The organism is Spongiivirga citrea (assembly GCF_010671565.1).
GTDB classification, from domain to species: Bacteria; Bacteroidota; Bacteroidia; order Flavobacteriales; family Flavobacteriaceae; genus Spongiivirga; species Spongiivirga citrea.
Genome location: NZ_JAABOQ010000001.1, coordinates 519,041 through 749,726, shown reverse-complemented (window position 1 = coordinate 749,726; position 230,686 = coordinate 519,041). Strand labels below are relative to the sequence as shown.

The window sequence follows — 230,686 nt, the reverse complement described above, 5'->3', positions numbered from 1 at the left end:
GTTGCATTGCTTTTTCAACGTTCAAAATCTTACCACGTAATGGTAAAATTGCCTGAAACATTCGGTTGCGTCCCATTTTTGCAGTACCACCCGCCGAGTCACCCTCAACAAGAAATATTTCGCATTGAGCAGGATCAGTCTCGGAACAGTCACTTAATTTTCCAGGGAGACCACCAATACTCATGACCGTTTTGCGTTGTACCATTTCACGTGCTTTGGTAGCAGCGTGACGCGCTTGCGCGGCAAGAATTACTTTTTGTACAATGGTTTTTGCATCATTAGGGTTTTCCTCTAAATAATCGGTCAACATTTCTGATACCGCTTGACTTACAGCTGAGCTTACTTCGCGGTTCCCTAATTTTGTTTTTGTCTGACCTTCAAACTGAGGTTCAGCTACTTTTACCGAAACAATTGCCGTAAGACCTTCGCGGAAATCATCTCCCGCAATATCAAACTTCAATTTGTCTAACATTCCTGAATTATCCGCATACTTTTTTAGCGTATGGGTCAGTCCACGGCGAAAACCAGATAAATGTGTTCCACCTTCATGGGTATTAATGTTATTTACGTAAGAGTGAAGATTCTCAGTGTAAGAAGTATTGTAAACCATTGCTACTTCAACCGGGATCCCATTTTTTTCACCTTCCATTGCAATTACACCGGCGGTCAATTGCTCTCTGGTACTATCTAGATATCGAACAAATTCAGGAAGTCCTTCCGTACTGTGAAAATCTTCGCGTACGAATTCCCCTTTTTCATCCTTATTTCGCTTATCAGTAATCGAAATCTTAATTCCTTTATTTAAAAAGGAAAGCTCTCTTAGACGAGTTGCGAGTGTATCGTAATTATATTCAGTTGTTTGTGAAAAGATGGTGTTGTCTGGCGTAAAGGTTACTTCAGTACCATTATCATCAGTGTCGCCAACAGCCTTTACTGGATAAAGCGTTTTCCCTTTTTCATATTCCTGTTCCCAGATTTTCCCATCTTTAAAAACGGTTGCTTTTAAATGGTTAGAAAGTGCGTTTACACAGGAAACACCTACACCGTGAAGTCCACCAGAAACCTTGTAAGAATCTTTATCGAACTTACCACCAGCACCAATTTTGGTCATTACGACCTCTAAGGCAGAAACACCTTCTTTTTTGTGAATTCCAACTGGAATACCACGACCGTTATCACGAACGGTGATTGAATTATCTTCATTGATCCAAACGTCGATGGCATCACAATAGCCAGCCATCGCCTCATCGATCGAGTTATCTACTACTTCATAAACCAAGTGGTGCAAACCACGAACTCCTACATCACCAATATACATGGATGGACGCATACGTACGTGCTCCATACCCTCTAACGCCTGAATACTATCGGCGGAATAATTGTGTTTTTTCTCTTCTTTATTTTCTTCGCTCATAAAATTGAGTTTGGGTTTGTGTTTTCTATAGTTTCTGTTGTGCAAAAACCATGCAAAATTTGTTTAAAAAATCCCAAAATTTCGCTAACAAGCAAATATAGCAAAATAGGCTTCATAGCCTAGTATTTATAGGTGTTTGAAGTGGTAAGTTATTAACAAAAAATTGTGGAAAAACAGACTTGTTTTTAGGATGGTCAAAAAGATGCCAAATTGGCGTTATACAGATACTTCCTGAGCGAGAATTTTGTCTATTAATTCTTGTTTTTTGGTGGTGTTATCTCCATATAACCATTGCAATACATTATCCTCCCAAATTGCGTCGCATTCTTCTGCAGTAAAAATGCCACGTTCTTTGGCTAGATCGAGGATTTTTCCTGGATAGGATGATTGCGGTTCACTTTCCATTTCTCCTAGCGGATAAGGATCATCTAAGCCCATGACAATTTGTTTGGAAGTTTGATTTTCGGCCAATAATTTTAATGATCCTGTATCGTGAACCAAGGTGTCGAAAAATATATTTGGATGCCCGACTGCGGTTCTTGGGTGCGCTTTACCTTCAAAAAGATCGGGTCGACCATCAAATCCTTGAATACGGCGTCCGAGATTGATTTGAGCAAGTTGCCCGCCATGGGCGAAGCAAACACGCATATTAGGATATTTATCCTGATAGCCATTTAGTGTCAAAAAATGATATGCATCTGCACATTGTGCCAGCATCCATATCAAGTGAAAACGCCAGCTTGTATTTTCAAGGAGTATAAATTTTTCACCATCATAAGGGTGAATTTCTACTGCTAAACCGTAGTTGTCAGCTGCTTCAAAAATTCGTTCATTCTCTTCATCAAAAATGCATCGCCAAGTGCCTATAGTGTCCATATAATGCGTTGGTAGGCATAGTAAACTCATACCAAGTTCTTCAACACATCGTTCGATTTCCCATACTGCACCGCGTCCATATCCAGGATGTACTACAAAACCAGTTGTAAATTTTGAAGGGTTTTCATGTTGAATACGGGCATTGAAATCATTCTGAAATCGTAATGCTTGTTTCATTTCTTCTAAACGAAGTCCGTTTCCGTAGAGTTGTGAAAGATTGAGTACGACAGCATGATCAATCTTGTAACGTTCCATCCATTCCAACTTCTCATTTAAAAAGAAACTAGAATCGGTGACAGGCCGTTTCCAGCCTTTTTGCAGCATAAACTTGCGCTCATCATCCACCCAAAAAATCTCTTTATCCTTCATGAATTTCGGAATTTCATGCGGATAGGGCAGGAGGTGCGAATGACCGTTAATGCGAAGTTTACGTTTCATGTTTGTTGATTAAGTAATCCAATAAAGATATTAAACTTTAAGTTTAATTTGGTTAAGATTACTTTAATTCCTTAGTAGTAATTTTTAAAGTGATTTGGTCCGCCCGCCATCAACAGGAAGATTAATGCCGTTTACATAGCCTGCGGCTTCACTTGCTAAAAAGGCGATGGCATTAGCGGTTTCTTCAGGTTGAGCGAAACGCCTAGCGGGAATGCCTGATTTCATTGTATTGGCAATTTCTTCAGATGTTTTTCCTGTTTTTTCTGCTTTGTTATTGATAATTTGAGTTAGCCGTTCGGTTTCTGTAGCACCGGGTAACACATTGTTGACCGTAATACCAAATTCACCAAGTTCATTGGCAAGTGTTTTTGACCAATTGCCAACAGCGCCTCTAATAGTATTAGAAACCCCCAAATCGGGCAAGGGTTGTTTTACTGATGTGGAAATGACATTAATGATACGACCATAGCCAACTTCTTTCATCTTGGGGACTACCGCTTGCACTAATAAATGATTACATTTTAGGTGCTGGGTAAAGGCACTCTCAAAGTCACTAATTTTTGCACTGTACACTGGACCACCAGCTGGACCACCAGTGTTATTAATAAGAATGTGAACAGCCTTTAATCCGTGCAATTTTATCAATACTTTTTGTTGCAATTCCTCAGGATCCCTAAAATCTGCTACGATATAACTGTGATGTTGATTGTTGTTCGGTAGTAAGGCTAAAACACTCTTTAATTTCTGTTCGTTTCTTGCTACCAATATGACATTTGCACCTAGTTTAGCTAATTGTATCGCTGTTGCTTTTCCGATGCCTTGAGTGCTGCCACAGACTAAGGCGTTTTTGTTATTTAGATCTAAATTCATTTTTTAGATATTTGAATTAAGAATCAGGATACAGACATGATGTTCCTTTCTTGATTCTTTATGTCTTGTTTCTAGTATTTAATACACACATTCTTCGTCTCGGTAAAAAATCGCAGTGCTTCGAAGCCACCTTCTCGACCGACTCCGCTATTTTTTACTCCACCAAAAGGAGTGCGAAGATCTCGCATCATCCAAGTGTTTACCCAAACAATACCACTTTGTAGTGCCTTTGTCATTCGCATTGTGCGTTTTAGGTCGTTGGTCCACAAAGTGGTTGATAAACCATAAATAGTATCGTTTGCCATTTTTAAAACTTCGTCTTCATTTTTAAAAGGCATTATGGTAACTACAGGGCCAAAAATTTCCTCTTGATTTAGTTTACATGAATTACTTTCAACTTCAATAATTGTCGGGTTTAGGTAGTAACCATCTTCCAAACCGGAAACCGTTATTTTTTCTCCTCCATACAAAATGCTTCCTCCTTCTTTATCTGCGGATGCTATGTAAGTTATTACCTTATCTAAATGTTCTTTAGATACTAATGCACCGAGATCAGAATTACTGTCGGCTGGATCTCCGACCTTTAACTGACTTACTTTTTGGATAAAATCGGCTTTGAATTTTTCGTAAATGCGCTCTTCAATAAAGATTCGTGAACCGCATAAACATATTTGCCCTTGATTAGAAAAGGAAGATCTTACCGTAGTACTTAACATCTCATCATAGTCACAATCAGCAAAAATGATATTTGGGTTTTTTCCACCTAATTCAAGAGATAGTTTCTTGAATTTTGGAGCGGCAACAGATGCGATATGAGCTCCTGTTTTTGTGCCACCAGTAAATGAAATGGCTTTTATTTGTGAATGTTCAATAATAGCTTGACCTGTTGATGAGCCTTTCCCATGAACAATATTTAGCACTCCTTTTGGTAATCCAGCTTTATTGCAAATTTCTCCAAGTAAATAAGCAGTCATTGGCGTTACCTCGCTGGGTTTTGCAATTACACAGTTACCAGTTGCGATTGCTGGCGCGATTTTCCATGTGAATAAATACAAAGGCAGATTCCAGGGAGAGATACAGCCAACAACACCCAATGGTTGTCTTAGGGTATAATTTATTGCGTTTTGACCAATACTTTCATGCGACTCACTAGCGAATTGTGTTATGGCATGCCCAAAAAACCGAAAGTTGCTTGCAGCTCTCGGGATATCAACAGATTTTGCTAGATTAACAGGTTTTCCATTGTCTTTGCTTTCTGCTTTAGCTAGTAAATCAATTTGAGATTCAATTCTGTCTGCAATTTTTAAAAGAATAGCACTACGCTCATCAATATTGGTATTAGACCATTGCTTAAATGCTTTTTCAGCTGCATCAACCGCTGTTTCAATATCTTTTGATGAAGAATCAGGGATTTTACCATACACTTCACCATTCGCTGGACAATAGTTATCTATCCAATTATTATCAACTGGATTTATATATTCGCCATTTATGAAGTTTTGTATGGTCATGTTTTTCAACGTTTCTAAATTCTAAACTGGCTTATAAGCCATCACTTTAATCTCAACTACTAAATCGGGATGTGGTAATTGATGCACGGCAACTGTTGTTCTGGCTGGACCGGTTTCTGAATTAAAAAACTCTGCATAGGCTTTATTGTATCCTGCAAAGTCATTCATATTAACTAGAAAAGAGGTGACATCAACCACATCGGCTAGAGTAGCGCCTTCATTTCCTAAATTTTTCTCGATATTGTTTATGACTTCACGTGTTTGGACTTCAATATTTAGTCGCTTCGTTCCCATCTCATCAATGATATCAACTCCAGCGATAGTATTGTCTGCACGGCGTGAACTGGTTCCAGAAACAAAAATAAAATCGCCAACTCTCTTTGTATGCGGGTAAGCGCCTCGGGGCGTAACTTTCTTTTCTTCCATTAGTTATTCTTTTAATTCGGCTATACGGTCATGCTTTAAAATGGTATTGGTTACTTCTTGTACCCTTTTTAAAGCGTCGGCAAGTACTTCTTTTGACATATTATCTTTAATTTCAATATCACCATCAGCAATCATATTTAAAATTGCTTCATCCTGAGCGCGACCTTTTATCATGGCTTCTCGATAACCTATATGTTCATTAAAAGTCACCAAGGAATATTTTGAGGAATAGTCTTTTGGAAATTGGTCTTCAAGAGCCATTTCCAATTTTCTTTTTTCCTGAAAAATCGGATTTGCGACATGATCTTTCATCTCATGAAAATTGTCAATAGCAAGATCGGCAATTGCATCAGTATCTTTTTTTCGACGTTTTTGATAGGCTTTAAAAACTGCTTCCCAACTTTCATGCTCTTCATCTAATACTGCATCAAATTCAACTACATCTTCAAAAGAAGCATTCATGCCTTGACCGTAAAAAGGTACTATGGCATGGGCACTATCACCCATTAATAATGTATTGCCTTTATAATGCCATGGTGAGCATTTTATCGTGCCCAATGGAGCTGTCGGATTTTCAAAAAAGTCCTCGACCAAATTGGGCATAATCTCTAAAGCATCTGGAAATTCCTTTTTAAAGAATTCAGTAACGATTTCTGGATTGGTGAGATTGTTAAAATTGTATTCACCTTCTTCATAACTTAAAAACAAGGTAACGGTAAAGCTGCCATCTAGATTTGGTAGCGCGATAATCATAAAATCACCTCTTGGCCAAATATGTAAGGCATTTTTATAGGTTTTATAACCTCCGTTTTCGGTAGGAAGGATGCTTAATTCTTTGTACCCATGAGTAAGGTAGTTTTGTGAAAAACTAAATAAGAATTTACGTTCTAAATAATAGCTTTTCCGTAATGCTGATCCGGCACCGTCCGTGGCGATAATAACATCTGCCGTTTGGGTAAACTCAGATTTTGTATTGTAATTTTTAAAATAGGCCTTGGTATTTTCAAAGTCTACCTTCTTACATGAGGTATTAAAATGAACATTCACTTTAGGGTGTTTCTCTGCTTCGTCTAATAACAATGCATTAAGATCACCCCGAGAAATCGAGTTGATATATTCATAATCACGGCCGCTGTAGTTGGACAAGAATGTATTACCTTCTTTATCATGAATCATACGCCCATTCATCGGGATGCATAATTCTTTTACTTTTTCTTCAAGGTCGACCAATTTCATGCCTTTATTTCCTCGATCTGAAAAAGCTAGATTAATAGAACGTCCTGCGCTAATATCTACTTTACGCAGATCAGGTCGCTTTTCATAAACATTCACTGTAAAACCACGTTGACCTAAACGCAAAGCCAGCAAACTGCCACACAAGCCTGCACCAACAATTAATATGGTATCATCTTTTTTCATTCGCTACTTCGATCTTTTCTTCTTCATTATTTGAGCAATTTCTTTGGAACCTTCGTTAGGCACTTTTGCAAGTTCGTCAACAACATTATGATAATTATGGTCACTATGTGATTGCGATAGTTTGTAGGTCGCTTGTATATCGGTAATCTCAATCTCAAAACCTACTATTCCGCGAATTTGACGTATTGTTTTGGGGGATAAATTTTCCAATTTGATCGGGTCTTTTGAATCCGCCTCATATTTATCTACTAATGCATGTAGCATTGTTAAAAGCTCATCCTCAGTGGTAGTTCTTATTTTTCCATACACATGAACTGCGATATAATTCCACGTTGGTACTTCTTCAAAATCATACCAAGAAGATGATACGTAGCTATGCGGCCCGTTAAAGATAGCTAGTACTTCTTCATTTTTAAAATCATTCCATTGCGGATTTCCTTTTGCAACATGACCTTGTAAGTACCATTTTTTGTCTTCTTTTTGAATTAACTCGATTGGGATATGAGTGGCTAAAAGTTTTTCCGTTTTAGAAACTAGAATACCAAAGCTATTCGCTTTCAAGAAAGCCAATATCTCATCAAGGTCTTCATTTTTATAGTATTTAGGTGTGTACATCTTTTAATTTAAAACGAACTTCAATCTTTCTACCATTTCAAAAACTTCTTCAAATGTATTGTAAAGCGCCACCGGCGCAGCGCGAATAACATCAGGTTCTCGCCAATCGGTTATAACACCGGCTTCGGTAAGCTTATCATGAAGACTTTTGTCAGCCTTACTAACTTTAATAGATACTTGACAACCTCGCCGTATTTCGTCTTTAGGAGTAATGATTGAAATACGATCATTATGCATATTAGTAATAAGACTTTGCAAGTAGCCACTAAGTTTTTTTGATTTTTTTGTAATGTTATGAATGCCCGCTTCATTAAAAATATCGAGCGAAGCTTTAATTGCAGCCATTGATAAAATAGGCGGATTACTTAACTGCCAGCCTTCAGCACCTGGAATAGGATCAAAACCATGGCGCATATTAAAACGAGTATTTTTATTATGACCCCACCAACCAGCAAAGCGTTTTAGCGTTTTGTCATTTGCATGTCGTTCATGCACAAAACAGCCGGCTAAACTTCCGGGTCCGGAGTTCAAATATTTGTATGAACACCAAACAGCGAAATCAGCACCAGAATCATGTAAATCAAGCGGCACATTACCCGCACCATGAGCACAATCAAATCCGACTTTACATCCAAATTGATGGCCTAGTTCTGTTATTTTTTTTAAGTTGAAAAATTGACCTGTATAATAATTTACCGCGCCAATCATTATAAGCGCAATTTCATGCCCTTGATCTTTTAAAATAGCTTCAAGATCTTCTAGTCTAGGAAGGTCTTCACCTTCTCTTGCCGTCCATTTGATCAGACCTTCATTAGGATCGATATTATTATTAATTAATTGAGAACTCACAGCATAATCATCAGAAGGAAATGCATCACCCTCGATTAAAATTTTATATCGAGTAGGGGTAGGGCGGTAAAAAGAAACCATCATTAAATGAAGATTAGTGGTCAATGTATTCATCACCACTACCTCGTTTTTTTTAGCCCCAACAATTTTTGCCATTGCTTCGGTCAAATACTCGTGATATGGCATCCATGGGTTTGTCGCTTCAAAATGACCTTCAACGCCTAAATTAGCCCAATCATGAAGTTCTTGGTCAATGTATGATTTCGTCGTTTTGGGTTGAAGTCCTAATGAATTTCCACAAAAATAAATGAGCTCATTGCCCGAACTATCTTTTGGAATATGAAATCGATCGCGATAGGAGTTTAAAGGATCAGCTAGGTCTAATTCTTTGGCAAATTCAATAGCTTTGGTGTGCTCGCTCAAGGAAATAATAGTATTGGTGGTCTAACAAAAATAGCGATTTATTGCGGTCTTTTTTAATTCATTTTGCTAATACAATTTGGATTATTTTTGAGTATGCAATCACTAGTACTCATTCTATCGAAATTTCGATATTTTGCCCCTGCCTGGGTTTTTACATCTCTTAATATTTTAATAGCTACTTGGGTACTTTATATACCCACTATTAAAAACAAACTTGTTCTTGATGACGGTCAAGTAGGTATTGCCTTGTTCTGTATTGCGGCTGGGACCTTATCTATGGTGCCATTCTCATCAATAATCATCAAACGGCTGGGCTTGGGAAAAACCACCTTTGCTGGGATTGTTGTTTTTTCGCTGGTATTTTTATTTCCATTTGTTGCATCTTCTTATGTGCTATTATGCCTCGCACTGTATGTTGTGGGTTTATTCGCTTGTTTAACAGATGTGGCCATGAACGCCCTTGTTTCTGAAATCGAAACGAATGATGAGGTACACTTCATGTCTGCTGCTCATGGCTTTTTTAGTTTAGGTGGCGTGATCGGCGCAGGTATTGGTACATTGATAATTACCTATTTTAAAATTCCATTGCATCATATTCTGGCTGCCTCAATTTTGGTAATTATTACGAATGTATTATTGCTAAAGAATTATATCAATATCAAAGGAAAACAGGTAACTCGCGAGAAGAATAAGTTCAATATAAAACTTTTAAGACCGCTGCTAGGTCTGACCATAATTGCATTCTTGATTATGGGGGGAGAAGGAGCAGTCGAGCATTGGAGCAAGCTATATTTATTAGATATTGTAAAGGTATCAACCGATAAAATTGCTGGTTATGGTTTCGTGGCTTTTTCTGTGACCATGACTATTGGGCGTTTTTTTGGTGATGCTATTAGCTCGCGATTTGGGGCAAGAAAACTAATTATAGCTAGTTGTCTAATTGCAATTATTGGTTTGATTGGAGTTTTGTTAGCCGATTTTACAATAGCGCTTATTGGTTTTGCATTTGTGGGTCTTGGTTTTTCCGTGGTCATTCCGGAGTTGTTTCGCCTTGCAGGAAAAAGTAAAGAGGTATCACCGGCTGAAGGGATTTCATTTGTAGCTGGTTTTGGTTATGTCGGCTTTTTGATAAGTCCAGCTTTTTTAGGCTGGTTATCTAAACAATATGATTTAAGCATTAGTTTTACAGCAATTTTAATAGGAGTGGCAATCGCGATGACAATTATGTTGTTTTTTAATAAGAAATTATAATACTATCGTACCATGTTTGACGATGATGATTTTGATGAAAATAGAGCAAATTGGGGGGATTTGCCAGTGTATAAAAAGGCGGAAGCGATTTACGATATCGTAATGCGTATCGAGAAAATTGATGCAGAAGAAGAAGAGGGTTTAAGCGATTATGAAAGGGATGCTATAGCAACTCATATTGACTATATGGTCGAAAATGCAAGCATTATCCCTGCAAAAATTGCTGGAGCCGTAAGTGCTGATCTTTATGATATTCAAATGGAAAATGCAGTCATTATTAGAAAATCTGCAAGGGAGTTATTAACCGATTCTACGGGTCTAGTTTCACTCGGTTTTAAGGATGTTGACTACTTGGAGATTTTACGTAATGAAGTGGATGAGTTTCGAATACTATTTGCTGAATGGGTGAAAACTTTTGATCCTGAAAATTATAGTATTGATCGTTGGGGCTTATTCAATCCGCCGGGAGTGAATTACGATGATCATGACCCTGATGACGATTTGCCTTTTGATCCCTTAGACTTTTTTAATGATGATGACGATTAGTGAAGGATGAAAAAAGGGCTTTTTATTTCTGGACATCAAACTACTTTTATAACTCAAGATTTTGAGTTACTAAAGAAGTATTTTAAGATGCGTCAGTATCAAATGAAAATGCCTAAAAACCCCATTTTTCTTTTTTGGGAACTTTTTAAATCCTTTTGGTATTGTCTTTTTAATCTAGGTAAATTCGATTTTGTGTTTTGTTGGTTTGCTGATTATCATGGATTTTGGCCTTTATTTTTCGCTAAGCTTTACGGAAAGCAAAGCTATTTGGTAATCGGAGGTTTTGATGCGGATAAGAACCCTGAGTTTAATTATGGAGCGCATATCAAACCTTGGCGCAGTTATTTTATTCGGAAAATTGCATTATTAGCTAAAAAGGTGTTGCCTGTAAGTCAATATACAGCGGCTCTAACACAAGAGAATTTAGGGGAAAAGGTTTTTAACAAATCCGAGGTAATTTATAATGGTGTGGCTGTCGAAAGTATTATTGAAGTAGAGTCTGAACGAGCAGGGTTCATAACGATATATAAAGTGGAAGACCTGAGGCGCCTAAAGATAAAAGGAGCGGATTTTTTAGTGGAGGTGGCTAAAGCGTTTCCTGATGAACATTTCATGGTAGTCGGTCCTTTTGGCAGGGCAGCTCAGTATCTTAAGTCTTTTGAATTAGAAAATCTTGAAATATTACCTCCAACAAATCATAATGAGCTTTTGAAGTTGCTTCAAACCAAAAAACACTACTTGCAATTTTCCTATATCGAATCGTTTGGAATTGCCTTGGTAGAGGGAATTTTGTCAGGATGCATTCCCATAGGTTATGGTATTGAAACGACAAAAGAAATTATAAATACTGACGCGCTGGTTTTTGATAAATTGACTATCGAAGCCTTTGAGAAAACCTTGCAAAATGCTCTTGAAAACGGAACCGAGTATCTTCCAAAAATCCAAGAGCATTGTAAATCGAATTATGACATCACGATTCGAGAAAATCAATTACTTGAATTGATAGATGTTGACTAGATTTCTTTAAACGATTTAATTATTTGACGCAAGGTCCCAGAATATCTCTCGGCTCTACTCTTCAACGTCCATGTCATGATCATATACACATCTTCTTCACCTTCAGTAAAACCTAAAATATATTGAATATCATAGGGTACGCCATCCAAACGCCCATCCGCTTCAAAAACTCGGGCTGATTTGCCATCAACTGTAACTGATTTGATCTCTGACTGCGAGCCTACATTTAATCCTTCCATAATCGATGTAGTCTGAAATCTAGCGTAATTGTCAAGTACAGATTGATCTTCTTTGTATTCGTCAACCATTTTTAAGGCTTCTATCATTTGGGCTTTGTCTTCATCGATTACCACCATATAAGTTTCTTTCAGGGCATTCATATATTGCATAGATGCTTCATCATTTAAAATAGTGGTGCTTTTCATGTAATTAGGCACTGAAATGATGTACTTGTCCTGTATGTTTACCTCTTGAAAGTCTTTAGCTGGAGACAATTTTTCGGGAGAAGTTTTAAAACCATCGAGACAGCTATTGGTTAAAAGTAAGAGAATAATTGATGTAAAAAGAGGCTTGAAAGAATTCATGATGCAATTAAAAGTTTGTCAAACATAAACATTTTAACATTGGAGCAAAAGAAAAAGCCTTTCCGTATAATAAATATACAGAAAGGCTTATCTAATATCTCAATACCCAAATCTAATTTATGCCTCAGCATAAGCCTCGATCGGCGCACAAGTACAAATTAAATTTCGATCGCCATAAGCATCGTCAACGCGGCGTACTGATGGCCAGAACTTGTTTTCGTGTAAATATGATAGTGGATAGGCTGCCTTTTCTCTTGAATAGGGTAAATCCCATTCATCTGCGGTTAACATTGCCAAAGTATGCGGCGCATTTTTTAAGATGTTATTAGAATCGTCCTTATCAGTGTTATCAATCTCCTTTCTGATGGATATCATCGCATCACAAAAGCGATCTAGCTCTGCTAAATTCTCACTTTCAGTTGGCTCAATCATCATTGTACCAGCAACTGGAAAAGATACTGTTGGCGCATGAAAACCGTAATCCATTAAACGCTTTGCAATATCAACAACCTCGATACCATGTTCCTTGAACGGGCGGCAATCAATAATCATTTCATGCGCTGCACGTCCCATTTCACCAGAATACAATGTTGGGTAGTGGTCTTTTAAACGTTCTTTAATATAGTTTGCATTTAAAATGGCATATTCTGTTGACTTTTTAAGTCCAGCTTCGCCAAGCATAGTAATATATCCGTAGGAAATTAAACAAGCTAATGCGGAACCCCAAGGTGCTGCTGATATAGCATCGATTGCTTGCTCGCCACCTGTTGGAATAAGTGGGTTCGTTGGTAAAAATGGCACTAGGTGTTTTGCAACACATATTGGTCCAACACCAGGTCCGCCACCACCGTGAGGAATAGCGAATGTTTTATGAAGGTTTAGGTGACAAACATCAGCGCCAATCGACCCTGGATTTGTTAAGCCTACTTGTGCGTTCATATTGGCGCCATCCATATAAACTTGACCACCAAAATCATGAATGGTTTGTGTAATTTCTTTAATTGCCGATTCAAAAACTCCGTGAGTAGAGGGGTAGGTAATCATTAATCCTGCAAGGGTATCAGCATATTCAGCTGCCTTAATTTTAATGTCTTCAAGATCAATATTACCGTTGTCCATGGCTTTTGTTACCACTACTTTCATGCCGGCCATAACTGCTGATGCTGGATTGGTCCCGTGAGCAGAAGAAGGAATCAACACCACATTTCTGTGGTGATCTCCTCTTGATTTATGATATGCACGTATTACCATTAATCCTGCAAACTCGCCTTGAGCTCCCGAATTGGGTTGCAATGATGTGCCAGCGAAACCGGTAATTTCAGTTAATTGTTCTTCTAGTTTTTTAATTATTTTTTGATATCCATTAGCTTGATTTATTGGTGCGAATGGATGAATATTAGACCATTGGGCGTTACTCAATGGCAACATTTCAGCTGCTGCGTTTAATTTCATAGTACATGAACCCAAACTGATCATCGAGTGATTTAAAGCAAGATCTTTTCGTTCTAATTTTTTTATGTAACGCATTAATTCAGTCTCGGAATGATATGAGTTGAAAACATCCAACTGCATGAATTCTGAGGAGCGTTGCAAGGATTCCGGAATGGTATTTGAATTTGATACATTCTTAATTGAAACTGCAGATTTATTTTCCGCTTTAGCGAAAATGGATACAATTTCATTAAGATCTTCCGTTGATGTCGTCTCATTTATTGAGATAGTAACTGTCTCCGTATCTGGATAGCAAAAGTTCACCTCAGTTTTCTCGGCAACCTCTTTTACTTTAGCTGCATTTGCTTTTATTTGAATAGTATCAAAATAGGACTCATTTGCTTGATACAATCCCATTTTTTCAAGCGCATCTGTAAGGGCCGCAGCATTGTCATTTATTGTTTTTGCAATATGAGTCAAGCCTTTGGGGCCATGATAAACAGCATACATTCCAGCCATTACGGCAAGTAATACTTGAGCCGTACAAATATTTGAAGTTGCCTTATCTCTTTTTATATGTTGCTCTCTAGTTTGCAATGCCATTCGCAAAGCACGTTCCCCATTAGTGTCTTTTGTTACACCGATAATCCGCCCTGGAATATTTCGTTTATAGGCTTCTTTAGTTGCAAAATAAGCAGCATGCGGTCCACCATATCCAAGAGGAATTCCGAAACGTTGTGTGGTACCAACAACAACATCAACACCAAAATCACCTGGGGCCTCTAGTAAGACCAAACTCATTATATCAGCCGCAACGGCAACTTTAATTTGAGCGTCTTTTGCCTTAGAAACAAAGTCGCGATAGTCAAAAACTTGTCCTGTTTTGCCAGGATATTGCAATAGGGCACCGTAAAATGATTCATCAAAATCGAATTCGGCATGGTCACCAATAACCAATTCAATTCCTAATGGAACGGCTCTAGTTTTTAATAAGGATATAGTTTGCGGTAATACTTCACTTGAAACAAAGAATTTTACTACATCATTTTTTTTCTGGGCTCTTTCTCTAACTGAATACAATAAGGTCATTGCTTCTGCGGCAGCAGTTGATTCATCTAGAAGCGAGGCATTGGCCAATTCCATACCAGTTAGATCGGTGATCATGGTTTGGTAATTTAGCAATGCTTCTAACCTACCTTGAGCAATTTCGGCTTGGTACGGAGTATAAGCCGTGTACCAACCTGGGTTTTCTAAAATGTTACGCTGAATAACAGCAGGTAAAACAGCTGCGTGATATCCAAGGCCAATATAGCTTTTGAAAATTTTGTTTTCAGCCCCAAGTGCGTTGATATGTTTGGTGTATTCAAATTCACTTAGTGCGTCGTCAAGTTGTAAAGGCTCCTTTAATTTAATATTATCAGGAATGGTCTCAAACATTAACTGATCAATAGTATCAAGATTTAAAGCCTTGAGCATTAAATCTCTTTCATTTTCCGTAGGGCCTATATGGCGATTGGCGAATAGGTGCGTATTCATTAAAAAACAATTAGTCCTGCAAAAATAAACCAAAAAAGGTTCGTTTGATAACGTTTTCGATAGACAAATACAGGCAAGTTTTTCACAAAATAAGCGGTTGTTAACATAAGCTGTATTTTTGTTTAATGAAGTGGTTTACTCGACTTTTAGAGTTTTATTTAAATAGTAGCATTCATGTTGCTTTATCTGTTGTTTCTTTTTTAGTAATTACACAAGAAAGGTTCAACATTATGTATAAGTACGAGCTTTTGTTCTTTGTTTTTTTTTCGACAATTACAGGTTATAATTTTATTAAATACGCTGGGGTAGCGAAATTTCATCATCGTAGTCTTACTAAAAGTTTGCGTATCATTCAGATTTTCTCATTTTTCTGTTTTGTATTGATGGTATATTTTTTCTTTCAGCTATCAATGCCCACTATAAAGTTAGTGGCAGTTTTTGCTGCAATCACTTTTTTCTATGCTATACCGTTTGTACCTAAACTATTAAGTCCAATTGATGAGAACAAAAATTTACGAAGCATAAGTGGTATTAAAATTTATGTGATTGCATTGGTTTGGGCTGGTGTTACAGTAATCCTACCTTTTTTTGAAATGGGAATAGCGCTATATCATGATGTTTGGATTGAAACTGCGCAACGATTTCTATGGGTCATTTTATTGATGATTCCATTCGAAATTAGAGATATGAAATATGATAGTATTAAATTGGGAACCATACCTCAAAAAATAGGTATAAAAAGAACAAAACGAATAGCATTATTTTTGGTGATAATTCTATTCGCTTTGGAATTTTTTAGGGATGATTTTTCCACTTTTCAAGTGGGTATTTCATTATTTGTATTACTACTCTTATCTGTACTGCTAATTCGAAGTACTCCTAAACAGAACAAGTATTACAGTGCATTGTGGGTAGAAGGAATTCCCATATTTTGGTTAGTACTCATCTTAATTTTAAAGTAATTTTTTATTCAATACTACTTACTGTTTGATAATTCTCTTTCTAGTTCTTTTTGCATCTTGTTTTTAAGATCGTTATCCAACGTCTTAACCTCAGCTTTTTGAACTAATTCTGATAACTTGTTATTACGCTTACTATATGCTTTTGTAAATCTACACCATGATAGTCTTAGGTTCAATTTGAACTTTTCCCATCCACTTGCTTCACCGTATTGGACTTTGTCGCAAATGTGCTTGGCTTCATCGCAGCTAATAAATAAGACACTTTTCTTATATGCCATTGTTATAATTCTTTTTTTAAAACCAATTTTCTTCTAGGCACTCCGCTAATGCAGTTCGTGCTCTATGGATTATTACCCACAAATTAGACGCGGTAATATCTAATTCATTACAAATAGTTTCGGTTTCATAGCCTTGCAGTGTTTTCATTTTAAAAACCGCCGCTTGTTTTTCAGGTAATTTAGATATACAGTTGTTTATGGCATCTCCTAGCTCTTCATTTTCCATGTTACCCGCTGCACCAAGATCGGAAAGGTCGGCAACACGCTCTTCGAGCCAATCGCCTTCACCTTCCTCACTACTATTGTAGTTTATTCGTACTTCAGCTTGGCCTTTTTTACTATTTATTTTTCTATAGTGATCAATGATTTTTCTTTTTAAAATCGAAACTAGCCAAGTTCGCTCGCTTGCTTCTCCTTTAAAATTTTTCATTGACTTTAAACCAGCGAAAAATGTTTCCTGTACTAAGTCTTGTGCAATCTCTCGATCGTTTACACGGGTTATAGTGTAGTTAAAAAGATAATCCGCATAGCGGTCTATCCATTTGTTCGGTTCTATTTTTTCTTTCGTCATAATGCTTTATGAGACCACCCAAATGTAAAATAATTATTTCATTTTTTCTTGTTTAGCAGTAGATGATTCATGCATTTTGTTAAATCACCATATTTAAATGAATAGCCTTCATCCATTAATCTTTTCGGAATTACACGTCGACTTTTTAATACAAGTTCGGTTTCAGTTCGAATCATAATAGCACCAATTTCTAAAAGCCATTTTGGAAGTGGCATACCAAATGGAATTTTTAATAGATAACGAATCCTTCCCATAAGCTGTTTGTTAGTTGCTGGCTTTGGCGCGACAAGATTGAAGACTCCGTCTAAATGTTTATTGCTTATGATATATTCAATTGCATTTGCGAAATCATCTTCGTGCAGCCAACTAAAATATTGATCTCCTGAGCCTTGTTTTCCTCCCAAACCAGCTTTTACTAAATTGACAATAGGTTTTAAAGAGCCACCTTTTTTCCCTAATACAATTGCGGTACGCAAGGCTACTTTTCTTGTTTTGGGAGTTATTTGGCTAAAGAATGATTCTTCCCAAGATGTAGCCACACTTACGGAAAACCCAGTACCAATCTCGCCCGTTTCTTCGTCCATTTCTTTATCCATACTATGGCGATATATAGTTGCTGTAGAAGAATTAAGCCAAACTTTTGGTGGATTATCGCATATCCTAATAGCATGGCCTAGAATTTCTGTTGCGTCGACTCTAGAATTTAGTATTGCCGTTTTATTCTTCTCATTATACCTACAATCAACCGATTTTCCGGTAAGATTGATGAGCACATCGGCATTTTCTAAATGAGAAAACCAACTGCCTTTACTTTTTCCATCCCATTGTACATAATTAATATTACCATTGGAATCTTTTTTCCTTCGAGAGAGAATGAAAATCGTTTCGTATTTATTTTTATAGTATTCAGCGAGTATCTGACCTAAAAACCCAGTACCACCTGCGATGACCATCTTTTTCATATAAATTGAATTAAAATTGGAATCCATAGTAACCGATATACTATCCAGCTTAGTGTTAAATAGGGTGGGAGCTCGAGATTAGCAACTCGCTTTATATGAAATAACACCATAAAACCAAAAACGAGTATGAAATATGCTATTAGAAACGCCTCACCAGGAAAAATAAATTGGCTTGCTAATAGTATTGGGAGCAATAATAATGAACCAATAAGCGAGATCGCTATCATATTTCCTAAATATGTCAGGATATAGTTTCTAGTAGTTAACCGAAGCATTAATGCTTGAAATGGCACTTGTAAAGCACACATGATTAATGCTTTTTCTAGACCAGTTGATGAAATAATACTCGGTATTAACAAAAAGTATTGATGTAACACCAGTGTAGATATCAATACGCTGAATAAGATAAAATACCATCGATACCGAATACTAAAAGATGGTGTGCACTCAATTGCCGTAGTCGACTTTTGAGTTGGCACGATTACTTTACGATTGTACGAAATAAATTTATACAGTTTTTTTAATAGGAAGAATAGAATAGGAATTCTTGCCAGTGTTTCTATCCATTTGTACCGATTTCCGATAACCAGCAGCATACTTTCTAAGCCGTAAGTGACTACACCTGATTTTTTATTAATCAAAGCAATTTCATCTTGAGCTCGTTTGATATCGAGTAAAGTTGATTCCTCTTCATTTATTTGAGCGAAAGCTTTTCTTCCTTGATTATCCAACATGTTGTTTTTTATAAACAAATCTGTGTATCCAACACATAAAGGACAATCGCTGTCATATATTAAGGTGTGATTTGTAAGTGTTTTCATGAGTGCTCTTGTTTTAGTCTATAAGTAATAAAAAGAAAGAAAGTAGCTAAAGACATGGGGATTAAAGTCCAATACATTATGTATACATAAAAAGCACCTGAAAAGTTGTTTTCTTTTATGATAAAGGCAACTAGGAAGTAGAAAAGCACCAATACTCCGTATATAGAAATCCGTTTAATACTTTCAAGAGAGTATCTTTTTAAAGTGAATAATAAGCAGAAGAAGATGATTAGTTGAAGTACGCCCAAAAGTATTTGGCTGAGCAAACCAAAATAGATAGTTAAATACAACCCAAGGGTAATTATATAGATGCAGAGATTTAATTTATAAACTGTTTTCATTTTTCTTTTATTTTAAAGTTTCAGAAATTATTGAAATATATATATTAAAAAAAATATTATTTGATCATTTTAAATATCGACTTGGTAATCCAGTTTTGCTTGTGATTTACCATTTTTTCTAGCATTGTATCCGCCGTTTCGGCAAGTTCGTACAACGATTTTGTTTGCTTGATGAATTCATCATTCTTAGCAGATCCGTCCTTCTTGATATCAGAAAGTTCTTTTAGTACTTTAATTACTGGTTTAATCTCACGACGACTTCGTTCTTTGGCAATTTGTCTAGCCAGTTCTTGAACGTCTTTTTCTGTGGTAAAATATTCCTTTCGTTCCCCACGTTTCGATTCTTTGAATACAATTCCCCAGTCCATTAGCTGTCTTAAATTCATGCTTGCATTTCCACGTGATATTTGTAATTCGTCCATAATCTCTTCCATAGTCAACGCCTCAGTCGAGATAAAAAGCAAGGCTTGAATTTGCGCCATTGCTTTGTTAATACCCCAAGTTGTACCTAACGCGCCCCAAGTTTGAATAAATTTATCTTTCGCTTCATTGTAAGTCATAGGACAAATATATGATAATTTTTAAACTTTCAATAATTATTGAAAGTTCATTTTTATCGATATCTAAATAGTACATTTGTTTTCATGAAGAAATTATTAATAATTGGCTTTGTATTTCCCGAACCCGCTTCAACCGCAGCGGGTTCTAGAATGCTTCAGCTTATTCAATTATTTATTGAGGATAAATGGGATATTACTTTTGCCACTGCTGCTGATTCTTCAGGTTTTGAATTCAATTTAGAGCAGCTCGGAGTCACCATAAAGAAGATAGTATTAAACGACTCCAGTTTTGATTTGTTTATAAGCGCATTGCAGCCAACTGCTGTTATGTTTGATCGATTTATGATTGAAGAACAGTTTGGCTGGCGAGTTGCTGAGCATTGCCCCGATGCGCTTCGAATTTTAGATACAGAGGATTTGCACTTTCTTCGACAGGGGAGAGAAGTGGCTTTTAAAAATGAAACAGTAGCTGAGAAAAGAGACCTTTTAAACGATCATTTTAAAAGAGAAGTGGCCGCCATGTATCGATGTGATCTAAGTTTAATTATTTCTTCTTTTGAATATTATTTGCTGATAAATAAATTCGATTTCCCATCCTATTTGCTTCATTACATTCCATTTTTTCAAGATTCAATTTCGGCGACGAGGCAGCAAGAACTTCCTAGTTTTGATGATAGAACGGGCTTTGTAACTGTTGGTAATTTTTTACATCCACCAAATCTTGATAGTGTAGTTTACTTAAAGGAAGTGGTATGGCCTTTAATCAGGAGAAAAATTCCTGATATCGTTATCAATATTTATGGTGCGTATGGTTATGAAAAAGTACAACGACTGCATAATAAAAAAGAGGGTTTTTTAATTCAAGGACGAGCCGAAGCTGTTAGCAATATAATGAGTAAGGCGCGAGTTTGCCTCTCTCCTTTGCGTTTTGGCGCTGGATTAAAAGGTAAGTTTATAGACGCAATGAATAACGGAACGCCCATTGTTACAACAAAAATTGGCGCAGAAGGAATGTCAATTAATGACAATTGGCCTGGTTATGTTTCAGATGATCCTAAGGAAATTGCAACAAAAGCTGCTCTATTATATAACGATAAAGCAGAGTGGAAACGAGCTCAAAAAATTGGTTTTAGCACCATTAATGATCACTTTTCAAAATCAAAATACCAAATGGCTTTTGTTGACCGACTAAATGAGCTATTGTTAAATCTAAGACAGCATCGAGAAAAAAACACTGTTGGACAGCTATTAACTCATCATCAGCTACAAAGCACAAAGTATATGGCAAAGTGGATTGAGGAGAAGAACAAGTAGTCTCAAGCCCGAAATAATTGATCTAAAAATTCCAAAAGCAGTATTTCTCTTAACTCTTAACTCCGATAAGTCCAGCACGTCTTAATAAAGCCTCAGGCTTTGGTTCTGCTCCACGAAAACGTTTGTATAATTCCATAGGGTCTTCGGTACCTCCTTTAGAAAGGACATGATCCTTAAATTTGGTCGCGACCTCTTTATTAAAAATACCTTCTTCTTTAAAATATTCAAAAGCATCGGCATCCAATACCTCGGCCCATTTATAAGAATAATACCCAGATGAATATCCACCTTGAAAAATATGAGCAAATGAAGTACTCATACAATTTTCTGGGACATCGGGATATAATGATGTTTCAGCGAATGCCGCTGTTTCAAATTCCTTCACATTTTTAATGGAACTTGGGTCGCTACCATGCCAACCCATATCGAGCATGCCAAAGCTTAACTGTCTTAAGGTTTTCATTCCTTCTTGAAAAGTTGCCGATTTCTTGATTTTTTCAACCAACTCCATTGGAATTACTTCTCCAGTTTTATAATGAAAGGCAAGTAATTCTAAAGCCTCTTTTTCGTAGCACCAATTTTCTAAAACTTGACTTGGTAATTCCACGAAATCCCAATATACATTAGTGCCTGCAAGACTTGGGTAGGTTGTATTGGCGAGCATACCGTGTAAGGCGTGACCAAATTCATGAAATAGCGTTGTAACCTCATTAAAGGTTAATAATGACGGCTTCGTTTCGGTCGGCTTGGTAAAGTTACATACGTTCGATACATGGGGTCGCTCATCAACTCCATTTCGTTTTTGCTGCCCCTTAAAAAGTGTCATCCATGCGCCGCCTCTTTTCCCTTTTCTAGGATGAAAATCGGCATAAAAAACGCATATTAGCTGATTATTATCATCTAAGATCTCATAGGTTTTAACTTCCTCATGGTATTTGTCAATAGTATCGACTTCTTTAAACTGTAGTCCGAATAATTTTTGAGCAACTTTAAAAACCCCATCAATTACATTTTCAAGTTTAAAATAAGGTTTCAGCTGTTCATCATCTAAATCAAATAATTTCTGTTTTAATTTTTCAGAATAATAAGCGCCATCCCATTTTTGCAGTTGATCAATTCCGTCAAGTTCTCTTGCAAAATCGGTAAGTTCTTTAAACTCTTTTTCGGCTGCGGGTTTTGCTTTTACTAAAAGTTCTTCTAGAAAGGTAATTACTTGTTCAGGCGATTTGGCCATGCGTTCTTCTAAAACAAAATGTGCATGTGATTGATACCCTAACAAAGCTGCACGCTCATGCCTTAAATTGGCAATTTTTAAAACATTCTCCTGATTGTCATGCTCATTATTGTTGAAGGCTTTTGACCCAAAAGCCAAAGCCATTTTTTTTCGGAGCTCCCGATTATCAGCATAAGTCATAAAGGGAATATAGCTTGGATAATCCAGTGTAAAAACAAATCCATCCAACTTCTTACTTTTTGCTAATGTTCGAGCGGCTTCTAAGGCCGATTCTGGTAGTCCAGATAACTCCGATTCATCTTTTATATGCATTTCAAACGCATTGGTTTCGGCCAATACATTTTCACCAAAGGTGAGTTTGAGTTTGGAAAGCTGTTTGTCGATTTCTCTTAGCTGTTCTTTTTTATCTTCTGGTAAATTCGCACCATTCCTTGAAAAACTTTTATACTTTTTGTCGAGTAGTGTTAGTTGTTCAGCTGTTAATCCAGATCTATCTTCATTATCATATACATATTTCACTCGTTTGAATAGAGCTTCATTAAGTGTGACATCGTTTTGAAATTCAGAAAGTAAAGGCGACACCTCTTGAGCTATTTGCTGAATTTCATCATTAGTCTCTGCCGAGTTCAGATTAAAGAAAATACTAGAAATACGATTAAGTTGTTCTCCTGAATATTCCAGTGACTCTACCGTGTTTTTAAAATCTGGATTTTGCTCATTACCTGTGATTTTTGAGATTTCTTTTTGTGCTTGACTTATGCTTTCCTTGAATGCAGGTAAAAAATCGGCGTTTTTTATTTTAGAAAATGGTGCTGTATTATGTTTGGTTGAGAATTTGTGTAGTAAATAATTCATTTTAATGTATTTAATCGACTTTTTAAGGGTTTTGGTCGAAAAGCCAAAATATTATACTTTACTTTTTTAAAAACTCCAACTAATAGATGAATTTTGATCTCAAACTTGAGATAGTCGTTTAAGCGAAATGCTTATTAAAGAGTTCATTAGATGGTTGTTTAGTTTTACTAAATGGTGTTTAATTGATTAATAGCCCGTAAAAACCCTGATGAATAATCAGGGTTTTTTGTTGTTACTTTTTTAGGTCTTTTGCGCCATCAATCACTTTTTGTTTTAGTCCCTCTTTGAATACCAAAATTTTATCGAGAACGCATTTGTCAGATGTGCCAATTATTTGAGCTGCTAATATCCCAGCATTTTTTGCGCCGTCTAGTGCGACCGTTGCAACAGGGACACCTCGTGGCATTTGTAAAATTGAAAGTATTGAATCCCAGCCATCGATTGAATTTCTTGATTTAACAGGAACTCCAATAACAGGCAATGGACTCAAAGAAGCAATCATTCCTGGTAAATGAGCTGCCCCTCCGGCACCTGCAATTATGACTTTAAAGCCATTTGTATGAGCTTTTTTGCCATATTCAAACAGCTTTTCTGGTGTGCGGTGTGCGGATACAATATCGACTTCGACTTCAATATCAAAGCCTTTTAATATATCGATAGCTTCCTGCATTACTGGAAGGTCTGATGTACTTCCCATAATAACTCCAACTTTACTCATTTGTTCCTATTTTGAAATTACTTCAATTAAACTTTTAACCTTCTGGGCAACTTGCCTTGCCTTATCTAACGACGCATCTACAATGGTAATATGTCCCATTTTTCGAAACGGTCGTGTTGTTTTCTTACCATATACATGGGGTGTGACCCCATCCATTTTAAGAACCTCTTCAATATTTTTATAGGTGACTTCGCCTTCAAACCCCTCTGCACCAACTAAATTAACCATTACTCCAGCAGCTTTGCTGTCGGTTTTACCTAAAGGAAGATCTAATATAGCGCGTAAATGTTGTTCAAACTGCGATGTATATGATGCTTCAATGCTGTAATGCCCGCTATTATGTGGCCTAGGTGCTACTTCATTTACCAAAATTTCATCATCCTGAGTTTGAAAAAGCTCGACTGCCAAAAGCCCAACGTGCTCGAAAGATTCACTTACTTTCAAAGCAACTGACCTGGCTTTTTTTGCCACTTCATCACTAATTCTTGCCGGACAGATTACATATTCAACTTGATTGGCTTCTGGGTGAAATTCCATTTCAACAACGGGATAGGTTTTAATCTCTCCTGAAGGATTTCGAGCAACAATAACCGCTAGCTCATTCTTGAAATTTACTTTCTCCTCAACAATACATTCTCCTTCGGGTAAACCTTTTAAATCATCATAATTTTTAATCACTTTTACACCTTTACCATCATATCCAAATTGAGCACTTTTCCATACGAAAGGAAACGAAAGGCTTTCGTGCGCTAAAGCCGTATCTATTTCATGGACGTAAGCATAACGCGAAAATGGCGCTGTGGGAATATTGTGGTCTTGGTAAAATAGCTTTTGTACTGCTTTGTTTTGAATAGTTTTTATCGTTTTAGAAGATGGGTATACAATTACACCTTCTTTTTCCAACCGTTCTAGTGCTTCGACATTTATTAATTCGATTTCAAAGGTTAGAACATCGACCTTTTTTCCGAAATTATATACGGTATCGAAATCTTGTAAACTGCCTTGCGCAAAATCATTGCAAGCGAATTGCCCAGGGGCATTAGGACTCGGGTCTAAAACGGAAGTGTAAATATCAAATTTTCTAGTTTCTGTAAGTAGCATTTTACCTAGTTGTCCGCCACCTAGAATTCCTAATTTAAAATGCGATGAAAAGTAATCAGTCACAGGGTAATTTTAAATGATGCACACAAAAATACGTTATTAATAAATTCTTGGAGTCGTCAGTTTTATCAATTTTTTTAGCGTTCAATTTGATTTTATATGGGCGTAACCCAAATACCACCTTATAAAGGCTTGTACTTCGGGCGATTTATCTATCTTTGCGCCTTTATTTATTAGGGAATTGATACAACTCCACGACAAATATTTTACTCCGTATATCAAGGCTGAAGAAATTGAGCGCTGCATAAAAAAAATAGCTGCTGATATTAAGGCAGATTGCGGTGATGAGGTTCCTATTTTTGTTGGTGTATTAAATGGTGCTTTTCGTTTCGTTGCCGATCTAGTAAAACACTATGATGGTGATTGCGAAGTGCAATTTATTAAAATGAAATCGTATGATGGGTTGACCTCTAGAGGAACTGTACTTAGCCAATTAGGATTAAGTCAGAATCTTCGGGATAGGAGAGTAGTTGTGTTAGAAGATATTGTTGATACAGGCAATACCCTTACAGAAATTTATAAACTATTCGAGAAAGAAAAGCCAAGCGAATTTGCGATCGCAAGCTTGTTCTTCAAACCAACTGCATACACAAAAAAACATACTATTCACTATATCGGATTTGAGATACCCGACCGTTTTATCGTTGGCTATGGCCTAGATTATGATGGGTTGGGAAGAAACCTGTCCGATGTTTATCAACTTAAAGCAACTAACATGACAAATTTGGTATTATTTGGTCCTCCGGGAGCAGGTAAAGGAACGCAAGCTGATGTACTTAAAGAAAAATACAATTTAGTACATATTTCAACTGGCGATGTTTTTAGATATAATATTAAAAATGCCACCGACTTAGGTACTTTGGCCAAATCTTATATGGATAAAGGGCATTTGGTACCCGACGAGGTAACGATAAAAATGCTAAATGCGGAGGTAGACAAAAACCCACAAGCTAATGGATTTATTTTTGATGGTTTTCCTCGTACCGAAGCACAAGCGGCTTCACTTGATCTTTTAATGCAAGAAAAAGGGAGTCAAGTAAATGCTATGATTGCCTTAGAGGTAGATGATGAGATTTTGGTAGGCCGACTAATGGAACGTGGCAAAACTAGCGGACGTCCTGATGATGCCAATGAAGATGTTATACGTGGAAGAATATCAGTATATTATGAACAAACAGCTATTTTAAAAAACTACTACCAAAAGCAAGATAAATTTATTGGTGTTGATGGAGTAGGTTCTATTGAGGAAATAACCGATCGACTAAGCGAGGCGATCGATTCACTACAAGTTGCATAAATGACTGAAGGTAATTTTGTTGACTACGTAAAAATACACGTCACTTCTGGTAAAGGGGGCAAAGGTTCTGTGCACCTTCACCGGGAAAAATTTATTACCAAAGGTGGTCCTGATGGAGGTGATGGTGGTCGTGGTGGTCACGTTATCATTCGAGGTAACCCAAATTTATGGACATTATTACCATTAAAATTTAAACGTCATTTAAAGGCAGAGCACGGAGGGGCAGGTTCAAAGGGAAGAAGCTCTGGAGCTGATGGGAAGGATATATACATTGATGTTCCTTTAGGTACGGTCGTAAAAGACTCCGAAACCACAGAAACCTTATTCGAGATTACTGAGGCTGGTCAAGAAGAGATTGTTGCTGAAGGCGGCATGGGAGGTCGAGGTAACTGGCATTTTAAAAGCTCAACAAATCAAACTCCGCGTTATGCGCAACCAGGAGTTGATGGTCAAGAGCGAGATATCACTATCGAATTAAAAGTGCTAGCTGATGTTGGCCTAGTAGGTTTTCCAAATGCCGGTAAGTCAACATTACTATCGGTTATTACTGCGGCTAAACCTAAAATTGCCGATTACGAGTTTACTACATTAAAGCCAAATTTAGGAATAGTAGCTTATCGGGATTACAAAACATTTGTAATGGCCGATATTCCTGGTATCATTGAAGGTGCTGCCGAAGGAAAAGGTTTAGGGCACTATTTTTTGAGGCATATTGAACGTAACTCGCTGTTACTATTTTTAGTCCCAGCAGATGCAAAGGATATTGTCAAGGAATATGAAATTCTACTGGATGAATTACGTCGTTACAATCCAGAAATGCTTGATAAAGATCGACTTGTAGCAATTTCAAAATGCGATATGTTGGATGACGAACTAAAGGCAGAAATGAAAGCCGAACTGGATAAAGATCTTAAAGCACCTTATATATTTATCTCTTCAGTCGCACAAATGGGACTTACTGAGTTAAAAGATACGCTTTGGAAAATGCTCAATGCATAATTTAACATTGTCTTTAAACGCTTTGCATAGTTATTTCGTTATTGAGTAAAATAGTTGTCTGTGAATCGCTTATTTCTTTTCCTTTTAATAATTCCAATCTTTTTATTTTCTCAAAATGAGAGTGATGTGCTATTGAAAGACTATTTCGAATCTGGAAATTATAGCAAAGCGAAACAATTGGGTAAACAGTTGCTGGCTAAAAATGGTTCAAATAAAACTGCACATATTTATTTAGGCCATATTGCTGGTAATAGTAAGAAATGGGATGCAGCCATAAACCACTATAAAATCTTAACTGAATTAGAAACCAATAATGCTGATTATTATTATTGGTATGGGGGTGCTCTAGGAATGAAGGCCCTAGAAAATAAGCTTTCAGCACTGGGTTTGGTTAAGAAGATGAAAAAGGCATTTCATAAAGCTGCCGAATTGGATAAAGATCATGTTGATGTACGATGGGCTTTGCTTGAAACCTATTTACAACTACCCGGAATCATAGGTGGTAGCTATAAAAAAGCTGACGGTTATGCCAATGAACTTGCAGGGCTCTCAAAAGTTGAAGGCCATTTGGCCAAGGCTTACATTGCAAACTATAAAAAGGAGTACGATCGGGAAAAGAAATACCAAAAGCTAGCTTTGAATAGTTGTACTACAATATCAAAAAATTATAAGCGCAATACTATTCACTATCAGTTAGGTAAGGCATCGGTTAACAATAATCAGAATATCGAGCTGGGGCTAAAACATTTAAATTGGTTTGTAGCTAAGCACAAGAAAAGTGATAGTGTTGCTAAAGAGTGGGGGTATTTATTTTTAGCAAAAGCATATCGGATTAAAAAGGATAAAGAGACTGCTATTTCTTATTTGAAAAAGGCTAATAAGAATAAAGAAGTGGCTAAGTATTCTAAAAAAGAAGAAAACTTAATTTTAGCGCTTTAATTATTAGTTTATTCTTGTGCATATTGTTGTCAGGAAACTTGGTTCTAGCTAGCCATCGATCTATAATCTTTTCTCTTCAAATTCACATTTTCAAAAACTATATTTACCAAAAATTAATCTATGCGATATCATTTTATAGCTATCGGTGGTAGTGCTATGCATAATTTAGCATTGGCCTTGCATCAAAAAGGAGATACAATAACTGGTAGTGACGATGTCATATTCGAACCTTCACGTTCTAGGCTTAAAAAAGCGGGTTTACTTCCTGAAAATGAAGGTTGGTTTAGTGAGAATATTACTAAGGATATAGATGCAGTAATTCTTGGTATGCATGCACAAATTGATAATCCTGAACTGGCCAAGGCACAAGAGCTAGGTATTCCTATTTATTCATATCCCGAATTTTTATATGAACAGGCAAAGAATAAAACAAGAGTAGTAATTGGAGGTAGCCATGGTAAGACCACGATTACTAGCATGATTCTACATGTAATGGATTATTGTGGTCGCGAAGTAGATTATATGGTCGGAGCCCAGTTGGAAGGTTTTGATACCATGGTAAAGATTACTGATGACAATGATTTTATGATCCTGGAAGGAGATGAATATTTGTCCTCTCCAATAGATAGGCGACCAAAATTCCACCTTTATAAGCCTAATATTGCTTTATTGAGTGGTATTGCTTGGGACCATATAAACGTGTTTCCCACTTTCGAAGATTATACAAGGCAATTTGAAATTTTTGTAGATACCATTGTGCATGGAGGTATTATTGTTTACAATGAAGAAGATAAAGAGGTTAAGCGAATTGTTGAAGCTTCAGAAAATACGATTAAGAGGAATAACTATACCACACCACCGTATTCGATACAAGGGGGAATGACCCTACTAGAAACACCTGAAGGTGAAGTGCCTGTTGAAATTTTTGGTGCACATAATATGAATAATCTTGCTGGCGCAAAATGGATATGCCAACATATGGGTATCGATGAAGCTGACTTTTACGATGCAATAGCTAGTTTTAAAGGCGCTTCGAAACGGTTAGAGCTGATCGCCGCAAAAAACAACTCGGTAATATTTAAAGATTTTGCACACGCACCATCAAAAGTAAAAGCAACTACAAAGGCTGTTAAGCAGCAATATGATGATAAAAAACTTATCGCCTGTTTAGAGCTTCATACATATAGTAGTTTAAATAGCGATTTTATAGGCGAATATGAAGGCGCATTAGATGAGGCAGATTTGGCTGTAGTATTTTATTCACCAAAAGCGGTCGCTATAAAACGATTGTCGAATTTAGATGAAAAAGATATTAAGAACGCTTTTGCCAGAAAAGACTTGAAAGTATTTACTGATCCTGAAACTTTTTATCAATTTCTACAATCTCAAAACTTAAATGATACTTCGTTGCTATTAATGAGTTCGGGTAATTATGGTGGAATCGAACAGGAAGATTTTATTGAGCTAATTAACTAGTGTTATTAAAATCCTTAAATAAAAGGCATAAAAAAACCCTGACGATGTGATGTTGTCAGGGTTTCTTTTTAAAAGTAATTTTACTTCATACTGTTTGTAGCTTAATTAAAGAAATTTTACGATTGCGTTGTACGCGAAAGTCACTAGACCTAAAACGATCAACGTTAAATAAACCCAAGTAAAGGTTTTTACGGTAACGGCTTCGATACCTTTTACATTCGCAAGCTTTCTCCTGTAAGCTTCTTTTAATACTAATAGTGCCCCCATAATTAATGGTTTTTAGGTTAAACTTAATTTATAGTACAAAGATAGACCAAAGTTGAACAGTTTTAACTGTTTTATCGACTAAACAACATAAATCACCGTTCAAATACCATAATAAAATATGGATTTAAACGTTACTCACTGTTTTGGTTTAGCCCTAAGGCTTATCAATACAAAGTGAAAACGACTTCATTTTCAAGCTATTTTAAAAATTCGATAAAAACGATCACTTAAACGTTGAATTGTCTTAAATGATGATCTAAATGCTTGTATTGCATCTTTCCCCATTGTTCAGAAGTAAAATTACCGAATGCAGGGTGTCTAATCCAATCTTGCTTATCATTCTTATTATAAAATTCATCAACTAGTTCAGTTAACTTCTGTTTTTCCACCTCAAAATTCGGTTCGTAGGTTACCTGAAACTCTTTTGGAGTAGGCAAACCTTTTTTCCAAAGTTTATCGTTATACATCGAGCTTTTAAAGGCTTTGAAGACCAATTTCATGATGGGATTCGGGCTAGGCATCATTTTTTTCTCTAAAGGAACTTCCAGTGCAAATTGACAATGCTTGCACATTTGGTTTACATTCATTTTACCCCAAACTCTTTGCGATTCTGTATTTAGGTTCTCGAGTCGATTCCTAATCTCCTTATAAGCTTCCTCAGTAAGCAGTGATTTCATATTAGTTGGTTATCGGTTACTTAAAATTAATGCTTTTTTTCAAGTTTATTATATTTAGAGAAATTTTACGCTATGTCTAGTCAGAGGGAATCATTTTCCATAAAAAATTGGTCAGAAGATGATCGACCTCGAGAGAAATTATTGAAACAGGGAAGAGCCGTTTTGACCAATGCAGAGTTGGTTGCGATTTTAATAGGTTCGGGAAATAGAAGCGAAAGCGCTGTCGACTTAAGTAAACGTATTTTGGCAAGCGTAAATAACAATCTTCAAGACTTAGGAAAACTCAGTATTCATCAACTCATGCAGTTTAAGGGAATAGGGGAGGCTAAGGCAATTACTATCGCAGCGGCTTTAGAGTTGGGTAGAAGGCGTGGTGCAGAAAATGTAGAGGTTTCCTCTCAAGTAACCTCAAGTAAAGATATTTACGCCATAATGCATCCAATTTTAGCTGATCTCGATCACGAACAGTTCTGGATCATATATTTAAATCATGCGAATAAGGTTGTGCATAAAATGCAACTAAGTAAAGGTGGAATTAGTCAAACAATTGTCGATACTCGTTTAGTTCTTAAAAAGGCTTTAGAGCTAAATGCAACCGGAATAATACTTACCCATAATCACCCTTCAGGAACCTTAAAAGCTAGTAAGTCAGACATTCAAACAACTGAAAAGTTGCAGCAGGCAGCTAAGAGTATGGATATGCGTGTGCTCGATCATCTAATAATTACTGATAGTGGCTATTATAGTTTCGCAGATAGTGGCTTAATAAACGGTTAATTAGTCTTGTTTTTAAGTCGATCATTATTTTTTAAATGATTTCTGTAAAATCATTGCTGAATTTTCAATCTTTAAAACGCAAAATACCCCCTAAAACAGTATTTTTAAGCTTTCTAAAGCGGCATAGGCCACGTATGCTATTAATATACACACATAAACTTACCCCGCGTTTGCGATATGCTTTCAAGCATATGTTTACTAGAGTGCTACAAATTCCTATCGAGTTTACTACCCGGATAGAGGAGTTCATTGCTCACGGGCCGCTTAAAATTACCTATACCAAACAGGCATTACAGAATGAGTTTTTCGTAAAAAGTAACGACCTGCTTTTTGAGCAGGGTATAGGGGATATTGAAATTAACATGCAACAATGGGATGATACTCCGTGTTTTTTTGCGACTAATAGCGATAAAAGTAGCTTGCCTTTTGACATTTTTGCGGCTGCATTTTATTTATTGAGTAGGTATGAAGAGTACGTACCTCATGTAAAAGATATGCACGGGAGATATCCGGTGAATGAAAGTTTAGCATATAAAAACAAGTTTCTAGAGCAACCAGTAATCGATGTTTGGGCATATAAGTTGTTGACAGTATTGAAGGAACGTTTCCCAGACCTCAAAGCGAAACCAACACCTTTTCAATTTACTCCAGCGATATCAGTTCCTTTAGTTTTTGCATACAGAAAGGTGGGGATTTTACGTACGGTCTCCGGGACATTTGGTGATTTGTTTCGATTTAGATTAAGAAAAGTCCTATTGCGTTATGCTGTGCTTTTCGGCATAAAAAAAGACCCCTACGATACATTTGACGATTTTATTAATCTACATAACACCTATAATATACAGGCCATATTCTTTTTTCTATTTGCGAAATATGCGACCTATGATAAAAATATTTCGGTCTACAGTAATGTGTTTCGGGCGCTCATTAAATCCGTTTCGGATCATGCGATTACTAGTTTACTGGTTTCGTATGAGGCGTTTTATGATTTTGACCTATTAAAGAAAGAACGCAAGCGCTTGTCAGATCTAATTCATAGACCAATCATACGAGTGATGCAGCACTATAATAAGTTAGATTTTCCTGATAGTTATCGCAATTTGATAGATTCTGAAGTCAAGGAGGATTATACCATGGGTTATCCTGATACTATTGGTTTTAGAGCGAGTACCTGCACGCCGTTTTACTTTTATGATATTGGTTCAGAGATGCCAACGGCTCTAAAAATAAACCCTGTGGTTACTACAGATGAAGCACTTAAACTTATAGGAGATAAAGATCAAATTATAGATAAGATAACAGAAATCGGTAAAGCGATAAAATCGGTAAATGGTACTTTTATCTTCAAATTACATAACCATACATTAATCGAAAATGAATGGAAGGGTTGGCGAGAAATTTACATTAAAACATTACAGCAATTTGGCACTAAAAAATAAGGTTACTGATATTTTTTTTGATCTTGATCACACTCTTTGGGATTTTGAAAAAAACTCAGCACTTACATTTAAAAAAATATTTAGTCAGCATTCAGTTCAACTACCGTTAGAAGAATTTCTAGCTGTATACGTTCCTATTAATTTTGAGTATTGGAAGCTGTATCGAGAAGAACGAATTAGTAAGGAAGAATTGCGATATAGTCGACTCAAAAAAACCTTCGATGGTTTAAATTTTAATTCTACGGATGAATTAATCAATAGGCTATCGCATGATTATATTCAAAGACTACCAGATAACGATCATTTATTTGAAGGGGCTATTGAGATTTTAGAATACCTAAAACCAAGCTATAAATTACATATTATTACCAACGGTTTTAGAGAAGTGCAGCGTGTTAAAATGGAAACGAGTAAAATAAAGCATTACTTCGACAAGATAGTCGATTCGGAATCTGTCGGGGTGAAAAAACCAAATCCGTTGATTTTTGAATTTGCCCTAAAAAGTGCCAATGTAAGATCTAAAAATGCTTTGATGATTGGTGACAATATAGAAGCAGATATCGAGGGTGCTTCAAAAGTCGGAATGCAGTCTATTCACTTTGAACCAGATCCGAATAATCAGAAAGCTGATTTTCATATTTCTAGCTTACTTCAGCTCAAAAATTATCTTTAATTAATTGGCAATTCAATACTATTTTGAGACCCTATTCGTTTACCAATTATGAAGAATGTCAAACTGTTGTGCTATCTCATTTTAGGGGTATTGTTTTATACATCATGCACAGAGCAAGTAGATTTTGAACAGGCAAAGGATCTGAGTATTCAGCCGGTACTTACTGCAAGTTTAGTGACTTTTAGTGCGAGCCCGTTGCAATACGCCCAGCCCGGAGTTATACAGAATGCATCCGTTATTGATACAGTTCGGCTTGATGTTATCGGAGAAGATTTTTATAAAGATAATGTCATTAGGACAGAGCTCACTTTTAATATTGTCAACAATATAGAGGCGGATTTTAATCTCAATTTTCGTTTTACTGATGATGAGTTTGCTGATCAGTATGAATTTGATATTCCTATTCCTGAAGGTTCGTTAGCAAATCCTGCTATTGTAGACTATACAGAGGTATTTGAAGGTGCAGATTTAGACCGATTTACTTCATCAAAAATAATAATACTAACTGCCACAATAATTAATTCATCAGGCACTCAATTTGACGCTACTACCACGAGCGAATTCAACCTAAAATCTAAGGCAACAGCCTTTTTTGATTTCGATCTATGAGAAAAATTCTAGTAGCGATATTCTTGCTTACTTTTAGCATTGCAAGCGCTCAAAACAAAAATTTGCTTTTTGGTTTTAAAGAGATACCACAATCTTTAATGGTAAATCCTGGCGAAGAAGTTGACTATAAATGGTACACCGGCATTCCTTTAGTTTCTGGAGTATCGGTTGAGGCTGGAATTACTGGTGGGGTTTCTGCATTTGACGTTTTTGCTGTTGACGGTGTGGACTTTAATGTAAAGTTTAGAAATGCGATTGCACGACTAGACCGTAATGATTTCACATCGATTAACCAGCAACTTGAAATTTTTAATGTTGGTTTCAAGGTAGGAGGTAAGTACTATGATGACATTCGATATTCTTTCGGAATGTATCAGGAATTTGACTTTTTTGGATACTGGCCTAATGATTATGCGAAACTTGCTCTTGAAGGGAATGAGCCTAATATAAATGAGGCTTTCAGTTTATCAGATCTCAACCTAAAAGCTGATTTATTAACTGTTTTTCACTTTGGTATCAATAAGAGAGTGAATGATAAGCTTACTGTGGGCGGCCGAGCAAAAATTTATTCGAGTATTGTTAGCGCCTCCAGTACTAACAATGAAGGTACTTTTGTAACCAGAGAATCGGACACTAACTTTTTCGAACATAGCATTAATGCCGATCTTTTGATACAAACCTCTGGTATTGCTTCTTTAAGGAGTGATAGCGACGCAAATCCACCTGTCGAAGGGGCAGATATAGCGCCTACTTTTCGCAAACGGGCATTACTAGGCGGAAATCTCGGTTTGGGTGTTGATGCAGGATTTACATATCGGTTTGACAAGCAACTAAGTTTTGCCGCGAGCATTCAAGATATAGGCTTTATTAGGCATAGTAAAGATGTAGAATCTTATCAATTGAAGGGAAATTTTACTTACGATGGGTTTGAATTATTGTTTCCAGGGGCTCCCACAACCAATAATCAAAGTACCGATTACTATCGAGAAGTAGCCGATGCTTTAAAGGAAGCGTTGCCGGTTGACACCATTACAAAAGCATATACACGATGGAGAGCTCCGAAATTTAACGCGGCCTTGCGTTATGAATGGGGAATAGCAAGAACGGATGATGATTGTGATTGTAGACAAGTGGCAAAGACAACCTATCTAAATCAAATTGGGGCACAAACGTTCATGATTGGCAGATCGCGAAGTCCTAAAATGGCAGCAAGCTTGTTTTACTACCGTAGACTATTTAATGGTTTGCGAGTAAAGGTGGCTTATACAGTTGATTCTTTTTCACTTACCAACCTCGGTGCAGGCATGTCGATGCATTTGGGTCCAGTAAACGCATATTTAATGGCTGACAATTTGTTAGGATATACTAACTTAGCCGATGCTCAAAAAGTATCAGTACAGTTTGGCCTGAATATTGTCGTGCCAACTAACAAAAATTAGTTTAAATGAAAAAAATCATCCTAGTTGTTTTTGCCTTATTCATAAGCTTTCCTTTAATCGGGCAGACATTAAATAAATACAAATACGTTATTATTCCTAAACGATTAGATTTTGTTAAGAAAGATGATCAGTACAGTACAAGTACGCTAACAAGACATCTTTTTAAACAAGAAGGGTTTGAAGTATTTTATGATAATGAGGTTCTACCCGAAGAATACATTAATGATCCTTGTAAAGGTCTATTAGTTTCTGTCGATAATCTGTCGGGTTTATTAACAACACGAATTATTATTAGTCTGAAAAACTGTTATAAAGAGCAGGTTTTTGTTTCTCAAGAAGGGAAAAGTAAGGTTAAAGAATATAGAAAAGCGTATCATGAAGCTATTCGGCAAGCGTTTAAATCTGTCGAGTTTTTGGGCTATTATTATGAAGAACCTAAAGAGAAACCTGCAACCGATGTAGCAGTTGAGGAAAAACAAGAAACAAAAATTGTAGAAGATAATGGGCCATTTGAAGAAGTTGTAGTAGAACAGATAACTTCAGAAGTTGAGGTTGCGGAGCCGGCGGTAGTTGAAAAAGTTCAGAAAACAGTCGAAAAAGTGCCGACTAAAAAGGAAACTTTGGCATTTAATGGCGACATTCTATATGCACAGGCTATCGACGGTGGTTTTCAGTTAGTAAATTCGAAACCGGAAATAGTAGCTAAGATTTTTAAAACCTCAGATGTAGATTCTTTTCTTATGGACAGTGACCTTTTCAAGGGATTACTCAAAAAAGAGAATGGCGAGTGGTTTATAGAAGCTATTGAAAATGGGAAAGTTGTAAAGGCAAAAGTGAATATCAAATTCTAGTAGCCATACTTATCCTTCCATCTGTTTTTTAAGAATTCTCGATTCGCTTTTTCGCGACTGTTATTTCCTGGTTGATACAACGCAGTGTTTTTAATTTCTTCAGGAAGAAATTCCATTTCTGTAAAGTTGTTCGCAAAGTCATGCGCATATTGATATTCCTGGCCGTAGCCAAGCTCTTTCATTAATTTTGTGGGTGCATTTCGTATAGGTAATGGCACGGGAAGGTCTCCCGTTTCTCTTACCAATTTTTGGGCCTTTCCAATAGCCGTATAACTCGCATTACTTTTTGGTGATGTTGCCAAATAAACAGTACACTGGCTAAGTACGATTCTAGCTTCTGGATATCCAATAGTTGCCACCGCCTGAAAGCAGTTGTTTGCAATTACTAGGGCTGTAGGGTTTGCAAGTCCGATATCTTCTGACGCGCTAATAAGTAACCTTCTTGCGATAAATTTCAAATCCTCACCACCTTCGATCATTCTGGCTAACCAATACACGGCTGCATTAGGGTCACTTCCTCTAATTGATTTAATAAATGCAGATATAATATCGTAATGCTGCTCACCAGTTTTGTCATAGCGAACGGTATTTTGTTGCACCTTTTGCAATACCATATCATTTGTGATAGTGATTTTATCTCCACCTTCTGAATTGACGACAAGCTCAAAAATATTCAATAATTTTCTAGCATCACCTCCAGACAATCGGAGTAGTGCATCTGTTTCTTTTAGGTTAATTTTCTTGGTAGCAATTTGCGAATCCTCTTTAATGGCCCTATCTAATAGAAAGATTAGGTCGTCTTTTCCAAATTCATTTAAAACATAAACCTGACACCTAGAAAGTAATGCAGGAATAACCTCGAAACTCGGATTTTCGGTCGTAGCACCAATTAGGGTAACCCAACCTTTCTCAACTGCTGCTAATAATGAGTCCTGTTGTGACTTGCTAAAACGATGTATTTCATCAATAAACAAAATGGGGTTTTTGGGTGTAAATAGGCCACCACTTTGTTTTGCTTTATCAATTACTTCACGAATGTCTTTTACACCAGAATTAATGGCGCTTAAAGTGTAAAAGGGGCGTTTCGATTCGTTGGCAATAATATTGGCCAAGGTCGTTTTGCCAACACCAGGAGGTCCCCAAAGAATTAGCGATGGTATAAACCCTTGCTTGATTTGATTGGTCAATGAACCGGTTTCGCCTACTAAATGTCGCTGACTTATATAGTCCTCTAAATTTTTTGGGCGAATACGTTCTGCTAAAGGCTCATTCATTAGGTAAAAATAATGATATTGATGACATTTTTGCAGTCAAAACGTCTTTGGTGTTGTTTTTGGTATTTTTAGATTGTGAAACAAAATGAACCATTTCAATTTACTGCAATTACCATTGCATTTCCCATGTTGATTGTTCTGGCAATTTGGGTGGTGTACTATTTAGAACTTCGGTTTTCGGTTAATTTAAGTAGTTATGGAGTACAACCTAGAACGCTTTCAGGCTTATCTGGTGTTGTCTTTAGCCCGTTTTTGCATAGTAGCTTATCGCATTTATACCACAATACAATTCCCTTGTTTCTGTTGTCACTTGGCTTATTCTACTTCTATAGATCTATTGCAGTAAAAGTATTGATTTTAGGAATTTTGGTCTCTGGTTTGCTTACCTGGCTTATAGGTCGACCTGCCAATCACATTGGAGCAAGTGGGTTGATTTATGTTTTAGTCAGTTTCATTTTCTTCAAGGGTGTACGCACTAAATACTATCGCCTAATCGCACTTTCACTTGTCGTTGTATTTATTTATGGTAGTATGATTTGGTATATTTTTCCAGTTAAAGAAAACATGTCCTGGGAAGGTCACCTAGCGGGATTGATCACAGGTATTGCGCTTGCTTTTTTAATCAATGCAAGGCTTTATATTCCTAAACGATATCATTGGGAGCAAGACCACTATAAACAAGAAAATGATCCTTTTTTAAAGCATTTTGATGAAGAGGGAAACTTTGTGCCATCTTCAGAAATGGAAAAACAGGAAGAATCAGAAGAAGGAAATGTAAAGTATGTCTATAATTATATCGATAAGAAGTCGAAATCTAATCTAGAAGACTAGCCAATTACATCCGTTGTCGAACAGCCTCATACAAAAGTGCACCACAGGCTACAGATACATTCAAACTTTCTATATCTCCTAGGAGAGGAAGCTTTGCTTTATGATTAACCAATTTCAAGATAGAAGGATTAATGCCACGGCCTTCTGAACCCATTATGATTGCTGCAGGAACTTTTAAATCAATATCATAAATACTACTATCTGTTTTTTCAGTTGCTGCAACAACGACAATATCCATTGATTGAAGCATAAAAACAGCATCTTTGATATGATCAACCTTACAAATAGGAATTTTGAAAACAGCGCCCGCACTCGTTTTTACGGTATCCCCGTTAATAGGAGCAGCCCCTTGTTTTCCTACAATAATTGCATGCACGCCAGCACACTCAGCTGTTCTAATAATTGCACCGAAATTACGCACATCTGTTATTTCATCTAACAACAAAAAAAGCGGATTTTTACCAGATTCTACAACCTGTAGAGCTATGGTTTCTAAATCCTGATAGGCGATAGGAGATAGTGTTGCAATGGCGCCTTGATGGTTTTTATCACTTAGCTTATTTAGCTTTTCTACTGGGACATAACTTATTGAAATTCGATTTTTTCTGGCAGTTTGCTCCAATTGTTTAAAAAGATCACCTCGTAATCCTTTTTGTAAAAACACTTTTTCAATGGTATCACCAGAATTAATGGCTTCAATTATAGCCCGTAATCCGAAAATTTGAGTTGCTTTCTCCATGCAGCAAAAGTAGCTTAAAATGCGTGTTCTAGTCAATATAGGGGCATAATATTCAAAAAAAATAAGATATTAGCGCGGAACTCTTTTTTACATGAAATTTAGATTATTCATTTTCGTTGTTATCATATTTACCTCTTGCAGGCAGGAAGCAGGTAAGAGCGATAATTCTATAGCCGAAAATAACGAAGAAAAAACCTTAGAAAAGGTATTTGAGCAACTCAAAAGTGATCAAACAAATATCACCTTTTCAAATACTATCACAGATCGTATTGATACGAAAGAGAATTTGTTTGATTATGACTTTTTCTACAATGGTTCTGGTGTTGGAGTTGGTGATATCAATAACGATGGACTACTAGATCTATTTTTCTGTGCAAATCAAGAATCGAATAAGCTTTATTTAAATAAGGGCAATTTTGTATTTGAAGATATTTCGGATAAGGCGGGTATTAATGCCAGTAAGGGTTGGTCTAGTGGTGTGACTTTTGCTGACGTTAATAATGATGGTTGGCTTGATATCTACGTTTCTCAAGGTGGTCCTAATAAAGGTGAAGCACGTAAAAATCGATTGTATATAAATAAAAAGGATCTCACTTTTAATGAGACTGCAGCTGAGGTTGGTTTGGCAGATGAAAGTATAAGTACCCAATCTTCGTTTTTTGATTTTGACAAGGATGGTGATCTCGATTGTGTTGTTTCAAATGAAAATGAGTTGTACGGAACAGACCCATCTACTTTTTATGAAATTTTAAACAACAATGAAAAGCTTTTAGAACAAAGTAGTGTTCATTTATATCGAAATGACAATGGAAATTTTAAAAATATTACTAAACAAGCAGGATTGCTGAAGCCTGCTTTTGGCCTTGGACTTTGTGTGGCGGATATTAATAAAGATGGGTGGCAGGATATTTATGTAGCAAATGACTACTACGTACCCGATGCTATGTATATTAATAATGGTAAAGGCGGTTTTGACGACAAGATAAAGGAATACACAAAGCAACTCTCATTCTATGGTATGGGCGTTGATATTGCTGATATAAATAACGATACTAAAGAGGATATTTTTGTCTTAGATATGGCGTCTAGCGATCATTATCGAGCCAAAACTTTAATGGCATCTATGAATGTCGATAATTTTAGCTTGTTGGTAGATAGCTTGGAAATGCCTCATCAGTACATGTTTAATTCCCTTCAGCTTAATAAAGGAAGTAATTCATTTACCAATGTAGCTCATTTAACAAGGGTCGCAAAAACAGATTGGAGCTGGGCAGTGCTCATGGAAGATTTTAATCTGGATGGAAAGAAAGACATTTTTGTAACTAATGGTTATAGACGTTATGCGCTCGACAATGATCTAAAGCAGAAAATACGCCAGGCTAAGATGAAGTATCGCGGTCGTGTGCCTCTGAGTGTAAAAAAGGAACTATACTACCAAATGCCATCTGAAAAATTACCTAATTTGATGTATAGAGGTCAAGGCGATTTGCAGTTTGATGAGGTAGCCAAAAATTGGGGAATTAGTGATGCGACATTTTCGAATGGAGCCGTGACCGCCGATCTCGACAATGATGGAGATCTTGATATTGTGGTAAATAACATCGATGCCGAAGCTGGTGTATACAAAAATATTAGCGTTGAAAATAAAAGGGGCAACTACTTAAAAATTGTTGCCGATGGTGATTTATCTGAAACTTTCGCTACAGTTACTTTAAAATATAATGGCAAACAGCAGATAGCCACAAGTAAGCGGACAAGGGGTTATTTGTCATCCGTTGATAATGCTATGTATTTTGGATTGGGTGAAGTTGAAAAAATTGATAGTGTAATCATAACCTGGCCATCAGGTAAACAGTTTATGCTTAATGGCATGTATACAAACCAAAAATTTACTTTTCAAGAAACAGGTTTTCAAGAAAAGGAAATACCCGAAGTAAGTAACAAGTTCATTAATGGACTAAATCCTAAATTGCTGGGATTAGATTTTGTTCACAAAGAAAATCAGTTTAATGATTTTAATGAAGAAGTGTTATTACCGTATAAACAATCAACCTTAGGCCCTTTTATGTCAAAGGGAGATGCAAACGGTGATGGTTTGGATGATCTTTTTATTGGAGGTGCTTCTGGACAGGTATCACAACTTTATATTCAAACAAAACAGGGATTCGAAAATAAGTTGATAATCGCCTTTGAACAGGATGCTTTATATGAGGATATGGAGTCAGTATTTTTTGATATTGATAATGACGGTGATCAAGATTTGTATGTTGTTAGCGGTGGTAATGAATGGGAGTTTAACTCTCGCAATTATATTGATCGTTTATATATCAATGATGGTTCGGGTAATTTTGAAAGAAGAAAAAATACAAGACTTAATGAACAACATCAAAGTGGGAAAGCTGTCGGTGCTTTCGATTTTGATAATGACGGTGATCTTGATATTATAGTTGGAAATAGAATAGAGGCAAGACATTACCCTAAACCAGCAACATCACTAATATTTAGAAATGATGGTGGAGTTTTAAAAGAAGTTGTTGATGTGGTGGCTCCAGAATTTGCAGCCTTAGGAATCGTAAATGATGTCGCAATATCTGATATCAATAAAGACGGCTGGCCTGATTTTATAGCAGTAGGAGAGTGGGGCACGCCTGGAGTTTTCATGAATACAAATGGAATCTTTAAAAATACCTCGGTTAATAGCGGATTGGATGATGAAAAAGGGTGGTGGTTTAGTGTTACGGAAACCGATGTAGATAATGACGGCTTAGCTGATTTTGTATTAGGAAATGTAGGATTGAATTTAAAGCATAATGCATCAAAAGAAAAGCCTTTTAAGGTGTATGCAAGCGATTTTGACGGGAACGGCACATTCGATATAGTATTAAGTAAAAAGTATAAAGGAAAGTATGTCCCCTCACGTGGGAAGGAATGCTCTACTGAGCAAATGCCTTTTATTTCAGAGAAGTTTGGTACTTATAGCGATTATGCTAACGCAAGTTTAGAAGATATTTATGAGGATAATCTGGATAATGCATACAAGGCCGAAGTAAATACTTTTAAATCCCGTGTTTTGATTAACAATGGTGATGGGAGCTTCCAGAAAGAAGATTTAGGCATAGAGAATCAAGTGTTTCCCATTTTAGATGGTGTAAATGTTGATATTAATCAAGGTAGTCAGAAAGAGATGATCCTAGTGGGAACGATTTATGATACCGAAGTAGAAACACCTAGACTCGATGGAGGAGGAGGGGTTTTGTCAGGTGAAGAACTTAATATTGATTTTGATAGGAGTATAAAATCTACTATCCAAATATCTCATAAGACATTGGGTTCCTTGCTGCTTTTTGGTATAAATAATGGCCCGCTCGCCGTATATCAGCTTAACTAAAGTCCGATCGCTTTTATGGCTGGATGATCTTTTTCATAGGAGTAGGTTCTCCAGAAAAAACCTGGACTTTTAAATTTCCAAACTACTTCACCTGCTTCCGTAACTTCCCAAATACCAAAATCGCCTTCCGTAATTAATCTGTTGCCATTTGGCAATAATACAACCCCTGAAACCTTAGGGGAGTATAAATCAGGATCTGTAAAACTCCAAACCACTTCTGGTTCGTTGTCAGCATCTTTTTTTAGATCAAAAGGTAAGGGCAGTTTTAATTCATAAGCGGTGGATTGGTCTAAGCTATTTCCATTTGAAAATATTAATAACTTTCCTTCTTGCGAGTCAATCAAATTAGGGAAGTGGTTATTGTAGAATAAACGTTGCCCAAAACTGCTTTCATAAGCTGTAGGGTTTCCGAACCTGTAAACAAGATCTCCACCTTTCCCAAAATTTCCTCCAGTGGTTCCAGCAGCTTCTTCATTTGTTGTGCTATGATCAATTACCCATACTTCATGATAAAAATTTACGCTAAGGTAGATTAAATCATTCTCGGCATCATATGTCAATGCATTTCCATGAGTAATATCGCCATCGGCGCGTTGGTTGTAATTAATATCTATTCTTTGAGGATTCGCCGAGACATCACCAAAATTTGGTTTAGTCATATCATTATCCTGAATGATATGATCCCATAAATGCCATTCCCAGACTATTTCATTACTCGTTCTATTTACTTCAATAATCCCATCAGGAAAAAGATCGACATTCATCTTATAGCCAGTCTCTATTGCTTGTGAGGCCGTTTTCTTTTCCCAAATCATGATAAGCACGTTTCCATTGGGTAGCATAGCAGCATCATGGTGTGCGATAAAATCATCTGAAGAATAATCGAAATTCCAACTAATATTACCCTCTTTATCAATAATTTGCAATTTACCTCCGAATCCGCCAATTTGGATTTTTGGATCAGGAGCTTCAAGATTCGCCAATACACTGCCATCATCCATTAGGAATACGTCATTACCAAGTCGTTCGCCATTTAATGGCCAATCGAAAAGAACATTGGCCTCTTTGTCCATTATATATGCTTTGTTCGCAGCAGCGTCATTAACAAGTAGCAAATTATTATCAACTAAATCTCTGTTAATAAATTCGACAGAGGTTTCTTCTGAAGGTGGATTGTCTCCACCACCAGTATCTGGATCCGGGTCGTCACCCCCATTATTTCCGCTATCACTGTCTCCATCTCCTTGATCAATGGGTGGAGTAACAGGAGTATCCTTTTCACAAGAACTAAACCCCGTAAATATGAAGAACAAAAGTAGTATGGCTGTAAGTCTCATTAAAATAAAGGTTTATGGCGGTAAATTTAATAAAAGATATGAATTTCAACCTAGTTTTAACATAAAACAAAAAGACCGCCAATTGGCGGTCTTTTCGTTCTTTATGTTTCAGTTTTCATTATTTACTAAATGCAAATATTTAAAACAATTTCACCAGGTGTTGGACCAGGTCCATCAGCCGCAGCAGTATCACCATTAGGTGCTGTTAAAGTATAAGAGTGTTCACCCTCAAAGTTACCAGGTACATAAACGAATGATAACTCCATTGCATCCGCTGGTACTGTAATTGTAAACGAAGCGGCGCTTCCAGAAGTGAACGTATAATCGGTGGCTGTACCGTCAATTGTAACAGTAATTTTTGCACCATCCCAACCATCTCCATAACTGTCAGCAAGGTCTAACTCATAGTCACCTGTTACTGGGGCTACTGGAATACATTTTATTCCAGCAGTATAGCGATAAGGAGAGCTGAAGAATGAACCTCCAGTAACATTACCACTAGCGTCTGATCTAGTAAATGTTCTTCCATCAGTAAGAACTAACTCCAGTCTAACGGTGAATTCATCACCTCCATCGAACTGACCATCAACAAGACCTAATGCAGACAGAGCCTCTGCTAAGGTAAAGCTAATACCTGTTACAGGTAATCCTCTGTCACCAGTTTCAAATTCTGATGCTGAAATTGTTCTTAATAAAGACTCGGCCTTATTATTATCTACTCCGTCATCCTTGTTATCAGTAAAAGAAAGATAAACCTGTAATTCGGATAAAAGTCCACCATTTTCTATATCCTGTTCTTCAATTCTTATTGAAAACTCAGAAGTAGTGTCGAAACGATTAAAACTTGTATTACCAATTTCGATTGTTCTTAAAATAGCCCCTCTTGTAGTATCTGCTACAACTTGATCAACAAGTGCATCGCCTTCATCACATGATGAAATAACACCAACTAGCAAACCGAAGCTCAATAAATATTTTGATATTTTTTTCATTGTACTATTCAATTTAATTAACTATTAATTTGCCGCAGGAAATCCTCCTGAAGGTGCTGATGGCGGATTATTGTCCCAAAATACTTGAACATCTTGAGTTGCCTTCTGCGTAATGCTTGGATTAGCACTAATTTCATTTCCTGGATATAAGAAGGATCTTACAAAATTTCCAGGGTTCGGCTCTATATTTGCCTGAAGGGTTGTTGGGAAACCTGTTCTTCGGTAGAAGTTATAGGCATCAATACCCGCACCAAATTGTGCTACCAAAAATTGTTCTCCAAGTATATTCCATTTTCCGTTCATGTCAGCAGCATCGAATGCTGTTGTGATTGAAGTAACAAAGGCAGTATTGTCGGCTGCGCTTGGGAAAAATGCCGAATTAGCACCTGGATCTTTAGTTCCAAAAGATTGCACTTTTGCGATCGACTTTTCTATACCATCTGATATGAAACCTTCAGCACCTGGCATGTCTCCTGCAGCCATTGCCATTTCGGCACGCATGAAATCAACATAGGAAGCTAACATAATAGGAGTGATACCATTTCCGCCTCCACCAAGACTTAGTCCAACGAAATCGTCAGCATCCACTGAATTTGCAAAATTATCTCCATCAAATTTACCGGCTGCCGGGTAAACACCATAAGCTGTTCTTAAGAAACCGTCTGGCGGTGTACCAGCATCATCTCCAGAATCACGGCCCCAATAGCCATTATCTAAATAACAGAAAGTAAAACCTCCAGCTACATAATGTGCAGGCGGTGCAACCAAAGAGCAATTTAAGGTCTCTTCGTTAGGATCTACGCCAGTAGCTCCAGGGGTTTCATCAGTCTGACGGAAGAAATAATAACGAATACGTGTATCATTATTTGTATCCATTTGATCCATTAACCAGTTTGACTGATAGTTCCCAGCACCAGTTGGAGTATAATCTCCTATGTACTTAGGGTGTCTTGAATCGGGCAGTTGTATGTTCTTACCCCACTGAAATTGAAAATCGTCAGCATTTCCTGAAATGAAATCTCCAGTTGCAACTACTGCATTAAACTTAGATGCTGCCGAAGCATCAACTAAGCGCGTTTGAAGATAAATTTTCATTTTTAGGGTATTTGCCAATTTCTCCCATTTGGTAAAGTCGTTATCGTAAAATAAGTCATTCGCTGGGTTACCTAGGGAAGCAGCGTTTAAGTTAGCAATGGCACTGTTTAACATTGCCTCAGCAGCAGCATATACATCGGCACCAGAATCAACCGCAGGTAGCGGGAATTCATCTGGATTGATAGCTTGAGACCAAGGAATATCGCCTACAAAATCAACAAGTGTGATAAGCATGTGGGCTTGTAAAATCTCACCTATTGCAATATGTCTTGGCAGCTGTGCTTCGTTAGCTAAAACTGTCATTTCTCTTAGATCGGTGAACATACCTCTGTATGCGCGCGTCCAAGTTAGATTTAATGTCGCAGGAGAGAAGTTATTAAAGTAATCTCTTCCAAACATATATTCAACTCGCGTTAATGATGCGCCAAGTCCACTTAGTCCTTCCATATTAAAGGCATAGTCAAGTTGGATCGAATTCAAGTACAAATCGATCGATGCGAACTGTGGAGTTAGTGCGTTAGGGTTTTCTGTAAGATCTAATTCTGTTGTTTCACAAGATTGGAAAACAAGCATTGCCCCACAGAAAACACTTAATACTAAATATTTGATTCTTTTCATGATTTTAAGTATCTAATAGTGTTACTTTATTAAAATGTTGCTTTAAGGCTAATTCCCCATCTCTTACCGCTTGGTCCGTTGATGAATTCAAAACCACGGCTATTTCCTACTCCAAGTGCAACACCTGGATCAAAATTAGTTCCTTCTGGAGTATTGTATGCATCATACCATAGGTTATTACCACTAGCAGTAATAGAAAGAGATCCGAATGGAGTCTTTTCAATTAACTTTTGCGGGAATCTATAGCTTAAAGAAACTTCTTGTAAACGAATTACTGATGCGTCATACACTCTCAATTCAGTTGGACCGAAAAGTAAGTTAGAGAAGTAATAAGTGGAGTTGTTTATTTGAACAGTATTTGTTCCTCCAGCTGGATTAACACCAGGCAAGATAAATGTATTCTCACGATCTACAGTATCAGTCGTTAAACCACGACCTAATAAAGTACTTACTGTTGAGGATGCAATATCACCACCTTTAGTATGGTTAATTTGAACACCTAAAGTAAAGTTTTTAAAGCTTAAGGTATTAATGTAGTTCATTACAAAATCTGGAGTTGGATTACCAACTACAGGTGTTAAACCTTCTTCATCTACGTTTTCAATAACGTAAGTACCACCACTATTTACTCTAAAGTTACCGTCAGCATCTCTTGCAATACGTGTTCCAACCATAGAACCTAGTTCAAAACCTTCACGAGCAACGTTACCACCAGTTCGACCCGATCCACCTATGTAGATAATTTGGTCAACATCATTACCTAGATCAGTAACAGTATTTTTAAACTTCGTGAAGTTAACTCTTGAATTCCAGTTGAATCCATCTCCCTCACTTCTAAAAATATCAATTCCTAAATCAGCTTCAATACCACTTCCTTCAATTTCACCAATATTGGTAGCTGTAACTGTTACACCTGTTGATACCGGTAAAGGTTGGTTTTGAATAATAAGATCTTCCGTTACTCTAGTAAAGTAAGAAGCATCTAAAGTAATTCGATTTTGCCACCATTTTGATTCAATACCAAATTCAATTTCGGTTTGAAGCTCTGGCTTAATAGCAGCATTCGCTAAACGCGCATTAGTGGTGTTTACAGGAATGTTTGTTCCACCATCTGTTTGGAAACGTTGGGTGTTGAAATCAAGCGTGTTTACTGCAGGGAATCCTCCAGCAAAACGTGCAGATGTACCATAACTAGCTCTTAATTTTAAATAGTTAAGAACATTTTCAGATTTTAAACCTTCGATGGTTGCAGTCGGTAAAAATGCCAAACTTGCAGAAGGGTAAAATAAGTTGTTTACCTCACCTGGTAGGTTTGAAACCCAATCATTACGTCCAGCCAACGTTAAGTATAAGTAATCATCATAATCAAATTGTGCCTGACCATAAAGACCCAAAGTATTCAAAGTTGAGCTGAATTGAATTTCATCTTGAACATCATAATTGAAGTGTCTTAAAATGCCAAAAGCATTTTGGCCAGAACTTGCAACACCAGATTGGTCAATGTTTTCACTTCGTGAAGTTGCACCTAAGTTAAAGGTAACATCAATCTTATCAGTTAGGTTGTAATTACCGTTAAGTACGATACTGTGATCCCAAGTTTCGCTAAGAACAGTTGAAGTATTTAAAAATCCAAGTACGTTTGAATCAATACCACCTTTATTTTGGTAGTTGTTCGTTAACTCACTATAAACATCCATACCAAAACGGTAGAAGATATTTAAGTTGTCATTAAAGTCGTATTGTACAACTGAATTTCCTTGAATACGATTTGTCAACTGAGAAATTTGTGCATTTGCAACTGTCCATAAAGGATGTTGTATACTGTTGTTTTGGCGATAGTAAACACTAGAGCCATCTACAGGGTTCTGGAAAGGAAGTCCGGCTACATCAACAGAACGCGGTGTAAAGAATAAGTGTCCGAAAACCGATGAAGTTCCCGCAGAGAACGTACCGTTACCTTCACTCTCTGCTACCGGAGGAGTTTTGAAATCAGTACGAGAATAGTTCATAGATCCAGAGATCGTGAACTTGTTAGAAAGCTGAGAACGTCCACCTACAGAGAGGTTATTTCTTCTAAGACCATTCCCAGGTGTAAATCCTTTTTCATCAAGGTGACTAAAAGAAACACCAAAAGAAGTTGTTTCGTTTCCGCCTCTAAAGCTTATCGATGTGTTACTTGTTCCACCTGTACGGAAGAAGTTTTCAACACTATCATATGGTCTCCATTCGTAAAGTGCTCCCTGGAACTCAGGGAATGCAGCTTGAATTGCTGGAGTTGATGTTGAGTAAGGGTGTTGTAAGAAACCTGGCGTTCCAGAGGCTGTTCCGTTAATAGCATTTTGAGCTCCCCATCCGGCAGCACCATCTCTATTAAAACTTGGTCCCCAGTTACTGAAGAACCAACCGAAAGCTTGATCAAAACCGTTACCGTATTCATTTTGATAATCTGGTAATGAAGCTACCTGATTAACAAAATAAGACTGGGTTACAGTAATTTCATTTTTCTTAACTGTGTTTTTAGCTGAACCTGATTTAGTGGTAATAAGAATTACACCATTACGCCCATCGTTACCATAAAGAGTTGCCGCAGCAAGTCCTTTTAGTACACTAACACTTTCAATGTTGTTAGGGTCAAGGTCTAACGATCTACTTGATCCGTTGTTACCAACCCTAGCGCCACCAACAGCATTGGTGTCATTGTTATAAGGAACACCATCTACAATAAACAATGCTTGGTTACTTCCTCCAAATGAAGAGTAACCACGAATAACAACGTTAGTACCCGAACCAGATAAACCACTTGTTTGGGTTATCTGAACACCTGAAGCTTTACCGTTAAGAACACGGTTAATGTCATTTTCCGGATTTTGTTCTAATTGCTCAGAACCTACCGTACTCACCGCATAACCTAGTGCCTTTTTCTCTCTACGAATACCTTGTGCAGTAACAACTACCTCCTCAAGTGCGGTAGCATCTTCATTAAGTTGCACATTAATCGTATTGGCAGCTCCAACTGTACGTTCTTCTGTTTTTTGACCAACATAAGAATAAACTAATATCTGACCAGCACTCGCTTGAATCGAGTAATTACCGTCAAAATCAGTTTGCGTACCTGTTGTGGTACCTTTAACAACTACACTTGCGCCAGGAAGTGGCAGACCGCTTTGGTCTGTTACTACACCAGTAATGGTTTTTTCCTGAGCAAAGGATAGTTGCACTACAAACGCTAGCAATAGCGTTAAAAATCCACTAAACTTTGTTTTCATTTTTTAAATTATTTGAATTAGCTATCGCCAAAAATCATAATTTAATGTTAACCGCACAACTTTTTTGTCATAAAAATTAACTCTTCTTTAAGTAAATGTTAGATTATTGGTCGATTGTTATAAAATATTAACAGAATATTATCGTAAAATCGATTGCAAGTTGAAGATCGAGAATAGATCGATTTTTTCTGTGATTATGCTTTATTTTCGAACTGAAGATTTATCAAAATTGAAATGAATAAATAACCTGATTAAAATTAATCTTGATAGGTTTGAATAGTTCAAATATATTTCTACCTTTGCAGCCCTCAAAAAGAGGGTTTTAAAAATATCATAATTTATTTATGCCAACAATTTCACAATTAGTACGAAAAGGAAGGGCCAAAATAACCAAGAAGAGTAAATCGGCTGCTTTAGATTCGTGTCCTCAACGAAGAGGGGTGTGTACACGTGTTTACACTACGACGCCTAAGAAACCAAACTCAGCAATGAGAAAGGTAGCAAGGGTTCGTCTTACCAATGGTAAGGAAGTGAATGCTTACATCCCAGGAGAGGGTCACAATCTACAAGAGCACTCGATAGTATTGGTTAGAGGCGGAAGGGTAAAAGATTTGCCAGGAGTTAGATATCATATCGTTCGTGGGGCACTTGACACAGCTGGTGTTGAGGGTCGTACACAGCGTAGATCTAAATACGGTGCAAAACGCCCTAAGAAATAATAGTATAATATAGTATTATAATAAGGTAATGAGAAAAAGAAAGGCGAAAAAAAGACCGATTCTTCCAGATCCAAGGTTTAACGATCAGTTAGTAACTCGTTTCGTAAACATGATGATGTGGGATGGAAAGAAGTCGGTAGCTTTTAAAGTATTCTATGATGCGATTGATATCGTGGAAGAAAAGAAACAAGACGACGAAAAAACAGCTTTAGAGCTTTGGAAAGATGCATTGTCTAATGTAATGCCTCATGTAGAAGTAAGAAGTCGCCGCGTAGGTGGTGCTACTTTTCAGATTCCAAGGCCAATACGACCAGATCGTAAAATCTCTACTGCAATGAAGTGGTTGATTAGTTTTTCTCGTAAGAGAAATGAAAAGTCAATGGCTGCAAAATTAGCTGCAGAGGTATTAGCTGCATCTAAAGAAGAAGGTGCTGCGGTTAAGAAAAGAATTGATACGCACAAAATGGCAGAAGCAAACAAAGCATTCTCTCACTTCAGATTCTAATAAAAATGGCTAGAGATTTAAAATTTACAAGAAACATAGGTATCGCTGCGCATATTGATGCAGGGAAAACAACTACTACCGAGCGTATTCTTTATTATACTGGTGTGTCTCATAAAATTGGTGAGGTGCATGATGGTGCTGCAACTATGGACTGGATGGAGCAAGAGCAGGAGCGTGGTATTACCATTACTTCGGCTGCTACAACTTGTACATGGCAATTCCCAACTGAGAATGGGAAGCCAACTGCGGATGCTAAAGGATATCACTTTAATATTATCGATACTCCGGGTCACGTTGATTTTACAGTAGAGGTAAACCGTTCATTAAGAGTTCTTGATGGGTTGGTTTTCTTATTTTCTGCTGTTGATGGTGTTGAGCCTCAATCGGAAACTAACTGGAGACTTGCAGATAATTACAAAGTGCCTCGTATTGGTTTCGTAAATAAAATGGACCGTCAAGGTTCTAACTTCCTTGCTGTTTGTCAGCAGGTGAAAGATATGTTGAAGTCTAACGCTGTGCCAATTGTATTAAACATTGGTGATGAGGCAGATTTTAAAGGTATTATCGATTTAGTGAAGAACCGTGCTATTGTATGGCATGATGAAACTCAAGGGGCGACTTTTGATGTAATCGATATTCCTGAAGATATGAAAGAGGAAGCTCGTAAGTATCGCGCACTTTTAATTGAAGAGGTTGCGACTTATGATGAAAACCTTTTAGAAAAATTCATGGAAGATGAAGATTCTATTACAGAAGAAGAAGTGCATGCTGCGCTTCGAGCTGCTGTAATGGATATGGCTATCATTCCTATGATTTGTGGTTCGGCATTTAAAAATAAAGGTGTGCAGTTCTTATTAGATGCTGTATGTCGTTACTTGCCTTCACCAACAGATAAAGAAGGTATTGTAGGTGTTAATCCTGATACTGAGCAAGAAGAAGTTCGTAAGCCGGATGTAAATGAGCCATTTGCTGCTCTCGCATTTAAAATTGCTACTGATCCTTTTGTTGGTCGTTTAGCATTCTTCCGTGCATATTCTGGTCGCTTAGATGCGGGATCATATGTCCTTAATAATAGATCTGGTAAAAAAGAGCGTATTTCTCGTATTTACCAAATGCACTCTAATAAGCAGAATGCCATCGAATATATTGAGGCAGGAGATATTGGAGCAGCTGTAGGATTTAAAGACATTAAAACAGGTGATACTTTATCGGCTGAGAAATCTCCAATCGTATTGGAATCTATGGATTTTCCTGATCCGGTAATTGGTATCGCAGTAGAGCCTAAAACAAAAGCCGATGTTGATAAGTTAGGTATGTCTTTAGCTAAATTGGCTGAAGAAGATCCAACTTTCCAGGTTAAAACTGATGAAGCTTCAGGTCAGACTATTATTTCTGGTATGGGCGAGCTTCACTTAGACATTATTGTAGATCGTCTTAGACGTGAGTTCAAGGTTGAAGTTAACCAAGGACAGCCTCAGGTTGAGTACAAAGAAGCAATTACTGCTTCTGCTGATCACAGAGAGGTGTACAAGAAACAATCTGGTGGTCGTGGTAAATTCGCAGATATCGTATTTACTATGGAGCCTGCTGAAGAAGGTACTACTGGCTTAACATTTGAATCTGTAATTAAAGGTGGTAATGTTCCTAAGGAATTTGTTCCTTCTGTAGAGAAAGGTTTCAAAGAAGCTATGAAAAATGGTCCTTTGGCTGGATACGAAATGGATTCAATGAAGATTACATTGAGAGACGGTTCGTATCACGATGTGGATTCTGATCAACTTTCGTTCGAACTTGCTGCAAAACTTGGTTACAAGGCTGCTGCAAAAGCTGCAAAAGCTGTGATCATGGAACCAATTATGAAGTTAGAGGTTCTTACTCCTGAAGAAAACATGGGAGATATTGTAGGTGACTTAAACAGACGTCGTGGTCAAGTTAGTGACATGGGTGATCGTGCTGGTGCTAAAGTGGTAAAAGCTACTGTGCCATTATCTGAAATGTTCGGATATGTAACATCACTTAGAACGTTGTCATCTGGTAGAGCAACATCTACTATGGAATTTTCACACTATGCTGAAACGCCAACTAATATTGCAGAAGAGGTAATCAAAGCTGCTAAAGGTGTTGAAGCTTAAATAAAAGAGAAATGAGTCAGAAAATCAGAATAAAACTAAAGTCTTACGATCACAACTTAGTAGATAAGTCTGCTGAGAAAATCGTAAAAACGGTAAAAACTACCGGAGCTGTAGTAACAGGTCCGATTCCTTTACCAACACATAAAAAGATTTTTACCGTATTACGTTCTCCACACGTAAACAAAAAATCACGTGAGCAGTTTCAATTAAGTTCTTACAAAAGATTACTTGATATTTACAGCTCATCTTCAAAAACGATTGACGCGTTAATGAAGTTGGAATTACCAAGTGGTGTTGAAGTAGAGATCAAAGTATAATTCTAAATTCAGAATTCTGAATTCAGAATTATAAAACATGTCCTTAACGACAGGTTAGGGAAAAACGGAAACAAAATAATATTCGGGATCGAATTTGTTTTGATCCCGTTTATTTTGAGATAAAGTTTAAATAATTATTAATAGAGAAGAAGAATAAAGGATATAGTATCTGGAGTTCGGAGGCTCAAATCTAAATTAGAAATGTCTGGGTTAATAGGAAAGAAAATCGGCATGACCAGCATCTTCGACGAAAATGGTAAAAACATACCATGTACAGTAATCGAAGCTGGCCCTTGTGTCGTTACCCAAGTCAGAACCGAAGAGGTTGACGGGTATGAAGCTCTTCAACTTGGTTTCGATGACAAGGCAGAAAAACGTGCTCCTAAAGCGGCTCAAGGTCACTTTAAGAAAGCAGGAACATCGCCTAAGTACAAAGTTGTCGAATTTCAAGGATTTGAAGAGGAGTATAAATTAGGTGATACTATCACAGTTGAGCATTTTACTGAAGGAGAGTTTGTTGATGTTTCAGGAACTTCAAAAGGTAAAGGTTTTCAAGGTGTTGTAAAACGTCACGGTTTTGCCGGTGTAGGTCAAGCTACTCACGGTCAACATAACCGACTGCGTGCTCCTGGTTCTATTGGTGCTGCATCTTACCCAGCAAGGGTATTTAAAGGTATGCGCATGGCAGGACAAATGGGTAACGAGAAGGTGAAAGTTCAAAACCTACGTGTATTAAAAGTAGTGGCTGACAAGAACTTGCTTGTTGTTAAAGGCGCAGTTCCTGGTCACAAAAACTCATACGTAATCATTCAGAAGTAATGAAAGTAGCAGTAGTTGATATTAATGGAAAAGAAACAGGAAGAAAGGTTGAGCTTTCTGATGCTGTTTTCGCAATAGAGCCTAATGAGCATTCAGTTTATCTAGATGTAAAGCAGTACTTGGCTAATCAACGTCAAGGTACTCATAAGGCTAAAGAACGTGCTGAAATTACGGGAAGTACTCGTAAGATCAAAAAGCAAAAAGGTACCGGTACCGCGCGTGCAGGTAGTATTAAATCTCCAGTGTTTAGAGGTGGTGGTCGAATCTTCGGTCCTAGACCGCGTAACTACGGATTTAAATTGAATAAAAACGTAAAGCGTTTAGCTCGTAAATCGGCTTTAACTCTTAAAGCAAATGAGAAGGCAATTACCGTAATCGAAGACTTTAATTTCGATGCGCCAAAGACAAAAGATTTCATCAATGTTTTAGCCTCTTTAGGCCTTGAAAACAAAAAGTCTTTGTTTGTGTTGGGTGACTCAAATAATAATGTATATTTGTCGTCGCGTAATTTAAAACGCTCAGAAGTTGTAACTAGTTCAGAATTAAGTACTTACAAAATTGTTAATGCAAACAGTGTTGTGCTTTTTGAAAGTAGTGTAGAAGGAATTGAGTCTAATTTAAGTAAATAGATCAACATGAGTATCTTAATAAAACCGATTATTACCGAGAAGGCAAACGCTGATAGCGAATTGCTAAACAGATACACGTTTTATGTTGATACTAAGGCTAATAAGATCGAAATTAAAAACGCTGTTGAGGCAACTTACGGTGTGACTGTCGAGAAAGTTAGAACCTTAAATTATCATCCTGAACGTAAAGTTCGTTATACAAAAACGGGATTACAAAGAGGTAAAACCAATGCTACAAAAAAAGCAATCGTTCAGATTGCAGAAGGTGAAGCAATTGACTTTTACAGTAATATATAAGTAAAGACACAAAATGTCAGTTAGAAAATTAAAACCGATAACCCCAGCTCAGCGTTTTAGAGTTGTAAATGGATTTGACGCCATTACGACTGATAAGCCGGAGAAAAGCTTGTTAGCTCCGAAAAAAAGATCTGGTGGTAGGAACAGTCAAGGAAAAATGACCATGCGCTATATTGGTGGTGGTCATAAGAAAAGGTATCGTATTATCGATTTCAAGCGCGATAGAAAAGATGCAGCTGCAGAAGTTGTATCAATTCAGTATGATCCTAACCGAACTGCGTTTATCGCATTGGTAAAATTCGAAGATGGTGAAAAACGTTACATCATTGCTCAAAATGGTTTACAGGTTGGGCAAAAAGTAGTTTCTGGTAGTAATGTTGCTCCAGAAATTGGTAACGCAATGCCTTTAAGTGATATTCCTTTAGGAACAATCATTTCTTGTATCGAGCTTCGTCCAGGACAAGGTGCGGTTATCGCGCGTAGTGCTGGTGCATTTGCTCAGTTAATGGCACGTGATGGTAAGTATGCTACGGTTAAGTTGCCTTCAGGTGAAACAAGAATGATACTTGTTAATTGTTTAGCGACAATTGGCGCTATCTCTAACTCTGATCACCAGTTACTAGTATCTGGTAAAGCAGGTAGAGGTCGTTGGTTAGGTCGTCGTCCAAGAACAAGACCAGTGGCAATGAACCCAGTCGATCACCCAATGGGTGGTGGTGAAGGTCGTGCTTCAGGTGGTCACCCACGTTCTAGAAAAGGACTTCCAGCAAAAGGATTTAGAACACGTTCTAAAACTAAAGCGAGTAATAAGTATATAATAGAACGAAGAAAGAAATAAGATATGGCACGTTCACTTAAAAAAGGACCTTTCGTTCGTCACAGTTTAGAAAAAAAGGTACAGACTAATATAGAGTCTGGTAAGAAAGCAGTTATCAAAACATGGTCTAGAGCCTCTATGATAACTCCAGATATGGTAGGACAAACTATTGCAGTACACAACGGTCGTCAATTTGTACCGGTCTATGTAACTGAGAATATGGTTGGTCATAAGTTAGGAGAATTCTCACCAACAAGATCATTCCGTGGTCATGCAGGTGCGAAGAATAAAGGAAAAAAATAATAAGTAGCTATGGGAGTTCGTAAAAGAGAAAGAGCGCAGCAAATAAAAGAAGCCAACAAACAGGTTGCTTTTGCTAAGTTGAATAACTGCCCTACATCACCTAGAAAAATGCGTTTAGTAGCGGATTTAGTTCGTGGTGAAAATGTAGAAAAAGCACTTGCTATTTTAAAGTTTAGTCAAAAAGAGGCTGCACGTAGAGTAGAGAAATTACTACTTTCTGCAATCGCTAACTGGCAAGCTAAAAATGAAGATGCAAGCATTGAAGATGCAAATCTTTTTGTGCAAGAAATAAAAGTAGACAGTGGAGCAATGTTAAAGCGTTTACGCCCAGCACCACAGGGTCGTGCTCATAGAATAAGAAAAAGATCTAACCACGTGACGATCGTGTTAGGTGCTAACAATAATACACAAAGCTAAGACGTAGTATGGGACAGAAAACAAATCCGATAGGAAATCGCCTAGGTATTATCAGAGGATGGGAATCTAACTGGTATGGTGGTAACGACTATGGAGACAAACTTGCTGAGGATGATAAAATCCGCAAGTATGTTCACGCTCGTTTATCAAAAGCTAGTGTAAGTAGAGTAATTATTGAGCGTACGCTTAAACTTGTAACCGTTACTATCACTACGGCAAGACCAGGTATCATTATTGGTAAAGGTGGCCAAGAGGTAGACAAGTTAAAAGAAGAGCTTAAGAAAATTACTAATAAGGAAGTACAGATCAATATTTTTGAGATCAAACGTCCTGAGCTAGACGCACATTTAGTAGCTGCTAGTGTTGCAAGACAAATCGAGAATCGTATCTCGTATCGTCGTGCAATCAAGATGGCTATCGCGGCTGCGATGCGTATGAATGCTGAGGGAATTAAGATCCAAATCTCTGGAAGATTAAACGGGGCTGAAATGGCACGTTCTGAATCTTACAAAGATGGTCGTATTCCATTATCTACCTTCAGGGCAGATATTGACTATGCTTTAGTTGAAGCTCACACTACTTATGGTAGATTGGGTGTTAAAGTATGGATCATGAAAGGCGAAGTGTACGGAAAAAGAGAACTTTCTCCGCTTGTTGGTATGTCCAAAAAGCAATCAGGAAAAGGTGGTGATAGAAAAGGTGGCCGTGATGGCGCACGTCGCAGAAAGTAATTTTTAAAGGAAAGTAAGAAATGTTACAACCTAGAAAAACAAAATTCCGCAAGCAGCAAAAGGGTCGCATGAAAGGTAATGCCGGACGTGGACACCAGCTTTCAAACGGAATGTTTGGTATTAAATCATTAGACTCAAATTTCCTAACGTCTCGTCAAATAGAGGCAGCTCGTATCGCAGCAACGCGTTACATGAAAAGGGAAGGCCAGTTGTGGATTAAAATATTTCCAGACAAGCCTATTACCAAAAAGCCATTAGAAGTACGTATGGGTAAAGGTAAAGGTGCGGTAGAATATTGGGCAGCTGTTGTAAAGCCGGGACGTGTATTGTTCGAAATTAGTGGTGTTCCTTATGACACAGCTAAAGAAGCATTGCGTTTGGCAGCACAGAAATTGCCAGTAAAAACTAAGTTTATTGTAGCAAGAGACTACGAAGCATAATTTATTTAACGATGAAACAATCTGAAATTAAAGAATTATCGGTAGCTGAGCTTCAAGAAAAGCTTGGTGAGTTTAAAAAGAGTTACGCTGACCTGAAAATGGCTCATGCAATTTCTCCATTAGAAAATCCAATTCAAGTTCGTTCTGCTCGCAGAACTATTGCACGAATTGCGACTGAATTAACAAAAAGAGAACTACAGTAGTAGTCACTTGATCAGATGGAAAAAAGAAACTTAAGAAAAGAGCGTATAGGAGTTGTTACTAGTAGCAAAATGATGAAATCAATTGTGGTTTCTGAGGTGAAAAAAGTAAAACACCCTATGTATGGTAAGTTCGTTTTAAAAACGAAAAAATACGTAGCGCACGACGAGAATAACGACTGCAACGAAGGAGATACTGTAAAGATCATGGAAACAAGACCTTTAAGTAAATCTAAATGTTGGAGGTTAGTAGAAATCATTGAAAGAGCTAAGTAATGGTACAAACAGAATCTAGATTAAAAGTAGCAGACAACACCGGAGCTAAGGAAGTCCTTACGATTCGTGTGCTAGGAGGTACAAAAAGGAGATATGCTTCTGTTGGAGACAAGATTGTAGTAACCGTTAAAGATGCTACCCCAAATGGTAGTGTTAAAAAGGGAACTGTATCGACTGCAGTAGTAGTTCGTACCAAGAAAGAAGTAAGACGTCCTGACGGATCTTACATTCGTTTCGATGATAATGCTTGTGTATTGTTAAACCCACAAGGAGAGATGAGAGGTACTCGTGTATTCGGTCCTGTTGCTCGTGAGTTACGTGACAAGCAGTTTATGAAGATTGTATCATTAGCGCCAGAAGTGCTTTAATTTTAGAGAAGATGACAAAGCTAAAGATAAAATCAGGAGACAACGTAAAGGTAATTGCTGGAGATCACAAAGGATCAGAAGGAAAAGTACTAAGCGTTGATCGTGTTAAGAACAAAGCAATCGTTGAGGGTATTAATGTTGTAAAAAAACATACCAAGCCAAGTGCTCAAAATCCTCAAGGTGGTATTGTAGAAAAAGAAGCACCTATTCAAATTTCAAACCTATCGTTGTTAACCGCTGATGGTCAAACAACACGTGTAGGTTTTAAAATGGAAGGTGACAAGAAAGTGAGATATTCAAAAAAATCTAACGAAGTTATCTAGTCATGAGTTATACACCTAGATTAAAAGACGAATATAAAGACAGAGTTGTTTCCGCTCTTAAAGAAGAGTTTGGTTACAAAAATGTAATGCAGGTTCCTAAACTTCAGAAGATTGTTGTATCTCGCGGAGTTGGTGCTGCTGTAGCTGATAAAAAACTAATCGACTATGCAGTTGATGAAATGACCAGAATTACGGGTCAACAAGCAATTGCAACGATGTCCAAGAAAGATGTTGCATCATTCAAATTACGTAAGGGTATGCCAATTGGCGCTAAAGTAACTTTACGTGGTGATCGTATGTACGAATTTTTAGATAGATTGGTAACTGCTGCCTTACCAAGGGTACGTGATTTTCAAGGTATCAAAGCTAATGGTTTTGATGGTCGCGGAAATTACAACTTAGGTGTGACAGAGCAGATTATTTTCCCAGAGATCGATATCGATAAGGTAAACCGCATCTCAGGAATGGATATTACGTTTGTGACCTCGGCTGATACCGATAAGGAAGCAAAATCATTATTAACAGAATTAGGATTACCTTTTAAAAAGAACTAGTATATGGCTAAAGAATCAATGAAAGCCCGCGAACGTAAGCGCGCGAAAACGGTTGCTAAGTATGCTGCTAAGCGTAAAGCGTTAAAAGAGGCAGGTGATTACGAAGCATTGCAGAAATTGCCTAAAAATGCTTCACCAGTGCGTATGCACAACCGTTGCAAGTTAACAGGTAGACCTAAAGGATATATGCGCCAGTTTGGTATTTCTCGTGTAATGTTCCGTGAAATGGCTAACAAAGGGTTAATTCCTGGAGTTCGAAAAGCAAGTTGGTAATAACGATTTAAAAGGATAACAAATGTTTACAGATCCTATAGCAGATTTTTTAACAAGAATACGTAACGCCAGCGCAGCTGGACACCGTGTTGTAGAAGTGCCTGCATCAAACCTGAAAAAAGATATGACTAAGATCTTATTCGATCAAGGTTTTATTTTAAGTTATAAGTTTGATGAGAATGCCGTTCAAGGTAATATCAAAATTGCACTTAAATATGACAAGTTCACAAAAGAACCTGTTATCAAAAAAATTCAACGTATCAGTACACCAGGTTTACGTCAGTATGCTGGTGCTCAAGAACTACCTCGCGTTTTAAACGGTTTGGGTGTTGCAATCGTGTCTACTTCTCACGGAGTAATGACAGGTAAGCAAGCGCAAAAAGAAAACGTTGGTGGTGAAGTACTGTGTTACGTTTACTAATTAGTAAAAGACAAAGAAATGTCAAGAATAGGTAAAAGTCCAATTGCAATTCCAGAAGGAGTTACAATAGATATAAAAGAAGGAGCGATTACTGTAAAAGGTAAGCTTGGCGAATTGACGCAAGAAATTGCTGATATTACTGTAAAGCAAGAAGAGGGTAATATAGTTCTTGAGCGTCCTACGGAATCTAAAGATCATAAAGCTAAGCACGGTTTATACCGCTCGCTTATCAATAATATGGTTGAAGGTGTTTCAAAAGGATTCACAAAAGAGCTTGAGCTTGTTGGTGTAGGGTATAGAGCCTCTAACCAAGGTCAAAAATTAGATTTGGCTTTAGGGTTCTCTCATAACATCGTATTAAACCTTGCTCCTGAGGTAAAAGTGGAAACTATATCTGAAAAAGGAAAGAATCCAATCGTAAAGCTAACTTCGCATGACAAGCAATTAGTTGGGCAAGTAGCAGCGAAAATTAGAGGCTTCCGTAAGCCAGAACCTTATAAAGGTAAAGGTGTGAAGTTTGTAGGTGAACAAATAAGAAGAAAAGCTGGTAAATCAGCATAATCAATAGTATTATGGCATTATCAAGAACTGATAGAAGACAGCGTCTTCGTTATAGAATCAGAAAAACTATTTCTGGTACTGCAACAACACCAAGGCTTGCTGTTTTTAGAAGCAACAAAGAAATATACGCTCAAGTAATCGACGATGTAAATGGGGTAACTCTAGCATCAGCCTCGTCAAGAGACAAAGAGATTGCAAAAGCAAAGGGTAATAAAACTGAGATCGCTACACTAGTAGGTAAGGCAGTTGCTGAAAAAGCAACAAAAGCTGGTGTTGAAAAAGTAGCGTTCGATAGAGGTGGTTACTTGTATCACGGTAGAGTTAAATCATTAGCAGACGGTGCAAGAGAGGCCGGATTAAAATTCTAAGAATTATGTTTCAGAAATATAAAAGTGCAGAGACAGTAAAACCGGGCGGACTTGAATTAAAAGATCGTTTAGTTGGTGTACAACGTGTAACCAAAGTAACTAAAGGTGGTCGTGCATTCGGTTTCTCAGCAATCGTTGTGGTTGGTGATGAAAACGGTGTAGTAGGTCACGGTCTAGGTAAATCTAAAGAAGTTGCTGAAGCAATTTCTAAAGCAGTTGAAGATGCTAAGAAAAACCTAGTACGTATTCCTTTAGTAAAAGGAACAGTACCACACGAACAAAAAGGTAAATTTGGTGGTGCACGTGTATTTATCAAGCCTGCTTCTCCTGGTACAGGAGTAATTGCTGGTGGTGCCGTTCGTGCGGTATTAGAAGCAGTAGGTGTACATGATGTACTTTCAAAATCACAAGGTTCATCAAACCCGCATAATGTGGTAAAAGCAACTTTCGATGCTTTATTACAGTTAAGAGATGCTCGTACGATTGCTAAGCAACGTGGTATTTCAGTAGAAAAAGTATTTAACGCTTAAGACTAAGAATAGAGATGGCAAAGATCAAGGTAAAGCAAGTAAAAAGCGGAATCGGACGTCCTCAGAATCAAAAGAGAACGTTAGAGGCTTTAGGTTTGCGTAAAATTGGCCAAGTAGTAGAGCATGACAACACGCCTAACATTCTTGGTATGGTAAGAACAGTTAATCATCTAGTTTCTGTTGAAGAAACTAAATAATAATATAGAGTTATGAATTTAAGTAACTTAAAACCAGCTGCAGGTTCAGTAAAAAATGCTGGAAAACGAGTAGGTCGTGGTCAAGGCTCTGGAAAAGGTGGTACCGCTACACGTGGTCACAAAGGTGCTAAGTCACGTTCAGGTTATTCTCGTAAAATCGGTTTTGAAGGTGGTCAAATGCCTTTACAACGTCGAGTGCCTAAGTTTGGTTTTACCAACATTAACAGAAAAGAGTACACAGGTATCAATTTAGATCGTTTACAAGAAGCGGTAGATGCAGGTGTAATCAAAGATGTTGTGAACATGGACGTATTGGTTGAAAACCGTATGGCTGGTAAAAATGACTTGGTTAAGATTTTAGGAAGAGGTGAATTAAAAGCTTCTTTAAAAATAACCGTACATAAATTTACTGCTACAGCAAAAGCTGCTATCGAAAAAGCAGGCGGAGAAGCTGTAACATTGTAATTGATCGTTTAGAATGAAGAAATTAGTAGAAACTATATCAAACATCTGGAAGATTGAAGAACTACGTAATCGTATTATGATTACGTTGGGTCTTTTACTAGTATACCGTTTCGGTACGCGAGTAGCACTTCCTGGTGTTGATAGCTCTCTTTTAGGGTCGGCTTTTAGTGATAACTTTGATGGTGGTATTGGTGGATTGCTTAATGCATTTACTGGTGGTGCCTTATCAAATGTATCTGTATTCGCATTAGGTATTATGCCATACATTTCTGCGTCGATTGTGGTGCAGTTAATGGGTATTGCTATACCTTATTTGCAAAAGCTACAAAAAGAGGGTGAAAGTGGTCGTAAAAAGATCAATCAAATAACACGTTGGTTAACCATTGGTATCTGTTTGGTACAAGCGCCTTCATACTTATTAAGTCTTGGTACTTTAGGAGTTGACGAAAGTGCATTCATTATGGGTCGTGGTTTAGATTGGTTGATTCCATCAGTATTAATTCTTGTAACCGGTTGTGTTTTTGCAATGTGGTTAGGAGAAAAAATTACTGATAAAGGTATTGGTAATGGTATTTCTATCTTAATTATGGTAGGTATTATTGCGACACTTCCACAGTTCTTCGTTCAAGAAGTTGTTGCTAGATTAGGTGCTGGTAACGGCGGATGGATGCTTGTACTAATTGAAGTAGTAGTATGGTTGATCATTATTTTGTTAAGTGTATTGTTGGTAATGGCGGTTCGCCAAATACCAGTACAATATGCGCGTCGTACTGCTTCAGGTGGTTATGAGCGCAATGTAATGGGAAGCCGTCAATACATTCCACTAAAATTAAATGCATCAGGTGTAATGCCAATTATCTTTGCACAAGCAATTATGTTTGTTCCTGGATTAATCGGTAGTGCATCTTTCTTAAAAGATTCTAATGTTGGTCAATGGTTACAAACCAACTTTGGTAATAATATGTTTGGTTTCTGGTACAACCTTGTGTTTGCTTTATTAATAATTGTGTTTACATATTTCTATACTGCAATTACGGTACCTACAAACAAAATGGCTGATGATCTTAAACGCAGCGGTGGTTTTATTCCTGGTATTCGTCCGGGTACTGAAACTTCTGAGTATCTAGATAAGATCATGTCTCAAATTACACTGCCAGGTTCGATATTTTTAGCAGCTATTGCTATTTTTCCTGCCTTTGCGGTTAATTTAATGGGAGTGCAGCCTAACTGGGGACTATTTTATGGTGGTACCTCATTATTAATCATGGTTGGAGTTGCAATCGATACCATGCAGCAGGTTAATGCATATTTGCTTAATCGCCACTATGATGGTTTGATGAAAACCGGAAAAAATAGAAAAGTAGTTGCATAATTATGGCTAAACAAGCAGCAATAGAACAAGACGGAACGATTATCGAAGCATTGTCAAACGCAATGTTTCGTGTCGAACTAGAAAACGGTCACGTAGTAACCGCTCACATTTCTGGTAAAATGCGTATGCATTACATTAAGTTGTTACCAGGTGATAAGGTGAAATTGGAAATGAGTCCATACGACTTGACCAAAGCAAGAATTACTTATAGATACTAATAAAGATATTAGATTTTAGATAATCGTATTTCTAAAATCATAAATAGACAACGATGAAAGTAAGAGCATCAGTAAAAAAGAGAAGTCCCGAGTGCAAGATTGTGCGTCGTAAGGGAAGATTGTACGTAATTAATAAAAAGAATCCTAGATTTAAACAAAGACAAGGGTAAGTTATGGCTAGAATCGCAGGAGTAGATGTACCAAAGCAAAAAAGAGGGGTTATCGCATTAACCTACATCTTTGGTATCGGAAAAAGCAGAGCGCAAGAGATCTTGAAAGCTGCAAAAGTAGATGAAAGTACTAAAGTATCAGATTGGTCGGATGACGAAATTGGTCGTATTCGTGAAGCTGTAGGTACTTATACCATCGAAGGTGAATTACGTTCAGAAGTTCAGTTAAACATCAAACGTTTAATGGATATTGGTTGTTACCGTGGTATTCGCCACCGTTCTGGTCTTCCATTACGTGGTCAGCGTACCAAAAACAACTCACGTACAAGAAAAGGTAAGCGTAAAACGGTTGCTAACAAGAAAAAAGCAACTAAATAATAAGTAGTAGTTATGGCAAAGTCAGCAGCAAAAAAACGTAAAGTGGTTATTGAGTCAGTTGGTCAGGCATATGTTACTGCTTCATTCAATAACATCATTGTATCACTTACCAACAAAAAAGGTGATGTAATTTCTTGGTCATCTGCCGGTAAAATGGGTTTCCGTGGTTCTAAAAAGAACACACCATACGCAGCGCAGTTAGCAGCCGAAGATTGTGCAAAAGTAGCACACGAAGCTGGACTAAGAAAAGTAAAAGTATATGTAAAAGGTCCTGGTAACGGTCGTGAATCGGCAATTAGAACCTTACACAATAATGGTATTGAGGTAACTGAGATTATCGATGTTACTCCATTACCACACAATGGTTGTCGTCCACCAAAAAGACGTCGAGTTTAATTAAGTATAAATCGAAGTGGAACTAGGTTATCGAAGGAAAGAGACCTTAATTCATAACCCCACTTTTTAAATTTTAGAAATGGCAAGATATACTGGTCCAAAAACTAAAATCGCTCGTAAATTTGGCGAAGCGATCTTCGGAGACGATAAGTCGTTCGAAAAAAGAAATTACCCTCCAGGGCAGCACGGTAACAACCGTCGTCGTGGAAAAAAATCTGAGTACGCTGTTCAGTTAATGGAAAAGCAAAAAGCAAAATACACTTATGGTATTTTAGAGCGTCAATTCCGCAATTTGTTCGAAAAAGCAAAGCGTAGTAATGACGTAACCGGTGAGGTATTATTGCAACTTTGTGAGCGTCGTCTAGACAACGTAGTATACCGTATGGGTATCTCTAAGTCAAGACGTGGTGCTCGTCAGTTAGTATCGCACAGACACATTACGGTTAATGGTAACTTGGTAAACATTCCATCATACTCATTAAAACCTGGTGATGTTGTTGCTGTAAGAGAAAAATCAAAATCGTTAGTGGCTATTGAAGATGCTTTACAATCAAACAGTAGCGTTTACGAATGGATTACTTGGAATTCTGAAAAGAAAGAAGGAACGTTTGTTACTATTCCTCAGCGTCTTCAAATTCCAGAAAACATTAAAGAGCAACTAATCGTCGAATTGTATTCTAAATAATAATTTACCACAACTAAATTATGGCATTACTAAATTTTCAAAAGCCGGATAAGGTTATCATGATCGATTCATCTGAATTCGAAGGAAAATTCGAATTCCGTCCACTTGAACCTGGATATGGATTGACAGTTGGTAACGCTCTGCGAAGAGTGCTGTTATCATCACTTGAAGGATTTGCAATCACCTCAATCCGTATGGATAAGGTAGATCACGAATTTTCAACGATTGATGGTGTGGTAGAAGATGTAACAGAAATCATCCTTAATCTGAAACAAGTTCGTTTCAAGCGTCAAATCGAAGATGTTGACAACGAAGCAGTAGCTATTTCAGTAACAGGAAAAGAGCAGTTAACTGCTGGAGATTTCCAGAAGTTCATCTCAGGTTTTCAAGTACTAAATCCAGACTTGGTTATCTGTAATATGGAACCTTCTGTAAACATCAATATGGACATTACTATCGAGAAAGGTCGTGGTTATGTTCCTGCTGAAGAGAACAAAAAGTCAAGTTCGCCAATCGGTACTATTGCAATCGATTCTATTTACACTCCAATTAAGAATGTAAAGTACAGCATCGAGAATTACCGTGTTGAGCAAAAAACTGACTACGAAAAATTGGTTTTCGAAATCGTTTCTGACGGATCTATCCATCCTAAGGATGCATTAACCGAAGCTGCTAAAACACTTATTCACCACTTCATGTTGTTCTCTGATGAGCGCATTACTCTTGAAGCGGATGAAATCGCTCAGACTGAGACTTATGATGAAGAGTCATTACATATGCGTCAACTTCTTAAAACAAAGTTGATTGATATGGATCTTTCAGTACGTGCATTAAACTGTTTAAAGGCTGCTGAAGTTGATACATTGGGTGACCTAGTATCTTTCAACAAGAACGATTTAATGAAATTCAGAAACTTTGGTAAAAAATCATTAACTGAGCTTGAAGAGCTAGTAAATGTAAAAGGACTAAACTTCGGTATGGACCTTACCAAATATAAATTAGACAAGGATTAACGTATAGATTACAGAAGTTAGATTTTAATATCTAACATCTAAAATCTCATATCTAACGAAGATGAGACACGGAAAGAAATTTAATCATTTAGGTCGTAAAACAGCGCATAGAAAAGCGATGTTGGCCAATATGGCTTGTTCATTAATTGAGCACAAGCGCATAAATACAACAGTGGCGAAAGCAAAGGCATTAAAGCAATTTGTAGAGCCGCTAGTTACAAAATCTAAAGAAGACACTACGCACAACCGTCGTATAGTATTTAGTTACTTAAGACAAAAAGAAGCTGTTGGTGAACTTTTTAGAGAAGTAGCAACAAAGGTTGGCGATCGCCCAGGGGGATACACACGTATCATTAAAATGGGAAATCGTTTAGGTGATAACGCTTCAATGGCAATGATCGAGTTGGTAGACTTTAACGAGACCTACACGTCTGGAACACCCGCTAAGAAGAAATCACGTCGTAGCCGTTCTAAGAAAAAAGCTGATGCTCCTGTCGCGGTTGAAGAGACAGTAGAAGAAGTAAAAGCAGAAGTTGAAGAAACTGCAACTGAGGCGAAAGCAGAAGCTGTAGAAGAAACGAAAGCTGAAGAAGCTCCAGCAGAAGAGCCTAAAGCAGACGACAACGCTGAAGAAACGAAAGAGTAATGAACATTATTCGTTAATATCAAAAAGGATAAGCTTTTAAGTTTATCCTTTTTTTTATGTTTTTTTGTAACCGAAAACGGTTAATGTTTAAAAATAAATTGCAGCTCGTGTATTGACGAGATTTTTGAATACAAATTGAAATAGAATAAAACAGCACAACAAGATGAAGTACCAATCAAGAAAAAAAGCCCTTATTTTATTAGCCGATGGCACCATTTTTCACGGTAAAGCTGTGGGAGAAACAGAAGGTAGCGCATTCGGTGAAGTTTGTTTTAATACCGGTATGACGGGATATCAAGAAATATTCACCGATCCATCCTACTACGGTCAGTTAATGGTTACGACCAATGCACATATTGGTAACTATGGTACCAAAGAGGAAGAGTCTCAATCAGATTCTGTTAAGATCGCAGGATTAATATGCCGTAATTTTAGTTATCAATATTCTAGAGAACAGGCCGACGATTCATTGGAGAATTTTCTAGCAAAATCCAATCTAATAGCCATTTCTGATGTCGACACCCGTGCCTTGGTAAGTCATATTCGTGACAATGGTGCTATGAACGGTGTTATTACCACAGAAGTCGAGAAGCTGGATGAACTAAAAAAGCAATTGGCGGCAGTTCCGAATATGGACGGACTAGAATTGGCTTCTAAAGTATCAACTAAAGAACCGTATTATTTTGGTGATGAGAATTCGAATTATAAAGTTGCCGCTTTAGATATTGGTATCAAAAAGAATATTCTAAGAAATATAGCAAGTCGCGGGGCGTACGTAAAAGTATTTCCATACGACACTAAGTTCGAAGATATGGCAGCATGGAATCCTGACGGGTATTTCTTATCAAACGGTCCTGGTGACCCTGAGCCATTAAAAAGTGCCATTGGCGTTGCTAAACAAATCATTGAAAAAGATAAACCTTTATTCGGTATCTGTTTAGGGCATCAAGTGATCGCTTTAGCAAACGGAGTGTCTACTTATAAAATGCACAACGGTCACCGCGGGATTAATCATCCAGTTAAAAATTTACTTACAGGTAAAGGAGAGATTACTTCACAAAATCATGGTTTTGCTGTAAATCGTGAAGAAGCTGAATCCAATACCGAACTTGAAGTGACCCATGTTCATTTAAATGATGATACGGTAGCTGGAATTAAAATGAAAAATAAGAATTGTTTCTCGGTACAATACCATCCAGAGGCAAGCCCAGGACCAAATGATTCGCTGTATTTGTTCGATCAGTTTATTGAGAATATCGCCAAGGCGAATTAGAAATAGTAGTTTAGCGACTACAGACAGACCTACAAGATTTTTAAAAACCTTGTAGGTCTTTTTTTGTTCAAATATTTCAATTTCCCTTACTTTAGTGATACAAAATTTCCGTTTTCGAATGCCAGTAAATGCTATTGACTATCTAAAAAATCCATATCCATATTATTATTCTAGTATTAGAAAGGTCATAGCGATATTGTTACTAATTTCAGCTTTAAGCTTTTTGTTTAGTTACGTGTTTGAGCCTTTTGAGGTGAATAGAGCAGAACATAAAATCGACTATTTCTGGATTTGTGTTATTCATTCCGTAGTGCCACTGCTATTAGGAATTGTATTTTTTTCAGTACTCAATAATCTTATAAAAGAAGAGACTGACTGGTCGATTGGAAAAGAGGCTCTGTGGATATCGATCTACCTTTTTTTGGTGGGAATTGGTAGTTTTTTGATACGTGATGTTATCTATGACAAACCAGATAATTGGTCTTCACGTTATTTTTTTGAAGAGATACGAAACACATTTCTGGTGGGAATTTTAATTGTTGCAGTCGTGTTACCTCTTAATTTAGAAAGGTTATTATCGAAATATAAGAAAAAAGCTAAAGGTATTAATCTGAACAGTTCGGCAGAACCGAAGGAGGTTCTAGTAACAATTAAAACTCCGCTTAAATCAGAGTACTTTGATCTGAAATTATCAGATTTCGTTTTCGCGAAAGTAGATGGAAATTACACCGATATTTTTTTGAGAAATGAAACAGGTGCCAATAGAACGATGGTTCGTATATCACTTAAGGAACTGGAAAACCAGCTTAAAGATTACGTACATATTATAAAAACACATCGCTCTTTTCTTGTAAATAGTAATTACATTAATTCGGTTTCCGGCAATGCTCAAGGTTATATGTTATCATTGTCTGGTGTAAAAGATAAAATTCCCGTGTCACGTGCTAATATTCGATTTTTTGATACAACAATATCGAGGAGAAATTAATTTCAGTCCATGAAAGGCCTTATTGGCTAAGTTTCTTTTCTTTGTTCTTTATAACATCCCTTTGTCATTGGTAACATTAGTCACTAGGATGTTAGTTGTAGGACTATGTTTGTTCTCTAAATATCAATTTTATTTAGCAATGAACATAAAAGAAAGACGCTACGATTTAGATTGGTGGAGGGTGATTTCAATCTTCGCTGTTTATCTTCATCATATAGGAATGCCATTTAACGGAGATGATTTTCATATCATGAATAATGAATCTAGTAAGCTGCTAGATGATATTATGGTATTTTTTGAACAGTTTAGATTACCCATACTTTTCCTGATTTCCGGTGTCGGAACGGTTTATGCTTTTCAAAGACGAAATTGGATTCATTTTATTAAGGAGAGATCCTATCGATTATTAATACCCTTAATTTTTGGCGTATTGATCATCGTTCCTCCTCAAACATTTTTCGAGAATTACGAGTCATTCAATTCGTATCTGGATGTTTATAGTAAAGAGCATTTTAAATTGAAGGCAAATCACCTATGGTTTCTAGAAAACTTATTTTTTCTGTCAATTCTGTGTATACCAATAATTTTGTTTTTCAAATCAACACGATTTAAAACAATGTTAGGATGGGTAGAAAAAACAACCTCTACAAAACTCGGCATGTTTCTGTGGGTAATTCCTTTAGTATTGATCAGAATAATTTCGAAAAAATACTTCCCGTCTGATTCCAAAGATATTACCAACCTGTCCTCAACATTGTTTTACGGATATTTTTTCATCGCCGGTATCTTGATAAATCAATCCGACTTGATTTGGAGTAACTTAAAGAATTACAGGAGGCATAACTTAAAACTTAGCATGTTTAGTATTATAGTTTTCTATGGGTACTATTTTTTTCCTGAAGGTTGGGTGCCAGAAAATGTTAGTAATAAGCTATTATGGGATATTTGGTATACCGTTTCAGTACTTTTAAGTTGGTCTTTAATTATAACTGCACTTGGTTATGGGCAAGTATTCTTTAATCGAAAAAGCAATTTGTTGCCATTGCTTAATCAGGCAGCATATCCTTTCTATATACTGCATCAAACAGTCATTGTTGTACTAGCGTATTATATAGTGCAGTTGAATCTTTCAATTTTGTTTAAAATAGCGCTGCTTCTAATAAGTACATTATCTGTTACGATAGTGATTTATCGGTTCGTGATTTATCCCTTTAAAATCGCTCGTTTTTTATTTGGGGTAAAATCCAAAAGCTCGGCGATTTAAAATATAGATTCTATCTGCGAGGTTTCTATTTGGAAGTCTTATTTTTTATGTTCATATTATATTTCAATTACCAATCAGATGCAACTCAACACCAACTCAAAAGTCAAAGAAATTTTCGATCACTACCCTGAGAACGTCCAGGCGAAAATGAATCATCTAAGAGCATTAGTCCTCGAAGTTGCTGCTTCTATTGATGGTTTAAATTCAATTGAAGAGACATTAAAATGGAATGAACCAAGTTACTTAACCATGAACGGAAGTACTTTACGAATGGATTGGAAACAAAAATCTCCCGATCAATATGCAATGTATTTTAGCTGTTCGACAAAGTTGGTTCCGACTTTTAGAAAAATATACAAGGGTGTATTTAATTTTGAAGGGAATAGGGCAATCGTTTTTAAGTTGAATGAACAAATTCCTGAAACCGAATTAAAACATTGCATTCAATTGGCGCTTACTTATCATAAAGTAAAAAATGAAGTGTTATTAGGGGCTTAATTCAATATGGTTGCATTATCAATTTCCCATTTTTTATAATTGTTTTTTAATTATTCATCATTAATTAATTTCCTAAAACGTTATCGCCACATTTCCGCACGGTTTCGTGTATAAATGAGCGTTGAAATTTATCGGTTTCGTATCTTTGATTTTCTAAAATTAGGTAACCAATAAAAACTACGAAATGAGTATCATTATTAATGTACATGCACGACAAATTCTAGATTCACGAGGTAACCCAACTGTAGAGGTTGATGTAATGACTGAAAATGGAGTGCTAGGTCGTGCTGCTGTTCCTTCAGGAGCTTCTACAGGAGAACATGAGGCAGTAGAGCTTCGTGACGGTGGTAAAAACTACATGGGGAAAGGAGTGCTTACTGCAGTCAAAAATGTAAACGAGATACTTGCTGAGGAATTAATTGGTTATTCTGTTTTCGAACAAAACCTAATCGATCAAACAATGATTGATGTTGATGGTACTCCAAACAAGTCAAAACTAGGAGCCAACGCCATTTTAGGTGTTTCGTTGGCGGTTGCTAAAGCAGCTGCAAATGAGTTAGGAATGCCATTATATCGCTATGTTGGTGGGGTTAGTGCTAATACACTTCCAGTGCCAATGATGAATATTATTAACGGCGGCTCACATAGTGATGCACCAATCGCATTTCAAGAGTTTATGGTAATGCCAGTTAAAGCTGAAAACTTTACCCATGCGATGCAAATGGGAACTGAGATTTTCCATAACCTTAAAAAGGTATTGCATGATCGTGGTTTAAGTACAGCAGTTGGTGATGAAGGAGGTTTCGCACCAACATTAGACGGAACTGAAGATGCACTAGACACGATTGCACTTGCTGTTGATAAGGCTGGTTATAAATTAGGTGATGATGTAATGATTGCCTTAGATTGCGCAGCTGCTGAATTCTTTGTAGATGGTAAGTACGACTACACAAAATTTGAAGGTGATAAAGGAGCGGTTAGAACATCAGAAGAACAAGCACAATATTTAGCTGACCTAAGTGCAAAATATCCTATTATCTCTATCGAGGACGGAATGGATGAAAATGACTGGGATGGTTGGAAAGCACTAACTGATAAAGTTGGTGATAAAGTGCAATTAGTAGGTGATGATTTATTTGTTACCAATGTTGAGCGTTTAAGTCGAGGTATCGAGAATGGTATTGCAAATTCAATTTTGATTAAAGTAAATCAAATCGGTACTTTAACCGAGACAATTTCAGCAGTGAATATGGCGCATAATGCCGGTTATACATCGGTTATGTCGCACCGTTCGGGTGAAACGGAAGATAACACTATTGCTGATCTTGCTGTCGCTCTAAATACAGGGCAAATTAAAACAGGTTCTGCTTCCCGTTCAGATCGTATGGCAAAATACAATCAGTTATTAAGAATAGAAGAAGAATTAGGAAGTGTTGCTTACTTTCCGCAGCAAAACGCTTTTAAAGTAAAATAATACAAGTGTCACTTCGAGTGATCTCGATAGCTATCGAGATTGTATCGAGAAGCTTTATGAATTAGTTATTTTCAAAAAAGCGCAATAATTCAAAAAAATCCACCAAACTCATTGTAAGTTTAGGTGGATTTTTTTGTCAAATATTTAAGCGTTTCAAGACGCGCTTAACTTTATAAATCGCAAAGGTTTTCGTAATTTCGTATTCCTTTTAAAAACACACAATTTTATATGTCAAATACAGCTACTTTAGAAATAGGTGGAAACAAATATGAATTTCCTATAATTGAAGGATCAGAAGGGGAGAAAGCCATCGATATCAAGACGCTTCGCGGTGCTACTGGTGGGGTTATTACCATTGATCCTGGTTATAAAAATACAGGTTCATGTGAAAGTGGAATCACCTTTCTAGATGGCGAAAAAGGTATTTTGAGATATCGAGGATACTCAATCGAAGATCTTGCTGAAAAAGCGGACTTTTTGGAGGTTGTGTATCTATTGATTTTTGGTGAGTTACCAACAAAAGAACAACATGATAAATTTCATGCCGACATAAAAGATAAGGCAATTGTTGATGAAGAGGTAAAGAAAATTCTAGATGGTTTTCCAAAATCAGCACATCCAATGGGTGTATTGTCATCTTTAACGAGTGCACTAACTGCTTTTAATCCATCATCAGTTAACGTTGATTCGGAAGAAGATTTGTACCGTTCTATTGTAAAAATACTAGGAAAGTTTCCTGTCTTAGTAGCATGGACAATGCGCAAAAAGCAAGGACTTCCTTTAGATTATGGTGATAACTCATTGGGTTATGTAGAGAATATTTTGAAAATGATGTTCCGCAAGCCAAATGAAGAGTATACAATGAATCCAATTTTAGTAAATGCATTAGACAAATTACTAATCTTACATGCTGACCATGAGCAAAACTGTTCTACTTCTACTGTACGAATCGTGGGTTCATCACATGCGGGATTATTTGCCTCAATTTCTGCTGGAATCTCTGCCCTATGGGGGCCACTTCATGGTGGAGCTAACCAAGCTGTTTTAGAAATGTTAGAGGCTATTAGAGAAGATGGCGGTGATACTAAAAAATACATGGCGAAAGCTAAAGATAAGTCAGACCCTTTTAGACTTATGGGCTTTGGTCATAGAGTTTATAAAAACTTCGACCCTAGAGCGAAGATCATAAAAGTTGCTGCAGACGAAGTACTAGGCGACTTAGGCGTTGAAGATCCTATTTTGGATATTGCGAAAGGATTGGAACAAGAAGCTTTAAAAGACGAGTATTTTGTACAACGTAAGTTGTATCCTAATGTCGATTTTTATTCTGGGATTATTTACCGAGCAATGGGAATTCCGACAGAGATGTTTACTGTAATGTTCGCACTAGGTCGCTTACCAGGTTGGATTGCCCAATGGAGAGAAATGCGCCAACGTAAAGAGCCTATCGGAAGACCTCGTCAAGTTTATATCGGTGAGAACTACCGTAACTTCGTTTCATTGGAAAAGAGATAAAATCAATTTAAATAGTATAAAGCGATACTTAGCTAAGTATCGCTTTTCTTTTTTAAGCAATACAACATGCTACAACTTCATGTAAATGACGAAACTTCGCGCCTTAGGGCTGTTGTTTTAGGTACTGCAAAAAGTAATGGTCCAACTCCTAAGATAGAGGATGCTTATGACCCCAAATCAGCACTGCACATAAAACAGGGGACGTATCCTGCAGAAGAGGATATGGTAAGAGAAATGGAAGCAGTTGCTGCCGTTTTTAGGAAGTATGATGTGGTAATTCATCGACCAGAAGTGATTGAAAATTACAATCAGATTTTTGCTCGCGACATTGCTTTTGTTATCGAGGATAAATTTATAAAGTCGAATATTTTACCGGATCGCGAACGTGAAATCCATGCTATTGATTATTTAATAAATCAGATAGATCCTGAAAAAGTAATTACCCTTCCTGAGGAAGCCCATGTCGAAGGTGGTGATGTAATGCCTTATCATGATTACATTTTTGTTGGAACATATACAGGAGATGACTATCCTGATTATATTACAGCGAGAACTAATATTCAAGCAGTGAATGCTTTGAAGGAACTGTTTCCAAACAAGAAGGTAAAAGCGTTTGAGCTCCGTAAATCAAATACTGATGCTAAAAACAATGCCTTGCATTTAGATTGCTGTTTTCAGCCGGTCGGGAAGGATATGGCAATTATTCATAAAAACGGATTCCTAATAGAGGAGGAGTACAATTGGTTAGTTGATCTTTTTGGTAAGGATAAAGTTTTTGAAATTACCAAGGATGAAATGTATCATATGAATAGTAACATCTTTTCAATCGCACCCGATGTGGTGATTTCGGAAAAAGGTTTTACAAGGCTTAATGCCTGGTTGAGAGCTAATGGTATCACAGTAGAAGAGGTGCCCTATGCCGAAATCTCAAAACAAGAAGGCCTATTGCGCTGCAGTACCATGCCATTAATTAGGGATAAAAATTAGACTTTTATTTTCACCTTCATATCAATAAATACGATTTTACGAACTAATTTTGCTGCCAGAAAACAGAAATTTCTAGTGATGTTAGTTCTAATGATTTTTGATTGAACAATAGTGAAATCAAAAATTGTGTCGAGAATAGTTTCGAAGTCTGTATTGTGATTCAAAAAAAGAGAATAGAACAGGTAGAAAAGAGCCAAGAACTACAATACAGCGTTTACAAATCTATTAACAAGGCAACTCAGTAATCCAATAACTACAAACGAAACCCAATGAGACAAGTAACCAACACCATCTTAATGGTACGACCGGCCAATTTCAGATCTAATGAACAAACGGCTGTCAATAATTATTATCAAAAGTCACTTGACCATATTGCGCCAGATGAATTATTGTCTAAAGCTGTAGGTGAGTTTGATGCGTTTGTAAAAAAACTTAGAGATGTTGGTGTAAATGTTGTAGTAATTGAAGGTGATAAAAATACAGATACACCAGACGCGCACTTCCCTAATAATTGGATTTCTTTTCATGAAAAAGGCACTGTGGCGGTCTATCCTATGTTTGCAGAAAATAGGAGGTCAGAACGCAGAGAAGATGTTTTTGAAGTGCTAGAAAAGGATGGATTTAAAATTGAAAGTATTGTCGATTATACTAGCGCAGAGGATGAAGAAGTCTTTTTAGAGGGAACAGGAAGTTTACTGTTGGACCGAGTAAACAGAAAAGCCTATTGTGCTTTGTCACCAAGAGCGGATGAAGAATTACTCATTGAGTTTTGTGAAGATTTTGAATATACTCCGGTTGTTTTTACTGCCAATCAGACATTTAATGGTGAGCGAAGTCCCATTTATCATACCAATGTGATGATGTGTTTGGGGGAGGATTTTTGTGTGATTTGTCTAGATAGTATTGATGATAAAAAAGAGCGTAAAAACGTATTGGCCCATTTAAGAGAGGATAAAAAGGAAGTCATTGAAATATCAGAAGAACAGGTGCTGCACTTTGCAGGTAATATGCTTCAAGTAGAAGGTGATGATGGGAAACCTTACTTGGTAATGAGCGAGGCTGCGCATAAAAGTTTAACACCATTACAAATAGCCACCATCGAGAAATACTGCGAAATTTTATCAAGTTCTTTAAACACAATTGAAACTTGCGGAGGGGGAAGCGCACGTTGCATGATGGCCGAGGTTTTTCTTCCGAGAAAATAATGCTATCTTTCTACCATGCTTTCTAAGAAAACCAAATACGGATTAAAGGCTTTAACGTATATTGCCAAAAAAGAAGATAAAAGTCCCGTACTTATTTCTGAGATTGCTGAGAATGAGAATATCTCAAGAAAGTTTTTGGAAACTATCCTTTTATTATTGAAAAATACAGGTTTTCTCGCTTCAAAAATGGGCAAAGGTGGCGGTTACTATCTTATTAAAGATCCGAAAGAGATTACACTAGCGTCTCTTATCAGAATATTAGAAGGGCCCATTGCGATGCTACCTTGTGTGAGCCTAAATTTCTATGAAAAATGCGCTGATTGCCCGGATGAAGCGGCGTGCTCATTGCATAAACTTATGATCGAAGTTCGAGATAATACACTAAATGTACTAGAGAATAAAACACTTCACGATTTAACATTCGATTAAAAAAATTTAACTCATAAATCTACTAATCCGATAGATTAATAGTATATTTGAGCCTTTATTAAAACCATGCTATTAAATGATACTTGATATTTTACGACCAGATCAATCTAAACAGACATCAGACAGTCCGAAAATATCGCTTCTTAAGACAATTTCTTGGCGCATTATTGGCACTTTAGATACTATGATAATATCATATTTGCTAACTGGAGATATGAAGATTGCTTTTGGTATTGGGGGTATTGAAGTCGTATCAAAAATGGTCTTGTATTATTTTCATGAGCGTATCTGGAATAAAGTAAAAAGACATTAAAAGGGCAATATGAATATTGAAAATATCAACACATTATTTCGGGATAAATCAATTAATGAAGTAATTGAGTTTGCAAATTCGTCAGGCAAAAAACTGGTAATTACCACCAATTTTAGACCTTATGAAGTAGCAATTTTACACGCAGTTACCAATGTTATACCAGAAATAGATGTGATTTGGTGCGATACAGGTTATAATACTCCTCAAACGTATAAGCATGCCGAGTATTTGATTGATCGATTAAATCTTAATATAGATTTATATGTTCCTAAACAAACGTCTGCTCATCGCGATGCGGTAATGGGAATTCCCGATATAGATTCACCGCTTCATGGCGAGTTTACAAATCAAGTAAAGCTTGAGCCTTTTAAAAGAGCGATGGCAAAACATCAGCCAGATATTTGGTTTACTAATCTGAGAAAAGGACAAACGGCATTAAGAGATTCACTAGATATTTTTTCTCAGGGAAAGGATGGTGTACTAAAAGTAAGTCCATTTTATCATTGGACGGATACACAATTAGATGCGTATATATCTGAGCATGATTTACCGAATGAGTTTAAATATTATGATCCAACCAAAGTGTTGGAAAATAGAGAATGCGGTTTGCACAGCAATACTATTTCAAATTAAAAAGATATGGCAGTACAAAACAGTCATTTACAGACATTAGAAGACGAAAGTATTTACATACTTCGAGAGGTTGCAGCTCAATTTCAAAATCCCGCCTTACTTTTTTCCGGCGGAAAAGATTCCATTACCATGGCTCATCTCGCTAAGAAGGCTTTCTACCCTGCTAAAATCCCTTTTACATTTTTACATGTCGATACTGGACACAATTTTCCTGAGACGATTGAATTTCGGGATGCATATATTAAAAAGTTAGGCGTTAAGCTCGAAGTACGATATGTACAGGATGCGATTGATCAGAATAAAGTAAAAGAAGAAAGTGGAAAATATGCCAGCAGAAATTCACTTCAAACAGTAACTTTGTTAGATGCAATTGAAGAACTCGGTTTTGATGCTTGTTTAGGAGGTGCGCGTCGTGATGAGGAAAAATCAAGAGCGAAAGAGCGTATTTTTTCAGTGCGTGATGATTTTGGCCAGTGGGACGCCAAAAAGCAACGACCTGAATTATTTCAAATATTAAATGGGAAAATTGAATTTGGTGAAAATGTCAGAGCATTTCCTATTAGCAACTGGACTGAAGAAGATATTTGGAGTTACATTCTTCAAGAAAATTTAGAATTACCAAGCATCTATTTTGCGCATAAGCGTAGGTTGGTGAAACGGGATGGCGCTTTTCTAGCGCTTTCTGATTACCTCAATTTGGTTGATACAGATGAGATTATAGAAGATGTAGTACGCTTTCGAACGGTTGGCGATATGACCTGTACAGCTGCACTACCATCAACTGCGAATACAGTCAAATTAGTTTTAGATGAAAACAAAGCTTCAAAGCACTCCGAAAGAGGTGCACGTATAGACGATCAACGAAGCGAGTCAGCATTAGAACAACGAAAAAAAGACGGATATTTTTAATAAAAGACTAATGTCACATCGAGTGATTTCAATTGACTGGAAGGGAAATTGAAATTGTATCGAGATGCATGGGGAGTGGAGATTTTAAATTATCTATAGAAACAGACAGTAAATGGATTTACTAAGAATAAGTACGGCAGGAAGTGTAGACGATGGTAAAAGTACCTTGATCGGTCGACTTTTATACGATACCGATGCATTAACTAAGGAGCAGGAAGCGCTTATTGAGAAAAAGACAGCTGAAAAAGGCTTAGCCGATCTTGATTTTTCGGTGATTACCGATGGATTAATTGCAGAGCGAGAGCAGGGCATTACTATCGATGTAGCCCATATTTATTTCTCAACAAATAAGCGTAAGTTCATAATTGCTGATAGCCCTGGGCATGTTGAATACACCAGAAATATGGTTACTGGTGCATCTAATGCTGAGGTTTCTATTATTCTGATTGATGCTCGGAAAGGACTATTAGAACAGAGCTATCGCCATTTTTTCATTAGCCAATTGTTACGATTACATACTGTTGTTTTTTGTATCAACAAAATGGACCTTGTTGACTACAGTGAAGATGTATTTTTAAAAATCGCCGCAGATATACAACGAATGACTGCATCCTTCGAACATAGTAATCCGAACATTGAAATTATCCCGATTAGTTCATTAAAAGGTGATAATGTTGTTAATCATTCTAGCAATACAGCTTGGTATCAAGGCGAAACATTAAATAGTGTCTTGCATCAGATAGAATCAGAACAAGATATAGTTACAGCGTTTAGAATGGATGTACAAAACGTACTGCATGTTCAAAATAATGAGTTTGTTGACTACCGTGGCTATTCTGGTCGCGTAGCTAGCGGGACCATTACATTAGGAGATGAAGTGATGGTCTATCCTTCTCAAAAAAATGCGATTGTAACCGAAATACGGAAAGATATCAATCTTTTGGAAAATGCAGCTACAGGAGATTCTGTTAGCATTTCTCTAGATAGGGAAATTGATATTAGCCGTGGATCTATCATCACAAAAAATAACGAGGCAATACCAATAACAGAAAAGAGTATTAAGGCAAAATTGGTTTGGTTAGAAGAAGATCAGGCTGCAATAGGTTCAAAATTTTTGTTACAAGCAGGGAGTAAGACCGTACAAGTAAGACTAGAACAAATACACGCAATAATTCCACCAGAAAACCCATCAAATTTGCAGGAAGCTTCAAGTCTTAAACTAAATGATATTGCAATTACCAGTTTAAAACTAGCAAGCCCCATTTTCTTAGATCATTATGCAGTTAATAAAAATAATGGCGCATTCATTTTGATCAATCCACGGACAAATAATACCTGTGCTGTTGGTTTTGTGGAATAGAACAAAACAAGATTTCTTTGCTTTGAAATTTTATGTCTTGTAGTTTTTTGCACTCACTTAGGTGTTGACTAAGCGCTTGTGTGTCAAAAATAGGACTTCTTCCTTTTTATTTTGGTAGCATTCGTAGAAGCCTTATTTTTCCTGAAAATTAGGTAGCTCTCAAATGTTATTCAACTCGCTTGACTTTATTTTCTTTTTCCCTATAGCAGTTGTGGTTTACTACTTATTTCCCCATAAACACAGATGGGCTTGGTTGCTAGGATGTAGTTATTACTTCTATATGCAATGGGATGTCACCTTGGTTTTCTTATTAATTGCATCGACGCTTATTGATTATGCATTAGGAATAAAAATGCATAGGACAGCTCATAAACAAAGGAGAAAGTGGTATTTAATGCTGAGCGTTTTGGCCAATGTAGGAATGCTTTTCTTCTTTAAATACCTTGGGTTTTTTAGCGAATCTGTTAGCCAAATAATGGCATATTTTGGGCAAGTAGATACAAATACAGTTACAGCTTCAACTTCTGCTTATGGAAACATTTTGCTCCCTGTAGGTATTAGTTTTTATACATTTCAAACACTTAGTTACAGTATTGATATTTATCGAGGAAAAATCGAACCAGAACACCATCTAGGAAAGTATGCACTTTACGTGGCATTTTTCCCTCAACTGGTTGCTGGTCCAATCGAGAGAGCTTCGCGTTTACTACCCCAATTCCATAAAAAAATAGAAATAGATATTGAGGCTATTCGCAAAGGAATAATCCTAATGAGTTGGGGGTTTTTTTTAAAAATGGTTGTGGCCGATAGGCTAGGGGTGTATGTAGATTACGCCCATGGCAATCCAGCAGGAACTCCTGGAATACCATTGTTTCTGGCAATGTACTTTTTTGGTTTTCAAATTTATTATGACTTTTCAGCCTACTCCATTATTGCTGTTGGAGCAGCTAAAGTCTTGGGTTTCGATTTGATGAATAATTTTAATAGACCATTCTTTTCTACTAGTGCGGCCCAATTTTGGCAACGATGGCATCGATCATTAATGCACTGGTTAAGGGATTATTTATATCGTCCTTTAGTTAGGGACTTTAAATTAAAAGCATTTCTGGCCGTTTTTGTCGTATTCTTCATAAACGGACTGTGGCATGGTGCCAACTGGACTTTTGTAGTATGGGGTGTGTTATGTGGATTGTTTTTGTTATTTGAACAAGGAACAAACAAGCTGCGAAATCGGATTTTAGATAAGTCACCAATTCCGATTTCTAAACATATTAGGCAATTTTTATGGGGATTTGTTACACTACATTACTTAGCTTTTACAATGATCTTTTTCCGATCAAGCTCTATTTACAATGCATTAGTTTATATTAAGAGTATGTTTGATATTCGAGCTTTTTACTTTAATATCACTAATGATATTGTCGAGATTATTATTTCGATATTGCTAATACTCTTGGTTCAAGCAATTCATTTTTACAAAGGAAATGATAAAATTTATGAGCTGTTTTCATCAAAGAAAATAGCAATACGCTGGAGTTTATATGTAGTTTGTATTGCTGCAATGGTATTACTTGCATTTAATAGACAAAATAGTTTTATATATTTTCAATTTTAATGAAACTATCTAAATTCATATTTAAACTGACGGGGCTGCTTATCATTTTATTGGCCTTATACTTTTGTTGCAGTTATTTCATTATTGATAGATATGTAGATCGCTATTATCACAAATTTAGGTATCCAGCGGGAAGTATGGTAGTTGGTTTATCTCGTTCTAATTTTGGGATTTCTCCTGAAGTATTAGATCAAGAATTTGGAGATGATGAGATTGCGAAACCAGTCCTTAATTTCTCATTTGAATTATATAGATCGCCTTACGGATCGGTTTATAAAAAGGATATTGAGAATAAGATAGCTGAAGGGACGACAAATGGTGTATTTATAGTATCAGTGTCTCCGGGAAGTTTTTTAATCCCAATTAACTCTAGTGAAGATGATGTAGATAAGCTTGACGAAGATACCATGCTTGGTAAGATGGATTATGTTAATGTTGATCCCAATTTTGAATACATGGTTAAATGTTATGCAAATCCATTATATAAGGGTATTGTTTTCTGGCCGAAAAATGACGTGGTTGTAACCCACGATAATGGCTGGATAGAATTTAGGGAAGGAACCAGTACCTATGAAATCACTGAGAAGATGGTAGATAAATGGAGTGAAGAGACCTTAATATCATATAAGAAAATACTTGTAGGACAAAAAATTTCGATTGCTCGATTGAAAGCTTTTGAGGATACAGTTTTAATGCTAAAAGAATACGGAAAGGTGTATGTGGTTCGTACGCCAGTTTTAAAAGATGTTTTAGATTTTGAAACGGAGTTTTGGCCCGAAATGAATAGTCAAATCGATTCAATTGCTAATAAAGTAAATGTACCTTATTGGGATTATACTAAGGATCATTCAAGCTATACATATTACGACGGATCGCATTTGTTTTCTAAAAGTGCAGAAATGTTCACTAGACAACTTGCTATGGATATTAAGAAGAAATAACTACCTGCGATTCTGTTTTACTTTGAAATAAGTTCAGTATTTAAAGTACTCATGGTGCTTGTAACAACACCATTTTGTTGGACCTCCAATAACAGCTGATACGTTTCACTTTTTTCTGGAATTATAATACTTATGTTTGGTCCCGTGCCAAGGATCTTCGAAGCGATTGCTGCTTGCGGTCCAGCCATTTTGACCATGCTCCATTGATAGTTAATACGACCCGGTAGGTCCTTTCCATATACCCAATTACCATCATCTTTTAAAAACATAGCCCTGTAGGCCAGTTGATTACCTGCATACGTTGGTTTTGCATATTTAAGGATATGGGGCTGTAATAAATGAGAAGTCCTAGTATCGATATCAACTCCGCTCCATTTGTTTTGTAAAACAATAGCTGTCGGTTTTGCCAATCCTTTTTGGTTGTATAATCCGTCAAAACTTAATCGGTTATTTTCAAACTGATCTTGCCAGTTAGTAATGCACACATTTTCATCAACTAAGTCGCTTTCTAGCATTTTATTGACTGAAATACTGCTAAGGTAATATGTCATTTTATTTTTTTTAAAATAAGATACAATGGCAGCAATATTTTTTGAATCATCATTAATACGTAATGCATAATTAACCGAAGAAGGTAATTTGGCAGTCATTTTTTCTAATTGGTACAAAGTGCGGTCATTTACTTCAATATCTATAAAAATAGGTCTGTCGTCAATCACATTAATTTTTGAAATAAGATCACGAGCCCAATTTAAATATGCCATTTGTTGATGCTGTAAAACCGGCTTATCAAAGACACCATACAAATTTTTAAAAACATCATTCCCAATATTCCAACTAATGATATGTTCGTCGTTCTTATAATACTTTACTGTTTTAGTAATCTTTTTGCTTAGTGCATCTAGTGTCGACTTATCTGCTATGAAGTCAATATCCTGTTCAATCCAAAAACTATAAATAACATCAAGATCTTGCTCTGCACTAATGCTAAGAACGTTTTTGTCATAGATTCCTGGACCAAAGTACTGCAAAGTGTTTATCCCTAAAGATTTCATTTTAGTAAAATCTTCAATCAAGTTTATTCTATTTAATACATAGTGATCCTTATACCAATTGCTTCCTTTTTTGTAGTTAACTCCCTTTATTGGTTTGGTGAAAATAGACTGATCAATCTTACTTTGACTCCTTAAAGTGTTAAAAACCAATTCATCATAGGTGTATGATGGAATATTGTTAGTAGTAAATTGAGCATTATGTCCACCAAAGTTTTCAATATCCCATTTTAATACATCGGCTGACAAAGCATCAGGCACATTCGTGTCTACATTGCTATTAAAATAGACAAGAGCATTAATCTCATCATGCTCATTTTTAATTGTAGAAAGGGCATCGCTTATCCACCTATTCTTATATTCTTCAGAACCAAGCGAGCCAAATTCAGCAATCATTATTGGCGCGTTGGTGGTATACTTTAATTCAGTTTTGAAATGGTCGTATAAGTCTTCGAAAGAATTGTTTTCATAGTTAAGGACAGTAAGCCCTACCCAATCAATGTATTCCTTTCCTGGAAAATAATCGGCTATTGCATCTGCTTTCCAAGGATTCCAAACCCAAATAGCATTGGTGACATTAAGCTCTGAGAATTTATTGTGGACGTACCGCCATGCTTGCCTAAACTCTCCAGCAGTATTTTTTCCTTTTGGCGACCATGGATAAGCGGGGTTATCAAATTCATGTGCGAAACGAAGAAATAGCGGTTTTTTGGAAGCCTTTATTTTCAAGGCAAAACTAGTTATATAATCGTCAAAAAAACCTTCGTTAATATGCTTGAAGATTTTCTGATTATTTTTTAATTGATCAATACTGTCGCTTATTTGAAAAGTACTGGCCCAAGGCTCCCATGTGATCATAGGGATACTTTGATTATCATAAATAGATGAAACCAATTTCTCTGGAAATTGTTCATCATCACCCCATGCAAGATAAAGTGAATGAATATCGAAATGAGTTTGTTGAGATTCCTCTATCGCGCTGATGGTTTCAATATTCGATAAACCGTCATTTTTTGTAGGAAGAAAAATACCGGTGTAATTTGGCTTTAAACTAAATTGTTTGTCCGCTTTAACTCCATCCCATTGTGTGTATTGATGGTATTTTAGTAATCCGCCAGATAGTAACAAAGCGCCCACCAAAATTGGCACAGCGAACCTTCTTGAAATATCATATAAGATGTGTCTTGTATTCCACAATCTGATTTTAATGTTCAATTTAACATTCTGATACTTTTTCTGAAAAGCGTTTGCGTTGGGGCCAGCATATTTACCAACTTCATGTCGCGCCAAATAGACCGAAAATAACATGAAAAACGTATTCAATAATGCGAAGCCGGACATGAAGACATTAAATGGAGTCCAATCTATAGATAACCCATAGTTGATTGCAAAAATAGAGGCCGCGGCAATAATTAAATTTGGAAAAACGATAGGCCAGTTATTTTGATCTGAATCGTCCTTTGGTGTTGGTAAATAAGGTATTTTTTTTCTTATAATGGTATAGAAAAGTCCCAAACAATACACCCACCAAGTGCTTATTTGTAATAATCCACCTATTATATGATATCCGCGTTCTCTTTCGTTCATAACCCAACGTTGTACATATGATCTTATAAGAAGAACACTAAAAACTAATGGGAGAATAATAATACCAAACATGACCATATTACCTTTCCACGGATACGTACAAGTAAGTAAAGAGATTATTGGAATAAGAAAATTGATTAAGTATATAATGCCTATGAGATAATGAAACGGAATAAGACCATAATGTAATTTTTGTCGAAGGCTAAGCTTTCTGAATATTTTAGGATAGGTAGTTACCAATAATTCTAAGGTACCTCTCGACCATTTTAATTGTTGTTTGTAATAAGCGGTTATATTTGATGGTACAAGGCCTAAGGTGAAAACCTTTGGTACATAGATCGATTTCCAACCTTTAGCATGCAGCTTCATTGCGGTATGCATATCTTCAGAAAGTCCAGCTGCATGCCCACCAATTGAATCTAAGGCAGCACGCCTAAAAACGCAATTTGCTCCAATGGCATTTACGGTACCGTATGAATTCATGCACATCATCATCGGGCCATAAAACTGAAATGTTTGCTGGGCTGCTCCTTTGGCTACATAAGACTCATTTAGGTTAGAGTATGCCTGTACTGTTTGTACATAACCAAGCTCTGAATTTTCAAAATGAGGTAGTACCTGATCTAAAAAATTAGGTTGCGGCATATGATCAGGATCGAGAATAAGACAAATTTCTCCAGTTGCTTGCTTTAATGCATTGTTAATGTTTCCAGCTTTAGCGTCAATTCTGTTATCACGAGTTACATGAATAACACCCAACCGTTTGCATTGTTCTTTTAAAAAAGGATCATTGGCTTCATCACACAAATAAGTCGTATGTGGATAAGGCATTTTTTGAATAGCAGTCAGCGTATCGATGATCATGTCATAGGGTTCTCCTGGAAAGAAAGTCGTGAGTACATCGACAGTAAATTTCTTATTGCCATTGGGTTCATCAGGAACAGAAATATCCCAATAGTGATACCATTCATAAATAACCTTAGAATACGAATATGCCATCGTAATTACTAGAATGATATACACCGGTTTATACCCGATTAAATCTGGGTTTAAGAACCAATAAAAAAAATTGATTGTAGTAAGAACCCCAACAATGATTAAGAATCGCAATGCGCGCACTTGTTTTTTTGTAGGGGCTTGTACCATATTTTAGATTGTTTTATCCTTTTTTAAAACGTAGAAAGGAATATTTGCGGTAGCGTAATTTCCTTTAGCGTTTTTGATATAACTAAATATACGATACGGCCCTGGTTCACTTGGTGTCTTGAAGCTTATTCTAGTTGCGGTACTGTCTTGAAATTTAAAAACTGGTTTTGGTTTTTCTTCTACATCATGCCAGCGATAATACCAATTTTCAGGTAGTATTTCCCAAGAAATTACTGTATGTGAACCACCGTTTTCTTCGAGTACCAGTTCAATTTCTTTTGTTATTTCAGGCTGAAAGACAAGACTTTCGTTTGCTCCTTTTTTATCAATTAGTAGATATTTTATCTTTGGAATACTTTCCTCTTGTTTTGATTCTTTCCAAATACTTTCCATTGCTAAAGCTGCCTCTGTCTTTAGACTGTCATCTGAAAAAGTACTATACCATGTGTGTGTACGCTCTTGCTTTTTTCCCCAATAAAAGAAGATATCACCTAAGAATCTTGTATTGTCAGTATTAATAAATTGTTGATACCGCTCAACATACTGTTCCGCCTTTTTGGTACTAGTATCTTCAATTTGTGCACCCCAATTGGTATAACTTGCAGCTTCCCATGGTCCATTAATTCCCCATTCCGAAATAATAAAAGGACCTTTCCAAAATAAGGAGGTTTTATCAAGGTCATTTTCCATGTTTCCTAATCCTCCAAAGCTATTAAACGAGATGGCATCTAATGGTTCACACCAAAGCGCAATGCGCATAATCTGTATTTTGGATGAATTGGATATAGCCGTAGTGATTGGATGATTAGGATCGTTTTTTCGAATATTTTTAACGAGACGGTTGAAAAAAGAATAGAAGTTTTTACTTTTTGATCGCTTAGGAAATTTAACCTCATTACCAAGTACCCACATTAATAAAGCGGGGTGATCTTTATAAGTCTTTATAAATGCATCGAAGGTGTTTAGATTATTTTGAATGAAGGTTTCATCTTCGTAAAAATCGCACAATTCTCGTAGGCACCGCTGTATGGGCAAATCGACCATTACACTAAGATCATTTGCAGCTGCTTCATCGAGTATTTTTCTTAACCCCAATGTATCATATACTCTTATTGTATTTGCACCTGCTAAAGAAAGTTCATTTAAAAAGAGAGAATCGGTTGCTGCGCCCTTAATTTTAAAAGGCTTGTTGTTTTTTAACAATTGATATCCTGAAACTGTTTTTTCAATTCGGACTTTTCCACTAGCTATTGGCTCACTATCTTTTGTATAAGAAAGTAAAATATACGCCAAAGGAATAACTAGGGCGACTATAAAGTACCATTTTAAAAAACGGGTCCTAAAAATCATAACGCTAGGGGGATGTTAGCAATTATAAAAATAAGAACTTAAAATAATCCTTGACTTAATTTTTGGGTTTTAAGATTCAATTTCTATCATCGGCACATATTCTCCATTAACGACTTTTTAAGTGCGTGTTAATCGATAGAATTTACATTACATATATTTCTAATCATCCCACTAAAAATAAAAAAATGAAAAGGAAGCATACTGTACCAATATAAACGCCCAATAAGTCCTCGTGGTCTAAAAGTTGCCGTTTGGTGTAGCACATTGTTCTCATCAATATTAAATTCTAACCATGCTTCACCGGGCACACGCATTTCTGCAAAAAGGAGAAGCCTTTTGTTTTTTTTGTCAGCTAAAAGCACTCGCCAAAAATCTAGGGCATCACCCTCGTATATGTTGTTCGGGTTAGTACGCCCTCTTCTTAAGCCAACACCGCCTATTAGCTTATCTATAAACCCTCTTATCCTCCATAGCCAGTCGCCATAATACCAACCCTTATCCCCACCAATGCTCCAAATGTTTTTTAAAACCAATTCGGGTTTCTCTACTTTTTTTGTTTTTTCATCTTTCAAGCAGCCAAAAGTAGGTACTTCAACATACTTTTTTAATTCCTTTTTAAACCGGCCACTTATCATACTATCTTTCCAACTGCTAACGACACGATTTTGTTTTATTCTGGTAAAAGCCATTTCAATAGCTTCTGTATAGGTATGGGGCTCAATTTTTAAGATTTGTTGTAAGCGGGTATCTTTGGTAATCACCTCAATTTTCATGCTATCTACAAGATTTAGTGCAAGTTTGTATGAGGTCGAGGTAACGAAGTAAAGCCAATACGATGACAATTTAGGTGTCATCAGTGGTAGCGTCAAAATCCAGTTTTTAAAGCCTCTTGTTCTGGCATATAAATGAAGCATTTGTTTGTAGGTAAGGATATCTGGCCCGCCAATATCAAAAGAATCGTTGTAGCACTTTTCATTTCCTATTACTTCGAGCATAAAATTGATAACATCTCGAATTGCAATAGGCTGCGCTTTTGTCAAGACCCATTTTGGTGTAATCATAAAGGGTAATTTTTCACATAGATCACGAATTATTTCAAAAGAAGCACTGCCAGAACCTACAATAATGGCAGCTCGTAAAACAGTTACATTGTAATTACCTTCGTACAAGGTTTCTTCGACATTTTTACGAGACCAAAGGTGTTTAGAAAGATTTTTTTCGTTTACAATTCCGCTTAAATAGATAACTTGATTTACCGATGTATAACTCATGTACGTGTTGAAATTGCGTGCGGATACTTCTTCTTTTTGATCGAAATCGGTTGTAGATGAAGTCATTGAGTGAATTAAGTAATACGCTATATCAATTTCTGGTGGGATTTTATCCGGATCAGGCTCATCTAAAAAGTCTATTTCAATAACCGTTATTTTATTAAGTGTCTCTTGGTCTACAGATAGGCGTTTTGCATTTCGTACACAGCATATAACGTTATGCCCCATATCTAGTAGTCTTGGAAGTAAACGCATTCCAATGTAGCCATTGGCTCCGGTTAGTAATACATTCATATTCATTTGATTACGATCATAAATTACGAATAAATATCACCATTGAAAGAGGAGATGTCGGCTTTTTTTTGAGTTATTTTTTTAATGAATTTGTTAAGTTGATTGTTGGTAGGTTCAGCCTTTATCTTTATGAAATATTGATCCTTAAAAATGGAATATTCATCCGACCTGCCTTTATAAAGGGACAATTTGTAATATGGAATGACAAGTGCAAATGTTTCTAAGAGCGATCTAAATCGAACAATAATACCATTGGGGCGTAGCTCAATATTACAGGTATTGATGTATTTGTCTAAAATGAGTAGGTTATGAATTTCTATACTAGTCGATGTTATAAGTAATTTTGGCGAGCCAACACCTTTTAGTTTTAACCGCTCTTTTAATGTATAAGGCTTACCGACTTCTTGTTCAATTTGTTCTTTAATCTTGGGGTCATTATACGAAACGTTTAACAACATATAGCGCGTTTTTTTTATTTATAAAGATACCATTATATACACTCATATAAGCTATATTCAAAACATCATCAATTTCGGTTTAATAGTTATCTTTGCAGCCTTAAAAAAGAAGTTAATGCTGCAAGAAGTAATTACAAATGCAATAAAACAGTTAGTTAAAAATGATTATGATGTTACTATCGATGCTGTTGAATTTCAAAGTACGCGTAAAGATTTTGAAGGCGATATCACTGTTGTAATCTTTCAGTTACTGAAATATGTAAAAACAAATCCAGTGCAGCTAGGCGAAACCATAGGTGTCTATTTAAAAACAAATACCAATGAGGTCGTCGATTATAATGTGGTAAAGGGCTTTTTAAATTTGGTAATTGCTGATGGCTATTACCTTAATTACTTTAATCAAATACAGCAAGACGAGCAATTTGGTCATATAACTCCTGACGTATCAAACGGTGGGGTATTAGTTGAATATTCCTCACCAAATACGAACAAACCGCTACACTTAGGGCACATTCGAAACAATCTTTTAGGGTATTCGGTTGCTCAAATACAAAAGGCAGCCGGTAAGAAAGTTATAAAAACACAAATCATAAATGATCGTGGTATCCATATTTGTAAGTCAATGTTGGCTTGGCAGAAGTTTGGAAATGGAGCTACTCCAGATTCGGAAAAAATAAAAGGAGATAAGCTAGTAGGTAACTACTATGTTCGTTTTGATCAGGAGTATAAAAAACAAGTTGAAGATTTAATGGTCAACGGTCTACTTGAAGATCAAGCAAAAAAAGAAGCTCCTATATTGCAGGAAGCTCAAAAAATGTTGCGCAAATGGGAGCAAGGGGATGAAGAAGTAGTTGCACTTTGGAAAATGATGAATCAATGGGTATATGACGGATTTGATGTCACATACAAAGCCCTAGGGGTAGATTTTGATAGCTTTTATTATGAAAGTGACACCTATTTATTAGGAAAAGATGTAGTAGAAAGTGGGCTAGAAAAAGGGGTTTTTTATAGAAAAGAAGATGGCAGTGTGTGGATAGACCTTACTGATGATGGGCTTGATGAAAAGATTGTTTTGCGCAGCGATGGTACTGCTGTATATATGACTCAAGATATTGGTACAGCGATACAACGTGTAAATGATAATCCCGAGATAAATAGCATGGTTTATACAGTGGGTAATGAACAAGATTATCATTTTAAAGTCCTGTTTCTGATTTTGAAAAAACTTGGTTTTGGCTGGGCAGAAAATTTGTATCATTTAAGTTATGGTATGGTCGATTTACCTTCGGGTAAAATGAAAAGTAGAGAAGGTACTGTAGTAGATGCGGATGACCTTATTCAGAATATGGCTGAAACTGCTGGCGAAATTTCTAGAGAATTAGGCAAATTAGAGGATTATACTGACGCTGAAAAGTTAGCATTATATCAAACTATTGGTCTCGCTGCCTTAAAATACTATATATTAAAGGTTGATCCTAAAAAACGAATTTTATTCGACCCAAAAGAGTCTATCGATTTTCAAGGAAACACAGGTCCTTTTGTTCAATATACCTATGCACGTATTCAATCCGTTTTGCGAAAAGTGGACTATAGAGTAGCACCTATTGATACAACTATTGACATTGATCTAAAGGAAAAGTATCTTTTAAAACGCTTGGAACAGTACCCAGATGTAGTGCAACAAGCGGCGGCTCAATATAGTCCAGCATTGATTGCAAATTATACATATGATTTGGTAAGAGAGTTCAACTCATTTTTCCAAAATATTCATATTCTAGGAGAAAAAGATGCCCAAAAAAGAGCATTTAGAATTCAGCTTGCGGGCAAAGTAGGAAAGACTATTAAGCTTTCTTGCAGTCTGTTGGGTATAGACGTTCCTGAACGTATGTAATCTTTCAATTTTCACCTCACATTTTTTTTCGAAAACCTCTTAATTATAGGTAGGGTTTTATTGAAGCAAATTGTTTTATATGTACTAGCACAAAAAGTTAGTATTTATAACAATCTTATCAATGAAAGCAAGACCAAAAAATATTCAAAAAGTTACTTTATACAGCGAAACTTTTAAGCAGTTGGTGACTAAAGAGTACGAGCAAGGCTTGCTAAGTATCGAAGGACTTCGAAATAAATATGGTATAGACACCTGTCATGAGATATTGAGCTGGATTGGTCATTATACTAACAAAAGTTCTGTTTCGAACAGAAAACAATATTTAAATAAACTAGAAACGCAAATAGCCTTAAATAAGCACAAATTGCAATATTCATAAGGAAACACCTTGAACAAACCCATTTTTATAGGTTTGTCAAACTGGGAGACCTCGTCACTTTGTGGCGGGGTTTTTGCATTTTACAAAAGAACTAGGTAGGGTTTTTCTTGGACGAATTGTTATATAGTTGAAGACCTTTAGTTTTCGTTCTCTCCCAAACCTATTTCCTAATACAACAACATGACAACATGCTTGAGTATTGCACTCATGCAAACAACAATGACACAACGCAACATGCTTACAAAAAAATCAAAAGGCTCACGTATTTACAGCCAGGCATTTAAAAACAGAGTCATTCAGGAATATCAGAATGGGTTTTTAAGTATCGAAAAGCTACAGCGTAAATACGGAATTAAAAAAAGTGGGACGATTTTAAATTGGATCAAGGAAGATGGGCGTATCGAAATGATACATACGGCCAATAACTATCCTTTTAAAATACACTAGAAATTTAAGCGGAAACTTACGTTTGGAGTAATACCTAAAGACTTTTGCTCTACTTCTTGAACGTTATCTGATTGAGGTGTGTCAAGTCGATAATATATGTTTAAGGTATTGCGTCTGTCAAAAATATTTAATAAAGCTGCTCCTACAGTAGCTCTTAATCGGTCGTTAACATTAAACTTGTAGTTGGCCGAAAAATCTGTTCTCCAATAATCATCGAGATTGGCACCATTGGGGACATCATAATTAATGGTGTTGATTAACCCGCTTTCATTTATTTCATTTCCTGGTAGCGGTAAGGTATAAGGCCTACCTGTTCGCCAATTAGTCCCAAGTGCAAACCGGATTTTTTGCCAAGTATAAGTAGCTGCTACGGTAACTGCATGTCGCACATCGAGGTTATTTCTAAATTCACCAGGATCGAGATCGGTAAATTCATAATTATTTACATTATAACTATAACCTAACCAAGCACTAAAATTGGCTGCTTTTTTATTTAATAAGAATTCAACTCCCGAGAGGCTGTAACCACCTTCGAAACGGGCAAACTGATTTTGGTTTTGAAAGCCTTGGTTTGAGGTGGTGATTCCTGTAACATCTTTGTAAAAAGCACTTAGGGACACAAGCCAATTATTCTTGTTATAACTAAATTCAGTTGACGCTTGCTTGCTTTGCGTTATGGGTCTACTACCATCGTTAGATAGCTCCCAGCGGCGTTTCTCAACTCCTAAAAAATTATCCTGAAGGTCAATTTCCTGTGTTGCTGTCTGACTTTTCATTTCTGCACGAAGCTCTCCAGTTATTTCCGGAGAAAACTTGTATACAACATTAAGACGTGGTTCGATTACCAATTTTTCGAAATTGGAAAAATAATTTGCTCGAAGTCCAAGACGTGCAGCTAGATCTCCAGTTTCAGATGAAAAATTGTATTCACCAAAAACAGCATGATTTCTCAAAACATCTTTTCGAGTTTCGTTAAAACTAGGAATATTAATATCAGTTATATTGGTTACTCCAATTTCTGAAAAGTGATATCCTCCTGATAAGTAGACGCGCTCTCCTTGAAGATCATAGGTAGCTACTAACTTGGTTCCTGTTTCAAGTACCTCATTTAATTGAAGTAGACGTTGATCAGAAAATAGTGTAAAATTGAGCGCATCAAGATCGTAGTTTGTGTAGTAACCCGAAAGGGTAGTGGTGAGTCGGTCAGTCCATTTTGCAGTCCAATTTCCTCCAAAGGCTAAACTCTTTTGATCGAGAGAACTTTCTTTTTCTTCGTCAAACGGGTTTCCTGTTACTTCAGCCCGTTCTACATAGGTAAGTTTATTTGCAATATTAATAAAGCTAGCTCTAAACGAATGTTTATCATCAAGATCATATAATATTTTTGCTGATAGATCATAAAAGAAAAAAGTTTCTTCACCTTCTATATCTTCAACATCTTCATTTGTAGTGAGGTCGGTGATTTTCGAATCTTGAAAAGCTCTAGTGAAATATTGATCATAGGTCGGTGATCGTAAGAAATCGGTTGCCGATCTTCGTGCAGAAACCTGTGCAGAAAGCCCTTCTCTTATAGGAAGGTTAGCATACGCATCAGCACCAATAAAATTTATACCTCCACCGCCACTAAATTCTTCCTTAACGTCATTGTCGGTTTCCATTTTTATGACACTACTTACGCCATCACCATACTGTGCATTGGTTCCATTTTTAATGACTGCAATGTTATTAGTAACATAGGGGTTGAATGCCGATATTAAACCGAAGAAATGTCCTAGTTGAAACATTCTAATATCATCCCATAAAACTAAATTTTGATCATTTGTACCGCCGCGAATATTGATGTCCGAAATGGTTTCGTCAATACTTTTTACTCCTGGCAATGCCTGTATGGTCTGAAGCACATCTGGTTCTGCAAGACCAGGTAAAATTCCAAAATCATCAGGAGACATGCTAATTACGCCATCCTTTTGCTTTTGAATACCAACAGTTAAGAACTCGGTTAAGACTACTTCGTTAAGGGTTTCGTACTTTCTTTCTAACTTAATAAGAGGGCAATTGGTAAGGTCGAGTAGGTCTTTTGCGTATACCCCAACAGATTTATACCCAAGATAGCGAACCTCTAAAGAGTCCGTTCGCTTTATTTCTGAAAGTTTAAAACTACCATCTTCAATACTTAATGCTCCCTGGCTTTTGTTTACGACTACGATAGTAGCACCAAAAATACGGTCGTCATTTTCTGCATCGATGATCGTTGCACAGACAGTTAATTCTGGATTTTCACTAATAGCATAGTTGCCTTTTGTAAGCTCGTTAAACACAAGTTGTGTTTGGCTCGAAATGTTTTGGAGAAGTTTACTTAAGTAGGTTTTTTTTACGTCAAAAGCCCTAACATAAACATTATCAAGTGTTTCATCTACGTAAGTAAATGTAACAGAAAATTGCTGCTCTATTTGAGGAAGTACCTCAACGAGCAGCAATTTGTTGTTTTGTTTTAAGTCTTGCGAAAAACTTACCTGAAAATTATGTAATAAAAAGAGGAGTATTAATAGGTGCCAACTCCTACTTATTATTTTCTGCATATAATATTACCTTCTTATCTTGAATATCAAATATAAGATTTAAAGGAATACTGATGCTCTTCAAAGCTAAATTTACGTCGTTATTACTAAAATTTCCTGTGAAATTCTTATTCAAGTCTAAATTTTGAGTTTCAATAACGACATTATGCTGTCTTTCAAGCTCTGCAATTACAATACCTAACGGCATACTCTTGAAAGAACTTTCATTAATTGTCCATGAAGGAACTTGAGTTGTAGGCGACTCTTTAGAAACTACTTCACCATTTAATACGGTAAAGGCAGTTCCTGCAGGTAATTTTGTTACCTGACCTTTATGCGCTACACTTACTAAACCTTCGTAACATGTTACTTGGAATAGTCCTTCGCGGTTATTTACATTAAATTGCGTACCTAATACTGATACAATACCATCAGTAGTGACTACGTCAAATTTTTGTCCTTTTGCAACTTTAAAGAATGCCTCACCTTTAAGGTTTACTTCTCTGTTTTCATTCCAACTGTTTTTGTTGAAAGAAATTTCAGAACCGGCATTCACTATTACTTCAGAATTATCAGGAAGTGTAATTTCCGACATTTGAGCTAAATCTGTAGCTACTGAAGTATCAAGTGTATTAAAATATGTGTAGAAACCTACAGCAAGCACAACCACAGCTGCTATGCGTAAAATTGGTTTCCAAACATTCATTTTAATGACTTTGGTTTCTTTTTCTTCTTTAATCTGGGGTGTAGCAAGATAGTTGGACTTAAAAGAAGCAAATGCCGCCTTTTCATCAAAGGCTGGGGCTTCCAACTTATCTAATGTACTAATGATCTTATTATACGACTCGAACTCTGGAGTTTTTTGTAACTCCTGAAGCTCTGAGCTTTCTAACTCATCATTTAGCCATTTTGCTAAAAAATTATCTTTCATGGTAAAAATTTCTTAAACTTTAAACTTGTTTTGCAAACTATATAACACTTTTAAATCTCGTCGCAAACTCGAAATAATCTGGTGCTACATACATATAACAACTTGTTTTAAGTTTACCCTACCTCTTTTTCGAAAAAAAATTAAAAAATTTTAAAAAACTAGATTCCATCTATAGTTTCTCGCAATTTTTGGAGGGCTTTATGAATCCTTTTTTCTACTGCTTTTACTGATATATCAAGCATTTCGGCAATTTCTTTATATTTTTTGCCGTCAATTCTATTCATTAAAAAAGCGGTGCGCTCAGCTTCCGTTAATCTAGCTAGTGCCCGCTCTAATTTATCTTTATATTCTTTTTCTTCTAAAACATACTCAGGTGATTCGTTATCAACATTCTCACTTTGCTTGGCATATTTTAAAGCAATCTTCTTCGATTTAACATCATTCAAGAACAAATTGTTGGCAACCCGATACAAAAAAGCCTTTGCTTTATCGCTTGCAACCTTTTTACAGTTTTCCCAAAGCTTTAGAAAAGATTCTTGGGCTACATCGTTGGCTTTGTCTTCATCACCACACTTATAATATATGTATCGGTATATGGCTTTTGAGTTCGTCATATAAATATTTCCAAAAACAGCCTCTTCACATACATTAGGGATAACTACCTCACTCAAAATAAATCGTATTTATTGTAGAAATTATATTTAAATCTAGCCAAAATTAACGTTTTTGAGTGCATTTAGAGAAAACAATTTTTAAAATAGAAAATAAAGGTGGTAATTTAGGCACTAAATCAAATAGTATAGTGACATCTTATTTTATGATTAATCCCTCAAAATTTGGTATATATACAATAGGTGCGATTTTTTTGTTTTTAATTGGTTGTCAAGAAGATATACCGGATATAGAAGAGCGACCAGTTATTAGTTTAGAAACTATTACGGTAGATTCGGATCTTTTTACTTTCATTAAAAATACTTCTGCAAACGATGGTCGAGTTGATAACTTAATCGACGATTATAATTGTGGTGAGTTAGTATATCCCGTTACAGTGACTGTAAATGGAGAACAATTAACCTTAACATCAGATGATGGAATAAGCCAGGTTCAAGCCATTTTTGATCGTAGTACAGCTGATTATGATTTTGTGACATTTACGTATCCAATTTCATTTTTAAACGATGATCATACGATAGACACCATTGCGAGCGAGGCAGATTTCGATGCGCTAATCCAAGAATGTGAACGAGATTTTCAATTGGGAGCGCTTACTTGTCTTGATTTCACCTATCCTTTATTTATGATCACTTTTGATCAGGCAAAACAAACTTCTGATAATTTTAGACTAGAAACTGATAAACAGTTATTCGATTTCATGGTTGCTTTGGCTGCTGACAATGAAGGTTTAGAATTAAACCAACAGGAAATAGCTAGTTTATTATACCCGGTAGAGGTTACTTTAGAAGATGGCGAAATGCGAGATGTTGCTAATGGTACTGAGCTAGAAACGTTATTAGAAGCAATTGCAGCTGATGATTGTTTTACACCCGATGGGCTTATTTTAGATGATTCCGCCTTTAGAGCATTACTTGATGCAGACGACTTCGTTATTAAGAGTTATATAGAAGGAACCAATGATCGTACTGTAGAGTTTTCGACCAATAATGTGACCTTTAATACGGATGGTACCTTACAAGTTGATAATGGAGGAACAAATAGTTCAGGAAACTGGAGCTTAGAACGAGATTACAGTTCGCTAGAATTGGACCTTGATTTTAACGATACCACTTTAAACGGTGTATTTGATCGAGATTGGGATCTTATACAGTTAAACGACTTAGAATTTGATATCAGATTTAGAGATCAATTTTTGACATTACGAAGAGTCCGAGCTACTACTCCTCCCGAATTGAATACATTATTTGCTAGTGCAGGTTGGCAGGTTAGTAATTATACCACTGCAGCTAGTGGCGATCAAACTATCCTTTTCAATCAACGTGTTTTTACGTTTAGCTCAAATGGTGAACTTCGTGCTGCAATAAATAATGCTGGGGTAGAAGGCACCTGGCAAGTTACTATACGCGATCAGTTTGATTTGTCATTAGCGATGACGTTTGAAGATATACCTCCCTTTACACAAATAGCCACAAGCTGGCAGGTACTTAATTATAATGATGATCAAATAACCCTAGAACTTTTTAATGCGGGTACCTTAGAAGCTACCTTGGTTTTTGATAAATTGTAATTATAAATTACTGATTTCAAATGAGTTATTTATTTTTGCGCTTTTTTTATTAGAAAAAGAGGTAGGGTTTTTATGTTTATAATTGTCTTATAAGCATGAAAGCACAAACACGATTATTAAGCCCCCGAAAATTACGTCAAGAATCTAACTTTATGCTAAGTGGAATTGCACTTACCATGATAACAATCGTAGGATTGTTAGTTGCAACTACCGTTGCATAATTTCAAAAATAAGTTTTACAAGAAAGCTATTAATCCAACAATCTAGATTGGATTAATACACACAATTTACATTAGGTTTTTGGTTGGAAAAAAAGGTTGTATTTCTTAGGAAATGCAGCCTTTTTCATGTGCCTAATATGAATATTAAATCTATCGCTAGACATACGACACTTTACACTTTATCGATATAAGGTAGGGTTAAGTACAACCAAATTGTTTAATAGTAGATAGACTATGCCAAACTAGTGTTTTTAATACTATAATTAAAAGCATAATATTATGAAATGTAATACCCCCCTTAAAGCATTAATCTTCCTATTGCCAGCAATTTTGCTTTTTAGCAGTTGTCAAGCTGATAGTGATGGGCCCGATGAGACGAATATGCCTGAAGAAGGATATACGATCTCTGAAGAGGCAATTACTAAGAATGATCCTCTTGTAAATAATATTTTAAAGATTACCACAATAAATGGTAGCAGGGATGATGTGCTAGACTCCTTGTCGCAGGCAAAGGTTATATTTCCTGTCAAAGTATCGATGAATGGACAAACATTCACTGTTGAAAATAGAAAGGGCCTTAAAATTGCAGAGATTGTTGCTGAGTATTCAATCGAAGATGATGATAAAGTGTTTTTTGATTACCCTATAGACATGCGCTTTAACGATTTTTCAGTCAAAACAATTGAGAATGAAGAGCAATTAGTTACTGTAAAAGAGGAATACAAAAATAAGCCTGACTATAATGCGGTTAGTGGCGCCACTGTAATTTATCCAGTAAGTTTTGCCTTTTTTAATACTATTTCTAGAGAAAGAGGAATGATCTTGGTTAGGAATAACCGAGACATGATGAATCTACTTACAAATATGTTACAATCTGATGTGTTGGAAATTGAATATCCCATTTCGATACGGTCGGAATTTGAGGATAAAACTATAAGTATTATAGATAATGATCAGTTGACAAGTGAGATTAAGCTAATAAGTGATCAATATCAAGTACGACTGATAGCAGAGCCAGTTGGTACTGTAAACGTATGCCATGTTGGTGCTAACGGACGAACAGAACGCATTGTTGAAATAAGTACATTGGCAGCACACTTGCGACACGGAGATATTATAGGAGGCTGTCTATAGCAAGACGATTTAGATTGTTTAATTATAAACTACCCGAAATAAACTAATTGTAATTATAAAATGAATCCTGACGATTATTGTCAGGATTTTTTGTTAAAAATTATGATTGTTCCCGAGAACAAAAGAATTTCGAAAAAAGTAAAAAAATAGGGTAGGGTATTTGGTGCTGTAGTTGTTTTATATATGTAAACAAACAAGAACAAACACCAATTAAAAATGCCCCTTTTAATTGGCTAAGTTTAAAAAAATACAGAAACTGATTTTAGTGATGTTTGATCAGTTTTATATGAACAATTTACATTAGGTTTTTGGTTGGGAAAAAAGGTTGTATTTCTTCGGAGATGCAGCCTTTTTCATTTCACTGAGATCTTATTATTTGATTACACTTCGTTTGTGAAATAATAAGAGCCAAGTGGTCCCTATTGAGGTACGATCGTAGAGATTCTACGCATAATTTTGTTTAAAGCAATATCAATGTACAATTCTGTTTCAGATATTACATTTTCAAATCATCAAATCCCCTAATTTTCAAATTAACTGATTAACTTTGCAGCTTTCTATAAAATTGAATCAGTACAGATATGTTCAACAATCTTTCAGATAAATTAGATAAGGCTTTACATGTATTAAAAGGACATGGAAGCATCACCGAGGTCAATGTAGCAGAAACTCTTAAAGAAGTTAGAAGAGCATTGTTGGATGCTGATGTCAATTTCAAAATTGCAAAACAGTTTACGACAACTGTAAAAGAAAAAGCCTTAGGTCAAAATGTATTAACTACCCTTCAACCAGGACAGTTAATGGTTAAGATCGTAAAAGATGAGTTAACTCAATTAATGGGTGGTGATGCAGAAGGTATTAACTTATCTGGTACACCAACTGTTATTTTAATGTCAGGTTTGCAAGGATCGGGTAAGACAACTTTTTCCGGTAAACTGGCTAACTATCTTAAAACTAAAAAGACCAAAAAACCATTATTGGTTGCTTGTGATATATACCGTCCAGCGGCAATCAATCAGTTGCATGTAGTTGGAGAGCAAATCGGAGTTGAAGTATATTCAGAAGAAGGAAATCAAGATCCTGTTGCTATTTCACAAAACGCGATTAAGCATGCAAAAAGCAATGGTCATAATATAGTTATCGTCGATACCGCGGGTCGCTTGGCTGTTGATGAGGAGATGATGAATGAAATATCAAACATTCATAAAGCTATTCAGCCTCAAGAAACATTGTTCGTTGTTGATTCTATGACGGGTCAAGATGCAGTGAATACGGCAAAGACCTTTAACGATATTCTAAATTTTGATGGTGTCGTCTTAACCAAGCTAGATGGTGATACTAGAGGTGGTGCTGCATTATCCATAAAATCTGTAGTTAATAAACCAATTAAGTTTATTGGTACAGGTGAAAAAATGGAAGCGATCGATGTATTCTATCCAGATCGTATGGCCGATCGTATTTTGGGAATGGGAGATGTTGTTTCCCTTGTTGAACGTGCGCAAGAGCAGTTTGATGAAGAAGAAGCGAGAAAACTTCAAAAGAAGATAGCCAAAAACCAATTCGGATTTGATGATTTCTTAAAGCAAATTAATCAAGTCAAGAAAATGGGTAACATGAAGGACTTGATGGGTATGATTCCAGGTGCAGGTAAAGCTTTAAAAGATGTTGATATTGATGATGATGCTTTCAAACATGTCGAAGCCATCATTCACTCAATGACCCCAGCTGAACGTACAAAACCTGCTTTACTTGATGCTAGTAGAAAAAAGAGGATCGCAAAAGGTTCTGGTAGAACAATTCAGGAGGTGAATCAATTATTAAAGCAATTCAACCAAATGAGTAAAATGATGAAAATGATGCAAGGTGGGGGCGGCCGTAAGATGATGCAAATGATGCAGGGAATGAAATAAGTCTTCAGTTGGCAGTCTCCAGTTAACAGTGAAGATTTAAAATTTGGTAGCTATGGGATTTAAAACCTTAGTAGCATATCAAAATGCATTTGAATTGGCAATGGACCTCTTTCATAAATCGAAAGAATTTCCAGCTGAAGAAAAATATGACTTAACAAGTCAAATAAGAAGATCATCCCGATCTGTTTGTGCAGCAATTGCCGAAGCTTATCGAAAACGACAATATGAGAAGCATTGGAAAAGTAAACTTTCTGATGCTGATAGTGAAAATACTGAAACACAATTATGGCTAGAGTTTGCTCTTGCCTGTGAATATATTTCTAGTAAAGAGAAAAAGAAATTTGATAATCTGAGTTTAGAAGTGGGAAAACTTCTGAATTTTATGATTAATAATCCGGGTAAGTTTGGTTTGTAAACTGCGGACTGAAGACTGCCAACTGAAGACTTTTAAAAGATGACAATTTTAGACGGAAAGAAGACAAGTAATGATATCAAGGCCGAAATCAAGGTTGAGGTTGATAAAATGAAAGAACGTGGTGAAAAAGTTCCTCACTTAGCTGCAGTTTTAGTGGGAAATGATGGCGCTAGTTTAACCTATGTAGGAAGTAAAGTAAGAGCATGTGAGCGTCTTGGTTTCGAGTCTACTTTAGTGAAGTTGCCTAATACAACTTCTGAGATTGAGTTATTGAAGAAAATCCAAGAACTTAATGATAACGACGATATCGATGGATTCATTATCCAACTCCCACTTCCTCCACAAATTGACACTCAAAAAGTACTAATGGCGGTCGATCCTGACAAGGACGTTGACGGATTTCATCCAATGAATTTTGGTAAAATGGCATTAGATATGAGTACATTTATTCCAGCGACACCATTTGGTATTCTGGAATTATTAGAGCGTTATAATGTTGAAACCTCGGGAAAACATACAGTCGTAATCGGGCGTAGTCATATTGTGGGCAGACCTATGAGTATATTAATGGGTAGAAAAGGATTTCCTGGAAACTCTACAGTAACATTGACACACAGTCGAACAAAAAACATTACACAAATCACTAGTCAAGCTGATATTATTATTTCAGCTTTAGGAGTTCCAGGATTCCTAAAAGCCGAAATGGTAAAAGATGATGTAGTCATTATCGATGTGGGTATCACAAGAGTCCCTGATGAAACAAGAGAACGAGGTTACTATATCACCGGTGATGTCGATTTTGAGAATGTTAGTAAAAAAGCTAGTTATATAACTCCAGTTCCTGGCGGAGTGGGGCCAATGACTATTGCCATGTTATTGAAAAACACATTGCTCGCAAGAGAACGGCACAGATCCCTTAAATCAAAATAAACAATCACAAAACCCGAAGTATCTGCTTCGGGTTTTTTGTTGTTCAAAAGGAAAAAGAAAATGAGTATCTTAAGGCTATCAAAAACCAACCAAAATGCGATTGTTAAGAATAGTAGTAGTATCACTCGTTCTTTTTACTAGTTGTAAAAAAGAAGAAAGTGGACTTCAAATAAATGTGTCTTTTTCAGATGCAATAAGTAAAGATGCCAAAGATGGTAGATTGTTATTGATGCTATCTACGAATGATGAAAAAGAACCCCGTTTTCAAATTTCTACAGGTTTAAATACACAACTCATTTACGGAAAGAATGTTGAGGGTTGGGAACCAAATGTAGCTAGCAGTTTCGATCAGGATATTTTCGGGTTTCCAATCGAAAGTTTGAAAGACATAAAGCCAGGTGAATATAATGTGCAGGCTTTGTTACATACTTATGAAACTTTTAATCTGTCGACAGGACATACAGTAAAACTGCCAATGGATAATGGCGAAGGACAACAATGGAATAGATCACCAGGAAACATCTATAGTAAACCAATCAAAATTAATATTGATCCGAAAAACTCGCAACCAATTGAGATTGTGATGGATCAAATGATCCCAGAAATCGAAGAACCTGAGGATACAGAGTGGATCAAACACATTAAGGTAAAGTCCGAAAAGCTCTCGAAATTTTGGGGAAGAGATATTTATTTAGGAGCTCATGTATTGCTTCCTAAAGGATTTAATGAGCATTCCGAAGCGAAGTATCCATTAATGGTATTTCACGGGCATTTTCCTTCCAATTTTGGCGGATTTCGTACAACACCTCCAGATCCTAATTTAAAGCCGGAGTACTCCGATCGCTTCAAATTAGATGGATACAATATTACACAACAACAAGAAGCCTATGACTTTTATAAACGATGGAACGAACCTGATTTTCCTCGTTTTCTAATTATTGAAATTCAACACCCCACACCATATTACGACGATAGTTATGCGGTAAATTCTGCTAGTCAAGGTCCTTATGGAGATGCAATTACTCATGAACTAATCCCGGAAATAGAGAGGCAATTTAGGGGGATAGGAGAGGGTTGGTCTCGTTTTTTATATGGTGGCTCAACTGGTGGTTGGGAAGCATTAGCTGTTCAAGTGAAATATCCAGATGAGTACAATGGATGTTTTGCGGCATGCCCGGACCCAATTGATTTCAGAGCCTATTGCTTAGCTAATATTTATGAAGATGAAAATGCCTACTACTACAAAAGCGAGCATAAGAAAATAGAAGTTCCTATGCATCGTGATTATTTAGGGCAGATTGACGCAACGGTACGCGAGGCAAATCACCTAGAACTTGTTTTAGGAAATGAGTCAAGAAGTGGGCAGCAATGGGATATATGGGAGGCGACCTATTCACCTCAGGATGAAGACGGATACCCAAAACGAATATGGGATAAATACACAGGTGATATCGATCATGAGGTAGCTGAATTCTGGAAAGAAAATTATGACCTACGCCATATTATGGAACGAGACTGGGATAAGTTAGGAGAGAAATTAAAAGGGAAAATCCATATTTATTGTGGTGATATGGATAATTACTATTTGAATAATGCGGTGTATTTAATGGAGGATTTCCTAGAGAATACAACCAATCCACATTACGATGGAGAAATTGCCTATGGTGATGGCGATGAGCACTGCTGGAATGGCGATCCAGATCAACCCAATGCCATTTCTAGACTGCGATACAACAGTATGTATGTTCCTAAAATAATGAAACGAATAGCTGAAAGTGCACCAAAGGACGCTGATTTGACTAGCTGGCGTTATAAATAAACAGGTGTAAAAATGGATAGACCTAAAATTAAAATTGAAAAGGATGTTCTTGATGTTTTTCTTGAAACTTTAGGATTAGCTTTCATAATAATTATACTTGTTTTACCCATTGTTTATTACAATCAACTTCCTGAAAAAATACCAACACATTTTGGAGCCGACGGTACTGCCGATGATTTTGGAAGTAAAAGTTCTATTTGGTTATTACCAATACTAGGAACTGTAATGTTTTTTGGTTTATTTATGTTGAATAAATATCCACACATTTTTAACTATCCTCAAAAGATTACTGCTGAAAATGCAAAGAAACAATATCAAAATGCAACTAAGCTTATCAGGTTTTTAAATACTTCGATTGCCCTAGTATTTGCATATATAACCTATAGCACTATTAATGTTGCAATCGGAAAGCAAAGCGGATTAGGCTCGTATTTTTTAATTGCCTTTCTAGTTTTAATATTTATTCCAATTTTTTATTTCCTATATCGTTCAATTCCTAAGAAGTAAAATCGTCAACCTTAGTTCACATAAATCCACCATATGACCGACTTACAAATTGCCAGTAGCATCCAACCAAAACATATTAAGGAAATTGCTTCAAAACTTAGTATCCAAGAAGACCAACTAGAGTATTATGGGTCAGATAAAGCCAAACTCCCGTTAGATTTAATCGATGAGAAATCCGTTAACAATGGAAATTTAGTTTTAGTTACAGCAATTACCCCCACACCCGCTGGGGAAGGAAAAACAACCACATCTATAGGACTAGGTGACGCACTAAGTCACATTGGTAAGAAAACTGTTACGGTACTTAGAGAACCTAGTTTAGGTCCAGTTTTTGGTATCAAAGGAGGTGCCGCTGGAGGCGGATATAGCCAGGTAATTCCTATGGTAGATATCAATCTACATTTTACCGGGGATTTTCATGCTATCGAAAAAGCGAATAACCTGTTAGCAGCTTTAATAGATAACAACATTCAGAGTAAGACCAAAAGTATCGGTATCGATCCGCGTACAGTCATTTGGAAACGATGTATGGATATGAATGACAGAGGACTCCGAAAAATCGTTGCTGCTCTTGGAGGTAAATCGGGTGGTGTTCCTAGAGAAACTGGTTTTAATATCACAGCTGCTTCGGAGATTATGGCTTTGCTTTGCCTTTGTAGAGACATGAATGATCTTCAGGAAAAATGTGGGAATATTTATGTCGCAGACACTTGGGAGGGCAAACCAGTTTATGCAAAAGATTTGCATGCGCAAGGCGCGATGGCGGTGTTGCTTAAAGACGCTATAAAACCGAATTTAGTGCAAACCCTAGAAGGTAATCCAGCTATTATTCACGGTGGGCCCTTTGCCAATATTGCTCAAGGAACAAACTCGATTCTCGCTACAAAAATGGGGTTAAGTCTTAGTGATTACGTAGTCACAGAAGCAGGTTTTGGATCTGATCTAGGCGCAGAAAAGTTCTTGAATATTAAATGTAGAATGGCAAATCTTTCTCCTAAAGCAGTTGTCTTGGTAGCGACCATTAGAGCATTAAAATATCACGGAGGGAAAAATATAAAAGAGTTGACCAATGAGGATGTAGATGCTCTTGAAAAAGGCCTGCCAAATTTAGAACGGCACATATCCAGTTTACGAAGTTTTAGATTACCCATTGTTGTTTCTATTAATGCCTTTAGCAGTGATACAGATGCCGAAAAGAAGTTTTTATTCGATTATTGCGAGAAAAATAACATTCCAGTCGCCTTGAGTTATGGCTGGGCAGAAGGAGGTAAAGGCTGTGTCGATCTTGCCAATAAAGTTGCTGCGGCTGTAGAAGGGTGCACTCAAAAATTTAGCCCAACTTACGAACTAACTGATGACATCCGTACAAAAATGGAAAAGATTTGTAGAACAATTTACGGTGCTGAGAATGTGATTTTAAGTAATAAGGCGAATAGGCAACTAAAGCAATTTGAAGCCATGGGTTATGGTAATTTACCAGTATGTATTGCCAAAACTCAGAAAAGCCTCAGTGATGACGAAAAGCGACTTGGTCGACCAGAAAACTTTGACATTCATATAAGAGAATTTGAAATTGCCACCGGCGCGGGCTTTATTGTGCCCATTGCAGGAAACATCTTAAGAATGCCGGGATTACCAGCAACACCATCAGCAAATCATATCAAAATGGATGCGAACGGCGATATTACTGGTTTGTTCTGAATGGCTTATTTGGCAAACAACTGTTCCATATCCTTGAATGCTTTAAACTCTAAAGCATTTCCCGAAGGATCTTTAAAGAACATGGTAGCTTGCTCTCCAACTTCACCTTCAAATCGGATATATGGTTCAATAATAAACTCAATATTTTTTGATCGTAAGTCGGCTGAGAACGATTGAAACGTATCCCATGGTAAGACAACACCATAATGTGGTACAGGAACGGCTTTGCCATCTACGTCATTATGAGCAGCACTATCTGTTTCATCTTGTGCTTTGTGATGAATTACCAATTGATGTCCGAAAAAATTAAAATCTACCCAGTGATCACTATTTCTGCCCTCTTTGCAGCCTAAAGTTTCTCGATAAAAAGTTCTGCATTCTGACAAATTATGAACTGGTATTGCAACGTGGAAGGGAGTGATTGATGACATGCTTTTTATTTTTTTGATTACTCAAAGATCGGAATAATTATGTGTTCAATAAATCTATACTTCACATTTTAACACAACTAATTTTCCAAGTAGGAAAGACGATTGTTTCATCTTTATTTACCCATTCACCGATCCACTTATAGCCTTTATCATTTATGGCGTAAAAGGTTAATCTATAAAACCCATGCATGCCATTCGGTGCTTTTTGTTTTCTGTATAAAATGATGTTTCCATTTTCTTTTTTAGTTCCCTCCCAAGCTGGTAGTATTGGAACCGCTGACCCTGATGAATAATAATGTACATACCATTTCAAACTATCCTTATTAAATTGTCTAATGCTGCCGGAATGACGCCCATCCTCCTTTAGGGTCTCATCTTGTATGGCCATTCCGTTCATTATGTATTTAAATTGCCAAGTCATTTTTATTGGCTTAGCCCATGTTTGATCTGGATTTCTACTTTCTGATGAGCATTCGCATTTACCAATTAGAGGTTCGAAATCTGCCAATTGCTTAGGCGCTTTTGGGTTCAATTTTCCAAAAGGAAATTGTTCACTAGGTTCGAAGTTGTATAGATTTTGACAATATATGTTGCTAGAAATGAAAATAAAAATGACAAATAGAAATGTTCTCATTACCTATTTAAAAGTTGGTTAGTATAGGTAAAAGATAATTATGATAGTGACCCAATGAAAGCCAATTATGAAATTCTTAACAAGTACCTAGATGGTTTTACTACTATCTGAAACCAATCTATTTATTTCATTTAGCTCTGCATCTGTTAGATCGCGCCATTTCCCTACAGGCATATCTAGTTTTACATTCATGATGCGAATACGCTTTAATTTGGTGACGCCATATCCTAAATGCTCGGCCATACGTCTAATTTGACGATTTAATCCTTGGGTAAGAACGATTCTAAAAACGAATTTGCTTACTTGACTTACCTCACACTTACGAGTTACTGTATCGAGAATAGGCACGCCATTTCCCATTTTTTTGATAAAATCATGAGTAATAGGTCGATCTACGGATACGATATATTCCTTCTCATGATTGTTCCGCGCTCTAAGAATTTTGTTGACGATATCACCATCATTGGTTAAAAAAATAAGGCCTTCACTGGGTTTGTCAAGCCGACCTATCGGGAAAATGCGAGTAGGATAGTTAATGTAGTCGATGATATTATTTTTTTCCACTCTGGTGTCCGTTGTACAGACAATACCAATAGGCTTATTAAATGCGAGATATACTTTTTTATCTTGATCTTCTTTTCCTACTTGTTTGCCATCAACTTTTACAACATCGCCTTCAGTTACTTTTGTTCCCATTTCAGGAATCTTATCATTAATAGTAATGCGTCCCTGGTCGATCAATTTATCTGCAGCGCGACGCGAACAATAGCCAATCTCACTAAGGTATTTGTTAATGCGTATTTGTTTTTCTTCTGGCATTTGGCAAAGATACTCTAATCAGGTTTCACAAAATCATAGATATACTTATCAACCTCGGGTGTGTTAACGGAATGCCCCATATTTTCAGTTGTAATAAAGGTCGCATTGGTAACACTACTAGCTATTGCTACGCCCTCTTGGTATGCAATAATATCATCGTATTTATCGTGAATTACCATGGTGTTTATTTCAAAAGAAGCCGCAAAATTGGCAGATGAAAATTCCCTTGGGTCAAAGTTGTACTTATGGTGTACAAAGGTGTAAATAGCATTCATCATTCGATCATTAAACCCAATAATACGTTTGTAATTATCCATTAAATGAGTGAACTCTGATGGAGCAGCAATAGAGATTAACTTTTCTAAAGCCGGAAATTGGTATTTGTAATAGGAATAAATTGAACTCATCCCGCCTACCGAATGTCCTATGATAGTAGATGGTTTATAAAAATCTACAATTGTTTTTATACATTCAGCATATAAAATACCATCAAATCGAGTTCCGCTTGATTGTCCATGAGCAGGACCATCAAATGCGACAATTGAATATCCTGTTTCTTTAAGTTTCAAAATGGTGTTTTCCCATCGCCCAGCGTTACTTTCCCAACCGTGTGCCAACAAAATCGTTTTTTCTCTACCAGGCCATAAATAACTGTATAGTGTTAGATCATCATGCTGATGTTGCTGTCGGGTAGCCGATGAAAGGAATTCTGACTGCTCTCTAGTGAGTTTTCCACTTCTAGGAGTAGTGTATAGCTTCATGGCGGTTTTTGCTGCAAATTTTGGCGCAATATAGACCAGTGAATTTAAGTAGGTACGATAAAATTGAATAAGTAGGTTTCTTATCATAAGCAGTTGTATTACTCCTCTTCGCGATGCACACGTCCCATCGAGAAAGCTGGTTTACAAATGGCAATATATTCGCATTCAGCATCAAATGGATTGGAATATTGAATGCGGGCTCCCTTTTCTATTTTTATTGACTGACCCGCTTCTAAAACAACGATTTCTTCTTCGATAATGAACTGTTTTTTTCCGCGAATGATATAGGTATATTCATCAAATTCGGGACTCTGAAAAGGTTCACTCCACCCGGGTGGTGCTATCATATGAGCAATACTGATCTGATCATTACCATCGGTAGCAAGGCCCCAATGTTCTTCAATTACTTTTCCATCTGTTGTTGGAACAACAAAAGGCGATTTTTGTATGTTGAATTTTTTGCTCATGTCAATTTACCAGCCTAACATAAAATATTTGAATTTAGCGGTATCTGGTATCTGTACTGCTTCAATCTTAATATTAGAATCGTAGCGCAAATTTGCTGGCAATTCTTTTTTATCTATAGTAATAAAAGCATCAATTTCATTTACAAAAACCACTACAGAATTAATACTATTTTGAATACCTGAAATTGTATAATTATCCCGAATATCTTTAAACGTACTTTCTAGGCCAAGTCCTTTGTCTGTTTTGTAGCGCGAATCGATAATTCTAATTGTCTCAATTAATTTCAGGGTGTCTTTTGAAGATGGTGTGGCAGTAAATAGATGCTTTCCACCCTTTTCATATATCAAAAATGAATCACCGCCTGTATAAACGATATCTTCTTTACTACTTCTTTTTACGACAGAATCTGCTGCAAAAATGGAATCAAGTTGGGATGCATTATTCGTGTTTTTTAAAGCACCAATTGCTCCTTTAGAAATTAAAAAGGTGGTGTCCTTTTTAGCACAACCACAGGCCAATAATAGGCACATACACAAAGTAAAGGCTTTGTATGTTACTTGCATGTCAATCTGTTTTTTAGTCTAGTTCTAGTTTTAACTTTCGTTAAAAGTGCAAAGCTATTATTTTTGGAAGAAGTTATCTTAAATAATTACAGGTTTATAATACCTTTTTTAATATCCCAAAAACACTACGAATAAAGGTGGCACTTGTCAATACTTTTACGACAGGATTCATCGCTGTACTTCGACGTCGACTTGAACTTCTGCTAGTTGATCTTGATTTTTTCTCTTTGGCTTCACGTTCTTCTTCTTTTGCTTTTACCTCTTCGGCCTTTTTGATTTTTTTATCAAGCAATTCGTAAGCACTTTCACGGTCGATGTCCTCATTGTATTTTTTTATCAATTTGGATTCATCGAGCAATTTTTTTAGCTCACTATCAGTCAACACATCCATTCGGCTCATCGGAGCACGCAACATGGTTGCAGCAAGTGGAGTAGGACGACCTTTTTCATCCAAAGCAGAAATAAGTGCCTCACCAATACCAAGAGAAGTTAATACTTCAGCTGTATCGTAGTAATCAGTATCTGGATAATTTTGTGCAGTTAATTTGATGGCTTTACGGTCTTTTGCAGTAAAAGCCCTTAGTGCATGCTGTACCTTTAATCCTAGCTGGCTCAGCACAGCTTCTGGCACATCAGTCGGATTTTGAGTAACAAAATATAATCCAATTCCTTTAGAGCGTATCAACTTTACAATGCTTTCAATTTGAGATAATAACGCTTTGGAAGCCTCATTAAAAATAAGATGGGCTTCATCAATAAACATGATTAATTCTGGTCTTCCGCTATCGCCTTGCTCAGGAAAAGTCTCATAAATTTCCGCAAGCAAGCTCAACATAAAAGTCGAGAATAATTTAGGTCGATCTTGAATATCAGTTAGTCGAATGATGTTGATATATCCCATTCCGTTTTCATCTACACGCACTAGATCTTCAACGTCAAACGAGGTTTCACCAAAAAACAGATCAGCTCCCTGTTGTTCTAACTCAACAATCTTTCTTAAAATGGCTCCAGTCGATGAGGTAGAAATACGACCGTATAATTCGGCAATTTCTTTTTTACCCTCGCCAGTGGCGTATTGTAGCACCTTTTTAAAATCTTTAAGATCTAGAAGGGGTAGCTTATTATCGTCACAATATTTAAAAATAACAGCTATAATACCAGCCTGTGTTTCTGTAACGTCTAATATTCTAGAAAGAAGAATAGGACCAAATTCAGAAACAGTTGCGCGCATTCGTACGCCATCTTGTTCGGAAAGTGACATGATCTCAACCGGAAACTTCTTGGCATTAAACGGAAGTCCAATTTTTTCATGGCGTTCATCAATCTTTGGATGTCCTGGGCTAGGCTGGGCAATTCCACTTAAATCTCCCTTGATATCCATTAATAATACAGGAATTCCTTTTTCTGATAAATTTTCTGCAATTACTTGAAGCGTTTTCGTTTTTCCTGTTCCCGTAGCACCTGCAATAAGTCCGTGACGGTTCATAGTTTTTAATGGCACTTTTACATGTGCATTCGTAACAGTTTCGCCATCCAAGATGCCAGCTCCCATAGTGATAAATTCACCCTTAAACGTATTGCCAGTGTTTATATATTCAAAAAATTCGTCCTTTCTGCTCATCGAATTAAGTTTTGTTAAAAATAGCGATTCCCTTTGTAAGTGAAAAAGGGTAAAAGTCGAAAAATTAAAAAGAGATAAAGCGTGCCGAAAATGGGATAAAAAGAGCGGATTTGATATTTAAGATTGGATAGTTGCAATTTTTGATTTTGGGAATTTTCCTTTTCACTACTTTTAATACTATCTAACGAAAACCAATCACAATGAAATTTTCTAAAATACCTTTATGTGTATTCTGCATAATATCCTTAATTTCCTGTAACAATTCAGGAGAAGTTACATTTCATGCATCTCATGAAGAGCGTAAAAAGGATGCTCCATTTTCTGATGCCGTACAAGTAGGGAATTTGTTTTTTCTAGCAGGGCAAGTAGGTATCGACGGAGCCACCAGAAAACTGGTGCCTGGAGGCATTAAACCAGAGACAAGACAGGTGTGTCAGAACATTATTGAGGTACTCGCGCAACATCAAATGACTACAGATAATGTTGTGAAATGCACTGTAATCTTAGCCGATATTAATGACTTTGTTGCGTTTAATGAAGTATACAAAGAGTTTTTTCCTAATAAACCGGCACGTACCACCTTTGCTGTGAGCGGTCTTGCTGTTGGCGCAAAGATTGAGATCGAATGTGTTGCAGCTAGATAGCAAAAAGTTATCTTTGCGGCATGGTTACCGCAGAAACACATGAGCTTGTAAAAAAAGGTGAAATGCTTCCTTTAATGGAGGAGTTTTACACCATACAGGGAGAAGGCTATCACAAAGGAACAGCCGCTTATTTTATACGAATAGGCGGTTGTGATGTGGGATGCCACTGGTGTGATGTAAAAGAAAGTTGGAATGCAGAAGTGCATCCGCCTACTTTGACTTCACAAATTGTAGAAAATGCGATAAAATATAGCGATACAGTTGTAGTAACTGGCGGTGAGCCATTGACTTGGGATATGACTAAGTTGACGAACGAACTTAAAGAAAAAGGCGCTAGCGTTCACATTGAAACTTCAGGAGCATATCCATTAACAGGAAAGTGGGACTGGATTTGTCTTTCTCCTAAAAAGCTAAAATTACCCACGCCCGAAGTTTATAGGAATGCCAACGAGTTAAAGGTGATCGTTTACAATAAAAATGACTTTGAGTTTGCTGAAGAACAAGCTGATAAAGTGCCAGACGATTGCATTTTGTATTTACAACCCGAATGGAGTAAGCGCGATAAAATGATTCCGCAAATTGTTGACTATGTAATGCAAAACCCTAAGTGGAAAGTCTCCTTACAGACACATAAGTATCTTAATATACCTTAAGTTTAGTTCAGAGTTCAGAGTCAGAATTGGGGATTGTATTTTACTGCCAACTGAATACTATTTTTAACGTCCACCATTAGCCTGCAAGTCAGCGATGCAAAGAGGATCTAACTCTGGATCGGAACTGCCCATCATGTTCATATTACCCGAGCTAAACGTAATTTGAAAATTCATCAAGCAATTAGCAACATTACAGTGTTGTCCGTTTTCTTCATCTAAGTGATCTGTTTGCATTGGTGTTCCTAGATCAACCAAGCCTAATAAATGAGCGAATTCATGTTGTAAAGTTGCACTCTCAATCTGCTCGGTACTAACACCATTATTTCTTGTACCTAGGTCTTGAATTACTGAGCCGAACAGCACAAAACTCGTGTTTCTGTAGGCTGCCCCCAGTGTAAAACTATCGGGATCAGTGTCTTCTTCAGACTTTCTATTAGCATTAAAAAGGTATACCGCTATTTCATCCTCAGAATTATAATTTTGGCGTTGGTCACGTTCAATATTTGCGATTTGTTGTAAACTATAATCTTCATTCTGGGGTGCATCGATTGAACGTTGTATCACACGAATTCCGCCAGGTTTATTAATTCGTTCATTCAAAAAATTAGTAAGATTCTGAACCGAACTTGACCTTAGCTCGAAACCACGAACTGATACAATTTCTAAAACTAGACTATTATATGTTGTATCACTTAATAAATCATTTGCAGAATCACCAGTTGCCAATAAATTGGCTGTGCGATCTATTTCTGGATCGGCTGGGCCATCATCATTCTTACATGATGAGATAATAAACAAACTAAAAAACGCAATACCTAATACTAACTTTTTCCCTATCATTTGGCAATTTGATTAAACAACAATTACATAACTGCTAAAATGTTAAAATATTTCAACTTTAGCTTAGTTGTATTTTTTAAGACATACTTACGCAACCATTGGTTTAAAATACATCTGTTTAAAAATACTAAGATATGAGGTGGTTTATGGTAATATCAATTTTTCTGCTCACTATTTCTTGTAACAATGATGATTTAGATACGAATACTGTTATTGGTACATGGGAAATAAATGCGCGTTTAGTAGATCCTGGTGACGGTAGTGGCGCATTTCAGCCACTATCATCTGGAAAACAGCTTGTTTTTGATGAAAACGGAACGGTAATGATATCCAGAGGAACTCTTTGTGATCTAGTTAATGATGAAAACGCTAGTCAAACTGGTACGTATTCGCATGAATCTTCATTAGTTACTATTATTTGCGAGGTTTTTTCAGCAGATTCGAGTGTTAGATATGAGCTAAAGGATGACAATTTATTCATTTATTACCCGTGCTTTGAAGCCTGTGTAGAGCGTTATCGTAAAATAGCTGATTGAGTTGTTTTAAAATAGATGAGATTAAAAAGACTTTTTTAATGTAAAACTTTTGCCCTATTTAGCAGTTAGCTTGGCCAAATAGTCGTAATGTTCCCCTTCAACAACTAGTTCGCAATTAAAGCCATTAACGTCTGCAGCCCTTTGTAGCGTATTAAAATCTAAATACAACCAATCAAAAGGCTCACCTACGGCGTCTTTGTAATAGGTTATGAATTGGAGTTCGCCATAATAACCTTGTCCTGCTTCTAGCAAAACACTACCATCTTCTTCTCGATCGAACATATAGATAAGATCACTACTATCTAAAAGTACTTGGCCATTTGGTTTCAAAATATTTTTTAGTTGATTGAATAGACGATCAATTCCAGAAAGTGTTTCGCATACACCAAGACCATTCATCAACAATAAAACAGTATCATATTGTTCATTTTTTAGGTCGAAAAAATCTTGAAGTTGTGCATTATGAACACCTCGTTTTTTGCATGTTTCGATCGCTCCTTCAGAAATATCGATAGATTTCACCATCAGTTTTCTCTCATTTTGGAGATATAAACTATGACTGCCAGCTCCGCAGCCAACGTCAAGAATGGTTCCTTTAGCGAGATCTAATGCAGCACGCTCAATTTTTGGCATTTCTTGGTAGCTTCTAAAAAGGTAAGGAACCGATAAGGTGTCTTTTTCCGAAATAGAAGTTTCTGTAATAATGTCTTCAGAATAATTTCCGTTTATATAATCTAGCATGGCCATGCCTAAAATATCCATAGTACGAATTGGTTAACTTTGTATAAAAAAGAATGGACGAGCTGTTGCGAGAACTTCCAGAAAAGGCCAAAGATAAGCATACTGAAAACAAGAAGTTTTTTAACAAGCTTAAAAAAAAGCCTCCTAAAAAGTTAGATTATATCATGCAGGAATTGCATGAAGAAGAGTTTGAGCAAACTGATTGTTTAACATGCGCCAATTGTTGTAAAACTACAGGCCCATTATTTACTGATAAAGATGTAAGCCGAATAGCGAAGCATTTTAAAATGAAGGATCATCAGTTTATAAGTCAGTTTTTACGAGTTGATGAAGACAATGATTACGTCTTACAATCAGTTCCTTGTACTTTTCTTGGCACTGATAATTATTGTTCAATTTATGATGTTCGGCCAAAGGCTTGTCGCGAGTTTCCACATACTGACAGGAAGAAATTTCATCAAATAGGAAATCTCACCCTTAAAAATGTTGCTATTTGCCCCGCTGCCTTCAACATTGTGGAAAAGATGAAACAACGATTGCAATAAAAAAATTATATTGCTAAAAAAAGTAAGAACATGGAAGAGATTATTGCATATTTTGAGACCATTCCTTCATCACACAGAAGTTTAATTATTGTCTCAGGAATTACATTTTTCTTTTTATTGGAGTACGCTGTACCCTTATTCAAAATGCGTTATAGAAAGTTTAAGCACGCTTGGACTAATATCTTTTTCACCTTAACAACAGTTGTTGTCAATTTTGTTCTAGCATTTTTACTATTGTGGACATCTGATTGGGTAATCGCAAATGATTTTGGGGTTTTACAATGGTTGCCAGAAGTGCCACTTTGGGCATATGTGTTGATCGGACTAATGTTATTAGATTTAATAGGCGCGTATACTGCGCACTGGGCGGAGCATAGGATTAAACCATTATGGATGTTTCATCTTATTCATCATACCGATACCAATGTTGATACAACCACTGCTAATAGACATCATCCCGGGGAAAGTGTAATCCGGTTTGCATTTACGTTGGTTGGGGTTTTTATTGTGGGAGCACCTATTGCCCTTGTGTTCTTATACCAAAGTATTTCTGTTGTGCTATCCCAGTTTAATCATGCCAATATTAAAATTCCAAAATGGCTAGATAATGCGCTTAGTTGGGTTATCGTCTCGCCAGATATGCATAAGGTGCATCATCATCATGTAATGCCGTATACCGATACAAATTATGGTAATATTTTTTCAATTTGGGATCGACTTTTTGGGACTTTTGCCAAAATGAATAATGAAGATATTGTGTATGGAATAGATACTGTGCCGGATCCTAAAGAGAATGCTGAGATTGTTCCGTTATTAAAAATCCCATTTCAAGGGTATCGTAAAGCGACAACCAGTGAATAGAGTATGTTTAATTTTCTTGTTATTCATTGCGGCATGTAACCAACCAAAAGATAAACTAATGATTGACGTACAAGGCCACCGTGGTTGTAGAGGAATATTGCCAGAAAATACCATTCCTGCATTCAAAAAAGCAATTGAATTGGGAGTGACAACCTTAGAGTTAGACCTGGCAGTTTCCAAAGATCATCAACTAGTAGTTTCTCATGAACCTTTTATGAATCATGAAATTTCAATAGGACCTAATGGAGAAGAAATTACCGAGGAGAATGAGAAATCATTCAACCTCTATCAAATGAATTATAAGGAGATAAAGAGATTTGATGTGGGAATGAAAAAACATCTCCGTTTTCCCAATCAACAAAAAATTAAAGCGCATAAACCGTTACTTTCAGAAATCTTTGACCTAGCGGAAGATGAGACTGATGAAACCATTTTGTACAATATCGAAATTAAGAGCCACCCGACTTATGATGGTATTTTTACTCCCAAAGTAGAAGAATTTACCAAGCTGTTAATCAATCTTATTCGTGAAAGAAATTTAGAAGACCGAGTGACAGTGCAGTCATTTGATATTCGCGCTTTGGAAATTACGCATCAAATGAATCCCAAGCTCAGCACTGCTTTGTTGGTTGAGGATAATGAGAATATCGATTTAAAATTGAGCGCACTTTCATTTAAACCTTCCATTATTAGTCCTTATTACGGGTTATTGTCCGAAAAGAAAGTAGAGCTGTTACAGGATGAACGACTGCAGGTCATTCCATGGACGGCAAATGATACTACTACCATGAAAACCTTGCTCAAATTTAAGGTTGATGGTATTATCACGGATTATCCCGACCGTTTGATTAATCTATTAGAAAATGAAATTACTGATAACGCTTTCTAAAAACACTGGGGTTTTCGTTCGTTACCTTTTTAAAAATGCGATTGTAATATGATAAACTCTCGAACCCACAACTATAACAAGCGTCACTAATGCTTTTTCCTGACATCAAATAGCGTTTAGATTGACTAACTCTATATCGGTTTAGAAAGGATACAAAGGTATAGCCAGTTTCTTTTTTAAAGTACCTACAGAATGCCTCTTTAGTCATATTACTTATACCAGATATCTCGCTCAATTCGATTTTTTGATGATAATTCTTATCCACGAATGCATAAATAGCGCGCATACGGTCTTGCTGGCGCTCACTATATCTTTTAGTATATGGTTTGTTATGTAAAAGTTCGAAGGAGGTAGTTTTGCTTAGGGTTTCTAGAATTTCTAACAATTGTAAATATTGTTGGAAAGGCTGGAGTTGTTCAAAACCGAATAGTTGTTCTCCTATATTCTTTTTGACACTACCAATAAAGGCTATTCCATATCGAGATCTCTCAAATAAAGTATTTAGAGAAGCAAGCTCAGGAGATTTTTGAATATGTTTCTCGATAAAATCTCTTCTTAAATGCACAACAACTTTTCTATATGCTGTTTTTAGACCATAATCAAAATTTAAATGGGGAATATTTGAGCCGATCAATACCAGATCATTTTTCTGATATGTACTAATATGATCGCCTACATGTCGAGGTCCGCTTTCTGCTTCTACATAAACCAATTCATATTCTTCATGAAAATGCCAATAGAAAAGATCACTTAACCGAGGATTGTACATCATTGAAAATGATCGGTCAGTATTGCTAGTAATTGTTTCGAGTTGAATTTTCATAACTATCACTAAATTAAGATAAAAAAGAGCTAATTATTTAAGTAATATCAATATTGTACAATTTTTGGCTAACTATCGTAAACTATCCAACGAGAATATAATTCAACTTTGTGGTAGTTATTAATTAAAATCATTGGGTTATGAAAGATGAGAACAAAACAATGGCTCCGACGATGGTCCCCAAAAATGAACATACTGATATTCCAGGAAATCCGTCAACTGCGAAAAGTAGTAATGTACAGCTTCGAAGGGAAGCCACACCAGATTCGTTACGCGTTCTAACGATAGATCAGTGGAATTTTTGGAAGGAGAACGGTTATGTGGTAATAAAGAATGCAGTACCAAAAGATCAGGCAGCTAAGACGGCATCTTTCTTATGGGAGTTTGAAGACAAGAACCCGAATGATAAAAATACATGGTATACTGCTCCGAGAGCGGAAATGCAAATGAAAGAATTAGCAGGTACCGGAATGGTTGAGGTGTATAACAACCAACATCTTTGGAATAATAGACAAACACAAAAGGTATATGATGCTTTTGTAGATATATGGGGAACGGAAAAATTATGGGTGACTATCGATCGTGCCAATTTAAATTTCCCAATTCGACCTAGTTTTGAGTATAAGGGATTTATTCATTGGGATTATGACCCAGATACAAAACCTCAAAATGTGCAAGGAGTTTTGGCATTAGCCGATCAAATAGACGAGCATATGGGTGGCTTTCAATGCATTCCATGGTTATTTAAAAATTATGATACATGGAAGTTAACCCAACCTGAAGATCGAGATCATTTTAAACCAGATGTATCCGATTTGAAAGATAAGCTGGTAAAGGTCCCTTTGGAAGCTGGCGACCTTCTTATTTTTAATAGCTCAGAACCGCATGGTATTAGACCAAATCTTTCTGAAGATAAAGTGCGTATAGCTCAATATATTGCGATGATGCCGGCGCAAGAAGAAAATAAGGAACTAAGAGAATGGCGAATAAACTCATGGAAAAATAGAATTGCACCAGAAGGTTATGCATTTCCTGGTGACCCTAGAAACTGGGAACAGACAAAATATGAAACTGCAAAATTGAACACCCTAGGAGAAAAATTACTAGGTTTGAGAAACTGGTAGTCAATATGGAATTAAACCTTAGAGGAAAAACTGCTTTTATTTCAGGATCTACTTCTGGAATTGGATTTGCAACTGCATTGACACTACTTCAAGAGGGAGCAAGTGTTATTATTAACGGAAGAAATCAAGAAGGTATTAATAATGCTCTCGAAAGACTCAAAAGTCAGTTCCCCCAATCCAATATAAATGGAATTGCTGCTGATTTTTCTAATCCGAAAGAAGTCCAGTTGCTGATTGAAAAGCTTCCTAATATTGATATACTAATCAATAATGTGGGTATTTATAAGTCTCAAACCTTCTTTGAAACGACAGATGATGATTGGCAAAACCAAATGGAAGTTAACCTAATGAGTGGTGTCAGGTTATCTAGAAATTTATTGCCAAAAATGCTTGAACGAAATTGGGGTAGGATTTTATTTATTTCTAGCGAATGTGCCAGCTTGGTGCCTGAGGATCTTATTGCTTATAGCACAACGAAGGCATCGTTACTTGCTATTTCAAGAGGACTGGCTCAATTGACAAAAGGAAAAGGAGTGACCGTAAATACGATAATTCCCGGATCAACTTTAACCGAGGGAGCAGTAGATTTTTTAGAGGATGTAGCAGAAAAAGAAAACAAAACAAAAGAAGTAGTTGCAAATGACTTTTTTAAGGAAGTACGAACGTCTTCGTTATTGCAACGTTTTGCATCAGTAGATGAGGTTGCAAGTACAATAACATATTACTCAAGTCCGCTTGCGGCAGCCACAAACGGTGCAGCTATTAAAATTGATGGTGGTAGTATTGGTGGAATTTTATAACAATTAAAACAAAAAATTGAATGATCAATCGAGTGAAAATTGCATTATGTTTATTAGTATTTATTGGAGTAGGTAGTCAATCGTGTGCTGAGAAAAAGGAAGAAAAAGAAATTTCCGAAACTGTTAAAGAAGAAATTATGCCTGAAAAATTACTACGTCATGTGGTGTTATTTAAATTTAAAGATGAAGCACCTGAGGCGGCTGTAAACAATTTAAATGATATGTTTAACGCATTGCCTGCCGCTATTCCTGAAATAAAAGATTTTGAATGGGGAATTAATGACAGTCCGGAAAATTTTCATCAAGATTTTACCCATTGTTATTTGGTAACTTTTGGTTCAGAACAAGATCGTGACTCTGTCTATTCACCACACCCAAAGCATCAGGAATTTGTTGCTGCCTTGCAACCACATTTAGAAAAGGTATTTGTAGTGGATTATTGGGCCAATTAAGATCCAAGAAGATACAACAAGGTCGAGAAGTATAGGTATTTTGAAAGTACTCCCTGCCAGAATAAAGCTATCGGACCGGGAGTGAACAGTGGTTAAAATAGGGACTAGTAACAATCCCTAGGTTGGTATATTGTGTGCAACAGCTACTCAATTTTCTTTAGCTGTTCGATCGCTTGTTGGTTTTCTGGATTTATTTCTAAGCTCTTTTTATAGTTTTTAATTGCTTCATCTTTTAATCCTGCTTGTAATTGAAAATCGGCAAGAAAACTGTAAGGATGCCATTGATCAGGATAGGCTTGTACAATTAGCTTTAAAATGTCAACAGCCTTGTTTACTTGTCCTTGTTCAGCATATTGTTGCGCAAATCGAAAGGTATTTCGATCAGAGATGTTGTTGTCTAGCTTCGCGAGTAGTTTGCTTGCTTTTTCGAAACCCTGCTCTTTGTAAGTTTTAACTACTTCTTCGGTATTTAAAAATTCTGTGGTTTTGGGTGTACTTCCAAAAAACTCTTTTCTTAAATGCGTTCGTACCTGTGCCCAGCCATCCATAGGGCTTCTGTTAGATAATGTAGCTATGATTAGTGATTCTCCTTTTACCAAGTCTAATTCTCCTGATGCACCTGGAGCACCGCCATTATGACCGTAAATTTCCTTGCCGTTTAAGTTTCTTAAGCTCATTCCATAGCCATATCCGTTGCCAAAATGATCGGTCGTAATTTGAGAATGTGATTCTTCACTAATGAGTTCATTACTTTTAAGTGCAACGGCAAATTTGTGAAGATCTTCAACTGTTAAATCTCCACCACCCGCTGAACTTGATAATGATGTTGCTGATGACGTACCCGATGGAATCAATATATTTTTAGTGACATAAGAATTGTGATCGACGCCTGTGATTTTTTCGATAATCAAACCTAAAATAATAAAACCAGCATTACTGTAGCGCATTTGTTCACCTGGAGTAAATTCTAAAGGGTCGTTCACAAAATAGGGTAAATGGTCCTGTAAGCTTTTTATGTTATCCGAATTTTTGTCAAATTCTGGTCCGAAGAAGTCTCCAAGCCCCGAAGTATGAGAAAGTAGTTGCTGGATGGTGATTTTTTTGGCCTGCTCATTGGGATAGTCTGGAAAAATATCACCTATGGTTTGTTGCAGTGTTAGTTGTTCCTTCTCTAACAACTGCATAATCGAAATAGCGGTAAACATTTTACCCATCGAGGCGATTCCGTATTTTGTATCTACTTCATTCGGTTGATTGTTTTGTGGATTAGTACCATACGATTTTTTAAAAAGAACGTCTTTTCCGTCAGCTATTAGTATGGAGCCATTATAATTTTTACCTAAATCGGTGCTATCGAGTAGTTTTTTTACTGTTTCGACATTTCCTTGGTAAGCCGATTGTGATTTTCCATTTGTTTTGCAGGCTACTAAGCAAACAAAACATAGCACTTTGATTAACTGTTTCATTTTTTTGATGTGTTGATGATGATTTTATTTAATAGTTTAAAAAGGGTTTGTAGCTCATCTTCGCTCATATTTTTTTGAGCAGTAGCCCTATTTTTGGAAATTACGGGAATTGCTTTGTTCAGCAATTCTCCTCCTTTTTTAGTGATTTTTAGATCTTTTTTCCTTCGGTCAATTTTGTTTTCTGCACGTTGAACAAGATTTTCCCGAACTAGTAATTCGATCATTCGAGTTACTGAGGCCACATCTTTAAATAAAAGATTAGCAAGTTCTACCTGACTTATGTCTGACTGCTGTTGTATTTGGATCATCAGTAGAATTTGATTAATGGTCACATTATAGCCAAGTTGATTGAGATTGACCTGCGCCATAGTGCGGTACTGCTTTATAGCTTTTTCTATTTGATAAAAGATCGTTTTAGAAGGACTTTCGAAATGCATTAGACAATATATTTGATGTAAATATAATTGATATATCAACTAAATAATAAATCAATTTAAATTTTTGAGAGAATTTTAAGAAAATTGAATTCTATGCAAAGGATAGAACCTAAAAATATTGTCTGGTCGAGCTGAGTCGAGACCTCTTTTTTTTTGGCTTAAAGGAATGTAATATGAACGTTTTGATAATTGTTAATCCCAAACAAATCGCCAATTACCGTCTTTTTGCCTTTTCCAAACAGTATGAAAAATGCCCTTGTTTTCTTTTTTGTTACCTAAAGAATCCAATGAAGTAAAAACATAGTCACCATAGGTATACGCTAAATCTCCGGATTCACTTACATCAACGAAGGTTGGTTTCCAAGTTAGGGTTTCGTTTGGTCTTACATCCTTTTGATACCAATTGGCAATGGCTTCTTTTCCTTTGATGACTTTTTTACCTCTTCGGATAACTCCATCCTTCGCGGCATAAAATTCAAAGGCTTTAATTAAACCGTCTTTCTGAGCCATGTCATTGAAGTCTTTTTCGACTTTAATAATCTCAGCTTGCCAGTTTTCAAGATCATTTTGATTTCTGTCAGTACAACCTATTGAAATAAAAAGAAGTAACACTAGTATTAAAATATTTTGTTTCATGTTTTCCGAATTTAATATGAATCAATCATGATACCCTTTTTTAACTAGTCGTTTTGATATCCACCAGTAATTACCAGCTGGATCAACAATACCCGATTGTCTATCACCATAGTCCATATCTGCTGGCTCAAACTCTACTTTAGCACTATTTTCTACTGCACGCCTATGTATTTCATCTACTTCATCAACATATAAATAAAGTGCAGTTCTCATATTTAAGAAAGAGGCTGGTGCTTGGCTGATCATTATGCAAGAATCACCAATTTTCAAAATACAATTAGGAATCACCCCAGTTTTAGGATGTAAAGAGCGACCTATTTCTTCAGCATAAAACACAAGTTTCATAAAGTCAATTAACTCTTCCGGATTGGCAGTAAATAAATAGGGATTTACGGTTCGAAATCCATCAGGACGGTAGGTGTCGAAAATCTTATTCATTATTAATCATATATTAAATACTTCTTTCTTATCTCTCTAAATCCCTCTAGATCAGACTTCCAAGTCTCACGAATCTCCTCCACATTCATTCCAGCTTCAATTTGCTTTCGTAATTCCTCATTCCCCGCATGAATGGTAAAGCCTCGATCTTTAAAAAATAAGCTTTTGTCTTTGGTATTGTTATAGGCATCAATAACCCAAGACAAATCAACTTTAGATAAATACGGAGTTTTGGTAAGATCTTTTCCATAGCAAACTCCACCAGAATGTTTAGGGTATTTCGCTCCAAAATTAGGTCTTGGCCAGTATTTAAAATCATATTTCAGAGTATCTAAAAATGGTGCTCCGTATCGTTGAAATTGAAATTCAGTGCCACGACCCGCATTGATGTTCGTGCCTTCAAATAAACCTAAACTAGGATATAAGTTAATCGATTTATCATTTGGTAAATTTGGCGATGGCCGTATCGGTAGACTGTATTGAGTATTATGATTGTAATTCGCTATTGGAATTACTTCAATATCACATTTTGTCGAATCAGTAAGCCAGTTTTCGCCGTTGATCATTTGAGCATATTCACCAATAGTCATTCCGTGAACCAACGGAATAGGATGTTTGCCTACAAAGCTTGAGTATTCCATTTTCAAGGTCGGTCCGTCAACATAGTGCCCGTTGGGGTTGGGCCTGTCAAAAACTAATACTTTTTTGCTATTTTCTGCCGCCGCTTCCATAACATAATGCAAGGTTGATATATAGGTGTAAAAACGAACACCCACATCTTGAATATCAAAAATGATGAGGTCGAGATTCTGTAATTGTTCTTCCGTGGGTTTTTTGTGTTTTCCATGTAGTGAAAAAATGGGAAGCTTGGTTTTTTTGTCAAAACCATCCTCAACATCTTCTCCAGCATCGGCTGAACCGCGAAATCCATGTTCGGGCGCAAATACCTTTACTACATTTACATTAAGCGATATTAATGAATCGACTAAATGGGTATATCCTTCTTTTTTAAAAATAACTGAGGTCTGATTCGCTACAATACCAATACGCTTTCCTTTTAGCTTATGTATGTAGTTTTCAGTTTGGTTCGCTGCGGTAATAGGTGTTTTGGGGATTGAGGTCTTTTGTTCGTCTTGAGAAATAGATTTTTTCCGTGTCTGACCTCCACAAGAAATGAGTAAAAAAAGACAAGCTAAAAGCGTATTTTTGAAAAGTTGTAACACAGTATGATCCGTTGAATTTAGAATATTTTATCGCCAAACGTATTATTGGCAGCAAGCATTATAAAAGTAGCATATCGGGGCCGATAATAAAAATTGCCATTAGTGCAATTGCGTTGGGTTTGATCATGATGATGGTTGCCATTGCTGTTGGTGTTGGTTTGCAACAAAAAATACGAGATAAAGTTGCAGCGTTCAATGGACATATTCAAATAGTCAATTTCGACAATAACAATTCTCAAAGTTCGGGAAAGCCCATTTCTACAAATCAAGAATTTTATCCCGAGTTTAAAACGGTAGATGGCATTAAGCATATCCAGGCTGTGGCTACAAAGGCTGGTGTTATTCGTACTGAAAATACTTTTGAAGGAATTGTTTTAAAAGGTGTTGGAGCAGATTATCAATGGCAAAATTTCGATGAGTTTATTGTTGAAGGTCGAACTCCGAAAGTCGATGAAGAAAAGGAAAACAAGGAGGTGATCCTGTCGGCTTATATGGCCAATAGATTACAACTTTCAGTTGGTGATTCTTTTGGCTCTTTTTTTCTCAGAAATAATTCAGACATACCCAACAAGCGCAATTTTACAATTGTCGGCTTATACGATAGCGGTTTTAAAGAGTTTGATGAAAAGTATGTCTTTGCCGATATCAGGCACATTCAACGTATGAATCGTTGGAAACCGGATGAAGTTGGAAGTTTCGAAGTATTTATTGATGATTTTTCTGAACTACAGGAAAAAGGAAATGAGGTGTACGGAAGTGTTCTATCTACATTGAATACCACCACCATTGCCGACCAATTTTTCACCATTTTCGAGTGGCTCGCGATTTTCGATTTTAATATTTTGATCATTATGGTTATCATGATCTTTGTGGCAGGTATAAATATGATTACGGCTTTGCTAGTTCTTATTTTAGAACGAACACCTATGATTGGCATCTTTAAAGCCATGGGAATGCAAAACAGGAGCATAAGGCAGATATTTTTATATAATGCAGGCTATTTAATAGTCCTAGGGCTACTTTGGGGCAATGTGATTGGTGTAGGCTTATTATATATCCAGAAAAAGTTTGGTTTCATTAAACTCGATCCTGTCAATTATTATGTTACCGAGGCTCCTGTTTATATAGATGTTCGCTATATCATAGCGCTTAATTTGGGTGTGTTGCTACTGTGTGTGCTCATGTTATTGTTGCCCTCTCAAATAATAACCAAGATTAGCCCGGTTAAGGCAATTCGGTTTGATTAAAACCTTCTTATTCAACTTTCTTTATTGTGAAGATTACAAGTATCTTTGCACCACAATTTTGATTAATGGAATACGCTGAAAATATATTAGGTACAATTGGGAACACCCCAATGATAAAAATGAATACGCTTGTAAAAGGAGTCGATGCTTTGGTACTTGCTAAATACGAAACCTTTAATCCAGGTAATTCGGTAAAAGATCGCATGGCCTTGCAAATGATTGAAGATGCAGAGGCTGATGGTCGATTAAAACCTGGAGGGACCATAATTGAAGGTACTTCGGGTAATACAGGGATGGGATTGGCCTTAGCAGCAATCATCAAAGGTTACAAAATGGTATGCGTGATTAGCGATAAACAGTCGAAGGAAAAAATGGATATTCTTCGTGCGGTGGGAAGTGAAGTAGTAGTATGCCCAACGAATGTGGAGCCCGATGATCCGAGATCGTATTATTCCACTTCAAAACGATTATCTGAAGAAACTCCAAATTCTTGGTATGTAAATCAGTACGACAATCCGTCTAACGCTAGAGCACACTACCAAAGTACTGGGCCAGAAATTTGGAAACAAACTGACGGAAAAGTGACTCACTTTATTGTTGGTGTCGGAACTGGAGGAACGATTTCAGGAGTTGGTAAGTATCTTAAAGAGCAAAATCCGAATGTTAAGGTTTGGGGAATTGATACCTACGGATCGGTATTTAAAAAGTACCATGAAACAGGAATTTTTGATGAGAATGAGATTTACCCTTACGTAACTGAAGGAATTGGTGAAGATATTCTTCCAGAAAATGTTGACTTTAGTGTAATTGATGGTTTTACTAAGGTTACTGATAAAGATGCTGCGATTTATACCCGTCGTTTGGCAAAAGAGGAAGGAATGTTTCTTGGTAATTCCGCAGGGGCTGCAATTAAAGGATTGTTGCAATTAAAAGAACACTTCACAAAAGATGATGTGGTGGTTATTTTATTCCACGATCATGGTAGTCGTTATGTTGGTAAAATGTTTAATGACGATTGGATGCGGGACCGTGGATTTTTAGATGAAGAGGTAACAGTGGCTGCTGATCTTATAAAAGATCATAGTGATAAACCTTTGGTGACAGTAAGAACTGAAGAATTAGTGCAACATGCTATTGAACGCATGCGCGAGTATAAAATTTCTCAGATTCCAGTCGAAGACCATGAAGGTTTCGTAGGTTCTTTAGATGAGACTGCGTTACTGCAGGCCTATATCAAAAATGGTGACATTGCAACTGTTCCTATTAAAGATGTAATGCAAGCTGCTTTTCCGATTGTGAAGGCGGATGCGACAATAGATAAGGTTTCTAATTTGATTACTAAAGAAAATCAAGCTGTACTGGTGGAATTAAGTAACGGCAAGCATCATATTATTACCAAGCACGATATCATTAGTGCTATTTAATTTTCTAAACTGATTTCATGTCAAATTGATTACTTTTAGTTTAAATTCAATTTGACATGAGGTCGTTTACTCTTCTTTTGGTGGTTGTTTCATTTTTATGTATTCAGCCACTTTTTGCACAAAAAAATCTTTCTAGAAAAGAACGTAAGATCATTAAGACGATCGAACGTAATAATAAAGAAGCTCTTCAATTTTTAGAAAAAGTAGTCAATATCAATAGCGGTACTCAAAACTTAAAAGGAGTAAAGCAAGTTGGTATGGTATTTCAAAAAGAGTTTAATGATATTGGTTTCTCCGCAAATTGGATTGATATGCCAACGGACATGAAACGTGCTGGACATTTATTTGCTGAGCATAAAGGAAATACTGGAAAAAAGATACTTTTAATAGGGCATTTGGATACCGTTTTTGAAGAAGATAGTCCCTTTCAGCAATTTGAAAAAGTGAATGATAGTATAGCAAAAGGTCCAGGAGCAAATGATATGAAAGGCGGAGATGTTGTTATTCTATACGCGCTTAAAGCCTTACAAGAAAATAAGCTATTGAAAGATGCGCAAATAATTGTGGCATTTACGGGCGATGAAGAAAGTACAGGAAAGCCATTAAGTATAAGCCGAAAACCACTAATTGATGCCGCAAAGCGCAGTGATATTGCATTGGGTTTTGAAACATCTACGGGATATAATGATGCTACTACTGCAAGACGAGGAAGTAGTGGGTGGAAGGTAGAGGTTTCTGGTTTTAGAGCACACTCATCAGGTATTTTTAATGAGCGTGTAGGAGCAGGAGCTATTTTTGAAATGTCCCGTATTCTCAATGAGTTTTATACCAAAGTGAAAGGTCCAGAATACTTGACGTTTAATCCTGGAATTATAATGGGTGGGACGGATTTGTCTATTGACTATAATGCAAGCCGTGGCAACGCTTTTGGTAAGAGTAATGTCGTTGCTCAGAAAACAGTTGTAAAAGGAGGGCTTAGATTTATATCAGAAGCGCAAAAAGAAGAGGCGAGAACTAAAATGAGAGCAATCGTTGCTGATAATCTACCAAAGACTAAGGCCACAATTGAGTTTACTGATAGTTACCCGGCAATGGGACCTACTCCTGGAAATGAAAAATTACTAAAAGCACTCGATAGAGTTAGTAAAGATTTAGGTCAAGGTCGTGTTAAAGCCTATGACCCAGGAGGTCGAGGTGCTGCTGATATCTCTTTTGTAGCACAATATGTCGATTGCCTAGACGGATTAGGAACAATGGGAACAGATGCCCATACTCCTCAAGAAACAGTGAACTTAAATACTGTTGAAACACTTACTAAAAGAGCTGCGTTATTAATTTATCGCTTAATAAATTCAGAAAATTAACTTTCTAATTTTATCGTTTCACCATAAAGCTCTTTTTTAAGCTTGTGGAATTTTTTGTTAAGAATCTTGTTTCGATAAATAACATAAACTAGTAAGCTAATTGCAACAAGAACTCCGCTAGATAATAAAATGGTAATCTCGTTTGATGAGGCCACTTTGGCTGCATGTTGTACAAACAAGGTTGGCTGTGGTGCTTCAGAAGCGGTTGGGCTTGAGAATAAGGTTAATAAGAGAAAATTGTGTTTGGCTTCTGCCAAATGCGGAAACAAAACACTGCTGACAAAAAGCAGCAATGGAAATACACGTTTCATAACAAGTAAGATTTTTGGTTGGGAAAACAAATGTAAAATTTAATTTGTATTTATTTGTAGGTAAAATACTTCAAAAAGTGTATTTCATCGAATATATATGTGTTTTGTAAGATTTTTATGCTAATTTTTCCGATGCATGGACAGTACTAATTTTGATAAAAAATCAGGATCTTACTTCTTTCCACTCTAAATTAATTAGAAATTATTCTTTAATTAAGACGAATAAATTGTAAATAAGCATTGTTTTTAGCCGCTATAATATAGAGTTGATCATGAACCATAATCTCAGCAATATCTTTTACGTCGCCCGGGACATAAAAACCGGATTTTGAGGTTGAAATTGGGTAAAAATCACCAGATTTATTTTGTTTTAAAAGTAATCCGTTTGATGCATCATTTCTTGGAGTTTCAACTTCGGATGCATGAAGGTTACCTGCTATCAAAACATCAAGACTCCCGTCCTTATCATAATCCTTGATTAATGATTTGTTGATAGACGATAACTGTGCAAGATTAGGAAGTTGATGTTTTTTGAACCCGTTTCCAGTATTTTCAAGGTAAATACTTGCAAATGACTTTACTTGATAATGCAGTGAATTTTCAAGCTTATCTTCAGAATAAATATCATCCATGGTAGCTAATGAAAAAGACTCATAGTCTTTAAACTTAGATTTAATAGCGGGCATTTGTTGCGATGTACATTCGCGGCCTCGTACAGGAAATTGTTCGCCGTCATTATAATAACTCAACACAATATCATTTTTGTTATTTCCATCAAAATCATCGAAATAAATATCAAAAGTTTCGTCTTTTTTTGCTTTGTATTTATAGTTTAAGCCCAGGTTTCCTACAATATAATCCTCGTCTCCATCACCATCAAAATCGGCTTTTTCAATGTTAAACCACCAACCGTTAGATTGGTCTAGCTCTAAGTTTTCCGTTTCATTTTCGAATACACCGTTGTTATTTTTTAGGATGGTAATCGGCATCCATTCTCCCACAACGATAAGATCTATTTGACCATCGTTATTATAGTCAGTCCAAGTGGCGTCTGTTACCATGCCTAATTTGGTAAGCATTGGCGCAATTTCATCAGTAATATTCTTAAACTTTAAATTCCCATTTTCATTTATATTTTCTAATATGTAGCTATTGGCTGGAGATGGATAATTGCCTGGAATAAGTCGACCTCCAACAAAAAGATCGAGGTCACCATCTTTATCAAAGTCATATGGTTTTACTCGAGAACCACTTGTAATCATTTCTGGTAGCGCATCTGAAACTTTTTCGAATTCACCTTTTCCATTATTAATGTACAAACGATCCTGTAAATACTCGGAATTATATGAGAACTCGTTACCACCACTTACTACATAAATGTCATTATCTCCGTCGCCATCAGCATCAAATAATGCTGTGCCTAAGTCCTCATAGATCTTGTCATTTTCAATTACACTTATGTTTTGAAGTTCGAAACCCTTTTCTTGTTGAAAAAAGATTGCAGTTGGTTGGTCTTTAGCACCACCAACAATAAAATCATCTTTATTATCTCCATTAAGATCGCCAACAGCAAGTCCTGGTCCAAACATTGAGGTTCGATGAGGTAGGAGAATTTCATTTAAAAAATCGTCAAAATAATTTTCAATATGAAGATGTTTTGGCGCGACTAGTGAGTCCTTAACTGTTGCGAAAAGTGTGTTGCTTTTTAAATTTTGCTTTTCTTTCTCAAGACTATTTGAGTAGTTGAGAGCCAATAGTTCATTAATCTTTGGGTTTTTTAGTAATTGGAAATTACCTCCGGGCCAAACTATCTTAATAGAATCTATTATTTGCGCTTTACCCAAACCAAAATGCATTTGCGGCGCCACTGAAGACTGAAAGCCTCTGGTTAGAGTCAATTCTTGAAATTGCGATTGGCCATTTGCGTAGATATAGGCTTTAGCCCCAAGTCCATTGGTGTTTCCTTTTAATCCTTCAAATTTAAGTGAGATGTAATTGGTGTTATCCGAACTTATATTTTCAAATATTACTGCTTTATCATCGATATTGTTTAGAACAATTTCGAGGTCACCATCGTTATCAAGATCGGCATAAACACTTCCGTTCGAAAACCCTTCGAAAGAGATTCCCCATTTATCATTTGCCTTTTCAAACGTGAGATCTTTACTATTTTCAAAAACAAAGTTGTCTATCTTTTCAGATGGAATTGCAAGACTTTTTGCTAAGAAACTATCTTTAGGTATTTTTTTACCTTCCAATGCCAGAAAGTAGTCACGGTTGTTTATTTCGCGCCTTGTTCCATTTGAAACAAAAATATCCTTCCAGCCATCATTGTCTAGATCGGCAAAAAGCGGTCCCCAGCTCCAATCACTGGATGATACTCCCGCAAGTCGTGAGACATTGCTAAAATCGGGTAGCGAATCATTAACAACCCCGTTGTTAAGTTGCAAACTGTTTTGCATATACTGATAATGGAAACCTGAATTTACTGTTCCCCAGAATAGAGCAGGGTCCATACTCGCCATGTTGGCTTTTGCCCGTCTGTTGTTTTTTGGGCTCATATCAACCTGAAATATATCAGGAAGGAGATCATTATTGAAGTCCGCTATGTCGACGCCCATACCATAGAACGAGGTATTTTTTGTTACTTTTTTTACACTCTCAGAAAAGGTTCCGTCTTTATTATTAAGAAAGAAATAATCAGGTGTACTAAAATCATTGGACACGTAAATATCTGGCCAGCCATCACTATTGATATCGGATACGGTTGCACTTAACGAAAGACCGAAATTGCGTATGCCTGATTCTCTAGTGACATTGGTGAATGTGTCCCCGTCGTTTCTGTATAATCTATCTGATTCAATGTTTTTTAAATATTGTTGTTTAAACCTGTAAAAACTATTGGGGGCATTGAAGGCGGTAGGAGGGTAGTTGGCCACGTAAAGATCGAGATCACCATCTAGATCATAATCAAAAAAGGTAGCTTGAACGCTATTACCTAAGTCAGCAATGCCATATTCTTTTGCCTTTTCGGTAAAGGTATTATCACCGTTATTAATAAATAGTTGATTTTCTTTATTCCCATTTTTGCCGGCTACAGAGCAATAAATATCGATAAAGCCATCATTGTTTACATCGGCCATGGTGGAGCCTGTATACCAACGTTTATCACCGGATATTCTTGCAGTTTTAGTAATATCTTCAAATTTTAGGCCTCCTTTGTTAAGGTATAGCTTATTAGAAACCATGTTTCCAGTAAAGAATAGATCAATAAGTCCGTCATTATTTATATCACCTGCAGAAACACCACCGCCCATGTATATGTAGGCATAAGTGAAATAGTTTATTGAATCATTTTCGACGAGGTTATTGGCAAATTGGATTCCTGTTTCTTTCGCCGATAGCTTTTTAAAAATTTTTACGTCTTTGCCCTCTTCGTTGCAAGACGAGAAAAGAAGAAAACTTAAGATTGTAAACAAGGAAAATCTGTTCATTGATATATGCGCATTTTAGTAATAACAATATACTAATAAGAGTGTGGATGTCTATAATAAAAAAAACAGGGTATTATGAAAAAACACCCTGTTTTAATAGCTAAATATTCGATTGTATTAGAAACCAGTATTTTGGTTTAGAACACCTCCACTTAAGTCGATTGCATCAACAGGAATTGGTAATAAATCATGTTTAGCTTCAAAGGTATTGAACTTTGTAGAGTAATTCCCCTCTGTGATAGTACGAGCCTCATTTATATAAAAAGCATTCATGGTGGCAACAGCGTTGCCCCATCTTCTCAGGTCAAATAAACGATGCCCCTCCATTCCAAGTTCGAGACGTCTTTCATGTCGAACAGCTTTTCTTGCAAAAGCTTGGTCTGCAAAAGCAGGATAAGGTTCTATCTGATAATTAGGAGTATTAATAACATTACCATCTGCATCCGTAGTTTCGACATATGTCATGTTCTTAGCTCTGTTACGTACCTGATTCACATAATCTAACGCAGCGGCAAGATCAGGAGAAGACTTTTCAACGGCAGCTTCCGCGGCCATTAATAATACATCTGCATAACGGATAATATTGTAGTTAATTCCAGAATGTTGTTGACCCCATGCCCCAGTACCTTGGTTGGTTCCTTCTTCCCCAGAGCGATATACATTTTTAGACGGCAAATATGGACCTGAAATATCTGCAGCTGTTGCACGAATCCAAGCTTGGCCTACATGTCGACCATAACCATTGTAATTTATTCCTCTTCTTCCTACTGTATAATCTAACCTAGGATCAAGAGGTCCTGTATGCGGGGTATATGGGGTTGGAACTGGTACATAATCATCTGGTAACGGATCTGGAGCAGGCTCAAAAGAATCCGTATTATAATCATTAAAAACATCTGTTTGATTAAATGTATCTAGCAGAGGAAGTCCAGTTCCGTCTTCAGTTTGAAATGCGTTTACCAAATCTTGAGAAGGTTGGTAAAAACCACAACATGAACCAAAAGGACCAGGGTTGGGGAAGTTTAATACCCCACCGATATTACCATTAGGTGATTGAGCAGCATCTGCAGTAAATTGTATTGCAAAAACTGACTCGGCACTATTTTCTCCACCTGCCGAGAAATTGTCGAAAAACTCGCCATTCAATGCATAAGGACCATTATTAATAACATCAGTAAATAGAGTAGATGCTTGATCCCATTCAGATTGTTGCAAATGCACTTTTCCTTGGTAGGCTTTCGCAGTCCAAGAAGAGGGTCTACCTACATCTGCCTGTGAATCTGGTAAATTATCAATGGCAAACTGAAAATCAGCTTCAATTTGATCCCAAATTGGACCTGGGTTTGGCTGGTTGAATTCAGTATTCGCATAGTTTTCATCAGATATATAAGGGACATTCCCATACATACGCTGTAATTCAAAGTTGAAATGTCCTCGCAAAAAACGCGCTTCAGCAAGTTTGCCGGTCAAGTCAGCACCCTCAATAGTATTTATCAACGCTATTACAGCATTTGATCTATTAATACCTGCAAAAATAGATGACCACCTTCCCAGTATATATGGGTTAGAAGCATCCCAATTAATACGTTCCATTTCAAACAAATCCGCTTGATCATCATCGGTACTTCCTTTATGAGCGTCATCTGTTAATACATCTAACCACCAGTTATCGCCGGTTTGAGCAAAACCATTACCTGCACCGTTATTCCTTCTGCCATCTAAAGTAGAGTAAGCACCAATTAGTAAAAGGTCAACTCCTGCTTCATTTTGAACTGCTTCATCACTTAAAGCTCCAACTGCAGGAATAGTCGTGAAATCATCACTGCATGCAAATACTGCTATGAATGCAATAAATACATAAATTATTCTCTTTTTCATTTTTATAATTTTAGATTAACTCCTAAGGTTATTATTCTTGCTTGTGGAAATATATTACTATCAACACCTAGAGTTAGGTTATCATTTGTAATTATTTCTGGATCAAACCCTTCGTAATCGGTAATGGTAAACAAATTAGAGCCTTGTACATAAACTCTAAGATTATCCATGCCAATTTTATCCGTTACATTAGAAGGTAGTGTATATCCAATTTGTAAATTTCTCAATCTTATAAAGGATCCATCTTCAACGAAATATGTACTAGGTGCAGTTTCTCCAGTACCACCCAAACTTAATGCAGGTAATATAGCATTGGTGTTTGTTGGCGTCCATGAATCTAAAACTCGTACACTTCTATTACCATTAACGAAGGTAGGGAAATCAGTAAATATCTTCTCGTAATTGTAAATGTCGTTTCCTTGAGATCCATTAAAGAAAGCTGATATATCGAATCCTTTGTATGACGCATTTAGATTAAGACCAAAAGTAAAATCTGGATGCGGAGAACCAATGAACTGTCGGTCCTCTGCATTTATGGTATTATCACCATTCAAATCTTCATAAGTAAATCTTCCATTAGCATCAAAACCCGTTATGTTTAATCCATAAAACGATGATATTGGACGACCCACTTCTGTACGTGTGAGCGTACCAGGTCTAAATGATGCACCAGTTTGAAAATCACTGATTAGCTCCGTTACCTCATTTTTATACGCGGAAATATTGGCAGAAATACCATAAGCGAAACCAGAATCACTTTGGTCATTAAAACCAAGAGCAAGGTCGAAACCAGTATTCTTTACCGTTCCTAAATTAACAAAAGGTGCGCTGGCATCAATAGCGGTGGAACTAATTAAACTAAAATCTCTTGTTATAAGATCGTCGGTTTCAATATTAAAATATTCAAACTCTAAAGACAGTTTATTGTCTAGCATTCCCAACTCAAACCCAACATTGGTAGTAACACTTGTTTCCCACTTTAAATTTGGGTTCCCTACATCTCTTAAAATTGCACCAGTGGCAATCGTACTTCCGTTAATAGCATAGTTTGCCAAGTTTAAACTTAAGGCAGATATGTTTACGGTTGGGTTATTGGCCGGTAATGTTTGATTACCTAGTTCACCCCAAGAAGCTTTTATTTTCGCACGATTAAGAAATCCATCAGATGGGAAGAAATCTTCATCACTTAACAACCAACCAGCACTAAAAGATGGAAAGGTCTGACTTTGATTATCTCCTAAGAAACGAGAAGATTTGTCATTACGTACCGTAACAGTAGCAAAATACTTTCCTTGGTACGAATAATTTGCCGTACCGAAGATTGAGAATAAACTATTACTGCCGTCAAAAGCAAAACCTACATTAGGCGTACCCGTACCGTTCTCTAATAAGTAGAAATCAGGAGTTTCAAATAGGAAACCATCAACAGATATTGAATTTCCTTTACTACCTTCTTTAACCGCCTCAATACCGGCTAGAGCATTTATGCTGTGATCACCAAAAGTCTTATTGTAGTTAACTGTATTGGTCCAAGTCCAATTATAATTGTTGATACTTTGTTCAGTTAACGTATTGGTTCCCAAAGGCTCACCGTGTTCAGGGTCTAAGGCTTGAAAAGATCTACTATCAAATGATTCGATATTTCCACTAATAGTTGTCTTTGCAGTAAATCCATCAAATATTTTGGCAGAAAGATAAACATCACCAAAAACACGGAACAGTTTATTAAAGTTATCAGCACCTCTTTCTAATTGGGCAACAGGACTTCTAGCATTACCTAACCCACCTGCTCCACCTGTTCCAGCAAAACGACCTTCATCATCAAATACCGGTATAAGTGGGCTACTCCGTAATGCGCCATTTACTTGATTTCCATTTACAGTATTTGAAAACGATGCACTTAAGTGTTCACCAATAGTAATGTATTCATTTAACTTAAACTCTGAATTTAGTCGAGTAATTCCCTGTTTAAATCCAGTGGTTCGTTGAATTCCATCTCTATTTAAAAAAGATGCTGACATTAAATACTTGCCAGTCTCATTACCATTTTGAATCGAAATAGAACCGCTTTGCGTTGGAGCAGTGTCCAAAATTGCATCTAACCAATCTGTACCCCCAGGTGTAACGGAAGCAGAGGCTGGTCCTCTAACTATGGGATTATATGACACCACGCGGGTATATCCATTTAAAGTAGTAGGTACTACTGCATTTGCACCACTCCCATATTGTGGATGGCTGAAGGCAGCTACACCGTCATTTGCTGCACTTTGAAATAACATGTCACCGTGTTGTTGAGCATTTAAAAGCTCTGGAATATTAGTAGCCTGAGAAAAACCAGTATACAAATCCACAGAAATGACTGGTTTAGACATATTATAACCACCACTTTTGGTAGTGATAATTACAACCCCATTGGATGCACGTGCACCATAAATAGCTGCCGCACCATCTTTTAAAACGTTGAATTGCGCTATGTCATTTGGATTAATACTGTTTAGTACTGAGGGATTGTCCGTTTGCACTCCGTCAATTATATATAATGGATTGGTATTATTACTTGTACCAAAACCGCGGATATTAATTTTTGGAGCAGCTCCAGGATTACCGTTATTAACTACAGTAACACCAGTTACGCGCCCTTGTAAAGCTTCAGCGGCATTCACGATAGGTGCTTTCGTAGCTTCAGAAACGTCCACGGACGAAATTGAACCCGTAATATCACCCCTTGTTTGGGTGCTATAACCAGTAACTACCACCTCACTCAACTGATTCTCGGCCTCTGCAAGAGTCACATCAATAGTAGTTTGGCCATTAACGGCTACTTCTTGAGTTGCAAAACCGACATAGCTGAATACTAAGGTAGCATCACTAGCGGCTGAGATAGAATAATTACCGTCAAAATCAGTTTGTGTACCAGTTGTAGTTCCTTTAACTACAACACTTGCTCCTGGTAAAGGAGCTCCGTCTGAATCATAAACGGTTCCAGAAATGGTTTGTTGGGCAAAACCAGTAACTGTAAAAAAGAGCATTAAGAAAACGCCTAGCAGCACTTTCTTTAGGCTTCCTTTGTCGGGAGGGGAGGTTTTTTGAAGTTGTAAAATGTTGGTTTTCTTCATAATAGAGTTGTTTGAAATGAATTATGGTTGTTTAAAAAAATTAACATAATTTTTGAATAATTCACATATAAATTATTCAGTAATTATGATTTTGATAAGATATTAATCTTAAGACTAAGTTAAATTAATCAGCTATTTATAGTTTAGTATTATTTTGTCATATTTATGTGAAATAATAAACTTTTAGAGCAATATTAAATTGGCTTTTTGTAGTATTATTTTGTCGAAATTGTCACAAAAAAGACACCTAAAACAGTCTGTGGAGTTCTATTTTGGGTGATTTGAAAGTATTTTGAATTGCGGGATGTGCAATACAAACCATATTTTACTGTAAAATTGATTTTACTCGGTAATTCAAACCTATATGGTTTTCAAATACTTTATCTTTAATTTACTAATTCGATTAGTTTTTCAATAGTTCTAATCAATTTGAATCTAAAAATGCTCTTCAAAATTAAATTTTTTGTTAATATTGCTGTGGTATGATTTTATCATTTACTGGTAAAAAATTAAATTTTTTTTGATGATAGGATTTGGAAAAGTACATCGTGAAATTACCCAGCTTAAAAAAGAAGATAGCTTTCTAGTTTTTGACAGAAGAAAAGACCATTTTGATTTTCCTTTGCACTTTCATCCGGAATATGAGATGCTTTTGATTTCGAATGCCTCTGGTGTGCATCAGTTTATAGGGGATAGCGTTGAAGAGTTGGGTAGCTTAAGTCTTGTGCTTATCGGCCCAAATCTGCCACATGGATGGACCAACGCAAATTTTGCTGGCGGGGAGATTCACGAGATCATGGTACAGTTTCATGATACTTTGCTAAATGAAGATCTCCTTTCTAAAACTATTATGAAGCCAATTAAAGATATGCTGGCCAGATGTGTTTACGGAATTTCATTCTCAGAAAAAACAGCATTAGAACTTAAGCCTCGATTACATAAAGTGGCTAAGTTAGATGGTATGGATTATTTCCTTGAAATGATGTCTGTGCTACACGATATGGCTATTTCTCGAAATCAGCGACTAATTTCTTCCAGTGTTGGCTATCGAGAAAGTTTTGAAAATAGCGACAAAATAAAGCTTGTCTATGACTTCGTACAAGCAAATTATTCAAAGAAGATCACATTGACTGAAGTTTCGGAATTAGTGAATATGAGTAATGTGTCTTTTAATAGATTTATTAAGAAACGAACGGGAAAAACTTTTGTTGACTATGTTAACGAAGTTAGAATAGGTTATGCTGCTCGGTTGTTATTGGAAAAAGATCTGAGTATATCGGAAATTGCTTTTTTATGTGGCTTCAATAATATAGCTAACTTTAATAGGATTTTTAAACGAAATAAAGGCCGCACTCCCACCCAATACCGTCAGGAGCTTTCGGGAATACGAAGAGTGCTTTAAAATACGCAATCATGAAAAATGTATCCACACTAATCACCTGTTTTAGTCTATTGTTATTTATGGGGTGTAAAGAAAAAAGAGTTGCCACACCGATGGATTTAGCAAAGGAAAACCTTATTCCAAAGCCAGTTGGTATGGTGGCTACGGGTAGCTCATTCTTACTAAGCTCAGAAAGTGTTATCTATACAGACCAAGAATTTAGAGCTCAAGCACAAACCTTGGCTGCGGAATTAAAAGAAATCACCGGAATTAACATAGGTATTGCTGAAAACGAAGATGAATCAAAATCAGAGGGGATAATTCTTTCAAAGAAAACTACTAATGATGATCTTAAAGAAGAAGGCTACGAGTTGAATATTGAAGAAGATGTGATGACCATTTCTTCTAATCATCCTTCTGGAATTTTCAATGCTATCCAAACGATAAAACAACTACTGCCAACTACTATTGATTCCAATAAAATTGAGATTGCTTCAGGAAAAATAATCGATTATCCTAACTATGAATATCGCGGCGCTATGCTCGATGTTTCAAGACATTTTTTTAGTGTAGATGATGTGAAACAGTACATTGACTATTTGGCAATGTTTAAAATGAATGTGCTTCATTTGCATTTATCTGATGATCAAGGTTGGCGAATTGAAATAAAATCCTGGCCAAAGCTTGCCGAAATAGGAGGTAAAACCGAAGTTGGTGGTACCGAAGGCGGATACTACACTCAAGAAGACTACAAAGAAATTGTACAATATGCTGCCGATAGGTTTATAACAATAATTCCTGAAATTGACATGCCTGGACATACCAATGCTGCGTTAGCATCGTATCCTGAGTTGAATTGTGATGGAAAATCACCAGAACCTTATACTGGTATGAAAGTTGGCTTTAGCTCTTTCTGCGTAGATAAGGAAATAACCTATAAGTTTATTGACGATGTAGTTAGAGAATTGGCGGCCATAAGTCCGGGAAAGTACTTTCACATCGGTGGTGATGAATCTCATGCGACCAAGAAGGCCGATTATGTAATTTTTGTAGATAAAGTACAAGACATCGTTTCCAAACATGGCAAAACAATGGTCGGATGGGACGAAGTAGTAACTGCAAATATCAAATCATCATCCATCGCTCAGTTTTGGGCAAGTGAAGACAATGCTAAAACAGCGGTAGAGAAGAATGTTAAACTCATTATGTCTCCAGCGAAAAAAGCGTACTTAGACATGAAGTATGATTCCATTACAAAGCTTGGCTTAAAGTGGGCTGGCTATGTTGAAGTTGATACGGGTTATGATTGGAATCCTGCGGCCTATGTTGAAGGTATTACTAAAGAAAATATATTAGGAATTGAAGCGCCATTATGGACAGAAACTGTGACAAATATGAATGAGTTGCAGTTTTTGGTTTTTCCAAGACTACCTGGATACGCTGAAATAGGCTGGACACAAGATAGTCTTCGGTCCTGGGGTGAATATAAAACACGACTTGCGAGCTTTAAAAATCGTTTTGAAAAAATGAATATTAATTACTACAAATCATCAAAGGTAGATTGGTAGTGTTAATTTTTTATCGATTTCTTATTCAATTTTGTCATTCCTTATTTTTCTTGACCAATAATTCGTAATTTTTAGCTTTCAAACAGACTCTACTCTAAATAGTTCTACTAAAAATTACAGTATGCAAATAAAAGAATCCGCCGAAGTCTATGATGTTATTATTGTTGGCTCTGGTGCTGGTGGAGGAATGGCAACTAAACAGTTAGCCGATGCCGGTTTTAAAGTCGCAGTTGTAGAGGCAGGTCCATTTTTTGATCCGGCAGACCCGAAAACAATGACCCAATTAAAGAATCCTTACGATTCTCCTCGAAGAGGTGCAGGTACAGATCGTGCTTTTGGAGAATGGGATATGTCTTGGGGTGATTGGGAAGTAGAAGGGGAGCCGTACACAGTTGAAGAGGGAACCAAGTTTCGTTGGTGGCGATCTAGAATGCTAGGTGGTCGAACCAACCATTGGGGGCGCATTTCTTTGCGTTTTGGGCCTAAGGATTTCAAAGGAAAAACGCGTGATGGTTATGGTGAAGATTGGCCTATTGGTTATGATGATGTAAAACCATATTATGATAAGGTTGACAAATTAATTGGGGTTTTTGGTACCAATGAAGGTCTTGAGAACGATCCTGATGGATTTTTTCTGCCTCCGCCAAAACCTAGATTACATGAATTATTTTATATAAAAGGAGCAAAAAAATCGGGTATTCCTGTTATACCAAGCCGGATGTCGATGCTTACCAAAAAAATAAATGACGATAGAGGTGTTTGTTTTTATTGTGGGCAATGCTCACGTTCATGCTCGGTATACGCTGATTTTTCTTCGGGAAGTTGCTTAATATTTCCTGCTCAGAAAAATGGAGGTCAGGTAAAGATTTATGTAAACTCGATGGTACGAGAAGTTACTACAAATGAAGAGGGTAAAGCAACCGGAGTATCTTATATAAATAAAGAAGACAGAAAGGAATATAAATTAAAGGCTAGAGTCGTTATTTTAGCGGCATCCGCTTGTAGCTCGGCTAGAATTTTATTGAATTCTAAAAGCAAGCAGCACCCTAACGGACTTGGAAATAGTAGTGATCTAGTCGGTAAATATTTACACGACTCTACAGGAGCTAGTGCTGCTGGGTTTATTCCTGGTCTTATGAACCGGAAGACATCATATAACGAAGATGGCGTAGGCGGAATGCACGTCTATTCTCCCTGGTGGGGTAACAATTCTAAGCTAGACTTTCCTCGAGGATACCACATTGAAGTATGGGGCGGAATGGGACAACCAAACTACGGTTTTGGTTTTGATGCCAACGCATTTAATGAGTTCTTCGGAACTAAAGTTGGAGGATATGGAGATATTTTAAGAGATGACGTGAAGAAGTATTACGGCTCTGTAGTCGGCTTTGGAGGTCGCGGTGAAGGTATAGCTAGAAAGGATAACTATTGTGAAATCGATCCAACAACAGTTGATGATTATGGGATTCCTGTCCTGAAATTTAACTATAAATGGTCCGACCTCGAAGTACGTCAGGCAAAACATATGCAAGATACGTTCTCAGAGCTTATTCACAATATGGGAGGCCATCAATTATGGGGTGGTAAGCCTGGTAAGGATAGCGATTATGGTTTACATGCACCGGGAGAGATCATTCACGAAGTAGGAACGACCCGTATGGGGAACGATCCCAAGACTTCAGTGACCAATAAATTCAATCAGTTGCATGACGTTGATAATGTTTTTATTATAGATGCTGGCCCGTTTGTTTCCCAAGCTGATAAGAACTGTACGTGGACTATTTTAGCGTTGTCTTGGAGAGCATCTGATTATATTATACAGCAACTTAAAGAACAAAACATCTAAGAAATGGACAGGAGAAAAAGTATACAGACGATTATCTTGGGAGCAGGAGCATCTGCATTGGCATTTCACGGTTGTAAAGTTGATGGAGATGATAAAGATAAAGCACTTACTAAAGTAGAAGAAACCAAGTATTTCGGTAGAACACCTGAAGAATTAGAACGACTTGAAAAGCTACAAGCCGAACAGGTTTTCAACGAACATGAAATGGAAACAATAGGGGTCTTAAGTACGGTAATTCTTCCTCCAAAAGAACCACATGGAGGACCTATAGAAGCTGAGGTTCCAGAGTTGATAGAATTCATGGCAAAAGATATTCCTGAAATGCAAAACACACTCTTAGGAGGGCTTATGTGGATGGATCATAAAAGTAATACAGAGTTCGGTATAGAATTTAAATCGGCTACATTGGAACAGCAAAAGCAAATATGTGATGAGATTTGCTGGCATGATATAGAGGTCCCTTTAGATGAGCAGCCATTAGAAATCCAATTTTTTGCCTTAATGCGAAACCTTACTCTTACTGGGTACTACACTTCTAAAGTAGGTATTGCAGATTTGGGGTATAAGGGAAATCAGCCAAATGTTTGGGACGGAGTGCCACAAGATGTGCTCGATCAACATGGAGTTGCCTATGATCCCGAGTGGATTGCAAAATGTGTTGATCAAAGCAAAAGAGGCGAGCAGGCTGTTTGGGACGATGAAGGTAATTTACTTACCTAGCTTTACTCTTGCAATTAAGGGCTGCTTAGCCACTTTTTAAAAAGATTTAACGAACTGTATGTACTTTCCTTTTATCTTTGTTTATGATGAGTAGTACAAAACAGTTCGTTGTTATTCTTAGTGCGATTTCGATCGCTTGTAGTATCACCTTATTACCACTTGTTGACATAACGGGTGTTGATGAGATATGTTTAATCGATTTAATAGACGGCGAAAGCGAATCACATGAATGTTCTAACGAGTCGGATTTTAACGAAGTAGTAGATGCAATATCACACAACAACATTTCATTTTCTTTTAATGATCACGAATTTAATGGTGATAATGGCATTGAGCTGCCACATTCCATTTTGTTAGCTATATTCTCTCCTCCTCCGGAAATAAACAGCTAAATTCATCTAAATATTTAAACTAACGGATAGCGTTCTTTATGAAAGCCGTCCAACCTAATTAATTTATAACCAAATTGAATAATAAAATGATCACAACAACAGTAGATAAAATCACTCAAGACAATTTTACTCCAACTAGCGTATTAGAAGATTTAATTAGCGGTAATGAAAGATTTACAAATGCCAGCGCATTGCAGCGCGATTATGCAGCGCAGCGCAGTGGTACCGTTTCTGGACAGTTTCCGAAAGCAGTGGTGTTGTCATGCATTGACTCTAGAGTTCCTGTAGAAACCATTTTTGATCAGGGAATAGGGGATGTTTTTGTAGCACGTGTTGCTGGTAATTTCGAGAATGTTGACATTTTGGGAAGTATGGAATACAGTTGTAAAGTTGCAGGTAGTAAGTTGATCATGGTGCTAGGTCATGAGGCTTGCGGAGCAGTTAAAGCGGCTTGTGACGGAGTTGAGTTAGGTAATATTACTGCAATGCTCGATAATATCATTCCTGCTGTTAAGCAATCTTCTGAAGAGGTCGAGGGTGAAGCAAATTCTTCTAACAAGGCTTTTGTCGCTAAAACGGTCGAGAATAATGTGAAATTGACTATTAAAAGAATCCGTGAAAGAAGCCCGATCTTAAAAGAAATGGAAGACAATGGCGAAATAACTATCGTTGGCGGTGTATACGCATTGGCAAGCGGAAAAGTGACCTTAGTATAATCTATCCTGAACAACTATAATGAAAGACTTTTTTAAACATTTTAAAGGTGATGCCTTTGGTGGTATAACCGCTGGTATAGTCGCATTACCGTTGGCATTGGCTTTCGGTGTAAGTTCCGGTTTAGGGCCTAGTGCTGGATTATATGGTGCGATTTTCATAGGATTTTTCGCAGCGCTTTTTGGCGGCACAAATACACAGATTTCTGGCCCAACAGCACCTATGACAGCTGTAAGTATGTTAGTAATTGCCGGAATTGTGGCAGCTAATGAAGGAAATGTAGAGAAAGCATTGCCGGCTATTTTAACCATCTTTTTGCTAGCAGGTTTATTACAAGTCTTATTTGGTTTTATTGGTATTGGTAGCTATATCAAATACATTCCATATCCTGTTGTTTCTGGTTTTATGACAGCTATTGGTGTCATGATTTTACTTACGCAAATATTACCAGCTGTTGGATATTATCCTAAGGAAGACGAAGATCTGGTCAATTCATTTATACCGCAAGCGGAGGAAGTATTACTTGATAAGATTCTTAAAAATGAAGCAGGGGAAGGTATTTTGGTGCTTGAGGATTTCAAAGAAACTATTAAAAGAGCTGGAGAAATAACCGAAGCTGATATTATGATCGAGGCTGAGACACTAGCCAAAGGAAGTGCAAGTGGAGTGGTTGGTGCGGTAAGAACAATGCCAAGAGCATTTAAGAACATTAATTTTTTAGAACTCATATTATGTTTAGTCACGATAGCTATAATTTATGGTTTTAAGAAAATTACGACTGCCGTTCCGAGTACATTGGTTGCATTGTTAGCTGTTTCTGGTGTTGCTTACTTTGCAGGATTCAAATATATTCCTATTGAAACTATTCCTCAGGGTTTTCCTGAGATCAATCTTGGGATTATTACCGATTTTAGTTTTGGGTCGATTAAACCCTATTTATTTGCCGGAGTTTCATTGGCATTTCTTGGGGCAATTGATTCGTTACTAACATCTGTAGTGGCGGATAACATGACCAAAACAAGGCACAAACCCAATAAAGAATTAATTGGTCAAGGTATAGGAAATAGTATAGCGGCCTTATTTGGTGGTATTCCAGGTGCGGGTGCGACTATTAGAACAGTTGTAAATATTAACTCAGGGGGTAAAACAAGACTGTCTGGTATGATTGCTGGACTTTTATTACTCGTTATATTAATGGCAATGGGACCTATTGCATCAAAAATTCCAGCAGCGGTATTAGCGGGTATCTTAATTACAGTTGGTATTGGTGTTATGGATTATAAAGGACTACGTGCAATACCGAGTATGCAAAAGGATATAGATCTAAAATATTTCAAACTTAGTTCCGAGGTGGTAATCATGCTAGTGGTATTGGTATTATCCGTAGTATGGGATTTGGTTGCAGCCGTTGGGATCGGACTTGTTATGGCTTCCCTGTCTTTTATGAAAAAAATGGGAGACTTTACAGCCGATGAATCACGCATAACCAATCTTGAAAATTTGGATAAAGGAGAGCTCAGTTGGAATGATGAAGGTGATTTCCCTAAAGAGTTTGCTGAGGAAGTGTTTATCAAACATTTAGAAGGACCATTGTTTTTCGGTTATACAAGCGATTTCCAAGTATTAGCAAAACAAATTCCAGATACGGCATCACATGTTATTTTAAGGATGGATAGAGTGCCTTATGTAGATCAATCTGGTCTATATGCGTTGGAAGATGTTTTACTAGATCTAGAGCAACGTGATGTACATACATTACTTATTAATCCGCAAAAACAGCCTTTAATGATGCTAAAGCAAATTGATATTGTTCCAGATTTGGTATCTCCTGATCGTATTTTCGAGGATTTCTCATCCTGTATCGAATATGTCAAAGAGAATGTAGAAGATAAATATCAACCCAAAGAGGGCTAAAAGATAAAGACCTCCATTAACTTATAATGGAGGTTTTTTTTATTGATTAAAGACGAAACCAAGATGACCGAATTAATCGGACAAACAGCTGCCGTTCTAACTACATGTTCCTTTATACCGCAGGCTATTAAAACAATTAGGACAAACGACACAAGCGGCATTTCTTTATGGATGTATAGTATGTTCTGTATTGGAATTGTGTTGTGGTTTGTTTATGGCGTGTTAATTGACAATGCTCCCATGATTTATTCAAATTTTATCACTTCTATCTTTGCTTGGATTGTATTGGTTTATAAGATTAGAAATACCATTTCAAAAAAATGATAGAACTATTTCATATTACTATTTAGGACGAAGAATGAACAGGAGACAAGCTTTAAAGAAAACTGCTTTAGCAACTGGGACATTGGCCTTGATTCCAAGTTTAAATGCAATGAAACAATTTTTACCAATGACTAATACATCGATTAATTTTGGCATACAATTATTTACCATTCCGGCGATGGTTGAAAAAGATTTACGGGGGACTTTAAAGTTGCTTTCGGAAATTGGATATAAGGAAATTGAGTTTTTTGGCCCCTATCCGTTCAGTGCTGATTCTGCTAAAAAAGGTTTTGAGCAAATGAAATCAATGCTTGGTTTAGAGCAACATGCTTTTTATGGTCATGATACAAAAGCGGTGAAGTCGATGTTAGATGAGTTTACTTTAACCACGCCATCCGTCCATGTCAATATTGATTCGCTACGTTCTAATATGAATGAGTTATTAGATGGTTTAGCTCCTTTGGAAACCAAGTATGTTGTTTTACCAATTTTAATGGAAGGCAGATCTTCTTTAGACGATTACAAAAAACGAGTAGAGGAGTTCAATGCATTTGGAGATCAAATGAAACCATATGGGATACAGTTTGTATATCACAACCATGGGTATGAACATACATTGATGGATGATAAAATCCCGTTAGAATATCTTATTGAAAATACAAATGAGGATACAGTCAAGTTCGAACTTGATATTTTTTGGATGGCAGCTGCTGGTGCAGATCCAATAGCGTATTTGAAAAAGTATCCAGGTCGATTTAAAATGCTTCATATTAAAGATGCTGCTTCAACATATCGTTTTTCTGGAGATGGTGGAACACAAGATCAATGGATGGCAGGATTTCCAAAAATGGCCGACCCCGGAGATGGTATTTTCGATATAAAATCAATCATAAAACAAGCAATAAAATCAGGTGTAGATCATTTTTATTTAGAGCGTGACCTTACACCAACTCCAACTGAAACACTTCAAAATTCTTTCAAGAACTTAAAGGAGATGATTTAAACATCTCAAACCAATTATTCATTTATGAACAAAGTGAAAAAGCCTTCAATGAAGGCAAGAATTGCACATCGCTATTTAGGCTATTTTTTAACTGGTATTATGGCTGTTTATGCCATTAGTGGTATCACATTAATTTTTAGAGATTCTGATACATTTAAGAAAGAAGTGGCTATTGAAAAAACACTAGAACCAAATGTAAATAAAGAAACCCTGGGTAAAGCACTTGGGATTAAAAAACTTGCTGTTAGTAAAGAAGAAAATGGAATTTATTATTTTGAAACAGGTACTTACAACACAAAAACAGGAGTAGCGAATTACACCAAAAAAGAACTACCCTATATACTCAATAAGATCACTAAATTTCACAAGGCGAAATCGGGAGATCCGTTATTCTTTTTGAATATATTTTTCGGTTTAGCACTGTTGTTTTTTGTTATCAGTGCATTTTGGATGTTTTTGCCAAGTTCACCTATCTTTAAAAAAGGACTTTATTTTGCTTTGGCAGGAGCTTTGGTGACAGTGATTTTATTGTTTGTTTAGCTCAATAAAAAGCGTTTCAATCCGCTATAATCTGATATACTGATCTTTTCTTTTTTCTTGTTTAAAACCGACTGGATTTGCTCAGGAATAGCAATATCGATGTCAAGCGTTTCTTTTACAACATCTAAAAATTTAACTGGATGCGCAGTTTCTAAAAAAGCACCAACCGTTTCAGGATGATCTTTTAGATAGTTTTTCAATCCTAAATAGCCAACAGCTCCATGCGGATCGGCCGTGTAACCCGATTTATTGTAAATAGATTTCATTGCGTCTTTGGTAGTATCATCAGTATAACTACTAGAGGAAAATACTTCTTTTAACGCATTAGTATCATTACCATACAATTCCTGAATGCGAATAAAATTACTCGGATTTCCGACATCCATCGCATTCGAAATAGTTTGTTTAGAGGCGACAGGTTCATAGTTGCCAGTTTCTAAAAACTTAGGCACGACATCATTTACGTTGGTTGATGCTATAAATTGATCCGCAGGCATTCCCAATTTATGAGCTAAAATTCCAGCACAAATATTCCCAAAATTCCCACTAGGAACTGAAAAAGCGATCTTTTGTCCATGTTTTTTTAATCTTTTATAGGCAAACAAGAAATAAAAAAGTTGGGGCATCCAACGAGCTACATTAATCGAATTTGCTGAAGTCAGTTTCCGACTATTGGTAATATCGGTATCCAAAAATGCGGATTTCACCATATCCTGGCAATCATCAAAAACGCCATCAACTTCAAGGGCTGTAATATTTTGTCCTAAGGTGGTAAGTTGTCTTTCTTGAATATCACTTACCTTTCCTTTAGGGTATAGAATAACCACGTCTACGCCCTTAACGCCAAGAAAGCCACTTGCTACCGCACCGCCAGTATCACCAGAAGTGGCTACCAATACTGTTACTTTTTCGTCATTATTTTTATTAAAGTATTGAAGACAGCGGGCCATAAAACGAGCCCCCACATCTTTAAATGCCATGGTAGGGCCGTGAAAAAGTTCTAGCGAATACACATTGTCTTCCACTTCCACTAGAGGAAAATCAAACTGTAAAGTATCTTCAATAATTGCTTTTAAATCCTTTTCAGGAATATCATCGCCAACGAATTGTTTGATTGCTGTAAATGCGATTTCAGTGTTGCTGAGTTGATCTATATGTTCAAAAAAATAAGCTGGCAACGGTGTAATCGACTCAGGAAAATACAATCCACGATCAGGAGCAATGCCATTGATGACCGCATGCCTGAAGGTTGTGTTAGGAGCTTTTTTATTTAGACTGTAATAATTCATTGATGGTAATTTAGATAACAACAGTACCTTTTGTATTTATTTTTGAAATATGAATATCGTGTTGGATATCAAAATCAGCGTATGCATTTTTCATTGCAGAAGCCACTTCTTTTGCATTAGTTTCCCCTTTGGTCAGCGCAAAAATAGATGGACCAGAACCAGATATTCCGCAGCCTAAAGCACCAGCCTTTAATGCGGCTTTCTTCAGTTTATCAAATCCTGGAATTAAAATGGACCGATGCGGCTCGACAATTTCATCATGTAATGATCGACTTAAAAGCTCATAGTCATTAGAATATAATGCTGCGACCAGCGCACCGACATTGCCCCATTGTACAATGGCCTTTTTCAAAGGAATATTTTCTTTCAAAACCGCTCGTGAATCCTCCGTACGTACCTCAATTTGCGGATGAATTACCACAGCCATTAACTCATCGGGAACGGGAATGGCAATCACATCAAGCGGATCGCAACTACGTACTAAAGTGAATCCGCCTAATAGGGCAGGAGCTACATTGTCTGCATGAGCCACCCCACTAGCTATTTTTTCACCTTCCGCAGCAAAAGCAACCAATTCAGCTTTCGTAAAAGGCTCATTCAACAGTTTGTTGATTCCAAAAACGGCACCTGCCGCACTTGCAGCACTACTACCAATACCACTTCCTGCTTTTATTCCTTTGTGAATCTCAATCTCAAATCCAGCATCACTTTTTAATGCATTAAGCATCGCTAGTGCTGCAACGCCAGCCACATTTTTTTCTGTCTCTAAAGGAAGGTCTTGTCCAGTAATTTTAGTAATAACTACACCAGGACGATCCACTTTTTTAATAATCATTTCGTCACCAACTGCATCAAGACAAAGTCCTAATACATCAAATCCGCAAGATATATTGGCAATAGTAGCCGGGCAAAAAACACGAACTGTATCCATATTAATTCTTTCCTATTCTAATGATATCAGCAAATATACCCGATGCAGTAACATCTGCACCTGCACCTGCACCTTTTATGATTAATGGTTGTTGACTATAACGATTTGTATAAAAAAGTACAATATTATCACTACCCTCTAAGTTATAAAAAGGATGTCCCTCAGGAATTTGTTGCAAGCCAACACTCGCTTTCCCCTCTTCAAATTGTGCCACATATTTTAAACGGCAATTGTTCTTTTTAGCATTCGCTAGCAAATCATTAAATGAACTTGCATGAGTTTTTAAAGAAGCGAAAAATGAATCATTGTCTTTAGTATTCAATGATTCTTCAGGTAGGAAAGACTCATTTTCAATGTCAGATAATTCCAATTGATAGCCACTCTCACGAGCCAATATCAAAATCTTTCTAGCAACATCAACTCCGCTTAAGTCGATCTTAGGGTCTGGTTCTGTATATCCTTCTTCTTGCGCTTGTTTTACAACATCATGAAAAGAAGAATTTTCATCAAAATTGTTGAATACAAAATTTAGACTTCCAGATAGTACGGCCTGTATTTTATGAACTTCATCACCCGAGGCTACAAGATTGTTTAGTGTATCAATAATTGGAAGTCCAGCACCTACATTCGTTTCATATAAAAACGAACCGCCATATTTTCTTGAAAGGCGCTGCAGGTCCTCATAATTTTCATAATCATCGGCACAAGCTATCTTATTACAGGTGACCACACCAATACTGTTTCTTAAATAATCGGAGTATTTTCTAGAAATAAATTCAGTCGCTGTATTATCGACAAAAATGCTGTTTCTGATGTTTAGTTCGGTAGTTCGCTTTAAGAATGCTTCAGGATCTGCTTTTTCACCATTGGCCAACAATTGTTCCCAATTGTCAAGATCCAATCCTTTTTCATCAAAAACCATTGTTCTTGAATTGGATAAAGCGATCACCCGAATATTCAATCGTAATTTTTCGTTCAGATACGATTGTTGCTGTTTAATTTGCTCTAGCAGTTTTCCACCCACATTACCCACACCGGTAATAAACAAGTTGAGTTGTTTTAGTCTGTCCTCAAAGAACTCCTCATGAAGAATATTTAAGCCTTTCTTTACATCAGTCTTAGCGATAACGGCCGATATATTTTTCTCAGAAGCACCTTGCGCAATAGCACGAATGTTTACGTTGTTCTTGCCAAGGGAGCTAAACATTTTACCAGAAAGTCCTTGGTGGCTTTTCATTCTGTCTCCAACCAAGGCAAGAATAGCGAGATCTTTTTCAACCTGTACAGGTTCGATATGTTTGCGCATAATCTCCAATTCAAAGGCTTCGTTAATAGCAATTTCAATAGCATCGGCATCTGCCTGATCTACGCCTACACAAATTGATTGCTCCGACGACGCTTGCGTAATCATGATTACATTGGTGTTCTTTTGATAAAACACTTCTAAAAATCGCTTAGAAACTCCTGGAATTCCTATCATGCCGCTACCTTCTAGAGTAATCAATGCAATATTTTCAATATGAGAAATACCTTTTACCGGCCGATTTTTCCCATTGGGTTTGTCCGTTACTAAGGTTCCGATATCATCAGGTGAAAAGGTGTTTTTTATCCAAATAGGAATGCCTTTTTCTAGGACCGGTTGAATGGTCGGCGGATAAATAACCTTCGCCCCAAAATGGGATAATTCCATCGCTTCTCGATACGAAATATGAGCGATAGGAAATGCTTGCTTTACGACTCGCGGATTCGCCGTGTACATACCACTCACATCTGTCCAAATTTGTAATTCAGTTGCATTGACAAGCGAAGCTAAAATTGCAGCTGTATAATCAGACCCACCGCGACCGAGGGTAGTGGTGTTTCCATCGAGGGTTGAAGCCACAAAGCCCGGTAATATATTAACTTGGGCCTTATTGGTTGCCACAAAATTTGAAACACGTTTAGCAGTTTCCTTAAAGTCAACGGAAGCTTTTCCGTATGCGTTGCTTGTAATAACGAGTTCACGACTATCTTTAAACGCTGCATTTAATCCATTTATTTTGGCTGTTTCTGCGATGATAAATGAGCTTAAAAGTTCGCCATGACCAGCGATTAAGTCGGCTGTTTTTGGTGATAACTCACTTAACATAAAGGCACCTTCAAACAAGGTTTCAAGGCGATTAAGACGTGTTTTAACGGCACTAAGTACTGCGCTTTGATTGGCTACAGGAATCAATTCTTTTACTGCATTTATATGTCGCGTTTCAATTTCTTGAAAGATAGTGCGGTATGAATCATCTCTTTTGCCTGCGAGATCGGCCGCATTTAACAATAGATCGGTGACCCCACCAAAAGCAGAAACAACAACTAATAATTTCGAGTTCTCAGCAGTTTTTGAAACTACTGATAATGTTTTTTGTATGTTTTCTGGATTAGCGACTGAAGTCCCTCCAAATTTTAAAACGTTCATGATGGTTTGTTATCAGAAAATATGTGTCAATTGCATCCGCTTGCCGCCTAGGTCATAATTGACATCTGGTTTTTTTAAAAATAAATGTTGATCTAAAAAATAGATATAAGCCGGTGGTGATATGTACAATTATAAACCCCTAAGGGTCATTGTAATAATAGTCATAGTAATAGTGCCTCCCATTGGGATGATCGCTGTGCCGATAAGTGAAGTTGTAGTATTCACGATTACTATTTACATGGCAAACTTATAATTTTTATTTTTACTGATGAATACTTTTCGGTAGATATTCAATATTTATATGATATTGATAATAAAGCCCATAAAAAACTTAAAAATTAATAAATGAAGATATTTTCAGCAGCTCAAATTTACGAAGCTGATAAAATAACCACGGAGCGTCAAGGCATTTCTTCGATTGAATTAATGGAACGTGCCGCAACACAGGTATTTAATTGGATGCACCAACGTATGCAAGGCGCACAAGTAAAGATTCATGTGTTTTGCGGAATAGGGAATAATGGAGGCGACGGTTTGGTGCTTGCTAGACATTTATATCAACACGGTTATAATGTCGATACCTATGTGGTGAATTGTAGTGATAAACGGTCTAAGAATTTTTTGGTGAACTATGATCGTATTAAAGCAGAGACCAAATCCTGGCCTACTTTAATAAAAAAAGGAGATGAATTGCCTGAAATAGGGAAAGACGATATTATTGTTGATGCTATTTTCGGAATTGGCATTAACCGATGCCCAGATGATTGGGTAATTACGATTATGCAAGGTTTGAATAATGCAGGGGCCTACATTGTTTCTGTAGATATACCTTCTGGACTTTTTTCGGATAAACTTCCTGAGAAGCCTGAAGCGGTAATTAGAGCTGGTTATACCTTATCCTTTCAAACACCAAAACTTATATTCTTTTTACCGCAGACCGGACATTATACCGAGCAGTGGGAAATACTCGACATCGGATTAGACCGACAGTATCTAGTCGAAACACAAACAGCAGCGGAGCTTATCGGGAAACATGAAGTATTGCCCATATACCAGCCTAGAGAAAAATTCGATCATAAAGGCACTTACGGTCATAGCCTGATCATTGGTGGAAGTCACGGTAAAATAGGTGCTGTACAACTAGCATCACGAGCAGCTTTAACCGCAGGAGCTGGACTAGTAACCGCCTATGTGCCAGGTTGTGGTTATCATAGTATGCAAACAGCATTACCTGAAGCAATGGTATTGACCGATAGTTCTGAAGAAGAGATTACCCAAATAAAGTTCAAAATAGACCCAACCGTAATCGGACTCGGAATGGGAATGGGGACTGGGAAAAAAGCGAAAATTGCGCTTGAGGTATTTTTGAAAGATAATAGAAAACCACTAGTCATTGATGCTGACGCATTGAATATTATGGCAGCTGATAAAACCTTATTAGAATTGCTTCCTGAGAATACAGTCTTAACACCTCACCCGGGAGAGCTAGAACGACTGGTAGGAAAATGGGAAGACGATTTTGATAAATTAGAACGTACAAAAGCATTTGCTGCAAAATATAAGTTGATTGTTACCATTAAAGGCGCCAATACAATTACGGTACATCCCGAAAAAATATACATTAATGTTACAGGAAATCCTGGTATGGCAACTGCCGGAAGTGGAGATGTATTAACGGGAATCATCACGGGATTAATCTCACAAGGCTATGACCCACTACAAGCTACCGTATTTGGAGTGTATTTACATGGCACAGCAGGAGATTTAGCATTAGAAGGTCGAGGCTACCAAGCGATGATTGCTGGCGATATTATTAACCATATTGGCAAAGCTTATGTTGCTTTGTTTAAGCAGCCAGAACAAGAACAGCAGCAAGAAGAGTAGAAACAGGAAAGAAGATAAAGATCATGTAAAGTGCTGTTATGGGGAAATATACAGACTGATAACAGTGTATTTATGATTGATATAAAAAGTTGTGCTTCATGAAATGTATTTGTGACGAATTAAAATAGCAAAAGAAACATATGAATCAAATAATAAAAATAGTATCTCTGGTTATTTTATTGTCTACAATTGGTGGTTGTAACCATCAAAAAAAGACTAATGAGGGTAGTCAAATACCAAAACCTAACATTATTTATATTCTGGCAGATGATTTAGGCTATGGTGATTTAAGTTTAACAGGTCAAGTAAATTTTTCAACACCAAATATTGACAAATTAGCAAAAAATGGAATGTTTTTCACCCAACATTATTCAGGTTCAACAGTTTGTGCCCCTTCACGTTCGGCATTAATGACAGGCCAACATACAGGCCATACTTACATTCGTGGAAATAGAGAGGTCCAACCAGAAGGACAACATCCTTTAGATTCATCTATAGTAACAGTTGCTGAACTTTTAAAATCTGGAGGTTATGTAACAGGAGCTTTTGGAAAATGGGGTTTAGGATATCCATCTTCAGAGGGAGATCCAAATAACCAAGGATTTGACGAGTTTTATGGCTTCAATTGTCAACGGCTTGGACATAATTACTACCCATATTACTTGTGGCACAATCAAACCAAAGATTCACTAATAGATAATAGTGAAAAAAAAACAGAAAAATATGCTCCTAATATTATTCATGATAAGGCAATGGAGTTTCTTGAAAAGAATAAAGACACTACTTTTTTTATGTATTATCCCTCGATTATTCCTCATGCGGAACTTGCTGCACCAGAAGAATATATGACAAAATTTAGAGGAAAATTATTACCTGAAAAAAGCTACCTGGGAGTAGATGATGGTAGGGGGTATAAAAATGGAGGATATGGTTCGCAAAAAGAACCCCATACTGCTTTTGCAGCGATGATCTATCTTTTAGATAAGCAAGTAGGAGAAATAAGAAAAAAAGTAGAAGAGCTGGGTATTGGAGAAAATACCATCATACTATTTACATCAGATAATGGCCCTCACCAAGAAGGTGGAGCTGACCCCGACTATTTTAATAGCAATGCAGAATTAAGAGGATACAAACGCGATTTGTATGAAGGTGGAATACGAGTACCTATGATTACATATTGGCCAAACAAAATTAAACCAAATTCTATTTCTAATCACATTTCAGCTTTTTGGGACTTTTTACCTACCGTTTGTGACCTTGCACAAATAGAAACTCCAAAAAATATAGACGGCATCTCATTCTTACCAGAATTATTGGGAGAAAAACAAGACCATCATGACTATCTGTACTGGGAATTTCAAGCCAAAGGAGGGAAACAAGCAGTAAGACTTGGGGATTGGAAAGGGATACGCTTGAACATGGACAATAACCCAAAAGTGCCTATTGAACTCTATAATTTAGCTACCGACATAGGTGAACAATATAATGTTGCTACTGAAAATCCTGAAATTGTAGAAAAAATTGTCAAGATCATGAAGAAAGAACATGTCTATTCAAAGGAATTTAGCTTTGCATATGAAAAGAATTGAGTATTACTAATCACGAAAGTATAGCAACGGATATAATTCACCAGCCCGACAGAGTCGTTCTGGCGGGTTGCCGTGGAATTTCCTACTCGGAATGTCTTAGCGGATGATTCTGCAACGAAACAATAGCCCAACATTTACCAGTCATTAAATGAAACTCTTAATATTCGATATAGATGGAACAATTTTAGATTCTGTAAATGCAGATGATAAATGCTTTATCCAAACTTTTAAAGATTTGTATCAAATTAGTTTGATAAATACGGACTGGAATGATTTCACGAATGTAACTGATACTGGCTTGACGATTGAAATTTTTGAAAAATGGTTTAATAGAAAACCCAAAAAAGAAGAAATAGAAAACTTAAAATTATATTTCAAAAACTTATTAAAAGACCATATTCAACAATGTACTGAAATTGAAAAATCCTTGGCCTTTATAAAACAAACTTCTCTTAAAACTGATTTTGCAGTTGGTTTTGCAACTGGTGGTTGGAAAGAAACGGCTGAATTGAAATGTAATTCAGTAGGTCTTAGTCTTAATGATTACATTTTTAAATCCTCTAATGACCATTACAATAGAGCTAAGATCATTGAATTTGTTATTGAAGAAGCTTTGAGAATTAATAATGTAAAGGCGTTTGAGTCTATTACTTATTTCGGAGATGGACTCTGGGACTATAAAACAACTAGGGCACTTGGAATTGACTTTATTGGTGTGGACTTTAAAAACAATCGAAAGTTAAAAAATATTGGAGTAGAAAAAGTAATTGGAAACTTTGCTGAACCGGAAAAAATATTGAGTTGGATAAATTAATAACAAAATATAAAATTGGACTATGTTTAATCCGAAGAATTAACGTCTTTGTTCGCGCTACGTTTCATATACAAGTCCGTTGTGAACAAGCAAAAAAATTAATTCTTAAATCCAAAATTATTAGATCTTAGAACTCATGAATTTCAATAATTTAAGCGGAATAGTACCGTTAGATCTAGCTTCTGAAATTCTAAGTCTGCTAGAAAAACAAACATTTTCTAAAAATCATTTACTACATAAACAGGGTACTATTTGCAACCATATATACCTAGTGCAAAAAGGAATAGCTAGGACTTTTTTTTACAAAGAAGGTAAAGATATTACAGTCCATATTGCTTCAGAAGGAGAGCTTATAACGGCTATCGACAGCGTAATAAGCTTAAAAAAAAGTCGGTATAATGTTGAATTGTTAGAAGACAGTGAAATTCTTACAATCTCTTACAAAGCGCTTCAATCCCTTATGGAAAAACACCCTGAGCACGAAAAATATATGAGGTTAATTTTAGAACAGTTATATGCTGAAGGAGCTGATAGAATTGAAGAGTTTTTATTTTACTCAGCTAAAGAGCGATATGACAATTTGATCAAGAAAAGGCCTCATCTTATAAATAGGGTTAATTTGGGTCATATTGCTTCCTATCTCGGTATAACACAAGAGACCTTAAGTCGAATAAGAAAGCATCCCTAATTTTTCATTTTTTGACAATTGTCAAAAAGTATAGACTTTATAGCACTTAGTTTTGTGCAAATTAAAGTTTGTACAAATGAATTCAAGAGTCATCAAATTATTTTTAAGAATTACAATTGGAGTTGGGTTTTTATCCGCTGTTGCCGATAGATTGGGATTATGGCCTGCGGAAATATCGGCTTGGGGGAATTGGGAGAATTTTCTGGGATATACCAAATCAATTAATGCAATAATTCCGGAAATATTAATTCCAACTGTTGGGGTTATGGTGACCATCGCTGAAGTATTATTCGGAATTTGTTTGATTATAGGATTGAAAACCGAATTGACGGCAAAATTGAGTGGTTATCTTATGATAATCTTTGCCTTAGCAATTACGTTTTCTTCGGGAATAAAAGGGGCTTTTGATTATTCTGTCTTCGCAGCCTCAGCCGGTGCATTTGGATTGAGTATAATGAAGAATAAATACTTGGAATTAGATATGTTAATTACTAGAAAAAAGTAAAAAAAACCATTGCATAAAGGCTATAACTAACAGCGCCTGAATTTCCTACCCGAAATTCTTATCTTGCAGTGAAGGCTTGGTTATCTCAGAATGTTCTAATGGATGATTTTGCAATGAAACCAAGACCTCATTAAAAAAACGCGAATGTGAAATTAGAAACTACAATACACTATACAATGTTATAAATAGAAATTAGCATCATGGATATATTAAAAATAGCAATTGAATGGGCCAAAGCTGAAGTTTTTTCATCAAGATTCTTCATTCTTTTCGCAATCTTATTCCTAACCGCGAGTATAGGATTTTGGCAACTCGGAAAAACGGGAACCGCTAAAGCCTATATCATTCCAACATTAGTGGCCGGAGTTTTACTTTTAGCTGTGGGTCTTGGTATATTTTTTACTAATAAATCACGTGTCACAAGTTTCGCTGAAGCTTACAATACCAACCCCACAGAGTTTGTACAATCGGAAATAATACGCACAGAAAAATCAATGGGGGAATATAGGATCATCGTTTTCAAAGTTATACCGATGATTATAATAGTTGCTGCCTTATTAATTGTTGTTTTTGACAAACCGCTTTGGCGAGCAATAAGCATCACAACCATTGCGATGATGGTAGCTATTTTGTTGGTAGACAGTAATGCCAATTCCAGAATTGAAAACTACCATAAACAATTGGAGTTAGTGGATGAGTAGGGAAGTAATGGTTATTATTCAACGCTAAGGTATAACGACTGATAACAGGACCATTGATTTCAACACAACAAGAATATGAAATTACATACCATAATACTTTCCTTTGTTGCTTTACTTAGTATAGGATGTAAACAGCATACTAATGAAGAAGAAAGCAAAACCGAATCCAAAACGAAGATTGTTGAATCCGAAAAAGTTGCTGATTATATCAGTGATTGGGTCGATGCAATAAATAGTAATAATGTTAACGCTTTGGAAAAGATGTATGCACCTGATGCTATGAAGGTGATTTCTGCGGATAGTATAATTGAAAGTTCGTCAAAGATAGCTACTTCTTATGGAATTAGTAAAAACGGTATTACCTCAATTGAATCATTATTTAGTGTAGAAGCTAATAAAGACAGACACATCAATTATGAATTAATCAAATATAAAACCGAGGATTTAAATGAAAATATCCAGCTTGTAATTTGGAGATTAGAAAACAGAAAGGTTATACGGGAATTTGAGTTTACCGAACGAAATACTCCAGAAACAAAAAAGGTGGATTTAAACCAGATAAACGATAGAAGAAATTTATGGATGGAACTTTGTAATGCGAATAATGCCGAGAACCTTGTCAAACAGCTCTATAGTGCTAATACTATTTATTTCAATCATAAACCAATAGTAAAAGGGTGGGACGATTTGGTTAAGGAATATGATTACATGAATAATAGTAATTATAACCTAAGCCTTGAACCAATGAAATTGGAAGTGCTAAATGCAAATTTCGTCTTTGAAATAGGCCAATGTAGCGGAAGTTATAATGGGAAATACATTCTTATCTGGAAAAAAGAATTAGACGGAAATTGGAATATCTATATTGATTCCAATATTTGAAGTTGGAAGTAAAACTAGTAAATAATTCAGCTAAAAACCTGTTTATCATACTTCATAAAGAGTAGTTACAATAGCACCTTTATCTCCAGCTCTCCGAAGTTTGCAACTTCAAATTAATCATGTGCCTGGCATTATTATTGATATTTCTATAGTACAATAAATATTTGTGTTATGAATACCAGACATTCCATCTTCCTTTTTTTTATACTTTTTTCAGTAAACCAATTACGCTCTCAAAATCCCGTTTTGATAAATCATTTATTGGGTGAGGATATTTTGTTTGTTGATTATTCATGTCCTCAAAATATAGCACTAAGTTATCTATTTGAAGAAGAAGAAGAGGAGCCTACATTTACCATGACTTTTTCGGTGTATAATCCAAATACGAATAAAGTAGAAGAGCAAAAAGCTAGGCATGAAAATTATACTATTCACGGCGTATATAACCCAGATTTGAAAGAAGTAGAATGGGAAAATTCGAAGCATGAATATTATACCGTTTTCGGAGTTTATAATCCAAGCGAGAAAAAGGTAGAATGGAAACATTCAAGGCATGGTCATCGTAAGGTGCATGGGGTATATAATCCTCATCTCAAAAAAGTACAATGGAATGAGCCCAATCATGCGCATTATACCGTTTATGGAGTGTACAATCCGAACACGGAAAAAGTAGAATGGAAACACTCGAGACGTTCAAACCTCATTGTTCATGGAACATACAATCCAGAGACGTTGAAAGTGGAATGGAAAGAAGTTGAGCCGTCAAGATAATTATCTCACAGAACTTCATAAAGTAAGGTCCTAATCAAACCCTTCCCGTCCTCTAAATAATAAGATTGTAATTCCTTTTCACTTTTCACCTTAAATCTTAATGGAGCAGCCAAAATATCTAGTCCACTCTGCTTTTTTAGGCGAATGCCTTGGCCTGAAATGATATCTTTATTTGGAGTAAACTTTCCAGTTGGGATATGCTCTGTTAATATGACATATTTATACGCAGTTAGTTTATCTAGAACACCTTGAACTTCAACATTAGATAGATGTTGTAATACTTGTCGTATGATCGCACAATCTCCTTTGGGTAAATCGTCTTTTGCGATATCTAAACACTTAAATTCTAAATTTTCGTTTTGAAATTGTTGCTTATTATGACCTATTAAGTCGGGCACAATATCGATGGCAATATATTTTTTGGTGTGCTCGATAAGTTGTTTTCCAATATTAAAATCGCCACAACCCAAATCACAAACCACTAGAGGACTTTGAAATGATTTTAAAAAAGAAATCACTACAGCTATATACGGATTGACAATAGCTGTATCATGCGACCCATCACCTGAATAAAAAGGAGTGTTATTACCACCCCAAAGTTTCATTTCGTAGATCTGCTTCATTGCATCTGCAGTTGGCCATGGCATTTTTGTTTTGGAAGGGCTATTTTCTTTCTTTTTCATAAAACAGTCTATTTGCATATACTAATGAGGTGTTCGAATATACTTACAGAATATATACAATAACAAGTATTATAAAACTAATAGCTCATTAAATAAAAGTTGCTTTAGGACTGTTGTACAATATTTTACAGTAAAATTCAATAACTTAACACTTTCCTTAGCGTATTTCAGGAATTTCACCTATAGACGTGAATTTTTTTATAGCGTTTAAATTAATTTGGTATGAGAAAAATAAAAGTGTTAAAAAAAAAGATTGTGCTAATGACATTTCCTGAGACCCTAGCTCTTTGAACTTTACAATTTCGAAGCCTCTCGACCCTAAAATAGTCATACACTAAACAATCATTTAAATGAAAGTCAACAAAATTAAAATTGCTAAAATTTCTGAATTAAAACAAAACCAACCTTCACACGCCTTAGTTAAAAATACAGATCTCGTTATAACAAAGCATGAAATGGGAATTTCGGTTCTTTATGGTAGATGTTTACATCGTGGTGCATTAATGTCTGACGGCTATGTTGATGGGCACAATCTTATTTGTGGTGTTCACGGTTGGGATTACCGAGTTGATACTGGAGTTTCAGAATATAATAATAAAGAGGTACTTCATAAATTTCAAGAATATATAGAGGGCGATTCGCTTTTAGTCGATGAAAATGAGATTGTAGCCTTTGAGGTTGATCACCCACAGCCTTTTAACCGTGATGAATACTTAGGAGCATATGCAGATACGCATCCAGAAGATACGGAACCTTATACATCATATATCAAAGAGCTCGCTCAAAATGGATTAAAGAATATTGGTCATCATGGTTTTTCAGCTTCCATGGGAGTTGATAGAAATATATTACCAAAGTGGAATGACATTCAATTTCTTCCAGCCCAATTAGCAACAAGGCCTTTATTAGACCATGAAGATGTGGCTACCAAAGTCGTTATTGGTCCAAATGCAAAAAAGCCTTTGGAATTAGATATTCCTCTTTTTGTAAGTGATATGAGTTTTGGCGCTTTATCCCGTGAGGCAAAAATAGCATTAAGTAAAGGTGCGGAAATGGCTGGAACAGGAATCTGCTCAGGTGAAGGTGGTATGTTGCCAGAAGAACAATCTAATAATTCAAAATATTTTTATGAATTAGCATCAGCCCAATTCGGGTTTTCATGGGATAAATTAGATAATGTACAAGCCTTTCACTTTAAAGGTGGTCAAGGTGCAAAAACAGGAACTGGGGGTCACTTACCAGGAAATAAAGTAAGTAAAGAAATTGCCGAAGTAAGAGGGCTAAAAGAAGGAGAAACAGCCATTTCTCCAGCAGCAAACCCTAATTTTCATTCTGTAAAGGATTTTAAAGATTTTAGTGCTAAAGTTCGTGAACGTACTGACGGAATTCCTATCGGGTTTAAAATTGCTGCAAGCCATATCGAAAAGGATATTCAATTCGCTTTAGATTGTGGTGTTGATTATATCATTCTCGATGGTCGTGGAGGCGGCACTGGTTCTGCGCCAACCATTTTGCGCGACCATATAAATGTACCTACTATTCCAGCATTGGCAAGAGCCAGAAAATATATGGATAGTGTAGGGGCCACCAATGTTAGTTTAGTAATTACTGGTGGTCTTAGAGTAGCTGAAGATTTTGCAAAAGCCATGATGCTGGGGGCAGATGCAATTGCCGTTTCAAACTCAGCTTTACAGGCTATTGGATGTTTGGGTATGCGCGCCTGTGGTAGTAATAATTGTCCCGTTGGCATTGCTACTCAAAAGGAGTCCTTAAGAAGCCGATTAATAATAGATTCATCTGCGAAACAATTGCACAACTATTTTGAAGCGACAAACGATTTAATTAAGGTAGTGGCTCGCTCTTGCGGCTATGATGATGTTGCAAAATTTAATCACAATGACCTATCAACTTTTGACCTAGATATGCACAAATTAACTGGAATTAGCTATGCTGGCGTAACACTTTAAACTATGAAAACTACAATGCACTTAGCCGCGCAGTATCTCGCAACTGCAGCCATCAGTTTTATTGTTAAAAAAGAGGACGACAGCCATACTAATTTAGGTTGGAACGACCATATTCTTGAAACACATGAATTTTCAAATGGAGATAAACTAGGTCTAAACTATCAGAACTTCTCTTTAGAATGGATGCAACAAAATGGGAGCAAAGAATCATTTAGTTTAAATCAATCAACTCATAAGGAGATTACAGATTGGATCTCTCAAACAAGCATTAGTAAAGACATACAAAAACCATATAAATATGAGTTGCACTATGAACTTCCATATAATGAGGTTACAGATGAGAGTAATTATGAATTAACAAATAGGGAAGATCTAAATACATTAATTAAACAAAGAGATTTAGCGCAAGATGTTATTAGCAGTATTTTGAAATTTAACGAATTCGATAGTGCAATTAGAATATGGCCTCATCATTTTGATACAGGAGCTTTTGTTATAGTTAATGATAACTTATCCATAGGCATTGGTATGGCTATTCCTGATTCGTTCATTAACGACTTCTATTTTTATATAAGTGGTTATGATGGGCATGATCCTGTAATCTTGAAGTCCGTTGACGATTTAAAACACGGTAATTATTACACTAATGAATGGCAAGGTTTTGCTATTTCTTTAAATGGGCTTGATAACGAGACAGCAATTGATTTCTCTCAAACGGCTATTAATAGTTATCTAAATACAATAGCATAATGTTTGAAATAGTTGTTGATATTATTACCCAAGGGTTAAACATAGAGAAACTGGTTTCTAAACTTTTAAAGCAACACTGATGGAAAAAAAGATAGTTTGGATTGCTTCTAATTTCAAAACCTTTTGTGCGTTTTTCTGGATTTTAACAAGCTATCATGTAAAGGCACAAGTAGAGCCGCCAACAATTATGCCTGGACTTGCGGCTACATATTCCACTAAGCTTGAAGTAACTGGAATAAATGCAAGGTTGTATTATGCGGCAGATCATCATTATTGTTTTGGACCGGAAGTTTCTTTTTTTAAAAAAGATACAGAAGAGGGTGAACTATCTTTATTTGAGGCAAATGCCAATCTTCATTACATTCTAGATTTAAAAAAAGGATTAGGGGTTTATCCCTTAGGGGGATTCAACTATACTACTGAGACAGAAACCAAAGATCTTAATGAAACAGAGGAAAAACATACCGAGAACGCGTTTGGATTAAATATTGGAGCGGGTATGCATTATGCCTCTGGGAGAATTCTCTTTTTTGGAGAATACAAATATGTGGTCAGTGAATTAGATGATCATTTTATTTCCGTAGGAGCCCTAATTAACTTTTCTCTGGCTAAAAAAGAAAAAGAAATACCTCATTAATAGTAAAAAGAAACAACAAGAGACTATGCAGGATAAAAAAATAATTTGGCATAAAGTATTACTAAATAAAAAAGACCTTCCTGAAGGTCGTGTAAAAACAGTAACTGCGGATCATAAAGGTATTTGTTTAACACATTATGAGGGGAAATTTTCGGCTTTAGATAATCGCTGTCCGCATCAAGGTGGACCATTGGGGGAAGGTTCCATAGAGAATGGAATGTTACGCTGTCCTTGGCACGGTTGGGATTACCATCCATGTACAGGCAATTCACCTGGAGGTTTTGATGATGGGGTTGACACGTTCCCTATAAAAGAAGAGGGAGATGCTATTTATGTAGGCTTAGAAGAGGAACCTGCACATCAACCAACTGTTTCAGATATTATGGTAGAAACAATGGTTAATTGGGGAGTTACGAAAGTCTTCGGAATGGTTGGTCACTCTAATCTTGGGTTTGCAGATGCCATGAGACGCCAAGAGAATAAGGGAAATCTTAATTTTTATGGTATTCGTCATGAAGGCGCAGCCTCTTTTGCTGCTTCGGCCTATGGGAAATTGACTGGCAAACCTGCAGCCTGTTTTTCAATTGCTGGTCCTGGAGCTACGAATATGTATACTGGACTTTGGGATGCTAAAGTAGATCGAGCACCCATTCTGGCATTAACAGGTCAGGTGAAAACACAAGTGGTCGGTACAGGCAATTTTCAAGAAGTCGATTTGGTGCAAGGTTTCAATACAGTGGCCGAATTTAATCAGCGTGTTCAAAGTGATAGTCAACATGCTGAATTAATGTCTTTAGCGATAAAGCACGCAATTTTAAAACGCGATGTTTCCCACTTAACATTTCCAGATGAAGTACAGGAGCAATACGCCAAAACTGGTGCTAAAGTGAAGACTCCAGAAAAAAGGATAACCTCTTTGGAAATTGCGCCACCTATTGCAGCGGTAAATGATGCGGTATCATTAATTAAAAAATCAAAACGCCCCGTTATAGTTATGGGGCATGGAGCAAGAGAACATAAAAAAGCGGTAGTTGAATTTGCCGAAAGCTTAAACGCTGCGGTTGTAACTACTTTTAAAGGGAAAGGTTTAATCGCAGACGGCCACACACTTGGGGGTGGAGTTTTAGGGAGAAGTGGTACACCGATAGCTTCCTGGTTTATGAATGAAGCAGACCTATTAATTGTTTTTGGCGCTTCTTTTTCTAATCATACCGGAATCACACCCAAGAAACCGATTATTCAGATAGATTTTGATCCTTTAGCCTTAAGTAAATTTCATAAAGTTGAAGTCGCAGTATGGGGAGAAATCTCTAGGACCTTAGCTATTTTCAATTCGGAATTAAAAGGACATATTAATACTGAAGATCAAGGCCCCGAAATAGCAGCTCGCTGGAAAATCTGGAAAGCCGAGAAAGCAAAGCGCTTATTAGAAAGGTCTGATAAAGGTATAAGCTCTATAGCTGTTTTTGAAACTATGAATAAACACACTCCAGAAGATGCAGTAATGTGTGTTGATGTGGGGAATAACGCCTATTCTTTTGGTCGTTATTTCGAACCAAAAAACCAAGACTTTTTAATGTCCGGCTATTTAGGATCTATCGGGTTTGCCTTACCTGCAGCTATTGGGGCCTGGGCTGCTGTAGGAGATTCAAGACCTGTAATTGCAGTTGCAGGAGATGGCGGTTTATGTCAATATTTGGCAGAAATAACAACACTTGTTAAATACAATATGCCTATCAAATTGATTGTATTGAACAACGATGAGTTGGGTAAGATTTCTAAAGAACAACGTGCAGGCGAATTTGATGTTTGGAAAACGTCTTTATCGAATCCAAATTTTGCAGACTTTGCACGATCATGCGGTGCGTGGGGAAAGCGGGTCGAAAAACAAGAAGATTTGGAAACAGCAATGAAAGAATTGTTTAGACAACCAAAAGCTGGTGTTTTAGAAGTAATAACCGATGTTAACCTCATTTAATATGGAAATCGTAATCAAAATATTTCTAGGGATTTTGGGAGTGTATACTTTAATTGGAATTCTCTTTGGTGTTTTCTTTTTAATTAAAGCACCCAAAATTGATCCGCTAATGGCTGATACAAAAAAGAAAGTTCGCTTTTTATTATTCCCAGGTGTCGCAGCGACATGGCCTTTTCTTATAGGCAAATTATTCAATTCTAAAACTGCTTAATATGACTTCTGGACAAAGAAAAGCGCATAAATATGTTTGGTTACTATTAGTAATGACTATTCCGATCTTGATGATTTTTGCCGTAAAGGATTTGGATGTTTTTTCGCTAAAAGAAGATTTAAAACCGAAGTTTAGTGCCACCAAAGGTACTATCGTTAAAACTTCGGAAAACAAAATACTCAAAGCATCACTTATAAAAAAAGATAGCTTGTATTCTTTAGAGGTCATATTAAAAAAACCTATTAAACAGGCGTCTCTTGTAATAGAAAGCTTGCAGGCCCAAGACGGAGCTAAAGTTATTGGCCAACTGTCATCTGTTGGGATTTACAAATTCGAAGTTGATGAAGTTATTGAAGCTATTATACTAAAAGACCCCTTAGGAAAAGAAGATATAAATATATTAACCGTATTACCGCTATAAATGGGATTAAACTATCAATTAGTATTGTGGAATAACCACAAGAAAACATATGATAAGCTTATTGTGCTTGGCATGCTGCTTTATATCATTTTGTTTGCCGTCGTAACACTTGTTTTTAATTCTGAAACAAGTATTGAGACATTAGTGATTAGGGCATTTGGGTCTTTAGCTATCATTATGTTGCACATCATTTTAGTTATCGGACCCTTAGCTAGGTTAAATAGTGCTTTCTTGCCTATACTTTACAATCGAAGGCATTTAGGTGTTAGTATGTTTATTGCAGCCTTTATTCATGGTGGTTTTTCCATGTTTCAATTTCATGCCTTAGGTGATGTAAATCCCATCTATTCGATTTTTATTTCAAACATGGATTATGGTTCTCTTACTGATTTTCCTTTTCAAGTTTTAGGGTTTTTAGCTTTACTTATCTTGTTTGTAATGGCATCTACAAGTCATGATTTTTTCCTCGGAAACTTATCTGCAAAAACCTGGAAGCGTCTTCATATGATGGTTTATGCTGCATATGCCTTAATTATCGCTCATGTTTTTCTTGGTGCCTTTCAACAAGAAACATCTCCCTTCACCATTGGTATTTTGGTTTTCGGATTTATACTGGTATCTAGTTTACATTTAATAACAGCATTTAAAGAAGGTCATATCGATACTGCCAAAACTGAAGAAAAAGAGGGCTGGCTAAAAGTTTGTGATATTTCAGAAATTGAAGAAGATCGAGCTAAAATATTTACCGTTGAAAAAGAGCGTATCGCTATTTTTAAATACGATGGAAAATTATCCGCAATTCATAATGTTTGCAAGCATCAAGGTGGCCCATTAGGCGAGGGAAAAATTATAGATGGCTGTATTACATGCCCTTGGCATGGATATCAATATTTACCAGCTAACGGACAATCGCCGCCTCCATTCACAGAAAAAGTAGCGACTTATGAATTAAAACTAGATGGGAAAACCGTTTACATTAACCCGAAAGCTTTTGAGGAAGGAACAGAAGTTAACCCTTGTAAAATTTAAGTAATGAAAAAGAATGATGAATTTTATGTGTCTTATATAGACAGAAGCTTAGGTCCTAAAACAAAAACTACACTAAAACGATTTTCCATAATTGCGTTGGCAACAATTGTAATTGGGGCGTTGTTATTTAGCTTTTTTCAGAAGCCTTTTAAAAACAGTACGTTCGAACTTACAAGTGCTACAAATATTACTGGAACCTATTACGAAAAGCCTTATCCCATGCTTAGGGTTGAGGTAGCTGAGAATACTTTTAAAAATATTTTGCTTTTAGGTTTTGGCAAATCAAGCGCCAACCCTTATTTGGAAAAACTTCAAAAGGAAGTTAAAGATTTAAACGGGAAAAACGTAAGTATTGAAGGTAATCTCATTTATTATAATGGGAAGACACTCATTCAAATTACGGATGACGAAAAAGTAATCTTGGAGAGTTCTTCAAAAAAACGACTACCTGAAAAGGAAGTGATCAGTAAAATGACATTAACCGGCGAGATCATCGATCCTAAATGTTATTTCGGTGTCATGAAACCAGGTAAGGGAAAAATTCATAGAAGTTGTGCTGTTCGGTGCGTTTCGGGTGGTATTCCACCTGTGTTAGCAACCACAGATAAAAATAACATTTCGGAGTATTTTTTAATCACAGATTTAAATGGGAAACCTATCAATAAAGACATACTTGAATACATAGGAAAACCATCTGAAATAACAGGAATTGTTGAAAAAATGGAAGACTGGTCCATTATAAAAATACAGGTATCCGATATCCGAGAATTAGACAAGAAATCATCCATATATTAAATTATTCCTTTTTTATAATTCTTTGGAAAATAACACATACGAATCTTCTAAAGAATTGAAAGCTAAGGCGGATGAAAACCGCAAAAAACTAAACTAATCTACTGTTTATTGACTTAAATAATATTATGACTATAATAACATATTTGTTCTTAGGATTTATAACGGCAATCATTGGTGCTTTACCATTAGGCACTACTAACGTGGCTGTTATAAACACAACTATAAAAGAGAATATTCAAAGCGCATTAAAAATTGTCTATACCGCTGCTCTCGCAGAACTAATTCTCGTGTTAATTGCGCTCAATTTTAACATGCAAATTGAAAATTTTGTAGATATGAATATTTGGATACAATATGGAATTGCGGTGTTATTATTACTGGTAGGTATTATTCTTATTTTAGGAAGGAAAGAATGCGTTAAAGATGAAAATGAAGAATGCATTATTATTAAAAAAAGAAGATTTCAAATTTCAAAGCAAACGCTCGGATTCATACTTGGATTGGTTAATCCTACAGTATTGATTTATTGGATTTTAGTAATTTCATTTTTAAATAATAGAATGATTTACTTCGACGTAAATGTTGGATATACATTATTAATCCTATTTATTATTGGTGTTTTTTCAGGAAAAGTAATTACGCTTTACGGTTATGGAAAATTTAGTCATATGTTAAAGGTAAGAATGAAAAATATCACAACAAGGATTAATAGGGTTATAGGCGTTCTATTAGTTTGCATTTCAATTTTCCAGTTTACTAAACTATTTTATTACTAATCCTTCGTCAATAAATTACATCTGCTGGTTTGGTCTTAAAGTGTATACACAAACCTAAAAGTCACAAATCGCGGTTGAATAAAAGTTTCTGAAGTAAATACTGATAAATTATTTGCACTATTTCGAACCTGTGAATCAATATCAAGAATATTGGTTGCCTTTAGTTCATATTCCCATTTAGCGTCACGATCTTTTCTATAAGCAAGAGTAGCATCCCAATTTTGAAAAGACTGTGAATTACCATTACCAAGATCTTGATTAGTATAAGTGTAGTTGGTGCGGAATGTTACTTTTTTCCATATATATGCATCAAACTCTACTGAAGGAGCATTTGTTCTGAAAGTTGTCTTACGCCCACCTTGATTATTGTCAGTTACACTGTAGCGATATCTTACATTAATGTTTGGCGCTACTTTAAAATTTGTTCTAAGACCTGGAGTATAGCTTTGCGTAAAGCCCTCGTTTAATGACTGTTGTCCTTGAATAAACTGGTTGATTTTACTGTAGTTAAAACTAGCCCGTAATTCAGCTCTTATTTTGCCAAAAGTTCTTTGTACACGGCCAAATACATTAACATTTTCATCAGCAAAACTAGAATTGAAAAAAGTACTTGTTCTAATGACATTTTCAAAACTGGTCAAACTTCGTATCTGATCTATATTGCTTGAGTAGGCCGCTCTGGCAAATACATTGGTATAATTAAATAGATTGAAACTACTATAAAACAAACTTACATTATGCGATAGCGCATTTTGAAGATCAGGTTCACCAAACTGAATACTATTAAAATTATTCAAAACCAATCCTTGCGCTAATCGAGTGACATCTGTAAATTGATTTCGCATATCATATCGCAGGGTTAATGATTCACTCTTTTTTAACTGTATTCTGGTTTCAAAGTCTGGTAAGACGCGAAAGAAATTATCCTTAAATGTTTCGCCAAATTGGGTATTCTTGTTCCCATAGGAATGTAATGAAAAACCTGGGGTAATAGTGAATTTTCCTGTTTTTAAGCGGTAATGAAATCCCATGTAGAGATCGCTAAAATTATACTCTGTATCGTTTGTCGCCCGACCATTATTAATAGTCGGAGTCGGATTAAAAAGGGATCCATCTCCTAGAAATTGAAAAATATTGGAATTAAACTCTTGGTTACTCAAGATCGTTCCAAGCGTTATGTTGAGGTTGCTTTTTTGATTGATCAGATAATAATAATCTAATTTGGCATCTAATTGATTTGACTTAATTCGCCTGTTTTGTCCTAGGTCATAATTGGTTAAAGAGGTGTCTATACCTAAAGCTTCAGCAGTGGTGTCAAATGCATCAGGACCATTGGGGTCATTTACCAAGAGTGCATTGTAAAATGGATCTTCATCTTTTAGTAAATGTTGTGCCTCAAAGGCAAATATATTTTTTTCGTTAAGGGTGTAGTAATAATTTAAGTTCTGATTCACACTAAACGGAGTCACTTCATCAACTTGAGTAGTATTGCCAATAACTGATGAAAAAAGATTCTGATTTTGTCTGTCATTCGATATTCGTCCCAACACATCATAATCTAATTGATTACTAAGGTTGGGTTGGTAAGATGCACTTAGTTTTAATAATCCTTGATTAGAACGTTCCTTACTTGACTGCTCCGTAGCTTCGTCAGGAATGCCCAAGTCAGGATTGGTGTACTGTACAAAACTCGTTTCTCTAGAAAGAATACGACTTGAGTTGTATATCAAGAATCCACTTAAATCTAATGCTTTAGTAGGAGAATAGCTAAAATTACCTGTTGCTAATTTATTTTCAATCTCAAGGGCATTACCCTGAGTTGTCAAGAAGTTAAGACTGTTATTTCCAAGATTGATATTGGTCCCACTACTTCTGCTAGGTGCCCTAAATCCACCACCGAAGTTTCGTATATCGCGTCGCGTTAAAGCAGCTTCTCCAGTATTGTTAAGGTCTCCTATAAAATTAAGACTATAGTTCGGGCTGTAATAAAACAACTTGGGTTGTAATACATACAATTCATTATCGGGTGAGATACCTCCACCTGCAGTAATATTACCAAACCAGAAGTTCTCTTTTCCTTCTTTAAGTTTGATATTTAAGGCTACATTATCTTGATTATTGGTTACTCCACGTAGTTGTCCGACTTCGGAATAATTTCGGAGTACTTGTATTTTATCTACTGCTTTTGATGGGATATTTTTTGTCGCTAATTTGGTGTCGCCATCAAAAAAGTCTTTGCCGTTAACCATTAATTTGTTGACTACTTTCCCTTCAACTTCGACCTGCCCATCTTCATTGATTTCTACACCTGGTAGTTTTTCCAGCACATCTTCTAGTTTTCGTTCACTTCCATTTTTGAAGGAGTCCGCATTGTAAACAATGGTATCCCCTTTAACTTGCACTGGCATCTCATATATGACTTCGACTTCATCTAACGCATTATCAGGTGTCATTATAAAATCTTTCTTGATATCGACCTCTTTTGTAGTTACAACCTCTTTCAGGGTTTTCATCCCTACGTAACTTATTTGAATTTCGTAGGTAGCGTTTGTAGTCAACTCTAGCCTATATCGACCTGCTTCACTAGTAATACCGAAAGATTCTAATGCCTTTGTTTTTTGATTTATAGCAATGACATTTGCTAGTTCTAAAGGAGTTTTTAAACTGTCTCTTACGAAGCCTTCAATTTTTATTTGGGCCTGAGCAATGCTCGCTACGAAAAGAAGTGCGACGCAAAGAAAATGTTTCATAGTAATGTCTTAGGTACTAGTTTGATGAAAATGTATGCTACAAAAATTATCGACTTCTTCTGCGTCCACGATTATTTGCCATTTCCCTCATCTTACCGACTATGGTTTCTTGGTAGCTATCTTTGGTTATTTCCTTTCCTTTTTTAGGAGCTTCGATTTTAATTTTTTCTTTAGGATTCATTACAATTTTAGAGCATAGCATTGTAGTGTTACCAGCGCTTACCTCTAAAATTAAACCAGGCAATCCCCAAAATTCAGCTGGACCGTGACCTACAGGAACTTGTGGCGTATACCAAGCTTCAACTTCCGTCATTTTTATTTCGGGCTCTGTATTTGTAGAATCGCCTTCTTTTTTGGCTTGTTGTCTTAATTTACCCCAAGAGAAATTATACCAAGTCAATTCATCCGTTGGCACGGTAGCAGTAGCCTTGAAACAAGTATATTGGCCTATTTGCTTTGTTTCAGAACCCATTTTCCATTCGAATTTTTGCAGCTTATCTTTTACCAAAAATTGTTTGCCATAAAATTCTTGCTGTTGGACTAAGGCATTTTCTTTTACATTTTTATAAGATTCTCCTTGTGAGAAATTTTTACCCCAAGAGTCGGTAGCTCCAGAGATGGCATCCAACTTCTCTTCTTCATTAAATACTGATTCCTCTTTATTGAAGTTAAGAACAAACGTTTTTTCAAGTCGATTTTTAAGGCGCGCCATGATCTGTTTTTTCTGAGCTTCACTCATTCTAGCTCCCCAACTACCTAAATCCATAGTCGATTTGGCAAAATAGGTGGCTTGCCCCTGAAACTCCTGAGGAGCTGGTTTGTTAGACATTAATAAAACAAGGGAAAGGAGACTGAATTTAAATAGAAGTGATTTCATGACCTTAATCTAAAGTTGGTTATTTTGTTTAACGAATTTAATCAATAGTGAAACAAATAGATGGTATTTACCAAAACATTAACATGCAAAGTCGAAGGATGAGGTAAAAGCAGGTATCAGATTTATATTTGATAAAGAGAAAACTGTCGACTAAAAACTAACAAGCTTTTAACTTGATATCCATCAAATAAAAGCTATTTTGCCTCTTACCTAAAACAACAACTATTTTATTCAAACTATGAGAAGATACCTGATTCTTGTAATACTGTTCGCGACCTCATTCACTTTTGGGCAGCAAAATCCCATTTTCGAAAGACTTACAGCCATTGCAAATGGGGGAACGGTTTATTTTAATATTGATGGTTACAGTATTACAAAAGAAACTTTGAATTACCCGTTTACGGAAAAAGGACTTAAGAAAATCTACCGTAAGTATAAGGTTAAGAAAGATGATCCTAAAACTAAAGATGTGGCAATTGCAAATCAGAATTTTTATGTGACTAACAATGACGTATTAACAGATGGTATTGTTCAAAAAAACTCATTTTACTTTTTGGAGAATGAGAAGAAAAGAGTTGATATCATTCGATTTAGTAATATTAATAAGCGGGATAAGTCGTTTGAAGGAAAAATGCTGGATTTGATCATTAATAATAAGATTCCAAAATCAAACTTTTCGCCTACTTCGACGGACAGTATCAATTTTGCGGGAAGACAGATTAAATTAGGAGGTGTTTGTCGTTGGATGGATGTGAATTCTGTTCAATGCCCAGGTCATGGACAGATGAATTGGTCGGTTTACAAGGACCTAGAAAGTGCTAAAAATGCAATTCAATATCAATTCGAAATTACTAAGGCTAAAAGAGGAGGGAAGGTCATTTCGGAAGAAGAGGTTGATATTGTTTTTGAAGGAGAGGAAGTGAAAGCAAAAAAAGTAGTTTATGATTTTAAAGGAATTAAATCGCTCCTAGCAAGTATGTCTGGCGGTGAAACCCTAACTATCTATTATGTTGCAGCTCCCGTTCGCGGCAATTATGTAGGCTGTGTACTAAGCCATTGGAATAACGATCAAATTGAAGAAAATGGATTGCCATTATTGTTGGGCGAGGTAATGGAGTTAAAATAGTTAAGAAACTATAAGAAATAATTTAGGCTGTAACTCGTTGATATAGTTACGGTTTGTTTTTTTTTGTTAAAAAAAATAAAAAAGCAAGTAGGAATATTAGGATTTCGATTGTTATACTATTGAACACTAATTTTAAATACATAAATATGAATTCCCCAAACTTTAAATTTTTAAAAGTTGTTTTTGTTGCCCTTTTATTAGTATTATCTACTTCATGTAGTGATGATGATGGACCAGTTGCAAGTATTACTGTCAATGAAGGACCATCTGGTGATATAGGAGGCGATTTTACCGGTAACGGAGGAAATGCTGCTAGAACAATTAGCTGGAGCAATAGTTTAGCAACAGCAGACTATAACGCTGACATTACTAGTTCAGCGGTTGGTATTTTTCAGATGGTTGTTGTTGATGCTGAAGGAAATACAGTGCTTGACCGATCACTTAATGGAGATGTTGAGCCAGACTCTTTTTCTGGAGTAACTGCTGCTGGTACTCCAGGAGATTGGACAGTAACCATAACAATTACTAATTTTAACGGAGATGGTAGTTATTCCCTGAGCGAAGGAAACTAAAATCAAAATATAAGTTTATTGAAAGCCTTATGATTTAAATCGTAAGGCTTTTTTATTTAAAGTTGGTTTGGGCCTGATTCTTTGGATTAATGCAACCTATTTTTGCTTAAATTATATTGTTTAGTTTTAGGCTAATTTCAATTTGGCCAAATGAAGCTAAAAGTCTGCCTTATTCAAGATAGTCCTGTTTTTTTCGACAAGGGAAAAACTATCCAAAAAATAGAAGATCTTACTCAAAAGCATGCAAGCGATGGCTGTCAATTAATAGTATTTCCAGAATCGTTTATTCCAGGATATCCACGTGGGTTTTCCTTTGGTGCGGTAATAGGTAGTAGAACGGATGAGGGTCGTGAACTATACAACGAGTACTATAAAAACAGTATTGACTTAGAAAGTGATGATCTAAAACGGCTAGAGAAACTTGCCAAAAGCACCAATACCTATCTTGTGATTGGTGCTACTGAGAAACAAAATGCTAACGGAAGTTTATTTTGTTCCATGCTCTACATTTCTCCAAAAGTTGGATTGTTAGGTGTACACCGAAAAATTAAACCAACGGGAACAGAACGGCTTATATGGGCAGAAGCAGGAGCAGAGTCTTTAGTAACTTTTCAAACTAATATCGGCAAGTTAGGTGGACTTATTTGTTGGGAAAACTATATGCCGCTCGCTCGAATGTCGATGTATCAAAAAGGCGTAGAAATTTACATAGCACCAACTGCCGATTCAAGAGAAGCGTGGACAGCTACCATGCAGCAAATTGCGTTAGAAGGCAGATGCTTTGTTTTAGGTTGTAATCAATATTTTACAAAATCAATGTTACCTGATCGGTATCAGCCGCTTGCTAAAGACGAGACTGAAGCAATGTGTCCTGGCGGTAGTGTAATTGTTTCCCCCTTAGGAAAAGTTATTGCGGGCCCTGTCTTTAATGAAGCAAAAGCTTTAATTACCGAGATTGATCTTGAAGATGTGACGCGCAGCAAATTGGACTTTGATGTTACTGGTCATTACTCCCGTAATGATCTGTTTAATTTTGAGGTGCAGGGGCAACCAGAAATTGAAGATGAAAATAAAAGTTAGTCTCGTTTTTGTAACAAAAAGAGTTTTGCTCACACTTATTTGGTAACTAAACTACGCTTTAATGAAAGAGATCATACCATATACAAACAACATGCAGGCTGTGGAATCCTTAGATAACGGAGGCCGCTTTTTTAACGTATTTACTAAAGAAGATGATGGTGTTATTAGCCAAGCTGAACTTAGCAAGGTAGCTGGTTTTTTAAGTGGTAAACAAGAAATGATTCTACATTTAGAAATGTTGCTATCTGAGCTTAGTGTTAGTAGTAAGAATAATGTACTATCAAAATTGGATGATACCTTGAAACTCGCTTACCAAAAATATCAGCCAAAACATATGACTGTTGCTGCGGCAATTGATCACGGCAAGCTATCATCAAGTATTATTATTGAAGGCGTTCCAAAGTTAGTGGACAGTCAAACTGAATTTAATGGTTTTATTATGATTCCAATTATGACTGGTAAAGTAACCACCTTTAGCATGATTCCTATTATTGACCAGTTCGATGTATACGAAGTGCGGGACGAGATTTCAGATACTAAAGTGATAATAGCACATGCCAAGGGGCATCAAAAGCTTCCAGAAACTAAGTTATCTATCGGTGGTGTTTTAAAGGAGCTAAAAAAATCCAAAGCTGAAAAAGGTACGACTAGTAAATACTTAGAAACGTATTATCACTCGATGCTTAAACAGAAGGTTTGAAACACATTAGGGGTTTTATAAATTCGGAAGTCCTGTGGACTGGCAATCAATTTGGATTAGAACAATTTGAAATACCTTTAATCGATCTTCAAACATTCAAGACTAAACCAATTCCTACCAATCTTCGATTAGGACATCAAATAGAACATATTTTCACGCAACTGCTTCATCATTGCAATGAATATGAGTTACTAGCACATAGTATTCAAATAAAAAATGGGAATGATACGATAGGCGAATTGGATTATTTAATACAATCCGCGGATGAAAATCAACGGACTATTCATCTGGAACTTAGCTATAAATTCTACCTATTAGACCCCGATATTTCCGAACCGATTCATCGTTTGGTAGGGCCGAATCGACGAGATATGTTTTTTACAAAATTGGATAAAACCAAAGACAAACAGCTTCCTTTACTATTTACAGATCATTCTAAGCGAACCTTAATTGGTAAAGGGCTTCCCACAGAAAATATTGAACAGCAAGTTTGTTTTAAGGCACAATTATTTGCTCCTTATGGGCAGAAATCACCATCTATTCGACCACTAAACACCAATTGTATTGTTGGTTACTGGCTGAGGTTTTCTGATTTTGAAAATGGAGATTTTAAGGCTAACCGTTTCTATTTGCCTAGAAAGTATGAATGGTTGCATAATCCTCACGCTCTAGTAAAATTCAGTAGCTATTTCGATACTTTGATGGAGATTAACCTTCAGCACTTAAATGAACGTGCTCCTATGGTCTGGATGAAAAAACCAGATGGAACTATGGAAAAGTTTTTTGTTGTTTGGTGGGGCTAAATCAGTAGGCAGTGTTCAGTTGGCAGTAGCAGTTTGCAGTCTCACCTTGCCTGAAAATGGTTGCTTTTTTGATAAACCTCAAAGCTCCTCCCTTTAATAAAGGGAGGTGTCCAACACAGTTGGACGGAGGGATTCTACCGTAGACCAATTTAAATTAGAAAAAGCCCGACACATCTCCCTTTTCTTCTGCAAGCGAAATTCATTCCCCTCTTTACTAAAGAGGGGAGCTTAAAATGTTACAATAAAAATATCTGAAACCCAAAAACCCCTCCGCAGAGCAGAGGGGCATCAGCCATAAGCCGATAGAACGGTTGTTCTTTTTCTTGACCTGTTTCCAGGTTATTTACTTATAATCTTATATTTAATTCAAGATCTTCTTTCGCTACTTCAAATTTAGCTGAATCAAATTGTGGTGGACCAAAACTCATATCATTGCCACTCATTCCGTATGACTCCTTTGGCATCCCGCTGGCATCATAATCCATTTTTTGATTTTCATTTGCATCGTGCAATAACATGATTGCGTATGTTCCTGGAGTTACATTTTTAAAAGTAACTGTCACTTTACCTTCTTCAATTTTAGCTTCTGCATTTTGTATGCCGGGGCCTTTCATAAATGTATCGACTGTATGAAGCGCATACATGGCTTTTCCTTCGTTGTTGTTAAAGTTGTCTGTTGCTACAGTAATTGTAATTCCTTCTGTTTTTTCTTGTGCGAAACTGGTTAATGTTGCTAGTGCCAATGCGAAAATTAATGTTAGTTTTTTCATGATTTAGTTTTTAATGATTGATAATTAATTAGTGTTCGTTCTTTGTTAATGACATGTCAAATATCAACACATTGTTCGATCTTGAGAAAAAGGAAATACCGAATTGTAGTTTTTGTAGGATGAGTTGTCAGATTCAGTATGCAGCCCTCAGTGGCAGTATGCAGTTTTCAATCTAGCTACTTCGTTAAGATAGATTCTATTGGATATTTTTCTCTGTGAGTCTCAGCGAAAAATCTGAGCAACTCTGTGAAATAACTCATGAAATGAAGGTTAGCAAAAGCTTCTCGATACATTTTTTATTTCCTTATCAGTCAATAAAAACCACTCGAAGTGACATATCTAAAAAAATGGAATTTGAAACTTTGTTATTTACGTACAGTGGTCAACCTATATCAGGGGCATTCAGATACTGCAGACTGAAGACTGCCACTGCCAACTGTTATAACAAGCCTCTAGCCTTAATCTCCAAATACTTGTTAATTGTATTAATGGTAAGATCTTCTGGCTCGGTTAAAATGGAGTAGATACCGTATTTTTTCAACTCATTTACAATAAGTCGTTTCTCGTAGGCGAATTTTTCAGCGATTACCTTATCATAGACTTGTTGTGTTGTTTTCGCCTCGTTTTTAATAAGCTCATTTAGCTCAGTGTTCTTAAAAAAGATAACAACCAGTAAATGATTTTTAGCAAGTCCTTTTAAATAGGGTAGTTGGCGATTTAATCCGTCAAGTGTTTCAAAGTTGGTATATAATAAGAGTAAACTTCTGTGTGATATATTTTTCTTAATGTCAGCATAGAGCCTTCCGAAATCCGATTCATAGAAGTCCGTTTCCACATTGTACAAAGCTTCCATGATCAAGTTCATTTGTGAATTGCGGCGCTCTGCCACCACCATATTCTCCACCTTTTTAGAAAAGGCGAACATTCCTGCTTTATCTTGTTTTTTTGTAGCGACGTTGCTAATCACAAGCGTCGCATTAATAGCATAATCCAAAAGACTTAATCCCTCAAATGGCATTTTCATTAAACGCCCTTTGTCGATTACTGAATAAACGGGTTGTGATTTTTCATCTTGAAATTGATTAATCATTAACTGATTTTTCTTCGCAGTAGCCTTCCAATTGATCGTACGGATATCGTCACCTAGAACATATTCTTTTATTTGTTCAAACTCCATCGTATGACCCAGACGACGGATTTTTTTAATACCGTATTGCAATAAATTATTGCTAATTGCTAGCAGGTCATATTTTTTTAATTGAATAAAAGAAGGGTAGGTAGGCACCATTTCCTGATCATCAAAAATGAAACGACGACTTACAAGGCCGATTGCAGAGCTGATGTAAATGTTTAATTTTCCAAAGTGATACTCTCCACGCTCCGTAGGCCGCAATTCATATTCTATTGCTTTATTACTCGATGCATCTATTGCCCGCTTTACGCTGAAATTTCGAACCTGAAATTGCTCAGGAATTTCATCAATAATCTTGGCATGAACCTTAAAGGTGTAATAGTTGGTTATGGTTACTGTAATGGGATTGTTGTCACCATTTGAAAACTTTTCCGTTGTTGTTCGTTTACCTAAAATTCCTTTCCTAGTGGCAAATAAAATAATGATGTCGAGTATGGTGAAAATGACCAAAGCGACCAACAACCATTTCACCACATTAAATAGTTGTGGGTATATATAGCTGGCAATAAACAGGGCAAATATGCCAATACAGCAATAAAAAAAGCTGTTGTTTATATAAAGTGCTTTAATCGTTTTTAGCATAACTAGTTTTAGCGAGGTATTTCTACCGCATCAATAATTTGTCTAATTATTTGTTTTGCACTGATTCCTTCCATCTCACGCTCTGGAGTCACGATCACACGATGTTGTAATACAGGTATAGCTGCTCTTTTAATATCTTCAGGAGTCACAAAATCTCGACCTTCAATTGCCGCAAAACCTTTTGATGATGCCAAAATTGCTATCGATGCACGTGGTGAGGCGCCTAGGAATAAAAACGGATTGCTTCGCGTATTTACAATTAGCTGTGCGATATAAGTTAATAGGTGTGGTTCAACAATAATCTCATTGACTAGGCCTTGAAATTTTTCAATTTTCTCTTTTGTTAGATGCGATTGTACTTTACCTAATTTGTTTGCGCCCTTTAACGCATGCTCTCTTGTTAGTATTTCTACTTCTTCATCAAGATTCGGATAATCGACATCAACTTTAAATAGGAAACGGTCTAACTGTGCTTCTGGAAGTCTGTAAGTTCCTTCTTGCTCAACTGGGTTTTGAGTTGCCAATACCATAAAAGGAGAATCCAATACATACTTAGAACCATCGATAGTGATTTGACGTTCTTCCATTACTTCGAACAATGCTGCTTGCGTTTTTGCAGGAGCACGGTTAATCTCGTCAATTAGGATCATATTAGAGAAAATCGGACCTTTTTTAAACTCAAATTCCGATTTTTTCATATCGAAAATTGAAGTTCCTAAAATATCAGAAGGCATTAAATCGGGCGTGAATTGAATTCTACTAAAACCAACATCTAATGATCTTGCTAATAGCTTTGCTGAGATTGTTTTTGCTACACCAGGCACACCCTCAATAAGTGCGTGTCCTTTTGCTAACATCGCAACGATAAGCATATCGACCATTTCTTTTTGGCCAACGATAACCCGGCCTATTTCTGCGCGGATTGATGCAATTCCTTCTTGCAATTCGCTTAGATCTATTCTATTCTGAAAACTAAGATCATCACTAGCTGGAGTGATTTCCGGTACATTACCAACAGGTGGTATCGGATTTATTTCTTGTTTGTTTTCTTCTGGTTGTGCTCCTTCTTGATGTTCCATAGTATGCTAGTTGCTATAAAAATTTTCAATGTTTTTATTAATCCGAAGTAAATCGTCTTCTGAACAGTATTTTTTTCCTTTTAGTTGTGCGATCAACTTAAAAAGTCGCGCTATTTGTTCTCTATCCTTGCCCGATTTCATAGCGAGGTTTTTAACGAACTTATCGTCCATTACCTGAGTGTTGAGGTAATAGGTACGTCTAATGTTTTCTAGAAAATAAGTGATCTTTTTATCAACTAAATTATTGTGATTCTTACTTTCATAATACAAATTACCAATGGTTTTGGTAAATGCAATGGTAGTGTTTTCTAGTGGTTTAATGACCTTTACGATACGCTGACGACGCTTAGCATTAAAGATCATGAAAATTAATAAGGCAACAAGACCAAATTGCCAAGCCCAACGAAGTGGCGGCTGATTCATGATAAATCGCAGTTCGTTGTCACCAAGTTCATCGCCAACTCGGTTTACCGACGCAAAATACACGGCACCATCTGGAATATAAGAAAGCGCAGCTTCAGCATATTTTTTATTCTCATTTTTCAGTAAATGATAATTGGTAAAGGTTGCTGGTTGAAGATGTAAAAAGATTGAACCTTTTTTATTAAAATCAACTTTTACAAAATTTACACGAGTAGTATCGTGTGATGTTAGTTTGTGATACCCTAAAACCGTTGTCGTTGTGGTGTCAAGTGTTGTAAAGTAACTTTGGTTAAGCCCTCTATTGATATTTATAGAATCTTCTTTAAATCGACTATTAGCCAAAAGAAGTGCACCCTTCTTTGCCGGCTTATAATCTGTTTTTATATCAAGTTCTAGCGTATCTAATAAATAAGAAGAGGGGTAAGTGTTTGAAATAAAAATGGAATTCCCTTCATCAACAAACTTTAGCAATTCTTTGGTGGAATATTCATCCATATATCCACTAGTATTAATGGATAGGAATGTACCCTTAGCGTTAAAAGTACCTTCTTCCCAGTCGAACTCATTATCTAGAAATTCATAAGCCGTGCGACGTATGGTAACTACGGAGTCAATGCCCTCCATTTTAGGAAGCTGCTCCCTAAAAATCTTTAAACCAAAAGGTTTGCTATGCTGTTCGTTATAGCTAGGTCGCCAATCGACCGGTGTGGGTTGAGAGAATTCGATAGCAATAATGCCCACAAAGAAGAGTAGGAGTACGCCGATATATATGCGAGCTGTTTTGTTCATGCGGCAGTAGCTTTGATTAATGAATCAAAGGCCGCGCTTGCCTTTTTGAACTCGTCTTCGTTTACATCGAACTCACCATACCATATATAATTGTATAAGTAGGATGTATAGCCAAAATCCTTTTGTAAGTTTTTGTCTTTTAACTCATGTTGATAATCACTATTCGTTTTTTCAACATCATATTCAATAAGCTCCTTACTACTTAAATTTTTAAGCACCCAGAGGTAGTAATATCGAACAGCCAATCTATAATTCTTTTCTTCTTTAGCCTGTTTTACCAAAGCGATAAAATCGGTTTCATGAATATTCGTTTCCACATCAATGGCATTGACCACACCCTTGTCAGACGCTCTGCCAAATATCCAATTACCTTCATCATTCATGATGGCTCGTACAATAAAGTAGATTACAAGTCCTAATAAGGCAATTCCACCTATCCAATAAAGGATTCGTACAACGCCAGAAGCTGATGCATCTCTTTGCGCACCAAATAATTCGTCCCAAAACCTACGCCAGCTTTCTTTAAACCGGGCCCACCAACCTGTAGGATTGGTCTCACGGTCATATCGATATTCTTCTCCTTCGTAAATCTCATTTAAATCCTCTTGAAATTCTCGAGGAGATCGGGCTGAATTATCTTCTGCATCTTCTAAAACTGATCTGGGATCTTTTACATGGTGCAGGATGCTTTCTTCTTTTTCCTCAGTGTCAGGCTCAACAACTTCCTGGGCATAACTAATCTGTCCTACAAAAAGAAGTAGAGATAAAGGGATAATAATAAAATTGATATGTTTTAAAAACCTACTCACCCGCACCTATCTGGTCTATTACGCTATTGGTGTTAATGTGTTCAGTTTCTTCTTTATACGTATAAAAAACAAGGCTTTGATTTATTTGGAGAATCAAGCCGCAAAAGGTCTGTACCACAAAACTAATGGCATAGGTAACTACCATTACCGTTATCATAATGGCTGAGGAATCTGCTACGTCCATTTGTGCTTCCGGAGTCATGGTATAAATGCCGGCTCCGGTAAAGATAGATTGTACAAAACCAAATCCTAACTGAACGATATAGGACATAAAAAGCAGAATACCTAAGCAACCCACGGCATGAACAAACTTATTGCCGATTACACTGAAACTATACCCCATGGAATCAAAAATACCTTTTTCGCCTCTTATGTATTCCATTAGCATCGAGTGAAAAAAGAGCATGGGTATAGCTAATACAACTGGTATTAGCAAAATACCAACAATAGTTATCATCACGATAAACACCGCAATTCCTGTAGCAATGATTGTGGGAATTGAAAGTAAAAAAACGGATACTAAAACGAAAATGATCAATTTGCCAAACTTTGATTTAAAGCTTGCTAGTATTTCTTTAGTACTGAAATTAGGACCGCTGTTTTCTTCGTAAAGCCGAAAGTAAATCGGGGTAAATGAGTAGCTAACAAGTCCTGCGAAAATTGCGAAAAAGAAAAACAGAATTACCAGTACAATTGCTATTGGGCCATAATTATCTATAAATGTTTCGAATTCAGACTGCCCCCCGCCGTATAATGAACTCGTAAGTAGATTGGCGTAAAACTTTGAAAAGAAGTACATAAATGTCATTAACACCATTAAGAATATTCCGTTAATGATCAGGTAATGCTTAAAAAAATGCTTTCCGTTAAACTTTACAAAATCGAACGTATCACTAAAAAATGAACTAAAATCTCTTGATTTAAATAATTCCATACTGGGCATTAAATTTTCTTTTCACAATATGCGGATAGATCAAATAATAATATGATATCGCACTTAAGGTCACTAAAATTATGGTTACCGATCCCCAATTGGGCATGGTGTTATAATATCGGGTTATAAAGCCTTCTAGAAAGCCAGCAGCAATAGTAAAAGGCATGGTACTAATTAATATTTTAAAGCCATCGCGTAAACCGCGAACAAACGATATTTTTCTTGAATATGTCTTAGGAAACAAGATACTTGCACCTAGCATAAAACCAGCTGCGCCTTCGATTACGATAGCAAAAATCTCCATGCTGCCATGAATCCAAATAGCGCGAACACTCTCCCAAAATACACCTTGTTCATAAAAGAAGTATTGAAAAGAGCCAAGCATTATCCCATTTTTGAACATGACAAAACCAGTTCCTATGCCACCAAAAATACCCAAGAAGAAGTTGTAAATACCAACTCTTAAATTATTGAAGGTAATACCGAAGAAAGTCCCGAAATGACTACCACCTTTGTAAACAGCAGCGGGATCACCTTTTTCGATATTTTCTAAGGTCATGTTTACATAGTTATCTCCTAAGATCAATCGCACAAAAGAATCATCATTCATTGCCGAAACAACGCCAATGGTAACAAACAATCCGAAAACAAGAAAAGCGTATAAGACATAACGACGATATTCATGCATTAGCAGGGGAATTTCAGTTTTAAAGAAATGTACAAAGCGATTTTTGTCTTCTCGTTTGGTCTTGTATATTTTTTGAAAAGCCTTTGCCGCCAAATTGTTTAAATAGATTATTGTCTTACTTTTGGCGTAATAGGTTTGAGCGAAAGAAAGGTCATTCATTAACTGAATGTAAAGTGAAGCGAGCTCATCGGGATTTTTAAAATTATTGGTAAAAATCGCTTTTTCGAAATCGAGCCATTTTTCCTTATTTTGCTTAATAAATGCAGCCTCTCTCATACTGGGGCTAATGTAATACAATATATGTCAGAATTACAAGTAAACACTACACAAAATGTGAATTTAAACTTCACGGCAGCAACCGTAGGACATCGTATTCTTGCATTTATAATTGATTTTTTAATCATAGGAGCATATGTGTTTATTTCTCTCTATTTGCTCTTTAATGTTTTCAATTTTGATAGTTGGACTAGCGACTGGGATGGTTGGTCAAAAGGAACTGTTGTAACGATTGTATTACTACCTGCAATTTTTCATACTCTCTTATTCGAAATGTTATTAGAAGGGCAGACTGTAGGTAAGCGGGTCATGAAAGTAAAGGTGATTAAAATCGATGGGTATCAAGCCGGCTTTGCGGATTATATTGTGCGTTGGATGTTTCGCACCGTGGAGATTTATTTAGGAAGTGGTATTATCGGTATGCTGGCGATTGTGTTCAACGATAAAAACAGAAGGCTAGGGGATATCGCAGCCGGTACCGCAGTAATTCGCCTTAAAAATGATATTAATATTTCGCACACCATATTAGAGGAAATTCACGAGCAGTATCAACCGATGTTCCCTAGTGTGATACGACTGTCAGATCGTGATGCAACGATTATTAAAGACAGCTATCTTATTGCGAAGAAGAATAATGACTTGAATACTATTGTCAAACTTCGCAAGAAAATTGAAGAGGTGATCGATGTTAAAAATACCCTCTCATCCGACTATCATTTTATTGATACCATCTTAAAAGACTACAATTTTTACACCCAGCAGATGTGAGTTTGTTTGAGATTTTTGATATGACCGGAACCTTTGCTTTTGCTGTCTCCGGTGCACTTGTGGCCTTGAATAAACGCATGGATACCTTTGGCATTTTTATCATTGCCTTTGTTACTGCAGTTGGTGGAGGTACTTTAAGAGATGTATTAATCGGGAAAACGCCTGTTTCCTGGATGACCGATCTACTTAATGTGTATATCATTTTTGGTGCAACCGTATTTACCATCTTATTTAGAAACTACTTAAAATACTTAAGTAAATCACTTTTTCTATTTGATACCATCGGACTTGGTGTATTCACTTTATTAGGTATAAAAGCAGGATTATCTGTAGAGATTAGTGCCGTTGCCTGTGTTGGTCTTGGTACGATGACAGGAAGTTTTGGCGGCGTGATACGTGATATTTTGTGTAATGAGATTCCTGTTATTTTTAGAAAAGAAGTATATGCGACTGCCTGTATTTTGGGTGGTGTATTTTATTTCGTGGCACAGTACCTAGGAGCCAATACATTGGTTATTGATATTGGTACAGCACTTACAGTAATTTTAGTTCGACTGCTGGCTGTTAAGTTTAGGTTGCAGTTGCCGGTGGTTTATAAGAACTGATAAGGAGATTTAGGCAATAATACCAATTCGCCCGCATTATTAGAAATAATGATTAGGGTTTTATCCTTTCATTAATAGTTATCGTTTCTAAATGTGTAGGAATGATAACCTTTGTTTGGGGAGCGAGTTTTTTTACATCTTTTTGAAATGGAATTAGTTTATCCTCGACGCCTTTTTTTTGTGAAAATCCGTAAGGCAGTCTAAAATTGTCCCAATGAGTTGGAATAATCACCTTTGGATAATTTGTAATGGCAAGAAGACGTTCGTTGTATTTATAGAGACCAAGTTGTGAACGATTCACACCGGCTAATAAGATATCAGGCTTAATACCCAATAGTTCTCTTTCAATAAAGTTCATTGAACCCATAGTTAATACTTGATGATTTGAAAATCTAGCAAGAAACATAAGTGATCCACCTTCTATAAATTCAGATACTTTAAGTGGCGTTTCAGGTACTTCGGTATAAACCCTATTATCGATATAATGCTTTTGATTTAATGCGGAATGCAACGTAGGAATAACTTTTACCGAAAAATTATCAAATTGATAATCTTCTCCACCTTTGACGGGATATAATTGCTCGTTTGGGATTCCATATCCGCGTAAAATATTGCAGGTTGTTTCAGTGCCAACAACTTTTGCTCCAGTTTTTTTGGCGATATAGGGCACATCGGCAAGATGGTCAAAATGGGAATGATGAACCAAGATAAAGTCAGCTTTGGTAATTAGACTATCAATAGTGATTGTATCTGAAACTGCAATATCTGATCGCTTAACAGTTGCTCTTTTGTCATCAGGACTTATACCAGGGCCGGTACCGAGTTTGAACCGCGAGATATAAGGATCTATTAATACAGTAATGTCGCCATCGGTTATCTCCCAACCTGCAGTTCCAAGATATTTTAATTTAATGGGGTTAGTTTGAGCATGTGTACTCAGAGAGAGACAAAAAATAATAGCACTTAAGAGTGCAAACAGTTTGTGTCTGCTGGAATTCATATGCTTGATTTTATTAAAGGTGCCCATATCGGTTAGTTTGGTTTTATTTCTTTTTTTGGTTAAAATAGTAGCGATTAATAGCATCTGAATTCGCTTCAATAATATCGATAAAACCATCATTGTTTAAATCCGCGGGGATTATATCGTACGTTCGAAATTCTTCATCAGATAATGTTGACTTAGTCCATTTTTTGCCATTTTCTGAATTCCAAAACAGAGTGTTCGGACTACCAGCGTTTCCTATGATGATATCTATGTCGTTATCTAAATCTAGATCGGCAACAGAAACAGCATAACTTCTCAATTTAGATGAATCAAAAACAACAGAAGTTTTATAGGGTGTGTTGCTACTTCCGAAGTAAATTACGTTGGGTTCGCCAATATTGGCAACAACAATATCTGATAATTTGTCATTATTTAAATCGGAAACACTTACAGAACGCGTGTTATCGCTACCTGTTCCGAAAGGAATTTTTTCAGAAAAATCTAGCTTGCCATCATTCAAATAAACATAATTTGATTGCGCATCACGATTTGCTAAAATTAAATCCAGATTGCCATCATTATTCATGTCTGCAATTTCTACATCTATAGTCGAATCCTTTTTAGTTCCAAAACTCAAGTTCTTTGAAAAAACTCCATCACCATTATTCAAACAAATTTCATTAGTGCGACCTCTATTTGTTATAAGAATATCGATATCGCCATCCTGATCTAGGTCAGCTAATGTCAAATTTCTCGTAGGGGCATATTCTATTCCAAAGGAGGAACTCTTTGAAAAGTTGCCTTTTCCGTCATTTTTATAAATATAATTGGGAGCCATGTCGTTTCCAACTACAATGTCAAGATCACCATCATTATCAAGATCTGCCAATTCAGCCGCGTAAGTTGTTGACCTTTGATCACCTAAATTCTTTTCAACAGTGAAAATCCCTCTACCATTATTTATGAAAATTCGATTTTGACCTGGCCAATGTCTTCCATTAGCTACAATAATATCAATATCACCATCACCATCAACATCTCCAGTAGCAACTGACGCCGTGCGTTCTTCATAGGTGCCTAAAATAGAACGTCCATTTGATCGCATTTCATGTTCTTGTGTAAAACCAAATTGGCACACGCAGTAAAAAACAAGAATTGTGACCTCAGTTTTATTTCGTACAAAGAATTCTATCATTGGTTAATGGTTGGTTATAATAAAAGCTAGCGGTTGCCTAAGTGGTATTTTTTTTGTTGTAACTAAAGATAGCAAATCCTAATAATTAGGCGCATTACATAGATATGGCCAAACATTAAGCTTATTAATGACTGCTGGCTGTGAAGTTTAAGTTACAGTTGCCTGTGGTTTATAGGAGTTAAGAGAGGGGTAAAAAGGATGAAAGCCTTAAGTTATTTTAAAAATTTTGACAAAGCTTTTAATGGGACATATTGTTGTAAAATACTTTTAATCAACTCCTAGGTCATTTGTAAAAGAATGATGTAATTCGATTTCGCTTATTGGAACTCCAATTCTATCTTCTGTAATTCCACAAATAATCCGCTCAATTTCATATTTACTTGATATTTTTTCAACATCGATGAATTTATCTCGGTTTAACGATATTGTCCAATCCACTAACTGCCTGATTGTCCCTTTTGAAACAGGTGTTGTTCGTTTAATGGTTTTAATTCCGAAAATCTTGACGTGAGAACCTAATTCTGGATTAAAATCTAAAGCAACTAAATTAGGTAATTCAAGTCCAAGTTCTGTTTTTAATAGACTCCACTTTTCTTTCAGTTGCGTTTGAGTGAGTAATTCGGATATTTTGGTATCAGGTCTTATTTCCTTTTCGGTTGAACTCAAATTTCTTAATACTTTTCTTATTCGATAAAATACTATTTGAGTCAAACATTTATCCGTAGGATTTGTGATAATTCTACTGAAAACAATATCTGCGAAATCCTGAACTGTGCGAATTTTTTCCGCTTCAGAATCCTCAATTTGTATTCCAAATTTGTCCTCGATTGACATTACTAATTCAACTGAATCTAATCCCATTATCGGTTTGGTTTAAATGTTTTACAACGTCTCTTGTACTATACGTTTGCATCCCGAAGGGCATATGTACTATACAAATTATTATGTGTTTTTTATTATTTGCTTTAGTTTAATTAGATCACTTGGATCGTCCAATTTGTGTATCATACTATGACAATTACTGCAAAGTACAGCAAAATCATTTTTCAGATCTACTTTAAAACTACCAATTCCGAGTTCGGAAATAGGGTTTAGGTGATGAGCTTCGATAAAGTCTTTTCCAATATCACCATATATTTCGGTAAATTTTATTTCACAGACTTCACACCGATAACCTTTCAGTTTTTTTACTTTTTTAGACAATGAAGTATTTCTTTCTATTCTTCTATGCAATCGAACTTGTTTTCTTTCAAATCCTATAGTGCTTAAATCATCGCTAAAGGAATTATCTGAATAGGTTAGGTTTTCATAGAATTCCAAAATCTCAGTTAAGTCATTTCTTAGCTGTATTGAGTTTGGTAAATTTTCCTTGGGATAGTATTTGGCTATTATATTACCCGCCTGATAGTGTTTTGCATTTCGAGTTGTAGAATTTAAATCAATATCTATTAAATAGTTTTTTGAATCAAAGTCAATCTTGGCTCTAAAATCTTCAGCTCTTAGTTTTAATACTGAGATTGCTTCTTTTTTGTAATTTTCTATTACGTCAGTCACACCTTGATTTAAGGATAAATAAATTCCTGACATATCAGATTTATATATTAGAACAGGATAATACCCTTTTTGAGGACTATCAGTTATCAAAACGTCCAAAATTGCGATCCAAGGACATTCTGTCCAATTACCTTTTCCTGGTGAGCCAACAACTTTAAATCTATTTTTGTCAACTATTATTTTTTCTATTTCAGAAGGGAAATCTTTTCTAAACTTAGCGGCCAACTCGTTACCCCCAAAACTTTTCGATTTTTCGGTCAGATAATTTTTAATTGGTTCATTTAAGATATTTTCCATTCAGTTTTAATTACAGATAACAATTGGATAACATCATTGATGCTATCCCACTTATAACAACCAAGATAACAAATCGTAGTTATTATTTACTACATCATAATAACAGTTTTGGCTTCACAAAAGCTTCTTAACCATCCGATGCATCTTCAACTGGTCAGCCTTTAAGCCAGGATAGTCTAAATCCCAATAACTAAACGTTTCAAATCCCATTTTTTGATAGAAGAATTTGGCTGGGCTGGTGTCCATTACATCCACCCAAAACACCGATTTCCCTTTTTGCTTCGCTCCTGAAATAATATGCGCTAGCGATTGATTTCCTATTCCCTTTCCTGAGAATTCATTGAGGATATAGATTTTTTCAAGTTGAATCGCTTCTATAGCAGTATATGTTGATACAGCACTATCTAATTCCAGCTTGTAAAATCCAACAAGCGTATTAGCAAAATAGATAAGTTGAATCTCCGTATTTGAATCGCTTAAATCTTTTAAAAAAGCTTTTTTGGTAAAGGCCTTCTTTAAGTAGAATGCAGGTTCTTCATGTTCCCAAACGTGGGTATAGGCTTGTAGGTAGGCTTTTTGTGCAACTGGAATTAAAAGCTCAATATCCGAAGCAGTAGCCTTTTTAAAACTTATACCTTCCATTTAATATTACAACCAATACTTGGTTTTTGGGGTTCACTTACCGCCATTCCAGAAGTCGTAGCGTCAATCGCGGTTCTGAGATCTACTCCAGTTACAGGAATACCATTTCCAGGTCGGGAATCATCTAACTGACCACGGTATGTCAACTTTAAGTCAGCATCAAAAACATAAAAATCTGGTGTGCAAGCGGCATCATAATCCTTTGCTACTTGCTGACTTTCATCATATAAATATGGAAAACTAAAACCTTCATCAATGGCATTTTGTTTCATTAATTCGGGTGAATCCGCTGGATAATTTTCAACGTCGTTGCTTGATATTGCGATAAAGCCGACTTCTTCACCTGAGTAATCGTTTGCCATAGTTGCCAATTCATCATTTACATGCTTTACAAACGGGCAGTGGTTGCAAATGAACATAATCACGGTTGCTTTTGTGCCTTTTGCTTGTTGTAATGAAATATTGTTTCCAGAAACGGTATCGAAAAGTTCGAAGCTTGGTGCGACGGTCCCTAAAGGAATCATGTTTGACGGTGTGCGAGCCATTTTTTTAAGTTTAAAGTTCAGAGTTACGAGTTATGAGTTCAGAGTTCGAGTAAGCACTGCCAACTGAAGACTGAATACTGCCAACTGATCTCTACATCATTTTCGAAAAGAAAATAGCATTCATCATTAGCTTATTTGTGCCATACCAGAACGCTCTAAAGTTGGTGTTGTCGGTAAATACCGTTACACGACCTCTGCCCAATCTTTTGGTTTGAAAAGGAACAGTATTTTTTAGACTATCCAAATTCTCTTCCGAAATATAACCTGCTAACAATGGTTTCGAACTATATTTTATCGGATTATTGTAGCTGTTCTTGTCTGGTTTGATGTGAATGTTTGTATTTCTAAACAAGGATACTTTGTCGTTCTTATATCCGAAATTAATTGGATGTGAGCGGTCTATATTGGCTTCAAAAATAGCGCCGCCCGTTACCTGTGCTCCTCTAAAATTTCTGCGTTGCTCGAATTTGATATTCTCAGCATCCATATCATTCTTTTTGAACTCAAGTTTGATAAATTCTTTTTGCTTTAACCAGCTAACCGCGTTTCGGAATCCAATTAGTGTACCGCCGCCTTGAACCCAAGTTTTCAATTTTTTAGAATCTTGTTCTCTTAATCCGCCCCAGGTGTTTGGTAAAATAAAGTGTGTGTATTTTGAAAGATTGGTATTGCCAAAATTGCGACTATCAATTTTCGTTACATTCATTTCATAACGCGTATCGAACAAATGCCATATTTCGCCTGCATCATAACTAGCAACGCCATCACCCACGAGCATTGCCACTTTAGGCAGTGTTAATGCATCGAAATCGTTACTTCCTAAATCAATGCCTACCGTATTTCCGGTGTTAACTCCTGTGATTTTTAGATGACTTTCGCTAGCAACTTCTTTTAGAAAATCGAACAACGCATCCGACTTTAATTTTTGATTTTGAACCGGCACCATGATTGTTCCGTAATCGTAATTCACTCCATTTAGTTTAAAGGGAGTAGCGCCTACCTTAGCACGTAACCCCTTTTTTAATATTTTATGAAGTGCTTTTGGTGTATAGTACTCATGCCACTCGAATAGGTATGCATAATTACTTTTGTTAATGCTTGGCGAAGGCGCTTTTAAATCAGTGATCTCAGCTCCTGCTTGATTAAGGTTGGTCAAATTTGCATGATCTAAATTGAAAGCCAAAGGGAATGTCCAAGCTGAGATATCATAAAAAATGCTATCCTGAAAGTTCGTTTGACGATTGAACATCGCTTTTACCAACTTATAATTCTGCTGCTGCATCGGGATGATATAGCTATATCCCTTTTTGTATTTTTTTCCTTTTTGAGAGAAATCGCTTTTAAGCTCGTGTACTTTAATTTGATGTCTTTTTAAAATTTCGGCTAAATGATATGCTTTTGCGGCATCTTTTTCATCACCAAAAACGATGGCTTTATTTCTATCGGACGCAGCTTCTTTTTTAGCATCGCTGTAGAAAGAACGCTGATAATTTAAGATCTTGGTGCGCATCGATTTTGCAGCAGCTAAGGTTGACAAAGCTGCTGTAAATTGATTTCTGATAGAAAAAGGAAAGGTCACTACACCATTTTCACTTTCCTGTGCGTGTCCTCGAGAACTACCTTGTTCAAATAAGATACCAATACCACCATTTACGTCAGGAAACGTACTTCCTTTTCCATAGTAAAAATCATCAAATCCTTCTTCAGCATAATACAAGGATCCTATTTTGTCTAAGGCATAAATATGAAATTGACTAATTTCTTTAGTTAACTGCTGATTCATTTTAGGCGTCAACGGATTGGTTCTTGAAGGAACACCTGGCTGGAAAAAGAAGGTGCTGTTCGTTCCCATTTCATGATGATCGGTCAAGATATTTGGCATCCATTTGTGGAAACTTGCAATACGTGCTCTCGACTCCGGTAGTTGTACTGGAAGCCAGTCACGATTCATATCAAACCAATAGTGATTGGTGCGACCTCCCGGCCAAACCTCACTAAACTCACGATCATTGCCATCAGTATTTAAGTGAATGCTTTTATTGGTATTGGCCCAATAAGCAAATCGCGAAAGTCCGTCAGGATTATAAGAAGGATCAAATAAAACAATAACATCATTTAATAAGGCATCGATTTCCGGACCTTGAGCTGCGGCTAAGTGGTATGCTGCCAATAAGCCAGCATTCGCTCCACTAGGTTCGTTACCATGAATAGAAAATCCTTGATAGACTACAATAGGTAAATCATTTGCATTTTTAGATGAATTTCCGCTAGCAAAATCAAGATGATCTTGTCGCAATTGATCAATATTTTGATGATTTTTTGGTGAAGTGATTGTCAATAATAGCAATGGTCTGTCTTCAAAGGTTTTTCCTCGATCTTCAATCGTAATACGATCAGATGCCGCTGCTAGTGCTTTCATATACTGTGCTAACTTACTATGATACACATGCCATTGACCAACCTGATGCCCAATAACACTTTCTGGTGTCGGGATATTTGGATCATAGGTTACATTTTCTGGTAAATAATAAGAAAGGTCAACTGGTTTTTGTGCGGTGCAAATTGCAGATACTGTTAGTAGTAACAGGAAAAATTTCTTCATAGTAGTTAGTGTAGTGGTTTGTTGGTGTTGCTATAAAAATAAAAAAATCCGCACTGATAACATCAATGCGGATTTCATATAAAAACGTTAAAACTTTCTAAATGTCGTCGAAACTAACATCAGTAAAGCTGTCTGTATTAGTATTTTCTTCGGAATTGTCAGAAGGAGCAGTACCGTTTTCTTCGTATTCGCGCTTAAAATCTCGCTGGTGGCGCTCTGAAATAACTTCTTGCCCTTTTTCATTGACAATGTACTGCGTCATTTCCTCTAGAATTTCTTTAAACGATTCAAAATCTTCTTTGTATAAATAGATTTTGTGTTTTTTGAAATGAAACGATCCGTCGTCGTTAGTAAATTTTTTGCTTTCGGTTACAGTTAAATAGTAATCTCCTGCGCGAGTAGCTCTTACATCAAAAAAATAAGTTCTACGTCCTGCTCTTAGTACTTTAGAAAAAATTTCTTCTTTTTCTAAAATTGATTTTTCACTCATGTTCCTTCTGCTTAAATCTAAGTTTGGTTTAAAACTGAATCAAATTTGAAAAAAAAAAAGTTAGCCACCAACAAATTCTTAGATTTCTTTTTCAGAGAGTTGTTTGTTGTAAAGCTCTTTGTAGTAACCATCGATATTTATAAGCGAATCGTGTGTGCCTTGTTGAATGATCTTACCCTCATCGAGCACGATAATTTTATCTGCATTTTTAGCAGAAGATACTCGGTGACTTACAATAATGGTAGTTGTATTTTGGGAAATGGCATAGAGGTTATTCAAAATTTGCTCTTCGGTTTCCGTATCTACAGCCGATAAACAATCGTCAAAAAGTAATAGTTGCGGTTGTTTTATAATTGCTCTAGCAATAGATACTCGCTGCTTTTGTCCACCAGAAAGTGTAATGCCACGTTCGCCTAAAATAGTTTCATACCCCTTGGCAAAATCGACAATATTGTCATGAACAGCGGCATTTTTAGCTGCGGTAATTACTTCATCTTCACTAGCTTTTTGCTTACCGAATTTGATATTGTTTTTTATACTGTCAGAAAACAAAAATGCATCTTGAGGCACGTACCCAATACTTTTTCTTAGGTCGACTAGATTCATTTCTTTAATAGGACGCCCGTCGATTAATAGCTCGCCTGAAGTGGTATCATATAGTCGGCCTATAAGATCTAAAATAGTTGATTTGCCAGACCCTGTTTTGCCAATGATAGCAAGTGTTTCGCCTTGATTTACGGAGAAAGAAACATTATTAAGTGCGGTTATATTTGTGTCGTCGTATACAAACTTCACATTCTTAAATTCGATACTTCCTTTAACAGGAGTCGGATTTTCATTTAAATTTTGAATAGCTGGCTCTTCGCTTAAAAACTCGTTAATACGCTTTTGTGACGCCTCAGCCTGTTTTACGATGCTTGTTACCCAACCAACTGTAGCTACCGGCCAAGTTAGTAGGTTTACATAAATAATGAATTCCGCAATAATCCCAATACTTGCAATCTCCCCACTCATATACTGTTTTCCTCCTATATATATTACGGTAAGGTTACTAATACCAATAAGTAATAGCATTAAAGGAAAAAACAAGGCCTGTACCTTAGTCAGGTCGATTTGTTTTTGCTTACTTTCATTGGAAAGAACTGAAAAAGAAGCATTCGTCGGATTCTCAATTCCGTAGGCTTTAATGACAGATATTCCGCTAAATGACTCCTGTGTAAAAGTGGATAGTTTTGACAAATACTCCTGTACAATTGTACTGCGCTTATGTATAGCACGACTTAGCCTATAAATAATTACAGAAAGTATAGGAAGCGGAATGATGGTATACATGGTAAGCGTAGGCGCTACATTAAACATATAGACCAATGCAATGATAAACAGTGTAAGGGTGTTGATACTGTACATAATGGCAGGGCCAGCGTACATTCTGGTTTTACCAACATCTTCGCTAATACGATTCATTAAGTCACCAGTACGATTACTCTTGTAAAAGTTTAGCGACAAACGCTGGTATTGTTGGTAGACCTCATTTTTAAGATCGAATTCAATATATCGAGAGACGTTAATAATGGTTTGTCTCATTAAAAAGGTCAAAATACCTGCAATAATTGCGGCACCAATAATGAGCAATATATTTTCTAGCAATTCAGCTTTTAAAACTGATTTTTCGGTAATAATGCCTTCTTCATAATCGACTACAGCATCGATAGATTCTCTTATTAATCTTGGCGTAAATAACAAAAATATCCGAGCAATTATGGTGATGATAATCCCAATGGTTAATTGCTTTCGGTATTTATAGAAATATTTATTTAGGTGTTGAAGTTCTTTCATGTACTGATCTGCTGATCGACGTTAAAATATATGCATTTGACAATTTTAATAGTATTTTATAATAGATTCTTCAAAATGAGTTTATTTTTACCCCATCATTTTACGAATAACTAAAATCAATCATCATAACAGCTAGTCACTATGACATCAGAAATACTAGAAAAAAAAGACTTGATTAAGGCCGATCCTGTGTTTGGTCAACTTTCATTTAACGACCACGAGCAAGTAGTTTTTTGTCAGGATAAAGATACAGGTTTAAAAGCAATCATCGGAATTCATAACACAGTTTTAGGACCTGCACTTGGCGGTACCAGAATGTGGTCATATAAAAGTGAATGGGACGCTTTAAATGATGTTTTACGACTTTCACGAGGAATGACATACAAGGCCGCTATTACTGGATTGAATTTAGGCGGAGGTAAAGCCGTGATAATCGGTGATGCTAAAACCGAAAAAACACCAGAATTAATGAAACGTTTTGGTGAGTTTGTTCATACACTAGGCGGCGAGTATTACACTGCAGAAGATGTAGGTATGGACACGGCGGATATGGATCTTGTTAGAACTGTGACACCATACGTAACTGGGATTTCAGAAGAAATTGGAGGAGCAGGTAACCCAAGCCCAATAACTGCCTATGGTGTTTTTATGGGATTGAAAGCTGCTGCTAAATACCAATTTGGGACTGATGACCTTAAAGGGAAAAAGGTATTAGTGCAAGGTATTGGACATGTAGGCGAAACGTTGGTTGATTACTTAACAAAGGAAGACGCAAATGTTGTGATCGCAGATATTAATGAAGAGCGGTTACAGGCGGTAAGCAAACAATACAATTCAACTATTTATAGAGGCGCAGATATTTTTGATGAAGAGATGGATATTTACGCACCATGTGCTTTAGGTGCTACCTTAAATGATGAATCAATTGCAAAATTAAAAGCGAGAGTGATAGCAGGTGCAGCTAATAACCAGCTAGCAGATGAGAATAGACATGGAGCTATGTTAAAAGATAAGGGCATTGCATATGCACCTGACTTTTTGATTAATGCTGGTGGTATTATTAATGTATATACCGAGTTAGAAGCTAGAGATCGCGATTGGATTACTAAGACTACTGAAAATATTTATAATACAACGCTGGATATTTTTAAGCACGCTGAACAAAACGGATTAACTTCTCATCAGTCGGCCTTAAGTATTGCACAACAGCGAATTAACGATAGAAAAAAACAAAACAAAAATTAATACTTTTTCGATTATAATTAGCATTAAATAGTATTTTTGCAGGGCGAAAGAGATCAAATTCTTTCGCCTTTTTTAATTCAAAGCCAAGTTCTTTACAAATGTTGACAAGAAGACATATTCGGGTAAAAGTCATGCAATCGGTTTACGCTTTTCAGCGAGCTGCCTCAGATGATCTTAAGCCGCAAGAAAAGTTTTTAACCGCTAGTATGGATCATATGTACGATCTCTATTTGCTAATGCTAAACCTACTAGTAGAGGTAAATAGTGTAGCGGAATCTCAATTAGAGAAAATCCAGAAAAAGTACACTGCAACAGAAGAAGAAAAGAACCCATCACGAAAGTTTATTGAAAATGAATTGGTCGCTGCTTTGCATAACGATTCCAATTTGATGCAACTACTCGAAGATCGTAAACTTCGAAATTGGAAGGATGACGATGAGTATGTGCGTATTATATATGATGCGATTATTGAAAGCGATTTGTATAAATCGTATTTAAAAGATGAGAACCAATCATACAAAGACGATCGAAATATCATTTTAGACCTTTATAAAGAAGTCATCGCTCCTAATGATAAATTATATGATTATTTGGAGGACAAAAAACTTACTTGGTTAGATGATCTTCCTTTGGTGAATACGATGGTGCTAAAAACACTTCGTAAAATAGAGGAGGGAAAAGAAGATTTTAGACTTCCTAAACTATTTAAGGATGATGATGACCGAAAGTTTGCCATCGATCTATTCAGAAAGACAATCTTAAATGAGGAATCACTTGGAAAAGAGATTGAAGGAAAGACACCAAATTGGGATAAAGAGCGTATTGCACAACTTGATGCGGTTTTGTTGAGAATGGCAATTTGCGAGTTTACTAAATTTCCCTCAATACCTGTAAAGGTTACTATTAATGAGTATTTAGAGGTAGCAAAAGAATATTCAACACCAAAGAGCAGTGTATTTATAAATGGTATTCTTGATAAGTTAGTTAAAGAGTATCAACAAAAAGGTACGTTAAATAAGGTAGGACGAGGTTTGATGTGAACGAAAAAATAGTATTTTTACCCTTTAAAATTCAATAAAAATGAGAAAAATCGCCCTTTTATCAAGTGTATTACTAATGACACTTGTTATAGGTTGTAAAGAAAATGCAACCTCTAAAGTAAAAGCTGAGAATGTTGAAGTAGCTGCGCAAAGAGATGCTAATACTGGAGTTTTCCCAGTAATGACTTTCGAAGAAACTGAATGGGATTTTGGTGAGATTGAATCAAGAGCACCGCAAGAGCATGTATTCAAATTTACAAATACTGGTAAAGCACCTTTAGTAATTGCAAATATCAACACCACTTGTGGTTGTACAGCTCCAGAATGGACAAGAGAACCAGTGGCACCAGGTGCAACAGGAGAGATCTTGGTAAAATTCAATGGTAGTGGTCAAAACCAAGTAACAAAAACACTTACTGCAAATGTGAATACGGAGTCTGGTAAGGAAACTTTCAGAATTAAAGCATTCGTTAAGCCAGCCGCTCCTACTACAGCAGCAACAGCAGGTAAATAATTAATTAGCACCAGAAGCAAACGTAGATGGAAGGATTAGGAGGACAGTTACCTTTTATATTAATGATGATCGTGGTCATATTCTTTTTTATGATATTACCAGCACAACGACGTCAAAAAAAGGAGAAAAATTTTGCAAATAGTTTAAAACGCGGAGATCGTGTTATCACTAAAAGTGGTATGCACGGGAAAGTACTTGAGTTAAATGATAAGGATAACACTTGTGTAATTGAAACAGGTGCAGGAAAGATCAAGTTCGAGCGCAGCGCACTATCATTGGAGATGAGCCAAAAGCTCAATGCTCCAGCCGCTGAGAAAAAATAACTATAGCGAATATACGATTGGATATAAAAAGCCGCCTTTTGGGCGGCTTTTTTTTGTTGTCAAATTAAAGCTGATTTCTCTGCTAATCTCAGTGAACCCTACTGATACAACTCACATTTCGCCTAGAAAGGGTTCTCGATACATCCCGATAGCTATCGGGACACTCGAACTGACCATAGTCTTTATTAGTTGTGATTTGGAATTTAAATATTGAGATTTTAATTACTTGTACTTATCATGCAGCCCAACACCACTTAATATCATAGGTATAATCTTTTCTAGCCGACTTAGCTTAGTCGCTTCTCTTTTTGCTTCATTGATATATTCAATAAATTCTCTTTTCTGACCAGCTTTTAAGGCATTGAATGTAGTTTGCAAAGTTTTGTCTTTTGCTAGTTTTTCGGCAAGTATTTCTGGAATAACGTCCGACTTTTTTCCTATTTTAATCTCTTTTCCATCCTTTTGATTTTGTATTGCTTCTGCTATATATTTTACTATGAGCGCTTCATCCATCTCTTCTTTACCAGTAAACCGCCATTGGCGCAATCCTTTTGTTTTTCCTTCCTGCGCATTGATAAGAACTTTATGTTCATCTTTTAAAAAAGATCCCTGAAAAAACCAGAGTCCAACATAGGCTTTGAACGCGCCTAGACCAATAACATTTTTATTATTCAATGTGTAAACTGGGAAATTCCACTTGTAATCTTCCGTCAATTCAGATTGGTTGAGTAAACTTCGCAAATAATATAGCTCTTCTCCCCATTGCAGGTTGCGTTTGAAATAAGCTTCGAGTTTTTCAGCTTTATCCATGATTGATAGTTTTAATGACAAAAAGATACGAATTTGATGGAATAGAAAGTATATAAAATCAAAAACACCCGCCGGAGCAGGTGTTTTCTAGTTTGCAAAAACAAGTAGACTGTATAGGTCGAGTTGGGGACTTTGTTTTTGTCAAATTTTAATGATAATTATTCCTAATTATCATTGACTAATTCAAAATAATCGGTACTATTTGCGATTGTACCTTGGTACAATATTAAATAGAACCAGAACTAAGAAAGAACTTTTGTTTAAAAAAGTATGCCTTTTCGATAAACAACTGATATTTAAGTTGAACGAGATAATTTTTAAGATTTTGAAGCCTCTTTTGCTATATTAACGATAACTTCTACAGCCTTCATCATACTTTCGACTGGTACATACTCATAGCGACCGTGAAAATTATGACCTCCTGCAAAGATGTTTGGGCAGGGTAGTCCTTTGTAGCTTAATTGAGATCCGTCAGTACCCCCTCTGATTGGTTTAATAAGAGGTTTAATATCAGCCTGTTTCATTGCTTTTTCTACAAGATCGACTATATGCATCACCGGTTCAATTTTCTCTCTCATATTGTAATATTGATCCTCAATGGTAACGCTCACCAATTCTTTTTGATATTTACTATTGATATCATAAGCCAATTGTTCGAACATATTTTTTCTAGCCACAAAGTGTTCTTTGTCATGATCTCTTATGATATATTCTAAAGTAGTTTGATCAACATTACCGTGCATGTCAGTTAAGTGAAAAAAGCCTTCGTAGCCTTCCGTATGCTCCGGTGTTTCCATTCTTGGCAGCGAATCTATAAACTCCTGTGCAATATACATGCTGTTTATCATTTTACCTTTTGCATATCCGGGATGAACAATCTTTCCTTTTATATGTACTTTGGCACCTGCAGCATTAAAATTCTCATATTCAAGTTCTCCAATCTGACTTCCATCCATCGTATACGCCCAATCTGCACCAAATTTATCAACATCAAACAAATGCGCTCCTCGACCAATTTCTTCATCTGGAGTAAAACCAACTTTTATAGTTCCATGTTTTATTTCGGGATTCGCCAGAAGATATTTCATGGCTTCCATGATCTCAGTAATTCCTGCTTTATCATCTGCACCTAAAAGGGTAGTGCCATCAGTTGTGATTAAGGTGTGGCCTTTATATTGCTTTAAATCATCAAATTCTTTTGGCGAAAGAACAATATCTAATTCTTCATTTAATACAATGTCTTTTCCATCGTAGTTTTCGATAATCTGCGGATTCACATTTGCACCAGTAAAATCGGGTGTAGTATCAAAGTGAGATATAAAACCAATAGTTGGTACTTTATGCTCAACATTTGAAGGCAAGGTAGCCATGATATAGGCGTTATCGTCGATAGAAACGTCACTCATCCCCATCTTTTTTAATTGGCGAACTAGTTTGTTGGCTAGCTTCCATTGCTTTTCGGTACTTGGGCAAGAATCGGAATTCGGGTCAGATTCAGTATCAATTTTCACATAACTAATAAAGCGATCTATCAGTTGTTTTTTATCTATCATAGCGCGGGCTTTTCTACTATAAATTTACGACACATGCGGCAATATAAACTAGGGATTTTTCCTTTTTTATTGTTGTAATTTAAGCTGTAATAACTTTAGGTATTTGCTCTTTAAACTCCCATACCTATTTCCTATTTTTGCGCAACTACACCTTATTATATGTATCGCTTATTAATTAAACCTATACTTTTTCAATTCGATCCTGAAAAAGTGCATTATTTTACTTTTTCACTAATTCGTTTTGTTTGTAGAATTCCAGGATTTAAATGGCTTTTTAGAAACTTCTATAAGGTAGAAAACCCCAAATTAAAACGTGAATTATTTGGTTTAAGCTTTGATAATCCTGTGGGACTTGCTGCTGGTTTCGATAAAGATGCCAAGTTGTATAATGAACTCTCTAATTTTGGTTTTGGTTTTATTGAAATAGGAACCCTTACTCCTCAACCTCAAGATGGTAACCCAAAGAAGCGACTATTTCGATTAAAAACGGATAGCGCTATTATTAATAGAATGGGATTTAATAACGGTGGGGTAGAAGATGCCGTAAAACGCCTAAGAAAAAACAAAGGTGTATTAATAGGAGGTAATATTGGGAAGAATAAGGTGACACCAAATGATGAAGCAGTAAATGATTATACAATCTGCTTTAATGCTTTGTATGAACATGTGGATTATTTTGTAGTGAATGTATCTTCACCCAATACACCTAATTTAAGAGAACTTCAAGATAAAGAGCCGTTAACAAAGTTGCTAAATACCCTACAGGAATTAAATAAGACTAAGGAAAAAACAAAACCTATTCTATTAAAAATAGCCCCCGATTTGACTGATGAGCAGTTGCTAGATATTATTGACATTGTTCAAGAAACAAAGATTGCAGGTGTAATAGCAACAAATACAACCATTTCTCGCAAAGGATTGAGGAGTCCGATAACCTTGACAAATGAGAAAGGTGGGTTAAGCGGAAAACCTTTAACCAACCGAAGCACAGAAGTAATTCGATTTTTAGCTGAAAAAAGTAATAAGGCATTTCCGATTATTGGCGTGGGTGGAATTCATAGTGCTGAAGACGCTCTTGAAAAATTAGAAGCTGGAGCTGATCTTCTTCAACTATATACGGGTTTTATTTATGAGGGGCCGCGGTTGATTAATAGCATAAATAAAGCGATTTTAAAAAGTACTTCGTAAATGGATTACGGAATACTACTCTCATTTATGGGCGCGACAATGCTATTGGCATTAACACCTGGGCCAGACAATATTTTTGTGTTAATGCAAAGTATGGTCAATGGTTTTAAGTTCGGTTTTGCAACGATAATCGGATTGATGACGGGCTGTATTGTTCACACTACTTTAGTTGCTTTCGGAGTGTCTGCAATTATACAAGCGAATGATTATTTGTTCTTTGGCCTGAGGTTATTTGGTGCGCTTTATCTACTGTATCTGGCATATCGGGTTTTCAAAAGTAGTTCGGAAATTTCTTTTAGTGATGAGCAAATCAAGAAAAAAACTACAATCGAGTTATTTAAGCAAGGCTTCATTATGAACGTGTTAAATCCGAAAGTCTCTATATTTTTTCTAGCGCTTTTTCCAGGATTTTTATTTAGTGACGAACTTACGGAGGTTGTTCAGTTTTATACCTTAGGTTTTCTATTTATTGCGAGTAGCTTTGTTGTGTTTACATTAATTGCTTTGCTGGCTGGAGTGATATCAAGGTATATTAAAAAGAATCCAGAGTCTGGTGTAGTACTAAAATGGCTTCAGATTGTCGTTTTTGTTGGGATTGCTATTTTCATATTAATCCCAGATAAATAAATTATTTTTACGTAGGTTATTTTTCAACTACATGCAGCAAGTAAAATTAATTGAATGTCCGCGGGATGCCATGCAAGGCATTAAGACCTTTATTCCTACAGATAAGAAGGTACAGTATATTCAATCGCTGTTGCGTTGTGGATTCGATACTATCGATTTTGGAAGTTTTGTGTCACCCAAAGCAATTCCGCAAATGGTCGATACAGCTGAGGTACTTTCAAAACTAGATCTATCGAAAACTACCAGTAAGTTATTAGCCATTGTTGCCAATGTTCGCGGCGCTACCGACGCTGCTAAGCACGATCCAATAGATTATTTAGGCTATCCATTTTCAATTTCTGAGAACTTCCAGATGAGGAATACCCATAAAACCATTGATCAATCTATTGAGGTGTTAAAGGAGATTCTTGAGATTGCGGCGAATTCTGATAAAAAGGTAGTAGCATACCTCTCGATGGGATTTGGCAATCCGTATGGAGACCCTTGGAATGTGGATATTGTTGGGGAATGGACCGAGAAGCTGGCCGATATGGGCGTTTCCATTTTATCATTATCAGATACCGTGGGGACCTCGACTCCTAAAGTAATTGATTATTTGTTTTCTAACCTCATTCCAAAATATCCAGCCATCGAATTTGGCGCTCATTTACATACAACGCCTACGAAATGGCATGAAAAAGTAGATGCAGCTTATAAGGCAGGTTGCCGACGCTTTGACGGCGCTATACAAGGTTTTGGTGGTTGCCCTATGGCCAAAGATGAGCTGACCGGGAACATGCCCACTGAGCGAATGGTATCTTATTTTACTGTAGAAAAAGCCGATACGAATATCCGACCTATGAGTTTCGAGAGTGCCTATAACGAGGCGAGTAAAATCTTTAATTCCTATCATTAATAAAAAAACGCCATCAGTATGAACTGATGACGTTTTTATCGTGATATAAATTTCTTTCTTTTAATATCTAAGTTGAATGCCACCGTACACTCCAAAAGGATGACCTGGTCTTAATCCTGCTGGCACTCGTGATACAGCATAGGTTTCGTCAAGTGCATTGATGATATTTGCTGTTAGACTAAAGTGTTTATTAAAGTGATATTTTCCTGATACATCAATTGTGAAGTTAGAAGGAACTAATTCGTTTTCAGGAATACTTCCTCTCCCGGCTTCCGTTCTAAATTCTCCGTTGAGTCTAGCACTTAAGTTCACTTCAAACTTCTTGCTTTCTAAAGAAATCCCTGCGTTAAATTGGTGTTTACTTATATATGGAAGCTCATCCCCGGCAGTAACTTCACCCCAAAGATCTTCTTCGCTTCCAAAGCTATTTTGAAATTCAGTATCAGTAAAAGTATAACCAAATGTAAGAGGCAGCGCCAACTTATCATTTCCACTAAGGAGGTTATAATTAATCAAAAATTCCAATCCGCTTACTAAGACTTCACCGGCATTAAATTGTTCCAGATTTCCTGTTCCTCCTGTAGCAGCAAGATCACTCCCCAACAAATTGCTATAATCATTGTAGAAAGCGACTAACTCTCCTGAAATACCTGCAAACTTAAATCTAGATCCCAATTCGTAGTTTATACTTTCTTCTGCCTCTTCACCATCTTTACTTCCTGGAGGTGAAAACCCTTTGTGAGCCCCACCAAAAACTGATACACTATTATTTACATTATAATTTATGCCTATTCCTGGAATAAAAATATCGACCTTGTTTTCTCGAGTGCTTAGATCAGTCCCGCTTCTTGAAACATCATTTTTCCCAAAATCCTCGCGTTGCAGCTCAATGTTTTCATATCGAATTCCGGGCGTAAGTGTAAGATCCTTGTATTTAAATTTATAGGTAATGTATGATGCAAATGCCGTTGCGCTGCTTATTCGGTTGGCATCAGTCCCGGGAATTCCAGCAGTAGTCAAGTTTAACAGTCCATTGTTAATGCCGTATTGATCAACCCACTGAAAACGATCTTCTTCATCATAGTGATAACGTAAACCAACTTCTAAGTCATGAAAAGCTGTCTCTGTAGTCCAGTGATAATCAAACTTGGTTTGAATACCTTTAGAGATGTATTTACGATTGTTTGCTTTTACATACAATGCATCAGCTGCAGCATCCTGTGTGCCATTCACAATCGCAAAATGATCGGCAAAAGTAATGGGGTCTTCTAATACCGATGCTATTCCAACTTTATCTCCGTTAGCAACTACATCGTTTAATTTATACCAGTTTCTACTAAAGCCGTTGTAATATCCTGTTGTTGTAATTTTAAAATTAGTGCCGAAGTCTAATAAATAATCAGCTTGAAGTTGAACATGCTCAGTGGTCATTAAATCTTCTCTAGACCCGGCATATCTTCTAAATGGAGTAGCATTAAAATCATCATCGGTAAGTCCTAGGTAGGTTTCATCTGATTCTTCGTCAGAGTATTGAAACTTTACGTCTAGCGATTGATTTAATCCTTCTTCTTTTGCGGTGTTAACTCTAAATTTAGCCACAAGATCATTTTTATCAAAACCGGTATTACCACCATTATCAAGTTCTTTAAAACCGTCTGAGTTATAATTAAAGTATTCTACGAGGTATCCGAAGTTCGTTTTGCTCTCGCCAACTACAGCTTGAATTCTAGCAGTATTAAAACTACCGTATGAAGCAATCAAACCAGCATTGAACTGATTTGGGATTTGGGTTGAGATCATATTAATAGCTCCTCCAGTGGTGTAAGGGCCATACTGTATTTGACTGCTACCTTTTAAAATTTCAACGGCTTGCATACGTCCAATTGTTGGAAAATAATAGGCGGCAGGCGCGCTGTAAGGTGCGGGTGCGATTAGCACACCGTCTTCCATTAAGGTAATTTTCGAACTTCTCTCCGGTGAGGTCCCGCGTAAACTAATGTTAGGTCTAAGTCCGAACCCATCTTCTTCATAAATGTTAACACCTGGCACACTACGTAGTGTTCTGTTGATATCAGTATAGCCAAACTTCTTAATTTCTTCTGGAGATATGTAATAAGCAGATCCGGTTCTGTTTTTTGCGGCAAACTTACTGCCGAAAATTACATTAGCAGAAAGTACAACTTCGTCGAGCTTATATATACTGTCTTTTCTTTGTGGTTGGTTATTTTGTTGTCCGTAGATTGAGGCGGTAGCACATATAATGAAGAGTGCAGGTAGGAAGAGTTTGTTCATTTATTTAGACTAATTAAAAATAATTACTACTTTTGAGTTGGCAAAAATAAAACACAGTTTCTATTTAGCAAAGCTTATTTAGAATAAATAAAAATAAAGCACGATATTTAACATTAAGGAAATATTCAGTTTGTTGAAAGTCAATTTTTAACAGAAAGGAAAATGAATAAAAATTTGTCGATATTTATATTTGAGAGCTGAAAGACTAATGACATTATATACAATAAACAGCTTATAACTTAATCACACGAAATGAAGATTATTAAGAAAGTTCTAATCGTAGCGCTCATAGCACTTATAGGAATTCAGTTCTGGAGACCTGAAAAAAACCAATCAGGTTATGAAACCTTAGCCGCTTTTGAAGCTGATACAAAACCAACAGATAAGGTAACAGCAATCCTAAAAACCAATTGCTATGATTGTCATAGTAATCAAACAAGCTATCCATGGTATGCGCAGGTAGCACCAATTTCGTTGTGGTTAGATGACCATATCAGACACGGAAAAGGCGATTTCAATATGTCAGATTGGGCTTCCTATTCCGTTAAAAAGAAAGACCATAAGTTAGATGAATTAATTGAAGAGGTCGAAGAAGGACATATGCCTTTAGATAGCTACACTTGGATTCACGGGACCTTATCTGATGAAGACAAGAGTGTTTTAATAAGCTGGGCGCGTGAAGCAAGAAAGCCATTTCGAGCACAGTTGGCAACCCAAGAATTACCTCAATAATGCTGTGGTAATAGCCTTGATTTCATAAAGGCTATCTCATTTCTTTTTGTATTTTTGCCGCGTCAAAAATCGCATTTTTTTATAATGGCTCAGACCAAGTATATATTCGTTACCGGTGGCGTTACATCGTCATTAGGTAAAGGGATTATTGCAGCTTCCTTGGCAAAATTGCTGCAAGCACGAGGGTATCAAGTTACCATCCAAAAATTAGACCCCTATATTAACGTAGATCCAGGAACGCTAAATCCCTATGAGCATGGCGAATGTTATGTTACAAATGACGGTGCTGAAACCGATTTAGATCTTGGTCATTACGAGCGTTTCTTAAATAGTCCTACCTCACAGGCAAATAATGTGACTACGGGGCGTATTTATCAAAGTGTAATTGAAAAAGAGCGCAAAGGCGAATTTTTAGGAAAAACTGTTCAGGTAATTCCTCATATTACAAATGAGATTAAAGACCGTATTCAAAAACTCGGTAAGTCAGGTAACTACGATATAGTGATCACCGAAATTGGTGGTACTGTCGGTGATATTGAATCGTTACCATACATTGAATCTGTTAGACAGCTTTTATGGGAATTGGGTGAAAATAATGCAATTGTTATACACTTAACCCTGATACCTTTCTTATCTGCTGCAGGGGAGTTAAAAACGAAGCCAACACAACATTCTGTAAAAACCCTCATGGAAAGTGGGGTACAAGCCGATATTTTGGTTTGCAGAACCGAGCATGAATTGTCTGATGATCTTCGACATAAATTGGCATTGTTCTGTAACGTAAAACGTGAAGCAGTTATTCAATCCATCGATGCATCTACAATTTACGATGTTCCTAACTTGATGTTAGAAGAAGGGCTAGACAAGGTAACACTAGAACGACTAAACCTTAAAGGATATAAAGAGCCTGACCTCACACAGTGGAATCAGTTTTTAAAGAGACATAAAAATCCTAAAGACACAGTGACTATTGGTTTGGTTGGTAAGTACGTCGAATTACAGGATTCGTACAAATCGATCTTAGAGGCCTTTATACATGCGGGTGCAGAAAATGAGGTGAAGGTGGTTGTTGAAAGTATTCATTCAGAATATTTAGAAGCATCAAACGCCGAAGAAAAAATAAAACATCTCGATGGGGTTTTAGTAGCTCCAGGATTTGGCGAGCGCGGTATTGAAGGTAAGATCGCCGCTATCAAATATGTACGAGAAAATAACATTCCGTTTTTAGGCATTTGTTTAGGAATGCAGATGGCGGTTATTGAGTATGCCAGAAATGTCCTAGGACTTGACAGAGCAAACTCGACTGAGATGGACCCTGAAACGCCTTATCCAGTAATTGATCTTATGGAGGATCAGAAAAATATTACCAATAAAGGCGGCACAATGCGTTTAGGATCATGGAAGTGCAAGCTTTCTAAAAATAGTAAAGTAGCCTCAATTTATGGTGATGATTTAATTGAAGAACGCCACAGACATCGTTACGAATTTAATGATAGTTTTAAAAATCAATTTACTGATGCAGGAATGATTGCTTCGGGAGTAAACCCAGGAACAAACTTAGTGGAGGTCATTGAATTACCAGCACATGATTGGTTTGTTGGTGTGCAATATCATCCTGAATATAAAAGTACGGTTGCCAATCCACATCCATTATTTGTGGCCTTTGTAAAAGCAAGTTTAGCCTATAAAACAAAAAAATAGTGTGTCACTATGGCATGAATCTCATTTTTGGCTATCATTTTGAGATAGACCTTTTAAGCAAGTACCCTAAGATTAAAAAAACACATGGAAAATAAGAAGTTGGATATTAACTCGATTATTGGTTTCGTACTAATTTTTGGGATTTTAATGTGGATGACCATCAGTAATCAACCGACACAAGAGGAAATTGATGCTGAAAAAGCAAAGCAAGAGCAAGTAGAAGCTGCTAAGAAAGCAGATACTACAAATACAACTAATGTAACAACTGCCACACCAACCGCTGTGGCTGTAGGAGACTCTACTGCAATGGCCGCCGCTCAAGAGAAAGTTGGAGACTTTGCATATGCACTAGGATTGCCTTCTGCAAACGGAGGCGAAACCATTCTTAATAATGAATTAGTAAAACTGGTAGTCTCTAATCAAGGAGGAACGATTAAAGAGGCAAAAATGAACCAGTTCGTTCGTTTTGACTCGCTTCCTGTGTATTTGATTAAGGATGGTAATGCTGATTTCGGAATTACATTTAGAACAAAAAACGGCCGTAAGATCAGAACCCAGGAGATGCCTTTTGAGCCTTCAATGACGAAAAATGGCGAGAATCAAGTCTTGTCAATGAAGCTGAAGGTTGATAACAATCGCTTTTTAGAATATCGGTACGAAATGAAACCAGATGATTATATGGTTGATTTTAGTGTTCGTTCACAGGGACTTGATGGCATTATAGATGGCACTGAGCCTATTGAATTAAATTGGGACCAGAAAATACGTCGTCAAGCAAAAAGTGTAAGCTATGAAAATAGATATACACGATTAACATATCAACATGATGGTGGAAAAATAGATAAACTTGCCCAAACAGGAACTGATGATGAGGTTGAAGAAGCTGTTAGCTGGTTGTCCTATCGTCAATTCTTCTTCAGTAATATTTTATTGACTGATTCACCTTTTAAAACAGCGTCTATCACATCGGAAGATTTGGTGGAAGATGCAACGATTGACACGGTATTTACTAAGAAATATACAACTAAAATCCCATTAGAGTTAAAGGGTAATGAGCTTGCTGAAAACTTAAGTTGGTATTATGGACCAACAGATTATAAAGTTTTAAAAGAGTATGATGCTAATCTTGATGATAGTATTCCTTTTGGCTGGGGTATTTTTGGAATTATTAATAGATATATTTTCTCTCCTTTATATAGTTTGCTAAGCAGTTTCTTGCCGTTTGGTATTGCTATTATAGTTATGACTATTGTAGTTCGCTTATTAATGTCACCTGTTACATATAAATCCTATGTTTCTCAGGCGAAAATGAAAGTATTAAAACCTGAAGTTGCTGAGATTGGTGAAAAGTTTAAGAACGACCCAATGAAAAAGCAACAGGCCACTATGAAGTTGTATAGTAAGGCAGGGGCAAGCCCGATGGCGGGCTGTATTCCAGCATTATTACAATTGCCTGTGTTTTATTCACTGTTCATGTTTTTCCCAACAGCATTTGCGTTAAGACAAAAAAGTTTTTTATGGGCGGAAGATCTTTCATCCTATGACACCATATTCGAATGGACTACTAATATTCCTATTATTTCAAAGTTTTACGGAAATCATGTTAGTTTGTTCCCTATACTAGCTTCAGTAGCGATCTTCTTTTATATGAAAATGACAACTGGTCAGCAAATGGCAAGTCAGCCTACACAAGAGGGTATGCCAGATATGAGTAAGATTATGAAGTATATGATTTATGTATCACCTCTATTCATGTTGATATTTTTCAATAACTACGCAAGTGGATTGAGTTTATACTACTTTGTTTCGAATTTACTAACGATCGGAATTATGTTAGTAATCAAGAAATATATCATTGATGAGGAAAAGATTCATGCTCGTATTCAAGAGAACAAGGCTAAGCCTAAAAAACAAAATAAGTTCCAAAAGCGTATGGCTGATATGATGGAGCAGGCCGAGGCACAACAAAAAGCTAGAAAGAAATAAACGTTTCTATGATAAAACAGAAAGCCGAATACTTCAAAAGAAGTATTCGGCTTTTTTTATTTAGTCTTTTCAATTATATCTCGATACTTTTTTTGATCTCACTATCGTTCAATCAAAAAATACCCGATCTGACATCGTTTAACCTAGTGTCAGATGGAGTGTTTTCCGAGGCACGAAGGAAAATGTATCGAGATCCTTTTTTAGATGCTTACTTACAAGCCTTCAACTTATCAGCAAGAGCTTTTGCCAGATCAGCTGCTTCACTTTTAAAATAAGCTTCAATTTCTGTCATGCTTAAATCTAGAATGCTATTGTCAGCTTCGGTAGTTTCTAAAACATCATCACATTTGGTGGTGCTTAAAATGTTATTAGCACTTTCAATAAATGCCATAATACTTGCATTTTGTTTTTTTACGAAAGCCTCTTTTTGAAGTCGTTCTTTTTGAATTGCTTTCGCTGCCATTTCTTCTTTCAAAGCTTTTTCTTTAGCTTTTAGCGCCTTCTGTTGCTCTTCTAACGCTTTTTGTTGCTCCTGTAATTCAGTTAAACCACTATCGTCAACAGAAACTTCTTCTACAACAGGCCCATTGGCTGCACATTGATCCAGGGCGTCAATTATTTCTTGTGCTAATGTTCTAGATTTTTTCACGTAATAACGTCCATCTTCCCATTTAGCAACATCTGTAGCTTTTGATATTAATTCAACTGCATCGTAGGCTTTGTTGTATGCATCGTTGCATCCACATTTCTCGGCAGCATCTCTTGTTTTTACAAAAGCTTCATACGCCCTTTCGGATGCTTGGGTTAGATGATCTCTGTTATTGCTGTCATAGGCTTTTTTGGCATGCGAATACGCATAAGATGCTTGTGAAGCTGCATCATCACATACTTGTCCTTTGATAAATAATGAGACAGACAGCATTAAAACTGTAGGTAGTAAAGTTTTCATTTTAATAAGTATTGTAAAATTTGGAATTGACAATGTAGGAAAAAATTCCAGATATGACCTATATTAGATACCTATAAGTACACTAAATCGACTAAATGAAGAAGATTTCTATTAACGACTTCCAAGTAACCTCAGAAGTTGACCTAAAAAAAAGATCAACAACCTTTAATCTAGATGAATCTAAGAAAAAGGTTGAAAAAGAACTGGAAGACGTCCGTGAAAAGTTGGGTAAGCTTCAAGATACATTATACGCACATGGTAAATATGCTGTTCTTGTGTGTATTCAAGGAATGGATACTGCAGGAAAAGATAGTTTAATCAGAGAAGTGTTTAAAGATTTTAATAGTCGGGGTGTTGTCGTTCATAGCTTTAAAGTTCCGACTGATCTCGAGCGTTCACACGATTTTTTATGGCGACATTATATCGCCTTGCCCGCTAGAGGTAAATTTTCTGTATTCAATCGCACGCACTACGAGAATGTTTTGGTAACCCGAGTACATCCTGGATACATTTTAGGAGAAAACTTACCTGATGTTCATTCAGTAGATGATGTGAACGATAATTTCTGGGATAAGCGCTTTGAGCAGATTAATAATTTCGAAAAAACCATTACTCAAAACGGAACAATCATCTTTAAATTCTTTCTTCATTTATCAAAAGATGAACAAAAAAATCGCCTTTTAAGAAGATTGGAATTACAAGAGAAAAACTGGAAATTCTCACCAGGTGATTTGAAAGAACGAAAATTGTGGGATAGCTATCAAAGCTGCTATCAAGATGCGATCAATAGAACATCAAAAAAGCACGCCCCATGGTATATTATTCCAGCAGATGATAAACCGACGGCCAGATACATTACCGCTAAAATCATGTACGATCGGCTAAAACAATATAAGGATATAGAAGAGCCCGAATTAGATGATGAGGTAAAACTACGAATCAATGAATTTAAAGATCAACTAAACAATGAATAAATTTTTAGGCGTACTGCTACTATTGTCAAGCTTCTCACTTTTTAGTCAATCAAGTGATGACGAAATTCAAGTTAAAAATATCTATAACACAGCGTTGACTAACGGACATAGTTACCAATGGCTAGATCATTTGTCAAATGAAATAGGTGGACGTTTATCAGGATCGTTGAATGCGGAAAAGGCTGTAAAATATACTAAAGAGCAATTAGAAGAACTCGGATTAGATAAAGTATGGTTACAACCTGTGATGGTTCCAAAATGGGTTCGTGGTCCAAAAGAAGTTGCATATATCGAAGCAGAACCGGGTTCAAAAAATGAAGTGCCAATTTGTGCATTAGGTGGATCTATAGCGACTCCAAAAGAAGGATTGAAAGCCAAGGTAATTGAGGTGCAGTCACTACAACAATTAGATAGTCTTGGGGAAGAACAAATTAAAGGGAAGATCGTTTTTTACAATCGACCAATGCAAGCCGATTTGATCAACACTTTTCGTGCCTATGGTGGTTGTGTTGATCAGCGTTCAGCAGGTGCACGAGAAGCTGCAAAGTATGGAGCAGTAGGTGTCATCGTGCGATCGATGAATTTACGATTAGACGATTATCCACACACAGGTACTATGAGTTATGGAGATTTGCCAAAAAGAAAATGGATTCCTGCTGCAGCGATAAGTACAAATGGCGCCGAACTATTGAGTAAGATGATTAAATGGAATTTAGATACAAAGTTCTATTTCAAGCAACAATGTGAACAATATAAAGATGTAGAATCTCACAATGTAATAGGACAAATAACTGGAAGTGAATTTCCAAATGAAATTATGGTCGTAGGTGGTCATTTAGATTCTTGGGACCTTGGTGATGGAAGTCATGATGATGGTGCAGGAGTAGTGCAGAGTATGGACGTGCTTCGCCTATTAAAAGAAACAGGTTATAAACCTAAAAGGACTATACGAGTTGTGCTGTTTATGAATGAGGAAAACGGACTTCGAGGAGGACGTAAATATGCTGAGGTTGCAAAGCAAAAAGGAGAGCGTCATGTGTTTGCCTTAGAAAGTGATTCGGGAGGATTTAGTCCAAGAGGTTTTTCCTTTGATGCAAGCGATGCTGCTTTTAATCAAGTATTAGCATGGAAACCTTTATTCAAACCCTATCTTATTCACTACTTTGAAAAAGGGGGCAGTGGTGCCGATATTGGACCACTTAAAAATAATGAGATTGCAATGGCAGGTTTAAGACCCGATTCACAGCGGTATTTTGATTACCACCATGCAGCCAATGATACTTTTGATGCAGTAAATAAAAGAGAATTAGAACTTGGAGCGGCTGCAATGACATCACTAATTTATCTTTTTGATAAGTATGGGGTGAAAACACAGCCACAGCCTAAAATTAAAGGCTAGTATCACTTCTTAATATGGGTTTTTTTGAGAAAGTTCGCACCAAAAGTTTTTGGGCCTTTGATGCAGTAAAAGGGGGAGTTGTTCGAAAATATGTTGATGATATTGAAAGCATCTTTAATTCTCAAAATAAGGAAGAAACAAAAGTTGTTGTAAACAATTACTTAGATAGTTTAAAGCAACATGCTACTAGCACAGTTCCTTTCTACAAAAACTACGAAAATGCCGATTTCCTAGAGCTACCTGTAGTTAGCAAAAAACAAATAGTTACAAACTACGATTCGTTTTATTCCAAAGGCTATAATGCTTCAGATTGCGTAGTCAAATCGACAAGTGGTTCTACTGGTGAGCCTTTTAAAGTAAGACAAGACCTCAATAAAGTTAGGCGAAATAATGCGGACACTATCTTTTTTTCAAAGTTGGTAGGATACAATATTGGGTATCCATTGTATTTTATTCGTTTTTGGGATGTTTCACTTAGAAAAAGCGGAGTGGATGCGTTTCTGCAAAACATTAAACCTTATGAAATAATTGGATTGAATGAGGCTTTGATAAGTGAATTTTGCCGAGATATTAGTAAAAAAGATAAGACTAAAAAATCGATTTTAGCATATTCTTCAGGCTTCGATAAACTCGTCAACTACTTGGAAGATTCAGAGAAAAAATATGATTTTAGCCAAGTATCTTCTTTAATTGCCATGTCCGAAGCATTATCGGATACAACAAAGAAAAAGGCTGCCCATTTTTTCAATGTCCCTATTGTATCTCGTTACTCAAATACAGAAAATGGGATAATAGCACAGCAATTACATCATCCGGACTTTCCAAATAGATTTTATATCAACACTGCGAGCTATTATGTTGAAATAGTTCATTTAGAAAATGATAAACCTGCAGATCATGGAACAGTTGGCAGAATTGTAGTAACAGATCTTTTTAACTATGCGATGCCATTAATACGTTATGACACAGGCGACTTAGGAGTAATGAATGTGGATGAGCACGGGACACCATTTCTTGAGAGAATTGAGGGAAGAATAATGGATGCTATTTTTAATACAAAAGGTGATTTGGTATCATCTTTTATACCTACACATCTTGAAGAGTATCCTGGAATTATTGAATATCAATTTGACCAAATATCAGAAAAGGGATATGCAATATTTTTGGTAATCAATAATAAATTTAAAGCGGAGCAAGACATTTTGGACTATATGAAGACTCACTTCGGTCAGGATGCTAATATCCAGATTAACTATATTGACTCCATTCCCTTACTGTCTTCAGGTAAGCGTAAAAAAGTGTTGAATACTTTTAAAAATCCTATCGATTAAAACTTAAAAAGGGAAATGCAATAGTGTATTTTTACAGTGTAAAATTCCTGCTGTGTCACTAACCAATTACACCAAAGAATTCGCCTATAATTGGAAATTAGCAGCTCCCGTAATGCTGGGGATGCTAGGGCATACTTTTGTGCAATTTGTAGATAATATCATGGTGGGACAATTAGGTACTGCAGAACTTGCTGCCGTCTCCTTGGGTAACAGCTTTATGTTTATCGCTATGTCTATTGGTATTGGTTTTTCCACTGCAATCACACCTTTAATAGCCGAGGCAGATTCTTCTAAGAACTTTGAAGCAGGAAAGTCGGCCTTTAAGCATGGTCTTTTCTTATGTACTGTTTTAGGTATCGTACTTTTTCTAATGGTATTTTTTGCCAAGCCGATTATGTATTTAATGAAACAACCTGAAGAAGTAGTAGAATTGGCTATTCCGTATCTTGATCTCGTTGCATTTTCACTGATACCACTAATCATTTTTCAAGCATTCAAACAATTTAGCGACGGTTTGTCAATGACTACATTGCCAATGATTGCTACGCTTATTGCCAATGTGGTCAATGTTATTTTAAACTACCTATTGATCTTTGGTAAGTTTGGTTTTCCTGAAATGGGAATTGTTGGGGCAGCAATTGGTACGTTAGCATCTCGCCTAGTAATGGTTATTTTTATTTGGGGGTTGCTTGCAAAACGGGAAAAGTCAAAAAGATTTGTAACCAATATCAAGTTCTTCACTTTAGCCAAGAGTATGCTTAAAAAAGTAATAAGCTTGGGTGCGCCTAGTGCAATGCAAATGTTTTTTGAGGTAGCCATATTTACATCAGCAATTTGGTTATCGGGTATTTTGGGGAAAAATCCGCAAGCTGCTAACCAAATAGCACTTAACTTATCTTCAATGACTTTTATGGTGGCAATGGGTATGAGTGTAGCTTCTATGATTCGTGTTGGTAATCAAAAGGGGCTGCAGAATTTTAAGGAACTAAGACGTATTGCCTTTTCTATTTTCTTGCTTACAATAATGATTATGACGGTATTTGCAACCACTTTCTTATTGTTTAATGAAGTGTTGCCGACCGTTTATGTCGATCTAAATGATTCTGATAATTTTGCTGATAATACTGAAGTAATGGCAATTGCTGCCCAACTGTTATTAGCAGCAGCAGTATTCCAGCTATCAGACGGAATTCAAGTTGTAGTTTTAGGTGCATTAAGAGGGTTGCAAGATGTCAAAATACCAACTTTAATAACCTTTATAGCCTATTGGTTGGTTGGTTTTCCCGTAATGTACTATTTAGGATTGCACACAGAATATAAAAGTACAGGAATCTGGATAGGATTGCTAGCCGGACTCACCACAGCGGCAATATTTTTGTATATTCGATTTGATCATTTAACGAAGCGATTGATCGGAACAAAGAATAAAACTTAATGGAACTACCAAAATTCATACTAGGCGATAATACCGATTTTCCAGATGCAATTTTTGTGATTCATACTGATTTCCCAAGATTCATTATCAATCTAGAAAATGATGAAGTCGAGTGGCTAGAGGATTTTGATAAAGAGGATCAAAAAGAATTAGAAACCGAAGCTGAGAACATGATTCAACAGGCAACTGATTTTTATGATCGCGAGGTTGCAAGATATGATGAATAGCGGTTATGGAAGAGCTTATTAATTATGATCAACAACTTTTCCTTTTCCTAAATAGTCTTGGAACCGAAACTTGGGATGGTTTTTGGATGTTTATTACTGATAAACTAAGCTCGATTCCACTTTATTTAGTTTTACTTTTCTTCTCATACAAGAAACTTGGTTTAAAACCGACATTATTATTACTTGTCTTTGTTGCATTGATGATAACGGCTAGCGATCAACTTTCTAATGCTTTTAAAAATGGATTTGCTCGCTTACGACCTTGTCATGATGAGGCGATTTTTAGCCAGATGCGATTGGTTAAATCTTACTGTGGTGGTAAATTCGGTTACTTCTCGGCGCATGCTTCTAATTCATTTGCCGTGGCAACTTTCTTTGCCTTATTATTGAAAGGGTCTAATAAATGGTGGCCTGCTTTTTTGTTAATTTGGGCATTATCTGTTGCTTATAGCCGAATTTATATAGGAGTTCATTATCCACTAGATGTTATCACCGGAATGAGTTTTGGGATGTTGTTTGGTTGGGGATTTTATAAACTGTTTACTTTGACCTCTAAGCGGCTTATTCGAAATTAAGTGCTTTGCGAAATCGCTCAATCTGAAAGTTGTTGAAATTGGAAATTCGAGCTTGAAATTTTCTATTTGGAATTTTTGGTAAATACCCCAAGATTAAGCGGATTGATAAAAATCAACAAGAAAATAACTCCAAAAGCCAATTCATACACTTCCCATTTTCTATCAGAAGGAATTGATAATACTGCAGCGGTACTAATTAAAAATGCAATGGTATGAGGCCACTTGGGAATAGGCACTGCAAAGCGGTTAGCCAGATCCTTAAACCAGTTTGCTTTTCGGTATAAAACTGGGCAGATAATCAGGTAAATAACCAATATCAAGGTTAATAACTGACTAAAAATAAGCTTGTTTACTTTCTTACCACCAACTACCATATTATGCAAGTTGGTTTCTCCTTGTGCATTATTCTCTTTAAAGAATTCACTTGATTCTACCCCGAAAATGCGCTGACCCCAGCTTATTTCTTCACCTGCACCAAAAATAAAAAGTATGGCAAATAGAGCAGTACCAATAATCCAAAAGGCTTTCTTATTTTTTGCCAAGGTAAAAAGACGATAAAGACATAAAACTGATATACCGATAAGCATAAGAGCAGTTAAATATTCAACAAGACCGTCTTCAACTGTAAAAACTGAATTAAAGTAGTTTTCGTCAGTAAAACCAAAATAGAGGCCTAGCACAAAAACGATCAGTAAAAAACTGAATCCGAAGATTTCTAATTTTGATAGTTTAGCTTTCAATATGATCGGGTTTAATTTTTTCTAATTATTTGATAGCAAAAATAGTTCTTAAAAGCTATTTAAGCTTCTTATATTCATCTAATAGTTTAGCTGCTGCACTAAAAGGTGAAACCAGACCTTCTTTAACTTTCTGTAGCAGTTCATCTAATAAATTTTGGATGTTTTTACGCTGATAAAAATTAGACTTCAAATGGTGTTCTATGGTTTGAATAAGCCAGTATTTGTTTTGCTCTTTGCGGTTGGCTTCGAAATAGTTGTTGGCTTTTGTTTGTGAAACATAGTCCGATATCATTTCCCAAACAGTGTCTATGCCTTTATTTTCTATTGCAGAACAGGTAGCTGTTTTTGCAATCCATTCAGATGCTTTTGGCGGATATAAATGTAGCGCGCGTTGGAATTCTGTTTTAGCCATTTTTGCGCGTTTCACGTTATCCTTATCCGCTTTATTAATGATAATCGCATCAGCCATTTCAATAATCCCACGTTTAATACCTTGCAATTCATCACCCGCTCCAGCCAATTTCAATAATAAAAAGAAATCGACCATACTGTGCACCGCCGTTTCTGATTGCCCTACACCAACTGTTTCAATTAAAATAGTATCAAAACCAGCTGCTTCACAAAGAATAATACTCTCCCTTGTTTTTTTGGCAACACCGCCTAAGGAATCTCCAGAAGGGGAAGGCCTAATAAATGCGTTTTTGTTTTTAACGAGATCCTCCATTCTTGTTTTATCACCAAGAATACTGCCTTTAGAAATGCTACTACTAGGATCAACAGCTAGTACAGCAACCTTTTTGTTAAGAGAGGTCAAATGGTTACCAAAAGCCTCAATAAATGTACTTTTTCCAACCCCGGGAACACCAGTAATGCCAATTCTAACAGATTTATTGGCATGAGGTAAGCAATACTCAATTAGCTGCTCAGCTTGTTGTTGATGATTTGAATTTTCACTTTCTACCAAGGTAATGCCGCGACTTAAAGCAGTAATATTCCCTTGAATAAGTTGTTGTCCTAATGTGTTAATATCAATTTGCTGCCTTCTCTTTTTCTTTATTGTAGAAGAAGCACTTGAGTTCATACTTTGAGGTTGTTCAACCCCATCTTTTTCGCTTAAAGCGGATTTATTTTTGTTATTGCTATCCAATTTAATTATTGAAAGGGAACACTAATTTTGGTCTGATCCCAAGAAAGCGTCATTGCTTGTGGATTCTCTTCAAATGAAATAGTGAATTGTTCTACTTCTGGCACCTGTTGTACAGGAACAGTGATCTTTAAAACATCTGATTCTGGTTTTCTAGAGGCAACTCCACCAAATGAAACGCCCCAACCGTATAGTTCACTATTAAAAATAACCTGCCAGCTACTTAAACCTGGTTTGGTCCATAAGGTATACTTTCCTTTGGGTAAGGTCTCGCCATTAAAACTAAGATCATTTTTGGTTTCAAAAGTTGTGGCTTCGTTTGCGCCAGTTCTCCATACTTCATCAAGAGGTATGAGTCCACCGAAAATTTCCCGACCTTTTTTATACGGCCTACAATAAAAAACTTCGATGTTATTGTTGTTTTTGGTATAGGTGATTGTCTCTTCAGGACTATGTTTTTTGGTACTACTTTTCATGATTGGCACAAATACGAAGAAGAACAGTAAGGTCAAAATACCAAGTATTAATGCCGTCCAAACGATAAATTTTTTCATTTTTTGATTGATTTTGGTTGCTACTACTAAAGTAGCGAAAATTTAAATGCCGTTTTCTGAAGATACATTTCATTCGGATTCAAAACAGTATTTGGGAAATTAGGATGATTGGGTGCATCCGGAAAGTGTTGCGTTTCAAAGCAAATACTATTACCTTCTTTTGGAGTGAAAACGACCATACCAGGTTGATCCGTAATGACTTCCATTTTCAGTCCTGTGTTTAGACAGGACAAACAAGCTTGTACTTTCTTATCGTTATTTAGAATAAAAGTGTCATCTAAAAAAGGAGATTCTATCTTTCTCTTGGTTTTAAAGTCATATGCAGAATTAGTTGTTCTTATTTTTTTTCCTGTTGGAATTAAGCGATTATCAGTTTCTAAGTAATGATCCGCATCTATAAACAATGTATGTTCTGTAATAGGAAGTCCATCACCCAGATTAAAATAGGAATGATTGGTGAGGTTTAGTAGCGTGCTTTTATCAGTTGTTCCATGATAATGCAGTTGCAATTCGTTTTTAACTAAGGTATAGGTCAATTTAATTGTAGTATTCCCTGAGTAACCCCTATACTCATGGTTATTGTTCAAGTGAAGTGTTATGAATGGCTTCTCGCCTTTACCGGATTTTTCAATTGTCCATTCTCTCATATGAAATCCAGATTTACCACCATGAAGATGCACACCATCTTTTGAATCAAGTTGAATTATCTTCCCTTCAAGAGGGAACATTCCTTTATCAATCCGACCCGCATAAGGACCGATACATGCCCCGAGGTATGCTGGATTACCTTTTTTATAATCTTCTTCAGTATTTAAACCAATGACTACATTTTGCCAATTGTCATTATGTTTTTTAACGAACAAACGTTGTATAATGGCCCCATAGGTCAAAATTTCAACCTTTAAATGAGAATTTTCAAGAATGATTTTGCTCAATTTCGCTGTGGATTTTCAGCCGTAAATTACATAATCAAATGTTAAAATTAACTGCTTTTGCCACACTGTTTTCTTTCTTACGTCTTTAAAACTGAACATCAACTAAACCAAGTTACCAATCAGCATGTCGCAAGTTGACATTATAGAACGTTGCAAGCAGAATGACCGTAGGTCGCAAATGGTATTGTACAAGCAGTACTGCGATGCCATGTTTTGTGTAGCAAATCGTTTTGTGAAAAATACGCACGATGCTGAAGATGTAATGCAAGAAGCCTTTATTAAAGCGTTTCAAAAATTGCATCAGTTTACTGGAGAAGTAACTTTTGGTGCTTGGCTAAAGCGAATAGTAGTGAATAAAAGTATCGACAAGTTAAGAGCCGAACAAGAGCGCTGGGTTCAAATTGACGATATACCACTTTCAATAGCTGATGACAATGATTGGGTAATTGAAGAAACCATCTCAATCGATGAGGTCAAACAGGCTATTGAACAACTTCCAGAAAAATACAAATATGTGGTCATGTTGTATTTAATGGAAGGGTATGACCACAGTGAGATTTCAGAAATACTGCAGATTTCTGAAACCGCATCACGAACACAATTAATGAGAGGGAAATTAAAACTCAAAGAACTTTTAAAACATAAACGAAATGGGACAGGATCTTAGAAAAATGTTTGAAGCCGAGGCCGAAAACAGTACATCTAAATTGACATCGGGACATGAAAATCGTTTTTTAGATAAGTTAGAAGAGGCATTGCCAGAGAAGCGAAAAGGGAATTATCCATTTTTATGGATAGCCGCTGCCTCTGTAGTTGTCTTAGTTTCACTTGGTATTTGGTATCAATCCTTAAAATCGGTCGATAATCCTCAGGAAACTATTGTCCAGATAGATAGTGAGGAGGAAAAGGGACTTTCTTTAGGTGATATATCCCCTGATCTCAAAAAGATTGAGAACTACTATGTCTCTAACATTAATTATCAACTTTCTCAGGTTGAATCTACAGAAGAAACCAAGGCATTATTCGATTCCTATATGGATCAACTAAATGAGTTAACCGATGAATTTCAATTGTTAAATAAAGAGTTAAACGAGTTCGGTCCGAATGAGTTAATCGTTGGTGCGCAAATAGATAATCTTCAAAAACGCTTGCAGTTGATGCTCGATTTAAATGAAAAGATTAAAGAACTTAAAGAATCAAAAAATGAACAATTTAATAATCAATCAATTTAAAATCTGTATTGCTTTTCTATTGATTGGCTCAGTAGTAATTGCACAAGAAACCAAGACTTATAAAGAAGGTTTTGATGTTAGCAAAGATGTAACCCTTAATGTAAACACAACCCATACCGATGTCCAGTTCGAAACCTGGGACAAAGATCGCGTCGAGATTGTGGCGACCATCACCGTAGAAGATATGGATAAGGAAGATGCAGACCGCTACATTAAGAACTGGAATTTTGATGCAAAAGGAAATAGTCGAGAGATTGACATTAACTCAGGCAGAGGAAGTGGCTTATTTGCGTCAACAATAGCAAGAAGTGGGCGTACAGATCATGATTACTCATTTAGGGTATTACCTGATTTTCATGGGCAGTTTGATGTGGAACCTTTACTTGGCATTATTGATGAAATGCCCCCTATGCCATTTGTGTATTCAGGAAAAAACAAGTTTAGTTTTGACTACGAGAAGTACAAAAAGGATGGCGACAAGTACGTAGAGAAATGGAAAAAAGAATATAAAGATAAGTATGATGAAGACTGGGAAGAACGCATGGAAAAATGGGCTAAGCGTTTAGCAGAGCGAACGGAGCAATTGGAGGAGAGAAAGAGTAAATATGCTGAGCGTAGAGAAAAATTGCTGAAAGAACGAGAAGAAAAAATAAAAAAGCGTCAGAAAGAACTAAATAGTAGAGTTGACAAGGGAAAAAGATACGAACAGGAAAGGCGTGCTAATGGAAGTGTGATTTGGTCCGATGGAGGGCAGAATTCATTTTTCAGAGTCTACGGCGGCAAGGATGATGAGAATAGTGCCAAAGTGAAAAGACCATCATTATAAAAATGCCAAAAGGCACTAAACTCAATATGAATGTGCGTCATGGCGAGGTTAAAATGGCCAATGTACTACGAAATATCAAAGCCGATTTATCACATAGCAGCTTATTAGCTGAAGTGATTGATGGTGATCAAACAGAAATTAAGTGTTCCTACGCTCCAGTTATCATTGATAACTGGAACGGCGGACGCCTAAACGTAAATTATATTAAGGATGTACAACTTAAAAATGTAAAGGAGCTTAATCTTTTGGCAAAGTCATCAGACGTTGTTATTGATGAAGTGATGACGAATGTATTTTTATCGTCAAGAGGAGGCTCATTAAGTATAGATAAGGTAAATCCTAAATTCAAATCGGTATTGGTTAGTTTACAAAATACCGATGCCGTAATCGTTTTACCAAGCACAACTTATGATTTTAAATATCAGGGTGAACGCAGCAGAATAGACCATCCTGAAAGTTTAAAAGTAACAGAAAAGAAATCTTGGGATACCATTTACTTATTAGGACAAAACGGAACAACGAGTTCCACTAAATTAGTTGATGTAAATGCGAAATACAGCAATGTTACTTTAAAAAAGCAATAGTTACATGAATTGACTTTACTTTAATACTGCAAATTTGGTTTATAGATATTTACTTTAACTGCACCTTACTTTCCCCTTTTCTTACTACCACCTTTCACTTTGATTTCCCGAGGAAAAATACTTCTAAAATTGGGTAGTCTTCTTTATTCGATACCGCATTTCTACTCTTGATTTAATAGGCCTTGCACATCTAATTTTGTGAAGTTCAAGGGCTAAATCAATGAACTAGGCGTAAACCGAAAAGCCGATAAATAGAGTAGGCATCATTTAAATCAACCAATCATGAAAATGGACCAATGTACCTATGACTTAGGTACCGAAATTGTTGATGGTTGTGATCCGTGTAGGACCTCAAGGTACAAAACACATCACACCATCCGATTAGGAGCATTCCGTCTAGTAATTACAAGAAATTATCAGATTAAAACTTGTTTTGAAGGTTTTGCTCCTGGAAATTTGATCAATGCATTTAGCTTATTACCAGGCGAAGAGCAGGAAGTTGAAATTGTGCGACGTTCTAAGTATTCAAAAGCACTTCACGAAGAGCGATCGGTAGAAAGTGAGTTTGAGACAGAACTACAAAACACCATGCGTGTTGAACTTAATAGTAGCCAAGATTTCAATTTTACCCAAAGTGCTGGAGGTGGCTTTAACTTCTTCGGACTATTTGGAGGTGGAGCTGAGGTAACGGCTGAGCAAGATTTTAGTTTCGATCAAAGTTTCTTTAACGAAGTAATTGCAAAAACCTCTCTGAGTGTTAGCCGCAAATATGACGTGGCAATTGATATTAAGACCGAAGTGGAAAATCGCTTCAGGTCACTAAGGAAAATTAAGAATCCGAATGATTGCAAAGTGGTTACTTATTTCTTTAAACAATTGCATAAGAAGTATAGTTTTGAAGTATCACTCTTGTCAGTAAAGTTTGATATTGTTAGAGTATTACCACCGATATTCGGTAATCGTTCTCCTTTTATCCTGAAACAATTAGCTGTAAGTGATACTCAGGAGATTCTACCTGTTAAAACTTTAGAACTTGCAGATTTAGGAAATCGAAGCCAGGCAGCGAGCAATATCGCAAGTAATGTTGCATTTGCAGCAGCTGCAGTTTCTGCTAGTCAACCTTCTAAGAATGTAAGTGTTTCAAGGTCATTTGAGCAGTTAAATCCTAGAGAGGAACGTCAGTTTTTAGAGCTTGACGATGCATTATTGAACAATAGATTTGCAGCGTTGAACGTACCGGCTAAATCTAAGAATGCGATTTTAAAACGTATCAAAGCGATTAGGGATAGCAAGTTTAATAAACCGCGAGTAGTTCATAAAACGGAGTATTGTGTTCGTACGCATAATGTAATTGCCGAACCAAAGGTTTCAGAATGTTCAATTTGCGATTGCGGATGTGCTGATCATAAAGATCCTGATCTGAGAAAATTAGAGATTGAGAAACTTCAAGTAGAAATCGATCTACTTAAAAAACAACTAAACGATTAGAAGCCTAAGTGTTTTGGTTTGAGGCAACAGGTACTTGTGTTGGGTGATAGCAATGTAAGTACCTGTTTTATTGTACAGGAAAATCAAAATAGGTCTTGGGAAAAGGCTCATTAATTAGCGTAAAATGCCACCACTCTGTCCGTAATGGCTTAAAACCATGTTTAAGCATCGCTTCACGAAGTATTCTCCTGTTTACTTGCTGTTTCTTGGTAATCTGTGTATTAGAAGGCCACGATTTTCTACTAAAAAAATCCCAAGGCGTTCCCATATCGACCTCTTTCCCATCTTTGTCAACTAAGGTAATATCAACCGTGCTACCTCTACTATGTCCTGACTTACTTGCGATATAACCCCGTTTAAATAATCGAGCTTTAGGTTCATTGGGATAATATTGCGCTTTCATTTTTTTATCAGAAAGATCACGCGCCCAGCGCACAAAATGATTTACTGCTTGCTGTGGTCGGTAAGCATCAAAAATTTTTAATCCGTATCCTTTTTTCTTAAGGTCAGTTTGAACTTTTTTTAATGCTGATGTAGCTTCACTCGATAGTATACAAACATCGTCTTCATATCCGTCGATAGTTTCTCCTACAAAATTATCATCTTGACAATAGCGTAATTCTAAAATGATATCAGGAATCTCGTTTTTGACATAAGTAAAGCCGTCGGGGAGTTGTTGACCTGTTAGTGATAGTGAAATTAGGATAAGAAAGAGAGAAAGGCGATACATCAGTTTATATTGAATTTTAAATATACAAAGACCCCAAAGGTTTCGAAAACCTTTGGGGTCTGTATTTTATTCAGGAAAGGGCTATACTAGTGCGCTCCCTTTTTCAATAATTCAGGATACAACTTCTGAAAACGCTTTAACCTAGGAATTGAAACGTTTCTCACATACGGATTATTAGGGTTCAAGCGTTCAAAATCTTGATGGTAAGCCTCCGCATTGTAAAACTTTTCTAGTTCGAGTACCTGAGTAGTAAGTGGTTTGCTGAATATTTTTTCGTCAGTCAATTTTTTCATATAACGCTCAATGCTCTTCTTTTCAGCATCAGATGTATAAAAAGCAACCGATCGGTATTGTGTTCCGCGATCGGGTCCTTGTCTGTTCAAAGTAGTTGGATCATGAGAGCCAAAAAATACGCGCAATAAGGTGTCAAAACTAACGACTTTAGGGTCATAATAGATTTCTACACTTTCCGCATGTCCGGTTTTACCTGTACCAATTTGACTGTAGGTCGGATTTTTTGTAAGTCCGCCAGCATAACCAGAAATGACTTCTTTTACTCCTTCCACACTTTCAAAAATAGCTTCTACACACCAAAAGCAACCACTTGCAAAATATGCTTTGCTGTACTTGCTCAGGTCTTGATTTGTGTCGATTGTAATTACTTCAGCATTATCACGGGAAGCCGTGCTATAGATGCAACTTGAAGAAAATATGAGAATAAATAGTAAGGAACTTAGTTGAAAATTTCGCATGTCAATTTTATTTAACAAGATAGTCGAAACTAACTAAATTCCTTACGCCTTGGTGGTTAAAAGGTGTTAAGATTATTGTTCACCTACTTTTTTTGATAGGAAGAATGATGCAAATAACCCTAATCCTGCGAATAAAAATATTGCGCCCGGCATTGCTATTTCTTCTTCAAGGCCTCCGTATTCAGACATTAAGCCGCCTACAAAAATACCTCCGCCTATTCCAACTAAAAGTAGGGCAAGATTAAGTACGATCATACGAGTTGATGATAGTGGTCCTTTCTTACCATAAAAGATTGAAGCGTCGGCACCCTTTTCAATAAGAGCCATTCGCTCTTTATTTCGTGATGTAATGAAAAGATAAAAGACACCGAAAACTGCTGCAAAGAAAATTGGTATAATAATTAATTCTGATCCCATGATTGTTCGTTTTTAAGATTAATTTTAATTGTTTGCTTCTTATGACGATACTTTTTCAAAACTGGTTACAGAAAAATTAAAAAATATTTTTTGTAACCAAGATTACGGCCTTGTCGTCTTAACTAATAAACAATGACTAACCAAGAAGATCAATTTTATATAACCAAAATACTTGAAGGTGATTCAAGTTACTATACCCATCTAGTAAATAGGTATAAGAATTTGGTGTATAGTATTGTTCTTAGAATGCTTAAAAATGAAGATGACGCTCATGAAGTAGCTCAGGATGTTTTTGTAAAAGTATATACAAGTCTGGCGAGCTTTAAGGGTGATGCAAAATTTAGTACTTGGATATATAAAATAGCATATCACAAATGCTTAGATGCATTAAAGAAGAAAAAACGGAATTTTGATACGGTATCAATTGATGCTACTTATGAAATTGGAATTGATCAGGTTGAGAATGGCTTGGGACAATTGGAAACCGCAGAACGAAAAGAAATAATTAATAAAGCCATTTTGTCTTTAAAAGAGGACTATGCGGCAATACTAACCTTATATTATTTTGAAGAGTTATCTTTGAAAGAGATTACCAAAGTGGTTGGCGGAACATTAGACAATGTAAAGATTAAACTATATAGAGGTAGAAAAATGCTTTTTGGTATTTTGAAGAAACAATTGGATCCAGAAACACTTGCGATTTATGAAAGAGGAACAAAATAAAGAGATGGAAGCCTTGAGCAAAAAGTTGTTTAAGGAAGTAGAATTACAATCACCCGATAGTAATTTCGAATTCAAGGTCATGGAGCAAATCAGTAGCTTGCCGATTCCAGGATCTATGGCTAAATATAAAGCACCTTTTAGTAAGTGGGTAATTCCAATTACCATTATAACCTTAATTGGCTCTATACTATTAATCCTGCTATTTGGAACAGGAAACCAATACGATATTATGAGTAAGCTGCCATCATTTAATTTTGAAGCTATTTCATCACCACTGCAACGAATTCCAAAAACAGTAATATTTGCAATGTTGGCATTGGCGGTGCTACTTTTTGCTCAAATACCAATACTGAAAGTGACCTTTAAAAACAGATGGCATTAAACAATGAATAGTACTTTTGAGGAGTTTTTGAGTTCGCTAACTACTTCAACAACGCCTGTAATTGACCCTGCTATACCATTTGCGGATTACGTACCGTTAGACCTTACTGCTCAAAATGCTGAATTGAAATCGGTTGACCTTTCCGACCCATACGAAATGCAGGAATATCTTGATCGTTTTCTTGAAATAAGAAATGCGAAAGTGGCCTATGGCGGTTATAGAGAAAAACGGCTGCTTTATAAAAATAGCCCAATGTTCAATACAGGAAACCAAAGAGATATCCATTTAGCTATGGATTTTTGGATTACTGCGAGTACGAAAGTTGTTGCGCCCATTGATGGTGAGGTCCATAGTTTTGCAGACAATAGTTCATTAGGTGATTATGGCCCGACGATAATCTTAAAACACCAATTTGATGAGATTGTTTTTTATACATTATATGGTCATTTGGCAAGAACTTCTTTAAATGACATGTACGTTGGAAAACAGTTTCGTTCGGGAGATGTATTGGCTAATCTCGGTACTCCAAAAGAAAATGTCAATTACGCACCACATCTTCACTTTCAAATAATAAGAGATTTAAATGGGAAAGAAGGTGATTTTCCTGGTGTGTTTTCTGAAGACGGATTGGAAGAACATTTAGTAAACTGCCCTGATCCGAATTTGTTGTTGAAGATTTATTGAGTACAGCTTAGTGTTTTTCTAAGCAATAATGCAAAAGGTTATTTCACAGAGTTGCACAAAGAAACGCAGAGGGACACAGAGAAACTTGGTAATACTGGGAAATGCAGCGAGCAAATTAGAACATATAGCTCTATTTCAGGGAATTATCGTTTCTGAATCTAAAAAGAATTATTTCTTCTTCTGCAA

At 36.4% G+C, this 230,686-nt stretch carries 232 protein-coding genes (2 of these 232 cut by a window edge); 146 read left to right on the top strand and 86 right to left on the bottom strand.

Annotation, left to right across the window (positions count from 1 at the left end; genetic code table 11):
• The 8 genes from gyrB to kynU form a co-directional block, all read right to left on the bottom strand.
• Window positions 1–1,414 carry the 5' portion of a DNA topoisomerase (ATP-hydrolyzing) subunit B gene (gyrB, locus tag GWK10_RS03460; protein ID WP_164029497.1) on the bottom strand. 536 nt of this gene lie to the left of the window's left edge, so only the first 1,414 of its 1,950 coding nucleotides appear in the window; it begins with the start codon at window positions 1,412–1,414; the stop codon falls past the left edge of the window.
• Between the two features lie 216 nt (window positions 1,415–1,630).
• Window positions 1,631–2,728, bottom strand: a complete 1,098-nt coding sequence (locus GWK10_RS03455) for an amidohydrolase family protein (RefSeq protein WP_164029496.1) — start codon at window positions 2,726–2,728, stop codon at window positions 1,631–1,633.
• 84 nt (window positions 2,729–2,812) lie between these two features.
• Window positions 2,813–3,598, bottom strand: a complete 786-nt coding sequence (locus GWK10_RS03450; RefSeq protein ID WP_164029495.1) for an SDR family oxidoreductase — start codon at window positions 3,596–3,598, stop codon at window positions 2,813–2,815.
• 71 nt (window positions 3,599–3,669) lie between these two features.
• Complete coding sequence (locus tag GWK10_RS03445; RefSeq protein WP_164029494.1) at window positions 3,670–5,109, bottom strand: aldehyde dehydrogenase; 1,440 nt, start codon at window positions 5,107–5,109, stop codon at window positions 3,670–3,672.
• A gap of 21 nt (window positions 5,110–5,130) precedes the next feature.
• The gene (locus GWK10_RS03440; RefSeq protein WP_164029493.1) at window positions 5,131–5,535 is read right to left on the bottom strand and encodes a RidA family protein; all 405 of its coding nucleotides are present in this window, start codon (window positions 5,533–5,535) and stop codon (window positions 5,131–5,133) included.
• 3 nt (window positions 5,536–5,538) lie between these two features.
• Window positions 5,539–6,954 (bottom strand): FAD-dependent oxidoreductase, encoded by a 1,416-nt coding sequence (locus tag GWK10_RS03435; protein WP_164029492.1) that lies wholly within the window; start codon window positions 6,952–6,954, stop codon window positions 5,539–5,541.
• 3 nt (window positions 6,955–6,957) lie between these two features.
• A complete protein-coding gene (locus GWK10_RS03430; RefSeq protein WP_164029491.1) occupies window positions 6,958–7,569 on the bottom strand; it encodes an FMN-binding negative transcriptional regulator in 612 nt (203 codons plus the stop codon).
• 3 nt (window positions 7,570–7,572) lie between these two features.
• Complete coding sequence (kynU, locus tag GWK10_RS03425) at window positions 7,573–8,841, bottom strand: kynureninase (RefSeq protein WP_164029490.1); 1,269 nt, start codon at window positions 8,839–8,841, stop codon at window positions 7,573–7,575.
• A gap of 93 nt (window positions 8,842–8,934) precedes the next feature.
• Here kynU and GWK10_RS03420 point away from each other — a divergent pair, with 93 nt between their 5' ends.
• Genes GWK10_RS03420 through GWK10_RS03410 form a run of 3 tightly spaced genes read left to right on the top strand, consistent with a single transcriptional unit; the run spans window position 8,935 to window position 11,655 of the window.
• Window positions 8,935–10,092, top strand: coding sequence for an MFS transporter (locus tag GWK10_RS03420; protein WP_164029489.1), 1,158 nt, complete (start codon window positions 8,935–8,937; stop codon window positions 10,090–10,092).
• 12 nt (window positions 10,093–10,104) lie between these two features.
• Window positions 10,105–10,638 carry a hypothetical protein gene (locus tag GWK10_RS03415; protein WP_164029488.1) on the top strand — a complete coding sequence of 178 codons (534 nt, stop codon included), beginning with the start codon at window positions 10,105–10,107 and terminating at the stop codon, window positions 10,636–10,638.
• A gap of 6 nt (window positions 10,639–10,644) precedes the next feature.
• The gene (locus GWK10_RS03410) at window positions 10,645–11,655 is read left to right on the top strand and encodes a glycosyltransferase (RefSeq protein ID WP_164029487.1); all 1,011 of its coding nucleotides are present in this window, start codon (window positions 10,645–10,647) and stop codon (window positions 11,653–11,655) included.
• Here the strand turns inward: GWK10_RS03410 and GWK10_RS03405 are convergent.
• Window positions 11,652–12,239: a hypothetical protein gene (locus GWK10_RS03405; protein WP_164029486.1), complete on the bottom strand. Its 588-nt coding sequence runs from the start codon at window positions 12,237–12,239 to the stop codon at window positions 11,652–11,654. The genes GWK10_RS03410 and GWK10_RS03405 overlap by 4 nt on opposite strands.
• A gap of 117 nt (window positions 12,240–12,356) precedes the next feature.
• Complete coding sequence (gcvP, locus tag GWK10_RS03400; protein WP_164029485.1) at window positions 12,357–15,206, bottom strand: aminomethyl-transferring glycine dehydrogenase; 2,850 nt, start codon at window positions 15,204–15,206, stop codon at window positions 12,357–12,359.
• Between the two features lie 125 nt (window positions 15,207–15,331).
• Here gcvP and GWK10_RS03395 point away from each other — a divergent pair, with 125 nt between their 5' ends.
• Entirely contained in the window at window positions 15,332–16,168 is an 837-nt protein-coding gene (locus GWK10_RS03395; protein WP_164029484.1) for a UbiA prenyltransferase family protein, read from the top strand.
• A 14-nt stretch (window positions 16,169–16,182) separates the two neighbouring features.
• On the opposite strand, the gene GWK10_RS03390 is transcribed toward GWK10_RS03395, so the two are convergent.
• The 5 genes from GWK10_RS03390 to GWK10_RS03370 form a co-directional block, all read right to left on the bottom strand.
• Window positions 16,183–16,446, bottom strand: a complete 264-nt coding sequence (locus GWK10_RS03390; RefSeq protein WP_164029483.1) for a hypothetical protein — start codon at window positions 16,444–16,446, stop codon at window positions 16,183–16,185.
• A gap of 16 nt (window positions 16,447–16,462) precedes the next feature.
• Window positions 16,463–17,017 carry a sigma-70 family RNA polymerase sigma factor gene (locus GWK10_RS03385; protein WP_164029482.1) on the bottom strand — a complete coding sequence of 185 codons (555 nt, stop codon included), beginning with the start codon at window positions 17,015–17,017 and terminating at the stop codon, window positions 16,463–16,465.
• A gap of 38 nt (window positions 17,018–17,055) precedes the next feature.
• Complete coding sequence (locus tag GWK10_RS03380; protein WP_164029481.1) at window positions 17,056–17,979, bottom strand: TIGR01777 family oxidoreductase; 924 nt, start codon at window positions 17,977–17,979, stop codon at window positions 17,056–17,058.
• Entirely contained in the window at window positions 17,976–18,800 is an 825-nt protein-coding gene (locus GWK10_RS03375; RefSeq protein ID WP_164029480.1) for a DCC1-like thiol-disulfide oxidoreductase family protein, read from the bottom strand. Before GWK10_RS03375 ends, GWK10_RS03380 begins: the two co-directional genes overlap by 4 nt.
• Window positions 18,801–19,197: 397 nt before the next feature.
• Entirely contained in the window at window positions 19,198–19,701 is a 504-nt protein-coding gene (locus GWK10_RS03370) for a GbsR/MarR family transcriptional regulator (protein WP_164029479.1), read from the bottom strand.
• Between the two features lie 84 nt (window positions 19,702–19,785).
• Between GWK10_RS03370 and GWK10_RS03365 the strand changes: the two genes are divergently transcribed.
• Window positions 19,786–21,015, top strand: a complete 1,230-nt coding sequence (locus GWK10_RS03365; RefSeq protein WP_164029478.1) for a glycosyltransferase family 4 protein — start codon at window positions 19,786–19,788, stop codon at window positions 21,013–21,015.
• A 49-nt stretch (window positions 21,016–21,064) separates the two neighbouring features.
• On the opposite strand, the gene GWK10_RS03360 is transcribed toward GWK10_RS03365, so the two are convergent.
• The 3 genes from GWK10_RS03360 to GWK10_RS03350 all read right to left on the bottom strand — a co-directional run bounded on the left by GWK10_RS03360 (window position 21,065) and on the right by GWK10_RS03350 (window position 24,986).
• Window positions 21,065–23,104: a M3 family metallopeptidase gene (locus GWK10_RS03360; protein WP_164029477.1), complete on the bottom strand. Its 2,040-nt coding sequence runs from the start codon at window positions 23,102–23,104 to the stop codon at window positions 21,065–21,067.
• A gap of 232 nt (window positions 23,105–23,336) precedes the next feature.
• A complete protein-coding gene (gene purE / locus GWK10_RS03355) occupies window positions 23,337–23,822 on the bottom strand; it encodes a 5-(carboxyamino)imidazole ribonucleotide mutase (protein WP_164029476.1) in 486 nt (161 codons plus the stop codon).
• Between the two features lie 6 nt (window positions 23,823–23,828).
• Complete coding sequence (locus GWK10_RS03350) at window positions 23,829–24,986, bottom strand: 5-(carboxyamino)imidazole ribonucleotide synthase (protein ID WP_164029475.1); 1,158 nt, start codon at window positions 24,984–24,986, stop codon at window positions 23,829–23,831.
• 178 nt (window positions 24,987–25,164) lie between these two features.
• Between GWK10_RS03350 and GWK10_RS03345 the strand changes: the two genes are divergently transcribed.
• The 4 genes from GWK10_RS03345 (at window position 25,165) to GWK10_RS03330 (ending at window position 29,694) form a co-directional block, all read left to right on the top strand.
• Window positions 25,165–26,280 (top strand): adenylate kinase, encoded by a 1,116-nt coding sequence (locus GWK10_RS03345; RefSeq protein ID WP_164029474.1) that lies wholly within the window; start codon window positions 25,165–25,167, stop codon window positions 26,278–26,280.
• Window positions 26,281–27,279, top strand: coding sequence for a GTPase ObgE (gene obgE / locus GWK10_RS03340; RefSeq protein WP_164029473.1), 999 nt, complete (start codon window positions 26,281–26,283; stop codon window positions 27,277–27,279). It abuts the gene before it with no gap.
• Window positions 27,280–27,339: 60 nt separating this feature from the next.
• The gene (locus GWK10_RS03335) at window positions 27,340–28,218 is read left to right on the top strand and encodes a tetratricopeptide repeat protein (protein WP_164029472.1); all 879 of its coding nucleotides are present in this window, start codon (window positions 27,340–27,342) and stop codon (window positions 28,216–28,218) included.
• Between the two features lie 120 nt (window positions 28,219–28,338).
• On the top strand, window positions 28,339–29,694 hold the full coding sequence (locus tag GWK10_RS03330; protein ID WP_164029471.1) for a UDP-N-acetylmuramate--L-alanine ligase: 1,356 nt from the start codon (window positions 28,339–28,341) through the stop codon (window positions 29,692–29,694).
• Between the two features lie 105 nt (window positions 29,695–29,799).
• On the opposite strand, the gene GWK10_RS03325 is transcribed toward GWK10_RS03330, so the two are convergent.
• On the bottom strand, window positions 29,800–29,961 hold the full coding sequence (locus tag GWK10_RS03325; protein ID WP_164029470.1) for a hypothetical protein: 162 nt from the start codon (window positions 29,959–29,961) through the stop codon (window positions 29,800–29,802).
• Window positions 29,962–30,188: 227 nt separating this feature from the next.
• The gene (locus GWK10_RS03320) at window positions 30,189–30,638 is read right to left on the bottom strand and encodes a DUF1569 domain-containing protein (protein WP_164029469.1); all 450 of its coding nucleotides are present in this window, start codon (window positions 30,636–30,638) and stop codon (window positions 30,189–30,191) included.
• A 72-nt stretch (window positions 30,639–30,710) separates the two neighbouring features.
• Here GWK10_RS03320 and radC point away from each other — a divergent pair, with 72 nt between their 5' ends.
• The 6 genes from radC to GWK10_RS03290 all read left to right on the top strand — a co-directional run bounded on the left by radC (window position 30,711) and on the right by GWK10_RS03290 (window position 36,426).
• Complete coding sequence (radC, locus tag GWK10_RS03315; protein WP_164029468.1) at window positions 30,711–31,415, top strand: RadC family protein; 705 nt, start codon at window positions 30,711–30,713, stop codon at window positions 31,413–31,415.
• Between the two features lie 134 nt (window positions 31,416–31,549).
• Window positions 31,550–32,854, top strand: coding sequence for a polysaccharide deacetylase family protein (locus GWK10_RS03310; protein ID WP_164029467.1), 1,305 nt, complete (start codon window positions 31,550–31,552; stop codon window positions 32,852–32,854).
• Complete coding sequence (locus tag GWK10_RS03305) at window positions 32,838–33,527, top strand: YjjG family noncanonical pyrimidine nucleotidase (RefSeq protein WP_239540676.1); 690 nt, start codon at window positions 32,838–32,840, stop codon at window positions 33,525–33,527. The genes GWK10_RS03310 and GWK10_RS03305 overlap by 17 nt, the downstream gene beginning before the upstream one ends.
• A gap of 48 nt (window positions 33,528–33,575) precedes the next feature.
• Entirely contained in the window at window positions 33,576–34,136 is a 561-nt protein-coding gene (locus GWK10_RS03300; RefSeq protein WP_164029465.1) for a hypothetical protein, read from the top strand.
• Entirely contained in the window at window positions 34,133–35,575 is a 1,443-nt protein-coding gene (locus GWK10_RS03295; RefSeq protein ID WP_164029464.1) for a DUF5723 family protein, read from the top strand. Before GWK10_RS03300 ends, GWK10_RS03295 begins: the two co-directional genes overlap by 4 nt.
• Before the next feature lie 5 nt (window positions 35,576–35,580).
• Entirely contained in the window at window positions 35,581–36,426 is an 846-nt protein-coding gene (locus GWK10_RS03290) for a hypothetical protein (RefSeq protein ID WP_164029463.1), read from the top strand.
• Here GWK10_RS03290 and GWK10_RS03285 read toward each other — a convergent pair.
• Window positions 36,423–37,700: a replication-associated recombination protein A gene (locus tag GWK10_RS03285; RefSeq protein WP_164029462.1), complete on the bottom strand. Its 1,278-nt coding sequence runs from the start codon at window positions 37,698–37,700 to the stop codon at window positions 36,423–36,425. The genes GWK10_RS03290 and GWK10_RS03285 overlap by 4 nt on opposite strands.
• 75 nt (window positions 37,701–37,775) lie before the next feature.
• On the opposite strand from GWK10_RS03285, the gene GWK10_RS03280 reads away from it, so the two are divergent.
• The gene (locus GWK10_RS03280) at window positions 37,776–38,531 is read left to right on the top strand and encodes a rhomboid family intramembrane serine protease (protein ID WP_164029461.1); all 756 of its coding nucleotides are present in this window, start codon (window positions 37,776–37,778) and stop codon (window positions 38,529–38,531) included.
• Window positions 38,532–38,535: 4 nt separating this feature from the next.
• Here the strand turns inward: GWK10_RS03280 and rlmB are convergent, their stop codons facing one another.
• Window positions 38,536–39,270 (bottom strand): 23S rRNA (guanosine(2251)-2'-O)-methyltransferase RlmB, encoded by a 735-nt coding sequence (gene rlmB, locus GWK10_RS03275; RefSeq protein WP_164029460.1) that lies wholly within the window; start codon window positions 39,268–39,270, stop codon window positions 38,536–38,538.
• Window positions 39,271–39,361: 91 nt separating this feature from the next.
• On the opposite strand from rlmB, the gene GWK10_RS03270 reads away from it, so the two are divergent.
• Window positions 39,362–42,658 (top strand): VCBS repeat-containing protein, encoded by a 3,297-nt coding sequence (locus tag GWK10_RS03270; protein ID WP_164029459.1) that lies wholly within the window; start codon window positions 39,362–39,364, stop codon window positions 42,656–42,658.
• On the opposite strand, the gene GWK10_RS03265 is transcribed toward GWK10_RS03270, so the two are convergent.
• The 4 genes from GWK10_RS03265 to GWK10_RS03250 form a co-directional block, all read right to left on the bottom strand.
• A complete protein-coding gene (locus GWK10_RS03265; protein ID WP_164029458.1) occupies window positions 42,655–43,995 on the bottom strand; it encodes an aryl-sulfate sulfotransferase in 1,341 nt (446 codons plus the stop codon). The two genes, GWK10_RS03270 and GWK10_RS03265, sit on opposite strands and share 4 nt — an antisense overlap.
• Before the next feature lie 125 nt (window positions 43,996–44,120).
• On the bottom strand, window positions 44,121–44,987 hold the full coding sequence (locus GWK10_RS03260) for a hypothetical protein (RefSeq protein WP_164029457.1): 867 nt from the start codon (window positions 44,985–44,987) through the stop codon (window positions 44,121–44,123).
• A gap of 24 nt (window positions 44,988–45,011) precedes the next feature.
• Window positions 45,012–46,700: a SusD/RagB family nutrient-binding outer membrane lipoprotein gene (locus GWK10_RS03255; RefSeq protein WP_164029456.1), complete on the bottom strand. Its 1,689-nt coding sequence runs from the start codon at window positions 46,698–46,700 to the stop codon at window positions 45,012–45,014.
• A 29-nt stretch (window positions 46,701–46,729) separates the two neighbouring features.
• Entirely contained in the window at window positions 46,730–49,966 is a 3,237-nt protein-coding gene (locus tag GWK10_RS03250; protein WP_164029455.1) for a SusC/RagA family TonB-linked outer membrane protein, read from the bottom strand.
• A gap of 344 nt (window positions 49,967–50,310) precedes the next feature.
• Here GWK10_RS03250 and rpsL point away from each other — a divergent pair, with 344 nt between their 5' ends.
• The 47 genes from rpsL to GWK10_RS03015 all read left to right on the top strand — a co-directional run bounded on the left by rpsL (window position 50,311) and on the right by GWK10_RS03015 (window position 82,910).
• Complete coding sequence (rpsL, locus tag GWK10_RS03245) at window positions 50,311–50,685, top strand: 30S ribosomal protein S12 (protein WP_010230128.1); 375 nt, start codon at window positions 50,311–50,313, stop codon at window positions 50,683–50,685.
• A 28-nt stretch (window positions 50,686–50,713) separates the two neighbouring features.
• Window positions 50,714–51,190 (top strand): 30S ribosomal protein S7, encoded by a 477-nt coding sequence (rpsG, locus tag GWK10_RS03240; RefSeq protein ID WP_164029454.1) that lies wholly within the window; start codon window positions 50,714–50,716, stop codon window positions 51,188–51,190.
• Window positions 51,191–51,195: 5 nt separating this feature from the next.
• Window positions 51,196–53,322, top strand: coding sequence for an elongation factor G (fusA, locus tag GWK10_RS03235; RefSeq protein WP_164029453.1), 2,127 nt, complete (start codon window positions 51,196–51,198; stop codon window positions 53,320–53,322).
• 11 nt (window positions 53,323–53,333) lie between these two features.
• Window positions 53,334–53,639, top strand: a complete 306-nt coding sequence (rpsJ, locus tag GWK10_RS03230) for a 30S ribosomal protein S10 (RefSeq protein WP_007094989.1) — start codon at window positions 53,334–53,336, stop codon at window positions 53,637–53,639.
• A gap of 201 nt (window positions 53,640–53,840) precedes the next feature.
• Entirely contained in the window at window positions 53,841–54,458 is a 618-nt protein-coding gene (rplC, locus tag GWK10_RS03225; RefSeq protein WP_164029452.1) for a 50S ribosomal protein L3, read from the top strand.
• The gene (rplD, locus tag GWK10_RS03220; RefSeq protein WP_164029451.1) at window positions 54,458–55,087 is read left to right on the top strand and encodes a 50S ribosomal protein L4; all 630 of its coding nucleotides are present in this window, start codon (window positions 54,458–54,460) and stop codon (window positions 55,085–55,087) included. Before rplC ends, rplD begins: the two co-directional genes overlap by 1 nt.
• Before the next feature lie 6 nt (window positions 55,088–55,093).
• Entirely contained in the window at window positions 55,094–55,384 is a 291-nt protein-coding gene (rplW, locus tag GWK10_RS03215; protein ID WP_164029450.1) for a 50S ribosomal protein L23, read from the top strand.
• A 13-nt stretch (window positions 55,385–55,397) separates the two neighbouring features.
• A complete protein-coding gene (gene rplB, locus GWK10_RS03210; RefSeq protein WP_164029449.1) occupies window positions 55,398–56,222 on the top strand; it encodes a 50S ribosomal protein L2 in 825 nt (274 codons plus the stop codon).
• A gap of 3 nt (window positions 56,223–56,225) precedes the next feature.
• Entirely contained in the window at window positions 56,226–56,504 is a 279-nt protein-coding gene (gene rpsS, locus GWK10_RS03205; protein ID WP_164029448.1) for a 30S ribosomal protein S19, read from the top strand.
• Window positions 56,505–56,513: 9 nt separating this feature from the next.
• A complete protein-coding gene (rplV, locus tag GWK10_RS03200; protein ID WP_164029447.1) occupies window positions 56,514–56,921 on the top strand; it encodes a 50S ribosomal protein L22 in 408 nt (135 codons plus the stop codon).
• Window positions 56,922–56,929: 8 nt separating this feature from the next.
• Window positions 56,930–57,652 carry a 30S ribosomal protein S3 gene (gene rpsC / locus GWK10_RS03195; protein WP_164029446.1) on the top strand — a complete coding sequence of 241 codons (723 nt, stop codon included), beginning with the start codon at window positions 56,930–56,932 and terminating at the stop codon, window positions 57,650–57,652.
• Between the two features lie 20 nt (window positions 57,653–57,672).
• On the top strand, window positions 57,673–58,092 hold the full coding sequence (gene rplP, locus GWK10_RS03190) for a 50S ribosomal protein L16 (protein ID WP_164029445.1): 420 nt from the start codon (window positions 57,673–57,675) through the stop codon (window positions 58,090–58,092).
• 11 nt (window positions 58,093–58,103) lie between these two features.
• Window positions 58,104–58,295: a 50S ribosomal protein L29 gene (rpmC, locus tag GWK10_RS03185; protein ID WP_164029444.1), complete on the top strand. Its 192-nt coding sequence runs from the start codon at window positions 58,104–58,106 to the stop codon at window positions 58,293–58,295.
• Window positions 58,296–58,310: 15 nt separating this feature from the next.
• Window positions 58,311–58,568, top strand: a complete 258-nt coding sequence (rpsQ, locus tag GWK10_RS03180; protein WP_164029443.1) for a 30S ribosomal protein S17 — start codon at window positions 58,311–58,313, stop codon at window positions 58,566–58,568.
• Window positions 58,568–58,936, top strand: a complete 369-nt coding sequence (rplN, locus tag GWK10_RS03175) for a 50S ribosomal protein L14 (RefSeq protein ID WP_164029442.1) — start codon at window positions 58,568–58,570, stop codon at window positions 58,934–58,936. Before rpsQ ends, rplN begins: the two co-directional genes overlap by 1 nt.
• An 11-nt stretch (window positions 58,937–58,947) precedes the next feature.
• Window positions 58,948–59,259, top strand: a complete 312-nt coding sequence (gene rplX / locus GWK10_RS03170) for a 50S ribosomal protein L24 (RefSeq protein WP_164029441.1) — start codon at window positions 58,948–58,950, stop codon at window positions 59,257–59,259.
• Window positions 59,260–59,261: 2 nt separating this feature from the next.
• Window positions 59,262–59,813, top strand: coding sequence for a 50S ribosomal protein L5 (gene rplE / locus GWK10_RS03165; RefSeq protein WP_164029440.1), 552 nt, complete (start codon window positions 59,262–59,264; stop codon window positions 59,811–59,813).
• A 3-nt stretch (window positions 59,814–59,816) separates the two neighbouring features.
• Window positions 59,817–60,086 carry a 30S ribosomal protein S14 gene (gene rpsN, locus GWK10_RS03160; RefSeq protein ID WP_164029439.1) on the top strand — a complete coding sequence of 90 codons (270 nt, stop codon included), beginning with the start codon at window positions 59,817–59,819 and terminating at the stop codon, window positions 60,084–60,086.
• A 22-nt stretch (window positions 60,087–60,108) separates the two neighbouring features.
• Window positions 60,109–60,507, top strand: a complete 399-nt coding sequence (gene rpsH / locus GWK10_RS03155) for a 30S ribosomal protein S8 (protein ID WP_164029438.1) — start codon at window positions 60,109–60,111, stop codon at window positions 60,505–60,507.
• Between the two features lie 18 nt (window positions 60,508–60,525).
• Window positions 60,526–61,068 carry a 50S ribosomal protein L6 gene (rplF, locus tag GWK10_RS03150; protein ID WP_164029437.1) on the top strand — a complete coding sequence of 181 codons (543 nt, stop codon included), beginning with the start codon at window positions 60,526–60,528 and terminating at the stop codon, window positions 61,066–61,068.
• Window positions 61,069–61,079: 11 nt separating this feature from the next.
• Window positions 61,080–61,436, top strand: a complete 357-nt coding sequence (gene rplR, locus GWK10_RS03145) for a 50S ribosomal protein L18 (protein WP_164029436.1) — start codon at window positions 61,080–61,082, stop codon at window positions 61,434–61,436.
• Window positions 61,437–61,441: 5 nt separating this feature from the next.
• A complete protein-coding gene (rpsE, locus tag GWK10_RS03140) occupies window positions 61,442–61,966 on the top strand; it encodes a 30S ribosomal protein S5 (protein ID WP_164029435.1) in 525 nt (174 codons plus the stop codon).
• A gap of 14 nt (window positions 61,967–61,980) precedes the next feature.
• Window positions 61,981–62,163, top strand: coding sequence for a 50S ribosomal protein L30 (gene rpmD, locus GWK10_RS03135; RefSeq protein ID WP_164029434.1), 183 nt, complete (start codon window positions 61,981–61,983; stop codon window positions 62,161–62,163).
• Between the two features lie 12 nt (window positions 62,164–62,175).
• Window positions 62,176–62,628 (top strand): 50S ribosomal protein L15, encoded by a 453-nt coding sequence (gene rplO, locus GWK10_RS03130; protein ID WP_164029433.1) that lies wholly within the window; start codon window positions 62,176–62,178, stop codon window positions 62,626–62,628.
• A gap of 13 nt (window positions 62,629–62,641) precedes the next feature.
• Entirely contained in the window at window positions 62,642–64,000 is a 1,359-nt protein-coding gene (gene secY, locus GWK10_RS03125; protein ID WP_164029432.1) for a preprotein translocase subunit SecY, read from the top strand.
• 2 nt (window positions 64,001–64,002) lie between these two features.
• Entirely contained in the window at window positions 64,003–64,218 is a 216-nt protein-coding gene (gene infA, locus GWK10_RS03120) for a translation initiation factor IF-1 (protein ID WP_011710675.1), read from the top strand.
• A 53-nt stretch (window positions 64,219–64,271) separates the two neighbouring features.
• Window positions 64,272–64,388: a type B 50S ribosomal protein L36 gene (gene ykgO / locus GWK10_RS03115; RefSeq protein ID WP_008992256.1), complete on the top strand. Its 117-nt coding sequence runs from the start codon at window positions 64,272–64,274 to the stop codon at window positions 64,386–64,388.
• A 3-nt stretch (window positions 64,389–64,391) separates the two neighbouring features.
• Window positions 64,392–64,766 (top strand): 30S ribosomal protein S13, encoded by a 375-nt coding sequence (rpsM, locus tag GWK10_RS03110; protein ID WP_164029431.1) that lies wholly within the window; start codon window positions 64,392–64,394, stop codon window positions 64,764–64,766.
• 12 nt (window positions 64,767–64,778) lie between these two features.
• Window positions 64,779–65,162, top strand: a complete 384-nt coding sequence (rpsK, locus tag GWK10_RS03105; RefSeq protein WP_164029430.1) for a 30S ribosomal protein S11 — start codon at window positions 64,779–64,781, stop codon at window positions 65,160–65,162.
• A 79-nt stretch (window positions 65,163–65,241) separates the two neighbouring features.
• The gene (rpsD, locus tag GWK10_RS03100; RefSeq protein ID WP_164029429.1) at window positions 65,242–65,847 is read left to right on the top strand and encodes a 30S ribosomal protein S4; all 606 of its coding nucleotides are present in this window, start codon (window positions 65,242–65,244) and stop codon (window positions 65,845–65,847) included.
• Between the two features lie 20 nt (window positions 65,848–65,867).
• Window positions 65,868–66,860, top strand: coding sequence for a DNA-directed RNA polymerase subunit alpha (locus GWK10_RS03095; protein WP_164029428.1), 993 nt, complete (start codon window positions 65,868–65,870; stop codon window positions 66,858–66,860).
• A 61-nt stretch (window positions 66,861–66,921) separates the two neighbouring features.
• Entirely contained in the window at window positions 66,922–67,506 is a 585-nt protein-coding gene (gene rplQ, locus GWK10_RS03090; protein WP_164029427.1) for a 50S ribosomal protein L17, read from the top strand.
• A 163-nt stretch (window positions 67,507–67,669) separates the two neighbouring features.
• Window positions 67,670–68,779, top strand: coding sequence for a glutamine-hydrolyzing carbamoyl-phosphate synthase small subunit (carA, locus tag GWK10_RS03085; RefSeq protein WP_164029426.1), 1,110 nt, complete (start codon window positions 67,670–67,672; stop codon window positions 68,777–68,779).
• A 118-nt stretch (window positions 68,780–68,897) separates the two neighbouring features.
• Window positions 68,898–69,767, top strand: coding sequence for a LytR/AlgR family response regulator transcription factor (locus tag GWK10_RS03080; RefSeq protein WP_164029425.1), 870 nt, complete (start codon window positions 68,898–68,900; stop codon window positions 69,765–69,767).
• Window positions 69,768–69,906: 139 nt separating this feature from the next.
• Window positions 69,907–71,031, top strand: coding sequence for an acyltransferase family protein (locus GWK10_RS03075; protein ID WP_164029424.1), 1,125 nt, complete (start codon window positions 69,907–69,909; stop codon window positions 71,029–71,031).
• A 78-nt stretch (window positions 71,032–71,109) separates the two neighbouring features.
• Window positions 71,110–71,529: a DUF1801 domain-containing protein gene (locus tag GWK10_RS03070; protein ID WP_164029423.1), complete on the top strand. Its 420-nt coding sequence runs from the start codon at window positions 71,110–71,112 to the stop codon at window positions 71,527–71,529.
• 184 nt (window positions 71,530–71,713) lie between these two features.
• Complete coding sequence (gene eno / locus GWK10_RS03065) at window positions 71,714–73,003, top strand: phosphopyruvate hydratase (protein WP_164029422.1); 1,290 nt, start codon at window positions 71,714–71,716, stop codon at window positions 73,001–73,003.
• A gap of 228 nt (window positions 73,004–73,231) precedes the next feature.
• Window positions 73,232–74,518, top strand: coding sequence for a citrate synthase (locus GWK10_RS03060; protein WP_164029421.1), 1,287 nt, complete (start codon window positions 73,232–73,234; stop codon window positions 74,516–74,518).
• A 66-nt stretch (window positions 74,519–74,584) separates the two neighbouring features.
• Window positions 74,585–75,505, top strand: coding sequence for a dimethylarginine dimethylaminohydrolase family protein (locus GWK10_RS03055; RefSeq protein WP_164029420.1), 921 nt, complete (start codon window positions 74,585–74,587; stop codon window positions 75,503–75,505).
• Between the two features lie 269 nt (window positions 75,506–75,774).
• Window positions 75,775–76,710, top strand: a complete 936-nt coding sequence (ctlX, locus tag GWK10_RS03050; RefSeq protein WP_164029419.1) for a citrulline utilization hydrolase CtlX — start codon at window positions 75,775–75,777, stop codon at window positions 76,708–76,710.
• A 15-nt stretch (window positions 76,711–76,725) separates the two neighbouring features.
• The gene (locus GWK10_RS03045) at window positions 76,726–77,139 is read left to right on the top strand and encodes an RrF2 family transcriptional regulator (protein ID WP_164029418.1); all 414 of its coding nucleotides are present in this window, start codon (window positions 76,726–76,728) and stop codon (window positions 77,137–77,139) included.
• A 76-nt stretch (window positions 77,140–77,215) separates the two neighbouring features.
• Window positions 77,216–77,452 carry a DUF2061 domain-containing protein gene (locus tag GWK10_RS03040; RefSeq protein WP_164029417.1) on the top strand — a complete coding sequence of 79 codons (237 nt, stop codon included), beginning with the start codon at window positions 77,216–77,218 and terminating at the stop codon, window positions 77,450–77,452.
• 9 nt (window positions 77,453–77,461) lie between these two features.
• Window positions 77,462–78,085, top strand: coding sequence for a phosphoadenosine phosphosulfate reductase domain-containing protein (locus GWK10_RS03035; protein ID WP_164029416.1), 624 nt, complete (start codon window positions 77,462–77,464; stop codon window positions 78,083–78,085).
• A 6-nt stretch (window positions 78,086–78,091) separates the two neighbouring features.
• Window positions 78,092–78,994: a sulfate adenylyltransferase subunit CysD gene (gene cysD, locus GWK10_RS03030; RefSeq protein ID WP_164029415.1), complete on the top strand. Its 903-nt coding sequence runs from the start codon at window positions 78,092–78,094 to the stop codon at window positions 78,992–78,994.
• A gap of 112 nt (window positions 78,995–79,106) precedes the next feature.
• Entirely contained in the window at window positions 79,107–80,354 is a 1,248-nt protein-coding gene (locus GWK10_RS03025) for a sulfate adenylyltransferase subunit 1 (protein ID WP_164029414.1), read from the top strand.
• Window positions 80,355–80,517: 163 nt separating this feature from the next.
• Complete coding sequence (locus GWK10_RS03020) at window positions 80,518–81,969, top strand: MBOAT family O-acyltransferase (protein WP_164029413.1); 1,452 nt, start codon at window positions 80,518–80,520, stop codon at window positions 81,967–81,969.
• A complete protein-coding gene (locus tag GWK10_RS03015; protein WP_164029412.1) occupies window positions 81,969–82,910 on the top strand; it encodes a hypothetical protein in 942 nt (313 codons plus the stop codon). Before GWK10_RS03020 ends, GWK10_RS03015 begins: the two co-directional genes overlap by 1 nt.
• A gap of 17 nt (window positions 82,911–82,927) precedes the next feature.
• Here GWK10_RS03015 and GWK10_RS03010 read toward each other — a convergent pair whose 3' ends face one another.
• The 4 genes from GWK10_RS03010 to GWK10_RS02995 all read right to left on the bottom strand — a co-directional run bounded on the left by GWK10_RS03010 (window position 82,928) and on the right by GWK10_RS02995 (window position 90,068).
• A complete protein-coding gene (locus GWK10_RS03010) occupies window positions 82,928–86,695 on the bottom strand; it encodes a glycosyltransferase family 2 protein (protein ID WP_164029411.1) in 3,768 nt (1,255 codons plus the stop codon).
• A 3-nt stretch (window positions 86,696–86,698) separates the two neighbouring features.
• Window positions 86,699–88,045, bottom strand: coding sequence for a glycoside hydrolase family 2 TIM barrel-domain containing protein (locus tag GWK10_RS03005; protein ID WP_164029410.1), 1,347 nt, complete (start codon window positions 88,043–88,045; stop codon window positions 86,699–86,701).
• A 128-nt stretch (window positions 88,046–88,173) separates the two neighbouring features.
• Entirely contained in the window at window positions 88,174–89,610 is a 1,437-nt protein-coding gene (locus tag GWK10_RS03000) for an SDR family oxidoreductase (protein WP_164029409.1), read from the bottom strand.
• A 23-nt stretch (window positions 89,611–89,633) separates the two neighbouring features.
• On the bottom strand, window positions 89,634–90,068 hold the full coding sequence (locus GWK10_RS02995; RefSeq protein ID WP_164029408.1) for a hypothetical protein: 435 nt from the start codon (window positions 90,066–90,068) through the stop codon (window positions 89,634–89,636).
• Between the two features lie 115 nt (window positions 90,069–90,183).
• Here GWK10_RS02995 and argS point away from each other — a divergent pair, with 115 nt between their 5' ends.
• The 3 genes from argS (at window position 90,184) to GWK10_RS02980 (ending at window position 92,785) form a co-directional block, all read left to right on the top strand.
• Complete coding sequence (gene argS, locus GWK10_RS02990) at window positions 90,184–91,959, top strand: arginine--tRNA ligase (RefSeq protein WP_164029407.1); 1,776 nt, start codon at window positions 90,184–90,186, stop codon at window positions 91,957–91,959.
• 121 nt (window positions 91,960–92,080) lie between these two features.
• Window positions 92,081–92,338: a hypothetical protein gene (locus tag GWK10_RS02985; protein ID WP_164029406.1), complete on the top strand. Its 258-nt coding sequence runs from the start codon at window positions 92,081–92,083 to the stop codon at window positions 92,336–92,338.
• 180 nt (window positions 92,339–92,518) lie between these two features.
• Window positions 92,519–92,785, top strand: coding sequence for a transposase (locus tag GWK10_RS02980; protein WP_164029405.1), 267 nt, complete (start codon window positions 92,519–92,521; stop codon window positions 92,783–92,785).
• Here GWK10_RS02980 and GWK10_RS02975 read toward each other — a convergent pair.
• The 3 genes from GWK10_RS02975 to GWK10_RS02965 form a co-directional block, all read right to left on the bottom strand.
• Window positions 92,782–95,364, bottom strand: coding sequence for a TonB-dependent receptor (locus GWK10_RS02975; protein ID WP_164029404.1), 2,583 nt, complete (start codon window positions 95,362–95,364; stop codon window positions 92,782–92,784). The two genes, GWK10_RS02980 and GWK10_RS02975, sit on opposite strands and share 4 nt — an antisense overlap.
• Window positions 95,345–96,274, bottom strand: coding sequence for a FecR family protein (locus tag GWK10_RS02970; RefSeq protein WP_164029403.1), 930 nt, complete (start codon window positions 96,272–96,274; stop codon window positions 95,345–95,347). The genes GWK10_RS02975 and GWK10_RS02970 overlap by 20 nt, the downstream gene beginning before the upstream one ends.
• Window positions 96,275–96,432: 158 nt before the next feature.
• Window positions 96,433–96,945, bottom strand: a complete 513-nt coding sequence (locus GWK10_RS02965) for an RNA polymerase sigma factor (RefSeq protein ID WP_394351625.1) — start codon at window positions 96,943–96,945, stop codon at window positions 96,433–96,435.
• Window positions 96,946–97,004: 59 nt separating this feature from the next.
• Here GWK10_RS02965 and GWK10_RS02960 point away from each other — a divergent pair, with 59 nt between their 5' ends.
• The 9 genes from GWK10_RS02960 to GWK10_RS02925 all read left to right on the top strand — a co-directional run bounded on the left by GWK10_RS02960 (window position 97,005) and on the right by GWK10_RS02925 (window position 107,153).
• Window positions 97,005–98,516 (top strand): hypothetical protein, encoded by a 1,512-nt coding sequence (locus GWK10_RS02960; protein ID WP_164029402.1) that lies wholly within the window; start codon window positions 97,005–97,007, stop codon window positions 98,514–98,516.
• A 95-nt stretch (window positions 98,517–98,611) separates the two neighbouring features.
• Complete coding sequence (locus GWK10_RS18545) at window positions 98,612–98,737, top strand: hypothetical protein (RefSeq protein ID WP_262886635.1); 126 nt, start codon at window positions 98,612–98,614, stop codon at window positions 98,735–98,737.
• A gap of 279 nt (window positions 98,738–99,016) precedes the next feature.
• Window positions 99,017–99,871 (top strand): hypothetical protein, encoded by an 855-nt coding sequence (locus tag GWK10_RS02955; RefSeq protein WP_164029401.1) that lies wholly within the window; start codon window positions 99,017–99,019, stop codon window positions 99,869–99,871.
• 581 nt (window positions 99,872–100,452) lie between these two features.
• A complete protein-coding gene (gene ffh, locus GWK10_RS02950) occupies window positions 100,453–101,781 on the top strand; it encodes a signal recognition particle protein (RefSeq protein ID WP_164029400.1) in 1,329 nt (442 codons plus the stop codon).
• Window positions 101,782–101,833: 52 nt separating this feature from the next.
• Window positions 101,834–102,196, top strand: a complete 363-nt coding sequence (locus tag GWK10_RS02945) for a four helix bundle protein (RefSeq protein ID WP_164029399.1) — start codon at window positions 101,834–101,836, stop codon at window positions 102,194–102,196.
• Window positions 102,197–102,235: 39 nt separating this feature from the next.
• Window positions 102,236–103,126 carry a bifunctional 5,10-methylenetetrahydrofolate dehydrogenase/5,10-methenyltetrahydrofolate cyclohydrolase gene (locus GWK10_RS02940; protein WP_164029398.1) on the top strand — a complete coding sequence of 297 codons (891 nt, stop codon included), beginning with the start codon at window positions 102,236–102,238 and terminating at the stop codon, window positions 103,124–103,126.
• A 94-nt stretch (window positions 103,127–103,220) separates the two neighbouring features.
• Window positions 103,221–104,945, top strand: coding sequence for an alpha/beta hydrolase-fold protein (locus GWK10_RS02935; protein ID WP_164029397.1), 1,725 nt, complete (start codon window positions 103,221–103,223; stop codon window positions 104,943–104,945).
• 12 nt (window positions 104,946–104,957) lie between these two features.
• On the top strand, window positions 104,958–105,452 hold the full coding sequence (locus tag GWK10_RS02930) for a DUF1648 domain-containing protein (RefSeq protein WP_164029396.1): 495 nt from the start codon (window positions 104,958–104,960) through the stop codon (window positions 105,450–105,452).
• Between the two features lie 33 nt (window positions 105,453–105,485).
• Window positions 105,486–107,153 carry a formate--tetrahydrofolate ligase gene (locus tag GWK10_RS02925; RefSeq protein WP_164029395.1) on the top strand — a complete coding sequence of 556 codons (1,668 nt, stop codon included), beginning with the start codon at window positions 105,486–105,488 and terminating at the stop codon, window positions 107,151–107,153.
• A 5-nt stretch (window positions 107,154–107,158) separates the two neighbouring features.
• On the opposite strand, the gene GWK10_RS02920 is transcribed toward GWK10_RS02925, so the two are convergent.
• The 7 genes from GWK10_RS02920 to GWK10_RS02890 all read right to left on the bottom strand — a co-directional run bounded on the left by GWK10_RS02920 (window position 107,159) and on the right by GWK10_RS02890 (window position 112,450).
• The gene (locus GWK10_RS02920) at window positions 107,159–107,584 is read right to left on the bottom strand and encodes a VOC family protein (protein ID WP_164029394.1); all 426 of its coding nucleotides are present in this window, start codon (window positions 107,582–107,584) and stop codon (window positions 107,159–107,161) included.
• A gap of 61 nt (window positions 107,585–107,645) precedes the next feature.
• On the bottom strand, window positions 107,646–108,218 hold the full coding sequence (locus tag GWK10_RS02915) for a hypothetical protein (RefSeq protein ID WP_164029393.1): 573 nt from the start codon (window positions 108,216–108,218) through the stop codon (window positions 107,646–107,648).
• An 87-nt stretch (window positions 108,219–108,305) separates the two neighbouring features.
• Window positions 108,306–109,037, bottom strand: coding sequence for a 23S rRNA pseudouridine(2604) synthase RluF (rluF, locus tag GWK10_RS02910; protein WP_164029392.1), 732 nt, complete (start codon window positions 109,035–109,037; stop codon window positions 108,306–108,308).
• A 14-nt stretch (window positions 109,038–109,051) separates the two neighbouring features.
• Window positions 109,052–109,885, bottom strand: coding sequence for an alpha/beta fold hydrolase (locus GWK10_RS02905; RefSeq protein WP_164029391.1), 834 nt, complete (start codon window positions 109,883–109,885; stop codon window positions 109,052–109,054).
• Between the two features lie 11 nt (window positions 109,886–109,896).
• Window positions 109,897–110,265, bottom strand: coding sequence for a cupin domain-containing protein (locus tag GWK10_RS02900; RefSeq protein ID WP_164029390.1), 369 nt, complete (start codon window positions 110,263–110,265; stop codon window positions 109,897–109,899).
• 6 nt (window positions 110,266–110,271) lie between these two features.
• The gene (locus tag GWK10_RS02895) at window positions 110,272–110,829 is read right to left on the bottom strand and encodes a hypothetical protein (protein ID WP_239540674.1); all 558 of its coding nucleotides are present in this window, start codon (window positions 110,827–110,829) and stop codon (window positions 110,272–110,274) included.
• Between the two features lie 94 nt (window positions 110,830–110,923).
• On the bottom strand, window positions 110,924–112,450 hold the full coding sequence (locus GWK10_RS02890; protein WP_164029389.1) for a helicase HerA-like domain-containing protein: 1,527 nt from the start codon (window positions 112,448–112,450) through the stop codon (window positions 110,924–110,926).
• A gap of 200 nt (window positions 112,451–112,650) precedes the next feature.
• On the opposite strand from GWK10_RS02890, the gene GWK10_RS02885 reads away from it, so the two are divergent.
• Window positions 112,651–113,094 (top strand): RidA family protein, encoded by a 444-nt coding sequence (locus GWK10_RS02885; protein ID WP_164029388.1) that lies wholly within the window; start codon window positions 112,651–112,653, stop codon window positions 113,092–113,094.
• 20 nt (window positions 113,095–113,114) lie between these two features.
• Window positions 113,115–113,747 (top strand): 7-carboxy-7-deazaguanine synthase QueE, encoded by a 633-nt coding sequence (locus GWK10_RS02880; RefSeq protein WP_164029387.1) that lies wholly within the window; start codon window positions 113,115–113,117, stop codon window positions 113,745–113,747.
• A 63-nt stretch (window positions 113,748–113,810) separates the two neighbouring features.
• On the opposite strand, the gene GWK10_RS02875 is transcribed toward GWK10_RS02880, so the two are convergent.
• Window positions 113,811–114,587 (bottom strand): membrane metalloprotease, encoded by a 777-nt coding sequence (locus GWK10_RS02875; RefSeq protein ID WP_164029386.1) that lies wholly within the window; start codon window positions 114,585–114,587, stop codon window positions 113,811–113,813.
• A 134-nt stretch (window positions 114,588–114,721) separates the two neighbouring features.
• Here GWK10_RS02875 and GWK10_RS02870 point away from each other — a divergent pair, with 134 nt between their 5' ends.
• The gene (locus tag GWK10_RS02870; protein WP_164029385.1) at window positions 114,722–115,123 is read left to right on the top strand and encodes a hypothetical protein; all 402 of its coding nucleotides are present in this window, start codon (window positions 114,722–114,724) and stop codon (window positions 115,121–115,123) included.
• Window positions 115,124–115,177: 54 nt separating this feature from the next.
• Here GWK10_RS02870 and GWK10_RS02865 read toward each other — a convergent pair whose 3' ends face one another.
• Window positions 115,178–115,885 (bottom strand): class I SAM-dependent methyltransferase, encoded by a 708-nt coding sequence (locus tag GWK10_RS02865; RefSeq protein ID WP_164029384.1) that lies wholly within the window; start codon window positions 115,883–115,885, stop codon window positions 115,178–115,180.
• 32 nt (window positions 115,886–115,917) lie between these two features.
• Here GWK10_RS02865 and GWK10_RS02860 point away from each other — a divergent pair, with 32 nt between their 5' ends.
• The 3 genes from GWK10_RS02860 to GWK10_RS02850 are packed head-to-tail and all read left to right on the top strand — an operon-like array spanning window position 115,918 to window position 118,159.
• The gene (locus tag GWK10_RS02860) at window positions 115,918–116,409 is read left to right on the top strand and encodes a YkgJ family cysteine cluster protein (RefSeq protein WP_164029383.1); all 492 of its coding nucleotides are present in this window, start codon (window positions 115,918–115,920) and stop codon (window positions 116,407–116,409) included.
• Window positions 116,410–116,439: 30 nt separating this feature from the next.
• A complete protein-coding gene (locus GWK10_RS02855) occupies window positions 116,440–117,270 on the top strand; it encodes a sterol desaturase family protein (protein WP_164029382.1) in 831 nt (276 codons plus the stop codon).
• 58 nt (window positions 117,271–117,328) lie between these two features.
• Complete coding sequence (locus tag GWK10_RS02850) at window positions 117,329–118,159, top strand: glycerophosphodiester phosphodiesterase (protein WP_164029381.1); 831 nt, start codon at window positions 117,329–117,331, stop codon at window positions 118,157–118,159.
• Here GWK10_RS02850 and GWK10_RS02845 read toward each other — a convergent pair.
• Window positions 118,140–118,982: a helix-turn-helix domain-containing protein gene (locus GWK10_RS02845; protein ID WP_164029380.1), complete on the bottom strand. Its 843-nt coding sequence runs from the start codon at window positions 118,980–118,982 to the stop codon at window positions 118,140–118,142. The genes GWK10_RS02850 and GWK10_RS02845 overlap by 20 nt on opposite strands.
• A gap of 140 nt (window positions 118,983–119,122) precedes the next feature.
• Here GWK10_RS02845 and GWK10_RS02840 point away from each other — a divergent pair, with 140 nt between their 5' ends.
• The 3 genes from GWK10_RS02840 to GWK10_RS02830 are packed head-to-tail and all read left to right on the top strand — an operon-like array spanning window position 119,123 to window position 121,358.
• A complete protein-coding gene (locus GWK10_RS02840; RefSeq protein ID WP_164029379.1) occupies window positions 119,123–120,106 on the top strand; it encodes a phytanoyl-CoA dioxygenase family protein in 984 nt (327 codons plus the stop codon).
• A 5-nt stretch (window positions 120,107–120,111) separates the two neighbouring features.
• Entirely contained in the window at window positions 120,112–120,906 is a 795-nt protein-coding gene (locus GWK10_RS02835) for an SDR family NAD(P)-dependent oxidoreductase (protein WP_164029378.1), read from the top strand.
• Window positions 120,907–120,926: 20 nt separating this feature from the next.
• Window positions 120,927–121,358, top strand: coding sequence for a Dabb family protein (locus tag GWK10_RS02830; RefSeq protein WP_164029377.1), 432 nt, complete (start codon window positions 120,927–120,929; stop codon window positions 121,356–121,358).
• A gap of 143 nt (window positions 121,359–121,501) precedes the next feature.
• Here the strand turns inward: GWK10_RS02830 and GWK10_RS02825 are convergent, their stop codons facing one another.
• The 5 genes from GWK10_RS02825 to GWK10_RS02805 form a co-directional block, all read right to left on the bottom strand.
• Entirely contained in the window at window positions 121,502–122,824 is a 1,323-nt protein-coding gene (locus GWK10_RS02825) for a serine hydrolase domain-containing protein (protein ID WP_164029376.1), read from the bottom strand.
• A complete protein-coding gene (locus GWK10_RS02820) occupies window positions 122,821–123,261 on the bottom strand; it encodes a MarR family winged helix-turn-helix transcriptional regulator (protein WP_164029375.1) in 441 nt (146 codons plus the stop codon). The genes GWK10_RS02825 and GWK10_RS02820 overlap by 4 nt, the downstream gene beginning before the upstream one ends.
• Window positions 123,262–123,453: 192 nt before the next feature.
• Window positions 123,454–123,897, bottom strand: coding sequence for a YybH family protein (locus tag GWK10_RS02815; protein WP_164029374.1), 444 nt, complete (start codon window positions 123,895–123,897; stop codon window positions 123,454–123,456).
• 21 nt (window positions 123,898–123,918) lie between these two features.
• A complete protein-coding gene (locus GWK10_RS02810) occupies window positions 123,919–124,335 on the bottom strand; it encodes a VOC family protein (protein ID WP_164029373.1) in 417 nt (138 codons plus the stop codon).
• A 2-nt stretch (window positions 124,336–124,337) separates the two neighbouring features.
• On the bottom strand, window positions 124,338–125,558 hold the full coding sequence (locus GWK10_RS02805) for an exo-beta-N-acetylmuramidase NamZ family protein (protein ID WP_164029372.1): 1,221 nt from the start codon (window positions 125,556–125,558) through the stop codon (window positions 124,338–124,340).
• An 11-nt stretch (window positions 125,559–125,569) separates the two neighbouring features.
• On the opposite strand from GWK10_RS02805, the gene GWK10_RS02800 reads away from it, so the two are divergent.
• The 3 genes from GWK10_RS02800 to GWK10_RS02790 all read left to right on the top strand — a co-directional run bounded on the left by GWK10_RS02800 (window position 125,570) and on the right by GWK10_RS02790 (window position 129,593).
• A complete protein-coding gene (locus tag GWK10_RS02800; RefSeq protein ID WP_164029371.1) occupies window positions 125,570–126,805 on the top strand; it encodes an ABC transporter permease in 1,236 nt (411 codons plus the stop codon).
• Between the two features lie 65 nt (window positions 126,806–126,870).
• Complete coding sequence (locus GWK10_RS02795) at window positions 126,871–128,229, top strand: pyridoxal-phosphate dependent enzyme (protein WP_164029370.1); 1,359 nt, start codon at window positions 126,871–126,873, stop codon at window positions 128,227–128,229.
• Window positions 128,230–128,285: 56 nt separating this feature from the next.
• On the top strand, window positions 128,286–129,593 hold the full coding sequence (locus tag GWK10_RS02790) for a M20/M25/M40 family metallo-hydrolase (RefSeq protein ID WP_164029369.1): 1,308 nt from the start codon (window positions 128,286–128,288) through the stop codon (window positions 129,591–129,593).
• Here GWK10_RS02790 and GWK10_RS02785 read toward each other — a convergent pair.
• The 4 genes from GWK10_RS02785 to GWK10_RS02770 form a co-directional block, all read right to left on the bottom strand.
• On the bottom strand, window positions 129,590–129,904 hold the full coding sequence (locus GWK10_RS02785) for a hypothetical protein (RefSeq protein WP_164029368.1): 315 nt from the start codon (window positions 129,902–129,904) through the stop codon (window positions 129,590–129,592). The two genes, GWK10_RS02790 and GWK10_RS02785, sit on opposite strands and share 4 nt — an antisense overlap.
• Before the next feature lie 209 nt (window positions 129,905–130,113).
• Window positions 130,114–133,398 carry an FG-GAP-like repeat-containing protein gene (locus tag GWK10_RS02780; protein ID WP_164029367.1) on the bottom strand — a complete coding sequence of 1,095 codons (3,285 nt, stop codon included), beginning with the start codon at window positions 133,396–133,398 and terminating at the stop codon, window positions 130,114–130,116.
• Window positions 133,399–133,515: 117 nt separating this feature from the next.
• Window positions 133,516–135,276, bottom strand: a complete 1,761-nt coding sequence (locus tag GWK10_RS02775; protein WP_164029366.1) for a RagB/SusD family nutrient uptake outer membrane protein — start codon at window positions 135,274–135,276, stop codon at window positions 133,516–133,518.
• 2 nt (window positions 135,277–135,278) lie between these two features.
• Window positions 135,279–138,392 carry a SusC/RagA family TonB-linked outer membrane protein gene (locus tag GWK10_RS02770; protein ID WP_164029365.1) on the bottom strand — a complete coding sequence of 1,038 codons (3,114 nt, stop codon included), beginning with the start codon at window positions 138,390–138,392 and terminating at the stop codon, window positions 135,279–135,281.
• A 523-nt stretch (window positions 138,393–138,915) separates the two neighbouring features.
• Here GWK10_RS02770 and GWK10_RS02765 point away from each other — a divergent pair.
• From GWK10_RS02765 to GWK10_RS02720, 10 genes are all read left to right on the top strand, one after another.
• Entirely contained in the window at window positions 138,916–139,794 is an 879-nt protein-coding gene (locus GWK10_RS02765; RefSeq protein WP_164029364.1) for an AraC family transcriptional regulator, read from the top strand.
• Between the two features lie 11 nt (window positions 139,795–139,805).
• A complete protein-coding gene (locus GWK10_RS02760) occupies window positions 139,806–141,341 on the top strand; it encodes a beta-N-acetylhexosaminidase (RefSeq protein WP_164029363.1) in 1,536 nt (511 codons plus the stop codon).
• Between the two features lie 121 nt (window positions 141,342–141,462).
• Window positions 141,463–143,187 carry a GMC family oxidoreductase gene (locus tag GWK10_RS02755; RefSeq protein ID WP_164029362.1) on the top strand — a complete coding sequence of 575 codons (1,725 nt, stop codon included), beginning with the start codon at window positions 141,463–141,465 and terminating at the stop codon, window positions 143,185–143,187.
• 3 nt (window positions 143,188–143,190) lie between these two features.
• Window positions 143,191–143,907 carry a gluconate 2-dehydrogenase subunit 3 family protein gene (locus tag GWK10_RS02750; RefSeq protein WP_164029361.1) on the top strand — a complete coding sequence of 239 codons (717 nt, stop codon included), beginning with the start codon at window positions 143,191–143,193 and terminating at the stop codon, window positions 143,905–143,907.
• 86 nt (window positions 143,908–143,993) lie between these two features.
• The gene (locus GWK10_RS02745; RefSeq protein ID WP_164029360.1) at window positions 143,994–144,299 is read left to right on the top strand and encodes a hypothetical protein; all 306 of its coding nucleotides are present in this window, start codon (window positions 143,994–143,996) and stop codon (window positions 144,297–144,299) included.
• 86 nt (window positions 144,300–144,385) lie between these two features.
• On the top strand, window positions 144,386–145,015 hold the full coding sequence (locus GWK10_RS02740; RefSeq protein WP_164029359.1) for a carbonic anhydrase family protein: 630 nt from the start codon (window positions 144,386–144,388) through the stop codon (window positions 145,013–145,015).
• A 19-nt stretch (window positions 145,016–145,034) separates the two neighbouring features.
• Window positions 145,035–146,927 carry a SulP family inorganic anion transporter gene (locus GWK10_RS02735; protein ID WP_164029358.1) on the top strand — a complete coding sequence of 631 codons (1,893 nt, stop codon included), beginning with the start codon at window positions 145,035–145,037 and terminating at the stop codon, window positions 146,925–146,927.
• Window positions 146,928–146,990: 63 nt separating this feature from the next.
• Window positions 146,991–147,251 carry a SemiSWEET transporter gene (locus GWK10_RS02730; RefSeq protein ID WP_164029357.1) on the top strand — a complete coding sequence of 87 codons (261 nt, stop codon included), beginning with the start codon at window positions 146,991–146,993 and terminating at the stop codon, window positions 147,249–147,251.
• A gap of 34 nt (window positions 147,252–147,285) precedes the next feature.
• Window positions 147,286–148,254 carry a sugar phosphate isomerase/epimerase family protein gene (locus GWK10_RS02725; protein WP_164029356.1) on the top strand — a complete coding sequence of 323 codons (969 nt, stop codon included), beginning with the start codon at window positions 147,286–147,288 and terminating at the stop codon, window positions 148,252–148,254.
• 24 nt (window positions 148,255–148,278) lie between these two features.
• A complete protein-coding gene (locus GWK10_RS02720; protein WP_204263075.1) occupies window positions 148,279–148,794 on the top strand; it encodes a hypothetical protein in 516 nt (171 codons plus the stop codon).
• On the opposite strand, the gene thrC is transcribed toward GWK10_RS02720, so the two are convergent.
• Genes thrC through thrA form a run of 3 tightly spaced genes read right to left on the bottom strand, consistent with a single transcriptional unit; the run spans window position 148,791 to window position 153,463 of the window.
• Window positions 148,791–150,083 (bottom strand): threonine synthase, encoded by a 1,293-nt coding sequence (gene thrC, locus GWK10_RS02715; RefSeq protein ID WP_164029355.1) that lies wholly within the window; start codon window positions 150,081–150,083, stop codon window positions 148,791–148,793. The two genes, GWK10_RS02720 and thrC, sit on opposite strands and share 4 nt — an antisense overlap.
• Before the next feature lie 10 nt (window positions 150,084–150,093).
• Complete coding sequence (locus GWK10_RS02710; RefSeq protein ID WP_164029354.1) at window positions 150,094–151,014, bottom strand: homoserine kinase; 921 nt, start codon at window positions 151,012–151,014, stop codon at window positions 150,094–150,096.
• A 1-nt stretch (window position 151,015) separates the two neighbouring features.
• Window positions 151,016–153,463 carry a bifunctional aspartate kinase/homoserine dehydrogenase I gene (gene thrA / locus GWK10_RS02705; protein ID WP_164029353.1) on the bottom strand — a complete coding sequence of 816 codons (2,448 nt, stop codon included), beginning with the start codon at window positions 153,461–153,463 and terminating at the stop codon, window positions 151,016–151,018.
• 345 nt (window positions 153,464–153,808) lie between these two features.
• Here thrA and GWK10_RS02700 point away from each other — a divergent pair, with 345 nt between their 5' ends.
• The 8 genes from GWK10_RS02700 (at window position 153,809) to GWK10_RS02665 (ending at window position 161,297) form a co-directional block, all read left to right on the top strand.
• A complete protein-coding gene (locus GWK10_RS02700) occupies window positions 153,809–155,347 on the top strand; it encodes an NAD(P)H-hydrate dehydratase (protein ID WP_164029352.1) in 1,539 nt (512 codons plus the stop codon).
• Window positions 155,348–155,487: 140 nt separating this feature from the next.
• Entirely contained in the window at window positions 155,488–156,936 is a 1,449-nt protein-coding gene (locus GWK10_RS02695) for an arylsulfatase (protein WP_164029351.1), read from the top strand.
• A 148-nt stretch (window positions 156,937–157,084) separates the two neighbouring features.
• Window positions 157,085–157,750 carry an HAD family hydrolase gene (locus GWK10_RS02690; RefSeq protein ID WP_164029350.1) on the top strand — a complete coding sequence of 222 codons (666 nt, stop codon included), beginning with the start codon at window positions 157,085–157,087 and terminating at the stop codon, window positions 157,748–157,750.
• A 136-nt stretch (window positions 157,751–157,886) separates the two neighbouring features.
• On the top strand, window positions 157,887–158,438 hold the full coding sequence (locus tag GWK10_RS02685) for a Crp/Fnr family transcriptional regulator (protein ID WP_164029349.1): 552 nt from the start codon (window positions 157,887–157,889) through the stop codon (window positions 158,436–158,438).
• Between the two features lie 76 nt (window positions 158,439–158,514).
• Window positions 158,515–158,943, top strand: a complete 429-nt coding sequence (locus GWK10_RS02680) for a DoxX family protein (protein ID WP_164029348.1) — start codon at window positions 158,515–158,517, stop codon at window positions 158,941–158,943.
• 200 nt (window positions 158,944–159,143) lie between these two features.
• Window positions 159,144–159,644, top strand: a complete 501-nt coding sequence (locus tag GWK10_RS02675; RefSeq protein ID WP_164029347.1) for a hypothetical protein — start codon at window positions 159,144–159,146, stop codon at window positions 159,642–159,644.
• 75 nt (window positions 159,645–159,719) lie between these two features.
• Window positions 159,720–160,526, top strand: coding sequence for a Cif family virulence factor (locus GWK10_RS02670; protein WP_164029346.1), 807 nt, complete (start codon window positions 159,720–159,722; stop codon window positions 160,524–160,526).
• A gap of 171 nt (window positions 160,527–160,697) precedes the next feature.
• Window positions 160,698–161,297 (top strand): hypothetical protein, encoded by a 600-nt coding sequence (locus tag GWK10_RS02665; protein ID WP_164029345.1) that lies wholly within the window; start codon window positions 160,698–160,700, stop codon window positions 161,295–161,297.
• A gap of 5 nt (window positions 161,298–161,302) precedes the next feature.
• Here GWK10_RS02665 and GWK10_RS02660 read toward each other — a convergent pair whose 3' ends face one another.
• The gene (locus GWK10_RS02660; RefSeq protein ID WP_164029344.1) at window positions 161,303–161,980 is read right to left on the bottom strand and encodes a class I SAM-dependent methyltransferase; all 678 of its coding nucleotides are present in this window, start codon (window positions 161,978–161,980) and stop codon (window positions 161,303–161,305) included.
• Between the two features lie 350 nt (window positions 161,981–162,330).
• On the opposite strand from GWK10_RS02660, the gene GWK10_RS02655 reads away from it, so the two are divergent.
• The 9 genes from GWK10_RS02655 to GWK10_RS02615 all read left to right on the top strand — a co-directional run bounded on the left by GWK10_RS02655 (window position 162,331) and on the right by GWK10_RS02615 (window position 170,544).
• Entirely contained in the window at window positions 162,331–163,947 is a 1,617-nt protein-coding gene (locus GWK10_RS02655; RefSeq protein ID WP_164029343.1) for a glutamate synthase-related protein, read from the top strand.
• A gap of 3 nt (window positions 163,948–163,950) precedes the next feature.
• A complete protein-coding gene (locus tag GWK10_RS02650) occupies window positions 163,951–164,697 on the top strand; it encodes a hypothetical protein (protein WP_164029342.1) in 747 nt (248 codons plus the stop codon).
• A 79-nt stretch (window positions 164,698–164,776) separates the two neighbouring features.
• Entirely contained in the window at window positions 164,777–165,334 is a 558-nt protein-coding gene (locus tag GWK10_RS02645; protein WP_164029341.1) for an outer membrane beta-barrel protein, read from the top strand.
• Between the two features lie 25 nt (window positions 165,335–165,359).
• Entirely contained in the window at window positions 165,360–167,312 is a 1,953-nt protein-coding gene (locus tag GWK10_RS02640; protein ID WP_164029340.1) for a thiamine pyrophosphate-binding protein, read from the top strand.
• Window position 167,313: 1 nt separating this feature from the next.
• Window positions 167,314–167,523, top strand: coding sequence for a hypothetical protein (locus tag GWK10_RS02635; protein ID WP_164029339.1), 210 nt, complete (start codon window positions 167,314–167,316; stop codon window positions 167,521–167,523).
• A 1-nt stretch (window position 167,524) separates the two neighbouring features.
• The gene (locus GWK10_RS02630; RefSeq protein ID WP_164029338.1) at window positions 167,525–167,944 is read left to right on the top strand and encodes a hypothetical protein; all 420 of its coding nucleotides are present in this window, start codon (window positions 167,525–167,527) and stop codon (window positions 167,942–167,944) included.
• On the top strand, window positions 167,945–168,973 hold the full coding sequence (locus tag GWK10_RS02625) for a Rieske 2Fe-2S domain-containing protein (protein ID WP_164029337.1): 1,029 nt from the start codon (window positions 167,945–167,947) through the stop codon (window positions 168,971–168,973). It begins immediately after the preceding gene.
• Between the two features lie 3 nt (window positions 168,974–168,976).
• Window positions 168,977–169,768: a hypothetical protein gene (locus tag GWK10_RS02620; RefSeq protein ID WP_164029336.1), complete on the top strand. Its 792-nt coding sequence runs from the start codon at window positions 168,977–168,979 to the stop codon at window positions 169,766–169,768.
• 125 nt (window positions 169,769–169,893) lie between these two features.
• The gene (locus GWK10_RS02615) at window positions 169,894–170,544 is read left to right on the top strand and encodes a LysE family transporter (RefSeq protein WP_164029335.1); all 651 of its coding nucleotides are present in this window, start codon (window positions 169,894–169,896) and stop codon (window positions 170,542–170,544) included.
• Between the two features lie 35 nt (window positions 170,545–170,579).
• Here the strand turns inward: GWK10_RS02615 and GWK10_RS02610 are convergent, their stop codons facing one another.
• Both GWK10_RS02610 and GWK10_RS02605 read right to left on the bottom strand, forming a co-directional pair.
• Window positions 170,580–173,294 carry a carboxypeptidase regulatory-like domain-containing protein gene (locus GWK10_RS02610; protein WP_164029334.1) on the bottom strand — a complete coding sequence of 905 codons (2,715 nt, stop codon included), beginning with the start codon at window positions 173,292–173,294 and terminating at the stop codon, window positions 170,580–170,582.
• Window positions 173,295–173,340: 46 nt separating this feature from the next.
• Window positions 173,341–174,171: a GLPGLI family protein gene (locus GWK10_RS02605; RefSeq protein WP_164029333.1), complete on the bottom strand. Its 831-nt coding sequence runs from the start codon at window positions 174,169–174,171 to the stop codon at window positions 173,341–173,343.
• A 238-nt stretch (window positions 174,172–174,409) separates the two neighbouring features.
• Here GWK10_RS02605 and GWK10_RS02600 point away from each other — a divergent pair, with 238 nt between their 5' ends.
• The 5 genes from GWK10_RS02600 (at window position 174,410) to GWK10_RS02575 (ending at window position 178,452) form a co-directional block, all read left to right on the top strand.
• Window positions 174,410–175,297, top strand: coding sequence for a hypothetical protein (locus GWK10_RS02600; RefSeq protein ID WP_164029332.1), 888 nt, complete (start codon window positions 174,410–174,412; stop codon window positions 175,295–175,297).
• Between the two features lie 146 nt (window positions 175,298–175,443).
• Window positions 175,444–175,869: a hypothetical protein gene (locus GWK10_RS02595; RefSeq protein ID WP_164029331.1), complete on the top strand. Its 426-nt coding sequence runs from the start codon at window positions 175,444–175,446 to the stop codon at window positions 175,867–175,869.
• 150 nt (window positions 175,870–176,019) lie between these two features.
• Window positions 176,020–176,949: a carbon-nitrogen hydrolase family protein gene (locus tag GWK10_RS02590; RefSeq protein ID WP_164029330.1), complete on the top strand. Its 930-nt coding sequence runs from the start codon at window positions 176,020–176,022 to the stop codon at window positions 176,947–176,949.
• A gap of 61 nt (window positions 176,950–177,010) precedes the next feature.
• Complete coding sequence (locus GWK10_RS18390) at window positions 177,011–177,649, top strand: hypothetical protein (RefSeq protein ID WP_239540671.1); 639 nt, start codon at window positions 177,011–177,013, stop codon at window positions 177,647–177,649.
• Window positions 177,646–178,452: a DUF1853 family protein gene (locus tag GWK10_RS02575; RefSeq protein WP_164029329.1), complete on the top strand. Its 807-nt coding sequence runs from the start codon at window positions 177,646–177,648 to the stop codon at window positions 178,450–178,452. The genes GWK10_RS18390 and GWK10_RS02575 overlap by 4 nt, the downstream gene beginning before the upstream one ends.
• 347 nt (window positions 178,453–178,799) lie before the next feature.
• Here GWK10_RS02575 and GWK10_RS02570 read toward each other — a convergent pair whose 3' ends face one another.
• The 7 genes from GWK10_RS02570 to GWK10_RS02540 all read right to left on the bottom strand — a co-directional run bounded on the left by GWK10_RS02570 (window position 178,800) and on the right by GWK10_RS02540 (window position 185,994).
• A complete protein-coding gene (locus GWK10_RS02570) occupies window positions 178,800–179,222 on the bottom strand; it encodes a DUF2141 domain-containing protein (RefSeq protein ID WP_164029328.1) in 423 nt (140 codons plus the stop codon).
• A 439-nt stretch (window positions 179,223–179,661) separates the two neighbouring features.
• On the bottom strand, window positions 179,662–180,996 hold the full coding sequence (locus tag GWK10_RS02565) for a DUF58 domain-containing protein (RefSeq protein WP_164029327.1): 1,335 nt from the start codon (window positions 180,994–180,996) through the stop codon (window positions 179,662–179,664).
• 8 nt (window positions 180,997–181,004) lie between these two features.
• A complete protein-coding gene (locus tag GWK10_RS02560; RefSeq protein WP_164029326.1) occupies window positions 181,005–182,075 on the bottom strand; it encodes an AAA family ATPase in 1,071 nt (356 codons plus the stop codon).
• A gap of 6 nt (window positions 182,076–182,081) precedes the next feature.
• Window positions 182,082–183,287 carry a DUF4350 domain-containing protein gene (locus GWK10_RS02555; RefSeq protein WP_164029325.1) on the bottom strand — a complete coding sequence of 402 codons (1,206 nt, stop codon included), beginning with the start codon at window positions 183,285–183,287 and terminating at the stop codon, window positions 182,082–182,084.
• Window positions 183,284–184,096: a hypothetical protein gene (locus tag GWK10_RS02550; protein WP_164029324.1), complete on the bottom strand. Its 813-nt coding sequence runs from the start codon at window positions 184,094–184,096 to the stop codon at window positions 183,284–183,286. The genes GWK10_RS02555 and GWK10_RS02550 overlap by 4 nt, the downstream gene beginning before the upstream one ends.
• On the bottom strand, window positions 184,089–185,030 hold the full coding sequence (locus GWK10_RS02545) for a hypothetical protein (RefSeq protein ID WP_164029323.1): 942 nt from the start codon (window positions 185,028–185,030) through the stop codon (window positions 184,089–184,091). The genes GWK10_RS02550 and GWK10_RS02545 overlap by 8 nt, the downstream gene beginning before the upstream one ends.
• On the bottom strand, window positions 185,017–185,994 hold the full coding sequence (locus tag GWK10_RS02540; RefSeq protein WP_164029322.1) for a stage II sporulation protein M: 978 nt from the start codon (window positions 185,992–185,994) through the stop codon (window positions 185,017–185,019). The genes GWK10_RS02545 and GWK10_RS02540 overlap by 14 nt, the downstream gene beginning before the upstream one ends.
• 24 nt (window positions 185,995–186,018) lie before the next feature.
• On the opposite strand from GWK10_RS02540, the gene GWK10_RS02535 reads away from it, so the two are divergent.
• Window positions 186,019–186,762, top strand: a complete 744-nt coding sequence (locus GWK10_RS02535; protein WP_164029321.1) for an RDD family protein — start codon at window positions 186,019–186,021, stop codon at window positions 186,760–186,762.
• Window positions 186,763–186,782: 20 nt separating this feature from the next.
• Window positions 186,783–187,367 (top strand): trimeric intracellular cation channel family protein, encoded by a 585-nt coding sequence (locus GWK10_RS02530; RefSeq protein ID WP_164029320.1) that lies wholly within the window; start codon window positions 186,783–186,785, stop codon window positions 187,365–187,367.
• Between the two features lie 52 nt (window positions 187,368–187,419).
• Here the strand turns inward: GWK10_RS02530 and GWK10_RS02525 are convergent, their stop codons facing one another.
• The 9 genes from GWK10_RS02525 to GWK10_RS02485 all read right to left on the bottom strand — a co-directional run bounded on the left by GWK10_RS02525 (window position 187,420) and on the right by GWK10_RS02485 (window position 197,513).
• The gene (locus GWK10_RS02525) at window positions 187,420–188,367 is read right to left on the bottom strand and encodes an MBL fold metallo-hydrolase (protein ID WP_164029319.1); all 948 of its coding nucleotides are present in this window, start codon (window positions 188,365–188,367) and stop codon (window positions 187,420–187,422) included.
• 43 nt (window positions 188,368–188,410) lie between these two features.
• Window positions 188,411–189,547: an FG-GAP repeat domain-containing protein gene (locus GWK10_RS02520; RefSeq protein WP_239540669.1), complete on the bottom strand. Its 1,137-nt coding sequence runs from the start codon at window positions 189,545–189,547 to the stop codon at window positions 188,411–188,413.
• Window positions 189,548–189,814: 267 nt separating this feature from the next.
• Window positions 189,815–190,408 (bottom strand): acyl carrier protein, encoded by a 594-nt coding sequence (locus GWK10_RS18615; RefSeq protein WP_164029318.1) that lies wholly within the window; start codon window positions 190,406–190,408, stop codon window positions 189,815–189,817.
• Between the two features lie 81 nt (window positions 190,409–190,489).
• Complete coding sequence (locus GWK10_RS02510; RefSeq protein ID WP_164029317.1) at window positions 190,490–191,398, bottom strand: MrcB family domain-containing protein; 909 nt, start codon at window positions 191,396–191,398, stop codon at window positions 190,490–190,492.
• A 114-nt stretch (window positions 191,399–191,512) separates the two neighbouring features.
• A complete protein-coding gene (locus GWK10_RS02505) occupies window positions 191,513–192,040 on the bottom strand; it encodes a GNAT family N-acetyltransferase (protein ID WP_164029316.1) in 528 nt (175 codons plus the stop codon).
• Entirely contained in the window at window positions 192,028–192,585 is a 558-nt protein-coding gene (locus GWK10_RS02500) for a thioredoxin family protein (protein WP_164029315.1), read from the bottom strand. Before GWK10_RS02500 ends, GWK10_RS02505 begins: the two co-directional genes overlap by 13 nt.
• 91 nt (window positions 192,586–192,676) lie before the next feature.
• On the bottom strand, window positions 192,677–195,187 hold the full coding sequence (locus GWK10_RS02495; RefSeq protein WP_164029314.1) for a M14 family zinc carboxypeptidase: 2,511 nt from the start codon (window positions 195,185–195,187) through the stop codon (window positions 192,677–192,679).
• A 97-nt stretch (window positions 195,188–195,284) separates the two neighbouring features.
• Complete coding sequence (locus GWK10_RS02490) at window positions 195,285–195,677, bottom strand: PUR family DNA/RNA-binding protein (protein WP_164029313.1); 393 nt, start codon at window positions 195,675–195,677, stop codon at window positions 195,285–195,287.
• 78 nt (window positions 195,678–195,755) lie between these two features.
• A complete protein-coding gene (locus tag GWK10_RS02485) occupies window positions 195,756–197,513 on the bottom strand; it encodes an ABC transporter ATP-binding protein (RefSeq protein ID WP_164029312.1) in 1,758 nt (585 codons plus the stop codon).
• Window positions 197,514–197,654: 141 nt separating this feature from the next.
• Between GWK10_RS02485 and GWK10_RS02480 the strand changes: the two genes are divergently transcribed.
• The 4 genes from GWK10_RS02480 (at window position 197,655) to yajC (ending at window position 200,635) form a co-directional block, all read left to right on the top strand.
• On the top strand, window positions 197,655–198,758 hold the full coding sequence (locus GWK10_RS02480; protein ID WP_164029311.1) for a Leu/Phe/Val dehydrogenase: 1,104 nt from the start codon (window positions 197,655–197,657) through the stop codon (window positions 198,756–198,758).
• Between the two features lie 98 nt (window positions 198,759–198,856).
• Window positions 198,857–199,798 (top strand): transcription antitermination factor NusB, encoded by a 942-nt coding sequence (gene nusB, locus GWK10_RS02475; RefSeq protein WP_239540667.1) that lies wholly within the window; start codon window positions 198,857–198,859, stop codon window positions 199,796–199,798.
• A gap of 40 nt (window positions 199,799–199,838) precedes the next feature.
• Complete coding sequence (locus GWK10_RS02470; protein ID WP_164029310.1) at window positions 199,839–200,312, top strand: DUF1573 domain-containing protein; 474 nt, start codon at window positions 199,839–199,841, stop codon at window positions 200,310–200,312.
• Window positions 200,313–200,338: 26 nt separating this feature from the next.
• Window positions 200,339–200,635 carry a preprotein translocase subunit YajC gene (gene yajC, locus GWK10_RS02465; protein ID WP_164029309.1) on the top strand — a complete coding sequence of 99 codons (297 nt, stop codon included), beginning with the start codon at window positions 200,339–200,341 and terminating at the stop codon, window positions 200,633–200,635.
• Window positions 200,636–200,857: 222 nt separating this feature from the next.
• On the opposite strand, the gene GWK10_RS02460 is transcribed toward yajC, so the two are convergent.
• Both GWK10_RS02460 and pepT read right to left on the bottom strand, forming a co-directional pair.
• Window positions 200,858–201,445 carry a YdeI/OmpD-associated family protein gene (locus GWK10_RS02460; protein ID WP_164029308.1) on the bottom strand — a complete coding sequence of 196 codons (588 nt, stop codon included), beginning with the start codon at window positions 201,443–201,445 and terminating at the stop codon, window positions 200,858–200,860.
• A gap of 317 nt (window positions 201,446–201,762) precedes the next feature.
• On the bottom strand, window positions 201,763–202,998 hold the full coding sequence (gene pepT / locus GWK10_RS02455) for a peptidase T (protein WP_164029307.1): 1,236 nt from the start codon (window positions 202,996–202,998) through the stop codon (window positions 201,763–201,765).
• A 159-nt stretch (window positions 202,999–203,157) separates the two neighbouring features.
• Here pepT and GWK10_RS02450 point away from each other — a divergent pair, with 159 nt between their 5' ends.
• Genes GWK10_RS02450 through GWK10_RS02440 form a run of 3 tightly spaced genes read left to right on the top strand, consistent with a single transcriptional unit; the run spans window position 203,158 to window position 205,708 of the window.
• Window positions 203,158–204,186 carry a quinone-dependent dihydroorotate dehydrogenase gene (locus GWK10_RS02450; protein ID WP_164029306.1) on the top strand — a complete coding sequence of 343 codons (1,029 nt, stop codon included), beginning with the start codon at window positions 203,158–203,160 and terminating at the stop codon, window positions 204,184–204,186.
• Complete coding sequence (locus GWK10_RS02445; protein ID WP_164029305.1) at window positions 204,187–204,813, top strand: LysE family translocator; 627 nt, start codon at window positions 204,187–204,189, stop codon at window positions 204,811–204,813.
• A gap of 31 nt (window positions 204,814–204,844) precedes the next feature.
• On the top strand, window positions 204,845–205,708 hold the full coding sequence (locus GWK10_RS02440; protein WP_164029304.1) for a hydroxymethylglutaryl-CoA lyase: 864 nt from the start codon (window positions 204,845–204,847) through the stop codon (window positions 205,706–205,708).
• Window positions 205,709–205,768: 60 nt separating this feature from the next.
• On the opposite strand, the gene GWK10_RS02435 is transcribed toward GWK10_RS02440, so the two are convergent.
• Window positions 205,769–208,000 carry a TonB-dependent receptor family protein gene (locus GWK10_RS02435; protein ID WP_164029303.1) on the bottom strand — a complete coding sequence of 744 codons (2,232 nt, stop codon included), beginning with the start codon at window positions 207,998–208,000 and terminating at the stop codon, window positions 205,769–205,771.
• Between the two features lie 252 nt (window positions 208,001–208,252).
• On the opposite strand from GWK10_RS02435, the gene GWK10_RS02430 reads away from it, so the two are divergent.
• The 3 genes from GWK10_RS02430 (at window position 208,253) to yidC (ending at window position 212,419) form a co-directional block, all read left to right on the top strand.
• The gene (locus GWK10_RS02430; RefSeq protein ID WP_164029302.1) at window positions 208,253–208,732 is read left to right on the top strand and encodes a heme-binding domain-containing protein; all 480 of its coding nucleotides are present in this window, start codon (window positions 208,253–208,255) and stop codon (window positions 208,730–208,732) included.
• Window positions 208,733–208,816: 84 nt separating this feature from the next.
• Window positions 208,817–210,433 (top strand): CTP synthase, encoded by a 1,617-nt coding sequence (locus tag GWK10_RS02425; protein WP_164029301.1) that lies wholly within the window; start codon window positions 208,817–208,819, stop codon window positions 210,431–210,433.
• Window positions 210,434–210,517: 84 nt separating this feature from the next.
• Complete coding sequence (gene yidC, locus GWK10_RS02420; protein WP_164029300.1) at window positions 210,518–212,419, top strand: membrane protein insertase YidC; 1,902 nt, start codon at window positions 210,518–210,520, stop codon at window positions 212,417–212,419.
• Window positions 212,420–212,627: 208 nt separating this feature from the next.
• On the opposite strand, the gene GWK10_RS02415 is transcribed toward yidC, so the two are convergent.
• Entirely contained in the window at window positions 212,628–213,368 is a 741-nt protein-coding gene (locus GWK10_RS02415; RefSeq protein ID WP_164029299.1) for a hypothetical protein, read from the bottom strand.
• A 95-nt stretch (window positions 213,369–213,463) separates the two neighbouring features.
• Between GWK10_RS02415 and GWK10_RS02410 the strand changes: the two genes are divergently transcribed.
• Genes GWK10_RS02410 through GWK10_RS02385 form a run of 6 tightly spaced genes read left to right on the top strand, consistent with a single transcriptional unit; the run spans window position 213,464 to window position 219,309 of the window.
• The gene (locus GWK10_RS02410; RefSeq protein ID WP_164029298.1) at window positions 213,464–214,342 is read left to right on the top strand and encodes a PPK2 family polyphosphate kinase; all 879 of its coding nucleotides are present in this window, start codon (window positions 213,464–213,466) and stop codon (window positions 214,340–214,342) included.
• Window positions 214,335–215,741, top strand: a complete 1,407-nt coding sequence (locus GWK10_RS02405; protein WP_164029297.1) for a M20/M25/M40 family metallo-hydrolase — start codon at window positions 214,335–214,337, stop codon at window positions 215,739–215,741. Before GWK10_RS02410 ends, GWK10_RS02405 begins: the two co-directional genes overlap by 8 nt.
• 14 nt (window positions 215,742–215,755) lie before the next feature.
• Window positions 215,756–217,072, top strand: coding sequence for a phenylacetate--CoA ligase family protein (locus GWK10_RS02400; protein ID WP_164029296.1), 1,317 nt, complete (start codon window positions 215,756–215,758; stop codon window positions 217,070–217,072).
• Between the two features lie 52 nt (window positions 217,073–217,124).
• Window positions 217,125–218,507 carry an MATE family efflux transporter gene (locus tag GWK10_RS02395; protein WP_317164664.1) on the top strand — a complete coding sequence of 461 codons (1,383 nt, stop codon included), beginning with the start codon at window positions 217,125–217,127 and terminating at the stop codon, window positions 218,505–218,507.
• Window positions 218,507–218,734, top strand: coding sequence for a hypothetical protein (locus GWK10_RS02390; RefSeq protein ID WP_164029295.1), 228 nt, complete (start codon window positions 218,507–218,509; stop codon window positions 218,732–218,734). The genes GWK10_RS02395 and GWK10_RS02390 overlap by 1 nt, the downstream gene beginning before the upstream one ends.
• A gap of 5 nt (window positions 218,735–218,739) precedes the next feature.
• The gene (locus GWK10_RS02385; protein ID WP_164029294.1) at window positions 218,740–219,309 is read left to right on the top strand and encodes a phosphatase PAP2 family protein; all 570 of its coding nucleotides are present in this window, start codon (window positions 218,740–218,742) and stop codon (window positions 219,307–219,309) included.
• 62 nt (window positions 219,310–219,371) lie between these two features.
• Here the strand turns inward: GWK10_RS02385 and GWK10_RS02380 are convergent, their stop codons facing one another.
• The 4 genes from GWK10_RS02380 to GWK10_RS02365 are packed head-to-tail and all read right to left on the bottom strand — an operon-like array spanning window position 219,372 to window position 222,682.
• Window positions 219,372–220,049, bottom strand: a complete 678-nt coding sequence (locus GWK10_RS02380; RefSeq protein ID WP_164029293.1) for a hypothetical protein — start codon at window positions 220,047–220,049, stop codon at window positions 219,372–219,374.
• A gap of 55 nt (window positions 220,050–220,104) precedes the next feature.
• Window positions 220,105–221,196, bottom strand: a complete 1,092-nt coding sequence (meaB, locus tag GWK10_RS02375) for a methylmalonyl Co-A mutase-associated GTPase MeaB (RefSeq protein WP_394351623.1) — start codon at window positions 221,194–221,196, stop codon at window positions 220,105–220,107.
• Window positions 221,197–221,201: 5 nt separating this feature from the next.
• Window positions 221,202–221,747, bottom strand: coding sequence for a DUF2911 domain-containing protein (locus GWK10_RS02370; RefSeq protein ID WP_164029292.1), 546 nt, complete (start codon window positions 221,745–221,747; stop codon window positions 221,202–221,204).
• Window positions 221,748–221,773: 26 nt separating this feature from the next.
• Entirely contained in the window at window positions 221,774–222,682 is a 909-nt protein-coding gene (locus GWK10_RS02365; RefSeq protein ID WP_164029291.1) for an aldose epimerase family protein, read from the bottom strand.
• 124 nt (window positions 222,683–222,806) lie between these two features.
• Between GWK10_RS02365 and GWK10_RS02360 the strand changes: the two genes are divergently transcribed.
• From GWK10_RS02360 to GWK10_RS02340, 5 genes are all read left to right on the top strand, one after another.
• Window positions 222,807–223,349 carry an RNA polymerase sigma factor gene (locus GWK10_RS02360; protein ID WP_164029290.1) on the top strand — a complete coding sequence of 181 codons (543 nt, stop codon included), beginning with the start codon at window positions 222,807–222,809 and terminating at the stop codon, window positions 223,347–223,349.
• Complete coding sequence (locus tag GWK10_RS02355; protein ID WP_164029289.1) at window positions 223,333–223,914, top strand: hypothetical protein; 582 nt, start codon at window positions 223,333–223,335, stop codon at window positions 223,912–223,914. The genes GWK10_RS02360 and GWK10_RS02355 overlap by 17 nt, the downstream gene beginning before the upstream one ends.
• On the top strand, window positions 223,886–224,740 hold the full coding sequence (locus GWK10_RS02350) for a hypothetical protein (protein ID WP_164029288.1): 855 nt from the start codon (window positions 223,886–223,888) through the stop codon (window positions 224,738–224,740). Before GWK10_RS02355 ends, GWK10_RS02350 begins: the two co-directional genes overlap by 29 nt.
• Window positions 224,741–224,742: 2 nt before the next feature.
• Entirely contained in the window at window positions 224,743–225,324 is a 582-nt protein-coding gene (locus GWK10_RS02345; protein ID WP_164029287.1) for a hypothetical protein, read from the top strand.
• Window positions 225,325–225,606: 282 nt separating this feature from the next.
• Window positions 225,607–226,812, top strand: a complete 1,206-nt coding sequence (locus tag GWK10_RS02340) for a hypothetical protein (RefSeq protein WP_164029286.1) — start codon at window positions 225,607–225,609, stop codon at window positions 226,810–226,812.
• Window positions 226,813–226,879: 67 nt separating this feature from the next.
• Here GWK10_RS02340 and GWK10_RS02335 read toward each other — a convergent pair whose 3' ends face one another.
• The 3 genes from GWK10_RS02335 to GWK10_RS02325 all read right to left on the bottom strand — a co-directional run bounded on the left by GWK10_RS02335 (window position 226,880) and on the right by GWK10_RS02325 (window position 228,711).
• Window positions 226,880–227,542, bottom strand: a complete 663-nt coding sequence (locus GWK10_RS02335) for a M15 family metallopeptidase (protein WP_164029285.1) — start codon at window positions 227,540–227,542, stop codon at window positions 226,880–226,882.
• A gap of 86 nt (window positions 227,543–227,628) precedes the next feature.
• Complete coding sequence (gene msrA, locus GWK10_RS02330; RefSeq protein WP_164029284.1) at window positions 227,629–228,294, bottom strand: peptide-methionine (S)-S-oxide reductase MsrA; 666 nt, start codon at window positions 228,292–228,294, stop codon at window positions 227,629–227,631.
• Between the two features lie 72 nt (window positions 228,295–228,366).
• A complete protein-coding gene (locus GWK10_RS02325) occupies window positions 228,367–228,711 on the bottom strand; it encodes a DUF6249 domain-containing protein (RefSeq protein ID WP_164029283.1) in 345 nt (114 codons plus the stop codon).
• A gap of 132 nt (window positions 228,712–228,843) precedes the next feature.
• Between GWK10_RS02325 and GWK10_RS02320 the strand changes: the two genes are divergently transcribed.
• Genes GWK10_RS02320 through GWK10_RS02310 form a run of 3 tightly spaced genes read left to right on the top strand, consistent with a single transcriptional unit; the run spans window position 228,844 to window position 230,500 of the window.
• Window positions 228,844–229,434, top strand: a complete 591-nt coding sequence (locus tag GWK10_RS02320) for an RNA polymerase sigma factor (protein ID WP_164029282.1) — start codon at window positions 228,844–228,846, stop codon at window positions 229,432–229,434.
• Window positions 229,415–229,816: a hypothetical protein gene (locus GWK10_RS02315; RefSeq protein ID WP_164029281.1), complete on the top strand. Its 402-nt coding sequence runs from the start codon at window positions 229,415–229,417 to the stop codon at window positions 229,814–229,816. Before GWK10_RS02320 ends, GWK10_RS02315 begins: the two co-directional genes overlap by 20 nt.
• A gap of 3 nt (window positions 229,817–229,819) precedes the next feature.
• The gene (locus tag GWK10_RS02310) at window positions 229,820–230,500 is read left to right on the top strand and encodes a peptidoglycan DD-metalloendopeptidase family protein (protein ID WP_164029280.1); all 681 of its coding nucleotides are present in this window, start codon (window positions 229,820–229,822) and stop codon (window positions 230,498–230,500) included.
• Between the two features lie 168 nt (window positions 230,501–230,668).
• Here the strand turns inward: GWK10_RS02310 and GWK10_RS02305 are convergent, their stop codons facing one another.
• On the bottom strand, window positions 230,669–230,686 hold the 3' portion of the coding sequence (locus GWK10_RS02305; protein ID WP_204263074.1) for a DUF4199 domain-containing protein. 462 nt of this gene lie beyond the right edge of the window; 18 of the gene's 480 nt are visible here — the last part of the coding sequence; the start codon falls outside the window, past its right edge; it ends in the stop codon at window positions 230,669–230,671.

Bases quoted from the DNA above. Each gene is read 5' to 3' on its own strand.
- GWK10_RS03455 (WP_164029496.1), bottom strand. From the start codon at position 2,728: ATGAAACGTAAACTTCGCATTAACGGTCATTCGCACCTCCTGCCCTAT.
- GWK10_RS03450 (WP_164029495.1), bottom strand. From the start codon at position 3,598: ATGAATTTAGATCTAAATAACAAAAACGCCTTAGTCTGTGGCAGCACT.
- GWK10_RS03445 (WP_164029494.1), bottom strand. From the start codon at position 5,109: ATGACCATACAAAACTTCATAAATGGCGAATATATAAATCCAGTTGAT.
- GWK10_RS03440 (WP_164029493.1), bottom strand. From the start codon at position 5,535: ATGGAAGAAAAGAAAGTTACGCCCCGAGGCGCTTACCCGCATACAAAG.
- GWK10_RS03435 (WP_164029492.1), bottom strand. From the start codon at position 6,954: ATGAAAAAAGATGATACCATATTAATTGTTGGTGCAGGCTTGTGTGGC.
- GWK10_RS03430 (WP_164029491.1), bottom strand. From the start codon at position 7,569: ATGTACACACCTAAATACTATAAAAATGAAGACCTTGATGAGATATTG.
- GWK10_RS03420 (WP_164029489.1), top strand. From the start codon at position 8,935: ATGCAATCACTAGTACTCATTCTATCGAAATTTCGATATTTTGCCCCT.
- GWK10_RS03415 (WP_164029488.1), top strand. From the start codon at position 10,105: ATGTTTGACGATGATGATTTTGATGAAAATAGAGCAAATTGGGGGGAT.
- GWK10_RS03410 (WP_164029487.1), top strand. From the start codon at position 10,645: ATGAAAAAAGGGCTTTTTATTTCTGGACATCAAACTACTTTTATAACT.
- GWK10_RS03405 (WP_164029486.1), bottom strand. From the start codon at position 12,239: ATGAATTCTTTCAAGCCTCTTTTTACATCAATTATTCTCTTACTTTTA.
- gcvP (WP_164029485.1), bottom strand. From the start codon at position 15,206: ATGAATACGCACCTATTCGCCAATCGCCATATAGGCCCTACGGAAAAT.
- GWK10_RS03395 (WP_164029484.1), top strand. From the start codon at position 15,332: ATGAAGTGGTTTACTCGACTTTTAGAGTTTTATTTAAATAGTAGCATT.
- GWK10_RS03390 (WP_164029483.1), bottom strand. From the start codon at position 16,446: ATGGCATATAAGAAAAGTGTCTTATTTATTAGCTGCGATGAAGCCAAG.
- GWK10_RS03385 (WP_164029482.1), bottom strand. From the start codon at position 17,017: ATGACGAAAGAAAAAATAGAACCGAACAAATGGATAGACCGCTATGCG.
- GWK10_RS03380 (WP_164029481.1), bottom strand. From the start codon at position 17,979: ATGAAAAAGATGGTCATCGCAGGTGGTACTGGGTTTTTAGGTCAGATA.
- GWK10_RS03375 (WP_164029480.1), bottom strand. From the start codon at position 18,800: ATGAAAACACTTACAAATCACACCTTAATATATGACAGCGATTGTCCT.
- GWK10_RS03370 (WP_164029479.1), bottom strand. From the start codon at position 19,701: ATGACTTACAATGAAGCGAAAGATAAATTTATTCAAACTTGGGGCGCG.
- GWK10_RS03365 (WP_164029478.1), top strand. From the start codon at position 19,786: ATGAAGAAATTATTAATAATTGGCTTTGTATTTCCCGAACCCGCTTCA.
- GWK10_RS03360 (WP_164029477.1), bottom strand. From the start codon at position 23,104: ATGAATTATTTACTACACAAATTCTCAACCAAACATAATACAGCACCA.
- purE (WP_164029476.1), bottom strand. From the start codon at position 23,822: ATGAGTAAAGTTGGAGTTATTATGGGAAGTACATCAGACCTTCCAGTA.
- obgE (WP_164029473.1), top strand. From the start codon at position 26,281: ATGACTGAAGGTAATTTTGTTGACTACGTAAAAATACACGTCACTTCT.
- GWK10_RS03330 (WP_164029471.1), top strand. From the start codon at position 28,339: ATGCGATATCATTTTATAGCTATCGGTGGTAGTGCTATGCATAATTTA.
- GWK10_RS03325 (WP_164029470.1), bottom strand. From the start codon at position 29,961: ATGGGGGCACTATTAGTATTAAAAGAAGCTTACAGGAGAAAGCTTGCG.
- GWK10_RS03320 (WP_164029469.1), bottom strand. From the start codon at position 30,638: ATGAAATCACTGCTTACTGAGGAAGCTTATAAGGAGATTAGGAATCGA.
- radC (WP_164029468.1), top strand. From the start codon at position 30,711: ATGTCTAGTCAGAGGGAATCATTTTCCATAAAAAATTGGTCAGAAGAT.
- GWK10_RS03310 (WP_164029467.1), top strand. From the start codon at position 31,550: ATGCTATTAATATACACACATAAACTTACCCCGCGTTTGCGATATGCT.
- GWK10_RS03300 (WP_164029465.1), top strand. From the start codon at position 33,576: ATGAAGAATGTCAAACTGTTGTGCTATCTCATTTTAGGGGTATTGTTT.
- GWK10_RS03295 (WP_164029464.1), top strand. From the start codon at position 34,133: ATGAGAAAAATTCTAGTAGCGATATTCTTGCTTACTTTTAGCATTGCA.
- GWK10_RS03290 (WP_164029463.1), top strand. From the start codon at position 35,581: ATGAAAAAAATCATCCTAGTTGTTTTTGCCTTATTCATAAGCTTTCCT.
- GWK10_RS03285 (WP_164029462.1), bottom strand. From the start codon at position 37,700: ATGAATGAGCCTTTAGCAGAACGTATTCGCCCAAAAAATTTAGAGGAC.
- rlmB (WP_164029460.1), bottom strand. From the start codon at position 39,270: ATGGAGAAAGCAACTCAAATTTTCGGATTACGGGCTATAATTGAAGCC.
- GWK10_RS03270 (WP_164029459.1), top strand. From the start codon at position 39,362: ATGAAATTTAGATTATTCATTTTCGTTGTTATCATATTTACCTCTTGC.
- GWK10_RS03265 (WP_164029458.1), bottom strand. From the start codon at position 43,995: ATGAGACTTACAGCCATACTACTTTTGTTCTTCATATTTACGGGGTTT.
- GWK10_RS03260 (WP_164029457.1), bottom strand. From the start codon at position 44,987: ATGAAAAAAATATCAAAATATTTATTGAGCTTCGGTTTGCTAGTTGGT.
- GWK10_RS03255 (WP_164029456.1), bottom strand. From the start codon at position 46,700: ATGAAAAGAATCAAATATTTAGTATTAAGTGTTTTCTGTGGGGCAATG.
- GWK10_RS03250 (WP_164029455.1), bottom strand. From the start codon at position 49,966: ATGAAAACAAAGTTTAGTGGATTTTTAACGCTATTGCTAGCGTTTGTA.
- rpsL (WP_010230128.1), top strand. From the start codon at position 50,311: ATGCCAACAATTTCACAATTAGTACGAAAAGGAAGGGCCAAAATAACC.
- rpsG (WP_164029454.1), top strand. From the start codon at position 50,714: ATGAGAAAAAGAAAGGCGAAAAAAAGACCGATTCTTCCAGATCCAAGG.
- fusA (WP_164029453.1), top strand. From the start codon at position 51,196: ATGGCTAGAGATTTAAAATTTACAAGAAACATAGGTATCGCTGCGCAT.
- rpsJ (WP_007094989.1), top strand. From the start codon at position 53,334: ATGAGTCAGAAAATCAGAATAAAACTAAAGTCTTACGATCACAACTTA.
- rplC (WP_164029452.1), top strand. From the start codon at position 53,841: ATGTCTGGGTTAATAGGAAAGAAAATCGGCATGACCAGCATCTTCGAC.
- rplD (WP_164029451.1), top strand. From the start codon at position 54,458: ATGAAAGTAGCAGTAGTTGATATTAATGGAAAAGAAACAGGAAGAAAG.
- rplW (WP_164029450.1), top strand. From the start codon at position 55,094: ATGAGTATCTTAATAAAACCGATTATTACCGAGAAGGCAAACGCTGAT.
- rplB (WP_164029449.1), top strand. From the start codon at position 55,398: ATGTCAGTTAGAAAATTAAAACCGATAACCCCAGCTCAGCGTTTTAGA.
- rpsS (WP_164029448.1), top strand. From the start codon at position 56,226: ATGGCACGTTCACTTAAAAAAGGACCTTTCGTTCGTCACAGTTTAGAA.
- rplV (WP_164029447.1), top strand. From the start codon at position 56,514: ATGGGAGTTCGTAAAAGAGAAAGAGCGCAGCAAATAAAAGAAGCCAAC.
- rpsC (WP_164029446.1), top strand. From the start codon at position 56,930: ATGGGACAGAAAACAAATCCGATAGGAAATCGCCTAGGTATTATCAGA.
- rplP (WP_164029445.1), top strand. From the start codon at position 57,673: ATGTTACAACCTAGAAAAACAAAATTCCGCAAGCAGCAAAAGGGTCGC.
- rpmC (WP_164029444.1), top strand. From the start codon at position 58,104: ATGAAACAATCTGAAATTAAAGAATTATCGGTAGCTGAGCTTCAAGAA.
- rpsQ (WP_164029443.1), top strand. From the start codon at position 58,311: ATGGAAAAAAGAAACTTAAGAAAAGAGCGTATAGGAGTTGTTACTAGT.
- rplN (WP_164029442.1), top strand. From the start codon at position 58,568: ATGGTACAAACAGAATCTAGATTAAAAGTAGCAGACAACACCGGAGCT.
- rplX (WP_164029441.1), top strand. From the start codon at position 58,948: ATGACAAAGCTAAAGATAAAATCAGGAGACAACGTAAAGGTAATTGCT.
- rplE (WP_164029440.1), top strand. From the start codon at position 59,262: ATGAGTTATACACCTAGATTAAAAGACGAATATAAAGACAGAGTTGTT.
- rpsN (WP_164029439.1), top strand. From the start codon at position 59,817: ATGGCTAAAGAATCAATGAAAGCCCGCGAACGTAAGCGCGCGAAAACG.
- rpsH (WP_164029438.1), top strand. From the start codon at position 60,109: ATGTTTACAGATCCTATAGCAGATTTTTTAACAAGAATACGTAACGCC.
- rplF (WP_164029437.1), top strand. From the start codon at position 60,526: ATGTCAAGAATAGGTAAAAGTCCAATTGCAATTCCAGAAGGAGTTACA.
- rplR (WP_164029436.1), top strand. From the start codon at position 61,080: ATGGCATTATCAAGAACTGATAGAAGACAGCGTCTTCGTTATAGAATC.
- rpsE (WP_164029435.1), top strand. From the start codon at position 61,442: ATGTTTCAGAAATATAAAAGTGCAGAGACAGTAAAACCGGGCGGACTT.
- rpmD (WP_164029434.1), top strand. From the start codon at position 61,981: ATGGCAAAGATCAAGGTAAAGCAAGTAAAAAGCGGAATCGGACGTCCT.
- rplO (WP_164029433.1), top strand. From the start codon at position 62,176: ATGAATTTAAGTAACTTAAAACCAGCTGCAGGTTCAGTAAAAAATGCT.
- secY (WP_164029432.1), top strand. From the start codon at position 62,642: ATGAAGAAATTAGTAGAAACTATATCAAACATCTGGAAGATTGAAGAA.
- infA (WP_011710675.1), top strand. From the start codon at position 64,003: ATGGCTAAACAAGCAGCAATAGAACAAGACGGAACGATTATCGAAGCA.
- ykgO (WP_008992256.1), top strand. From the start codon at position 64,272: ATGAAAGTAAGAGCATCAGTAAAAAAGAGAAGTCCCGAGTGCAAGATT.
- rpsM (WP_164029431.1), top strand. From the start codon at position 64,392: ATGGCTAGAATCGCAGGAGTAGATGTACCAAAGCAAAAAAGAGGGGTT.
- rpsK (WP_164029430.1), top strand. From the start codon at position 64,779: ATGGCAAAGTCAGCAGCAAAAAAACGTAAAGTGGTTATTGAGTCAGTT.
- rpsD (WP_164029429.1), top strand. From the start codon at position 65,242: ATGGCAAGATATACTGGTCCAAAAACTAAAATCGCTCGTAAATTTGGC.
- GWK10_RS03095 (WP_164029428.1), top strand. From the start codon at position 65,868: ATGGCATTACTAAATTTTCAAAAGCCGGATAAGGTTATCATGATCGAT.
- rplQ (WP_164029427.1), top strand. From the start codon at position 66,922: ATGAGACACGGAAAGAAATTTAATCATTTAGGTCGTAAAACAGCGCAT.
- carA (WP_164029426.1), top strand. From the start codon at position 67,670: ATGAAGTACCAATCAAGAAAAAAAGCCCTTATTTTATTAGCCGATGGC.
- GWK10_RS03080 (WP_164029425.1), top strand. From the start codon at position 68,898: ATGCCAGTAAATGCTATTGACTATCTAAAAAATCCATATCCATATTAT.
- GWK10_RS03075 (WP_164029424.1), top strand. From the start codon at position 69,907: ATGAACATAAAAGAAAGACGCTACGATTTAGATTGGTGGAGGGTGATT.
- GWK10_RS03070 (WP_164029423.1), top strand. From the start codon at position 71,110: ATGCAACTCAACACCAACTCAAAAGTCAAAGAAATTTTCGATCACTAC.
- eno (WP_164029422.1), top strand. From the start codon at position 71,714: ATGAGTATCATTATTAATGTACATGCACGACAAATTCTAGATTCACGA.
- GWK10_RS03060 (WP_164029421.1), top strand. From the start codon at position 73,232: ATGTCAAATACAGCTACTTTAGAAATAGGTGGAAACAAATATGAATTT.
- GWK10_RS03055 (WP_164029420.1), top strand. From the start codon at position 74,585: ATGCTACAACTTCATGTAAATGACGAAACTTCGCGCCTTAGGGCTGTT.
- ctlX (WP_164029419.1), top strand. From the start codon at position 75,775: ATGAGACAAGTAACCAACACCATCTTAATGGTACGACCGGCCAATTTC.
- GWK10_RS03045 (WP_164029418.1), top strand. From the start codon at position 76,726: ATGCTTTCTAAGAAAACCAAATACGGATTAAAGGCTTTAACGTATATT.
- GWK10_RS03040 (WP_164029417.1), top strand. From the start codon at position 77,216: ATGATACTTGATATTTTACGACCAGATCAATCTAAACAGACATCAGAC.
- GWK10_RS03035 (WP_164029416.1), top strand. From the start codon at position 77,462: ATGAATATTGAAAATATCAACACATTATTTCGGGATAAATCAATTAAT.
- cysD (WP_164029415.1), top strand. From the start codon at position 78,092: ATGGCAGTACAAAACAGTCATTTACAGACATTAGAAGACGAAAGTATT.
- GWK10_RS03025 (WP_164029414.1), top strand. From the start codon at position 79,107: ATGGATTTACTAAGAATAAGTACGGCAGGAAGTGTAGACGATGGTAAA.
- GWK10_RS03020 (WP_164029413.1), top strand. From the start codon at position 80,518: ATGTTATTCAACTCGCTTGACTTTATTTTCTTTTTCCCTATAGCAGTT.
- GWK10_RS03015 (WP_164029412.1), top strand. From the start codon at position 81,969: ATGAAACTATCTAAATTCATATTTAAACTGACGGGGCTGCTTATCATT.
- GWK10_RS03010 (WP_164029411.1), bottom strand. From the start codon at position 86,695: ATGGTACAAGCCCCTACAAAAAAACAAGTGCGCGCATTGCGATTCTTA.
- GWK10_RS03005 (WP_164029410.1), bottom strand. From the start codon at position 88,045: ATGATTTTTAGGACCCGTTTTTTAAAATGGTACTTTATAGTCGCCCTA.
- GWK10_RS03000 (WP_164029409.1), bottom strand. From the start codon at position 89,610: ATGAATGTATTACTAACCGGAGCCAATGGCTACATTGGAATGCGTTTA.
- GWK10_RS02995 (WP_164029408.1), bottom strand. From the start codon at position 90,068: ATGTTGTTAAACGTTTCGTATAATGACCCCAAGATTAAAGAACAAATT.
- argS (WP_164029407.1), top strand. From the start codon at position 90,184: ATGCTGCAAGAAGTAATTACAAATGCAATAAAACAGTTAGTTAAAAAT.
- GWK10_RS02985 (WP_164029406.1), top strand. From the start codon at position 92,081: ATGAAAGCAAGACCAAAAAATATTCAAAAAGTTACTTTATACAGCGAA.
- GWK10_RS02980 (WP_164029405.1), top strand. From the start codon at position 92,519: ATGACAACATGCTTGAGTATTGCACTCATGCAAACAACAATGACACAA.
- GWK10_RS02975 (WP_164029404.1), bottom strand. From the start codon at position 95,364: ATGCAGAAAATAATAAGTAGGAGTTGGCACCTATTAATACTCCTCTTT.
- GWK10_RS02970 (WP_164029403.1), bottom strand. From the start codon at position 96,274: ATGAAAGATAATTTTTTAGCAAAATGGCTAAATGATGAGTTAGAAAGC.
- GWK10_RS18545 (WP_262886635.1), top strand. From the start codon at position 98,612: ATGAAAGCACAAACACGATTATTAAGCCCCCGAAAATTACGTCAAGAA.
- GWK10_RS02955 (WP_164029401.1), top strand. From the start codon at position 99,017: ATGAAATGTAATACCCCCCTTAAAGCATTAATCTTCCTATTGCCAGCA.
- ffh (WP_164029400.1), top strand. From the start codon at position 100,453: ATGTTCAACAATCTTTCAGATAAATTAGATAAGGCTTTACATGTATTA.
- GWK10_RS02945 (WP_164029399.1), top strand. From the start codon at position 101,834: ATGGGATTTAAAACCTTAGTAGCATATCAAAATGCATTTGAATTGGCA.
- GWK10_RS02940 (WP_164029398.1), top strand. From the start codon at position 102,236: ATGACAATTTTAGACGGAAAGAAGACAAGTAATGATATCAAGGCCGAA.
- GWK10_RS02935 (WP_164029397.1), top strand. From the start codon at position 103,221: ATGCGATTGTTAAGAATAGTAGTAGTATCACTCGTTCTTTTTACTAGT.
- GWK10_RS02930 (WP_164029396.1), top strand. From the start codon at position 104,958: ATGGATAGACCTAAAATTAAAATTGAAAAGGATGTTCTTGATGTTTTT.
- GWK10_RS02925 (WP_164029395.1), top strand. From the start codon at position 105,486: ATGACCGACTTACAAATTGCCAGTAGCATCCAACCAAAACATATTAAG.
- GWK10_RS02920 (WP_164029394.1), bottom strand. From the start codon at position 107,584: ATGTCATCAATCACTCCCTTCCACGTTGCAATACCAGTTCATAATTTG.
- GWK10_RS02915 (WP_164029393.1), bottom strand. From the start codon at position 108,218: ATGAGAACATTTCTATTTGTCATTTTTATTTTCATTTCTAGCAACATA.
- rluF (WP_164029392.1), bottom strand. From the start codon at position 109,037: ATGCCAGAAGAAAAACAAATACGCATTAACAAATACCTTAGTGAGATT.
- GWK10_RS02905 (WP_164029391.1), bottom strand. From the start codon at position 109,885: ATGATAAGAAACCTACTTATTCAATTTTATCGTACCTACTTAAATTCA.
- GWK10_RS02900 (WP_164029390.1), bottom strand. From the start codon at position 110,265: ATGAGCAAAAAATTCAACATACAAAAATCGCCTTTTGTTGTTCCAACA.
- GWK10_RS02895 (WP_239540674.1), bottom strand. From the start codon at position 110,829: ATGCAAGTAACATACAAAGCCTTTACTTTGTGTATGTGCCTATTATTG.
- GWK10_RS02890 (WP_164029389.1), bottom strand. From the start codon at position 112,450: ATGAGCAGAAAGGACGAATTTTTTGAATATATAAACACTGGCAATACG.
- GWK10_RS02885 (WP_164029388.1), top strand. From the start codon at position 112,651: ATGAAATTTTCTAAAATACCTTTATGTGTATTCTGCATAATATCCTTA.
- GWK10_RS02880 (WP_164029387.1), top strand. From the start codon at position 113,115: ATGGTTACCGCAGAAACACATGAGCTTGTAAAAAAAGGTGAAATGCTT.
- GWK10_RS02875 (WP_164029386.1), bottom strand. From the start codon at position 114,587: ATGATAGGGAAAAAGTTAGTATTAGGTATTGCGTTTTTTAGTTTGTTT.
- GWK10_RS02870 (WP_164029385.1), top strand. From the start codon at position 114,722: ATGAGGTGGTTTATGGTAATATCAATTTTTCTGCTCACTATTTCTTGT.
- GWK10_RS02865 (WP_164029384.1), bottom strand. From the start codon at position 115,885: ATGGATATTTTAGGCATGGCCATGCTAGATTATATAAACGGAAATTAT.
- GWK10_RS02860 (WP_164029383.1), top strand. From the start codon at position 115,918: ATGGACGAGCTGTTGCGAGAACTTCCAGAAAAGGCCAAAGATAAGCAT.
- GWK10_RS02855 (WP_164029382.1), top strand. From the start codon at position 116,440: ATGGAAGAGATTATTGCATATTTTGAGACCATTCCTTCATCACACAGA.
- GWK10_RS02850 (WP_164029381.1), top strand. From the start codon at position 117,329: ATGATTGACGTACAAGGCCACCGTGGTTGTAGAGGAATATTGCCAGAA.
- GWK10_RS02845 (WP_164029380.1), bottom strand. From the start codon at position 118,982: ATGAAAATTCAACTCGAAACAATTACTAGCAATACTGACCGATCATTT.
- GWK10_RS02840 (WP_164029379.1), top strand. From the start codon at position 119,123: ATGAAAGATGAGAACAAAACAATGGCTCCGACGATGGTCCCCAAAAAT.
- GWK10_RS02835 (WP_164029378.1), top strand. From the start codon at position 120,112: ATGGAATTAAACCTTAGAGGAAAAACTGCTTTTATTTCAGGATCTACT.
- GWK10_RS02830 (WP_164029377.1), top strand. From the start codon at position 120,927: ATGATCAATCGAGTGAAAATTGCATTATGTTTATTAGTATTTATTGGA.
- GWK10_RS02825 (WP_164029376.1), bottom strand. From the start codon at position 122,824: ATGAAACAGTTAATCAAAGTGCTATGTTTTGTTTGCTTAGTAGCCTGC.
- GWK10_RS02820 (WP_164029375.1), bottom strand. From the start codon at position 123,261: ATGCATTTCGAAAGTCCTTCTAAAACGATCTTTTATCAAATAGAAAAA.
- GWK10_RS02815 (WP_164029374.1), bottom strand. From the start codon at position 123,897: ATGAAACAAAATATTTTAATACTAGTGTTACTTCTTTTTATTTCAATA.
- GWK10_RS02810 (WP_164029373.1), bottom strand. From the start codon at position 124,335: ATGAATAAGATTTTCGACACCTACCGTCCTGATGGATTTCGAACCGTA.
- GWK10_RS02795 (WP_164029370.1), top strand. From the start codon at position 126,871: ATGGAATACGCTGAAAATATATTAGGTACAATTGGGAACACCCCAATG.
- GWK10_RS02790 (WP_164029369.1), top strand. From the start codon at position 128,286: ATGAGGTCGTTTACTCTTCTTTTGGTGGTTGTTTCATTTTTATGTATT.
- GWK10_RS02785 (WP_164029368.1), bottom strand. From the start codon at position 129,904: ATGAAACGTGTATTTCCATTGCTGCTTTTTGTCAGCAGTGTTTTGTTT.
- GWK10_RS02780 (WP_164029367.1), bottom strand. From the start codon at position 133,398: ATGAACAGATTTTCCTTGTTTACAATCTTAAGTTTTCTTCTTTTCTCG.
- GWK10_RS02775 (WP_164029366.1), bottom strand. From the start codon at position 135,276: ATGAAAAAGAGAATAATTTATGTATTTATTGCATTCATAGCAGTATTT.
- GWK10_RS02770 (WP_164029365.1), bottom strand. From the start codon at position 138,392: ATGAAGAAAACCAACATTTTACAACTTCAAAAAACCTCCCCTCCCGAC.
- GWK10_RS02765 (WP_164029364.1), top strand. From the start codon at position 138,916: ATGATAGGATTTGGAAAAGTACATCGTGAAATTACCCAGCTTAAAAAA.
- GWK10_RS02760 (WP_164029363.1), top strand. From the start codon at position 139,806: ATGAAAAATGTATCCACACTAATCACCTGTTTTAGTCTATTGTTATTT.
- GWK10_RS02755 (WP_164029362.1), top strand. From the start codon at position 141,463: ATGCAAATAAAAGAATCCGCCGAAGTCTATGATGTTATTATTGTTGGC.
- GWK10_RS02750 (WP_164029361.1), top strand. From the start codon at position 143,191: ATGGACAGGAGAAAAAGTATACAGACGATTATCTTGGGAGCAGGAGCA.
- GWK10_RS02745 (WP_164029360.1), top strand. From the start codon at position 143,994: ATGAGTAGTACAAAACAGTTCGTTGTTATTCTTAGTGCGATTTCGATC.
- GWK10_RS02740 (WP_164029359.1), top strand. From the start codon at position 144,386: ATGATCACAACAACAGTAGATAAAATCACTCAAGACAATTTTACTCCA.
- GWK10_RS02735 (WP_164029358.1), top strand. From the start codon at position 145,035: ATGAAAGACTTTTTTAAACATTTTAAAGGTGATGCCTTTGGTGGTATA.
- GWK10_RS02730 (WP_164029357.1), top strand. From the start codon at position 146,991: ATGACCGAATTAATCGGACAAACAGCTGCCGTTCTAACTACATGTTCC.
- GWK10_RS02725 (WP_164029356.1), top strand. From the start codon at position 147,286: ATGAACAGGAGACAAGCTTTAAAGAAAACTGCTTTAGCAACTGGGACA.
- GWK10_RS02720 (WP_204263075.1), top strand. From the start codon at position 148,279: ATGAACAAAGTGAAAAAGCCTTCAATGAAGGCAAGAATTGCACATCGC.
- thrC (WP_164029355.1), bottom strand. From the start codon at position 150,083: ATGAATTATTACAGTCTAAATAAAAAAGCTCCTAACACAACCTTCAGG.
- GWK10_RS02710 (WP_164029354.1), bottom strand. From the start codon at position 151,014: ATGGATACAGTTCGTGTTTTTTGCCCGGCTACTATTGCCAATATATCT.
- thrA (WP_164029353.1), bottom strand. From the start codon at position 153,463: ATGAACGTTTTAAAATTTGGAGGGACTTCAGTCGCTAATCCAGAAAAC.
- GWK10_RS02700 (WP_164029352.1), top strand. From the start codon at position 153,809: ATGAAGATATTTTCAGCAGCTCAAATTTACGAAGCTGATAAAATAACC.
- GWK10_RS02695 (WP_164029351.1), top strand. From the start codon at position 155,488: ATGAATCAAATAATAAAAATAGTATCTCTGGTTATTTTATTGTCTACA.
- GWK10_RS02690 (WP_164029350.1), top strand. From the start codon at position 157,085: ATGAAACTCTTAATATTCGATATAGATGGAACAATTTTAGATTCTGTA.
- GWK10_RS02685 (WP_164029349.1), top strand. From the start codon at position 157,887: ATGAATTTCAATAATTTAAGCGGAATAGTACCGTTAGATCTAGCTTCT.
- GWK10_RS02680 (WP_164029348.1), top strand. From the start codon at position 158,515: ATGAATTCAAGAGTCATCAAATTATTTTTAAGAATTACAATTGGAGTT.
- GWK10_RS02675 (WP_164029347.1), top strand. From the start codon at position 159,144: ATGGATATATTAAAAATAGCAATTGAATGGGCCAAAGCTGAAGTTTTT.
- GWK10_RS02670 (WP_164029346.1), top strand. From the start codon at position 159,720: ATGAAATTACATACCATAATACTTTCCTTTGTTGCTTTACTTAGTATA.
- GWK10_RS02665 (WP_164029345.1), top strand. From the start codon at position 160,698: ATGAATACCAGACATTCCATCTTCCTTTTTTTTATACTTTTTTCAGTA.
- GWK10_RS02660 (WP_164029344.1), bottom strand. From the start codon at position 161,980: ATGAAAAAGAAAGAAAATAGCCCTTCCAAAACAAAAATGCCATGGCCA.
- GWK10_RS02655 (WP_164029343.1), top strand. From the start codon at position 162,331: ATGAAAGTCAACAAAATTAAAATTGCTAAAATTTCTGAATTAAAACAA.
- GWK10_RS02650 (WP_164029342.1), top strand. From the start codon at position 163,951: ATGAAAACTACAATGCACTTAGCCGCGCAGTATCTCGCAACTGCAGCC.
- GWK10_RS02645 (WP_164029341.1), top strand. From the start codon at position 164,777: ATGGAAAAAAAGATAGTTTGGATTGCTTCTAATTTCAAAACCTTTTGT.
- GWK10_RS02640 (WP_164029340.1), top strand. From the start codon at position 165,360: ATGCAGGATAAAAAAATAATTTGGCATAAAGTATTACTAAATAAAAAA.
- GWK10_RS02635 (WP_164029339.1), top strand. From the start codon at position 167,314: ATGGAAATCGTAATCAAAATATTTCTAGGGATTTTGGGAGTGTATACT.
- GWK10_RS02630 (WP_164029338.1), top strand. From the start codon at position 167,525: ATGACTTCTGGACAAAGAAAAGCGCATAAATATGTTTGGTTACTATTA.
- GWK10_RS02625 (WP_164029337.1), top strand. From the start codon at position 167,945: ATGGGATTAAACTATCAATTAGTATTGTGGAATAACCACAAGAAAACA.
- GWK10_RS02620 (WP_164029336.1), top strand. From the start codon at position 168,977: ATGAAAAAGAATGATGAATTTTATGTGTCTTATATAGACAGAAGCTTA.
- GWK10_RS02615 (WP_164029335.1), top strand. From the start codon at position 169,894: ATGACTATAATAACATATTTGTTCTTAGGATTTATAACGGCAATCATT.
- GWK10_RS02610 (WP_164029334.1), bottom strand. From the start codon at position 173,294: ATGAAACATTTTCTTTGCGTCGCACTTCTTTTCGTAGCGAGCATTGCT.
- GWK10_RS02605 (WP_164029333.1), bottom strand. From the start codon at position 174,171: ATGAAATCACTTCTATTTAAATTCAGTCTCCTTTCCCTTGTTTTATTA.
- GWK10_RS02600 (WP_164029332.1), top strand. From the start codon at position 174,410: ATGAGAAGATACCTGATTCTTGTAATACTGTTCGCGACCTCATTCACT.
- GWK10_RS02595 (WP_164029331.1), top strand. From the start codon at position 175,444: ATGAATTCCCCAAACTTTAAATTTTTAAAAGTTGTTTTTGTTGCCCTT.
- GWK10_RS02590 (WP_164029330.1), top strand. From the start codon at position 176,020: ATGAAGCTAAAAGTCTGCCTTATTCAAGATAGTCCTGTTTTTTTCGAC.
- GWK10_RS18390 (WP_239540671.1), top strand. From the start codon at position 177,011: ATGAAAGAGATCATACCATATACAAACAACATGCAGGCTGTGGAATCC.
- GWK10_RS02570 (WP_164029328.1), bottom strand. From the start codon at position 179,222: ATGAAAAAACTAACATTAATTTTCGCATTGGCACTAGCAACATTAACC.
- GWK10_RS02565 (WP_164029327.1), bottom strand. From the start codon at position 180,996: ATGCTAAAAACGATTAAAGCACTTTATATAAACAACAGCTTTTTTTAT.
- GWK10_RS02560 (WP_164029326.1), bottom strand. From the start codon at position 182,075: ATGGAACATCAAGAAGGAGCACAACCAGAAGAAAACAAACAAGAAATA.
- GWK10_RS02555 (WP_164029325.1), bottom strand. From the start codon at position 183,287: ATGAACAAAACAGCTCGCATATATATCGGCGTACTCCTACTCTTCTTT.
- GWK10_RS02545 (WP_164029323.1), bottom strand. From the start codon at position 185,030: ATGGAATTATTTAAATCAAGAGATTTTAGTTCATTTTTTAGTGATACG.
- GWK10_RS02540 (WP_164029322.1), bottom strand. From the start codon at position 185,994: ATGAGAGAGGCTGCATTTATTAAGCAAAATAAGGAAAAATGGCTCGAT.
- GWK10_RS02535 (WP_164029321.1), top strand. From the start codon at position 186,019: ATGTCAGAATTACAAGTAAACACTACACAAAATGTGAATTTAAACTTC.
- GWK10_RS02530 (WP_164029320.1), top strand. From the start codon at position 186,783: ATGACCGGAACCTTTGCTTTTGCTGTCTCCGGTGCACTTGTGGCCTTG.
- GWK10_RS02525 (WP_164029319.1), bottom strand. From the start codon at position 188,367: ATGAATTCCAGCAGACACAAACTGTTTGCACTCTTAAGTGCTATTATT.
- GWK10_RS02520 (WP_239540669.1), bottom strand. From the start codon at position 189,547: ATGATAGAATTCTTTGTACGAAATAAAACTGAGGTCACAATTCTTGTT.
- GWK10_RS18615 (WP_164029318.1), bottom strand. From the start codon at position 190,408: ATGGGATTAGATTCAGTTGAATTAGTAATGTCAATCGAGGACAAATTT.
- GWK10_RS02510 (WP_164029317.1), bottom strand. From the start codon at position 191,398: ATGGAAAATATCTTAAATGAACCAATTAAAAATTATCTGACCGAAAAA.
- GWK10_RS02505 (WP_164029316.1), bottom strand. From the start codon at position 192,040: ATGGAAGGTATAAGTTTTAAAAAGGCTACTGCTTCGGATATTGAGCTT.
- GWK10_RS02500 (WP_164029315.1), bottom strand. From the start codon at position 192,585: ATGGCTCGCACACCGTCAAACATGATTCCTTTAGGGACCGTCGCACCA.
- GWK10_RS02495 (WP_164029314.1), bottom strand. From the start codon at position 195,187: ATGAAGAAATTTTTCCTGTTACTACTAACAGTATCTGCAATTTGCACC.
- GWK10_RS02490 (WP_164029313.1), bottom strand. From the start codon at position 195,677: ATGAGTGAAAAATCAATTTTAGAAAAAGAAGAAATTTTTTCTAAAGTA.
- GWK10_RS02485 (WP_164029312.1), bottom strand. From the start codon at position 197,513: ATGAAAGAACTTCAACACCTAAATAAATATTTCTATAAATACCGAAAG.
- GWK10_RS02480 (WP_164029311.1), top strand. From the start codon at position 197,655: ATGACATCAGAAATACTAGAAAAAAAAGACTTGATTAAGGCCGATCCT.
- nusB (WP_239540667.1), top strand. From the start codon at position 198,857: ATGTTGACAAGAAGACATATTCGGGTAAAAGTCATGCAATCGGTTTAC.
- GWK10_RS02470 (WP_164029310.1), top strand. From the start codon at position 199,839: ATGAGAAAAATCGCCCTTTTATCAAGTGTATTACTAATGACACTTGTT.
- yajC (WP_164029309.1), top strand. From the start codon at position 200,339: ATGGAAGGATTAGGAGGACAGTTACCTTTTATATTAATGATGATCGTG.
- GWK10_RS02460 (WP_164029308.1), bottom strand. From the start codon at position 201,445: ATGGATAAAGCTGAAAAACTCGAAGCTTATTTCAAACGCAACCTGCAA.
- pepT (WP_164029307.1), bottom strand. From the start codon at position 202,998: ATGATAGATAAAAAACAACTGATAGATCGCTTTATTAGTTATGTGAAA.
- GWK10_RS02450 (WP_164029306.1), top strand. From the start codon at position 203,158: ATGTATCGCTTATTAATTAAACCTATACTTTTTCAATTCGATCCTGAA.
- GWK10_RS02445 (WP_164029305.1), top strand. From the start codon at position 204,187: ATGGATTACGGAATACTACTCTCATTTATGGGCGCGACAATGCTATTG.
- GWK10_RS02440 (WP_164029304.1), top strand. From the start codon at position 204,845: ATGCAGCAAGTAAAATTAATTGAATGTCCGCGGGATGCCATGCAAGGC.
- GWK10_RS02435 (WP_164029303.1), bottom strand. From the start codon at position 208,000: ATGAACAAACTCTTCCTACCTGCACTCTTCATTATATGTGCTACCGCC.
- GWK10_RS02430 (WP_164029302.1), top strand. From the start codon at position 208,253: ATGAAGATTATTAAGAAAGTTCTAATCGTAGCGCTCATAGCACTTATA.
- GWK10_RS02425 (WP_164029301.1), top strand. From the start codon at position 208,817: ATGGCTCAGACCAAGTATATATTCGTTACCGGTGGCGTTACATCGTCA.
- yidC (WP_164029300.1), top strand. From the start codon at position 210,518: ATGGAAAATAAGAAGTTGGATATTAACTCGATTATTGGTTTCGTACTA.
- GWK10_RS02415 (WP_164029299.1), bottom strand. From the start codon at position 213,368: ATGAAAACTTTACTACCTACAGTTTTAATGCTGTCTGTCTCATTATTT.
- GWK10_RS02410 (WP_164029298.1), top strand. From the start codon at position 213,464: ATGAAGAAGATTTCTATTAACGACTTCCAAGTAACCTCAGAAGTTGAC.
- GWK10_RS02405 (WP_164029297.1), top strand. From the start codon at position 214,335: ATGAATAAATTTTTAGGCGTACTGCTACTATTGTCAAGCTTCTCACTT.
- GWK10_RS02400 (WP_164029296.1), top strand. From the start codon at position 215,756: ATGGGTTTTTTTGAGAAAGTTCGCACCAAAAGTTTTTGGGCCTTTGAT.
- GWK10_RS02390 (WP_164029295.1), top strand. From the start codon at position 218,507: ATGGAACTACCAAAATTCATACTAGGCGATAATACCGATTTTCCAGAT.
- GWK10_RS02385 (WP_164029294.1), top strand. From the start codon at position 218,740: ATGGAAGAGCTTATTAATTATGATCAACAACTTTTCCTTTTCCTAAAT.
- GWK10_RS02370 (WP_164029292.1), bottom strand. From the start codon at position 221,747: ATGAAAAAATTTATCGTTTGGACGGCATTAATACTTGGTATTTTGACC.
- GWK10_RS02360 (WP_164029290.1), top strand. From the start codon at position 222,807: ATGTCGCAAGTTGACATTATAGAACGTTGCAAGCAGAATGACCGTAGG.
- GWK10_RS02355 (WP_164029289.1), top strand. From the start codon at position 223,333: ATGGGACAGGATCTTAGAAAAATGTTTGAAGCCGAGGCCGAAAACAGT.
- GWK10_RS02350 (WP_164029288.1), top strand. From the start codon at position 223,886: ATGAACAATTTAATAATCAATCAATTTAAAATCTGTATTGCTTTTCTA.
- GWK10_RS02345 (WP_164029287.1), top strand. From the start codon at position 224,743: ATGCCAAAAGGCACTAAACTCAATATGAATGTGCGTCATGGCGAGGTT.
- GWK10_RS02340 (WP_164029286.1), top strand. From the start codon at position 225,607: ATGAAAATGGACCAATGTACCTATGACTTAGGTACCGAAATTGTTGAT.
- GWK10_RS02335 (WP_164029285.1), bottom strand. From the start codon at position 227,542: ATGTATCGCCTTTCTCTCTTTCTTATCCTAATTTCACTATCACTAACA.
- msrA (WP_164029284.1), bottom strand. From the start codon at position 228,294: ATGCGAAATTTTCAACTAAGTTCCTTACTATTTATTCTCATATTTTCT.
- GWK10_RS02325 (WP_164029283.1), bottom strand. From the start codon at position 228,711: ATGGGATCAGAATTAATTATTATACCAATTTTCTTTGCAGCAGTTTTC.
- GWK10_RS02320 (WP_164029282.1), top strand. From the start codon at position 228,844: ATGACTAACCAAGAAGATCAATTTTATATAACCAAAATACTTGAAGGT.
- GWK10_RS02315 (WP_164029281.1), top strand. From the start codon at position 229,415: ATGAAAGAGGAACAAAATAAAGAGATGGAAGCCTTGAGCAAAAAGTTG.
- GWK10_RS02310 (WP_164029280.1), top strand. From the start codon at position 229,820: ATGAATAGTACTTTTGAGGAGTTTTTGAGTTCGCTAACTACTTCAACA.